At 63.2% G+C, this 180,770-nt stretch carries 170 protein-coding genes, 1 tRNA gene, 17 pseudogenes and 1 riboswitch (1 of these 189 cut by a window edge); of the genes and pseudogenes, 113 read left to right on the top strand and 75 right to left on the bottom strand.

Features of this window, described 5'->3' with window-relative positions; all coding sequences use genetic code 11:
* Positions 1–293 precede the first annotated feature (293 nt).
* From I6F21_RS08835 to I6F21_RS08825, 3 genes and pseudogenes are all read left to right on the top strand, one after another.
* A pseudogene (locus I6F21_RS08835) lies at positions 294–479 on the top strand (dimethyl sulfone monooxygenase SfnG); the annotation flags it as partial.
* 46 nt (positions 480–525) lie between these two features.
* Positions 526–759 (top strand): annotated as a pseudogene (locus I6F21_RS08830) (ABC transporter ATP-binding protein); the annotation flags it as partial.
* Between the two features lie 23 nt (positions 760–782).
* Positions 783–1,385, top strand: coding sequence for an acyl-CoA dehydrogenase family protein (locus tag I6F21_RS08825; RefSeq protein WP_225131106.1), 603 nt, complete (start codon positions 783–785; stop codon positions 1,383–1,385).
* 2,565 nt (positions 1,386–3,950) lie between these two features.
* On the opposite strand, the gene I6F21_RS08820 is transcribed toward I6F21_RS08825, so the two are convergent.
* Positions 3,951–4,178: a hypothetical protein gene (locus I6F21_RS08820; protein WP_225143636.1), complete on the bottom strand. Its 228-nt coding sequence runs from the start codon at positions 4,176–4,178 to the stop codon at positions 3,951–3,953.
* A gap of 638 nt (positions 4,179–4,816) precedes the next feature.
* On the opposite strand from I6F21_RS08820, the gene I6F21_RS08815 reads away from it, so the two are divergent.
* Positions 4,817–4,975, top strand: coding sequence for a hypothetical protein (locus I6F21_RS08815; RefSeq protein WP_225143638.1), 159 nt, complete (start codon positions 4,817–4,819; stop codon positions 4,973–4,975).
* 260 nt (positions 4,976–5,235) lie between these two features.
* Here I6F21_RS08815 and I6F21_RS08810 read toward each other — a convergent pair whose 3' ends face one another.
* Complete coding sequence (locus I6F21_RS08810) at positions 5,236–6,567, bottom strand: IS701 family transposase (RefSeq protein WP_225183019.1); 1,332 nt, start codon at positions 6,565–6,567, stop codon at positions 5,236–5,238.
* A 204-nt stretch (positions 6,568–6,771) separates the two neighbouring features.
* Here I6F21_RS08810 and I6F21_RS38680 point away from each other — a divergent pair, with 204 nt between their 5' ends.
* Positions 6,772–7,050 (top strand): hypothetical protein, encoded by a 279-nt coding sequence (locus I6F21_RS38680; protein ID WP_249782204.1) that lies wholly within the window; start codon positions 6,772–6,774, stop codon positions 7,048–7,050.
* Between the two features lie 53 nt (positions 7,051–7,103).
* On the opposite strand, the gene I6F21_RS08800 is transcribed toward I6F21_RS38680, so the two are convergent.
* From I6F21_RS08800 to I6F21_RS08780, 5 genes are all read right to left on the bottom strand, one after another.
* Complete coding sequence (locus I6F21_RS08800) at positions 7,104–7,754, bottom strand: hypothetical protein (RefSeq protein ID WP_346656764.1); 651 nt, start codon at positions 7,752–7,754, stop codon at positions 7,104–7,106.
* 339 nt (positions 7,755–8,093) lie between these two features.
* Complete coding sequence (locus I6F21_RS38675) at positions 8,094–8,465, bottom strand: hypothetical protein (protein WP_249782203.1); 372 nt, start codon at positions 8,463–8,465, stop codon at positions 8,094–8,096.
* A gap of 314 nt (positions 8,466–8,779) precedes the next feature.
* The gene (locus I6F21_RS08790) at positions 8,780–9,055 is read right to left on the bottom strand and encodes a hypothetical protein (protein WP_225143518.1); all 276 of its coding nucleotides are present in this window, start codon (positions 9,053–9,055) and stop codon (positions 8,780–8,782) included.
* A 141-nt stretch (positions 9,056–9,196) separates the two neighbouring features.
* Positions 9,197–9,508, bottom strand: coding sequence for a protein rep (locus I6F21_RS08785; protein ID WP_225143516.1), 312 nt, complete (start codon positions 9,506–9,508; stop codon positions 9,197–9,199).
* Positions 9,509–9,964: 456 nt separating this feature from the next.
* Positions 9,965–10,861 carry a LysR substrate-binding domain-containing protein gene (locus I6F21_RS08780; protein WP_225143514.1) on the bottom strand — a complete coding sequence of 299 codons (897 nt, stop codon included), beginning with the start codon at positions 10,859–10,861 and terminating at the stop codon, positions 9,965–9,967.
* 107 nt (positions 10,862–10,968) lie between these two features.
* Here I6F21_RS08780 and I6F21_RS08775 point away from each other — a divergent pair, with 107 nt between their 5' ends.
* The 5 genes from I6F21_RS08775 to I6F21_RS08755 all read left to right on the top strand — a co-directional run bounded on the left by I6F21_RS08775 (position 10,969) and on the right by I6F21_RS08755 (position 16,679).
* Positions 10,969–11,718, top strand: a complete 750-nt coding sequence (locus I6F21_RS08775; RefSeq protein ID WP_225145651.1) for a glucose 1-dehydrogenase — start codon at positions 10,969–10,971, stop codon at positions 11,716–11,718.
* A 24-nt stretch (positions 11,719–11,742) separates the two neighbouring features.
* Positions 11,743–12,582, top strand: a complete 840-nt coding sequence (locus I6F21_RS08770) for a transketolase (protein ID WP_225143510.1) — start codon at positions 11,743–11,745, stop codon at positions 12,580–12,582.
* Positions 12,579–13,589, top strand: a complete 1,011-nt coding sequence (locus I6F21_RS08765; protein ID WP_225143508.1) for a transketolase family protein — start codon at positions 12,579–12,581, stop codon at positions 13,587–13,589. Before I6F21_RS08770 ends, I6F21_RS08765 begins: the two co-directional genes overlap by 4 nt.
* Positions 13,590–13,764: 175 nt before the next feature.
* A complete protein-coding gene (locus I6F21_RS08760; RefSeq protein ID WP_225143506.1) occupies positions 13,765–14,790 on the top strand; it encodes a TRAP transporter substrate-binding protein in 1,026 nt (341 codons plus the stop codon).
* Positions 14,787–16,679 (top strand): TRAP transporter large permease subunit, encoded by a 1,893-nt coding sequence (locus I6F21_RS08755; protein ID WP_225183018.1) that lies wholly within the window; start codon positions 14,787–14,789, stop codon positions 16,677–16,679. The genes I6F21_RS08760 and I6F21_RS08755 overlap by 4 nt, the downstream gene beginning before the upstream one ends.
* A 629-nt stretch (positions 16,680–17,308) precedes the next feature.
* Here I6F21_RS08755 and I6F21_RS08750 read toward each other — a convergent pair.
* The 4 genes from I6F21_RS08750 to I6F21_RS08735 form a co-directional block, all read right to left on the bottom strand.
* Positions 17,309–17,599 carry a hypothetical protein gene (locus I6F21_RS08750; RefSeq protein ID WP_225131104.1) on the bottom strand — a complete coding sequence of 97 codons (291 nt, stop codon included), beginning with the start codon at positions 17,597–17,599 and terminating at the stop codon, positions 17,309–17,311.
* Between the two features lie 145 nt (positions 17,600–17,744).
* Entirely contained in the window at positions 17,745–18,602 is an 858-nt protein-coding gene (locus I6F21_RS08745; RefSeq protein ID WP_225131102.1) for a serine protease, read from the bottom strand.
* Between the two features lie 169 nt (positions 18,603–18,771).
* Positions 18,772–19,527, bottom strand: coding sequence for a hypothetical protein (locus I6F21_RS08740; RefSeq protein WP_225131100.1), 756 nt, complete (start codon positions 19,525–19,527; stop codon positions 18,772–18,774).
* Positions 19,528–19,597: 70 nt separating this feature from the next.
* Complete coding sequence (locus I6F21_RS08735; protein ID WP_225131098.1) at positions 19,598–19,882, bottom strand: hypothetical protein; 285 nt, start codon at positions 19,880–19,882, stop codon at positions 19,598–19,600.
* Positions 19,883–20,485: 603 nt separating this feature from the next.
* Here I6F21_RS08735 and I6F21_RS08730 point away from each other — a divergent pair.
* The 3 genes from I6F21_RS08730 to I6F21_RS08720 are packed head-to-tail and all read left to right on the top strand — an operon-like array spanning position 20,486 to position 23,849.
* Positions 20,486–21,757: a phospholipase D-like domain-containing protein gene (locus tag I6F21_RS08730; protein WP_306469184.1), complete on the top strand. Its 1,272-nt coding sequence runs from the start codon at positions 20,486–20,488 to the stop codon at positions 21,755–21,757.
* 41 nt (positions 21,758–21,798) lie between these two features.
* A complete protein-coding gene (locus tag I6F21_RS08725; protein ID WP_225143501.1) occupies positions 21,799–22,560 on the top strand; it encodes a hypothetical protein in 762 nt (253 codons plus the stop codon).
* 32 nt (positions 22,561–22,592) lie between these two features.
* The gene (locus I6F21_RS08720) at positions 22,593–23,849 is read left to right on the top strand and encodes an endonuclease/exonuclease/phosphatase family protein (RefSeq protein ID WP_225183017.1); all 1,257 of its coding nucleotides are present in this window, start codon (positions 22,593–22,595) and stop codon (positions 23,847–23,849) included.
* Positions 23,850–24,002: 153 nt separating this feature from the next.
* On the opposite strand, the pseudogene I6F21_RS08715 reads toward I6F21_RS08720, so the two are convergent.
* Positions 24,003–25,324, bottom strand: a pseudogene (locus I6F21_RS08715) (DUF3422 domain-containing protein).
* Between the two features lie 1,098 nt (positions 25,325–26,422).
* Between I6F21_RS08715 and I6F21_RS08710 the strand changes: the two are divergent.
* Positions 26,423–27,155, top strand: a pseudogene (locus I6F21_RS08710) (IS701 family transposase); the annotation flags it as partial.
* 386 nt (positions 27,156–27,541) lie between these two features.
* On the opposite strand, the gene I6F21_RS08705 reads toward I6F21_RS08710, so the two are convergent.
* Complete coding sequence (locus I6F21_RS08705; protein WP_225143497.1) at positions 27,542–27,997, bottom strand: GNAT family N-acetyltransferase; 456 nt, start codon at positions 27,995–27,997, stop codon at positions 27,542–27,544.
* A gap of 744 nt (positions 27,998–28,741) precedes the next feature.
* Positions 28,742–28,885: a hypothetical protein gene (locus tag I6F21_RS08700; protein WP_225131078.1), complete on the bottom strand. Its 144-nt coding sequence runs from the start codon at positions 28,883–28,885 to the stop codon at positions 28,742–28,744.
* Positions 28,886–30,005: 1,120 nt separating this feature from the next.
* Here I6F21_RS08700 and I6F21_RS08695 point away from each other — a divergent pair.
* From I6F21_RS08695 to I6F21_RS08665, 6 genes and pseudogenes are all read left to right on the top strand, one after another.
* Positions 30,006–30,125: a GTP cyclohydrolase I gene (locus I6F21_RS08695; RefSeq protein WP_249782202.1), complete on the top strand. Its 120-nt coding sequence runs from the start codon at positions 30,006–30,008 to the stop codon at positions 30,123–30,125.
* A gap of 109 nt (positions 30,126–30,234) precedes the next feature.
* Positions 30,235–30,504: pseudogene (locus I6F21_RS39015) on the top strand (6-carboxytetrahydropterin synthase); the annotation flags it as partial.
* Between the two features lie 4 nt (positions 30,505–30,508).
* Positions 30,509–30,706 (top strand): hypothetical protein, encoded by a 198-nt coding sequence (locus tag I6F21_RS08685; RefSeq protein WP_225131124.1) that lies wholly within the window; start codon positions 30,509–30,511, stop codon positions 30,704–30,706.
* A 373-nt stretch (positions 30,707–31,079) separates the two neighbouring features.
* Positions 31,080–31,322, top strand: a complete 243-nt coding sequence (locus I6F21_RS08675) for a hypothetical protein (RefSeq protein ID WP_225131055.1) — start codon at positions 31,080–31,082, stop codon at positions 31,320–31,322.
* A gap of 177 nt (positions 31,323–31,499) precedes the next feature.
* Positions 31,500–31,800 (top strand): annotated as a pseudogene (locus tag I6F21_RS08670) (7-cyano-7-deazaguanine synthase); the annotation flags it as partial.
* A 124-nt stretch (positions 31,801–31,924) separates the two neighbouring features.
* The gene (locus I6F21_RS08665) at positions 31,925–32,437 is read left to right on the top strand and encodes a hypothetical protein (protein ID WP_225131052.1); all 513 of its coding nucleotides are present in this window, start codon (positions 31,925–31,927) and stop codon (positions 32,435–32,437) included.
* A gap of 1,622 nt (positions 32,438–34,059) precedes the next feature.
* On the opposite strand, the gene I6F21_RS08660 is transcribed toward I6F21_RS08665, so the two are convergent.
* Both I6F21_RS08660 and I6F21_RS08655 read right to left on the bottom strand, forming a co-directional pair.
* On the bottom strand, positions 34,060–34,470 hold the full coding sequence (locus I6F21_RS08660; RefSeq protein ID WP_225183016.1) for a hypothetical protein: 411 nt from the start codon (positions 34,468–34,470) through the stop codon (positions 34,060–34,062).
* Between the two features lie 491 nt (positions 34,471–34,961).
* Positions 34,962–39,443, bottom strand: coding sequence for a Ulp1 family isopeptidase (locus I6F21_RS08655; RefSeq protein WP_225183015.1), 4,482 nt, complete (start codon positions 39,441–39,443; stop codon positions 34,962–34,964).
* A gap of 235 nt (positions 39,444–39,678) precedes the next feature.
* On the opposite strand from I6F21_RS08655, the gene I6F21_RS08650 reads away from it, so the two are divergent.
* From I6F21_RS08650 to I6F21_RS08585, 15 genes and pseudogenes are all read left to right on the top strand, one after another.
* Entirely contained in the window at positions 39,679–40,422 is a 744-nt protein-coding gene (locus I6F21_RS08650) for a hypothetical protein (RefSeq protein WP_225131048.1), read from the top strand.
* A gap of 154 nt (positions 40,423–40,576) precedes the next feature.
* The gene (locus I6F21_RS08645) at positions 40,577–40,738 is read left to right on the top strand and encodes a C48 family peptidase (RefSeq protein WP_225131038.1); all 162 of its coding nucleotides are present in this window, start codon (positions 40,577–40,579) and stop codon (positions 40,736–40,738) included.
* A gap of 699 nt (positions 40,739–41,437) precedes the next feature.
* Complete coding sequence (locus I6F21_RS38670) at positions 41,438–41,704, top strand: site-specific integrase (protein ID WP_249782201.1); 267 nt, start codon at positions 41,438–41,440, stop codon at positions 41,702–41,704.
* A gap of 119 nt (positions 41,705–41,823) precedes the next feature.
* Positions 41,824–42,297: a tyrosine-type recombinase/integrase gene (locus tag I6F21_RS38665; protein ID WP_249782200.1), complete on the top strand. Its 474-nt coding sequence runs from the start codon at positions 41,824–41,826 to the stop codon at positions 42,295–42,297.
* Positions 42,294–42,563: a hypothetical protein gene (locus I6F21_RS08635; RefSeq protein ID WP_225183014.1), complete on the top strand. Its 270-nt coding sequence runs from the start codon at positions 42,294–42,296 to the stop codon at positions 42,561–42,563. Before I6F21_RS38665 ends, I6F21_RS08635 begins: the two co-directional genes overlap by 4 nt.
* A 645-nt stretch (positions 42,564–43,208) precedes the next feature.
* Entirely contained in the window at positions 43,209–44,411 is a 1,203-nt protein-coding gene (locus I6F21_RS08630) for a cytochrome P450 (RefSeq protein WP_225183013.1), read from the top strand.
* Between the two features lie 95 nt (positions 44,412–44,506).
* Positions 44,507–45,790 (top strand): cytochrome P450, encoded by a 1,284-nt coding sequence (locus tag I6F21_RS08625; RefSeq protein ID WP_225131022.1) that lies wholly within the window; start codon positions 44,507–44,509, stop codon positions 45,788–45,790.
* Between the two features lies 1 nt (position 45,791).
* Positions 45,792–46,079: pseudogene (locus I6F21_RS08620) on the top strand (ferredoxin); the annotation flags it as partial.
* Between the two features lie 6 nt (positions 46,080–46,085).
* Complete coding sequence (locus tag I6F21_RS08615) at positions 46,086–46,931, top strand: SDR family oxidoreductase (RefSeq protein WP_225131121.1); 846 nt, start codon at positions 46,086–46,088, stop codon at positions 46,929–46,931.
* Positions 46,931–48,274: a cytochrome P450 gene (locus tag I6F21_RS08610; protein WP_225131020.1), complete on the top strand. Its 1,344-nt coding sequence runs from the start codon at positions 46,931–46,933 to the stop codon at positions 48,272–48,274. The genes I6F21_RS08615 and I6F21_RS08610 overlap by 1 nt, the downstream gene beginning before the upstream one ends.
* Positions 48,275–48,428: 154 nt before the next feature.
* Positions 48,429–49,427: a polyprenyl synthetase family protein gene (locus I6F21_RS08605; protein ID WP_225131119.1), complete on the top strand. Its 999-nt coding sequence runs from the start codon at positions 48,429–48,431 to the stop codon at positions 49,425–49,427.
* A 187-nt stretch (positions 49,428–49,614) separates the two neighbouring features.
* Entirely contained in the window at positions 49,615–51,162 is a 1,548-nt protein-coding gene (locus I6F21_RS08600) for a hypothetical protein (RefSeq protein ID WP_225131018.1), read from the top strand.
* Complete coding sequence (locus I6F21_RS08595; protein ID WP_225131016.1) at positions 51,159–52,046, top strand: hypothetical protein; 888 nt, start codon at positions 51,159–51,161, stop codon at positions 52,044–52,046. Before I6F21_RS08600 ends, I6F21_RS08595 begins: the two co-directional genes overlap by 4 nt.
* A 456-nt stretch (positions 52,047–52,502) precedes the next feature.
* Positions 52,503–52,657: pseudogene (locus tag I6F21_RS08590) on the top strand (4-hydroxybenzoyl-CoA thioesterase); the annotation flags it as partial.
* Between the two features lie 826 nt (positions 52,658–53,483).
* Positions 53,484–53,831, top strand: a complete 348-nt coding sequence (locus tag I6F21_RS08585; RefSeq protein WP_346656697.1) for a hypothetical protein — start codon at positions 53,484–53,486, stop codon at positions 53,829–53,831.
* Here the strand turns inward: I6F21_RS08585 and I6F21_RS08580 are convergent.
* A pseudogene (locus I6F21_RS08580) lies at positions 53,828–54,729 on the bottom strand (IS5 family transposase); the annotation flags it as partial. The gene I6F21_RS08585 and the pseudogene I6F21_RS08580 overlap by 4 nt on opposite strands.
* A 718-nt stretch (positions 54,730–55,447) precedes the next feature.
* Here I6F21_RS08580 and I6F21_RS39010 point away from each other — a divergent pair.
* The 3 genes and pseudogenes from I6F21_RS39010 (at position 55,448) to I6F21_RS39000 (ending at position 56,546) form a co-directional block, all read left to right on the top strand.
* Entirely contained in the window at positions 55,448–55,972 is a 525-nt protein-coding gene (locus I6F21_RS39010; protein WP_346656814.1) for a reverse transcriptase domain-containing protein, read from the top strand.
* Positions 55,857–56,096: pseudogene (locus I6F21_RS39005) on the top strand (reverse transcriptase domain-containing protein); the annotation flags it as partial. The gene I6F21_RS39010 and the pseudogene I6F21_RS39005, both read left to right, overlap by 116 nt.
* A complete protein-coding gene (locus tag I6F21_RS39000; RefSeq protein WP_346656815.1) occupies positions 56,082–56,546 on the top strand; it encodes a group II intron maturase-specific domain-containing protein in 465 nt (154 codons plus the stop codon). The pseudogene I6F21_RS39005 and the gene I6F21_RS39000, both read left to right, overlap by 15 nt.
* 76 nt (positions 56,547–56,622) lie before the next feature.
* Here I6F21_RS39000 and I6F21_RS08570 read toward each other — a convergent pair.
* A pseudogene (locus I6F21_RS08570) lies at positions 56,623–57,064 on the bottom strand (transposase); the annotation flags it as partial.
* A gap of 171 nt (positions 57,065–57,235) precedes the next feature.
* Here I6F21_RS08570 and I6F21_RS08565 point away from each other — a divergent pair.
* From I6F21_RS08565 to I6F21_RS08555, 3 genes and pseudogenes are all read left to right on the top strand, one after another.
* Positions 57,236–57,421 (top strand): annotated as a pseudogene (locus tag I6F21_RS08565) (transposase); the annotation flags it as partial.
* Positions 57,422–57,492: 71 nt separating this feature from the next.
* Positions 57,493–58,863, top strand: a complete 1,371-nt coding sequence (locus I6F21_RS08560; protein ID WP_225127598.1) for a transposase — start codon at positions 57,493–57,495, stop codon at positions 58,861–58,863.
* Between the two features lie 67 nt (positions 58,864–58,930).
* Positions 58,931–59,191: pseudogene (locus I6F21_RS08555) on the top strand (transposase); the annotation flags it as partial.
* A 308-nt stretch (positions 59,192–59,499) separates the two neighbouring features.
* Here I6F21_RS08555 and I6F21_RS08550 read toward each other — a convergent pair.
* Positions 59,500–60,718: pseudogene (locus tag I6F21_RS08550) on the bottom strand (IS110 family transposase).
* A gap of 264 nt (positions 60,719–60,982) precedes the next feature.
* Between I6F21_RS08550 and I6F21_RS08545 the strand changes: the two are divergent.
* Positions 60,983–61,198 (top strand): annotated as a pseudogene (locus I6F21_RS08545) (transposase); the annotation flags it as partial.
* Between the two features lie 486 nt (positions 61,199–61,684).
* Complete coding sequence (locus I6F21_RS08540) at positions 61,685–62,257, top strand: reverse transcriptase domain-containing protein (protein WP_225183012.1); 573 nt, start codon at positions 61,685–61,687, stop codon at positions 62,255–62,257.
* Positions 62,258–62,268: 11 nt separating this feature from the next.
* Here the strand turns inward: I6F21_RS08540 and I6F21_RS08535 are convergent, their stop codons facing one another.
* The 3 genes from I6F21_RS08535 to I6F21_RS08525 all read right to left on the bottom strand — a co-directional run bounded on the left by I6F21_RS08535 (position 62,269) and on the right by I6F21_RS08525 (position 64,638).
* Positions 62,269–62,607: a helix-turn-helix domain-containing protein gene (locus tag I6F21_RS08535; RefSeq protein WP_225127596.1), complete on the bottom strand. Its 339-nt coding sequence runs from the start codon at positions 62,605–62,607 to the stop codon at positions 62,269–62,271.
* 452 nt (positions 62,608–63,059) lie between these two features.
* Positions 63,060–64,478, bottom strand: coding sequence for a recombinase family protein (locus I6F21_RS08530; protein WP_225139713.1), 1,419 nt, complete (start codon positions 64,476–64,478; stop codon positions 63,060–63,062).
* On the bottom strand, positions 64,471–64,638 hold the full coding sequence (locus I6F21_RS08525) for a hypothetical protein (RefSeq protein ID WP_225127594.1): 168 nt from the start codon (positions 64,636–64,638) through the stop codon (positions 64,471–64,473). The genes I6F21_RS08530 and I6F21_RS08525 overlap by 8 nt, the downstream gene beginning before the upstream one ends.
* Positions 64,639–65,153: 515 nt before the next feature.
* On the opposite strand from I6F21_RS08525, the gene I6F21_RS08520 reads away from it, so the two are divergent.
* Positions 65,154–65,579 carry a reverse transcriptase domain-containing protein gene (locus tag I6F21_RS08520; RefSeq protein WP_225127609.1) on the top strand — a complete coding sequence of 142 codons (426 nt, stop codon included), beginning with the start codon at positions 65,154–65,156 and terminating at the stop codon, positions 65,577–65,579.
* A gap of 992 nt (positions 65,580–66,571) precedes the next feature.
* A complete protein-coding gene (locus I6F21_RS08515) occupies positions 66,572–67,612 on the top strand; it encodes a tripartite tricarboxylate transporter substrate binding protein (RefSeq protein WP_225139712.1) in 1,041 nt (346 codons plus the stop codon).
* A gap of 163 nt (positions 67,613–67,775) precedes the next feature.
* Here the strand turns inward: I6F21_RS08515 and I6F21_RS08510 are convergent, their stop codons facing one another.
* The 3 genes from I6F21_RS08510 to I6F21_RS08500 form a co-directional block, all read right to left on the bottom strand.
* Positions 67,776–68,072: a hypothetical protein gene (locus I6F21_RS08510; RefSeq protein ID WP_146207753.1), complete on the bottom strand. Its 297-nt coding sequence runs from the start codon at positions 68,070–68,072 to the stop codon at positions 67,776–67,778.
* A 158-nt stretch (positions 68,073–68,230) separates the two neighbouring features.
* Positions 68,231–68,557: a hypothetical protein gene (locus tag I6F21_RS08505; RefSeq protein WP_036003836.1), complete on the bottom strand. Its 327-nt coding sequence runs from the start codon at positions 68,555–68,557 to the stop codon at positions 68,231–68,233.
* A 212-nt stretch (positions 68,558–68,769) separates the two neighbouring features.
* Positions 68,770–69,123, bottom strand: a complete 354-nt coding sequence (locus tag I6F21_RS08500; RefSeq protein WP_225112605.1) for a hypothetical protein — start codon at positions 69,121–69,123, stop codon at positions 68,770–68,772.
* A 129-nt stretch (positions 69,124–69,252) separates the two neighbouring features.
* Here I6F21_RS08500 and I6F21_RS08495 point away from each other — a divergent pair, with 129 nt between their 5' ends.
* From I6F21_RS08495 to I6F21_RS08475, 5 genes are all read left to right on the top strand, one after another.
* Entirely contained in the window at positions 69,253–70,212 is a 960-nt protein-coding gene (locus tag I6F21_RS08495; RefSeq protein ID WP_225139711.1) for an N-carbamoyl-D-amino-acid hydrolase, read from the top strand.
* A gap of 143 nt (positions 70,213–70,355) precedes the next feature.
* Positions 70,356–70,910, top strand: coding sequence for a TetR/AcrR family transcriptional regulator (locus I6F21_RS08490; RefSeq protein ID WP_225127590.1), 555 nt, complete (start codon positions 70,356–70,358; stop codon positions 70,908–70,910).
* A gap of 82 nt (positions 70,911–70,992) precedes the next feature.
* The gene (locus I6F21_RS08485; RefSeq protein WP_225139710.1) at positions 70,993–72,186 is read left to right on the top strand and encodes an MFS transporter; all 1,194 of its coding nucleotides are present in this window, start codon (positions 70,993–70,995) and stop codon (positions 72,184–72,186) included.
* 121 nt (positions 72,187–72,307) lie between these two features.
* Positions 72,308–72,727, top strand: a complete 420-nt coding sequence (locus I6F21_RS08480) for a DUF4118 domain-containing protein (RefSeq protein WP_225112608.1) — start codon at positions 72,308–72,310, stop codon at positions 72,725–72,727.
* 129 nt (positions 72,728–72,856) lie between these two features.
* Positions 72,857–73,054, top strand: coding sequence for a hypothetical protein (locus tag I6F21_RS08475; protein ID WP_036003876.1), 198 nt, complete (start codon positions 72,857–72,859; stop codon positions 73,052–73,054).
* Positions 73,055–73,291: 237 nt separating this feature from the next.
* Here the strand turns inward: I6F21_RS08475 and I6F21_RS08470 are convergent, their stop codons facing one another.
* A complete protein-coding gene (locus I6F21_RS08470; RefSeq protein ID WP_036038207.1) occupies positions 73,292–74,269 on the bottom strand; it encodes a LysR family transcriptional regulator in 978 nt (325 codons plus the stop codon).
* Between the two features lie 118 nt (positions 74,270–74,387).
* On the opposite strand from I6F21_RS08470, the gene I6F21_RS08465 reads away from it, so the two are divergent.
* From I6F21_RS08465 to rpe, 8 genes are all read left to right on the top strand, one after another.
* A complete protein-coding gene (locus I6F21_RS08465) occupies positions 74,388–75,425 on the top strand; it encodes a class 1 fructose-bisphosphatase (protein WP_036003852.1) in 1,038 nt (345 codons plus the stop codon).
* Between the two features lie 12 nt (positions 75,426–75,437).
* Positions 75,438–76,313 (top strand): phosphoribulokinase, encoded by an 876-nt coding sequence (locus I6F21_RS08460; protein ID WP_225139709.1) that lies wholly within the window; start codon positions 75,438–75,440, stop codon positions 76,311–76,313.
* Positions 76,314–76,329: 16 nt separating this feature from the next.
* Entirely contained in the window at positions 76,330–78,348 is a 2,019-nt protein-coding gene (tkt, locus tag I6F21_RS08455; protein WP_225139708.1) for a transketolase, read from the top strand.
* Between the two features lie 12 nt (positions 78,349–78,360).
* A complete protein-coding gene (gene fba, locus I6F21_RS08450; RefSeq protein ID WP_225139707.1) occupies positions 78,361–79,446 on the top strand; it encodes a class II fructose-bisphosphate aldolase in 1,086 nt (361 codons plus the stop codon).
* A 38-nt stretch (positions 79,447–79,484) separates the two neighbouring features.
* Positions 79,485–80,945, top strand: coding sequence for a form I ribulose bisphosphate carboxylase large subunit (locus tag I6F21_RS08445; RefSeq protein ID WP_036003865.1), 1,461 nt, complete (start codon positions 79,485–79,487; stop codon positions 80,943–80,945).
* Positions 80,946–80,956: 11 nt separating this feature from the next.
* A complete protein-coding gene (locus tag I6F21_RS08440; RefSeq protein ID WP_225139706.1) occupies positions 80,957–81,364 on the top strand; it encodes a ribulose bisphosphate carboxylase small subunit in 408 nt (135 codons plus the stop codon).
* 99 nt (positions 81,365–81,463) lie between these two features.
* Complete coding sequence (cbbX, locus tag I6F21_RS08435) at positions 81,464–82,396, top strand: CbbX protein (RefSeq protein ID WP_225139705.1); 933 nt, start codon at positions 81,464–81,466, stop codon at positions 82,394–82,396.
* Positions 82,393–83,130, top strand: a complete 738-nt coding sequence (rpe, locus tag I6F21_RS08430) for a ribulose-phosphate 3-epimerase (RefSeq protein ID WP_225139704.1) — start codon at positions 82,393–82,395, stop codon at positions 83,128–83,130. The genes cbbX and rpe overlap by 4 nt, the downstream gene beginning before the upstream one ends.
* Positions 83,131–83,313: 183 nt before the next feature.
* On the opposite strand, the gene I6F21_RS08425 is transcribed toward rpe, so the two are convergent.
* A complete protein-coding gene (locus tag I6F21_RS08425; RefSeq protein ID WP_225139703.1) occupies positions 83,314–83,697 on the bottom strand; it encodes a hypothetical protein in 384 nt (127 codons plus the stop codon).
* 1 nt (position 83,698) lies between these two features.
* Between I6F21_RS08425 and I6F21_RS08420 the strand changes: the two genes are divergently transcribed.
* Positions 83,699–85,081, top strand: coding sequence for an EAL domain-containing protein (locus tag I6F21_RS08420; RefSeq protein WP_225139702.1), 1,383 nt, complete (start codon positions 83,699–83,701; stop codon positions 85,079–85,081).
* A 168-nt stretch (positions 85,082–85,249) separates the two neighbouring features.
* Complete coding sequence (locus tag I6F21_RS08415) at positions 85,250–85,462, top strand: hypothetical protein (RefSeq protein WP_225139701.1); 213 nt, start codon at positions 85,250–85,252, stop codon at positions 85,460–85,462.
* An 18-nt stretch (positions 85,463–85,480) separates the two neighbouring features.
* Here the strand turns inward: I6F21_RS08415 and I6F21_RS08410 are convergent, their stop codons facing one another.
* On the bottom strand, positions 85,481–86,317 hold the full coding sequence (locus I6F21_RS08410) for a universal stress protein (RefSeq protein WP_225139700.1): 837 nt from the start codon (positions 86,315–86,317) through the stop codon (positions 85,481–85,483).
* Between the two features lie 205 nt (positions 86,318–86,522).
* Here I6F21_RS08410 and I6F21_RS08405 point away from each other — a divergent pair, with 205 nt between their 5' ends.
* Entirely contained in the window at positions 86,523–88,076 is a 1,554-nt protein-coding gene (locus I6F21_RS08405; protein ID WP_225112616.1) for a Do family serine endopeptidase, read from the top strand.
* A gap of 269 nt (positions 88,077–88,345) precedes the next feature.
* The gene (locus I6F21_RS08400) at positions 88,346–88,708 is read left to right on the top strand and encodes a hypothetical protein (protein ID WP_036003965.1); all 363 of its coding nucleotides are present in this window, start codon (positions 88,346–88,348) and stop codon (positions 88,706–88,708) included.
* Positions 88,709–88,714: 6 nt separating this feature from the next.
* On the opposite strand, the gene I6F21_RS08395 is transcribed toward I6F21_RS08400, so the two are convergent.
* Positions 88,715–89,032 carry a DUF6496 domain-containing protein gene (locus tag I6F21_RS08395; RefSeq protein ID WP_036003905.1) on the bottom strand — a complete coding sequence of 106 codons (318 nt, stop codon included), beginning with the start codon at positions 89,030–89,032 and terminating at the stop codon, positions 88,715–88,717.
* A gap of 90 nt (positions 89,033–89,122) precedes the next feature.
* On the bottom strand, positions 89,123–89,317 hold the full coding sequence (locus I6F21_RS08390; protein WP_057026883.1) for a DUF3072 domain-containing protein: 195 nt from the start codon (positions 89,315–89,317) through the stop codon (positions 89,123–89,125).
* Positions 89,318–89,432: 115 nt separating this feature from the next.
* Between I6F21_RS08390 and I6F21_RS08385 the strand changes: the two genes are divergently transcribed.
* Complete coding sequence (locus I6F21_RS08385; RefSeq protein ID WP_128263661.1) at positions 89,433–89,654, top strand: hypothetical protein; 222 nt, start codon at positions 89,433–89,435, stop codon at positions 89,652–89,654.
* Positions 89,655–89,750: 96 nt separating this feature from the next.
* Here I6F21_RS08385 and I6F21_RS08380 read toward each other — a convergent pair.
* Positions 89,751–89,964, bottom strand: a pseudogene (locus I6F21_RS08380) (hypothetical protein).
* A 125-nt stretch (positions 89,965–90,089) separates the two neighbouring features.
* Positions 90,090–90,347: a hypothetical protein gene (locus I6F21_RS08375; RefSeq protein ID WP_036029986.1), complete on the bottom strand. Its 258-nt coding sequence runs from the start codon at positions 90,345–90,347 to the stop codon at positions 90,090–90,092.
* Between the two features lie 141 nt (positions 90,348–90,488).
* Here I6F21_RS08375 and I6F21_RS08370 point away from each other — a divergent pair, with 141 nt between their 5' ends.
* Positions 90,489–90,710, top strand: coding sequence for a hypothetical protein (locus I6F21_RS08370; RefSeq protein WP_036029983.1), 222 nt, complete (start codon positions 90,489–90,491; stop codon positions 90,708–90,710).
* Here I6F21_RS08370 and I6F21_RS08365 read toward each other — a convergent pair.
* Positions 90,707–92,194: an HWE histidine kinase domain-containing protein gene (locus I6F21_RS08365; RefSeq protein WP_225139699.1), complete on the bottom strand. Its 1,488-nt coding sequence runs from the start codon at positions 92,192–92,194 to the stop codon at positions 90,707–90,709. The two genes, I6F21_RS08370 and I6F21_RS08365, sit on opposite strands and share 4 nt — an antisense overlap.
* A gap of 13 nt (positions 92,195–92,207) precedes the next feature.
* Entirely contained in the window at positions 92,208–98,501 is a 6,294-nt protein-coding gene (locus I6F21_RS08360) for a HAMP domain-containing protein (protein ID WP_225139698.1), read from the bottom strand.
* A gap of 284 nt (positions 98,502–98,785) precedes the next feature.
* Here I6F21_RS08360 and I6F21_RS08355 point away from each other — a divergent pair, with 284 nt between their 5' ends.
* On the top strand, positions 98,786–99,079 hold the full coding sequence (locus tag I6F21_RS08355) for a hypothetical protein (protein WP_225139697.1): 294 nt from the start codon (positions 98,786–98,788) through the stop codon (positions 99,077–99,079).
* A 3-nt stretch (positions 99,080–99,082) separates the two neighbouring features.
* On the opposite strand, the gene I6F21_RS08350 is transcribed toward I6F21_RS08355, so the two are convergent.
* The gene (locus I6F21_RS08350; protein WP_225139696.1) at positions 99,083–99,595 is read right to left on the bottom strand and encodes a DUF4142 domain-containing protein; all 513 of its coding nucleotides are present in this window, start codon (positions 99,593–99,595) and stop codon (positions 99,083–99,085) included.
* Between the two features lie 95 nt (positions 99,596–99,690).
* On the opposite strand from I6F21_RS08350, the gene I6F21_RS08345 reads away from it, so the two are divergent.
* The 3 genes from I6F21_RS08345 (at position 99,691) to I6F21_RS08340 (ending at position 100,402) form a co-directional block, all read left to right on the top strand.
* A complete protein-coding gene (locus I6F21_RS08345; RefSeq protein WP_074447527.1) occupies positions 99,691–99,885 on the top strand; it encodes a hypothetical protein in 195 nt (64 codons plus the stop codon).
* A gap of 113 nt (positions 99,886–99,998) precedes the next feature.
* A complete protein-coding gene (locus tag I6F21_RS38805; protein WP_260346296.1) occupies positions 99,999–100,127 on the top strand; it encodes a hypothetical protein in 129 nt (42 codons plus the stop codon).
* Between the two features lie 71 nt (positions 100,128–100,198).
* On the top strand, positions 100,199–100,402 hold the full coding sequence (locus I6F21_RS08340) for a hypothetical protein (RefSeq protein ID WP_036003938.1): 204 nt from the start codon (positions 100,199–100,201) through the stop codon (positions 100,400–100,402).
* Positions 100,403–100,548: 146 nt separating this feature from the next.
* On the opposite strand, the gene I6F21_RS08335 is transcribed toward I6F21_RS08340, so the two are convergent.
* Entirely contained in the window at positions 100,549–100,794 is a 246-nt protein-coding gene (locus I6F21_RS08335) for a hypothetical protein (protein ID WP_036003940.1), read from the bottom strand.
* A 168-nt stretch (positions 100,795–100,962) separates the two neighbouring features.
* Between I6F21_RS08335 and I6F21_RS08330 the strand changes: the two genes are divergently transcribed.
* Positions 100,963–101,130: a hypothetical protein gene (locus I6F21_RS08330; RefSeq protein WP_193375057.1), complete on the top strand. Its 168-nt coding sequence runs from the start codon at positions 100,963–100,965 to the stop codon at positions 101,128–101,130.
* Between the two features lie 92 nt (positions 101,131–101,222).
* Here the strand turns inward: I6F21_RS08330 and I6F21_RS08325 are convergent, their stop codons facing one another.
* The 6 genes and pseudogenes from I6F21_RS08325 to I6F21_RS08300 form a co-directional block, all read right to left on the bottom strand.
* Positions 101,223–101,711, bottom strand: coding sequence for a DUF3147 family protein (locus tag I6F21_RS08325; RefSeq protein ID WP_225139695.1), 489 nt, complete (start codon positions 101,709–101,711; stop codon positions 101,223–101,225).
* On the bottom strand, positions 101,711–102,058 hold the full coding sequence (locus I6F21_RS08320) for a DUF3147 family protein (protein WP_036030998.1): 348 nt from the start codon (positions 102,056–102,058) through the stop codon (positions 101,711–101,713). Before I6F21_RS08320 ends, I6F21_RS08325 begins: the two co-directional genes overlap by 1 nt.
* Positions 102,055–102,640 (bottom strand): annotated as a pseudogene (locus I6F21_RS08315) (phosphatase PAP2 family protein). Before I6F21_RS08315 ends, I6F21_RS08320 begins: the two are co-directional and overlap by 4 nt.
* A gap of 159 nt (positions 102,641–102,799) precedes the next feature.
* The gene (locus I6F21_RS08310; protein ID WP_225139694.1) at positions 102,800–103,354 is read right to left on the bottom strand and encodes a DUF4142 domain-containing protein; all 555 of its coding nucleotides are present in this window, start codon (positions 103,352–103,354) and stop codon (positions 102,800–102,802) included.
* Between the two features lie 86 nt (positions 103,355–103,440).
* Positions 103,441–103,668: a hypothetical protein gene (locus I6F21_RS08305; RefSeq protein ID WP_036003954.1), complete on the bottom strand. Its 228-nt coding sequence runs from the start codon at positions 103,666–103,668 to the stop codon at positions 103,441–103,443.
* An 8-nt stretch (positions 103,669–103,676) separates the two neighbouring features.
* Positions 103,677–105,464: a thiamine pyrophosphate-requiring protein gene (locus I6F21_RS08300; protein WP_225183011.1), complete on the bottom strand. Its 1,788-nt coding sequence runs from the start codon at positions 105,462–105,464 to the stop codon at positions 103,677–103,679.
* 145 nt (positions 105,465–105,609) lie between these two features.
* Here I6F21_RS08300 and I6F21_RS08295 point away from each other — a divergent pair, with 145 nt between their 5' ends.
* Positions 105,610–105,984 (top strand): PRC-barrel domain-containing protein, encoded by a 375-nt coding sequence (locus tag I6F21_RS08295; RefSeq protein ID WP_036003959.1) that lies wholly within the window; start codon positions 105,610–105,612, stop codon positions 105,982–105,984.
* 24 nt (positions 105,985–106,008) lie between these two features.
* Here I6F21_RS08295 and I6F21_RS08290 read toward each other — a convergent pair whose 3' ends face one another.
* On the bottom strand, positions 106,009–106,473 hold the full coding sequence (locus I6F21_RS08290; protein WP_036031008.1) for a helix-turn-helix domain-containing protein: 465 nt from the start codon (positions 106,471–106,473) through the stop codon (positions 106,009–106,011).
* A gap of 173 nt (positions 106,474–106,646) precedes the next feature.
* On the opposite strand from I6F21_RS08290, the gene I6F21_RS08285 reads away from it, so the two are divergent.
* The 5 genes from I6F21_RS08285 (at position 106,647) to I6F21_RS08265 (ending at position 111,726) form a co-directional block, all read left to right on the top strand.
* Positions 106,647–107,384 carry an SDR family oxidoreductase gene (locus tag I6F21_RS08285; protein WP_036003972.1) on the top strand — a complete coding sequence of 246 codons (738 nt, stop codon included), beginning with the start codon at positions 106,647–106,649 and terminating at the stop codon, positions 107,382–107,384.
* A 61-nt stretch (positions 107,385–107,445) separates the two neighbouring features.
* Positions 107,446–108,447 (top strand): nitronate monooxygenase family protein, encoded by a 1,002-nt coding sequence (locus I6F21_RS08280; RefSeq protein WP_036031011.1) that lies wholly within the window; start codon positions 107,446–107,448, stop codon positions 108,445–108,447.
* A gap of 109 nt (positions 108,448–108,556) precedes the next feature.
* Positions 108,557–108,973: a hypothetical protein gene (locus tag I6F21_RS08275; protein ID WP_225127571.1), complete on the top strand. Its 417-nt coding sequence runs from the start codon at positions 108,557–108,559 to the stop codon at positions 108,971–108,973.
* 112 nt (positions 108,974–109,085) lie between these two features.
* Positions 109,086–110,651 carry an alkaline phosphatase D family protein gene (locus I6F21_RS08270; RefSeq protein ID WP_225183010.1) on the top strand — a complete coding sequence of 522 codons (1,566 nt, stop codon included), beginning with the start codon at positions 109,086–109,088 and terminating at the stop codon, positions 110,649–110,651.
* Between the two features lie 256 nt (positions 110,652–110,907).
* Positions 110,908–111,726, top strand: coding sequence for an aldo/keto reductase (locus I6F21_RS08265; RefSeq protein WP_225139691.1), 819 nt, complete (start codon positions 110,908–110,910; stop codon positions 111,724–111,726).
* 265 nt (positions 111,727–111,991) lie between these two features.
* Here the strand turns inward: I6F21_RS08265 and I6F21_RS08260 are convergent, their stop codons facing one another.
* Together I6F21_RS08260 and I6F21_RS08255 are read right to left on the bottom strand one after the other, a co-directional pair.
* Positions 111,992–112,234 carry a hypothetical protein gene (locus I6F21_RS08260; protein ID WP_036031049.1) on the bottom strand — a complete coding sequence of 81 codons (243 nt, stop codon included), beginning with the start codon at positions 112,232–112,234 and terminating at the stop codon, positions 111,992–111,994.
* Positions 112,235–112,336: 102 nt separating this feature from the next.
* Complete coding sequence (locus I6F21_RS08255; protein ID WP_074447526.1) at positions 112,337–112,789, bottom strand: hypothetical protein; 453 nt, start codon at positions 112,787–112,789, stop codon at positions 112,337–112,339.
* 159 nt (positions 112,790–112,948) lie between these two features.
* On the opposite strand from I6F21_RS08255, the gene I6F21_RS08250 reads away from it, so the two are divergent.
* Positions 112,949–113,221: a helix-turn-helix domain-containing protein gene (locus I6F21_RS08250; protein WP_036031024.1), complete on the top strand. Its 273-nt coding sequence runs from the start codon at positions 112,949–112,951 to the stop codon at positions 113,219–113,221.
* Positions 113,222–113,241: 20 nt separating this feature from the next.
* Here I6F21_RS08250 and I6F21_RS08245 read toward each other — a convergent pair whose 3' ends face one another.
* The gene (locus I6F21_RS08245) at positions 113,242–114,474 is read right to left on the bottom strand and encodes a PLP-dependent aminotransferase family protein (RefSeq protein ID WP_225139690.1); all 1,233 of its coding nucleotides are present in this window, start codon (positions 114,472–114,474) and stop codon (positions 113,242–113,244) included.
* A gap of 52 nt (positions 114,475–114,526) precedes the next feature.
* Positions 114,527–115,054, bottom strand: a complete 528-nt coding sequence (locus I6F21_RS08240) for a DUF3124 domain-containing protein (RefSeq protein WP_225139689.1) — start codon at positions 115,052–115,054, stop codon at positions 114,527–114,529.
* A 67-nt stretch (positions 115,055–115,121) separates the two neighbouring features.
* Here I6F21_RS08240 and I6F21_RS08235 point away from each other — a divergent pair, with 67 nt between their 5' ends.
* The 4 genes from I6F21_RS08235 to I6F21_RS08220 all read left to right on the top strand — a co-directional run bounded on the left by I6F21_RS08235 (position 115,122) and on the right by I6F21_RS08220 (position 120,551).
* A complete protein-coding gene (locus tag I6F21_RS08235; RefSeq protein WP_036004008.1) occupies positions 115,122–116,852 on the top strand; it encodes a cation:proton antiporter in 1,731 nt (576 codons plus the stop codon).
* 190 nt (positions 116,853–117,042) lie between these two features.
* On the top strand, positions 117,043–118,119 hold the full coding sequence (gene ribB, locus I6F21_RS08230; RefSeq protein WP_036004011.1) for a 3,4-dihydroxy-2-butanone-4-phosphate synthase: 1,077 nt from the start codon (positions 117,043–117,045) through the stop codon (positions 118,117–118,119).
* A gap of 136 nt (positions 118,120–118,255) precedes the next feature.
* On the top strand, positions 118,256–119,470 hold the full coding sequence (locus I6F21_RS08225; protein WP_036004014.1) for an acyl-CoA dehydrogenase: 1,215 nt from the start codon (positions 118,256–118,258) through the stop codon (positions 119,468–119,470).
* Positions 119,471–119,633: 163 nt separating this feature from the next.
* Entirely contained in the window at positions 119,634–120,551 is a 918-nt protein-coding gene (locus tag I6F21_RS08220) for an MBL fold metallo-hydrolase (protein ID WP_036004017.1), read from the top strand.
* A gap of 71 nt (positions 120,552–120,622) precedes the next feature.
* On the opposite strand, the gene I6F21_RS08215 is transcribed toward I6F21_RS08220, so the two are convergent.
* Together I6F21_RS08215 and I6F21_RS08210 are read right to left on the bottom strand one after the other, a co-directional pair.
* Entirely contained in the window at positions 120,623–121,477 is an 855-nt protein-coding gene (locus tag I6F21_RS08215; protein ID WP_057026863.1) for a DUF1499 domain-containing protein, read from the bottom strand.
* A 253-nt stretch (positions 121,478–121,730) separates the two neighbouring features.
* A complete protein-coding gene (locus tag I6F21_RS08210; RefSeq protein ID WP_036004029.1) occupies positions 121,731–123,359 on the bottom strand; it encodes a fatty-acid--CoA ligase in 1,629 nt (542 codons plus the stop codon).
* Between the two features lie 65 nt (positions 123,360–123,424).
* Here I6F21_RS08210 and I6F21_RS08205 point away from each other — a divergent pair, with 65 nt between their 5' ends.
* Positions 123,425–124,507: an extensin family protein gene (locus tag I6F21_RS08205; protein ID WP_225139688.1), complete on the top strand. Its 1,083-nt coding sequence runs from the start codon at positions 123,425–123,427 to the stop codon at positions 124,505–124,507.
* A 36-nt stretch (positions 124,508–124,543) separates the two neighbouring features.
* On the opposite strand, the gene I6F21_RS08200 is transcribed toward I6F21_RS08205, so the two are convergent.
* A complete protein-coding gene (locus I6F21_RS08200; RefSeq protein WP_036031037.1) occupies positions 124,544–125,224 on the bottom strand; it encodes a L,D-transpeptidase in 681 nt (226 codons plus the stop codon).
* Positions 125,225–125,563: 339 nt separating this feature from the next.
* Here I6F21_RS08200 and I6F21_RS08195 point away from each other — a divergent pair, with 339 nt between their 5' ends.
* Together I6F21_RS08195 and I6F21_RS08190 are read left to right on the top strand one after the other, a co-directional pair.
* Positions 125,564–126,541 carry a magnesium transporter CorA family protein gene (locus I6F21_RS08195; protein ID WP_036004038.1) on the top strand — a complete coding sequence of 326 codons (978 nt, stop codon included), beginning with the start codon at positions 125,564–125,566 and terminating at the stop codon, positions 126,539–126,541.
* A 205-nt stretch (positions 126,542–126,746) separates the two neighbouring features.
* Positions 126,747–126,965, top strand: a complete 219-nt coding sequence (locus I6F21_RS08190; protein WP_035696491.1) for a hypothetical protein — start codon at positions 126,747–126,749, stop codon at positions 126,963–126,965.
* Positions 126,966–127,178: 213 nt separating this feature from the next.
* Here I6F21_RS08190 and I6F21_RS08185 read toward each other — a convergent pair whose 3' ends face one another.
* Entirely contained in the window at positions 127,179–127,931 is a 753-nt protein-coding gene (locus I6F21_RS08185; protein ID WP_036004050.1) for an SDR family oxidoreductase, read from the bottom strand.
* Positions 127,932–127,957: 26 nt separating this feature from the next.
* Positions 127,958–128,599, bottom strand: coding sequence for a pyridoxamine 5'-phosphate oxidase (pdxH, locus tag I6F21_RS08180; RefSeq protein WP_036004041.1), 642 nt, complete (start codon positions 128,597–128,599; stop codon positions 127,958–127,960).
* A gap of 113 nt (positions 128,600–128,712) precedes the next feature.
* Here pdxH and I6F21_RS08175 point away from each other — a divergent pair, with 113 nt between their 5' ends.
* Both I6F21_RS08175 and I6F21_RS08170 read left to right on the top strand, forming a co-directional pair.
* Positions 128,713–129,120 (top strand): RT0821/Lpp0805 family surface protein, encoded by a 408-nt coding sequence (locus I6F21_RS08175; protein WP_036004044.1) that lies wholly within the window; start codon positions 128,713–128,715, stop codon positions 129,118–129,120.
* 166 nt (positions 129,121–129,286) lie between these two features.
* Positions 129,287–130,249 carry a J domain-containing protein gene (locus tag I6F21_RS08170; RefSeq protein WP_225112631.1) on the top strand — a complete coding sequence of 321 codons (963 nt, stop codon included), beginning with the start codon at positions 129,287–129,289 and terminating at the stop codon, positions 130,247–130,249.
* Positions 130,250–130,649: 400 nt separating this feature from the next.
* Here the strand turns inward: I6F21_RS08170 and I6F21_RS08165 are convergent, their stop codons facing one another.
* Together I6F21_RS08165 and I6F21_RS08160 are read right to left on the bottom strand one after the other, a co-directional pair.
* The gene (locus tag I6F21_RS08165) at positions 130,650–131,420 is read right to left on the bottom strand and encodes an anti-sigma factor (RefSeq protein ID WP_036004055.1); all 771 of its coding nucleotides are present in this window, start codon (positions 131,418–131,420) and stop codon (positions 130,650–130,652) included.
* 106 nt (positions 131,421–131,526) lie between these two features.
* Positions 131,527–132,015, bottom strand: coding sequence for an RNA polymerase sigma factor (locus tag I6F21_RS08160; RefSeq protein ID WP_036004059.1), 489 nt, complete (start codon positions 132,013–132,015; stop codon positions 131,527–131,529).
* 172 nt (positions 132,016–132,187) lie between these two features.
* Here I6F21_RS08160 and fabI point away from each other — a divergent pair, with 172 nt between their 5' ends.
* The 4 genes from fabI to I6F21_RS08140 all read left to right on the top strand — a co-directional run bounded on the left by fabI (position 132,188) and on the right by I6F21_RS08140 (position 136,143).
* Positions 132,188–133,003 carry an enoyl-ACP reductase FabI gene (fabI, locus tag I6F21_RS08155; protein WP_018648668.1) on the top strand — a complete coding sequence of 272 codons (816 nt, stop codon included), beginning with the start codon at positions 132,188–132,190 and terminating at the stop codon, positions 133,001–133,003.
* 12 nt (positions 133,004–133,015) lie between these two features.
* On the top strand, positions 133,016–133,615 hold the full coding sequence (locus tag I6F21_RS08150) for a histidine phosphatase family protein (RefSeq protein ID WP_225139687.1): 600 nt from the start codon (positions 133,016–133,018) through the stop codon (positions 133,613–133,615).
* 186 nt (positions 133,616–133,801) lie between these two features.
* On the top strand, positions 133,802–134,890 hold the full coding sequence (aroC, locus tag I6F21_RS08145) for a chorismate synthase (RefSeq protein WP_036026145.1): 1,089 nt from the start codon (positions 133,802–133,804) through the stop codon (positions 134,888–134,890).
* Between the two features lie 62 nt (positions 134,891–134,952).
* Positions 134,953–136,143 (top strand): adenylate/guanylate cyclase domain-containing protein, encoded by a 1,191-nt coding sequence (locus I6F21_RS08140; RefSeq protein ID WP_225139686.1) that lies wholly within the window; start codon positions 134,953–134,955, stop codon positions 136,141–136,143.
* 42 nt (positions 136,144–136,185) lie between these two features.
* On the opposite strand, the gene clpS is transcribed toward I6F21_RS08140, so the two are convergent.
* The 3 genes from clpS to I6F21_RS08125 form a co-directional block, all read right to left on the bottom strand.
* Entirely contained in the window at positions 136,186–136,491 is a 306-nt protein-coding gene (clpS, locus tag I6F21_RS08135; protein WP_036004073.1) for an ATP-dependent Clp protease adapter ClpS, read from the bottom strand.
* 142 nt (positions 136,492–136,633) lie between these two features.
* Complete coding sequence (crcB, locus tag I6F21_RS08130) at positions 136,634–137,017, bottom strand: fluoride efflux transporter CrcB (protein ID WP_036004076.1); 384 nt, start codon at positions 137,015–137,017, stop codon at positions 136,634–136,636.
* Positions 137,018–137,045: 28 nt separating this feature from the next.
* On the bottom strand, positions 137,046–138,248 hold the full coding sequence (locus tag I6F21_RS08125; protein WP_225139685.1) for an MFS transporter: 1,203 nt from the start codon (positions 138,246–138,248) through the stop codon (positions 137,046–137,048).
* Positions 138,249–138,366: 118 nt separating this feature from the next.
* Positions 138,367–138,443: riboswitch (Fluoride riboswitch) on the bottom strand.
* 261 nt (positions 138,444–138,704) lie between these two features.
* Between I6F21_RS08125 and I6F21_RS08120 the strand changes: the two genes are divergently transcribed.
* On the top strand, positions 138,705–139,568 hold the full coding sequence (locus tag I6F21_RS08120; RefSeq protein WP_036004084.1) for a DUF1194 domain-containing protein: 864 nt from the start codon (positions 138,705–138,707) through the stop codon (positions 139,566–139,568).
* A 191-nt stretch (positions 139,569–139,759) separates the two neighbouring features.
* Positions 139,760–140,395, top strand: a complete 636-nt coding sequence (locus I6F21_RS08115; RefSeq protein WP_036004087.1) for a hypothetical protein — start codon at positions 139,760–139,762, stop codon at positions 140,393–140,395.
* 4 nt (positions 140,396–140,399) lie between these two features.
* Here the strand turns inward: I6F21_RS08115 and I6F21_RS08110 are convergent, their stop codons facing one another.
* On the bottom strand, positions 140,400–141,239 hold the full coding sequence (locus I6F21_RS08110) for a nucleotidyltransferase domain-containing protein (protein WP_225139684.1): 840 nt from the start codon (positions 141,237–141,239) through the stop codon (positions 140,400–140,402).
* 111 nt (positions 141,240–141,350) lie between these two features.
* Here I6F21_RS08110 and I6F21_RS08105 point away from each other — a divergent pair, with 111 nt between their 5' ends.
* On the top strand, positions 141,351–141,950 hold the full coding sequence (locus I6F21_RS08105) for a hypothetical protein (RefSeq protein WP_225123788.1): 600 nt from the start codon (positions 141,351–141,353) through the stop codon (positions 141,948–141,950).
* On the opposite strand, the gene I6F21_RS08100 is transcribed toward I6F21_RS08105, so the two are convergent.
* The 8 genes from I6F21_RS08100 to I6F21_RS08065 form a co-directional block, all read right to left on the bottom strand.
* Positions 141,947–143,059: a Tat pathway signal protein gene (locus I6F21_RS08100; RefSeq protein ID WP_225183009.1), complete on the bottom strand. Its 1,113-nt coding sequence runs from the start codon at positions 143,057–143,059 to the stop codon at positions 141,947–141,949. The genes I6F21_RS08105 and I6F21_RS08100 overlap by 4 nt on opposite strands.
* 65 nt (positions 143,060–143,124) lie before the next feature.
* Complete coding sequence (locus tag I6F21_RS08095) at positions 143,125–144,372, bottom strand: methyltransferase (RefSeq protein WP_225139682.1); 1,248 nt, start codon at positions 144,370–144,372, stop codon at positions 143,125–143,127.
* Positions 144,365–145,099, bottom strand: coding sequence for a TlyA family RNA methyltransferase (locus tag I6F21_RS08090; RefSeq protein ID WP_225139681.1), 735 nt, complete (start codon positions 145,097–145,099; stop codon positions 144,365–144,367). The genes I6F21_RS08095 and I6F21_RS08090 overlap by 8 nt, the downstream gene beginning before the upstream one ends.
* A gap of 27 nt (positions 145,100–145,126) precedes the next feature.
* Positions 145,127–145,681, bottom strand: coding sequence for a nucleoside 2-deoxyribosyltransferase (locus I6F21_RS08085; protein WP_225136514.1), 555 nt, complete (start codon positions 145,679–145,681; stop codon positions 145,127–145,129).
* A 185-nt stretch (positions 145,682–145,866) separates the two neighbouring features.
* Entirely contained in the window at positions 145,867–147,795 is a 1,929-nt protein-coding gene (dxs, locus tag I6F21_RS08080; protein WP_225112641.1) for a 1-deoxy-D-xylulose-5-phosphate synthase, read from the bottom strand.
* A gap of 627 nt (positions 147,796–148,422) precedes the next feature.
* Complete coding sequence (locus tag I6F21_RS08075) at positions 148,423–148,674, bottom strand: exodeoxyribonuclease VII small subunit (RefSeq protein WP_008132970.1); 252 nt, start codon at positions 148,672–148,674, stop codon at positions 148,423–148,425.
* 73 nt (positions 148,675–148,747) lie between these two features.
* Entirely contained in the window at positions 148,748–149,677 is a 930-nt protein-coding gene (locus tag I6F21_RS08070) for a histone deacetylase family protein (protein ID WP_036004131.1), read from the bottom strand.
* A 122-nt stretch (positions 149,678–149,799) separates the two neighbouring features.
* A complete protein-coding gene (locus I6F21_RS08065; RefSeq protein ID WP_225139680.1) occupies positions 149,800–151,461 on the bottom strand; it encodes a bifunctional metallophosphatase/5'-nucleotidase in 1,662 nt (553 codons plus the stop codon).
* Positions 151,462–151,673: 212 nt separating this feature from the next.
* Here I6F21_RS08065 and I6F21_RS08060 point away from each other — a divergent pair, with 212 nt between their 5' ends.
* Positions 151,674–152,906 carry an MFS transporter gene (locus I6F21_RS08060; RefSeq protein ID WP_225183008.1) on the top strand — a complete coding sequence of 411 codons (1,233 nt, stop codon included), beginning with the start codon at positions 151,674–151,676 and terminating at the stop codon, positions 152,904–152,906.
* A gap of 107 nt (positions 152,907–153,013) precedes the next feature.
* Here I6F21_RS08060 and I6F21_RS08055 read toward each other — a convergent pair whose 3' ends face one another.
* Positions 153,014–154,792, bottom strand: coding sequence for an acyl-CoA dehydrogenase (locus tag I6F21_RS08055; RefSeq protein ID WP_225139678.1), 1,779 nt, complete (start codon positions 154,790–154,792; stop codon positions 153,014–153,016).
* A 243-nt stretch (positions 154,793–155,035) separates the two neighbouring features.
* Here I6F21_RS08055 and I6F21_RS08050 point away from each other — a divergent pair.
* Both I6F21_RS08050 and I6F21_RS08045 read left to right on the top strand, forming a co-directional pair.
* A tRNA-Gln gene (locus I6F21_RS08050) sits at positions 155,036–155,110 on the top strand.
* Between the two features lie 219 nt (positions 155,111–155,329).
* Positions 155,330–155,671 carry a 5-carboxymethyl-2-hydroxymuconate Delta-isomerase gene (locus I6F21_RS08045; protein ID WP_036004140.1) on the top strand — a complete coding sequence of 114 codons (342 nt, stop codon included), beginning with the start codon at positions 155,330–155,332 and terminating at the stop codon, positions 155,669–155,671.
* A gap of 28 nt (positions 155,672–155,699) precedes the next feature.
* On the opposite strand, the gene I6F21_RS08040 is transcribed toward I6F21_RS08045, so the two are convergent.
* The 3 genes from I6F21_RS08040 to I6F21_RS08030 are packed head-to-tail and all read right to left on the bottom strand — an operon-like array spanning position 155,700 to position 158,113.
* Positions 155,700–156,494, bottom strand: a complete 795-nt coding sequence (locus I6F21_RS08040) for an IclR family transcriptional regulator C-terminal domain-containing protein (protein ID WP_109144609.1) — start codon at positions 156,492–156,494, stop codon at positions 155,700–155,702.
* Positions 156,495–156,554: 60 nt separating this feature from the next.
* The gene (locus tag I6F21_RS08035) at positions 156,555–157,793 is read right to left on the bottom strand and encodes an FAD-dependent oxidoreductase (RefSeq protein WP_225139677.1); all 1,239 of its coding nucleotides are present in this window, start codon (positions 157,791–157,793) and stop codon (positions 156,555–156,557) included.
* Positions 157,790–158,113, bottom strand: a complete 324-nt coding sequence (locus tag I6F21_RS08030; RefSeq protein ID WP_109144607.1) for a 2Fe-2S iron-sulfur cluster-binding protein — start codon at positions 158,111–158,113, stop codon at positions 157,790–157,792. The genes I6F21_RS08035 and I6F21_RS08030 overlap by 4 nt, the downstream gene beginning before the upstream one ends.
* A 139-nt stretch (positions 158,114–158,252) precedes the next feature.
* Between I6F21_RS08030 and I6F21_RS08025 the strand changes: the two genes are divergently transcribed.
* The 9 genes from I6F21_RS08025 to I6F21_RS07985 all read left to right on the top strand — a co-directional run bounded on the left by I6F21_RS08025 (position 158,253) and on the right by I6F21_RS07985 (position 167,670).
* Positions 158,253–160,016 carry an amidohydrolase gene (locus tag I6F21_RS08025; RefSeq protein WP_225183007.1) on the top strand — a complete coding sequence of 588 codons (1,764 nt, stop codon included), beginning with the start codon at positions 158,253–158,255 and terminating at the stop codon, positions 160,014–160,016.
* A 56-nt stretch (positions 160,017–160,072) separates the two neighbouring features.
* Entirely contained in the window at positions 160,073–161,431 is a 1,359-nt protein-coding gene (locus I6F21_RS08020) for an aromatic ring-hydroxylating dioxygenase subunit alpha (protein WP_036004148.1), read from the top strand.
* 33 nt (positions 161,432–161,464) lie between these two features.
* Positions 161,465–162,907, top strand: coding sequence for a glutamine synthetase family protein (locus I6F21_RS08015; RefSeq protein ID WP_225134209.1), 1,443 nt, complete (start codon positions 161,465–161,467; stop codon positions 162,905–162,907).
* Positions 162,908–162,989: 82 nt separating this feature from the next.
* Positions 162,990–164,114, top strand: a complete 1,125-nt coding sequence (locus I6F21_RS08010) for an ABC transporter substrate-binding protein (RefSeq protein WP_225139675.1) — start codon at positions 162,990–162,992, stop codon at positions 164,112–164,114.
* Positions 164,115–164,178: 64 nt separating this feature from the next.
* Positions 164,179–164,337: a hypothetical protein gene (locus tag I6F21_RS08005; protein ID WP_225139674.1), complete on the top strand. Its 159-nt coding sequence runs from the start codon at positions 164,179–164,181 to the stop codon at positions 164,335–164,337.
* Positions 164,337–165,206, top strand: coding sequence for a branched-chain amino acid ABC transporter permease (locus I6F21_RS08000; RefSeq protein ID WP_036004151.1), 870 nt, complete (start codon positions 164,337–164,339; stop codon positions 165,204–165,206). Before I6F21_RS08005 ends, I6F21_RS08000 begins: the two co-directional genes overlap by 1 nt.
* Positions 165,207–165,255: 49 nt before the next feature.
* Positions 165,256–166,212 (top strand): branched-chain amino acid ABC transporter permease, encoded by a 957-nt coding sequence (locus I6F21_RS07995; RefSeq protein WP_225139726.1) that lies wholly within the window; start codon positions 165,256–165,258, stop codon positions 166,210–166,212.
* A 32-nt stretch (positions 166,213–166,244) separates the two neighbouring features.
* Positions 166,245–166,976, top strand: a complete 732-nt coding sequence (locus I6F21_RS07990; protein WP_225139725.1) for an ABC transporter ATP-binding protein — start codon at positions 166,245–166,247, stop codon at positions 166,974–166,976.
* Complete coding sequence (locus tag I6F21_RS07985) at positions 166,957–167,670, top strand: ABC transporter ATP-binding protein (protein WP_225183006.1); 714 nt, start codon at positions 166,957–166,959, stop codon at positions 167,668–167,670. Before I6F21_RS07990 ends, I6F21_RS07985 begins: the two co-directional genes overlap by 20 nt.
* A 515-nt stretch (positions 167,671–168,185) precedes the next feature.
* On the opposite strand, the gene I6F21_RS07980 is transcribed toward I6F21_RS07985, so the two are convergent.
* Positions 168,186–168,464, bottom strand: a complete 279-nt coding sequence (locus I6F21_RS07980; protein WP_036026108.1) for a hypothetical protein — start codon at positions 168,462–168,464, stop codon at positions 168,186–168,188.
* Positions 168,465–169,273: 809 nt separating this feature from the next.
* Complete coding sequence (locus I6F21_RS07975; RefSeq protein ID WP_225127522.1) at positions 169,274–170,032, bottom strand: SDR family NAD(P)-dependent oxidoreductase; 759 nt, start codon at positions 170,030–170,032, stop codon at positions 169,274–169,276.
* A 164-nt stretch (positions 170,033–170,196) separates the two neighbouring features.
* Between I6F21_RS07975 and I6F21_RS07970 the strand changes: the two genes are divergently transcribed.
* The 6 genes from I6F21_RS07970 to I6F21_RS07945 are packed head-to-tail and all read left to right on the top strand — an operon-like array spanning position 170,197 to position 176,065.
* Positions 170,197–171,462: an extracellular solute-binding protein gene (locus I6F21_RS07970; protein ID WP_225139673.1), complete on the top strand. Its 1,266-nt coding sequence runs from the start codon at positions 170,197–170,199 to the stop codon at positions 171,460–171,462.
* 3 nt (positions 171,463–171,465) lie between these two features.
* Positions 171,466–172,407, top strand: coding sequence for a sugar ABC transporter permease (locus tag I6F21_RS07965; protein ID WP_225139672.1), 942 nt, complete (start codon positions 171,466–171,468; stop codon positions 172,405–172,407).
* The gene (locus I6F21_RS07960) at positions 172,400–173,245 is read left to right on the top strand and encodes a carbohydrate ABC transporter permease (RefSeq protein WP_225139671.1); all 846 of its coding nucleotides are present in this window, start codon (positions 172,400–172,402) and stop codon (positions 173,243–173,245) included. Before I6F21_RS07965 ends, I6F21_RS07960 begins: the two co-directional genes overlap by 8 nt.
* A gap of 21 nt (positions 173,246–173,266) precedes the next feature.
* Positions 173,267–174,364, top strand: coding sequence for a Gfo/Idh/MocA family oxidoreductase (locus I6F21_RS07955; protein WP_225139670.1), 1,098 nt, complete (start codon positions 173,267–173,269; stop codon positions 174,362–174,364).
* A 10-nt stretch (positions 174,365–174,374) separates the two neighbouring features.
* Positions 174,375–175,019, top strand: coding sequence for a ThuA domain-containing protein (locus I6F21_RS07950; RefSeq protein WP_036004213.1), 645 nt, complete (start codon positions 174,375–174,377; stop codon positions 175,017–175,019).
* Positions 175,016–176,065, top strand: coding sequence for a LacI family DNA-binding transcriptional regulator (locus I6F21_RS07945; protein ID WP_225139669.1), 1,050 nt, complete (start codon positions 175,016–175,018; stop codon positions 176,063–176,065). Before I6F21_RS07950 ends, I6F21_RS07945 begins: the two co-directional genes overlap by 4 nt.
* A gap of 30 nt (positions 176,066–176,095) precedes the next feature.
* Here I6F21_RS07945 and I6F21_RS07940 read toward each other — a convergent pair whose 3' ends face one another.
* A complete protein-coding gene (locus tag I6F21_RS07940; RefSeq protein ID WP_225139668.1) occupies positions 176,096–176,983 on the bottom strand; it encodes a hypothetical protein in 888 nt (295 codons plus the stop codon).
* 207 nt (positions 176,984–177,190) lie between these two features.
* Between I6F21_RS07940 and I6F21_RS07935 the strand changes: the two genes are divergently transcribed.
* Together I6F21_RS07935 and I6F21_RS07930 are read left to right on the top strand one after the other, a co-directional pair.
* Positions 177,191–177,658, top strand: coding sequence for an EF-hand domain-containing protein (locus I6F21_RS07935; protein ID WP_036004194.1), 468 nt, complete (start codon positions 177,191–177,193; stop codon positions 177,656–177,658).
* A gap of 141 nt (positions 177,659–177,799) precedes the next feature.
* Positions 177,800–178,987 (top strand): CoA transferase, encoded by a 1,188-nt coding sequence (locus I6F21_RS07930; RefSeq protein ID WP_225139667.1) that lies wholly within the window; start codon positions 177,800–177,802, stop codon positions 178,985–178,987.
* A 1-nt stretch (position 178,988) separates the two neighbouring features.
* Here the strand turns inward: I6F21_RS07930 and I6F21_RS07925 are convergent, their stop codons facing one another.
* Positions 178,989–179,711: a DUF72 domain-containing protein gene (locus I6F21_RS07925; RefSeq protein ID WP_225139666.1), complete on the bottom strand. Its 723-nt coding sequence runs from the start codon at positions 179,709–179,711 to the stop codon at positions 178,989–178,991.
* A 90-nt stretch (positions 179,712–179,801) separates the two neighbouring features.
* On the opposite strand from I6F21_RS07925, the gene I6F21_RS07920 reads away from it, so the two are divergent.
* Positions 179,802–180,026: a hypothetical protein gene (locus I6F21_RS07920; RefSeq protein WP_036026065.1), complete on the top strand. Its 225-nt coding sequence runs from the start codon at positions 179,802–179,804 to the stop codon at positions 180,024–180,026.
* Between the two features lies 1 nt (position 180,027).
* On the opposite strand, the gene I6F21_RS07915 is transcribed toward I6F21_RS07920, so the two are convergent.
* On the bottom strand, positions 180,028–180,770 hold the 3' portion of the coding sequence (locus I6F21_RS07915; protein WP_225139665.1) for an amidohydrolase. Its footprint extends 406 nt past the window's final position; the window shows 743 of its 1,149 coding nt (coding positions 407–1,149); its start codon lies beyond the right edge, outside the window; its stop codon occupies positions 180,028–180,030.

Raw genomic sequence — 180,770 nt, 5'->3', positions numbered from 1 at the left:
GTGACGCAGTGACCACCAAAATGATCTGACCGGCGCAGGCCGGCAGAGGGCAAGGTGCAACAACAGGCGATGAACCCTTGGGACGAAATCCCGAAACGAGTGAAGCTACTGCCCCCAATGCGCTCAAGCGCGTAAACTTGATTTGGCTCCTCGTTCCGCGGATCTCATCGAGGCCAGCGGCCATATTGTGCCGCGCGCAAAGGCCGGACATATGACCGCACCGTCCCAATGTGTGAAATCGACTGAAAAAGCTCTTGCCTCGCGGGCCGTTCCACATATGGGGGCAAGGTCAGAACCTGATCGGCACGCCGCAGCAAGTCGCTGAACGGATCATCGAGCTCAAGCATGCCGGCGCCGACCTGATCCTGCTCGGGTTCCTGCACTTCCAGGAAGAGGTCGAATATTTCGGCAAGCATGTGATCCCGCTGGTCCGCGAACTCGAGACAAGGACGCCCGTACGCGTTCAGGCTGCCGAATAGGTGTAAAGCGAGGGGCAGCCACGTGATGGCGATTGCGACAGGGACGCTGAAGCAGCTGAACAGCGAGCAGGGGCTTTCAATCCTGGTCGCGGAACAGAATTCGACGGTGGCGCTGCGCTTTGCCGACCATGCTGTCGTGCTTGAGAGCGGCCGTAGCGTGCTGTCCGGCTCGTCAGTCGAATTGCACAGCCGCGACGACATCAAGGCCCTTTACCTCGGCGGTTCGCCGCAAACCGACGCCGCCGAGAAACCGCTCATCCATGCCGTTGTCGCAGTTTGACGAAACACAAGGGAGAATGACCAATGGCTAACGACAATCTTGCTCGCAAGTTCGATTCTGACATCTATTCTCGGCTGGATGCCGCGATTGATGCGACCGTAAAGGTCAATGCCGATCGCAATGATCTGGAAAGTCGCTTTCCAAGAGAAAATCTGAGGGCATTGGCGGAAGCCGGCTGGACCGGCGTGTTGAATGAATCACGCTTTGGGGGCCTCGCTCTTGGCCATGTTGATTTTGCCGAAGCCGCTTACCGGATCGGACAGGCCGATGCATCGACCGGCCTCGTCTATGTCATGCATGTCGGCGCGGCTCAGACGATCAGCCTGTTTGGTAACGACGACCAGAAGGAGCGCTGGCTCAAGGCGAACAATGGCGCCCTGCTTGGCACATATTCGACCAGCGAGCGCGCCACCGGTGGGCACTGGTGGTACAACCTCTCCGAGGCATCGCGCGAAGGCGACAATTATCTCCTCAACGCAGAAAAGTCGTTCACAACGAGTTCCGGCCAAGCTGATTTCAGCTTCGCGACAGCGTTGACGGGAACACCATCATCTTCTTCCAGTTCCGTCAGTGCCATCAAGATCATCATTTGCGGACCTGTAATGCCGAGCGCATTCGCCTGGTAGGACCGAAGATCGTCAAGGCATATGTCGATCGATCTGATCTCCCATGTGAAGCGCCTCAGTAGATCCTGACTCACGCGCAGCTCCTTCCGGAGGCGTGTCGCTAATCCAGGCAGCTTGGGTGGCATCTGATCTCAGGAGCTCCATCCTCGAAACGATTGGCTGCTGGCCGGGCTCAACAAAAGGGGACCGATCTTCGCTGATCGCTTCGACGTCCCAAGCGCCCGATCTAAAATCAATCGCCACACTCGGACGAGTTCGTTCCGGTTCGATATCTAAGAGGAGGAGCCCCGGTCCAACTTGGACTGTATCACGTCACTTCACCTAATTGTCGTAACTAAATCCGTCAAATACTTGAGAATGTCCGCAGGATTTTCGTAGATCGCGCCGCTTGTGCGCAGTTATTCTGCAGACATATCCTTGATGTCGCGAATCGTAGACAGCGAGTTCGAGCTCGGGTTGCGCAGGATGTCCTTGCCATAAGCGCCCCAAAGAACGAGACTGATCTCGCACAGCTTCATCGGGGCACGGGTCCCCACGGCCTTGCGGCGAGCCCGCCGTTTGCGGACGGTGAGCCCTTCCTCGCGGTAAAGAGAAGTGGGTGCCGATCCAGAAGGACATGGCCAAGCTCGGCATCAACTTCAAGGACAACTGGGTTATCAGTGGTCGAGACCTTCGCCGAATTGGTCGGGCTGGTTTAACTGCGGACCTCTTTGGCTAAGGGGCAGCAGGTGCAGCAGCCGCAGTTTCCTGTTGCTTCTTCAGCTCCGCGACTTTCGCCAGCACAGCCGCCCAGCGCGGCGCAGAGCGCCGCAATCGCAAATTGACGCATGAAAAATTACCCCCAAGACCGGAGGCGACTATAGGGCGAGGGACCCGAGAGCAGCAACAATTCTTTGACCGCCGCCCCCCAACGGCTTGGGGGTAGCAGGGTCGCATACCGCATAATATATAGCGGTCGAATCGCATCAAAGCAGTTGATGACGGCCCGAATCGAGGGATTGTGACAACCTGCAAAAAACGCAAGGCTTGATTCCCTAGCGTCTAACGCTAGTAATTCGTTAAGAATTGCTCGCGCGACTCGAATAGTCGCAGATCTGGGGAGGAACTATGGCAAGGCGGGTTAACGGCCCGTTAACCATAAACGACGACAGTCAGTTCGTCGACGACCAACCCATTGAAAAGAATTCGAACAGCCACTTTAACGCAGGCCTACTGCAACGAATGGTCGTGCTTGGTTGTTCTGTAGATCCGGTCCGCCGGAAAAAAGGAGGCGGTGCCCATGAGACACCGCCCCAAGTCACTGAGATGCGGACTGTTCAGCTTAGCTGGGCAGTCCGCGGCAGTGGGCGATGACCCACTCCCATTTACCGAGGCGGAACCGTGTGTAAGCGCGAACGCTTACAGGGCGGGTGCCGCCACAGTGCGGGTAGTGAAACATGCTGTTTCACCTCCTTTCCGAGATCGCGCCAGGATCGAGCCTGGCCCTCCTTCGACGAGCGAAGCCGCCGAAATCCATGTAAGTCGTGACGACTTCCACGCATCGCGGAGTGGGCGATTCGGATGCACCATCTAGCTAAATGAACGAATCGTCAGAGAGTCGCAAGGGTGGTTGGCTGCTATCCAGCTTTTTCAGTGGAAGGGCGCGGTGATTCGCGCCCAGTTACCAATGGCGAGAAGGTAACTGCGGCCGAGATCGAGAAGCTGAACAAGTAGTTGGCCACGATCTTGACAGCACTGTCCCCGACGCTGCCGGTGGTGCGGATGTGGTCTCGCAGTTTGACGGCACCTGTCGTTTATGACACGTGCGTCCCGCCCTGAGGTGGGCGCATGATTGCTGCTAAACGAGGGCCATTGCTGTGCAGCGCTACTATCTTCCGATTATCCATAACGGACAACTACAGGCGGACGATGCCGGCGAGATGTTTGGCTCAGCCGCTCTCGCGAGCCAGTACGGCGCCCGGGTCGCTCATGAGATCGGCAGCGATCCCGAGTACGATCCAGGGAGTGGCACAGTGGTAATAGTTGTCGATAGCGCCGGTGTAGAGATCGCGCGGCATGCGGTTGACCGAGCTGCCTGGTAAACTTCCCACCGTGGGAAGTTTAGCTCAGGTCACTTTGCGGCTTGTGTGAACGACCCTGGTGCTGGCGACTCCTTTACTTCCGTTTTCGCTGTTCTCGGCCAAGCCACTCTTGGTAAGCTTGGTCAACCGATATGCCCTTGCGTCGCGCAGTCCGATAGAACCTGTTGAACTGCTTGCGCGATGGTGATGGAACGCCGGTCTCGTCTCGATGTTGCTTGTTGGCAGCCATCGAGAGCAGCACTGCGAATGGAAGCAGGATCAGGCCGATTATTACGCCTATATGCATCTTGGTATTTCCTCGCAGGATGAGCAGTCAACCGTGGTTCTACGATCAAGCCTTTGCGCCACGCAGTTTTTCAACAATGGAAACTACGTTCATCCTTTCCAACTCGTCGAAATATTTAGCCGTCGCAAACCGATTGATAATAAACTGACCATGATAGGCGACCCAAAGTCACCTCGGGGGGCATGAGATTTGTGTCGATCACGGTGCTTTGTGGAGAATATGAAAAGCTGGGCGGCGATCTTTTTCAGCGTTGATCTCCTGCAACCTGGTCCAGTGACGTTTGGTAGCTTCCTCTGACAGAATGTATTCGCCGCCCTGCATTACTCCAATTAGGGCGAAGACACCGGCGCCTTGATGTTGAAGTAACGGTATATCGTCCTCAGGTCCATCGCGCCCCAAGACGAGGCCGCCAAAACGTGCGTCCATAATTCTCCTTCGCTCCAGTTCTGCAAAAAAACTGAAGGTATCCGAAGCGAGGCAGCGCGGGAGTAGAGCAATTGGGACACTCTTCGGAATCCAAAGGCAATTGGGCCGAGCAGTGTGTGCATGCCGTGCTGGTGGCGAGGCCGGGGTTCGTATCATTCAATGCAATTTACTCCAATGCATCTAGCGCCTACCGCGACACCCGCACGTCGCCGTAGCGTTCCTCAACCGGCCGCTCACCATCAAAGTCAGTGTGAGCGAGTAGGGCGCCAACACCGAACAGCACCATGCCGCCAATCCAGACGAGGCACGTAGCCGTTAAATAGGCGGACGTCCCAACGCCGATACTGCCTGTGAGCCCAAATAGCGTGCCTGCGTTGAACAACAGTCCGATGACGCCCCAGAACCAGAACAGTACGGCGAGCAATCCCTTTGAAGCGCCGTGGTGGCTTCTCAGCCGAAACGTGCGCTCCCACGTACCTTTTCGTTTAAATAGCCCATTTGAAATCCCCAAACATCGCGGCAACCTTACGGGGTGGGGGCGGGGCTGGGCAACCATGATCTTGGTCCGCCCACAGAGCACGGTGACCTGACACAGGATCTCCTATATACGAACCACCCGGGGCGCATGGAGTGCAGCGATGTCAGACGAAGAGTATGACTATCCCGGCCGGATCGCTGAGATCGAAATAGACAATTCGGCGGCAGTCTGCATTGAGCAAATTGACGATGAGATCACGGTCGTCATCGCGAAGCATTGTGGGCCTTCATTTCCAGGTGACGGCGGCGCAAGCGCTTGAGTTGTCCCGGGCGCTCGCTGCTGCAGCGGAGAATGCGGAAAAATTCCGTAAGTCAGCTGGATGATGTAGGCAAATCGTTGATGATGGGCCTACGCCGCTTCTTGCTCAGCCTGGCTGGCGGGTTGCGCGCAATTTAGGATGTGGACGCCGGGGCACCCCCAAGAAGGGGTTGAATTTTAGCCGAATCGGGGCAAGGTGTCCGCGGGCTTGAACACCCGGACTAGCACTACTTTGGCAGATTTGGTTTGTGCTGTGGTTTTTCACGGATTCGTCTTCTGCAGTGCGGGCATCGCTGCGATGGCGGCCGGAGAATGAGATCGACGATGGCGTGGCGTACGGCGGGCATGGTTGGTTGAGGCGGAGGCCCGTTGATTCTTTTTTTTCCGTCCCGCATGTGCGAGGCGACGGTGCTGCAAGAAGGCGTAGGCAATCATTGTCATCAGGGCGTGGCGATGAAGACCCTGCCATGATCGCCCTTCGAAGTGATCAAGCCCAAGCTCCTCCTTCAACTGCTGATGCGCCTGCTCACAAATCCATCGTGCCTTGATGGTGGCGGCCAGTGTGCGCAGATCCGTCGCCGCAGGGAGGTTGGCGAGATAGTATTTCTTCTCCCCTGAGGCACGCTGCTCGCCAATGAGCCAAGCTTCGTCGCCCGGGAGATGCTGCTGACCCTTATCCCAGATTCGCTGCGGAGGGCCGTCGGCGGTGCGGACACGGAGAGCAGCAAATCGGGCTTTCAGCCGACCTTTCGTCCCGCTGCGCCAACTCACGGTTTTCCATTTGGCGCTCGCCAGCATGAAGATATCCGGCACGTGGTGCTTTCGTGGTTTCCCGCGGACTTTGGTAATCGGCCAAATGAGCTTCACATCAACCGGATACACGTTGAGGTGCCGAGGGATGCCGACGGCCCAGGCCAATCCCCGTTCTGTTAGCCCTTGTCGAAATGGTGCGCTGAGCCCGTATCCTGCATCCGCCAGCACACATCCAAAGCGCACGTTGGCTGCCATCGCTCGATCAACCTCAGCCAAAGCGATTTCTAGCTTGGATCTTGCCGTTCGGTGTTCGATCGGCACCCGAGCACGCATCAAACGAGACACATTGCCTGTCCAACTCTCGGGTAGAAAGAGACGCAATGCGACCATCACGGGCACTTCGCCGCGCGCAAGGGTCAGCGACACCAGCGTTTGGCAATTTGCCGTTTTGCCAAGAGAGGACGCATATTGAGCCGCGACACCAACCGAGCGTTCGCCCTTTTTCGGCATTGCGGTGTCATCAATGACTAATACCGCATCCTTGCCGCCGACAAGCCGATCCGCCTGGTTGAGCAGCTCAGATTCCAGCGGTGATGCGTCCCAGACACCGTCGGCGATAAAATGGTGCAGCTGATCGTAGTTGCCGGTTGCAAGGCGTTCTGCCATCGGCTGAACGCTCTTGCGATCGCCCGGGCCGATCAATCCCGCAACGTACAGGGGACACATCCGCTGCCGGGTCTTATGACCCAACCGGTCCAGGAACGGCTTCAGCCAGCGTTCGAGTTCGTCTTCCCATTCCGCCATGGTCAGCCCTCCAAGAGCCGACCACCCATGAATCATTGAAAAATCGATTCGGGAATCCTAATAAAGAGCCCAAACCCAACAATCTGCCAAAGTAGTGCTAGGCGCGCCCGTCATCGACCCGCCCGGAAAGCTCGCAGTAATACAGCGGATGACATCCTCGGGTGACGGCAATTCGCCACGGATGGTGCTGACCAGTTGGTGCACGGTCTTGTAGCTTTCGATGTGCATGAGGCTTGGCACATGAACACTTCCGATGCGGCAGACGCGACCAAGATCGTTCCGCATGAGGTCCACGATCATGAGATTTTCGGCCCAGCTCTTCTCGTCCAAGCGCAATTCTTCAGCGATCCGGTCGTCTTCGTCCGGGACTTCGTGTCGAGGCGCGATGCCCTTGATAGGCTTGGTCTCGACAACGAGGTTGCGATCGATCCGCAGGAATCTTTCCGGGGAAGAGCTGGCAACGCAAATATCTCCAAGCCTGAGGAAAGCGGAGTATGGGGCCGGATTTCTCCGCCTTAGGATTCGCTACAGGTTGAGCGGGTCGATCTCTGTCTCGACGGTGATCTCGTTGGTCAGACAGATCTCGTAGGTCTCGCCAGCTCGGATCTTGGAAAGGCATTTTTCGATGTTTTGCAAGTATCGGACCCGTCCTGACGAAGCTTGAACTGAATTGGACCCCGATTTGCGTGGAGGGAGGACGGGGAGACGCCAGCAGCAGGTTCAATGCCGTGGATCTCCCGCTCGGTCTTGCTGATCCAAAGGGCAGCATCGTCGGACAATCCTGTCTCGATGTCGGGATAGAGCGCAACGATGTGGATGCGGCCATTCTCATGATCAAAGGCGAGGAATCTTGTGCAGAAGATGAAGACTGCATCCGGATATTTCGATGGTCGTGAGCTGACGCCGCAGGTGAGTGACTTCAGTTCATAGCCGAAATAGCCCACGTGGCCACCTTTGAAGGGAATGTCTTGCACATCAGCCTGATCTTTCAGCTTGTGCGCGGCACGTCTAACGGCGAGAAATTCGAAAATCGATTTGGAGATGATCATTGGTGATGCCTCGCCGTCGCGAGTGATCCCAATTTCCTGGCGAGTTGCATCGTAGCATCCCAGATAGCTGCCCGGCCCGCTAAGCCCTCCCATGAAGGACCACCGCGACACCCCGGGCACCAGCATGCTGCTGTCCAGCCAGAAAGCAGGCTGCGCACCACCAAAGAGACGCACGAAAACATCCTCAGCGCTTGCGGTGCATGAGGCCGTTGAACTTCTCGCCCTATACGTCGCCGTCTTGAAGAGAAGGTTGCTGGCGCGCGGGACGTTCATTTCAGGACCCCGCCAGTGCTCTGAGCGAGGATGGGGGCGCGGACGAGGCGCACAGATCAGAGAGGAAGTTGGCAAAAAGTTCTCGTCCGTATTGGGAGCAGATGGATTCCGGGTGAAACTGCACACCGTAGTGAGGCGCCTGCCGATGGCGTAGCCCCATAATCACGCCATCCTCACACATAGCACTACATTCAAGGCATTCCGGAAGCTCACTTGTCACTGCCAGAGAATGGTATCTGGTCACATTGAAAGAGCGCGGCAGCCCTTCGAATAGGCCCCTTCCGGAGGTTGTGATGCTGCGGATCCGGCCATGGAGCGGCTCTGGTGCGCGGGCAACGGATGCACCATGAAAATGGGCAATGCATTGATGTCCCAGCACACGCCCAAGACCGGAACGGCGCTCCCGGCCAAAACATCCATCGTTGAGCCGACATCCTTGGAATTTTGAGGACTTCCTGGGCCGGGTGAGAGAATGATCCGCTCATGAGGTATTTTGCGGATTTCGCTCCATGGCACTGTGTTATCCAAGACAATGACTTCCCTACCATTCACCTCGCCGACCATCTGGGCAATGTTGAATGTAAAGGAGTCGAAATTGTCGATCAGGATCACCGATCTCTCAAAGCCTCTCTCGTTTGCTGGCATCTCCATTTCCTGCTGCGCGCGGCTAATCCCATACAACGGAGAACTCCGCTGCGGTGAACGGCAGCGGCATGACCCAGCGTCGCGGTAGATGCGTGCTTCTCTGATCTGCTACGGCTCGAGAAGGCGCAGGGCGTTACTCTGCTGGATCCTACCTGAGCATGCTGTACTTTTGCCGCTGACACGTCAGCTCATTATGTCCATTGCGAGAGCCGACTTTGGTCGCTGCGAGAGTCTTTGTACCTGAGCTTGATCAGGCCAGCATTCGTTATCCGATTGTCCTCCTATCTCTCATCTCGATCAATCACCAGTGCTGGTAGTTGACGGGGGCGCAAAGCTACCGGGCTAAGATTCCGCCATATTGAAGAGGCTGCCATCGGCGCCCTCATCGTGAAGGCGAAGTAGATCGCATTCGGCACGAATGTCGGCGGAGAGTTCTTCTCGATCGCCAGCTGTGGCAAGCGCAGCACGTTCGGAAGCCACCGCTTGTCGGCCCGCAACCGCTCGGCGGCTTCCGCCATCGCGGGCTTCTTCAAGTAGACGAGTTGCGCGACCGACATGCCTACGCGGACGGCATCGACGATAACCGCCGTATCACCGGTCCAAGGTCGTTTGCCGCGTCGGCTGCCAGTGCGGCGCCATATCCAGCGAGACCTCCTCAAAGAGTGCCTCGGCGTGCGTACGCGTCCGGTGACTTTCAATTACCCACAAATGCTTGGCTCGACCGCGATCCGATCGAAAAAACTTGAAACGGATGAATCGCTTGTGATTCGTTGTCGGGCAGCCACCGCAAACCTTTGCCATCGTTGGGGTCGAACAGCTCGCGGGTGTGAGCACCCCACGATGGCGGGGCTTCCGCCGACCTTCGTGTAGAAGATCGCACCCGGCTTGAAGCAGTACTTGAGGGCTTCCTGCAGCGACTTGCGACCCGTGACGGTCAGCGGCGCGAAGCCGCCGCGCATCTTCTCGATCCGGACCATCGGGTCGTAGTCGGCGCGAGGCTTGCCTTCCAAGCCGCGCGCAGCTTTTCAAAAGAGAGATATTCCTTGCTGCCAGGCTCGAAGTAGCTGGGGCCGACGATAAAGATGCAGTGCAGGTGCACCATGAAAAGGCCCGTCTGTCCGTTGCCTGATTTCGAGCGCGCGCAGCCAGGCAAGTAAGGCCCGCCTTATCGCAACCGTGCGCATCAAACTGCGGTAGGCTTCGGGGATCTGGTTGACCGCGACCCAGAGGTCGTATGCCGGCACAGCCCGGGTCGTGAGGGTGCCCATCAAGGGCCGTGAGCCAGGGTTCTAGCGGATGTACCCTCGATCGCGGCGCCCTTCTCCTCGACCAGCTTGGCGGCCCGGCGGCGTTGAGCCGTCGGGCAGACGAGGTGGTTGCACTCGTTCATGGCGCGAAAGACCGCCTGTGCGGCGTCGATCTCTCCGTCCTCAAGCGCGTCGGCGATGCTCGGCCAGACTTGGATCTTAGTGCGCGGAACCTGCGGTCCCGCCACCGAGTTGCGCCACGAGCCAATCTGCAAAGGCTCGTACCGCAGATCTCTGTCGGCTGGCCCGTGGGTAGATCAGGCGATGGCCGACGTAGCGGATATCCTTGGCGCGTCCTGCCAGTGGCGCAACCAGTCGCCCGCTCGCCAGTTCGCGTTCGGCCAAAAGGGTTGATTCCATCGCTACTCCCAATCCCTCCGCGGCCGTTGCGATTGCCAGAAAGCTGCGATCAAACCTCATGCCGTGCAGGGCGGGGGCTTCCAATCCGTTGGCGGTAAACCATTGGTGCCATTGCACCTGCTTCACGTCGGAGCGGATCAGCGTCTGATCGAGGAGATCGGCCGGCTTCCTTATCGATTTTGCGAGAGCAGGGGAGCAGAGCGGGGTGACCGTTTCCTCGGGGAGAGGAACAACCTCCACGCCCTCCGCCCGCGGCGGACCGTAGACGATATCGATGTCGAAATCATCGTTGCTGAAGCGAGCGTAGTCCGTGCTCGCAGCCAGCCGCACTTCGAGCTTCGGATAGGCGGCGAGAAATTGTGCGAGGCGTGGTGCCAGCCACTGCGCAGCAAAACTAGGTGCCGAATGGACGCGCACCAATTGCGGTCCGCGCGCGGCGACTTCCTCGAGGCCACGGCGGAGCTGATCAAATGCCGCTCCCGTGTGGCGCATCAGGTTTTCGCCGGCTGGCGTGAGCCGCACTGACCGCGCGCTGCGCTCGAACAGAACGGTCCGAAGCGTGTCCTCCAGTTTGCGGATGGCATGACTGACCGCACTCGGTGTCAGGTGAAGCTCATTCGCCGCATCGCGAAAGGATCCGGTGCGGGCGGCGGCTTCAAAGGCGCGAATTGCCGATATCGGGACATTCGACAGCATCCCATAAGTGAACCAGATTCATCGATCCGTGACAACTGTGCGTTTGTCTGTTGCGCGTCCGCGGTTCATTGGTCTTGCCAAGGAAAAAACATTAGTGGGAGGAACTGATGCTGCTCAGGGGTAAGACGGCCATCATTTCGGGCGCGGCCTCGCCGCGCGGCATCGGGCTTGCCACGGCGCGCCGGTTCGCTACCGAGGGCGCTCGGGTCGCCATTCTCGACATTGACGCGAGCGCGGCGGCGGACACCGCGGCATCGCTTGGCAAGTCCCACATTGGGCTGCGATGCGACGTCGCCGACAAATCATCCTGCGAGCAGGCCGTCGCTCGCGCGATCGAATCCTTCGGAAACATCGATATCCTCATCAACAATGCGGGCATCACCCAGCCGGTCAAGTTCCTGGATATCTCGCCGGCTGATTGGGATCGCATTCAGGACGTCAATCTGAAGGGCATTCTGTTCCTCTCCCAGGCGGTGATCCCGCACATGCGCGTGCGCAAGTCCGGATCGATCGCCTGCATGTCGTCGGTTTCGGCCCAGCGTGGAGGGGGAATTTTTGGTGGCCCGCATTATTCGGCGGCCAAGGCTGGCGTGCTCGGTCTCGCCAAGGCGATGGCCCGTGAGTTCGGCGCGGACGGCATCCGCGTCAATTGCGTAACGCCCGGCCTGATCGGCACCGATATCACCGCGGGCAAGCTGACCGACGAGATGACGGCGAAGATCCTGGAAGGCATTCCGCTCAATCGTCTTGGCACGGCAGACGACGTCGCCGGCATTTACACCTTCCTGGCCTCGGATCTCTCCGCCTACGTGACTGGTGCCGTGATCGACGTCAACGGCGGCATGCTCATCCACTGAGCCAGCAAGACAAGGTCCAGATCGATGGAAACGCTCACTAATACGCCCAAGCTGGCGGACCGCGCCTACAACATTCGCCGCAATGCGCTGCGCATGGGCGAGGTCCAGGGCCAGGGCTATATCGCACAGGCGCTGGACATCTCGGACGTTCTCGCCGTGGCCTATTTCCACGCGATGCGCTACCGGCCGGAAGATCCCTCCTGGGAAGACCGCGACCGCTTCCTATTATCAAACGGGCACTACGCCATCGCGCTCTATGCGGCTTTGATCGAGGCGGGGATTGTCCCCGAGGACGAGCTCGAAACCTACGGCAGCGACGAGAGCCGCCTGCCGATGTCGGGCATGCGCTCCTACACGCCCGGAATGGAGATGTCGGGCGGCTCGCTCGGGCTTGGGCTCAGCATCGCCGTCGGCATGGGCCTCGGGCTCAAGCGCAAGAAATCCGAGGCGCGGGTGTACACGTTGTTCTCCGATGGCGAGCTCGACGAGGGGGCGGTCTGGGAAGCTATTCAGTCGGCGGGCCATTACAGGCTCGACAATCTGATCGGCATCGTCGACGTCAACAATCAGCAGGCGGACGGTCCTTCCACGCAGGTGATGGCGTTCGAGCCGCTGGTCGAGAAGCTTCAGGCTTTCGGCTGGTTCGTGCAGCGGATCGACGGCAATGATCTCGATGCCGTCGTTGCCGCGTTCGATGCCGCCAAGTCTCATCCCGCGCCCAAGCCGCGGATGATCGTCGCCGACACGCTGATGGGCAAGGGCGTTCACTTCCTGGAGCAGCGCGAGAAGAACCATTTCATCCGCGTCGAGCAGCACGAATGGCAGCTCGCCCTGGCCGCGCTGGAAGCCGGGAGGCAGGCATGAAGACCGTCAGATCAGCACCCCAGCCGGGCAAGCCGCGCCTGACGACTTCAGCCATGATCGCTTCGATCGCGGCGGAGGGGCAAAAGACGAAACCGGCGCCGTTTGGACACGCGCTCGTCGAGCTCGCGCGCAGCCGTCCCGATGTGGTCGGCATGACGGCCGATCTTGGCAAATACACGGACCTGCACATCTTCGCGAAGGAATTTCCGGACCGCTATTACCAGATGGGCATGGCCGAACAGCTTCTGTTCGGCGCCGCTTCGGGCCTCGCCGCGGAAGGCTTCATGCCGTTCGCGACCACCTATGCCGTGTTCGCCTCGCGGCGCGCCTACGATTTCATTCACCAGACGATTGCGGAGGAAGACCGCAACGTGAAGATCGTCTGTGCACTGCCCGGCCTGACATCGGGCTATGGCCCGAGCCATCAGGCCGCGGAGGACCTTGCGCTGTTTCGCGCCATGCCGAACATGACGGTCATCGATCCCTGCGATGCTCATGAAATCGAGCAACTGGTGCCCGCGATCGCGGCGCATCAGGGCCCGGTCTATATGCGCCTGCTGCGAGGCCAGGTGCCGGTCGTGCTGGACGAATACGACTACAAGTTCGAGCTCGGCAAGGCCAAGCTGATCCGTGACGGGAAGGATGTTCTAATCATCTCGTCCGGCATCATGACAATGCGTGCGCTCGAGGCGTTGCAAACTCTGAAGAACGACCGCGTCGATGCCGCGGTGCTCCACGTTCCGACCATCAAGCCACTCGACGCCGAGGCGATACTGCGTGAAGCCGGTAAGTCAGGCCGGCTGGTCGTCGTTGCCGAAAACCACACGACGATTGGCGGTCTCGGCGAGGCGATCGCCGCACTCCTGATGCGTTCAGGCGTCCATCCGCCTTTCCGCCAGATTGCATTGCCGGACGAATTCCTTGACGCCGGCGCACTTCCGACGCTGCACGACCGCTACGGCATTTCGACCGCCGAGGTCGCAAGGCAGATCAAGCAGTGGCTTTAGCGGACCGGCACTAAACGCCAGTCAGGCTCCGAGTGAAGAGTTCCACCCGCTGCAGATTGCGGCGGGCGAGCGATGGCTGTTGCCCGAATTTGGGCGGTCGAAGAGCCCGGACAGCTGGAAACCAGCGCAGGCCCATGCAGCCGGCACAACATCAATACAGGATCAGGAGGAAAACATGACTGTCTCGAAGCCCGGAAGCATCAGCCGCCGTTCGCTATTAATCGCGGCGAGCGCCGTACCTCTCTGCGGGATTCTGACCCGTCCGGCCTCTGCCGCCGAGTTCGTCTACAAGTTCGCAACCGGACAGGACCCGACCCATCCGGTGAACATCCGCGCGCAAGAGGCGATCGAGCGCATCCGAGAAGCGACGAGCGGCAGGCTCGAGATCAGGCTGTTCCGGGCCAATCAGCTCGGCTCCGACACCGAACTACTGACCCAGGTTCGCAGCGGCGGCGTCGAGTTCTTCAACCTATCGTCCTCGATCCTCGCCACTCTGTTGCCGAGCGCCGGCATTGTGAACACCGGCTTCGCATTCACCGACTACGACAGCGTGTGGAAGGCGATGGACGGCGAGCTCGGCACCTACATCCGGGCGCAGATCGCCAAGACATCGATCATGGCGGTGTCGAAGGCCTGGGATAACGGCTTCCGCCAGGTGACCTCGTCCGGCCGCGAGATCCGCACCCCGGATGATCTGAAGAATTTCCAGATCCGCGTTCCGCCCGCGCCGCTGCTCACCTCGCTCTTCAAGGCGCTCGGCGCCGGGCCCACCCCGATCAACTTCAACGAGGTCTATTCCGCGCTGCAGACCAAGGTCGTCGACGGCCAGGAGAATCCGTTGCCCATCATAGCGACCGCGCGCCTCTATGAGGTGCAGAGCACGTGCAGCCTGACGGGGCATGTCTGGGACGGCTACTGGATCCTCGGCAACAAGCGCGCCTTCGAGCGCCTGCCCAAGGACGTACAGGAGATCGTGACGCGCGAGCTCGATCGCTCCGCGGTCGATCAGCGTGCCGACATCGCAAAGCTCAGCCAGTCGCTGCGCAACGATCTCTCGGCCAAGGGTCTCAAATTCATCGACGTCGATCGCGCCGCCTTCCGCCAGGCCCTGGCGAAGACCAGCTTCTACGCGGACTGGAAAGGCAAGTTCGGCGAGGAAGCATGGTCGCAACTCGAAAAAGCCGCGGGCCAATTATCATGACCAGTGTGAGTCATACGCCCCACGTCGAGGTCGGTGCGGCGGCCAGCGCGACGCAGGCTGGCCGGCGCAGTTGGGTGCTGACAGCGAACACCGTCCTCGGTCATCTCGTCGCTGTCCCGGCAGCACTGCTCGTGCTGGCGGAGATCGCGGTGCTATCAGCGGGCATCGTGGGCCGATACGTCTTCCGCTCGCCGCTTATCTGGTCTGACGAACTCGCCAGCATTCTCTTCCTCTGGCTCGCCATGCTGGGATCCGTGATTGCGTTCCAACGCGGCGAGCACATGCGCATGACCGCCATTGTCGGTGTGCTGCGTGCGGAAGTTCGCGCATTCCTGGACACGGTCGCGGCCGCAGCATCGCTGGCCTTCCTGGTGCTGGTCGTCTGGCCGGCCTATGAGTTCGCGGCCGACGAGGCCTTCGTGACGACGCCGGCCCTCGAGATCGTCAACAGCTGGCGCGCGGCGGCGTTGCCGATCGGGATTGGATTGATGCTGGTCGCAGCGGTCCTCCGCCTCATCCGCATCGCGAGCCCGCGCAGCTTGCTGGCTTCCTTGGCGCTCGTTGCAGGCATCATTGCGACCTTCGTTCTGCTCGCTCCCGTCTTGAAGCCGCTCGGCAATCAGAATCTTCTGATCTTCTTCGTTTTCGTCGTCGGCGCAATGGTCTTCGCGGCCGTTCCGATCGCGTTCGCATTTGGCCTTGCGACGGTCGGCTATCTCGCCTTGACGACCAGCACGCCCGACGTGGTGATGATCGGGCGAATGGACGAGGGCATGAGCCACCTGATCCTGCTCGCCGTGCCGCTCTTCGTCTTTCTCGGCCTCCTGATCGAGATGACGGGCATGGCGCGCGCCATGGTCAGCTTCCTGGCGAGCCTGCTGGGCCACGTGCGGGGCGGGTTGCACTACGTGCTGGTCGGAGCGATGTATCTGGTCTCGGGCATTTCCGGCTCCAAGGCAGCGGACATGGCTGCGGTGGCTCCTGTGCTGTTTCCCGAGATGCGGCAGCGCGGGGCCAAACCGGGTGACCTCGTTGCGCTTCTGGCGGCAACCGGAGCGCAGACCGAAACGATCCCGCCCTCGCTAGTCCTGATCACAATCGGCTCGGTGACCGGCGTGTCGATCTCGGCGCTCTTCACTGGCGGGTTGCTCCCGGGCGTGGTGCTCGCGGTCATGCTCGCGGCCGTGGTCTGGTGGCGATATCGCCGCGAGGACCTGTCTCACGTCAAAAGGGCGAGGGCCCGGGAGATTGGCCGCGCCTTCGTCATCGCGATACCGGCCATCGCGCTGCCTTTCGTGATCCGGACCGCGGTCGTCGAAGGCGTCGCGACTGCAACGGAGGTCTCGACCATCGGCATTCTTTATTCGGCCTGCGCGGGTCTCTTCGTCTATCGCCAGTTCGACTGGCGTCGCATCTATCCGATGCTGGTCGAGACAGCCTCGCTGTCAGGCGCGATTCTGCTCATCATCGGCGCGGCGACAGGCATGGCCTGGGCACTGACCCAATCGGGATTTTCTGCCTCTCTGGCCAAATTCATGACCAGCCTTCCCGGCGGGGTCCCCGTCTTCCTGGCCGTGACGATCGTGACTTTCGTGATCCTCGGCAGCGTGCTGGAGGGAATCCCGGCTATCGTCCTGTTCGGCCCGCTGCTGTTCCCGATCGCGCGGCAGGTCGGGGTGCACGACGTCCACTACGCGATGGTGGTCGTTCTCGCCATGGGCATCGGCCTGTTCGCGCCGCCGTTCGGCGTCGGTTACTATGCCGCCTGCGCCATCAGCCGCATCAACCCGGACGAGGGCATGAAGCCGATCGTGGGCTACATGATCGCGCTGCTGATCGGCACCCTGATCGTCGCAGCCGTGCCCTGGTTGTCGATCGGCTTCCTTTGACGAGCTCGGCAGGAGCCTCGCGGAAACCCGTGCCTCCTGCTCGGGCGAATTTCGGCAGGTAAAGGGGCAGGCCGTCGCAAGGCATATCGATCTGCTCGACCTGGCCCTTGCCAACCTCCGTCACCCGGAGCTTCTTGCCTCCGAGCGTGAAGGCACAGTTCGTCGGCTGAGGCCCAGTTTGCAATTGTTGCCGAATCTGCTGAAGTGAGACTTGTTGATCTTCGAGGACCGAAATGGTTGACGTGACCTGGCGCGCGCGATTTCGTTTGAAACCAGCGCCACCTTCGGGCAGCGTCAAGAGGTCATATTTCGCGACGACCGCCGGCTTCTTCGTGAAGATGATGCTCAAGGTCTCGTCGAGCTGATAATACCCTCCCAGTGTGAGAAAATCGGTGCCTGGCGGGAATGTGTAGGTGTAGCTCGCGGTCCCATTGAATTTCACGGCGACCTGAGCCGTGAATTTGGGGTTGTCGATGGCCGAGCCTGCGAGAGCCGTGGCCTGCACGGAACGATAGAGCCAATCCTTGATCGCCAGATTCTTTGTGAGCGAATGGTACGAAATCGTTTCGCACTCGCAGGGCAGGGCACTATCGAGGATAGGTTTTTCAGAGTCGAAATTGATCGACGCTTCAGGTATGGCTGCCCCTCATATCAAGGGTGACGCCGTTACCACCGCCGATGACCCAGTTCGAGAAGGGTGTCGTCGCCGTAGCGGGCACCTTCCGCGTCAAGCCGACACCAGGAACGATATCCGCTTCTGATTTTGGATTGAGTGTGACCGCGATCTTCCAGTTTCGTGCATTGAACAGTTCATGCGGCACCTCGCGGTCAAGCGTGCCGAGCGCATCCTGGAGCTCGCAGGCCGAATGGAGCATGATCTCCCCCATCGGCAGAGCCCAGTCCGGAGCAATGTCGGGCACGATGACGCATCCGCCGAGCCCGCCTGCCAGCACAAGCGCTAATCGCCGCGATCCTGTCACGTTCGTCCCCCTGCCTCGTTCGTTCCCCGCTGCATGCGAAATCGCTTCCCCTCGCGATCCTGCCTTATGCAGCTACCCGCTCGCACTATTGCAGGCCATCCCCCGCAATGCGCTCCTGCCGCAAAGTCACGTAACCGGCCCACCATCCGCGCCAGCGATCGACAGCGGGCCCACTTTCCAACCGATACGCAAAGACCGCCGAACCGCCACCGCTATCGATACTGCAGGTGATATCGTGTGCATTATTTTCGCTCTCTGCCTTCGGCACACAGGCTACAACCTTGTAGCCGGGCTCTGCAGCAAATCGGGATTGGTAGTTGCGGGAATGCGATGCCAGGGCGACGGGGTGATCGTCCTTGGTCTCTGAAACCGTGTAGCTTCTCTCAAGCTTGGCGGGGCCCAGGGGCGCTTTCGACGCCGTCCCGTCGACCGCAATGGTGGTGTTCGCGTCGACCACGAGATCGTCCTGAGCCACGCGCCAACACCGCTTGTCCTCGGCAATGTCATACAAAGGACTTGCGATTAGCTCCGACGCGGGGATGAAGTAATTCACACCGTTTACTTTGCGTGTCTCGCCGCCGAAGGTCCACTGGACAATGCCGCCTGCCGCGATACCCAACAGAAAGCCGTGATCTTCGAAAACCGGGCCCCCGCTGTTGCCCGGGTTCATCACAGTGTCCGTCTGCCACCGCAGTTCCTTGGGTGGGGAGCCGTGATTGCTGATCAGACCGCCCGACAAGCTCAGGTCCTGATTGAGCGGAAAGCCCAGTACGAGCACCGAAGTGCCCATCGGAGCCTGGGACGGTTTTAAGACAATGGGGATAGGGCAGCGCTTCCCGCCCGCGTCGGAAACGGGTGTGCTCAGCTGGAGCAGCGCTAGATCACGATCCGGATGGTGAAGAGAGGAGTGGGCGGACAAGTGCCTCGCGCCGTCTGGGCTCATGTCGAACCGCGCGACACTTTTGCTCTCGCTGCGGTCAGTCCAGGGGGCTGGCGATTGCCAAGGAAAAGCATCCGATCGTAACCAGCTACTGACATCGAACCAACCCTTGGGACAACCCCACGAGCCAGACGTCTCTCATACGGGGGCTGACCTCCAGTATGTCGCTCTGCTACCGCCGATTCATCCGCAGGGTGCCGATCTTGAGAGGCTCCGCCGCAAGTGCGAAGGTGAGATTTTGCTGGGACTTTTTCTCGTGGCCGCGAAGCGCTTTCATGATGGATGGGTGATCCGTCGTGAAGAGAAGCTTCTCATCGAGGCACGCCTCAACTTCCTTCTTAGGCCGCTTGTCGGATACGAGGCCGAGCATCAGGATTGGGCGGATCGTCGGCTTAACATTAATGCCGGGCGAGGTAGCTCGCGCGTCACCCATGACGGGATCCGTTTCCCAATACTTATCGGGATCGAAGAAAATCATGGGGGTCACTTCGTCGAGGGTCTTCGCGTAGTAGTTCCGCTCCACGTCCTGGTAGACCTCCCGCATGGTTCCGCCGCCGCCTCGCCCATAGACGATGCCGGCACGCGAATTGTTGACGAGGGCCTCTTCCCTTAGGCTGTTCTGAAAATACTTTGCATAGTGTGTTGCGAAGGGCATAGTCGGCTCGGCACCGTAGAGCCAGGTCGGGATAGCGAGGCTGACGGGGAGAATTTCGGGCGCCTTGGCTCGCGCCTCGAGCGCTACTTTCAGCCATCTGCGTGCGTCGTCAATGGCGCCGAGCTTTTCGTCCTTGATGGTCCAGGTGTCAGTAAAAAGGTCATCCAGAATGGGCGCCTTCGGTACAGCGCTTAAAAGGCCGATCGCTTCGTCGAGCGGACCTACGCTCTCGAACGATGAAAAAGCCACGCCCAGATGAGCGGCCTCCATCACCCCCGGCCCTCCGCCCGTGACCAAGAGAAAGTGCGCGCGGGCAAGTTCGCGCGCCAAATAAGCAATGGCTTTATAGGCCGCATGGTCTCGCGGAAAGACTGTGACCTCCCATCACGCCGACCAGCGGCCGTTGAACCGTTTTCAGAAAGATGCGTAGGGCATCGGCGATGGCTGCGTCGTGCGCGGCTTGCGCGGCGCGGACGGCGAGTGACGTTGGCACCGGCCCGCCGTCGGTTGCGAACTCACGGTAGATCGCAAAGTCCCGGGAGAGCGTGAAGCCCATGGGGTCCCATGGGTTGAAGCCTCCGAGCAACTCCTGAGCGGTGTACAGTTGGCTAGGCACAATGACGCCCATCGCAAAGCCTCCGGCGAAAATGACAAAAGTAATTCAGCGTGAGACGTTTCGACGGGCGTTATACACCCGCCGCACGTATTGCGCGAGCGTCGTATTCGTGCATGATGCGCCTCGAAGCGGGGGAGCGATCATGGTCGCGGCGGTGACAGTCAAAGCCTATGCTAGCCCGAGCTGCGTGCTCTTGACGTTCGATTGGAAAGACGGCGCCGAACACGAAGATTTCCTTGGGTTCGCCATCCAGCGCAATCCGGGTTATGGGCGCGACAGAAAGCCGCAATTCTTATTCAACAAGCTCGACTTTGTGCCCCTCGCGGAGGACGCCCGCCCAAAGGGAAGCGATAAGGCGCCGATCCAAAAGTTCAACTGGTGGGACGGCGGGATCAACCTAGACGATCAAGGCCAGACGTTCGAGTATACAGTTATTCCTGTGCTTGGCACCAGCCCAGGCGATCTGCAGCTCCAGGACGCGGCGGCCGGAAAAAGAACCGTGACGGTGCCAAGGCCCCTCGAAGGACAGATCGCCACCTACTTCAATCGCGCCGTCGTCAGCGCGCAGAGCTTTGCCAAGCAAAAGGACAAGCCGCTTGAGAAGCGGATGGATGGCTGGCCAACGGCCTGCAAAACGCCATTCCTCAAATCCTCAGCGAGAGCGACGCATTTGAATGCGCCATCTATCATCTGTCGGACGACCGGTGGATCATCCCGGCTTTCGAGGCCTTCAAAGGGCGCGGCTCGATCATCTATTTCGAGAAAGCTGACGACACCAAGTCCCGCGCCGCCGCGCATCGGATCGCGGAGGCACGACCCAACATCTCGATCCATAAGCGGGATGCCATATCCAAGCTAATGCACGATAAGTTCATCATCTTCTACCGGAAAAAGCATGAGCAGGCCGTCTTGATGGGCTCGACCAACTTTACGCCTGAAGCCCAAACGATCCAGGCCAACCTCCTTCATATCATCCATTCCCGCGAACTTGCCGCGCTTTACGCCGAGCGCGCGAACGTGCTGGCCAAAAATCTCGGCAAGAAAGATATGGACCCGCCGGACTGGAACGACGTCACGGACGTCGACGGCACCGAAATGCGCGTCTTCTTTTTGCCCGAGCCCGGCGAAAGCCGAAAGTTTCTCGACACGGTGACCGAGGCGGTCAAGAACGCGAAGTCCTCCGTGCTGTTCTGCATGTACACGGCCTCCGACAAGGATCTCATGGAGGCAATCTTTGCCAAGGGAGACTCGTCGAAGCACTTGATCTACGGGCTTCTCAACAGCATCGATGATCCCGACAAGCCGACCAAAAAGGGCGAGAAGCGCAAGCTTCCGGAGATCGCCGCGACCATTTTCCATCGCTCGCAGAATAACCCGGACACACTTCCCTACGCCGCTTTTAGCGCCAATGCGCCACGCGGCTTCCTGCCCGAGCTCAAGACCATCGATACCTCACCGTTTGATGCCTCCGCCGCAAAAGGCAAAGCAAAACCGGCAAAGAAAGCCACAAAGAAGAAATCGAGTGGCCCGCCGCCTATCCACGTGCATCACAAATTCATCGTGATCGATGGGGATACGGAGACGCCCACCATTTACACGGGCTCGCCGAACTTCAGCAAGGCATCGGAAAACTCAAACGACGAGAATGTCCTTGAGATCAAGGGCAACACGCATCTGGCCCAAGCCTATGTTGCCGAGTTGATGCGCCTCTACAATCACTACCGTGCCCGCGCGATCTGGAACAAGACCCACGAAAAGACAGGCACGAAACCGAAGCCGGGCTCGGAGGCCGATCCTCTTGTCCTCAAGCAAACGCGGGATGAGTGGGTGAAAGACGCCTATAAGAAAGGCACAAAGGCCGCTCTCGCCAGGGAGCGCGGCTTATAGGGGCGCTCTGATGTTTTCGTTTCTCAGACGTTGCTTGAATTTTGTTTTTTGTACTCGAACAAACCATTTCCGATCGAACCTATTCAATTGCAATCATGGCCCAGACCCCACGATCCTCAGCCCTTCTCCGTCTTTCCAAACGCTATACCATCATCGCTGTCGCGGCCTGGACCATCGCCGGCGCTGTGATCGCCGGGGTCTGGAAGGTCTACGAGTTTCAGACCGAGCAGGCCCGGCTCCTTAGTGAATCGCTTGCGAAGCAGGCCGAAGTCATTGCCGAGCGCGACGAGGCACGCAGCCAGGCCGCGCTGACCCGAAGGATCGAGGCGCAGAAGCCCTTCTTGCAGAAGAAGCTCGATCTCTTCTTCGAGACCATTCAGCAGGCTCAGCGCCTGACAGAGTGGGAGCTCGACCCTAAAGATGAAACCTGGAAGCAGGCGACCAAGCGCTTTTGGGAATTGCGTTGGGGCGAATTGGAGATGGTAGGCGATGCCGGCGTCCGGAACGCCGCGCGGCTTGTCGGCCAGCAGATCACAGAGACGGAGGAATTTCCAAGCCGCGACAGGCACGATCTCCGTTGGGCGGTTGAGTGCTTGGCGGACGAGCTTCGCTTTGCCATCGAGCACGCGTGGGGAATCGATCGAAATGCCACGCGCGAGAGCGTGCTGCGCGGGGAGGGAGCCACCGGTAAGCTTCCCAATGGCTGTGTCGCTGGCAACCGCGATCCCATCCGCCCGGCCGGCATGCAACCCCTCAAGGCAAAGGGAAACCTTCACCAAGTACGGTCGCCCCAAACTGAATAGGGCCGGTCTGTTGCAAACGTCTGGAGCACTACATGATTCTTCGCCGATCTGTCCTGTTCGCCCTCGTCTTGTTGCTCGGCACAGCGCCGACGGCCCACGCGCGTGACATCCGAATTGCGACATGGAATCTGGGCTGGCATCTCAGCCAGGTCGAGGCGAAGGAGTGGATTCGTGATTGCGGTCAACCTTTCGCCCTCAATCCAGCGAGTGGATTGTTTGAACCCTCGACGGCAGGGGCCACCAAGCCGGGCTGGGAGCTCAAATGGGGACGAAACGCAAAGATCAAATGGGACATCGCGGCAAAGCCGCCATGCGACGTTTACCAGGCCAATTTCAAGATCGTGCCGGTGACCGAAGCCGCCTACCAAAAGCGCTCGCAGCAACTCCAGGATTTCATCCGAACGAACCTCGATCCTGACATCATCACTTTTCAGGAGGTTAGCGGCGCCACCGCCGTTCGCGAGGTTCTGCCCAACAACGGTGCTGATTACGAGATTTGTTCGTTCGACACGTTCAAGGTCCAGCGGCTCGCGATTGCTTGGAAAAAGAACCTCGGGACGGGCTCCGATTGTGGGGTCGTTGCGCCCCTATCACTCCCGGATCTAGCCGCCGTAGATCAGGTGCGCCCGGGCTTATCACTGACGCTGGAGATCGACGGCAAGCCGTTGCGTGTTATGACCGTGCATCTCAAATCCTCCTGCGTCAGCCCGCTCGAAGACCGCGGCAAGCTTGACGGCGGGGGCGATGCGTGTGCCATTCTGCAGAAACAGGTGCGCCCGTTGGAGGATTGGCTGGAAGCGAGCTCTGCCAGCATGCCGGTCGTTCTGATGGGAGACTTCAACCGCAATCTGTCGCACGAGAAAAATTCGATCGGAAAATCAGATATTCGCTCGGACGGAAGCGATCCCGCTTCCTCCCTTCCGAGTGGCGTCCTCGTTCGCAGCCTCTATGGCGAGGTCAATGATGGGGCCCCCACTTCCAGCGCCCTTTCCCATCTGGAGCCGGAATGCCCGGTCAACCCTGTCGCCAAGCAACTCTGCGAACGCTCGAAGCGTGAGCTCTTCGATCAAGAGGCCGTCAAGCCGCTGACAAAGGCCGATAGCCTTGGCTGCCGCAATCCCCTGGGCCTTGATCAGATGCTCGTGAGCGCGAGCCTTTCGATTCCAGATCCTGCCATCAAGGTTGCGATCGGGCGCTTCGGCGGGACGCGCCCGGCAGGCCAAGGCCATCCGGATCCTTTGCTGGCCATTTCAGATCATTGTCCCTCCAAAGCGACGCTTCGTTTCTAGTGCAAGGGCGACTGAGCCGATCCAAAAATGCCTCGCCCGGTTAGTCCGGGCGGGGCATTACCTTGCGCAGGAGCCGGCCGCGATCTTGCGGCAGCGTCGCACCACGATCATGCGAGCTTCGCAGGATGGACGCACTGATTCTGTTAAGGAGCGTCAGTCGCAAGCAACCGAGGGCGCGTTGTCGTGCTTGAGGTGTCGCTTTCGGACATTGTAACTCACCAGCCAGATCACGCCGACTGCGATCGGCACGAAGGCTGCGGTCAGGAACGAGGGCTCTACTCGCAGTCCGACGTCATGCGCGCCCTTGGCAAGATAGCTAAACAAGCTGACCACATAATATCCTATCGCTCCGACCGACAATCCTTCCGTGCACTGCAGCCGAAGTTGCTGTCTGGCGCGCTCGTTGATAGCCTGCAACAGGTCACGATGTTGTCGTTCGATTTCGACGTCGACACGGGTTCGCAACAGATCGGCGGCACGCGCGAGCTTGACCGACAGAGCCGCCTGACGATCCTCTACGGTCGCGCAGGTTCGCATTGCGGGCGCCATGCGGCGCGCCAGAAACGACGACCAGGTTGGATAACCCGAGACATCGTTGCCTTCAATGATGGACAGTCGCGATTGGACCAGCTCGTTGTAGGCTCTGCTGGCGCCGAAGCGAAACAGGCTGCCGGTCGCGCCTTTTTCGAAGCAGGCGGCCAGCGCCGTCAACTCGGCAAGCAGATGGTTGTTGAACTGCAGCCCCTCACCGCTTTGCATTTTTTCGAGCGCCTCAACAAGACGGCGGTCGATGCGATCAACGGAAGGTGCAAGCTCAAGGGCGGCCGACAGGCCAAGCAGCGCCAGTGGACGGTAGGTCTCGATCTCCAGGAGCCGTTGCACCAGCGCTCCGAGATCCTGCGACGTCAATCCGAGGTCGCAGACGAGGATTTTCGTAAAGCCTTTTTCGTCTACGCGGAAGTCTGAGGCGGCAACGCCTGCGCGTTCTTTGTGGCAACCATGGCCAGGCTGTTTTTGTCAAAAACCTGTTCGGCGCGCCTGGTCGGCGAGGCATCCTGCTCCACTTCTAGCCTGATCGCGACCAGCAACTGTCCGGTCTGACGCAACGCGCGGATCAGCGATCGGACGGTACCATCAACTTTGTCAAATCGGTCTGCGGCGGAAACATTTGTGTTACTCCAGATCCAGGTAAATGTTGTGAATTCCGAATGCTGCTCCCAACGTAGCGTAGCGGTCCCGATGACAATCTGATGAAGTTTCGCCGATTGCTCAGGTGGCGGAAGATTGCGCTCGAGGCAAAAATCGATAAAGCGGCAGCGATCGCTTGTGGCCGCCTCACCCTGCGCAAGAAAAGCCAAGTGGATCACGCTGAATGGCGAAACAAGGCGCGTGAAAGGGCGTGCGTGCACTTCGCCGAGCACGGCGTCGCGTTGCGGATGTGGCGTGAAGGTTCGCAGATCCAATTCATCGACCATGTATTGACATCTCTCTTCAGGGTGAGCAAGCAACTGTCAGCCGCGCGAGGCCGTGGCAAGCAGGAGCGTCTTCCGTTCCCCCGGCGGGGTGCAGACAGGCAACCTCCGGTGCGGCAACCACACTGTCCATTGACAGATCGAGGCCCAAACACGACTCCCATCTTGCTGCCGCCGCCCTGACGCGGAGAGGCGGTGCAGGATTTGGGCCAGCACTGCAGAAGGGGCACGCTTGTGTCCTTTGGCGCAATGTGGCTTTCGAAGACAGTTGGAGGCGGGTTTCAGACATGAAGCGCGCGCTTGTATTCTGACAGGATGCGTACGTGGCGCAGGCCACAGGAAATTGCCTGCTTCGCACGGTGATCGCTCGCCAGGCGGCTGAGACGCCATGCTGTGGACGGATTTGTTCATGCAGAGACCGGCGACTGACCGCGCCCGGACCAGCCGGGCAAGGCTTGGCCGATGGGCTGATAACGTCACGTCGCGTGAGGATGACGTGATCACGCAGCCGGAGCGCACGCTGTCATAGTCTTTTGAGGTGACATTCAGGGCAGTGCAAGCGCCGCGGCTCGACCGCAGTGAGACAGATACGTGGCGAATGTCGTGAGCGATCGACCGAATAGCGGCGGATCACAAGTACGGCCGACTCGACTTGGCGGGCGTATTGCTCAAGTGCGCTCGCGGAGGTTTTGATCCGTCTGTCGCCACGCGGCCGAGAGCCAATCTCGGTCAAACTCGCTCGCCGGTCTTTGCAGGACGCGAGGATCGCCACGTTCTCGTTGATGTCAGCTCTGTTTCGGATCGAGCGCACGAAGCGGCCTCTTCGATGGGTGGATCTGGCCGAAGGCCGGCTAAGCAGCCTCGATCGCCTATGGCGCAACAGCGGCGTCACAACGCTCATCCCCTGCCGGCTGCGCCGTCATTCCTCGCCAAACAAGAAAGTTCCTCCTCTGCTGTCGAGCCCCTGCGGGGTGCGCCGTCGATCACCTCCGGCCTGTCGATCACCATCGAGGCCGCAAGGTGCGGGCTCGGAAAACAGAGATCAAGGAGAACTACCATGGCGACCATCGGCACCTTCAAGACGACCGGCAACAACGAGTCCGGGCGCTCTATCTGCCAAAGGAATGGACGGACGACCCCGCTCGCCTGAAAGCCGCGCATGTCCCGAGCGATGGGCTTTGCTACGAAGCCCAAGATCGCGCGTCGAATGGTCGCTCCGCGATCGCCGCAAAGGTGCCGTTCTCGTTCGTAACGGCGGACAGCGTGTATGGCACAGGTGAGATCGAAACCCTGCTGCGCAAGGCGGGAAAAGGCTATGTTCTGGGCGTTGCTTCCAATCACGTGTTCCGTTCATGGGGCAAGCAGCAGCCGGTCGCCGGCACCGCCTCCGCGATCGCGCAGAGCCTTCCCAAGAAGTGGCCTGGCACCGCTCCGCCTCCGGCGAAGGGACCAAAGGTCCGCGCTGGCACTTGGCCGATCTCGACGCTGGTGAATACAACGACGACCTTGCCGGAGAATGGACGGGGGGTCTTCTGATCCGTCGCAACGTTACTGACGCCAGCTTGGCCTTCTCCACATGGTGCCCCAAGGGCAGGTCCATGCAGAAGCTGGCGTCGGTGGAAGGCCATCGCTGGGCTATAGAGGACAGCTTCGAAACCGCCAAGAACGAGCTCGGCCTTGACCACAACGAAAGCCGCTCCTGGCATGGCTGGCATCGCCATGTCTCACTCGTCATGCTGGCCTTCGCCATGATGGCCGTCATCCGTCATCGAGCCAACACTGGACCATCGCTCAAAAAATGCGACCGCGGCCTCGACCGAAGCATCGCTCTTGATCCGCTTGTCGATCCGGGAAATCCGCCCCATCGCCATGAAGCTTCCCCAGCGACTCATCTCGCACGCCTACGTCCTCGCATGGTCGTCCTGGCGTAGGGCTCATCAGGCCAACGCGCGCAAAGCCCATCTCAGGCAAAAATTGCAACTGTAATGCTAGTTAGGGCACCCGACGGAACACAGCAAGACCGAGTCGTCGTTCTCAGGGGGCAAATACAGCAGTGCCATTAGCCCACTACAAAAATAAAAAACATAAGTCCAGAACGCACAGACAATTACGCGTTCCGGTCAATCAACCGGCCCTAACGAAGAACATTGGGTTCCAAGCTAGATTGATCCGCTCAGCTTCTTGGTCATCCAGGGACGACTCTAAGTTGACCCCACCGGCTCATATCATGCGGCAAAGCCGGGGGCCGACTTCCTCGAAGCCGTTGCGCAGATAGAAGTCGAGGGTGCGCTTCCATTTCGGCTGCCACGGTGCTCCGACCTCCAGCCGCTTCCATCCTCGCGCGCGTCCTTCGGACAGAGCGACCGCGATCAGATGAGGCGCAATGCCCTGCGATCTCATGTCGGGGCGAACATAGAGCTCCGAGATTTCTCCGAACTTGCCGCCCGCGTAGATCGCAGTGCATTCGTTTAGAACCATGACGCCAACCGGCTCGTTGTCTCCGCAAGCGATCACCGCGACGACGCTGACATCCGCAAGAACTGCCGCCGCGCTTTGCGTGACGATTTCGATCCCCGGGGCCATCCGGCGCAAGAGCTCGACTTGGAGAGCATAAACGAAGCCGGCGACGGTTCCGGCATCTGTGACTTCAGCGCGGCGTGTGGATATGACCGGCATCTTTCTTTCTGCTCCGCATCGGAATTGAATCACTCTGCGCCACGAGCGTCAGCGTGACATTTGTGATCCGCTAGACAGACAAGGCTAGCTGAGATTCCCGAACACCTCGAACCAGAGCCGATTGGAGCACTTTCCAATCAGCTGATCTCTGCTGTGGGTCTTGGTTGTATGAAAACGCCTGATGACCCGCGATTTCGGCTGTCAATCAGCGTCCACAACTGAATTTCGATCCAACCGATGGCTTTCACGTCGCAGGGTTTCATCACGAAGCTAAAGCGCGCCTCTCCAAGATAGGATCATGATCATCGCGAACTTCATTGTCGAAACGGTCCTTCAAGCGGCTGCTGACCTTGTGCCGACAATCCAATGAGACGATCACGCATTCCAGGTCAAAAGGCCGATGGATGTCGTCACCTAGAAGGAAACCGTTCAGAGGTGTATGCACCCCACCGCATTTTGACCCTCGGGAACCGAGCTCAATCGCTCTGTGACGGCAGTCTATGGATATTGGCCATCTCCTTCCTCGATGCTGAATCCTTTACCAGTCACGATGTTTGGAGACCAGCTCTCTGGAATGGTAGCCATGGATCCCTCCCGCCAGAAGGATCGCTGGGTTAGGATTCGACAGCCAATGACAGGATCCTCTCGGTCGTCGAGAGCGATCGGGTCGAGACGATAACTCCACTCCTTAGCTCCGCGGCAAAGTCGATTTGCACCGGAACCGCCTCGCTTGGTGCGCTCTTGCTACAAAACAAGGCCCGCGCGCAGGTTCGCAGCACGCGTCGGGGAGTTGCCGTCAGGCCAGTACGCCGCGCCGATCAAGAGTTGCTCGATCGTGTTGAGATTTTCGACGATGAACTCGGCTTGCCGGTCGGGCCGCCTTGACACCGACATCCTCGGCGGGATGTACCGCGTCCACAAAGAAGCGGTCAGGCCACGAGCTGCTGGAGTGTTGCAATCTCTTCCTGTCGCTCGCGGAAGGAGGGCTCGCGGACCAGGTCCAGGCGCTGCTAGTCGGTACATCTTCTTCGGCTGCGGAGCCTCGCCATTGCCCGTTCGTATCTAGCTTCACTGGTGCCCGAACCCGGGAGACCACGTCGCTTGGCTTGGTCAGGCGATGAGCGCGTTGCTTGCCGCGGCTTCATGCTGCCATGAGTTTCGCGAGCCGCGTCAACGCTTCGCGCTCTTGGTGGCGATTCACGTGCGCAATTTGACCTGGTCAAATGTCCAAGCCTTGAATAGCTTTGCCGGGCCAGGAATTTCGCCCCGAGCTGCCGCTGCCTGTATAGCTCTCTTGTTCTCGCCTGTTATTTGGGCGACATCTTCGACCTTGACGCGTTCGGATGTCCCGTTCATCGGTTCTTCGCGCCAATCACGGGGCCGATTAACTGTCTGATGACTTCGGGGCGGGTAAGATTTGGTTGCTTTTGCTGGCGCTTCAATCGTGTCCGCTTGTCGGTGTGTATGTCTGAATCCCGACACGAAGTCGCAAATGATCGGCCGTCGCGGCACGATGCATTGATTTTCTCTTCCTCAAGCAAGTCTCGCACAGATACTTTTGCGGCATGCTGATTGCAGGGAGACGATAAAGGACCGTTTCGGCAATAGTGGTCTCTCGGTCAACGACGCAGGAGAGATGAAAGTTCTCGATCGTATGCAAATTGATACTAAAAACTGCCCCGGGTAAGGCACCTCCCCAATTGAAGCGCTTTGTTCAGCGCGTGTCGGCCGCAGATCATGTCGTTCACGCAAACTAGCGAAGCTGCACAGGAGTTCTGATGAGCTCTACGCAAGCAATTCGTGAACGCCTGCGCGACGCCGGCGCGTCGTTTGCGGCAAACGACAATATCGCAGAATATCTGCTGCCTGGTGACATTGATGTGATCCAAGCCGAGGTCGAGCAGCACGTGCACGCTGTGCTTGAGGCCATGGTTATCGACACCAGCCGCGACCACAACACCAAAGCGACCGCGAAGCGCGCAAATTTGTGCGCCTTGCCAACTGGATCATGTCGCGCCCGCACATCCAGGAGGAGGCCGCTGTTATGCTGGCGGACGAACTGGAACGCCGTATCCTGCCGAAGGGATTGGCCGTCATCGTTAGGGCGCAGCACCAATGCATGATCTAGCGTGGTGTTCGCTAGACTGACACCATCATGATAACCAGCATCATGCGCGTGCTTTCCGCGACGACAAAATATCGCGCAGCGAATTTATGGCACTGATCAAGGATCAACCGTGACCTACCTATCGACGAAGACATACGGTCATGAAACCGGACTATCCGCTACATTTCGCCAGTGGCGCGCGCTGTCACACTGTCGTCTGCTGCACGGTTACTCGTTGTCATTTCGCTTCGAGTTCGAGGCCGACACCCTAGACGACAAGAATTGGGTCGTTGATTTTGGCGGCCTCAAAGAGCTGAAAGCGATCCTCGAACACACATTTGACCATAAGACCGTCGTAGCTGCGGACAATCCGGAGCTTGAATGGTTCCAGGAAGCGGCGCGGCGTGGCGGATATCGTTGTGCTACCTGCTGTCGGCTGCGAAAAGTTTGCCGAGCACGTCTACGGCATCGCGAGCAAGTGGCTGCTGACAGAGCGACTTGCTCCGCGTTGCCGGCTTGCATCTGTCGAAGTCAAAGAGCACGGTGCGAACAGCGCGATCTATCGGGGAACGAGCCGTGCTGCCGGTCAACGAGATCTTTGAAAGTATCCAGAGCGAAGCCTGCAAGAGCGGCACGCCGTCAGTGTTCCTGCGGCTACAGGCCTGCCCAGTTGGTTGCCTCTGGTGCGACAGCAAGCGCAGATGGAAGGCAGATCCAGCATGTCAAGTGCCGATAGCCGAGATCACGGGATCGAGGACGCCACCCGGGGCTAGGATGTCGCCGGAGGAAATATTGCTCGCCGTGCAGGGGTTTAGGGCTCGGCATGTCGTGATCACGGGTGGCGAGCCCGCAGCGTACGACTTTCAGCCATTGACGACGCTACTTATCAAGTCTGGCTTCTCGGTGCAGGTGAAGACATCGGGACCCATGCCATTCAGGTGCACCCCTGCACGTGGGTGACCATCAGCCCGAAAGTTGGCACGCCCCGTTGTTTTGGATGAACCGCTGCGGCGTGGCAACGAGATCAAACATTGCGTGGGCAAGCCTGCCGATATCGAGAAGCTCCTGGCCCTCAACATCCCTCGTGAGTTCATGCCGATAATATGGCTGCAGCCCTTGAGCCAAAGCCGCAAGGCGACGAAGCTTTGCATTCAGGAGGCGACTGCGTGCGACTGGCGTGTCAGCATTCAGACGCACAAGTTGCTCGGCGTGGGGTAAGCAACCCTGCGCGTCAAAGCGTTCTGCGGCTTCACCTTAGAGACGATCATGAATTGCGTCCTCTAAGTCTGAACTCAATGAAGGGAAAGCGGCATTCATCGCAGGCTTCTTTGCCGTTGTTCGCCATTGCCAAGCGGGCCTGATTTCAACTCTTCACATTCTAAGCGAATCCTCTCAATGACCGATTTCACATCCGAAGCCGCGCTGGTTCTATTTTCTGAGCGGTCAGGATTCCGCCACCTGCCTCGCTTGGGCGCTGTCGCGCTTTGCCCGGGTTGAGACCGTCGGCTTTGCCTATGGACAACGCCATGCGATCGAGCTGGCCTGCTGCGATCAGTTGCTGAACGGACTGAAGAAGCTGCGCGTAGACTGGGCGAGCAAGCTCGGCGACAACCATACGCTTGAGATCCCCACACTGGCTGCGATATCAAAGACTGCGCTGACCGGCGAGGTCGCGATCGAGATAGGCGCGGACGGGATGGCCGCGGCGCGACAGTTGAAGAATGAGACTGTCCGCAATTTCTGCCTGAACGAATTTGAGCGCTTTTCGTTCGGCTACCGAGCCGACGGCACTGCGCCGATCCAAAACAAGGTAGGCGCCGGTGTTTAATCGCCTCCTGGCCGCTCCCGCGCACGATCTCCACGTCAGGCAGATCATGGATGAGGGCAGGGTGTTGCTCGTAAACCTGTCAAAGGGGCGGATCGGCGAGGACAGCTCGTCCCTTCTTGGCGGCTTGCTTGTGACGACGCTCGGACTTGCCGCTTTCAGTCGGGCTGAATTGCCGGCGCGTGAGCGACCAGACTTCTACGTCTACATTGATGAGTTTCAAAACTTCACCACTCTCGGGATGGCAAATATGTTCTCGGGGTTGCGCAAATATCGCGTCGGCTGCACTGTCGCACATCACTATCGTCATCGGTTAGAACCGGATGTGCGCGATGCGGTGCTCGGAAATGCCGGATCGATTATCTCCTTCAGAGTTGGTGCTGAAGATGCGCAACACCTTGCTCGCGAGTTTCTGGGAACGTTCGAGGAAGCCGATCTCCTGCAACTGCCGAACTATAGGATTTTATCTGAAGCTCATGATCGACGGGACGCCGTCGCGGCCATCTAGTGCCGGTACGCTTGAGCCCGGCGTCCTAGATTAAGACACCGCCGTTGATTAGTAAGTCTCGGCGCGTCGAGCTTCTTGCAAACCCGGCGCGGGGGGATAGCGCCCCAGGATCATCGTCTCCGGCTCATTCCGCGCTGGCACTGACCCGCTCCCCCAAGCGGAACCTCTCCTACTTTCAGCTATCGCTTCGGTGGCGACGCCGCTAATATTTCAATTTTCGGCACCTTCGGGACAAGGCTCTTTGCAAAATCGCGCGAGAGATCTCCCCATATTCCTTTTGCAGGCGGCAGACAGGATACTATCGAGCAGGGCGCAGCCGGTTTTCAGCCTTTCCTGTTCTGCCGCTGGTTCGACAGCCTGAGCGAAAACAACAGGAGCCATTCCGCGCCGATGTGCACTGCAGCAACGGTAGCCATGCGTCGAGTAGAGGCATCTCACGTTTCGGATCTCGACAAGCTATCAATGAACGTTCCAGGGGCGACATCAAGGTGATCTGGATCATGGATTTTGAGAGCGGTCTGGCCGGGGGTTGGCAACGATCTCTTTAAGATGAGCTGTCCCCAATCTCCTGAGAAAGCGAGTTGTCTTTAGGGCTGCGGCCCGCTTTATCGACGCACAGCAAGCGTTGCTTTTTGTTCTTTACTGTCGCGCAGTCCGTTATTGGCATACTGGCCCGCCGTACATCGGCTGCCAATGCGGGCGAACACGAAAAAAAAGATGATTGCGGAGCTACAAAGGTACGAGAACCATCTCTGCTTTTGAATTGACTGCCGACGATTCATCCGGACTCATCTTTCCGCAAAGAGAAGGCATGAAGGCTGCTCGCAACTCGGCAACTGCCCTCCGTGGGCGGTTCGCCCGGAGGCAGCGGCGCCGCGCAGCCTACGCGTTGCAGGCTTTCATCGTGCATCGATTAGGTTAGCTATAAGACTTATGCGCTTGCAGACCAATTCACTCAAACTTGTAGGACACCTCTAAGAAGGTACCCCATCGCTCCATGCTGTACTTTGCGAGTGCAGGGATCTGGATGAACGTGCCTCGGTCGCTGCAGCCGCTGCAGTTGAATGTGACATCGCTGTCATTCTTGGTCCACATTGCCCAGTACCGAGTGCCGACGCCGATACTGAAATTTCTGCCGAGGAGGTACGACAGCGTTCCTTCGATCTGTACGCCCCCCACCTTGCCTGCACTGATCGTAGAAAGTTGTTTCAGGACGGAGGAGATGGTTATCACGACCGGTGAAGTCGGTCCATGGCAGGTAAGCAACATCTGCGCTCACGGCGCTCAAACAGCATAGTCTCGGCGTTAAGCCCGACGCGCAGCGCATCCCAATTGGCACCTTGAGTACCGATGATTTGCTGGGCCGGAACCGCGCATGCCCCGTATGGCGAGGCTGTCTGCACGCATGCGATCGAATCCGACTTTTGGCCGAAGTAAGTGCCACTGATAAATGCGCCCAGCTTGTAGGTGCTACCGCACATAAAGTCGTAACCGACATCGGCGGTGTAGTACGTGAACCTTCCGTTGGCCTGATCTCACAGAGTGTTGCATAGGCCGTACTGCCGATGCTCGAATCCTCGTTCATTCTTCCCTTGTTGAAGCGTCCGAGCCAACGTTGCCCTTCAGGAATATCCCCCAGGACTATCAAGCCGTGCGAACAGCTCGCCGGAAATGCCGTCCAAGCCATGATAGGTGAGCGTGGAATTGGGGATGCCGCTATCTCCGGATATCGGGGGCCGATTCGTGTAGTCCCACTGGAATGTGCCTCTGCTGAGCCAGACCCGCGAGCCCCCTTCGAACGACCAGTCGCCCGTATCGAAAACAGGCTTTATTGTTTTGGCGGCCGCTCGTCCCGGATAGACCGATGCGTCGAACCATTCCGCCCCGCTCGCGTCGCCGCCGAAATGGTGATTCAATCCGATCTTTCCGATGTGACAGTTGCTGGACAAGCTGGTTGTCCTGGCGGCAATGTCGGCGGGGCGGGGAACTGCACCGTCGGCGGGGTCGCCAGACGCGTCCCCATCGAAGCCCATGTAGTCGTACTCGAATTTGACACACCAAGCAGGTGTAAGCGCTTGCTCAAGGCGACTCCGACGACGGTCCAGCCGAAGCGACTATAATCGAACTGCGTTGTATGCTGCAGGAAGCCGCAAAGCGCCCCTCGAATTCGTTGTTATGTTGCCTCGGTTATGTTGCCAGGCTGCCCGCCCTGATGTAGCCCAGCGTTTGGCCTGTTAGGCCGAAGCGGCGTAACCCACTCGAGCAGTCCCTGTGACAAAGGCGTTTGGACCTGCCTCGCAAGTGGCGATAACAACAGCGCCCGAGAAGGCAAGACAGCTGTTGGTGCCATCGGAGACAGCATGGCTCGCATCGACTTCGGTGCCGGAAATCCACCTATCCGTTTGCCAGTTGTAGCCGGGAGCGGATCGGCATCCAGTATTGGCGCAGCGCCTCGACGGTCGCTGGAATGTCGAGGTGGGCATTGCGGAGAAAGTCCTCGGTCTCGCGGCCGCTTCGCGCTCCCTTAGCCTAAGCCGGGATGAGCTCGAAGCCGGTCCTGGAGGGACCGCCGATTGGCGACGAGGTTGTCAAGGTGCAGCAACTCGTGCCCTGGCCGCTCTCCTTGGGCCAATCGTCGAACCAGCGCCCGCGTGCCGTCCACCACGAAGACGCCGCAATCATAGCTGTTCCGCTGCTGGGCCATGCTAGGTGACTCCAGGCGGGCGCGCAGCCGTCGTGCGAGCTGCGCTGCCGGCTCGTGGTTGTGTCCCCGGACAGAGTCGTAGTGATAGGCAATCGGCTCTCCTCGCGTGCGGCGATCAAGGAGCAGCAGCGACCAATGCGTGCCGAGGCGATTAGGATCCATTGCATCGTTCACCGGCAGGAATAGGAAGTCGGCGGTATCATTACCATTCGGATCGTAGACGATGCGCCGGAATGCACGGAGCATGTCGGGCTCGGCGCCGAAGCGCAATTGATAGTGGGCTATCAGGGGATCCACGAACTGCGCCAGGGCGGCGAATTCCGGACGGTCCCGCTGCAACTCCTGCGCCAGGAGCTCGTAATCCCTGTGGATGTGCTCGTCGCCCAGCCATTCCTTGGCGCCGAGCGCTAGTCCGCTGCGGCCGTGGGATGAGGCTGTCGGATCCAAAGCCCCGATCTGAGCATCGGCGGATGTGCGCGGGACAGGCGCATAACTAGCATCATCACGCGGCTCCTGCGGCGTCGGCGCATTCAGATCAATCAATGGCTCACGACCCCCGTAGGTGTCTGAGCGAGCCCTGGCAAGATGCGCGGGCGCAACATGAGCATCGTCGCGCAACTCGGATGGCGTCCGTGCATTCAGATCAACAAAAGGCTCTCGGCCGCTGTAGGTGTCTGAACGAGCTCGGGCAGGATGCACTGGCGCAAAATCAGCATCGTCGCGCAATTCGGACGGCGTCAGCGCATTGAGATCAACAAATGGCTCAAGGCCAGCGTAGGCGCCTGAGCGAGCCCTGGTCGGATCGGCTGGCGCAAAGTGAGCATCGTCGCGCAATTCGGACGGCGTCCGCGCATTCAGATCAACAAAAGACTCTAGGCCGCTGTAGGTGTCTGAATGAGCCTGGGCAGGATGCACTGGCGCAAAGTCAGCATCGTCGCGCAATTCGGACGGCGTCGGCGCATTCAGATCAACAAGAGACTCTAGGCCGCCGTAGGTGTCCGAGCGAAGCCTGGTAGGATGCGCCGGCGCAAAGTGAGCATCATTGCGCAACTCGGACGGCGTCGGCGCAATCAGACCATAAGATGGCTCAAGCCTGCCCTTAGCATGTGACGCGGGCCAGGATGGTGATGCTCGTTCTTGCACCTGTTCACCCAACCAAACCCAAGCTCCGGCGCTCGGGCTGGCCGGCGTTGAGGGAAGATCCTGCGCCGAGCCCGAGTGCCAATCGCCCTGCGCGGCCGGCGAGTTCGGCTGCTCAGGGCCTGGCAGCCCCAGTTCTCGGTTCGGCTCAATGAGTTTCAAGTAGCTGCGAAGATGCGACAAATCGGGACCGTGTACTCTGCCTCCAGTCCGTTGGAATGCTACCACGTCATTGTCGAGGGATACCTGCTCCCTGCTCGAGCCGTTTAGCCGCCCGATGATGCTCCCTTTGCGCTTCTCTCTAAGCCACGCACTAAGCGCACGAAGACGCCTCGCCCGCTGTTGCGCAGACTGCCTCAGCTTCGCAGTCGGAGTTTTAAGATCTTTCAGAGCTTGGTTCAGCGCGCCCTCGATGAGGGGCGCATCTTCTGGATGAGGAACTAGGCGACGGGGGGCACCGAGGACGCGGGGTTCAGGTGCTTCCACTTCTTCACCCCCACGCAGCAGCCGCCGGAGATGATTCAGAGCCGATCTAATGCGGTTGTTGGGGTCACCGCCCGAGCTCCTGTACTTCGCAATCTCCGCGTCCAGCGATGAACCGTCGCGCAGCCGAGAAGCTACCGGGCCCCTATGACTCGCGTTGACCCAGCGAATAAATGCCCCAAGCCCGTAAACACCGTTGTTGATGGCCCCTTTGGTGAGCTTGCGCAGCTCCGCGTCTCCACGAAACTTCGCCAAGAGCTCCGCGTCTTCGACCGGAAGCTGCTCGCCGATCGGTTCGTCCGGCGACGGCATCGGGGCTTGCATCTGCGATGGTGACGCCACCACTTGATGGGATAGGGTCTGCATCAGCTGCTGCTCAACAGCGACGACCTGCGGAGGCGGCGAGGAGCTGCGTCCGTCCATCGTCTCTAAAAGCAGATCCTGCTGGTTCGCAGGCAGAGTCTCCGGCCAGCTGCCAGCTCCGTTCGACCCGCTGTGCTGCGCAGTCGTCCGCCTCGTCTCGGCGCGAACCGCGTCTTCGAGATCAGGAAGCGGGCGAATATGACGCCGTAGTTCGATCGCTCTAGCACCCGCCGGCGACCTCAGGAGATGAGCCAGTGCGGCCCCGGCTTTTCTGCGGCCATGGGGGTCCTCCTCCTTATACTGGCTGACATCTTCATCCAGCGAGTCGTGGCCAAGTCGAGCAGCAATGCCGGGCTTATGCTTTTCACGGAGGTAATCACTCAAATCGATAAGAAGAGTTGCATAGGTCCTGGCGGTGTTGGCGGTGCTTGGGGCTGCTTCTTCCTTGTACCTTTTGATGAGATCCGCATCCTGGGGATAGGGATTCCGCTCAACCCGGCTTGCAAACGGCGTGATGCCGCCCGGCGATTGGGAGGCTCTAAGAAGATCCAGTGGGATAGCGATGGCCTGCTTCTCCTTCTCGGCGAACTCCTGGGCATCCTTGTCCAGCGACTTGTCGTAAAGCCGGGAAGCAATGCCCGGCTTGTCGTTCTTTACGAGCCAATGCCCCAAGCTGAGAAGACCACGTAGATTGCGACCGACCGTGCTCTCGGAGGCCCCAGCCTTGATGAGTGCCGGCCTGAGCCCCTCAATAAGAGACGCATCTTCGCAATAAACAGGATCCAGGCTGCTACCTGCGAAAACAAAATTTGCATGGCCGGGCGGTAGCGCCGAGGCATTCAGCATCGTTCTACCGCCTTGACCGTGCGGAGGCGGCGTAGATGGGTGGCCGCTCGCCCGCATGATGGGAATCTGCTCGCCTGGCACGAGAATGTTGCTGTAACGTTCATCCGTCAGCTCGTCGTCCTGGTGGCGCCGGTTCACGGGATTAGGGGACTCTGTAGGATCCAATGCTAGGCCATGCCGCGGTGGCTGAAGACACGACGATGCACCGGCTTCGTCGACCGTCCCCAAGAATAAATCTTGATCATCCCCCTCAGCGAGTGCCGCTGGCCAACTGAAGGCGGGCTGCGACCCGCCCTGCTTAGCCGCGGCCTCAATGCCCCCGGCCCGGCCAGTGATTGACGCGACTCCGCCCGGCGACTGAGAGGCGCGGAGACGATCTAGTGCGGTAAGAACGAGGTGCCTGCGATTTTTATCGAAGATCGCAGCGTCGTTGCTCAGCGATTCGTCGTTAAGCCGAGCAGCCACTCCCGGCTTTTTTTTTGCGAAGAGCCACCGGCTAAATCTGCGAAGAGGACCAACATAATTCGTCTTAGCGGTGATCTCCTCGTACCCAGCCTCAACGAGTGCTTCTTGAAGTCCGGAAATCAAGCGTGCGTCTTCGGGATGAAAAGGGGGACCGTTGAGTTTTCTCGCTCCGTTACGGAGATGATCAAGTGCCGCGCCGATACTTTTGCTACCCCCGGCGTCCTTGTAGCGCTTGATCTCTTCATTCAGCGGTTCGTCGTCGTTCCATGTCTCGTCCTGAAACCGAGCAGCAATGCCACGCTTGTTGTTTGCACGAAGGTAGTGGCTGAAATCCGTGAGAATAGATGCATAGGTTTTGGCGGTACTTGAAGTTCGGGCCGCCACTGCTTGCTTTTTGTATTCCTTGATGAGAGTCCCGTCCTTGGGATAAGGAGTCAGGTCAGGGCGGCCTGCGATCGGTACGGCTCCTCCCGTCAATTGAGAGGTCCGCAGATGAGCTAGTGCCCAAGGGACGTTCGCCGTCCCACCTTTTATTATGAACTCCTCGACATCCTTGTCCATCGTCTCGTCATGAAGCCGATCAGCAATGGCCGGCTTGTCGTTTGCAAAGAGCCAACGGCTCAAGCTGAGCAGATAACCGACGTAGCTCGTGGCGGTGCTCTCAACGGCTCCACCCAAGAGGAGCGCCTGCTTAAGGCCGGAAATAAGGGGCGCATCCTTAGCATAAAGCGGATCCTTGCTGCGACCTACCAAGACCCAATTTGATTGAGCGGTCTGCAGCGCTGAGGCGCCCAGCACCGCCTCATCCTCTCCGGCATGCGCCTCAGATCGCGATGCATCCGCTTGATGGGCGCGGACCTGCATGAGCACGAGAGCAGACGGCACAGCGATCTCGCCCAGCTGCTGCTCAAAGGCGGCCGCATCTGTGGACGGAGCCGATGAGCTCTCTTGCGGGCCCGCGGTGCCCGATTGTTGACGCACCCAGTTGGTGGATTCGAACTTCATTCGTTCTCAGTTTCGGAATAATAGGCCAATTTGAAGCCTGAGGTCGCTTGTGATTTGCCACGGAACCGACTCGGCAGCATCGAACCCAGCAGAAAACTATCGTGAACGCCCCAGAACGCCGCGTCCAAGCACTCCGACCGCGCGCTCCAGTATTCTTGCAGCGATCGCCAGCTATGATCGCCTCTGGAGACTCTATGAGCGATAGCTGTCGAGAACCTGACGCGGAGCCGCCGACTTGTTGCAGCGGACACCCAGGCTGCCCCCTTGGCCGGAAATCAATAAAGACCTGTTCACCGGAGAATCAGACGCGCCAGCTCGGTCGTCAGAGATCTACCGCGGTCTCGACTCTTTCATTGATCTGCCGGCCACACCGCACCAGATGCGTGACGATGCTCACTCAGTGCCGGTGCTCAGCCCGGCCGGTAGTGCCGCGTTCTTCGTCGGGCCATCAGGCGTGCTTCAGGAGCTTGAGGATATCGGATATCTCGTTCCCGAGGATTGGCAGCATGGCTCCCAGCCGGTGGCGGATGTCCAGATCCGTATCCTGAATAACCACGGGTTGCTGCCGACCCAGTTCAGCGGCCCAAGGCAGGTTTTGATCAACGGTGAGACCTACTCGATCGCATTAGGGCCGCGAGGACGCGGTGCACAATTCATCCATCATCCTCGCCCGTCCCCGGTCCCGCCTGCTCAGATCGGCCCTTTGACCGGAGTCTCTGTTGACCGCAGCGGACGCGTCCTGGGCCCCACGCAGTGGCTGGGTGACGAGCATATTGAGCGGGACTATGGGGTCCTGAGGCGGGAGTTGCAGGAGAGCAATCCCGATCTCGCCGCCCGGATGCGGTTCGTGGATCCTTTGATAGCCCAAATGTTGCGGTCAGGCTCCAACGAGGACGCGGAACGCGCATTCGGGTGGAGTCGCGGTGATAGAGCCGACTTCCTGTTCCTGCCGGTTAAGCGATGCCAGCGCTGCGGATAGAGGGTGGCGCGGCAGTCACTGGTCGCTGCTGCTGGTTGATCGCCGCGATCGGGCAAGACCGGCTGCCTATCACTAGGACTCTGCGCCAGGACCCAATAACCTGCCCGCAGAGCAGCTCGCAGAACGGCTGCAGGCCAACCTGCAACAGGGCTCCATGCGCGAGCAGAGCAACACCTATGATTGCGGCGTCTTTGTCGTGGACGGCACCCGGGAGCTGGCGGAAGGACGGCATCCAGACCCGCTGAACCTCAGCAACCTCCGCATCAATCGGCGGGCACTGCAGGACCGGCTAAGGGCTGGGGTCAGCTTCAACTGAATAGAGCGCGCGCAGCTGGTTGAAATGCAACTTCTCGCCGATTGAAGGTCCACAATCGCGCGTTCGCAGAGCATCATGGTGTCTCACAAGTCAGGAGCGGAGACTGGAGCTAAGGCTATTTTCGCAGACGGCGAAGGAGCCCGACGGCGATTGCGCGGCCAGCTTCCGACGGCCGCACAGCCATCATCAACCTCTCCGGTATCATCTTTCCCAAACAGCCGCAGCTGGGACTAAAGGCCCAGCTGCGAGCTAAACACGTGGAGACGTCGCGCCAACATTGCTCCACGAATTGACCCGGCGGCTTGGCTCTCGGCATTTTGGATCCATATTTCGATTGAATCGCCTGTCCAATCATGCTGCGTCTATGCAGCGATGCTCCCGCGCCTGGGGTGATCGGCGCCCAAGTTCTGCAAAACCTGCAGCCAGGCGCCTCCTTTCCGAAGCTTGAATGGTTGACAGACTTATACCAGCCTCCGCGGGCCATGCTGTGCGTGCCGCGAGCACATACAAACCACCACGAGAATCCGCCGGTCGGCCTTCGCGCGACGGCGTGAGTTGTTCGGCTGCTGATTCCGCTCGATGTCGCCCACCATTGAACGAACCCGCTCCGCGGGAGGCCGTGGCGAGACCATTTATCTAAGAGGCATCTGTTTGAAGGATGGGACCGCAAGTCCGTTCCTCTCAATACAGGAGTGCCTCATGGCCACGATGAGTTCGAGCCCGCTGCGCCGCCGCATGATCGACGATATGACGCTGCGCAACTTGTCACCGTCGACGCAGCAATCCTATGTCTACGCGGTTGCAAACTTTAGCCGACATTTCGGCCGATCGCCCGACAAGCTCAGCCTTGAGCAGGTGCGCGCGTACCAACTGCACCTGATCGGGTTGAAGCGGTCGTGGACCCACATCAACCAAGTGACGTGCGCGTTACGCTTTTTCTATGCGCGGGCGCACGGAGGCGATTGAGAACATTATTTCGGCCTGTGAGCCGGTCAAGCAACCGCTGGTGCTGAGTGCGGAGGAAGTCGCCCGTTTCCTGGAGGTTGTACCGGCCCTGCGCGACCGCGTTGCGCTGGTGACGGCCTATGCTGCCGGGCTACGAGCCGGCAAGGTCAGCCGCCTTGAGGCCCAGCGCGATCGACAGCAAGCGCATGCTGATCCTGATCACCGCCGGCAAAGGCGGCAAGGACCGTTACGTGATGCTGTCGCCGCGGCTGCTCAGCATCCTGCGATCCTACTGGTGTCTGGCCAAACCGCGCCATTGGCTGTTTCCAGGGCGCAATCCGGACGATCCGGTGAGTGTCGGCACGTTGCAAGAGGCCTGCCGCAAAGCTCGGCAACATGCCGGTCTCGATAAGCAGGTGACGACACATGTTCTGCGCCATAGCTTCGCTACTCACCTTTACGAGCGCGGTACTGATACCCGGCTCATCCAAGTCCTTCTTGGGCATGCGCGACTGTTATCGACGGAGCGCTACACGCACGTCGCAACCAATCCGCAGCCCGTGGTGCAGACCTGCATCGTGCACCTAATCCGAGCGTTTCGGCAGTTCTGTTGATTGGTATCGGCGGGTTCGGCAAATGCCGCATTCTCAAACAGGCGGTCGAGGCGTTCGAGATAGCCAATAAGAGTATCGTCGTCCGCCACTTGTCGCGTAACGCTGAGGTATCGGCGACAACGCAGGAAGCCGCTCACCCGCTGCAGTCAATTCGGATGCTTGAAATATCCCGTAAAGGCTGCGCCGCACATGCGGCGCGAGAGCGGGCCTTTTGTCGGGCACTTGCTGCGCCGGTTGTCGGCATTGAGACAATGCAAGAAGCCTGACACTAGGAAGTGCCTGCTGAGCCTCCGATTCACTCCGGCACGCGATTTGCTCGTTCACGGCATCATCACTATCGCAACGCGATTGGTCTTCGAGACGGAAACGGCGCCTTCGCTGTTCGCGTCTGGTCCGTTCCGACGGTTTGCGTGGCAATGACTTGTCGCTCGCTTGTGACCAAGAAAATGCAGGAAGTGTTGGATGCGATCTAGAGTTCTCCTTTTGGGAGCCACAACAGTTGCGCTCGTCGCGGTGCAACCAAAGCGGCAGACCTTGAGCCAGGAGCGAACTGCGCATGGCGCTGTGGGCGTGGTCCGGAGGCTATAGTGGCGGACAGGTCGGTGGCGGGTGGGTCGAGCCTCCTTCACCAATCCCTGCGGTCAGTCGATCTATGACAGCCGACGGGTTCGAGCCGCACGGCGGCATAACGCGCACCTGTCGATTGGCCAAGGGCCGCATTTCTGCTTGGGCGCTGGGCTGGCGCGCCTACAGCGATGCGCCTTCCCCGCGCTGTTCGTGCGACTAGAGGATGTCGCGCTGATCATCGCCGCGGAGGACCGTCGTCTACATGCCGTCTTACGTCATTCGCTGCCCGCAGCGCTCGCCGGTCACCTTCCGCCCTTCCATCGCTTAGAGAGTGAAGTGCCACCATGTCCGAACAACCCTTGCCGAGGCTGCCGATGTGGCGCGTCGATCACATCGAGCCCTCGCCCGAGATGTTGATGCTACGCGCCAACGGTCCGATCCACCGCGTGCGCTTCCCGTCCGGGCACGAAGGCTGGTGGGTGACAGGCTACGACGAGGCCAAGGCGGTGCTGTCTGACGCGGCGTTCCGGCCCGCGGGAATGCCGCCGGCGGCATTCACTCCGGATTCGGTGATTCTCGGTTCGCGGGGCTGGCTGGTCTCGCACGAGGGAGCCGAACATGCCCGGTTACGCAAGATCGTGGCGCCGGCCTTCTGCAACCACAGGGTGAAGCTGCTCGCCCAGCAGGTCGAGGCGATCGCCGCGCAGTTGTTCGAGACGTTGGGGGCCCAGCCCCAGCCCGCCGACCTGCGGCGCCACCTCTCGTTTCCCCTTCCGGCCATGGTCATCAGCGCGCTGATGGGCGTGCTCTACGAGGATCACGCCTTTTTCGCCGGGCTGTCCGACGAGGTGATGACGCACCAGCATGAAAGCGGCCCGCGCAGCGCGTCGCGCCTGGCTTGGGAAGAACTGCGCGCCTACATTCGCGGCAAGATGCGGGACAAGCGCCAGGATCCGGGCGACAACCTGCTAACGGATCTGCTCGCGGCGGTTGACCAGGGCAAGGCGACGGAGGAAGAGGCGATCGGCTTGGCGGCGGGTATGCTGGTGACGGGCCACGAGAGCACCGTCGCGCAGATCGAATTCGGCCTGCTGGCCATGTTCCGCCATCCGCAACAGCGCGAACGCCTGGTCGGCGATCCATCCCTGGTGGACAAGGCGGTGGAGGAAATCCTGCGTATGTACCCGCCGGGCGCGGGCTGGGACGGCATCATGCGCTATCCGAGGACCGACGTGACCATCGCGGGCGTTCATATTCCCCCGGAAAGCAAGGTGCTGGTCGGCCTGCCGGCGACGTCGTTCGATACGCGCCATTTCGTCGACCCGGAAATCTTCGACATCGGGCGCGACGGAGAGCCGCACCTGGCGTTCTCTTCCGGGCCGCACTCCTGCATCGGCGGCGCGCTGGCCAGGCTAGAACTCAAGGCGGTGTTCGGTTCGATCTTCCAGCGCTTTCCCGAGCTGCGCTTGGCCTTAGCCCCCGAAGAACTGAAGTTGCGCAAGGAGATCATCACCGGCGGGTTCGAGGAGTTCCCGGTGCTCTGGTGATGTGCGGACGCCGCTGGGGGATCGCGATCGTCTCCGCGATTTGCCGGCGTGCCTGCCACGTACCGGTCAGATCAGCCAGCCAATAGGTAACCAGGATGGACGTGCAAGAAACAACATGCCGGGACGCCTTCGCCGAACTGGCGTCGCCGGCGTGGATTCACGACCCGTATCCATTCATGCGGTGGTTGCGCGAGCACGATCCGGTGCATCGCGCGGCGTCGGGCCTCTTTCTGTTGAGCCGCCACGCCGACATCTGCTGGGCTCTCAAGGCCACGGGCGATGCTTTTCGAGGACCGGCGCCCGGCGAACTGGCGCGCTATTTCCCGCGTGCGGCGAGAAGCCTGTCGCTCAATCTGCTGGCGTCCACGCTTGCGATGAAGGACCCACCGACGCATACGCGTCTGCGCCGGCTGATCTCGCGCGATTTCACCATGCGCCAGATCGACAACCTGCGGCCGAGCATCGCGCGCATCGTCGCAGCGCGGCTGGACGGCATGGCGCCCGCGCTGGAGCGCGGGGAGGCGGTGGACCTTCATCGGGAATTCGCGCTGACCTTGCCCATGCTGGTCTTCGCCGAACTGTTTGGCATGCCCCAGGACGACATTTTCGGGCTCGCCGCCGGCATCGGCGGCATCCTGGAAGGCCTGAGCCCGCACGCCAGCGATCCCCAGCTCGCCGCGGCGGACGCGGCCAGCGCCAGAGTGCAGGCCTACTTCGGCGACCTCATACAGTCCAAGCGCACCAATCCCCGCCACGACATCGTGTCGATGCTGGTCGGCGCACATGACCACGATGCCGACACGCTGTCGGATGCGGAGTTGATCAGCATGCTGTGGGGCATGCTGCTGGGCGGCTTCACCACCACTGCTGCGAGCATCGACCATGCCGTCCTGGCGATGCTGGCGTATCCCGAACAGCGGCACTGGCTGCAGAAGGACGCCGCGGGGGTGAGGGCATTCGTCGAAGAAGTCCTGCGCTGCGACGCGCCCGCGATGTTCAGCTCCATTCCGCGTATCGCCCAGCGCGACATCGAACTGGACGACGTGGTGATCCCGAAGAACGCGGACGTGCGCGTGCTGATCGCGTCCGGCAATCGCGACCCGGACGCCTTCGCCGATCCCGATCGCTTCGATCCCGCGCGGTTCTACGGCACCAGTCCAGGCATGTCGACCGACGGGAAGATCATGCTGAGCTTCGGCCACGGCATTCACTTCTGCCTCGGTGCGCAACTGACCCGGGTGCAGTTGGCCGAGAGCCTGCCCCGGATCCAGGCCCGCTTCCCCACGCTGGCATTGGCCGAGCAGCCGACCCGGGAGCCCTCGGCGTTCCTTCGGACGTTCCGCGCACTGCCGGTGCGGCTGCATGCGCAGGGGAGCTGAGATGCGCGTCATGGTCGACCAGGATCTGTGCGGAACCAGCGGGCAGTGCGTGCTGACGCTGCCGGGCACCTTTCGCCAGCGCGAACCGGACGGCGTGGCCGAAGTGTGCGTGGCGAAGGTCCCGCAGGCGCTGCACGCCGCCGTGAGGCTCGCGGCGAGCCAGTGCCCGGTCGCCGCCATTCGGGTCACCGAAAGCGACGCTGGCGATGGCGAGCGCGCCAGCGCGCACCCTGCGCCTTCTCCAGCGGAGGCCGAGCGGCATGCCGCGAAAGACCAACACAATCTAGGGCGATACATGGGACGGTTTGAAAGCAAAGTGGCCGTGGTGACCGGCGCCGGAGCCGGCATCGGCAAGGCATGCGCCCTCGCCATCGCGCGCGAGGGCGGCAGAGTGGTGGTGGCCGACATTGATGGATCGGCGGCTATCGCCTGCACCGCGCAGATCGCGGCCGAAGCGGGCCACGCGCTCGCCCTGGCGATCGACATCGCCGATGCGCAGGCGGTGGCAGCGCTGTTCGAGACGGCGGAGCGGCACTTCGGTGGGGTCGACCTGCTGGTGAACAACGCGAGCGCGATGCATCTGACCCCGCGCGACCGCGCGATCCTTGAGCTGGACCTAGCGGTCTGGGATCAGACCATGGCGACCAATCTGCGTGGCACGCTGCTCTGCTGCCGGCAGGCCATCCCACGGATGATCGCCCGCGGAGGTGGCGCGATCGTCAACATGTCGTCGTGCCAGGGGCTCAGCGGTGACACCGCGCTGACATCCTACGCCGCGTCGAAGGCGGCGATGAACATGCTGTCGGCCTCGCTCGCCACCCAGTACGGTCATGCGCAGATCCGCTGCAATGCGGTTGCACCCGGTCTCATCATGACCGAGCGTCTCCTCGCCAAGCTGGACGCGTACATGCAAACCGATCTGCGCCGGCACCAGCTCCTGCCGCGCGTGGGCCGCCCCGAGGACGTGGCCGCGCTGGTGGCGTTCCTGCTCTCCGACGATGCTGCGTTCATCACCGGCCAGGTCGTGTGCATCGACGGCGGCATGCTGGCGCATGTGCCGACATACGCCGACGGTGGCAACAGCCGCGCCGCGCGGCCTGCCGGCGAGACCGCCGAAGCGGACGCGGCGCCGCGCTGCTGATGGACATGCTGCTCAACCCGCTGAACCGTCGGCATCGGCTGCGGCACGACATCCCGGTCGTGCCCGGCGCTTTTCCCTTGGTCGGGCATCTTCCCGCCGTCGTCTGCGACCTGCCGCGCCTGCTGCGGCGCGCGGAACGGACGCTGGGCAGCCACTTCTGGCTAGATTTCGGCCCTGCCGGACACCTGATGACCAGTCTGGATCCGGATGCTCTCGCAGTGCTCCGGCACAAGGACGTGTCCTCGGCGCTCATCGAAGACATCGCGCCCGAATTGTTTGGCGGAACGTTGGTCGCCCAGGATGGCATCGCGCACCGGCAGGCGCGCGATGCGATCCAGGCGGCGCTTCTGCCCAAGGGGCTGACCCAGGCCGGCATCGGCGAGCTGTTCGCGCCCGTCATCCGGGCGCGCGTGCAGAGATGGCGCGACCGGGGCGACGTCACCATCCTGCGCGAAACCGGCGATCTGATGCTCAAGCTCATCTTCAGTCTCATGGGAATCCCCGCGCAGGACCTGCCGGGATGGCATCGCAAGTACCGGCAACTGCTGCAGTTGGTCGTCGCGCCCCCGGTCGACCTGCCCGGACTGCCCTTGCGGCGCGGCCGCGCCGCCCGCGACTGGATCGATGCGCGGTTGCGCGAGTTCGTCCGCGCCGCGCGCGAACATGCCGCGCGCACCGGGTTGATCAACGACATGGTGAGCGCCTTCGATCGCAGCGACGATGCGCTTTCCGATGACGTCCTGATCGCCAATATCCGCTTGCTGCTGCTTGGTGGTCACGACACCACCGCCTCGACGATGGCCTGGATGGTGATCGAGCTGGCGCGGCAGCCTGGGCTGTGGGACGCGCTGGTCGAGGAGGCGCAACGCGTAGGCGCGGTGCCGACCCGGCACGCGGACCTGGCGCAGTGTCCGGTCGCCGAGGCGCTGTTCCGCGAGACGCTGCGCGTGCATCCGGCGACGCCGCTCCTGGTGCGTCGCGCATTGCGTGAATTGCGACTCGGCCAACGGCGCATTCCCGCGGGCACCGATCTGTGCATCCCGCTGCTGCATTTCTCGACCTCGGCGCTGCTGCACGAGGCGCCTGATCAGTTTCGGCTGGCGCGGTGGCTGCAACGCACCGAGCCGATCCGGCCGGTGGACATGCTGCAGTTCGGTACCGGCCCACACGTCTGCATGGGCTACCACCTGGCATGGCTGGAACTGGTGCAGTTCTGTATCGCCTTGGCGCTGACCATGCACGAGGCCGGGGTGCGGCCGCGGTTGCTGAGCGGCGTCGAAAAAGGCCGGCGCTATTACCCGACCGCGCATCCGTCCATGACTATCCGCATCGGATTCTCATGAGCTGGCATCGCATGCCCCGTGTGGTGAGGCAGCGGCGCCGGCGACACGCGGCATTGCTCCACTCGGCGCGCGCGCTCGGTGCGAGGCCGGCAACACCGCGGCGGCTCGCGGCTCGCCGTGGCCGTCTCCTGGCAGGTACAAGGACATGAACAACATGCAGACCGGTTCCACGCCACACGACGACCGAGCTGGCGTTTCCGCGAACGGCGGATCGGGCGCGCAGGCGCGCGGCGCATCCGGCAGGCTGCTGCCCGAGATTTGGATGCAGGACGGCGCAAAGCGGGTCGAACAGGCGCTGGCGCGTCTTCTCTGCGCCGAAGACGACGGTGAGACCGAGCTGATGGCGGCGATGCGCTACGCCACCTTGCATGGCGGCAAGCGCACCCGCGCCTTGCTCTGTTTGGCTGCCGGCGCACTGGCCGACACGCCGGCGCACATGCTCGACGAAGTCGGCGCCGCCATCGAGATGATGCACGCCTGTACGTTGGTCCACGACGATCTGCCTGCGATGGACGACGACGTGCTTCGCCGCGGCCTTCCGACCGTGCACGTCAAGTTCGGCGAAGCCACCGCGATCTTGGTGGGCGATGCGCTGCAGGCGCACGCCTTCCTGACCCTGGCGAGCCTGGATGCGCCGGGCGACAACCGTATTGCGCTCGTGCGCGAACTGGCGCAGGCGGTGTCCGCCGAGGGGGCCGCGGGCGGGCAGGCCATGGATCTGTCGCTGGTTGGAAAGCACGTCGAGCTGGACAGGATCCTGGTGATGCACCGGATGAAGTGCGGAGCGCTAGTGCGCGCATCCGTTCGCATGGGCGCGCTATGCGCCATTGCGGAGGATGCCGCGCACGCTGCGATGTACTGTGCGCTCGATCGCTACAGCGCCCATTTCGGCCTGGCGTTGCAGGTGATCGACGACATTCTCGACGCGACAGTAGATACCGCGACGCTGGGCAAGACCCCCGGCAAGGACGCGGCGGCGCGGAAGCCGACCTGCGCGTCGATCATGGGGCTGCAGGCAGCGCGGCAGTTCGTGATGGATCTGTTGCGCGACGCCGGGGAGGCCGTCGCCCCGTTGGGGCCGCGTGCGGAACGGTTGGCGCAGATCCTGCAGCGGGCCGACGCCTATCTGTTCAAGCACGCGCCATGCGCATGAGCGCGCCGGTCCACATGGAGTCGCCCCTGGGCCGCTGCGATCGGCCTGCGGCAGCGGTGCATGTTGTCCGAATCCGTGGCGCTGAGCGCAGCGGTTGCCCAGCATGGCCGCGACGGGCCTGCGGCGACGTGCGCGGCGTCTGCCCGATCCTGGTTCCCGTCAACCGTCTGCAGAAGGAACATCCCGCGTGAACGCGCTGGCTGAACAGATCCTTTCCGAATTGCGCCACCTGCTGAGCGAGATGCGCGATGGCGGCAGCGTCGGTCCATCCGTCTACGACACGGCGCGAACTCTGCAGTTCCATGGCAACGTCATCGGTCGGCAGGACGCATACGCGTGGCTCATCGCACAGCAACAGGCCGATGGCGGATGGGGAAGCGCAGACTTCCCGCTGTTCCGTCATGCGCCGACATGGGCGGCGTTGCTGGCATTGCAGCGTGTCGATTCTCTTCCCGGCGCTGCCGACGCTGTCCAGGCTGCAACGCGGTTCCTCCAGCGCCAGCCCGATCCCTATGCACGTGCGGTGCCGGACGACGCGCCGATCGGCGCGGAGCTGATCCTACCGCGGTTTTGCGACGAGGCCGCATCCTTGCCGGGCGGCGTGGCGTTTCCGCGCCACCCGGCGCTGTTGCCGTTGCGGCAAGCGCGGGTCAAGCGGGGGGCCGTGGCGACGTTGCCGAGCGGCCATCCGTTGCTGCACTCCTGGGAAGCCTGGGGGACGTCGCCGACCACCGCATGGCCGGATGATGACGGCAGCATCGGCATCAGTCCCGCGGCCACTGCCGCGTGGCGTGCGCACGCCGTGACACAGGGGAGCACGCCGCAGGTCGGGCGCGCCGACGCGTATCTGCAGGCGGCATCGCGAGCAACGCGCAGCGGCATCGAAGGTGTCGTTCCCAACGTCTGGCCGATCAATGTGTTCGAGCCATGCTGGTCGCTATACACCTTGCATCTGGCCGGTCTGTTCGCGCATCCCGCGCTCGCCGGGGCGGTGCGCGTGATCATCGCGCAGCTCGACGCCCGCCTGGGCGTGCGCGGTCTGGGCCCGGCCGTGCACTTCGCGGCAGATGCGGACGACACCGCCGTTGCGTTGTGCGTCCTGCGCCTTGCAGGCCGCGACCGGGCGGCCGATGCGTTGCGCCATTTCGAAATCGGCGAGCTGTTCGTCACCTTCCCCGGCGAGCGCAATGCCTCGGTGTCGACCAACATCCATGCCCTGCATGCGTTGCGACTGTTGGGAAAGCCCGCCGCCGGCACCAGCGCCTACGTCGAGGCCAATCGCAACCCGCACGGTCTCTGGGACAACGAAAAATGGCACGTTTCGTGGCTGTATCCCACCGCGCATGCGGTCGCAGCGCTGGCGCAAGGCAAGCCCCAGTGGCGCGACGAGCGCGCGCTGGCGGCGCTGCTGCAGGCGCAGCGCGACGACGGCGGCTGGGGCGCCGGTCGCGCGTCCACATTCGAGGAAACTGCCTATGCGCTGTTCGCGTTGCACGTGATGGACGGGAGCGAAGAGCCGACAGGGCGGCGGCGCATTGCGCAGGCGGTGGCGCGTGCGCTGGAGTGGATGCTCGCCCGCCATGCGGCGCATGCATTGCCGCAGACTCCGCTGTGGATCGGCAAGGAACTGTATTGCCCCACCCGGGTCGTGCGCGTGGCCGAACTCGCCGGGTTGTGGCTGGCACTTGGTTGGGAGCGGCGCGTCCTGGCCGAGGGAACAGGAGCGGCGCCATGATTCAGACCGAACGCGCGCTGCAGGAGGTGCTGGAGTGGGGGCGTTCCCTGACCGGGTTCGCCGACGAGCACGGCGTGGAAGCGGTCAGGGGCGGCCAGTACATCCTGCAGCGCATCCTTCCGAGCCTGCACGATATCAGCGCCCGCACCGGCCGCGATCCGCAGGATGAAACGCTGACCGTGGCGTTCTATCGCGAACTGGCGATGCTGTTCTGGCTCGACGATTGCAACGACCTTGGCCTGATCGCGCCGGAGCAGCTCGCCGCGGTGGAGCAGGCACTGGGGCAGGGCGTGCCGTGCGCGCTCCCCGGATTCGAGGGCTGCGCTGTGCTGCGCGCTTCGCTGGCCGCGCTCGCCTACGATCGTCGCGACTATGCTCAGCTTCTCGACGATACCCGGTGCTACTGCGCGGCGCTGCGCGCCGGACACGCGCAGGCGGTGGGGGCGGAACGCTGGTCCTACGCCGAGTACCTGCACAACGGCATCGATTCGATCGCCTACGCGAACGTGTTCTGTTGCCTGTCGTTGCTGTGGGGACTGGACATGGCGACCTTGCGCGCGCGTCCGGCGTTTCGCCAGGTCCTGCGGCTCATCTCCGCGATAGGGCGCCTGCAGAACGATCTGCATGGACGCGACATGGACAGGTCGGCCGACGAGGCCGACAACGCGGCGATCCTGCTGCTGCAGCGCTATCCGGCTATGCCTGTGGTGGAGTTCCTCAACGACGAGCTGGCCGGCCATACGCGCATGCTGGATCGGGTGATAGCGAAAGAACGCTTTCCCGCGCCCTGGGGACCGTTGATCGAGGCCATGGCCGCCATCCGCGCTCAGTACTACCGGACCTCGACCAGCCGCTACGGCAGCGACGCTGCGGGAGGAGGCTAACGTGCGCCGGCCTGAACGCGCGAAGGCGGCGGCGTGCGCGCGCTGCCTTCGGCCGAATCCGACGCAACAACGTCGCCCGATGCGACGGATGCCCTCGTTGTCCACCGTGCAATACGCAGTGGTAGAGAGTCCTTCCGAAGCGGATAGTTGGTCTATGGATTGCCGATCAAAGGGGATGCCATCGCTCATCGCGAAATCCCAGAGATGCAGCTTCGGCAGCAGCAGAACTCCGTTTACGTTCTTGTGCGCGCTGTGGTTGGATGCCCGCAATACGCGTTGACGATAGATCTTCGATATATTCGCCCGAAGTCGATGTCGGCAGCGCAACGCCTGCCGCATTCAGGCCGGTGAATCAGCTTCCGGCAGCTGGAGCCAAGCTCAAGCTTTTGGCGCTTGCTCAGAAAACTGCCTCTGTGTGAGACAAGGGTCCCTGTACGCGCAATAAGAGGAACCGCGCTGACAGTCTCTCTTGACGGCGAAGTTCGAGACGGACGGCACTACATGCAGGTCCGTGTCTACTTTGAAGATACCGACGCCGGCCAGATTGTTTATCATGCGAATTTTTTGCCTTTCATGGAACGTGGCAGACGAACTACTTGCGCCTGCTCGGCAATCCGTTAACGGGGGAGGCGATGCAATTTGCAGGAGAGCCCGCAAGCAAGTCGGTCACGGCGCCACCATTGAAGGTCGGCAAGGATGCTGTTTGTGGCTTCAAGGAAGGGGCGCGCTGATCTCGCTGTCAGATACCAAAATTGAGCGAACCCACTAAAGCTCCTGGGCCGCCGCGACGAATTATTGATTGCGGATTGCTTTAATGGAAGGCTGTACGGTCAAGCGATAAAGCACGAGGTGGGCCGCTCCGAGCTCCTCGATCAGTGTGCCGCAAGCAGGGCAGTGGTAGTTTCCTTGGATGCCACGTTCAGACGTAAGCTCAAGACGGCGAAAACCAGCACCGCATTCCGAGAGTCAAATCACTCTTTTTCATGCGTGGCCTCCTCGCGCCGGCAGTCGTCACATTTCTTTAACATGCGCTTAGTTATCACGCATCTCTCTGGGACGGTCCTTCAAGCACAATTAACATTGAGGATTTGCTGGCGCCTGCGCCGTCGGCAAATGGTAGTCGTACAAATCGGACATCCGACAAAAAATTTCGCGCGCAACTGACGAGCGCTACTTCGTAGAATACGTGAGGCTCAAATCATTCGTTCGAAGATTCTCGTCGTTCCAGTGGCGCTGGCAAACGCTTTTCGTTGAATTATGCACTACCGCCGCGGATTTTCTGCGTTATGAGTCTTGAAGACGGTCGCGCCAGATGTTTCAGGCAACGGCATCGATCAGCAGGGGCCGAACGCGACCGTCTCGTCTTTTTAAGAGCGAATTAAGCCAAGCTGGATTTGATGCCGCCCGGGCAGGAAGCTTAGGTGAGTGGGGCGTGTGATGCGTGCTGCCAACGAGCAATCCGCGGAATCAGATACGAGGCTGATCAATGACATGCCGGTCCTGCGGCGCAAGTGGCAGGTTGCGCTCAAGCCCGGCGAAACGCTTCCCCGCTACGAAAATGTGCTACTGGGGAGCCTCGGGCGGCTTGCCGATCATCTTGTGCTGCTCAGGTGTAACAATGGCGCGTTTGCCGTTTCGCGCACCGGTCGCTATGCTCAGAACTGGCTGGGCGAGGCCCGTTGGGACATTCCGCTGGATGCGTTGCGTCCAGATTGCGCGACAGCCCTCACCGGGGCGGCTTCGAATGCGATTGCAAACAACCATCCCTATCTGGTCGTCCGTTAAGAAGGCGAATTGAGCGCGGCGGGACGGCCGAACGTGCGCCATAGCTGGAGCGGATGAGGCACAAGAGTTCTCTGAGCCAGGCGAGGATGCGGCGGAAGTTGTGGCCCACGGCTGAGAGGATGACGTTAGCCGCATTGCCGGCGCGGCCTTTGAGGTAGCAGCGGCCGAGGTGACCATCGGCCTTCAGGTGTCCGGTGATGGGTTCGATGGCGGAGCGGCGGCGCAGCTCGCGCTTGATGACACCGAAGACGCCGCGCTTCTGGCCGGAGATGAAGGTCCGTCGGGGATTTTGTGCGTCGTGGCCGCGGTATCCCTTGTCGACATAGGCCCGCTCGATCGCGCAGCCGGTGAGTGTCTCGGTGCGGTCGATGACGTCCCGCAAGGTGTGACCGTCGTACGGGTTATCGGGTAGCGCCCTGGCCTGCAGCACGAACAGGCCCCCGGGAGAACGGCCGTTGTTGGTGACGATGGAGGCTTTGACGCCGAACTCGTAAGGCGCGGCTGCTTTGCCCTTGCCGATGCACTCCACCTCCGGGGCGTGGAAGGAATAAAGCTTGAAGCCGCGCTGGCGCTGCTGCTGCGAGCGGATCTGCGAGGCCTGGCTGAGCGGGAGGGCGAACGTGTTCTCAAGCACAGCCTGACCTTCGATCTTGCGGCGGATATCGCGGATGATCCGGCCCAGTCGGCTGCGCAGGATGCGCAACTGCCGCTGATGCCGCTTGAATTGCTTGGCATGGCCGTAGCGTCCCGCAATCATCGCCGCGGTCTTGGCAATGCGAAGATAGGACTGCCGCAGCTTGACCCCGTGCTTCCTCGCCAGGCGGTTGAGCCCCTTGATTGCCGCGTGCAGCAGCTTGGCATCGGTCGGGAAGGTGATGGCCTTCGGCTGCACGGTGGTATGTGCGCCATGACGGCGCGAAGAAGGAGGTTGAGTATGTAGACCATCTTCCGAGCAGCCTTGCTGCGCAAGAGATGAGGGCAGGCCCCTCGGACTCGGATTGCAGGATCAGAGTCCAAACCGCCACAAGCTGCTTTAGCTCAATGGCTGAGGTGGTGAGCGTTGCTGGAAAAGGCGGGCAATCAGCCTGTCAGGTGAGCCACGGGAAGACGAACGCAAGTAAACCGCCGATGATGCATCGAAAGTACAGTTCAGATGTTGTCGAAACCAGGGGCGATACCACCTCCTGGGATCAAGCGCGACGAGAGCCTGTGTATTGGCCGGCGGCAACCGGTGTAGAGGCGGCGCGATCCCGATGGCAGGCTCTTGCGCGGAACATGGGAACCTGCGTCGCGATGCCAAGGGAGACCCCAAAGGCGGCGGACCCGCCGAGGGCAGAGTACCAATGCGCGACGCAGGGGCGGACGGGTTCGTAATAGTGATGAGGCCCGGTAATACGGGCGGAGCGAAGGGACCCGATCTTCCAGCCAAAGTCACAAGCCAACCGGAAACGGGAGGAGCCGATGACTGAGGCAAAGTCGTATCAGATCCCCAAACATCTCGTTTGGGAAGCTTGGAAACAGGTGAAAGCGAACCGCGGGTCAGCGGGTGTGGACGGGGTCTCCATCGAGGAATTCGAAAAGGACTTGAAGAGAAACCTCTACAAGATCTGGAATGAATGTCGTCGGGGACATACTTTCCGCCTCCCGTCCGTCTCGTGGAAATTCCCAAGGCTAATGGAGGGAAGCGTCCGTTAGGAATACCCTCTATAGCTGACCGCGTGGCTCAGACGGTTGCAAAGATGGTTATGGAGCCGACGATGGAACGAATATTCCATCCGGACTCCTACGGCTATGGGCCCGGCCGTTCGGCGCTTGACGCAGTGGGGACAGCGCGAAAGCGTTGCTGGAAATTCGACTGGGTTATCGACCTTGATATCAAGTCGTTCTTCGACTCGATTCCTTGGCACCTGATCGAAAAGGCCGTCGCCCACCACACGGAACTGAGTTGGATTCGTCTCTACGGTAAAGCGGTGGCTGCAAGCTCCCGTGGAGAAAGAAGACGGAATCCCTGTGGAGAGAACACGCGGAACCCCTCAGGGTTCGGTGGTTTCACCGCTGCTCGCAAATTTGGTTCTGCACTATGCATTCGATCACTGGATGCAGCGGACCTTCCCTTGTTTGTGTTTCGAAAGATACGCTGACGAGGCGATAGTCCATTGCAGAACTGAAAGCGAGGCTCGAACCGTGATGGAGGCGATCCGAAAACGTCTTGCGGAATGCGGTCTGGAGCTCCATCCGGAGAAAACCCGGATCGTCTACTGCAAGGATAATAAACGGAGAGAGGAATGCGAACACATCTCGTTCGACTTCCTTGGCTACACCTTCCAGCCGCGCAGCGCTCGCGATCGAAAGGGCGAGAAGTTCCTCAACTTCCTCCCGGCAATCAGCAACAAGGCTGCCAAAGGAATCCGACAAACCATTCGCTCATGGCGACTGGGTTCGACGCGAAACCACTGGAGTCTTGAAGAACTCGCCAAGCTGATTGATCCTGTCGTGCAAGGATGGCTGAACTATTACGGACGGTTTTACCGGACGGAATGTGTCAACGTCCTTCGTCACGTAAACGACGCGCTCGCCCGCTGGACGAGGCGGAAATACAAGCGGTTGAAAGGCCGGAAAGTCGCCTCAGTATATTGGTTGGGACGGCTCGCACAGCGCGATCCGAACCTACTCTATTTGTGGCGAGTCGGCATTCGACCTGCGGCTGGAAGATAGAAGCCGGATGAATCGAGAGGTTCACGTCCGGTTTCGTGAGAGCCTCGGGGTGCAATTCCCCGGGGGCTACTCGACCGACCGTGACCCGCTTGAGGTCCTGGCTGCGCAACGCGCCGGCCTCGTGTGCCACCCGCAAGCTCTCGGCCAGCAACAGCTCCAGCTTGTCGCCGAGCCGCTTGCGCCAGTGGCTCAGGTCCGAGCGCTCCTGCGGGAATGCGTGCTGGAAGAACTCTTCGCCGGTAAAGTACTGGAAATATGGGTCGTGGACCCAGCGCTCGCACACCCCCCTCATCGGACAGCCCGTAAATGTGCTTGAGCAGCAACAGCCCGATCATGAAGCGGCTCGCGATCCCGGGCCGACCATTCTCGCTGTAGAGCGGCGCGATCTCGCCGTCGATCCAGTCCCAATCGACCTTGCCGGCGAGCTGAACCAGCTCGTGCTTCATATTGATGATTTGGTCCAGCCTGGCCCGGAACAGATCGCCCGATCCCGTCGTCCTGTGCTTCTTCGGTCGCATCGCCACCTCCGATGCGATGACGGAATCATGGTTGGCGATTCGACCGAATCCTGAAAATGAAATTGCAAGGTTCCGACGCCCGAAGCATCAAACCCCTGCAAACGCAAAACAGTCCACAACGACAAATGCGATTCTAGCTCAATCGCTTAGCCACTCTTCACGGACGACTACGGCCGGCGTGAAGTTCTCGGCATGGACATCGGTCCCTCGGAGGCCGAGACGTTCTGGACCGCGTTCTTGCTCAAGCTCGCTCGGCGCGGGCTTCGTGGCGTCAAGCTCGTGATCTCCGATGCGCATGAGGGCATCAAGGCCGCCGTCAGCAAGGTGCTCAACACCGCCTGGCAGCGCTGCCGCGTGGGATCGTTGAAAAAGTCCGAATTGACTGATTCCATTCTTGTCGGCGATTCGCGATCGGCGGAGCAAACGAGATGCTGGGGCGCAAGGAGCGGGATCAGCTTGAGCTCTTCATCACCGGCTCGCTCAAACAACTCGTCCCAGACGAGCACGTGCTGGCGCGGGTCGATCGTGTGCTCGACCTGACTTGGCTAAGGCAAGAGGTCACCGACTGTTACTGCGCGAATGACGGCCGGCCCGGCATCGATCCCGAAGCGGCGGTACGGCTGATGCTCGCCGGTCTGCTCAGCGGCATCGTGCACGATCGCAAGCTGATGCGTGAAGCTCAGGTCAACATCGCGATCCGCTGGTTTGTCGGTTATGGCCTGCATGAGCAACTACCGCACCATTCAAGCCTGACGCGCATTCGCCAGCGCTGGGGCGAAGAGCGGTTCCGTAGGATCTTCAAGCGCACGGTCGAGGCCTGCCTGAAGGCCAAGATCGCCACTGCGGAGGTGGTCCACATCGATGCGTCGCTGATCCGCGCCAATGTGAGTTGGGACAGCCTCACCGAGCAGCATGTGGTGGATGTCCTGAGCGAAAATCAAAACGAGGATGAAAGCGAGGCTGAGAAAACGGGCCGACAGAGTGGCAAGTACAAGAAGGTCTGCACGACCGACCCCGATGCGACGATGGCCACGAATGCCCGCAACCGGCGGCTGGAGCCCTCTTACAAGCAGCACACGGCCGTCGATGACAAGGTCGGAGTCATTTTGGACGTCGCGGTCACAACTGGACAAACGAACGAAGGCGAGATGATCGAGCCGCAAGTCGACGAGGTTGAAGCGATTACAGGCATTGACATCAAAACGGTCACCGCCGATGCCGGCTATGCCTACGCTAAAGTATACGGTGCTCTCGAACGGCGCGGCATCGATGCCCTGATCCCAGCTAAAGCTGAACCGATCAAGAGTCGCGTACCGCTCAGGCGCTTCCGGTACGACGCCAAGCACGACATCCTGAAGTGCCCGCGAGGACGTGTCTTGCGGCCCGCGCGACCCATCAAGCACGGCCGTTTCTTTTACTCAAAGGCAAAGGATTGTGCCCGGTGTCCGCTCAAGGGTGATTGCCTATCGAAGGGGCGAGTTAATAAGGCAGTTGTTGTAGGGAACGATTATCCGGCACTGCTCCGCGCCCGGCGCCGTCGCGAACGATGGAGCTGGCAGGATCGACGGCTCTATCAGCGTCATCGCTGGCGTTCAGAGGGCTTCCATGGCGAAGCCAAGACCTGGCATGGGCTGGCGCGCGCCATACGGCGTGGTCTACCGAACATGAAGATCCAGGCCTATCTGACGGCCGCCGCCATCAACCTCAAGCGGCTGGCAGCCGCTCTTGTTGCGCTTCTTTTGTGCTTGATCGCCTCCCTCGACGCGTCTCCGTCGGCATCGCGCGGAGTGCCGGGTTGATGTGAAGGCATGAATGGGCCGGTCGCTGCATCGAGCGGATTCGGTGAACCACTTGTTCAACGACGCCCGCGTCCACTTCATGCGCAACGTCCTGGCCCATGCCGGCAAGAGCGGAAGACGCGTCGTCTCCGCCTTCATCGCCACCGCCTTTGCCCAGGACGATGCCGAAGCGGCCAGGGCTCAGTGGCGCAAGGTCGCCGACCAGCTCCGTCCCAAACTGCCAAAGCTCGCCGCCTTCATGGATGAGGCCGAGCCAGACGTGCTCGCCTATATGAGCTTCCCGCCTCAGCACCGTGCCAAGCTGCATTCGACGGATGAGATGGACAAGCGATTTTTAAATGATCGCCCCGATGACTATGCGGAAATCGCGTCCATTCTTTTGTTCGGCCGCGGCGCGGGCCATTCTTCCGTCCCGGTCACCGATCTCGCAGCCGCCGCGCGCAGGGTCGGTCAAGGCTGGCCGCGTTTGCGGCCACCGCACGGCTTGGCCTTGACCGGCCCGAGCACGGCGGCATGCTGGCGTGGAACGGGACTGCATTCCTGGCTGGCACTGCCGTCAGCGGCGGTTATGGTTGTCCGGCGCGGGCGACCTCGTGGCGAAGCGTGACGCGTCGGCTGAAAGCGTCACCGGACTGCCTATTTTGTCCTGCCGAGCTGAGGCGCCCGCGCGCCAGGTTTTGGCCGCCGCGGTTTCCATTGCGACACCAATTGTTCGTAGTTTCGCTCCGCCTGGGCGGCAATCAACATCTCACGGTCGCGCAGCGCCTTGATGTTGTAGGCATAGGCTGGTCCGCAGCCGGCTGCCCTTCTGTTGCGGATGTCCAGCTTGAAGTTGCATTGCGCGGGTCTTGTTGGCGACCAGCGCCGGACGCGCCCACAGCTAATCTTCGCCCTTCGTCAACAAATGCCAGCAGAGCACCGTGAGCTTGCGAGCCACGGCCACCGCGGCGACCTGATGGCCACGCCGGGCGCGAATCCGCACGAAAAAAGCATGCAGTGGACCGGGCGCCTTGGCCGCGGCCCAGGCGGCCTCGACCAGCATGGCGCGCGCGTGACTGCGGCCGATCTTGCTGATGCGACCGTGATGGGCGGCTCCCAGTCCCGACTGCCGCACCCGCGGGTTCAGCCCGAAATAGCTCACCAGCTTCTGCGGGCTGTCGAACCGGCTGATGTCGCCGATCGCCGCCACGATGCCGGCGGCGACCGCCAGATTGACGCCGGTGATCGTCATCAATCTGTTGACCGCGAGGTCGTCGATGGCGTCCTGAGCGATCTCACGGTCGAGCAGAGCCAGGTCTTCCGCCAGCCGGTCAAGCTCACGGACATGCCGATCGATGGCCGCGCGCTCATCGTGCGGCAGCTGTTGGGCGGCCAACCACGCCCGGCCGCGGGCGTTGAAAAGATCGGCATGCGGGCACTTCGGGATTAGGTGCGCGTGCAGGATCGAATGCACCTCGTTCTTGAGCCGCGTGCGATGCCGCACGACCTGGTAGCGCCGCGCCACCAGCCGACGCTTGCGTTCGGTCTCCGCGTCAGGCGTCCAGATCTGCGGCAGGTACCCGGCCGCCTGCAGACTGGCGAGCGTGCCGGCATCGATCTTGTCGGTCTTAACGTGAGCCTGGGCGATCGCCTTCACCTGCAGCGGATTGGCGATAATCACCCGTGCCACGAACGGCGCCAGAACCCGCGACACCGCCATGCTGTTGGCAGTCGCTTCGAGCACCACCTCATCACTGGCCAGCAGGGTCTTGCCAAATCCCTCCAGCGCAGTCCGCGTCATATCGATGCGGCCCGCATGTCGGAGCCTGCCGTCCTCCCAAAACACCACCTCGCCGAAAGTTCGGTGGACGTCGATGCCAATCACCCGTCGCATTCGCACCTCCTGCCAGACATAATGACGGGAGCTGCGGGCGACACGACAACTACGGATTCGCGCTCCCAGCGCAACCGGGCGAGTCGCAGAGGCGGCCAGCTACTAACTCGAGCTCTCGGCTCATCGAATAACATCGGCCTGCCCGCACTTCGTGCTCCCGGTGCCTCTGTCCCGATGGTCGCACCATACGCCACGATGTAGAACACCGCAGCGGGAACGTTGGCACCGAGACATCTCATACCGGTTACCAATCCGATCGAGCGCCTCAACGGCGAGATCAAGCGGCGGACCGAGGTGGTTGGCATCTTCCCAAATGAAGACGCCATCGTTCGCCTGGTCGGCGCGATCCTTCTCGAGCAGAACGACGAGTGGGCGGTTCAGCGGGCCCGCTACATGACGCTGGAAACCATCGCGCCGTTGAGTAATGATCCAACCGTCAGCCTCCCGGCTATCGCCAGCTGACTAGTCCGGCTCTTGCCGGCGAACGCGGTATCCCACCGCCAGTTACACCACGCTCAGGGAGTACGTCATGCCAAGCTGATGATTGCTTGTGGGTGCAAGTCCCATCCGGCCAAAGCCGTAGCAGGCAAGCCGGGACCGAGTCTTGCGGGCGTCGCGGCAACGCTGGAGTCCGAAGTGTAGACAGGAGTCGTGCGGGGTGCGGGAATGAGCCTCGAAAGGTGGATGTTCGCGGAGGCCGAGTGTGTTCCCTAAGCACGAAGGCTGCATGAGCATCGTCGATACGCGAGACGATGCCGCTCCGTCGGGGTCGATGGCCGCATCACGCACGGAAGGCAATCATCGGAACATGAGAGGCCCGACCGGGTCCGCTGGATTGATCTCCAGCGGGGGACAGCGGCAAGGCACTGCCAGAGCCGTTGTCCGAGCTGAGGTCGGGAGTCGGACTGGTCCATACTACCTGTGAAGTCGTCGAAGGTAACGAGACGCATGGAGGGAAGGGACCAGCCCGAGGGGAGCCTGCGCGAGGAGGCCAAGGTCCGGACACAGAGCCGGGTTACCTTGCCGCCGAACCTCAAGCGGGTGAGCGCGGCAGCCAAGCAAGCTGTCCAAACCCGGTTCACGGCCCTGCTGCACCATGTCGATGACGACGCTCTTCTTCGGGCGTTTCGACGACAAAAGCGGCAGGCCAGCGCGGGGGTCGATGAGGTGACGGTGGCGAAGTACGAAGAGAGGCTGACGGATAACCTCCGCGACCTCTGCGGACGGGTCCACTCCGGTCGTTACCGGCCACAGCCGGTGCGGCGCGTCTACATCCCCAAAGCCGATGGCAGTAAGCGGCCTCTCGGCGTGCCGGCGCTAGAGGACAAGATTGTCCAAAGCGCGGTGGCCGAGGTGCTGAGCGCCGTCTACGAGGCCGACTTCCTCGGGTTCTCCTATGGCTTCCGGCCGGGGCGGAATCCTCACATGGTGCTTGATGCTCTGCATACGGCGATCATGAGCCAGCACGTGAACTGGGTGCTCGATGCCGACATACGCAGCTTCTTGGACGTGGCTTCATAATACCCCCTGGTTCATGCGGTTTGGTCGAAAAGGCCGGCTTGCGGGGCTAAGACCTTGATGCGGAGTCCTTTTTGCTTCCCGCGCACAACGTGCACGGCTTCGAGTTCGCCGCGCTTGACTCGCTGCAAGACGGTTTGGCGCGAGACCCCGAGCGCCCGCATAGCCTCGCGCATCGGCAGAAAGTCGTCGGACGTTTCACTGTTGAAGCGGGCCTTGAGTTCATCGGTCAGGCGAATGCGCCAGGGAGCGCCTGGCGTGAGCTGCTCGCCGGCGATAATGCCGTCGTTGAGCAAACGATGGATCGTCGAGGGAGCGACACCAAGCGCGGCGGCGGCTTGCTTGATGGTCAAAAGATCGGGCCGGCGGCTTGCGGTTTATCTTGGAAGCCTGGGATCTTCCAGTGCCGGCGTAAATTACCGACGCGGTTGCGGTCGAGCGGTGGCCGTAGGCCGTTGTGCGGCTCTGCCGGTTGAGGATGCCGGCGATCACGGCATCGGGATAATGCACTGCCAGTCGTCGCAGGAGCGCAACTGTATCCTCGTCGGTGCGGATCGTCGCTGGCCGCGATCGGGGCAGGCCGAGATCAATCTCGGTCAGCGCGCCGCCCTTCCAGCGCAGCGTCAAATGGGCGGCAAAGGCCTCGCGATCGACTTTGACGATGACCTCGTCGAGGAGCGTCCGCAGCAACTCTTTCCGGTCGCGCGGCGTCGTCGTGCTTGCGTTCCAGACGGAGACGAGATCAGGTCCGAGCGCGAGCAGGCGGTCACGCTCCTGTTGGCTGATCGTATGGGGGCGAGCAGCCTCACGACGCGCAAGATCGGCCTTGGCGGCCTCCAGCGCCTTCAGGCACGCTTCCCACTCTCGCTCGAGAACCGCGCGCGACGAGACGGTTATCGGGATCGACGGCGCGATAGCGCCGTTCTGCACGCCGGGCTTCGTAGCTGGCGCGTTCCGCGGCAAGTCGCCATTGCTTGAGCCCCGCCTCGCGATCCGCCTCAAGCCGTTCCGCGGCGGTGAGTGTCGCGGTCAGCTTTGCGGGTTCTAAGGCGGCGATGAACGCTTGGGTGATGGCGTGGTCGATTTGAACGCCGCCGATATTGAGGCAGTAGACGCCTCGGTTCTCGACCAGCACTTTGCCAGCACAGTGATAGCCTGGCGAAGCATTGCGTCCGCGATAGTGGGTGTGCAGGCGGCGGCCGCAATGGCCGCAACTGGCAAGACCTTGCAGGAGGGCGCCACCCTCTCTCACGGCACCGCCGCCCTTGTGCGGCTGAGGTCGCGTGTTCGCGGCGAGACGTTGCTGATTTGCTTCATAGGTCTGCCAATCGATGAAGCCTGGATGATGCTCGGGGATGAGAACCTGCCATTGGGAACGCGGCAAGAATCGAATCCGCTGCTTGCGCGCGCCAGTGCCATCGAGAATCGTCTCATGGCGCGTTTTGCCATAGACATAGGCGCCGGCATAGACGGGATTGGTCAAGACCTGGTGGATGGCGGTGTAACTGGCCTCGACCCAGCGGATCTCGGCGCGGGCGTGCAGCTGCAGCGGGAACGTGAGCCCCTCGGACCGAAACCAGAGCCAAACGCGACGTGCCGATCCCATCTCGGCAAAGCGCGCAAAAACATGGCGAATGGCGGTAACGACAGCCTCATCGGGATGGAAGCGGACCTCGCCATCAGTCTCGCCCCAGACGAAGCCGACCGGCAGACCGCGGCGCAGTTCGCCGCGCGCCGCCTTGTTGCGGATTCCACCGTTGAGGCGAGCCCGCAGCACGTGCAGTTCGGCTTCGCTCATCGTGCCTTTGAGCCCCAGCAAGAGACGGTCATTGAACATGGCCGGATGATAAATGCCGTCGGCATCGCCGATCAGCGTGTCGGTGAATCCGGCCAGATCAATCAGGCGGTACCATTCGGCGTTATTACGCGCGAGCCGCGAGACTTCGAGACCGAGCACCAGTCCGACGCGCGCGAGCGCCACTTCGGCGGTGAGGCGGGCAAAGCCCGAACGCGCCACCGTGCCCGAACCGGAGAGGCCAAGATCCTCGTCGATAACGATGATGCGGTCATCGGGCCAGCCGAGGTCGCGCGCTTTGCCGACAAGTGCATATTGCCGCTCGGTCGATTCGCGGTTGTGCTCGACCTGTGCGGCGCTGGATTGGCGCAGATAGACGACGGCCTGTCGAGAGAGATGAATTGACGTAATCTTGACGTGCTCATTCATCGCTTGCCTCCGTCGCCGGGCCGCTCTGAAGCAGGCGTGACATGAGGCGCGCCAGAAGCTCGATTGCCGCGATGCGGGCGGCTTCGTCGATTTGGTCCCACGCGACTGGCGCGCTTGGTGGAACCTCGGGCTGATCGAACAAGTCCAGGTTCAATTGCATGGCGGCTCTCCTTGCACGGCGCCGACTCGGCACCCCGGATGCAAAGAGCGTCGACCAGCTTGCGCAAGTGGAGCAAATCACCGAGCCTGCCGAGATCGTGGACAGCGTCATCGGCATCGATTGGCGGCGTGCCTCCAAGCGGCTCCACCTTCCAATCGGTCCAGCTCGCCGGAATCAACGACCGACTGCCATCCGGCAGAACCGTGAGGAGAAAGTGGATGCCGCGCCGCCTGATGGTACTGATGACGGCCAGCGTCCGACCTTCGAAAGCGTGACGCGTGCGCGTGATCGTTACCGAAGCCGGAATATCTTGGCGATGGGCAGTCTGTGGCCGCTTCCTTCGACTCGGTCGACCACGAGTGGCTGTTGCGGATGCTGGCGCACAGGATCGCCGATCCTCGCATCTTGCAGCTCATCGGGCTGTGGCTGCGAGCCGGCGTTCTTGAGAGCGGCGAGAAGCAAGAGACGGACAGGGGCACGCCGCAAGGGGCGGGCATCAGCCCGCTCCTGCCAACATCTTCCTGCACTACATCCTCGATCTCTGGACCCAGAAATGGCGTCATCGCCACGCACGCGGTCGTATCGTGATCGTGCGCTACGCGGACGACTTCGTCATGGGCTTCGAGAACAAGGCAGATGCGCGGGAAATGCTGTTGGCCCTCAAGGCGCGGCTGGCCAGCTTCGGCCTGACGCTCCATGAGGACAAGACGCGGCTGATCGAGTTTGGCCGGTTCGCGGCCCTCTCGCGTCAGCGGCGGGGCGAGCGGCGGCCAGAGACCTTCGCCTTCCTCGGCTTCACCCACTACTGCGGGCGGACCCGAGATGGCCGGTTCATCGTGAGGCACAAGACGGAAGGGAAACGCCTGACGCGCAAGCTGACGGCGTTGCGCCAGGAGGCCTGGCGGCTCATGCACGCGCCACTGGCCACGCAGCACGAGTAGTTCGCCGCCGTTCTGCGCGGGCACTATGGCTATTATGGCAGGCCGCACAATTATCCAGCGCTCAACGGCTTCTACCGCGAAGTGCGTCGGACCTGGCTGCGTTGTCTGAGACGGCGTAGCCAGAAAAGTCGGCGCATGGGCTGGCCGGAGTTCGAGACCCTGACGGCACGCTTCCGCCTGCCAACTCCACGCATCACTCGCACATGGGCGCAGGCGCGGATATGACGCGGGTTACCCTCGGGAAGAGCCGGGTGCGGGAAAGCCGCCTGCCCGGATCTGTGAGGGCAAAGCCAAATGGCCGAGCTACTCGACCACGATCCCGCGACCCGGCCCCAGAGCGCGTGATCTACACATGTGACGGTTTGAGTCGCACGGAACGGACCGTCTTCAGTGATCTATTCGTTGGCTTCTCCCCTTTAGCAGTCCCGGATTTCGCATTTTCGTGATCACGGGCGCCTCCGGTGGCATCGATGGGCGGTGATTCTGACAAACGCGGCTAAATCAGCAGATCCAAGTTCAAACCAGCGCGCACACTTGTGCCCCGTTCCCCCAGAGAACGCCGCAACGAAATCGCAACGAATTGGGTGAAACGACCGTGAACAAAACGGGACGGTAACCGCTGCCACCTCGATAAAAATCAATAACTTAGAAGATATTCACTGCGTTCGGGACGCAGGGGTCGCAGGTTCGAATCCTGCCACTCCGACCATTCTTCCAAAAGTCGACGTTTTCCAGAGTCTTGGCAGACCGGCTGCCGGCGCCTCAGGACGCCTTTTTGCAACGATTTCGGGATTGGGTCCACGGCCGATTAGGCGGGGCAGGGTGGCCTGTCGCGGTAGCATAGCTTGCCAGAAGCGAGCGCCGGCGGTTCCGACTTGCGGAGCTAGGTCAGGGGCCTACCGCCGCGCCATCAGCACACCCACCAAAAACGCCACCATCAGCGCCGGGCCGTGGTGCCTCGCCGGTTGCCCTCCAGTCATCCCGACGGCTAGATGAGTCCCAAGCTGATCGCGCGCCTGAGGCGCGATCGGCCAATAACAAAAACAGGGCTGGAAATCATGAACAATAAAATCATCGCGCTCGCTACGGCTTTTGGCTTCGCGGCCTGCGGGTCGGCATGGGCCGCGTGGCCCGACGACAAGCCGATCGAAGTCGTCGTCGGCTTTGCGCCCGGTGGCGGCACCGATGTCATGGCGCGCAAGCTCCTTCCCTTTGTCGAGCGTGTGCTGGGCGGCAAGGCGAAGTTCGTCGTCCTGAACAAGCCCGGCGCCGGCGGAGAGATCGCGTTTGCGTCGATCGCGCGCGCGGCGCCCGAGGGCTATTCGATCGGTGTCGTCAACGTGCCAGGCTACAACTTCCTGCCGATGACCCGCAAAACCCAATACACCACGGATGAAATCCGGCTGGTCGCTCGCGTCGTCGAAGATCCGAATGTCATGGTGGTGCCTGCCGATAGCAGATTCAGCAATCTGCCGGATGTCGTTGCCGCACTGCGCAACACGCCGGGCTCGGTGAGCTTCGGTCACAATGGTGCCGGCACGAACGGTCATCTGGCCATTCGCATGCTTGCGGCAGCCGCGAAAGTCGAGCCCAACGAGATCTCCTACAGAGGAACGGCCGCACAGCGGACCGATCTCCTGGGCGGGCATCTGGACGTCGGGATGGTCACTGTCAGCGAGATTCCCGAGTTGCATGGCACCAACAAGGGGCCACTTCGCGTCATCGCGATCCTGTCGAAGAAGCGCTTTCCATCGCTGCCGGGCGTTCCGACGGCAGAGGAGGCGGGCTTTCCGGTCATGACGACGGCGGAACGCGGCTTCGCGGTCCCCAAGGGCGTTCCGGACGACATCGTCAAGAAGCTGGAAGCCGGGATCGCCGAGGGCCTGCGCAGTCCAGAGTACCTGACGGGTTCGCCCGGGGATGAGCCGGTGATCGCCTTCATGCCTGGCGCGGAGTGGCAGAAACGCCTCGACGACATGTCCGAAGCCCTGCGTCCTTTTGCCGAGCAGATGCGGGCAAGCGAACAGAAGTGATTGGTCCTGCTCTGGCAGGCGGTTGCTAAGACTATTCGTCATGCTTCGGGCCGCTGCAAATCAAGGTCTCGATGGCCCGCGCCGCCTCATGTTTGCCACCCTCCAACGCAAACGGCGCGGCCGTGATCGACCGCGCCGCTGTGATCTTCTGATGTGAAGGGCCCTATTCTTCGTAGGGTGCGTAGGCTGATGTGCCCCAGCGAGGCCCGTCATAGCCGTAACCCGGGCCCGGGTAACCGTAGGTGTTGGTGGGGTGCCAATCGCCGATGCGCTGGCATTGGCCGATGCCGGCCATCAACTGGCCGCCGCTCATGGCGGGCCCGGCGGCGCCGACTGCTTCTCCAGCCGGTGGGGTGCACGGGCCGGGACCGCGTCCCGCAGCGAGGCTGGGGCTTACAGTTGCGAGCGGCAAAATCGCGGCCAGAGTTGCGGCGACGCTCACGAGTTTCGTACGTGTCATGGTTGTCTCCATGTTCGAGGCTTAACGGGGGACCAATCCCTCCTGCCGCGAGACGTTCCGCGCGGAACGGTCGCGTTTTCGCGAGCAAAAAAGGTTTCCTCGGGTTTCACGGAACGCCGCGATTTCCATTGACATGAGCGCGTCATCGCGAGCGCGCATTATCTGCGAGCGACCAGCACACCGACCAGAAAGGCCACCAGCAGCGACGGCAGCGGGGCGTCGCGCACCATGCCGCGGACGACGTCTTGCCAGTGCTGCTCCGGCACCAGTCTCGGCGATCGCACGTTGGGCGCGGGCTGGATACCCCAGTGTGATGCGAGCTCGGCGACCTCGCTTTGCGCGAGGCGCACGCCGTCGCGGACGCGATAGATCGCGGCCTCGGACCGCTCACGCGGTGCGAGCAGCATCAAGGTCTCGACCGCGGTGCGCAGCGTCATCTCGCCGTAGCCTTGCAGCCTGACCTGCTCCTCGGGATCGGACGTCATGCAAAATCCCTCACAGCGTCAAATTCTTCACAATGAGAAATGGCGCGCGATGGTGAAGGCCGCCGCCGTGCACAGAACCAGCGTGGGCCCGGCCACGTCGCGCGCGAGATCGGCGCGCGTCAGCTGCCTGCTCATGGTCTTGCTCCATGCTTTGCATGGAAATGGCCGCCGCCGCGCTTGGTTCCGTGCGCCGGCGCGAATCGGCAGGCCGACTATTTCCGCAGCAGCTCGCTCAAGGCCGCCGTCGCTTCGGCGCAGCGGATGTCGTCGATCTCCCGCGACAGGCTGAGCGCGCTCGATCTCAGCTCCTCGAGCTTCCAGCTGTCCGGATGCTGGTTTTCGAGCTGACCGAGACGCTTGTTCAGATCGTCTAATCTCGATTGAAGCTGCCCGATGCTGGCGGCCCCATTCACTTTCCAAACGCGTTGTGCGCGCATCGTCGTTCCCCTGATAGTCTCACGGCCTTGTGAGAGCGGTTCATGGCCGGAATGGGAGTTTGTTTTGTCCGGCTTCAGACGGCGGGGAACCGTTGCAGATCGGCAACGAAGTTCCTGTTTGGTGCTCACCCAGCGCCGCACGATGATACCCGCGGGCCCGGAATTTGATTGTGCCCTCAGTACGGGGCGCCGAGGCGGCCTGTGCGCGCGGGTGATAGGCTCTGGCCGGGCGCACTCGAAAAAGATGAGGAACGACGCGTGACGAGAACTGTGACCATTGCAGCCGGCCAGCTCGGACCGATCGCGAGGAGCGAGTCGAGGTCCGCGGTGGTGGCGCGACTGATGGCGTTGATGCGCGAGGCGCGGGCCTGCGGCTGCGACCTGATCGTCTATCCCGAGCTGGCGCTGACCACGTTCTTTCCGCGCTGGTACTTCGAGGACCAGGCCGAGATCGACAGCTTCTTCGAGCGCGAGATGCCGGGTGCCGAGACACAGGCGCTGTTCGATCTCGCCCGCCAGCTCGGCATCGGCTTCTGCCTCGGCTATGCCGAGCTGACGCTCGAGGCCGGGATCGTCAGGCGATACAACACGTCCATCCTCGTCGACAAGAGTGGCGCGATCGTCCTGAAATATCGCAAGGTGCATCTGCCCGGCCATGCCGAGCACGAACCGTGGCGCGAATTCCAGCATCTGGAGAAGCGCTATTTCGAGCCCGGTAGCGGCTTCGGCGTGGTCGATGCCTTCGGCGGCGTGATCGGCATGGCGATCTGCAACGACCGCCGCTGGAGCGAGACCTATCGCGTGATGGGCCTGCAGGGCGTCGAGATGGTGCTGATCGGCTACAACACGCCCGTGCACAATCCGCCCGCGCCGGAGCATGACGATCTCTCGCTGTTCCACAATCATCTGGTGATGCAGGCCGGTGCCTATCAGAACGGCACTTTCGTTGTCGGCGTCGCCAAGGCCGGTGTGGAGGAGGGCGTCGACCACATCGGCGGCAGCTGCATCATCGCGCCCTCGGGCGAGATCATTGCGGCCTGCACGACAAAGAGCGACGAGATCGCGCTGGCGCGCTGCGATCTCGATCTCTGCAAATCCTACAAGCGCACCACCTTCAATTTCGACGTGCACCGCCAACCGCGCGCCTACGGCATGATCGTCGAGCGGAGGGGCGTGACGATCATGGCGGATGGGACGCCGGTGCCGCGGAGGGGGTGACGCTCTCTCCTTCGTCATTGATTCCTTTCACGACCACGTGTGTTTATTCGGAAACGTTCATTCCCTATTATCCCGCAATGCAAAAAACCGCCCGCCGCTCTCGGCCTGCCGCCCGTCTGCCCGGCCGTCCCCGGGAATTCGACATGGACACCGCGCTCGACCGCGCCGTGCGTGTGTTTCGCGAGCGCGGCTATCATGCCACCTCGATCGGGGACCTCACTGCGGCGATGCGGCTCGCGACGGGAAGCATCTACAAGGCGTTTCGCGACAAGCATGCGGTGTTTCTCGCCGCCTTCGAGCGCTACACGGCCCTGCGCCAGCAGCAGACCCGCAGCGCGGCGGCGCGTGGTGCAAACGGCCGCGAGCAAATCCGCAACGTGCTGCTGTCCTATGTCGAGCATTCCCGGGGCAGCGAGGGGCGGCGCGGCTGCCTCGTGGTCGGCAGCGCGGTCGAACTGTCCGCGCTCGATCCGGTCGTGGGTGCCCGCGTCAGCACACAGCTCGCGAGCAACGAGAGCTTCATCGCCGGCCTCATCCGCGCCGGACAGGCCGATGGCTCGATCCCCCGCCATGTCGTAGCCGACGACACCGCGCGGCTGATGCTCTGCATCACGCAGGGAATGCGCGTCGTCGGCAAGGCGCGTCTGCCGCTCGACGCAGAGCGTCTCGTCGGCGCCGCAATGAAGCTGCTCGCCTGAATTTTTTGTCAGAAAAGGGAATGACCATTCCCTATACCTTACCTAACGGCCATTCCCTGCGCCTTACCTGGAGACCATGCGAATGACGATGAATGCCACGATCGAGACCGCGCCGGGGCCGGATGCGGTGTCGCAGCGCCTGACCTTCGTGCTTGCCGCGGCCTGTGGCATGGTCGCCGCCAACATCTATTATGCGCAGCCGCTGATCGCCCCAATCAGCGCCGCGCTCGGCCTGTCGCATGCAGCTAGCGGGCTGATCGTGACGATGACGCAGATCGGCTACGGCACCGGGCTGCTGCTGATCGTGCCGCTCGGCGATCTCGTCGAGAACCGCGCGCTGATCTGCTCGGTGATCATGCTCGGCGCCGCGGCGCTGCTCGCCGCGGCGTTCGCAACCCATGCGCTGCCGTTCCTGCTCGCCGCACTGTTCATCGGCCTCGGCTCGGTCGCGGTGCAGATCATCATCCCCTATGCAGCGCATCTGGCGCCCGAAGCCATCCGCGGCCGCGTCGTCGGCAACGTCTCGACCGGCCTGATGCTCGGCATCATGCTGGCGCGTCCGGTGTCGAGCTTCGTCACCGCCTTGCTGTCGTGGCACGCAGTGTTCTTCGCCTCCGCCGCGCTGATGATCGTGCTCGCAGCCGTGCTCTGGATGACGCTGCCGAAGCGCAAGCCGGTCACGCGGATGCATTACGGCCAATTGCTGCTGTCGATGCCGGACCTGGTGCGGGCCACGCCGCTGCTGCGGCGCCGCGCGCTGTACCAGGCGAGCCTGTTCGGCGCCTTCACCCTGTTCTGGACGGTGGCGCCACTCCAGCTCGCCGGCGAGTTCGGCTTCTCCCAGCGCGGCATCGCGCTGTTCGCGCTGGCCGGCGTCGCCGGCGTGTTCGCAGCACCGATCGCCGGGCGCCTCGCGGACCGCGGCCATAGCCGGATCGCGACGCTGGTCGCGATGCTGCTCACGGCCGCCGGCTTCCTGGTGACCTCCATCGGCGCGTCCGGCTCGATGCTGAACCTCGCCTGTCTGGTGGTGGCCGCGATTGCGATCGATATCGGCGTCCAGGGCAATGTGGTGCTGGGCTTCCGCGCCATCTTCGCGCTCGGGCACGAGCACCGCAGTCGCCTCAATGGTCTCTACATGGCGACGTTCTTCGCCGCCGGCGCGGTCGGCTCGGCGGTCGGAGCATGGGCGTTCGCACAGGGAGGCTGGATGCTCGCATCGGCCATTGGCCTTGCTTTGCCCGTCGCGGGGTTGCTCTACGCGCTGACCGAGTAGCGGCCGTCGCCCGAACGGTGCGACCGACCTCGCGATGACGCAATTTGCATCTCGCGGATTGGTTGCGGTTGTAGTACTTTCGTCGCAACGCACCTGGTTAACGGGCGGCAGGGGGATGCTGATGAAACGTGCGGGGCTGTTTGGCGCACGGCGGGTACGGCCATGGTCGTGGGGGGCGTTTCTGCTCGGGCTCGCCGTCGTCGCGGTTTCGGCCGTGGTTCAGGGCATCTGCGTCCTGCTCGGCGCAAAGTTCTATTTCGCAGCGTTCCTGCCCGGCCTGTTCGTGCTTGCGCTGATGGCGGGTACACCGGCGGCGGCATTCGCCGCGCTGCTCACCGTGCCGCTGGTGTGGTGGGCGTTCATCCCGCCGTTCTTCGAGCTCAATGCGCTGACCAGCGCGCATGCCGATTCCATCAACCTGTTCTGTCTTCTTGCCGTCCTCCTGATCGGCCTTGCCGATCTCTGCCGCGCGACGATGACAATCGTCAGAAGCGGCGGGCTGAAGCCTTCGGGCGAGAGCGCGGCAACGAATCCGCAATAGATCGCGCCGCGCGCGTTGCGCCCGAGCAACAGTCCGGCAACCATCCGCGAACTTGCCGCGCGCCGCTAACTTTTCGAAAAAGATTTGGCCGCAGTTTCTCCCGCGGGAATGACGAGGGAGTTTTCGGACATGAACGGTCACGCCATCCTTGAGAACGTGCGCCGCTACCGCGGCATCGCATCGCTCTATCGCCAGACCGCAGCGTTCCGCCCGGGCCAGAGCTGGTCGCTGCTGGAGCAGGCGAGCGAGTGGGAGGCGCGGGCGCTGTCGGAGCTGGAAGCCTATTTCGCCTCGCGCACGGACCACACCGCCCCGCTCGCGGCCTGATCGCCGGCCATCGGCGCGCCCTGAACCGGCTCGCCGAAGGCGCGACCGCCACGGGCAACTACGGAGTTGTCTCCGCATCCTTCTGTGCTAGCAACGGCCGAGAGATTCTTCTTCACGTCGGCCGGGGCACGCGATGACCACCTTCAACCGCATCTTCACGACGGAGCGCCTGCTCCAGATCATCGTGGTGCTGGCGGCGACGCTCGCCATGAAGCTGATGAGCTGAGCGAAGGCCGGCTATCGTCCGCCTAGCTCGGGCAAATCAGGCAGATAATTCGAGCCTTCCGAGCCGAGGAAATCGAACATCGCCTGCGCGGGCGGCAGCAGCACCTTGTCGCTGCGGCGGATCACGTACCATTGCCGCACGATCGGCAGGCCCGCGACGTCGAGCACGACGAGCCGGCCCTCGGCGAGCTCATGCGCCACGGTGTGAGCCGAGATGAAGGCGATGCCGAGCCCGGCGATGACCGCCTGCTTGATGGTCTCGTTGCTGCTCATCTCCATGCCGATGATCGGCTCGAGATCCGATTTCTGGAACATGCCCTCCATCAGCGTCCGCGTGCCCGAGCCGGGCTCGCGGGTGAGGAAGGTCTCGTGCACGAGATCGGTCAGGCTGAGGCCGGAATCCTTCTCCAGCCAATGGCCCTTGCGCGCGACGATGATGTGCGGGTTGCGCCCGAGCTGGCGGACGTCGACGGTGACGTCGGCCGGTGGCCGACCCATTACCGCGAAGTCGAGGTCGTAGCCGTGCATGGCCTCGCGGATCTCCTCGCGATTGCCGATGGTCAGCTTGATCTCGATCTTGGGGTAGCGCTTGGAGAACGCCGCGATCGCGTGCGGCACGAAATATTTCGCGGTCGAGACCGCGCCGAGATGCACGGTGCCGCCGGTCCGCCCCGCGAGCAGGTCGAGCGCGCCCTGGCAATCGGTAATCGCGGCTTCGACCCGTTCGGCCAGCGCCAGCACCTCCCTGCCGGCTTCCGTCAGCAGCATGCCGTCGCCGGTTCGCTGCACCAGGGGCAGGCCGGCCAGGTCCTGCAGCTGCCGCAGCTGCTGGGTCACGGCCGGCTGGGTCAGCCCGAGATGGCTCGACGCCGCCGTCACGCTGCCTTTGGCCGAGAGCGCCGCAAGCGAGCGCAGCTGCCGGATCGTCAGATGCCGGAGCTGGGCCGCTGCATGGCCGGCGCCATTATAAGAAAATTCTTTGAGGCTCATTATGATTAGAAATTTTCCTTATTAAGCCGCTCCTGTCAATCTCCTGAATGCCGGCACTGACCGTGACCTGCCTCCACCAGGAGGGAATGGTTGCGGCACCGGCAGGGGATGGACGCAGATGACCGGGCAACTCAGGCTGGACGACCACCTTCAACGGTATTCTGAGACCGCGCCGCATGCGTTGGCCGTGGCAGCCGCGGTCGATGCCATCGCGGCCGCGGCGATCGAGATTGCCGATCTCATCGCCAGCGGCGATCTCGCCGACGCCTCGGGCCTGACCACCGGGCGCAACAGCGACGGCGATCTCCAACGCGACCTCGACGTCCAGGCGGACGCGATCCTGCGCCGCTGCCTCGGCCGGCTGCCGATCGCGGCGCTGGCGTCGGAGGAGATGCGTGAGGCCCAGATCGTCGATCGTCAGGGGCGAATCTGCATCGCGATCGATCCGCTCGACGGCTCCTCCAACATCGACATCAACATGACCGTCGGCACGATCTTCTCGATCCTGCCGGCCCCCGATGATCTCTCACTCGCCTTTCAGCAGCGGGGCTCGGCGCAGCTCGCGGCGGGCTTCGTCACCTACGGCCCGCAGACCTCGCTGGTGCTGACGCTCGGCGACGGCGTCGACATCTTCACGCTCGACCGCAAGGCGGGCTGCTTCCGCTTCGCGCGCAGCGGCGTGCAGATCGCCGAAGCCTGCGAGGAGTTCGCGATCAACGCCTCGAACCGCCGGCATTGGGATCCGCCGGTGCGCGCCTTCATCGACGAATGCCTCGCCGGCGTCGACGGGCACGCCAACCACGATTTCAACATGCGCTGGATCGGGTCGCTGGTCGCGGAGGCCTATCGCATCCTCACCCGTGGCGGCGTGTTTCTCTACCCTTCCGATGCGCGGCCCGGCTACGGCGACGGCCGCCTTCGCCTGACCTACGAAGCACACCCGATGGCGATGATCATCGAGCAGGCCGGCGGCTCGGCCTCGACCGGGCGCGAGCGCATCCTCGATCTATCGGCGCAGAGCCTGCACCAGCGCGTGCCGCTGATCATGGGCTCGAGCAACGAGGTGCGGCGCGTCGAGGAGCTGCATTGCGATCCGCTGCTGGTTGCCAGCGTCTCGGCGCCGCTGTTCGCGCGGCGCGGATTCTTCCGGCTCTGAGCGAGGCGTCCGATGTCCAGGAAGCATCCGATCATCTCCATCACCGGCTCCTCCGGCGCCGGCACCACCTCCGTCAAGAAGACCTTCGAGCAGATCTTTTTCCGCGAGAAGGTCAACGCCGTCTACATCGAGGGCGACGCCTTCCACCGCTACGACCGTGCCGAGATGCGTGCGCAGATGGCGAAGGAGGCCGAGCGCGGCAACAAGCACTTCAGCCATTTCAGCCCCCAGACCAATTTGTTCGAGGAGCTGGAACGCGCCTTCCGCGACTACGGCGAGACCGGCACCGCGGTGACGCGGCACTACGTCCACGACGCCGAGGAATCGGCGCTGCATGGCGCGGCACCAGGCACCTTCACCGACTGGAAGCAGCTGCCGGAGGATTCGGACCTGCTGTTCTACGAGGGCCTGCACGGCGCCGTAGTCACCGATAAGGTGAACGTCGCGCGCTATGCCGACCTCAAAATCGGCGTCGTGCCCGTCATCAACCTCGAATGGATCCAGAAGCTGCACCGCGACCGCAGCGCACGCGGCTATTCGACCGAGGCGGTCACCGACACCATCCTGCGGCGGATGCCCGACTACATCCACTACATCTGCCCGCAATTCACCGAGACCGACATCAACTTTCAGCGCGTCCCGACCGTGGACACCTCCAATCCATTCATCGCGCGCTGGATCCCGACGCCGGACGAATCGATGGTGGTGATCCGCTTCAAGAATCCGCGCGGTATCGACTTCCCCTATCTGCTCTCGATGCTGCCGCAGAGCTGGATGTCGCGCGCCAACTCGATCGTCTGCCCCGGCGCGAAGCTGGACCTGGCCATGCAGCTGATCCTGACGCCGCTGATCATGCAGCTGATCGAGCGCAAGCGCAGCCTGAAGTGAACAGGGAGAGACTCCGATGAACATCTCCGTCCATGCCGAAGCTGACCTCAATGCGGTCACGCATAACGATCTCGCCAATGCCGTCCGCTTCCTCGCGGTCGATGCCATCGAGGCAGCGCAGTCAGGCCATCCCGGGCTACCCATGGGCATGGCCGACGTCGCGACTGTGCTGTTCTCGCGCTTCCTGAAGTTCGACTCGGCGCATCCGAACTGGCCGGACCGCGACCGCTTCGTGCTGTCGGCGGGGCACGGCTCGATGCTGCTCTATGCGCTGCTGCATCTCACCGGCGGCGATATCAGCCTCGACGACATCAAGGCCTTTCGCCAGTGGGGCTCGAAGACGCCGGGCCACCCCGAATATGGCCACACGGCTGGTGTCGAGACCACGACGGGACCGCTGGGCCAGGGCATTGCGACCGCGGTCGGCATGGCGCTCGCCGAGCGGATGGCGAATGCGCGGCATGGCGATGGGCTCGTCGATCACTTCACCTATGTTATCGCAGGCGATGGCTGCCTGATGGAAGGCCTCAGCCATGAGGCGATCTCGCTGGCCGGTCATCTCGGGCTCGGCCGGCTGATCGTGCTGTTCGACGACAACGGCATCTCCATCGACGGTCCGACCTCGCTGGCGACATCGGACGACCAGCTCGCGCGCTTCGCTGCCTGCGGCTGGTCGGTGCGCCGCGTCGACGGACATGATCCCGAAGCGGTGGCGCAGGCGATAGCGGAGGAGCGGGAGACCGCGAAGCCGTCGCTGATCGCCTGTCGCACAATCATCGGCTATGGCGCGCCTGATAGACAGGGCACCGAGAAAGTGCATGGCGCGCCGCTCGGCACCGAGCAGACGGCAGCGGCGCGGCGGACGCTGGGTTGGGACTATCAGCCTTTCGTGGTGCCGATCCCGGTGCTCAAGGCTTGGCGGATGATCGGGCAGCGCGGGCAGGTCGATCGCCTCGCTTGGCTCGATCGTTACGAAGGTGCGACGCCGGAGCAGCGCGACCTGTTCGTCGAGGGCAAAGCCGCGGCTCTGCCCGCCTCCTATGCGCTGGCCGCGGCGAAATTGCGTGAGCACTTTGCATCCGAGCGGCCGAAGCTGGCGACGCGGCAGGCCTCGCAACAGGTGCTCGAGGGAATCGCAGGAACAATTCCCGGCCTGGTCGGCGGCTCCGCGGACCTCACCCATTCGAACCTGACGCATGCCAAGGCGCAGGCGCCGGTCAAGAGCGGTGCGTTCGCCGGCGACTACATCCACTATGGCATCCGCGAGCACGGCATGGCCGCAGCGATGAACGGCCTGGCGCTGCATGGCGGCTTCATCCCCTATGGCGGCACGTTCCTGGCGTTCTCCGACTACAGCCGGCCGGCGATCCGACTTGCAGCCTTGATGCGGCTGCGCGTCATCCACGTGATGACGCACGATTCCATCGGCCTTGGTGAGGACGGACCGACGCACCAGCCGGTCGAGCATCTCGCGGCACTGCGCGTGATCCCCAATCTACTGGTGTTCCGCCCCGCCGATGCCGTGGAGACGCTGGAGGCCTGGGATTGCGCGCTCGCGGCGGAGCATCGCCCCTCAGTGCTATGCCTGTCGCGGCAGGCCTTGCCGACATTCCGCAGCGATGGGCGCGGCAGAAACCGCGTCGCGAACGGTGCCTATCTCGTCGTCTCGCCGGACGGCCGCCGTGACGTGACGCTCATCGCAACCGGCTCGGAAGTCTCGATCGCGCTGGAAGCGGCCCGCCTGCTCGCGACCGAGCACGTTCGCGCCGCCGTGGTCTCGGCTCCGTGTTTCGCACTGTTCGAGGAGCAGCCGGAGGATTACCGCGCCTCGGTGCTCGGCACCGCGCCGCGTGTCGGTGTCGAGGCCGCTGTCGCCGGCGACTGGCATCGCTGGATCGGCGCCGACGGTGAATTCGTCGGCATGCGCGGTTTCGGCGCCTCGGCGCCAGCGCCGGTGCTGTACCGTGAATTCGGCATCACACCGCAAAGCATTGCGGAAGCGGCTCGCCGGGCGATGGCCCGCAAGAGCCAATAAGGAGGACGAATCTTGGCCCGTATCACCCTTCGCCAATTGCTCGATCACGCTGCCAGCCACGGCTACGCCGTGCCGGCGTTCAACATCAACAACATGGAGCAGGGCATCGCGATCATGCAGGCGGCGGCCGCGGTCGATGCGCCGGTCATCATCCAGGCCTCGCGCGGCGCGCGCAGCTATGCCGGCGATCTCATGCTTTCGCACATGATCGACGCGCTGGAGCGGACCTATCCCGACATTCCGCTCTGCATGCACCAGGACCACGGCAATGACGAAGCGACCTGCGCCTCGGCCATCGCCCATGGCTTCACCTCCGTCATGATGGATGGCTCGCTCAAAGCCGACGCCAAGACGGCGGCCGACTATGACTATAACGTCGCGATCACGCGCCGCGTCGTCGATCTCGCTCATTGGGTCGGCGCGTCCGTCGAAGGCGAGCTCGGCGTGCTCGGTTCGCTCGAGCACGGTGGCGGCGAGCAGGAGGATGGTCACGGCGTCGAGGGCAAGGTCGGCCACGACCAGCTCTTGACCGATCCGGACCAGGCCGTCGACTTCGTCCGTGCAACCAAGGTCGATGCGCTCGCGATCGCGATGGGCACCTCGCACGGCGCCTACAAGTTCAGCCGCAAGCCGGATGGCGATATCCTGGCGATGCGGGTGGTGGAGGAGATCCACTGCCGGCTGCCGAACACGCATCTGGTCATGCACGGCTCGTCCTCGGTGCCGCAGCCGCTGCAGGACATGTTCAACCAGTTCGGCGGCGAGATGCCGCAGACCTGGGGCGTGCCGGTCGAGGAGATCGTTCGCGGCATCCGAAGCGGCGTGCGCAAGGTCAATATCGACACCGATTGCCGGCTGGCGATGACCGCGGTGTTCCGGAAGGTGGCGGCGGAAGCGCGCTCCGAATTCGATCCGCGCAAGTTCCTGAAGCCGGCGATGGACGCAATGCGCGAATTGTGCCGCGAGCGGTTCGAGCAGTTCGGTACCGCAGGCCACGCCAGCAAGATCAAGGTCATTCCAATGAGCGAGATGGCGCGGCGCTATCGCGCCGGCGAGCTCGATCCGCGCATCGACGCCCGCGAGCCGGTTGCGGCCTAGCCAATCAGAAAGAGCAGAGAAAAGAGCAGGAGAGAGACATGAACGCACATGCAGGCACGGTCCGCGGCAAAGAGCGCTATCGCTCCGGCGTGATGGAGTACAAGCGCATGGGCTATTGGGAGCCCGATTACACGCCGAAGGACACCGACGTCATCGCGCTGTTCCGCGTGACGCCGCAGGAGGGCGTCGACCCGATCGAGGCCTCTGCTGCGGTTGCCGGCGAATCCTCGACCGCGACCTGGACGGTGGTGTGGACCGATCGCCTGACGGCGGCCGAGAAGTATCGTGCCAAGTGCTATCGCGTCGATCCCGTTCCGGGCTCACCTGGCTCGTATTTCGCCTACATCGCCTATGATCTCGACCTGTTCGAGCCGGGCTCGATCGCCAACCTCTCGGCCTCGATCATCGGCAACGTGTTCGGCTTCAAGCCGCTGAAGGCGCTGCGCCTCGAGGACATGCGCTTTCCCGTCGCCTATGTGAAGACGTTCCAGGGACCGGCGACCGGCATCGTGGTGGAGCGCGAGCGGCTCGACAAGTTCGGCCGGCCGCTGCTCGGCGCGACGGTGAAGCCGAAGCTCGGTCTGTCCGGCCGCAATTACGGCCGTGTGGTCTATGAGGCGCTGAAGGGCGGGCTCGACTTCACCAAGGACGACGAGAACATCAACTCGCAGCCCTTCATGCATTGGCGTGATCGCTTCCTCTATTGCATGGAGGCGGTGAACCGCGCGCAGGCCGCCTCCGGCGAGGTGAAAGGGACCTACCTGAACGTCACCGCGGCCACCATGGAGGACATGTACGAGCGTGCGGAGTTCGCCAAGGAGCTCGGCTCGGTGATCGTGATGATCGACCTCGTGATCGGCTACACTGCGATCCAGTCCATGGCCAAGTGGGCGCGGCGCAACGACATGATCCTGCATCTGCATCGCGCCGGCCACTCCACCTATACGCGGCAGAAGAGCCATGGCGTGTCATTCCGCGTCATCGCGAAATGGATGCGCCTCGCCGGTGTCGACCACATCCACGCCGGCACGGTGGTGGGCAAGCTCGAAGGCGATCCCAACACCACACGCGGCTACTACGATGTCTGCCGCGAAGACTTCAACCCGACCAAGCTCGAGCATGGCCTGTTCTTCGACCAGTCCTGGGCGAGCCTCAACAAGATGATGCCGGTGGCCTCCGGCGGCATCCATGCCGGGCAGATGCACCAGCTCCTCGACCTGTTAGGCGAGGACGTCGTGCTGCAGTTCGGCGGCGGCACCATCGGCCATCCCATGGGCATTGCGGCCGGCGCGACCGCCAACCGCGTGGCGCTGGAAGCGATGATCCTCGCCCGCAACGAGGGCCGCGACTATGTCCACGAGGGCCCGGAAATCTTGGCCAAGGCGGCCCAGACCTGCACGCCGCTGAAGGCCGCGCTCGAGGTCTGGAAGGATGTCACTTTCAACTATCAATCCACCGACACGCCGGACTTCGTGCCGACCGCGCTGGAAACCGTCTGAGGAGATTTGAGATGAAGATCACCCAGGGCTGCTTCTCGTACCTGCCGGATCTGACCGACGAGCAGATCACCAGCCAGGTGCAGTATTGCCTCGCCAATGGCTGGGCGGTGAACATCGAGTTCACCGACGATCCGCATCCCCGAAACACCTATTGGGAGATGTGGGGCCTGCCGATGTTCGATCTCCAGGACGCCGCCGGCGTGATGATGGAGCTGGCCGAGTGCCGCAGGGTCTACGGCGACCGCTATATCCGCATCAGCGGCTTCGATGCCAGCCACGGCTGGGAGTCGGTGCGGATCTCCTTCTTCGTCAACCGGCCGAAGCAAGAGACGGAGTTCGAGCTGGTGCGGCAGGAGGTCGGCGGCCGTGCGGTCCGCTACACCACCGTGCGCAAGCCGGTTGCGCACGCGCCAGCTTGAGTCATCCGCTTCCGCGCGGAGCTCTCCCTGCTCCGCATCCTGGCGGACCACTGCTTCGCCGCCTCGCTCGCGGCGAAGCTCTTTTCTTCGAGGGTAGCCATGCTCGATGTCCCCCACGCAACCACGACCGAACACAGCGAGACCCATTTCGATCTCCGCAAGGAGGCTGAAGCCGCCGGAATCACCGAGACGCTTCAACAGCTCGATCAGGAGCTGATCGGACTCAAGCCGGTCAAGAACCGCGTGCGCCAGATCGCCTCGCTGCTGCTGATCGAGCGCATCCGGCAGCGTGCCGGCCTCGCTTCCGCGCCGCCGACGCTGCACATGTCGTTCACCGGCAATCCTGGAACAGGCAAGACCACCGTCGCGCTGCGCATGGCCAGGATCCTGCACGGGCTCGGCTTCGTGCGGCGCGGGCAGGTGATCTCGGTGACGCGCGACGATCTCGTCGGCCAGTATATCGGCCACACCGCGCCGAAGACCAAGGAGATCCTGAAAAAGGCGATGGGCGGCGTACTGTTCATCGACGAGGCCTATTACCTGCATCGTCCCGACAACGAGCGCGACTATGGCCAGGAATCGATCGAGATCCTGCTCCAGGTGATGGAGAACCAGCGCGAGGACCTCGTCGTGATCCTCGCCGGCTATGGCGAGCGGATGACAAAATTCTTCGCCTCCAATCCCGGCTTCCGGTCGCGGATCGCCCACCACATCGAATTCCCTGACTATGCAGAGGCCGAGCTGCTCGTTATCGCCGAGCTGATGCTGAAGGAGTGCGGCTACCGCTTCTCGGCTGCGGCGCGCGAGGCGTTCGAGAAATACATCGCGCTGCGCCGGACCCAGCCGTTCTTCTCCAATGCGCGCTCGATCCGCAACGCCGTCGACCGCATCCGCCTGCGGCAGGCCGATCGGCTGGTGTCCGATCTCGATCGCATGCTCGATGTCGCCGACCTCGAAACCATCGATGCCATGGACGTCTTGGCGAGCCGAGTCTTCAGCGGCGGTGCGGATGCGCGGAGTGCAGTGCCATGACGAAGGAGATCATGATCGCTCCCTCGATCCTCGCCGCGGATTTCGCGCGTCTCGGCGAGGAGGTCGCCGCGATCGACGCCGCTGGGGCCGACTGGATCCATTGCGACGTCATGGACGGACACTTCGTGCCGAACATCAGTTTCGGTGCCGACGTCATCAAGGCGGTCCGTCCCTATTCGAAGAAGCCGTTCGACGTGCATTTGATGATCGCGCCGACAGATCCCTATCTCGAGGCGTTCGCAAAGGCCGGAGCGGACATCATCACGGTGCACGCCGAAGCGGGGGCGCATCTCGACCGCTCGCTCCAGGCGATCCGCTCGCTCGGCAGCAAGGCTGGCGTCAGCCTTTGTCCGTCGACCCCGGAAGCGGTGATCGAGTATGTGCTCGATCGTATCGATCTCGTGCTGGTGATGACGGTCAATCCGGGCTTTGGCGGCCAATCCTTCATCGCATCGCAGATCGACAAGATCAGGCGGATCAGGACCATGATCGGCGGGCGGCCGATCCGGCTCGAGGTCGACGGCGGTGTCACGTGCGACAATGCCGCGGCCGTGGCTGCAGTGGGTGCCGACACGCTGGTCGCGGGCTCCGCCGTGTTTCGCGGCAAGAGCGCTGGCGAATATGCCGCCAATATCGCGGCTATTCGCATCGCCGCGGAGACCGGCCGGGTTCCGAAGCTGCAAGATAGTTCCGCGCCCGCGAAGCGGGCCGAAGAAAGTGCGCTCATCCGGTAGATTACGGATCAGCCCACCGCCGTGGCTCCGGTGTGTCAAGGCGCGCCACTTTCTCCGGATCTCTACGGAGCATGCCTTCCAAATCGATCGGCTCATTCAGGCCGGGGTAACCAACGCACCGGAGAAGGACAATCGATTAACGACCGCGCAATGCCAAGCGTCTCAATCTGTGGTTTAGGGACGCTATGAGAGCGCGGATGCGTAACGACGGAAACTGCGGCATGAAGCCCGCACGCGGCGCAAAGTGATGGCATGAGCATGCATCGCCTGTTCGCCGAGCAGCTCCGCTGCGCCACCGATGCCACCGGACAGGTCGATCTCGTCAAGCTGGGCAAGTTCGTCAACGCGGCTTACGAGGCCGGTGATCGCGAGCGTCAGCGGATGATCGAAGTACGCGCGCAAACGCGCGACGAGGTCGAGCAGGATCTGCTGCGGACCCGCGAGTTCCTCGACACAATCATCGAAAACATTCCGATCGCCGTCTTCGCGAAATGTGCGGAGAGTTCGCGCTACATCCTGCTCAACCGCGCCGGAGAAGGGCCGCGACCGGGTCGTCAATTCACGCAAGATGCTGATCACGGATGGCAACGGGGATCCGCAATATCTGGTCGGCGTGATCGAGGATGTCACGGAGCGTGTCACCACCCGGCAGCGGATCAGCCATCTTGCGCATCATGATGCGCTCACGGACCTGCCGAACCGCAGCGCCTTCAACGCGGCGCTCGACGAACGGCTGGAGCGGGCGCAGGAGGCATCGACCAGTTTCGCTGTGCTGAGCCTCGATCTCGACCGCTTCAAGGAGGTCAACGACGTGTTCGGTCACCCCGTCGGCGACATGCTGATGCGGGCGGCCGCCGACCGGCTTGCCGCGGAAGCCGAAGGCGCCTTCGTCGCCCGCATCGGCGGCGACGAGTTCATGATCCTGGTGCCCGACAACGCCAGCCGTGAGGACGTTCTGGCGCTGGCCGAACGCCTGGTCGAGACGATCGGCAAGGAGCTCGAGGTCGACGACTATCTCTCCCACGTGGGCCTCAGCGTCGGCATCGCGTTCTATCCCGACGATGGCGTGAACGCGGCGACGCTGCTCGCCAACGCCGACTCGGCTCTCTACCGCGCCAAGCGCGAGGGCAGGAGCCGGGTCCGCTGCTTCGAATCCGAGATGGACCAGGAGCTGCGCGATCGCAGGCTGTTGCAGCACGACCTGCGGCAGGCGCTGGAGCACAACCAGCTCCTCGTCTATTTCCAGCCGCAGGCGCGGGTGGATGGCGAGGTCATCGGCTTCGAGGCGCTGCTGCGATGGAATCACCCGACGCGGGGCTTCGTGCCGCCGGACCAGTTCATTCCGCTCGCCGAGGAGAACGGGCTGATCGTCGAGATCGGTGAATGGGTGCTGCGCGAGGCGTGCCGTGAGGCGGCATCCTGGCCGCGGCCGTTGCAGGTCGCGGTCAATCTGTCGCCGGTCCAGTTTCAGGCGGGCGATCTCGAGCGCTCGATCCACCAGATCCTGTTGGAGACGGGGCTGACGCCGACGCGGCTCGAGGTCGAGATCACCGAGGGCGTGCTGATCGGCGATTTCACCCGCGCGCTCAACCTGCTGCGGCGGCTGAAGGCGCTCGGCATCCGCATCGCCATGGATGATTTCGGCACCGGCTATTCCTCGCTGTCGTATCTGCAGTCGTTCCCGTTCGACAAGATCAAGATCGATCGCAGTTTCATCTCCAACCTGGAGGCGACGCCGCAATCGGCCGAGATTGTCCGCGCCGTCCTGAGCCTGGCGCACGCGCTGAAGATCCCGGTCATTGCCGAGGGGGTGGAGACGGAAGCCCAACGTGCCTTCTTGGCCCGCGAGGCCTGCGAGGAGATGCAAGGCTATCTCGTCGGCCGTCCCGACTTGATCGAGCGCTACCTCGACCTGGTGGGCCTCGCCGTGGAGCGCCGCCTCTACGCCTAGCATTGGGCACAGAGTTCCGAGCGGACGTTTGGAACTAAAATCCTTACCGGCACTTCTCGAAAATTAACTTGGTTCAGGCGCGTTGAGCGCGCAGCAAATGTTTTGCATAAACGCCATCGGCCTGACGCAAATCAGGGCAATAAGCCGGTGAACGCGAGGGAGGGTCTCATGGAGAACGTACGTCGCTACCGGGCGCTGGCGTCCCTCTGCCGTCAGCAGGCGGCCTACCGGCCGCTCCAGAACTGGGAACTCCTCGGCCAGGCCGAACATTTCGAACATCTTGCCGAAATCGAGCTCAAGGCGCATTTCGACGCGTGCAATGTGCATCGCGACAAGGATGCCGCCGCGCCGGCGACTTGGGAGGCTCCCGTCGCGGCGTGACGGCGCCAGGCCGGCTCATCAATGCGACATCAGCGTCGGGACCGTCATGGCTTCCAGCATGGCGCGGGTGACGCCCCCGAGAAAGCGTTCCTGCAACCGCGAATGGCCGTAGCCGCCCATCACCAGGAGATCGAGACTCTCGTCGGCCGCCAGCGACAGGATCGTCGGCTGAATGTCGGCGCGCGTGGCGGTCAGGCTGACTGTGCGGGTCGATAATCCGCGCCGGCCCAGATGTCTGGCCAGACCGCTCGCTGAGGCTTCGCCGGAGACCGCCTCGGTCTCGTTCACCGTGATGATCACGATCTCGGCGGCGCGCGCCAGGAACGTCGTTGCGTCGCGCACGGCGCGGGCAGCGAGGCGGCTACCATCCCAGCAGATGCCGATCCGGTTCGCCTTGAAGGCTCCGCGGAAAGTGTAGGGCAGGAACAGCACCGGGCCGCCCGCGCGGAACAGGATCTCGCTCGGCATGTCGTTGTCGAACGAGCCTTGCGCCGGATCGGGCTGGAGCACGACGCTGAGGTCGTGCAGCCGTGCCATCTCGCCGAGCGAGCCGGCGGCATCTGCCGGGATCGCGCCGAGTGCGTGGCAGGTATAGGCGATGCCGGCGTTCGCCGCCTCGCTCTTGAATACCGCGAGCGCCGCCTCGGCCCGCTCCACGGCGCGCTCGCGCTCCAGCTCGAACACGGCCGCCACCGCCGCGCCGCCTTCCATGACGTAAGCCGTACTGGTGGCGACATAGCCGACCGCGACCGCGTCGAGATGCGCGTTGAGCTTCGCCGCGAGCGAGACCGAGCCCTCGATCGCGGGACGCATGGGACGTTCGGTGGGGATGTGGACGAGAATGTCTTTGTACATGGCGCGCCTCCGCTGAGCATCATCCGATGGTCGCAGTTTTTCACTGCGCGAAGGCGGCGCGTTGAGCTGTATCAAACGTCCGGATTGCCTGCTGCGACCGCTCATCCATTCTTTGCCGAGATTTAATCGGACGGACGGGACGCCGTAAGGTGGCAGCGACCATGTTGCGGGCAAGGCGACACCTGCTCAACATGGACATTTCGACATGAACGATCGCGTCAATTCCGACATCACCACGTCTCGCAAGATCTTGCGGCCGCGGCGGCTCGCGCTGCTCGGCACCGTGGCCGCGCTGGGCGTGGCCGCCCTGGCAGTTGCGCCAGGCGCCTCGCCGTACGGCATCAACTCCTTGATTGCGCCGGCTCAGGCGGCCGAAGCCGCCGCGACGCCGCCCGGCTTCGGCGATCTCGTCAGCAGGGTCAAACCCGCTGTGATCTCGGTGCGGGTCAAAATCGATCAGGACAACGACAAGAGCGCGATGCTGCAGCAGAACCGGATGGATTCGGACGAGGACACGCCGTTCGACCAGTTCTCGCGACAGTTCGGTTTCCGCTTTCCGGGCGGCGCGAACGGCATGCCGCGCCAGCGCCACCAGATGATCACGGGCGAAGGCTCCGGCTTTTTCATCTCCGCCGACGGCTACGCCGTGACCAACAATCACGTCGTCGATCGCGCCGAGTCCGTGCAGGTGACGATGGACGACGGCACGACCTACACCGCGAAAGTGGTCGGCACCGATCCGAAGACAGATCTCGCGCTGATCAAGGTCGACGGCAAGAAGGACTTTCCGTTCGTCAAGTTCTCCGACCAGAAGCCGCGCATTGGCGACTGGGTGGTCGCGGTCGGCAATCCCTTCGGTCTTGGCGGCACCGTGACCGCCGGCATCGTCTCGGCCAGCGGCCGCGACATCGGCAACGGTCCCTATGACGACTTCATCCAGATCGACGCGCCGATCAACAAGGGTAATTCCGGCGGCCCGGCCTTCGACATGAACGGCAACGTGATCGGCGTGAACACTGCGATCTTCTCGCCCTCGGGCGGCTCGGTCGGAATCGGCTTCGATATCCCGGCCTCGACCGCCAAGCTCGTCGTCGCGCAATTGAAGGACAAGGGCGCGGTCACCCGGGGCTGGCTCGGCGTGCAGGTGCAGCCGGTGACATCGGATATCGCCGACAGCCTCGGGCTCAAGGAGGCGCGCGGCGCGATCGTCGACAATCCGCAGGATGGCAGCCCGGCGGCGAAGGCCGGCATCCAGGCGGGCGATGTCATCACCGCCGTCAACGGCACCACGATCAAGGACTCCCGCGACCTCGCCCGCACCATCGCCGGCTTGACGCCGGGCACGTCCGTGAAGCTCGATGTCTTCCGCAAGGGCGACAGCAAGACGGTGACGCTGGCGCTCGGCGAGTTGCCGAACGAGCGGCAGGCCAAGGGCAATGGCAGTGGCAATGCCGACGAGGGCAGCGGACAGCCGGGTGCCGGCACGCCGCGCCTCGGCCTCAGCCTGGCGCCCGCCGGTGACGTTCAGGGCGCAGGCCAGAACGGCGTCGTCGTCACCGAGGTTGATCCGCAAGGCCCGGCCGCGCAACGCGGCATCCGGACCGGCGACGTCATCCTCAATGTCGGCGGCAAGGCTGTCAGCAATGTCGGCGAGGTGCGCTCCGAGCTGGCGCAGGCCAAATCGTCGGGCAAGCGCAGCGTGCTGCTTCAGGTCAGAAGCGCGGAGGCCACCCGCTTCGTTGCGGTGCCACTCGCATAACGTCAACTCGACCCTTACCAATCCAGGAAGGCGGCCTTCGGGCCGCCTTTTGCACACACGTCACGTCCGCACCAGGCCGGTCACATTCTCGTTAACGGCAGGGATGATGACCTGGTGCGTCCGAAAAAGCCGTGTTCGCTGATCACACTCGCAGGGCGCCTCGGTGCTCTGCGCCAATGTCGCCGCTGAGAGGGGTTGCAAGCGTGGAACTTCGAGCCTCCCGGCGCTTTGTGGAACTCGCCGGTGGTTCGCAAGTGATCGGTGCCGACATGGATCGATTGAAGCTCTCGCTCAGGAGTGCGCTGCTCGTGGCGCCATTGGTGCTCTCGGGGGGAAACGCGCTCGGGCGCGACGACGGCCGCTACGCGAATTCTCCTCTGAAGCCATGGTTCGACAGTTTGCGCAGCCATCTCGGTCCGTGCTGCTCGGACGCGGACGGTTTCGCCCTTGCCGATCTCGACTGGGAGTCGCACAACGGGCGCTACCGTGTCCGCATCGACGGACAGTGGATCGATGTGCCGGATGAGGCCGTCATCACCGAGCCCAACCGGGCCGGCCGCACGATGGTGTGGCCGGTCAAGACTGCGTTCGGGATTTCGATCCGCTGCTTCATGCCGGGGAGCATGATCTGAGGCGGGTCAGCGCGACCGCTTGGATTTGCGCTTCGATGATTTCTTGTTCGACGATTTCTTGGACGACGTCCCGGACGTTTTCTTGGATGCTTTCTTGGACGTCTTCTTGGCGCTCTTGCGCTTCGAAGCCTTCTTCGGGACCTTCTTGCCCTTCTTGCGTGCCTTCGACAGTCCGATCGCGATGGCCTGCTTGCGGTTCTTGACGCGGCCGCCGCGCCCGCCACGGCCGCTCTTCGCGGTGCCCTTCTTGTAACGCCGCATCTCGGTGGCGACATCGCTTCCCGAGCTGCGTGAGTAGCGGCGCTTTTTTGCCTTGCGTGCCATGCATATTCTCCCTCGGCGGGGAGAACCATTCTGCACAGCCATGGTTCCGGGAGCGTGGAACGGCGCAGGCCTAAAGCGCGATGCGATGCTCTAGAAGGAGTTTGCCAGCTCGATCTCCGCTTCCAGCACCTGGATGCGCCGGGCGGCCTCGCTGAAGGACAGATCCCGCGCATATTGGCCGGGCTGGTAGGCCTCTTCGCTGAGCCGCTTCAGCTTGAGACCCTGCGCCCGCGTCATCTGCTCGCCCAGGAAAAATCTGGCGTCGTATTTACCTTGAACCTGCATCTGGCGTCTCCGTCCTGAAATCGTGACTTGACTATATGTTCTTATTTTGTTCTAACAAGGCATGGACAACAGAATTAATGAAATTCGACGTAAAATCAGAGCCTTGAGGCTCGAGATGGCCGACGTCGAGGCGTCGGTGCGCGACCTCGTCGAGCGCGATCACGACTGCACGGAAAGGGCCCTGGCGCAGATGGACCTGCGCCGGAAAATCACTCTCTTGATTGCCGAATGGAAGGCGGCCGGCGGCAGCGACGTACTGCCGAACGTTCGCGATCGGGTGCGGCTTCGTGCCGTGAAGACAGGCGGCAATTCCGCGCGCGCAGCCGAGCGCCGCTGAGATCCTTGGCGCCGGATACTGAAGGCCGAGTGCCGAACCAAAGATAGAAGACAAAGGGCTCCGCAATGCGGAGCCCTTCATGATTCCAGGGAGCGCCTATTTGGTGTCGGTCATGCCGCCCTTGTTGGTCATGGTGCCGCCCTGATCAGAGCCGGGACCGGCGCCGCCTTGGCCGGACGGATCAGCGCCCGTGGAGGACTTGGTGTTGGCGCCGGTGGTCTGTGCCGACGACATCGAGGATCCATGCTTAGCCTTGTGCGATTTGGCTTGGGCGGCAAACGGCCGCGGCGGCAAGGCCGGTTGCCAATATTACGGCGAGAGCGAGCTTGGTCGTCTCATGCGGGGAAACCCCCTGAGTTAAATTGACGCAGGCAGCAAACCGCGCGTCGCGGCAGGAGTTCCCGGCGAAGTATCTTTCCGTACGTCACGCACGCTTCAAGTTTGCTTGTCCTCGGCCAGGATGAACACGGCGCCGGTGAGCGTCGCGCCGATCGCAAAGGTCGTCACCAAGGTGAGGGCGAAGACCATCGCGGCCTGGCTTCCGCCATTGTTCAGCAGGTTGGCGACGGCTGGATTGGACAGGACGAGCGTGAGGCTGAAAATGAGGCCTAGCGCTGCGCCCATCATTGCATGCGTCATCAGCTTGATAAGGCCGCTGGCAGAGATCAGCTCAGACGACTTCTTGGTGCGCATGGGACGGCATCCCGAACTTGCCACGCCAACGCGCATGTTATCGCCGGGTTCCGTTCCGCTGAAGGAATTGTTACCGCCCGTTTCATCCGGCGTTCATGCCGGGCTTGCCAAGATGGGCGCCAGCAAAACGGGAACATCGATATGGGTAAGGTCGTCTTTCTTTACCGCTCGCTGGCCTATCGCAACGCGGCCGCGGACATCCTGCGCAAGGCGCGCAAGCTTCCGCTTGGCGCGGAGCGAAGCGCGGCCCGCCGCTACGCGAGGGCGCTGCGCGATCTCGCCCGAACGGAAGCTTGGCTCGAAGGGCGGGTCGCGCGCGAACCACGCACGGCGCAGCGCATGAGCAGCGCAGCGTCAGGTTAACCGGATGCGCGTTGCAATTCGGCAGCGCCGGCGGTGTCGAACTTGCTTGGTGCAGCCGCCGCGGTCTTGCGTGTCAACGGCACCTCAAGACGGCACAGCAGGCCCTCGGCGCGCCAATCGAACTGCGCCTGTCCGCCAAGCTGGGACTCGATGCTCGCAAGCAGGCTTCGCGTGCCGAAGCCGCGCGATTTCGGGGTCTTGACCAGGGGACCGCCGGATTCCTCCCAGCTCAGCGTGAGCAGCTCCTCGTCGACCTGCCAATCGATCGCGAGCCGCCCCGCTCGCGTGGATAGCGCGCCGTACTTTGCCGAGTTGGTGAAGAGCTCGTGCAGTGCGAGCGCCAGCGTCTGGGCCGTCGCCGGCAGCAACTGAACTTCGGGCCCTGCCAATTTGATCTGGTCGCCCAGCGAGTAGGGCGCAAGCTCCTCGTCGATCAGCCTGGAGAGCTCGGCGCCTTGCCAGCTCGACAGCGACAGGATGGTGTGCACGCGCGCCAGCGCATTGATGCGCCCCTCGACGGCGTTGACATAGGCCTTGACCTCGTCGGCCCGGGTGAGGCGCACGATCGACTGCGCCAGCGCCAGCGCGTTCTTCGCGCGATGATCGACTTCCCGCGCCAGCAGGTTCTGCCGCTCCTCGGCGCGCTTGCGCTCGGTGATGTCGACGGTCACGCCGCTGACGCGCACCACGCGCCCGCTCTCGTCCGTGGTTGCGGCCGCCGTGCCGACGCACCAGCGCACCTCGCCGTCGGGCCGGATGATGCGGAACTCCGTCTCATAGGCGCGTGTGCCCTTGTTGAACTCGGCGATCGCCTTGCGCAACTGGTCGACGTCGTCGGGGTGCAGCAGGGCCTGAACGTTGGCCGGATTGATCTCGAAATTGTCGGGGTTGACGCCGAAGATATTGTATTGCCCCTCGTCCCACATCCAATCGCCGCTGATCCAGTCCCAGTCCCAGGACCCCATCTTGCCAGCCGCGATCGCCATGCTGCGCCGCTGCTCGCTCTCGCGCAGCTTCGCGGTGGAAGCCTCCAGTTCCGCGGTGCGGGCGCGGACGCGATCCTCGAGCTCGTGGTTCAGCCGTTCGAGCTCGCGCGTCTTGCGGTAGAGCTCGGCAAACACCTTGATCTTGGCGCGCAGTACCTCCGGCACGACCGGAACCGGCACGTAATCGACCGCGCCCATCTCGTAGCCGCGCAGCCGGTCGATGTCGCTGACCTGGATCGCCGAGATGAAGATCATGGCGGTCTTCTGGAAACGCGGATGCTCGCGGATCATCGCGGCGAGCTCGAAGCCGTCGAGCTCGGGCATGCAGACGTCGACCAGGATCACCGCGATCTCGGTCTTGAGCAGCACCTCCAGCGCCTCGCGGCCCGAGGAGGCGATCACGAGGTTCTCGCCGAGATCCTTCAGGATCACCTCGTAGGCGAGCAGCTTGGCCGGCTGATCGTCGACGAGCAGGATGTTGACCTTTTCCTGATCCATACGCGGGTCCAACTCAGCGATGCAGCCACATGCGGATCGCAAGCAGCAATTGGTCGGTGTTGACCGGTTTGGCGAGGTAGTCGGACGCGCCGGCTTCGAGGCATTTCTCCCGGTCGCCCTTCATCGCCTTCGCGGTCAACGCGATGATCGGCAGACGGGCGAAGGCCGGGTTCTCGCGGATCACGCCGATGGTCTGATAGCCATCCATCTGCGGCATCATGATGTCCATCAGCACGATCGCGATCTCCGGATTGGATTCGACCAGTGTCACCGCCTCGCTGCCGGTCGTGGCCGTCAGCACCTTCATGCCGCGTCGTTCCAGCACGCTCGAGAGCGCGAAGATATTGCGGGCATCGTCGTCGACGAGCAGGGCGGTCTTGCCGATCAGGTCCTCGTCGGAACTGTTCAGCTTCTCCAGCATGCGCTGCTTCTCGATCGGCAGCTCCGTGATCACGCGGTGCAGGAACAACGCGGTCTCGTCGAGCAGGCGCTCGGGCGATTCCACGCCCTTGACCACGATGCTGCGTGCCATGGTGTGAAGCTCGGCATCCTCCTCGGCGGAAAGCTCGCGGCCGGTGAACACCACGACGGGGATGTTCGACAACGCCTCGTCGTTGCGGATCTGATCGAGCACCTCGAAGCCGCTCATGTCGGGCAGCCTGAGGTCGAGCACCACGCAATCGCAGGGTTGCTCGCGCAACGTCGTGAGCGCACCGGCCCCGGTATCCGTGGCCAGGATCTCGATGTCGTCGTGGTGCAGCAGCTCGCGGATCGAGAGCCGCTCGGCCTCGTTGTCCTCGACGATCAAGAGTCGCTTGCGCCGCGGCCGCGCATATTCCTTGATCTGCGTCAGCGCGGCCGAGACGCCCTCGGTCGTCGTCGGCTTGTTGACGAAGGAGAAGGCGCCGCGCGCCAGCGCATGCTGGCGGTCCTCGTCGAGCGTGATGATCTGAACCGGGATGTGGCGGGTGAGCGGATTGTGCTTGAGCTGGCTCAACACGGTCCAGCCCAGCATGTCGGGCAGGAACACGTCGAGGGAGACGGCCGTCGGCTGGTATTGCTTGGCGAGCTCGAGGGCCTCGGCGCCGCGCGCGGCGACCAGGACCTTGAAGCCCTTGTCGCGGGCCAGATCGACCAGCACGCGGGCATAATGCGGGTCGTCCTCGACGATCAGGAGAATGGTGTCGCCGGGCTCGAGGTTGAGGCGGTCGTCGGGCAGCTGCTCGATAACGCGCTGCTGGTCAGGCGCGGCAGGCTGCAGCGCCGGCGGCTGGCCGTATTGCTGTGACGCCGGCGCCCGCGGCGCGAGGGTCGGGCCGGAATATTTCAAGGGCAGATAAAGCGTGAAGGTCGAGCCCTTGCCCGGCGCGCTGCGCAGGTGGATCTCGCCGCCGAGCAGGCTGGCAAGCTCGCGGCTGATCGCAAGGCCGAGACCGGTGCCGCCATATTTGCGGCTGGTGCCGGCATCGGCCTGCTGGAACGCCTCGAAGATCAGCTTCTGCTTCTCCAGGGGAATGCCGATGCCGGTGTCGGACACTTCGAAGGCGATCACGGCCGGCGCCGAGTTCAGCACCGGATGATCCGACCCCCAGCCGCCGATTGCGCCGGCGACTTTCAGGCGCACTTCGCCGTCGGCGGTGAACTTGAAGGCGTTGGAGAGCAGATTCTTCAGAACCTGTTGCAGCCGCTTGGAGTCGGTCACGATGCTGCGCGGCAGGTTCGGATCGACGTCGATCTTGAACGACAGGTTGCGGTTGTCCGCCTCGTGCCGGAACGGCCGGCCGACGGTCTCGAGCAGGTTCGCGGTCAGGATTTCCTCGGCGTCGACCGTCACGGTGCCGGACTCGATCTTGGAGAGATCGAGAATGTCGCTGATGAGGTTGAGCAGGTCGGTGCCGGCACCATGGATGGTGCGGGCGAACTCGACCTGCTTGGCCGAGAGGTTGCCATCGGGATTGTCGCTGAGCTGCTGTCCGAGGATCAGGATCGAGTTCAGCGGCGTACGCAGCTCGTGGCTCATATTGGCGAGGAATTCGGACTTGTACTTCGACGTCAGCGCGAGCTCGGTCGCCTTCTCCTCGAGCGCGCGGCGGGCCTGCTCGATTTCCTGGTTCTTGCGTTCGACCTCGACGTTGCGCTCGGCGAGCTGCTGCGCCTTCTGCTCGAGCTGGTCGTTGGTCTGCTGCAATTCGCGCTGCTGGGTCTGCAGCTCGCCGGCGAGCTGCTGCGACTGCTTGAGCAGGCCTTCGGTCTGCATCGTGGCTTCGATCGAATTGAGCACGATGCCGATGGAGTCGGTGAGCTGCTCCAGGAACGTCATCTGCGAGGTCGTGAAGGAGACCAGCGAGGCGAGCTCGATCACGGCCTTGACCTGGCCTTCGAACAGGACCGGGAGCACGACGAGGTTCTTCGGGGCGACGCGGAACAGCGCCGAGTTGATCGGCACCACGTCCGAGGGAATGTCGGAGACGACGCGCGGCCGCTTGTCGAAGGCGCATTGGCCGATCAGGCCTTCGCCGAACTGCAGCACCGGCTGATAGGGGTAGACGCCGTCGCTGGCGTAGGAGGCGAGCAGCAGGAGCTGGGGATCGTTCTCGTTCTCGACCTGGTAGATCACGCCCGTATGGGCGTTCACCAGCGGCGACAATTCGGTGAGCAGCAATCGGCCGACCGTGGTGAGATCGCGCTGTCCCTGGAGCATGTTGGTGAACTTGGCGAGGTTGGTCTTGAGCCAGTCCTGCTCGGTATTCACGTCCGTCGTGAGACGGAGGTTGGTGATCATCGTGTTGATGTTGTCCTTCAGCTCCGCCACTTCGCCGCGGGCGTCGACCTGGATCGACCGCGTCAGGTCGCCCTTGGTCACCGCAGTTGCGACTTCCGCGATCGCGCGCACCTGCGAGGTCAGGTTGGCCGCGAGCAGGTTGACGTTGCCGGTGAGATCCTTCCAGGTGCCGGCAGCGCCGGGCACGTTGGCCTGGCCGCCGAGCCGGCCTTCGACGCCGACCTCGCGCGCCACCGACGTCACCTGATCGGCGAAGGTCGCGAGCGTCTCGGTCATGTTGTTGATGGTGTCGGCGAGCGCCGCGACCTCGCCCTTCGACTTCACCGTGAGGTTCTGCTTCAGATCGCCGTTGGCGACCGCGGTCACCACCTTGACGATGCCGCGCACCTGCTCGGTCAGGTTCGCCGCCATGAAGTTGACGGTGTCGGTGAGATCCTTCCAGGTGCCGGCGACGCCGGGCACCTGGGCCTGGCCGCCCAGCTTTCCTTCCGTGCCCACCTCGCGTGCGACGCGCGTCACTTCGCCGGCGAAGGCGTTGAGCTGGTCCACCATGGTGTTGATGGTGTTCTTCAGCTCCAGGATTTCGCCCTTCACATCCACGGTGATCTTGCGCGAGAGGTCGCCGCGCGCGACCGCCGTGGTGACTTCGGCGATGTTGCGGACCTGGGTGGTGAGGTTCGCAGCCAACAGGTTGACGTTGTCCGTGAGATCCTTCCAGGTGCCGCCGACGCCGGGCACCACGGCCTGACCGCCGAGCCGGCCCTCGGTGCCGACCTCGCGCGCCACGCGCGTGACTTCGGCGGCGAAGGAGCGGAGCTGCTCGACCATGGTGTTCAGCGTGTCCTTCAGGAGAAGGATCTCGCCGCGTACGTCCACCGTGATCTTCTTCGACAGGTCGCCGCCGGCGATCGCGGTTGCGACCTCGGCGATGTTGCGGACCTGCGCCGTCAGGTTGGAGGCCATGAAGTTGACGTTGTCGGTGAGGTCCTTCCAGGTGCCGGCGACGCCGGGCACCTCGGCCTGGCCGCCGAGCTTGCCTTCGGTGCCGACCTCTCGCGCCACGCGCGTGACTTCGCCGGCAAAGCCGTTGAGCTGGTCCACCATGGTGTTGATGGTGTTCTTCAGCTCGAGGATTTCGCCCTTCACGTCGACGGTGATCTTGCGCGAGAGGTCGCCGCGCGCCACCGCGGTCGTCACCTCGGCGATGTTGCGGACCTGGGCGGTGAGGTTACCCGCCATCGAGTTGACGCTGTCGGTGAGATCCTTCCAGGTGCCGGCGACGCCGGGCACGTTGGCCTGACCGCCGAGGCGGCCTTCGGTGCCGACCTCGCGCGCCACGCGCGTCACCTCGCCCGCGAAGCGGTTGAGCTGGTCGACCATGGTGTTCAGCGTGTCCTTGAGCTGAAGGATCTCGCCGCGCACGTCCACGGTGATCTTGCGCGACAGGTCGCCGCCGGCGATGGCGGTGGCAACTTCCGCGATGTTGCGGACCTGCGCGGTGAGGTTGCCCGCCATCGAGTTCACGGAGTCGGTCAGGTCCTTCCACGTGCCGGCGACGCCGGGCACGTCGGCCTGGCCGCCGAGCTTGCCGTCGGTGCCGACCTCGCGCGCCACGCGCGTGACTTCGCCGGCGAAGGCGTTGAGCTGGTCGACCATGGTGTTGAGCGTTTCCTTCAGCTGAAGGATTTCGCCCGAGACGTTCACCGTGATCTTCTTGGACAAGTCGCCCTTCGCCACCGCGGTTGCGACCTCGGCGATGTTGCGGACCTGGCCGGTGAGGTTCGAGGCCATCGAGTTGACGCTGTCGGTGAGGTCCTTCCACGTGCCGCCGACGCCGCGCACCACCGCCTGACCGCCGAGCTTGCCTTCGGTGCCGACCTCGCGCGCCACGCGCGTGACTTCGCCGGCGAAGGCGTTGAGCTGGTCCACCATCGTGTTGATGGTGTCCTTCAACTCGAGGATCTCGCCGCGCACGTCCACGGTGATCTTCTTCGAGAGGTCGCCGCCGGCGACCGCGGTGGTCACCTCGGCGATGTTGCGGACCTGCGCGGTCAGGTTCGAGGCCATCGAGTTGACGCTCTCGGTGAGGTCCTTCCAGGTGCCGGCGACGCCGAGCACGTTGGCCTGGCCGCCGAGCCGGCCCTCGGTGCCGACCTCGCGGGCGACGCGCGTCACTTCGCCGGCGAAGGCGTTGAGCTGGTCGACCATGGTGTTGAGCGTTTCCTTCAGCTGAAGGATCTCGCCCGAGACGTTCACCGTGATCTTCTTCGACAAGTCACCGCTCGCGATGGCGGTCGCGACGTCGGCGATGTTGCGGACCTGCGCGGTCAGGTTGGAGGCCATGAAGTTGACGTTGTCGGTGAGGTCCTTCCAGGTGCCGGCGACGCCCGGCACCTGGGCCTGGCCGCCGAGCTTGCCCTCGGTGCCCACCTCGCGCGCGACGCGCGTGACTTCCGAGGCGAACGAGTTGAGCTGGTCCACCATGGTGTTGATGGTGTCCTTCAGCTCCAGGATCTCGCCGCGCACGTCCACGGTGATCTTGCGCGAGAGGTCGCCGCGCGCCACGGCGGTGGTGACGTTGGCGATGTTGCGGACCTGTGCGGTCAGGTTGCCGCACATCGCGTTGACGGAGTCGGTCAGGTCCTTCCAGGTGCCGGCGACGCCGGGCACGATGGCCTGGCCGCCGAGCTTGCCGTCGGTGCCGACCTCGCGCGCCACGCGCGTCACTTCGGAGGCGAAGGAGCGCAGCTGGTCCACCATCGTATTGATGGCTTCCTTGAGCTGGAGGATCTCGCCGCGGACGTCGACCGTGATCTTCTTGGAGAGGTCGCCGTTGGCGACCGCGATCGTCACCTCGGCGATGTTGCGAACCTGGTTGGTCAGGTTGTTCGCCATCGAGTTGACGCTCTCGGTGAGGTCCTTCCAGACGCCGGTCACCTCCGGCACCTGGGCCTGGCCGCCGAGCTTGCCTTCGGTGCCGACCTCGCGCGCCACGCGCGTCACCTCCGAGGTGAACACGCCGAGCTGCTTGATCATGGTGTTGACGATCGTCGCCGACTGCAAGAACTCGCCGCGGAGCGGACGGCCATCGACGTCGAGCTTGACGGTCTGAAGCAGGTCGCCTTGCGCCACAGCGGCGACCGCACGCGTCACCTCGCGGGTCGGCCACAACAGGTCGTCGATCAGCGTGTTGACGGAGCCTTCCATGTCGGCCCAGGAGCCGGAGGCGAGGCCGAATTTCACGCGCTGGCGGGTCTTGCCTTCGCGTCCCACCACCTGGCCCACCAGCTCGAGCTGCTGTGCCATGCGCTGGTTCGCGGCGATAATTTCGTTAAAAGTGTCGGCGATCTTGCCGTCGATACCGAGATAGTCGCCGCTCATGCGCACCGAAAAGTCACCGCTGCGCATCGCTTGGAGGGCGAGCAGCAGTTCCGCTCGGGAATCTGACTCGGACGTACCGTTGATTTTTGGCTTTGGGACGCGACGACCGGAGCGTGATGCAGTTCCGGAATCGAGGTCGCTCATACTGTTTCCCCCGCAGGCGTCGGCCGAATCTGAGGCAAGACGCGTTCGACGAAATAAGAGCGTCAGCCAAATTCGAAATCAAGCGCCAACGTACGGCGCCAGGAATTGGAACCCGCTTTGCTCAGCCCAAGCACACTAACGGCGGTCCGGCCGGTTTGGTTCCATGGCCTCAGAAGGAAAAAGGCCCGCAAGTGCGGGTTGTCCACGCGTCCGTCGTCCGCAGCCCTCCTTCGGAACGGAGCGCCGAGCCTGACGGTTAGCCAGCGCAGACAGGGAGAACGGACATGAAGGCAGCAATTTTCGCCATCGCCATCACGGCGCTTGCCGCGGGGTCGGCTCTGGCGCAGGGCGGTGCGCCAAGTGGGCGCGGCTCGGTGACGGGCGACCCCGCCGCAAGCTCCGCCAACCCGCAGGCGGACACGCCGACCACCGGAGCGGCCACCCGCTCGAATCCAAGCGGAAGCGGCACGTCCTCGTCCGGCGGCAAGGACGACAACGGCGATGCGGGTCGCGACAAGATGCCGGAGAGCGACCGCACCGTGCGGCCGCAGAGCCAGCAACGTCCGAGCGACAAGTAGAGGTTATTTGTCCGCCATGGTGCGCTCGGCGTCCCTGACCTGCGCGCGCAGCAGCGGCAGTTGTTCGCGCGCGAACGCTGCGAGCGCCGCATTGTCGGGTGCCGTCAGATAGCGTTCGAGCAGGCTGATGATCGACTCATACTCGGGAATCTGCGCGGCATAGAAGCTTCTGACATAGGCCGGACCATCCGACATTTCGGGCTCGACGAGGCTCGCGCTCGAGGATGTTGCCCTGCCGAGCTGCAGTTCGGCGCCGATCGCCTGCTGGACCTCTTTCAGCCGCTTGTCGCGCTTAGCCGCTTCCTCGGCGCGCAGGGCGGCGAGGTTCTTGACCTCGGCGTTGCCCTTGAGGTCGGTGTTCTCGAGCAGCCCCTGTTGAAACCGGCTGAAATTGTAGGCACCGCTGATCACCTCGATCGCGGAGGGCGCCCGTGCGCCGGGCTTTCGTTCGCCAAGGCTGTCGGCAAGCGCCGAGGCGCTGATCAATGCCAGAATGATTGCGGCGACAACTCGCATCGATCTTCAATGACGAACCGCATGCGAAAGTTCCCCGACCATTACGATCCGGTAAGCGGGTTGCGGCGCAAGAGTTCCGTCCCCACGTCCTCTAGATGAAACAGTCTGACGTCTTCAGAGACAACGCCGACAATTGTCTTCAGCTTGCCGAGCGCGCTGACGGACAGCCCGCCCATAAGCGCTATTCGCGCATGGCCGACGCCTGGACGGCACTCGCCAACGAGCAGGATTGGCTCGACGGCGAAATTTCGCCCGTTCCCGTCCATGCAGCTCCAAAGCGGAACGGGTGAGCTCGTCTTCAAGAATCTGCATGTGAGACCGCTCACGGAAGGCGCACAACTGATTTGGGATCATCCGGGAACGTCGATCGCGGAGATTTCCAATTGCAGAAGGAGGTTTGGCGATGGCTCCGCGTCTGGCTCTTCTCTCCCTCATTCTCGCCTTTGGCGTCTCCGTCGCGTTCGCGACGGTGACCACGGTGCGACAGGTGCATCTCGAGAGCGCATCTCCCGTCCACGCCGTGCGCAGCTGATTGCCGCAGCGGAACATTTGACGCCGCTATGCGTAAGCGCTCCGACACATCAGCAGAAGCGAGAGCGCATCATGGCCCATTCCGACCAAGGCATCGTCAAGGACAAGCGGGGGGAGGTGCAGCCCCGCGACAAGGAACGTGCGCAATCCGTGCACAAGGCGGATCCGAAAGGCTCCCCCTCGCGTGAAGCGACGCGCGATCCCAAGCTGAACGACAACATCAAGACGCCGGGTTCCGGCGCCATGCCGGACGGCTCGAGCGACGCCACGGGCTAGCTCTCACCAGGAACGAATTTCCGCGGGAAGTGTCGACGGATTGCTTCCGGCAGTCATGCCCCCGGTGCGCCGGAAGCAATCTCCAAGGACGGCCCTGGCACCCACCGTGCCGGGGTCGTTTGCTTTTGGTGGGGGCTTTCCGTGCGTCATTCGGCGCCGCTCTCCGGATCCCCCTGAGTATGTCCTTCAGGCCCGCGGCCGAATACGCCGAAGCTGCTTGACTTCACGCCCGCAGCGGCATCGACGCCCACAGCGGCCAGTCCGAACTTCAGGAGTTCGCGGACTGCTGCTGCCCGCGTCGGCATGCGGTGCTTGAACCGGAAATCGTCAATGGCGGCCAACTCTTCCGGCGAGAGCATGACCTGAAGGCGCTCGGCGCGAAGGTCGTTCATGGCGATCACGCAAATTGAGTAGGTTGAGTAGCTTACTCAACGAACCAACTTGATGAGAGTTCCGTGAAAGCCGACGAAGTCTGCAAGTGAATAGGAAATCCAATAAAATCAATAATTTATTGAAACGCATGCCGCCGTAAGGCATTGTTCCCGTAAGGGAGAGAGACCATGACCGACGAAGTCAGGTTACCTCGCAAGCTTTCCGAAGAACGTGCAGCGCCCGAGCCGGTGCGGCCAAGCCAGCAGAAGATCATCGACGAGGTCGAGCGCTGGGCCAACAGCCCGGGCCTCCAGCCGCCGCAATCGCAGCCTTCGACGGGAGCGAAAGCGAGCTAGGGCATGATCCGGAAAAGTGTGAAGCGGTTTTCCGCAAAGATCATGCGTAAACAACAATCTAAAGCGCGATGACGTCCAAATCTCATCGCGCTTTAAGGCTTTGCGAAGCGAGAGCCCGTTGCCGACGGCGAATGGCCTGATCGGCGCGATTTGTGGGAGACATTGCGAAGCTTGCGCCTGAGCCACCAGGCCGACACGGACACGATGGCCCAGACCGTCAGCGCGGCGAAAAAAGCGAGCGCGACGCTTGCCCCGACGATCAAATGGAAGATAGCGGCGAACGCGGCGAGGCCGATGCTGCCGAGCGCGGCGCCGGCAGCATCGAGCGCCGCGGCCTTCTGTCCGCGACGCCGCCCGCTCAGGCCGGCCTTCTCCTTGGCGTGACGCTCGTGGCTTTCGATCAGCGTCGCGCTGGCGCAGAAGATGGCCGGAAGAGCAAGAAAGAGCCCGCCGACGGACGGGCCGAACTTCGAGCCGATAACGCCCGCCAGCACCGTCGCACCGCCGCCGAGCACGAAGCGAATGGCGTACTCGTACCACCGCGTCTGTTTCAGCGCCGATGTCGATAGCTTCACCAGCATCAGGCGGCACCTCCCAGGCCGGCGAGCAGGCCGAAGGCGACAACGAGCCATGCGGCAAAGGCGAGGATCGTGGCTGGAAGCGCGCCGAAACGGAACCTCATCAGGAGGTGGCAGACGACGACGCTGTAGCAGGCGAGCGCGACGGCGCCATAGATCATCGTCCAGCTCTGGGCCGCAGCATATTGCGGGCCGTGCTGGACCACTGCGATGGCGAGGGTGGCAAGCGCCACCGACGGTGCGGCGCCGAGCAGCCCGGCAAAGCTCTTCGGCCGCAGCATGTCACCGAGGATCGCGAAGACGGATACGATCAGGCCGCCGGCGACGAAGCGCACGAGATATTCAGTCATGGCTGTCCCCCGGCCTTGCGCTGCCGCTGCCGTGACTTCGCCATCGTGAACGGCCGGAACAGGCGCTCGACAACGATGCCCAGCATGAAACCTGCCACGACATCGCTGGCCCAGTGCGCGAGCAGCGCGACGCGCGTCAGGGACAGCGCCACCGCAAAGGAGCGCGCCAGGTTGCGCGGGACCGGCGGCAACAGGCCTGCGGCCGAGGCAAGGGCGCCCATATGCACGGCGTGACCTGAGGGAAATGCATCGTGCGCGCGTCCCGAAAAGGGAACACCGCGCCCATGGCCGCTCACCGTCAGCCGGTCGGGCCTCGTCTGATCGAACACGGATTTCAAGACATGCGGTAACACGGCCGTCGCCAGCGAACACGATCAGGACATGATCAGCAACGGGGCGCTGCTGCGGGTGCCGGAAGCGGGTGTAGAGCCATCCTGCTGCCGCGAGCGCAACCAGGACATGCTCGTCGGCGCCCCAGGTCATGGCCTGGGCGGCATGCTCGAGCCCCGAGTTGGTATTGTGCGCGATCTCGTTGGCGATCGCCGTATCGATCCGGGTGGGTTTGACTGTTACAAGGGCCATCGGTCCGTCGGCGACTGTTCCTCCGTGACAGTTTTGTAAAGCCTGGAAACAAAGAAGGTTCCTGGCTCAACCGGCAGGCACCGCCCAGCGGCAGCGCGATGACGTTCTCATCGCGCGCGAGAAGGGACGCCGGCAGGGCCGGCATCCCTCAGCAATGCGTTACTTGTTGGATTGGCCGACGCTCGGCGCCCGGCCGAGGTTCTTGGCCATCTCGAGGTGGTGCTTCAACGCCGGGAGCGTCTTGCCGGCCCAATCCTTGAGCTCGGCATTGTCGCCGCCCTTGGCGTAGCGCTCGAACAGCGACACGGCATCTTCATGCGCGCTGACCTGATAGGAATTGTAGTCCGAGCTGAAATCCCTGCCGCTCGCATTCTTGAGCTTGTCGATCTTGCTCTGATGCGAGCTGTCGAGCGCCGTCGGCAGCTTGGCCTGCACCTTGCCATTGCCGACCAGTCCCTTGAGCTCGTTGCTCGTCTGGGTGTGATCGGTGATCATCTGCTGCGCGAAGGCTTTCTCTTCCGCGTTGCCCTTCTGCTGGGCGAGCTTGCTCGATTCGATCTCAAACATGTCGCTGATCGCGACCTGCGTCACGAAGTCCGCGGTCGCAGGCGCAACGCCGAGCGCCGAATTCACGCCGGTCTTTTCGCCCAGCGACTGGGCGAGGGCAGGGCCTGCGAGAATCATGCAGGCAAGAGCGATGATTGTGCGTTTCATGGTCAAATCCTTCCGAAAAGGTCGCGTGGCCGCTTGCCGGCGACGTGCGGCGACCAACACGCCGCCGGGGCCGAGGTTCCTAACGGCTAATCCGCGCGATTCCGTCCGGTGCGCGGATTGATGGGATCTGTCGGCTTGCGTCGAAGCCGTTCGGGCAGGAACGGTTCGGCCGCCGTGGCGGTCGCGTCGGCCCGTACGTCCGCGTGGTGCTGCGCCTGCTCGTGGGAGGTGGGGTTGTCACTGATCCGGCGCTTGACGTCGAGACCGTCGACCGGATCGTTGACGCCGTGCCGGATGTCGCGGAAATCACTCATGGCTCGCCTCATTGCTTTCCTGGCAGGATCGATTCCAGCACCTGCCGCGCTGCTCCCTTGATCATCCCGCTCTCGTTCGGGTCGCCCTTCATCAGGGCGAGCGAGAAGTTCTTCGCCTGCTGCAAGGTGATGTGCGGCGGCAGCGGCGGCACCTCGGGATCGGTTTTCACTTCCAGCACGACGGGCATCTCGCTTGTTAGCCCCTGTTCCCAGGCCGAGCCGAGCAGCTGTGGGCTGTCGACGAAGATGCCGCGCAGGCCGACGAGCTCGGCGAAGCGCGAATAGGAGACGTCGGGAATGCGCTGTGACGCCTCGAACTTGGGATCACCGTTGATGATGCGTTGCTCCCAGGTGACCTGGTTGAGGTCCTCGTTGTTGAAGACGCAGACGATGAAGCGCGGGTCGTTCCAGTCGCGCCAGTACTTCGCCGCGGTGATCAGCTCGGCCATGTTGTTCATCTGCATGGCGCCGTCGCCGACGAGTGCAATCACGGGGCGGTCTGGATGGGCGTATTTGGCCGCGAGCGCGTAAGGCACCGCAGCGCCCATCGAGGCGAGCCCGCCGGAGAGCGAGGCCGTCATGCCGCGCCGCATCTTCAGGTCGCGGGCGAACCAGTTGGCGCAGGAGCCGGAATCGCTGGTGATGATGGCGCGGTCGGGCAGGCGCGGCGACAATTCCCAGGCGACGAGCTGCGGATTGACTGGCGCGGCGGGCTGATGCGCGCGGCCATCCAAAGTCTTCCACCACGTCGTAACGTCGTCCTGAATGCCCTGGCGCCAGGCGCCGTCGCTCTTGGGCTTCAGCCGCGGCAGCAATGCGCGCAGCGTCTCGGCGGCATCTCCGATGAGGCCGACTTCCATGGGAAAGCGGATCGACATCATGCCGGCGTCGATGTCGATCTGCACGCCACGCGCGCTGCCTTCCTTCGGCAGGAATTCGGCGTAAGGAAAGGCCGAGCCCACCATCAGCAGCGTGTCGCATTCCATCATCATGTTGTAGCTGGGCTCGGTGCCGAGCAGGCCGATCGAGCCGGTGACCCATGGCAGGTCGTCGGGCAGCGCGGCCTTGCCGAGCAGCGCCTTGGCGCAGCCGGCCGACAATCGGTCGGCGACCGCGATGACTTCGTCGGTTGCACCGAGCGCTCCGGCGCCGACGAGCATTGCGACCTTCTTGCCGGCATTGAGGATCTCCGCGGCGCGGTCGAGATCGGCATCACGAGGGACGACTTTAGGTGGGCTGTACCCGACGCCGGAATGCAGCGTGCCGTGCGCACGGGGCGGGTCCTCGTAATTCTCCTCCTGCAAGTCGTTGGGCAAGATGATGACGGTGGGAGTCCGCCGCGCCAGTGCGATCCGCACCGACCGATCAATCAGGTGCCGCACCTGCGCAGGCGAGGAGGCCTGCATGACATAGGCGCCGGCGACGTCCTTGAACATCGAGAGGAGGTCGAGTTCCTGCTGATTTTGACCGCCGAGGGCGTTGCGCGACTGCTGGCCGACGATCGCCAGCACCGGCTGGTGATCGAGCAGCGCATCGTACAGCCCGGTGACGAGATGCGAGGCGCCGGGACCGGAGGTCGCAATGCAGACGCCGAGCTGACCTGAGAATTTTGCGTAGGCGGTTGCCATGAATGCCGCCATTTCCTCGTGCCGCGCCTGCACGAAGCCGATGTTGCCGCCCGCCCGGTTCATCGCACCGAACACGCCGTTGATGCCGTCGCCCGGATAGCCAAAGATGTGGCGCACGCCCCATTGGTGCAGGCGCTGAATGATGAAGTCGGAGACGGTCTGGGACATTGCGGGCGGCTTTCTCTGTTGCGGCCTCGATAGCCTCAGAGAACCGGTTCTTTGTGGCGATGTTCCCAAGCATTTCCGGAACACGCGCCGGAACGATCACGCACCCCGTTCGGTTGATTCACAAATAGCCGAGTGGAGAATAACGATGCTCAATCAGAGCGAACTGGACCGTAACGAGATGGGCCGGCTGATCGGAAGCGACAAGGTCGAGGGAACCGCGGTCTACGGTGCTGATCGCAACAAGATCGGTTCAATCGAACGGGTCATGATCGACAAGATCAGCGGCAAGGTCTCATATGCGGTGCTTGGTTTCGGCGGCTTTCTCGGCCTCGGCAATGATCACTATCCGTTGCCCTGGCAGTCGCTGAAGTACGACACCGAGCTCGGCGGTTACGTGACTGCGATCACCGCCAAGGATCTCGAAGGCGCGCCGAAATACGGTGAGAAGACCGACTGGAACTGGAGCGACGACGCCGCCGTGCGCGGCATCAACTCCTATTACGGTGTTCCCTTCGCTTGAGCTTTGAGAGGCGCGGCGCCTCACTCACTCCGCCGCTTCTCTCCGCCCCGGGCCCGCATGCACATGCACCTGCTTGGCATGCAGCACCTCGCCGCATTCCGAGCACACCATTACGGGATCGAACAGCTTGCCGCAGCTCTTGTGCTCGTGCAGCAGCGGGCGGCCGCGCTCGTCGCCCATATGGGCGTCGCCCCAATGCACCATCGCCATGATGATCGGGTAGAGGTCGAGCCCCTTCTGGGTGAGGATGTATTCGTAACGCTTCGGTGCTTCGGAATAGGGGACGCGGCGCAGGATGCCGAAGCGGACCAGCTTCTTCAGCCGCTCCGAGAGCAGATGGCGTGTGATCTGCAGCGAGGACTGAAACGCCTCGAACCGCCGTACCCGCAGGAAGCACTCGCGCAGGATCAGCAGCGTCCAGCGGTCGCCAATCGCGGCGACGGTGCGCGCGAGCGAGCAGGGCTCTTCCTCCAGCGTGTCCCATTTCATGATGCGGTTCCTGCAAGTCGTCAGTCTGAAAAAGGAACTAAGTTGATCGATCAGAGAGATTTTCACTAGAAGCTAACATTCAGCCGCTCAGTTTGACAGTTCTATTTTTGAACTATAGCCTCCGGCACATAAATGCCGCGCGCTCGCAGCGCGGCCCATGGGAGGAGGCGGTCTTGTCCAAGCGAAACGCCACTGCGGCCGTCATCGGAGCCGGCGATTTCATCGGCGCCGAGATCGCCAAGAAGTTTGCCGCCGAAGGGTTCTCGATTTTCGCCGGCCGCCGCAATGGCGATAAGCTGGCGCCGCTGGTGCAAGAGATCGAAGCCGCCGGCGGCGAGATCCACGCCCGCTCACTCGACGCGCGGAAGGAAGACGAGGTCATCGCCTTCCTCAACGACGCCGACAAGCATGCACCGCTCGAAGTCTGCATCTTCAACGTCGGCGCCAACGTCAATTTCCCGATCCTCGACACCACCGAGCGCGTGTTTCGGAAAGTGTGGGAGATGGCCTGCTATTCCGGCTTCCTCGCGGGCCGTGAGGCGGCGCGGCTGATGCTGCCGCGCGGCGGCGGCAACATCTTTTTCACGGGTGCGACTGCAAGCCTGCGCGGCGGCAGCGGGTATGCCGCCTTCGCCAGCGCCAAGTTCGGCCTGCGCGCGGTCGCGCAGGCGATGGCGCGCGAGCTCGGGCCGAAGAACATCCACGTCGCCCATCTCATCATCGATTCCGGCGTGGACACCGAATGGGTGCGCCAGCGCCGGCTCGAGGCGCTCGGGCCGAATGCGCTCGATAATCCCGATCTCCTGATGCCGCCGTCATCGGTCGCGAGCGCCTATTGGCAGCTCTACCAGCAGCCGAAGAGCGCCTGGACCTTCGAGATGGAGATCCGCCCCTTCGGAGAGAAATGGTGACCGCCGCGAGAAAGTCCGGCTAGACTGAGCTCAACATCAAGCAAAACCGGGAGGACCTTCAGTGAAGACCGCGATCACCGAACTGTTCGGCATCGAGCACCCGATCATCCAGGGCGGCATGCATTTCGTCGGCTTCGCCGAGCTGGCCGCTGCCGTCTCCAATGCCGGCGGGCTCGGCATCATCACCGGTCTCACGCAGAAGACACCCGAGCTGCTCGCCAAGGAGATCGCGCGCTGCCGCGACATGACGGACAAGCCGTTCGGCGTCAACCTCACCTTCCTGCCGGCCTTCTCGGCGCCGCCTTATCCGGAATATATCGCGGCCATCGTCGAGGGCGGCATCAAGGCGGTGGAGACCGCGGGCCGCAGCCCGGAAGCCTACATGCCGGCGCTGAAGGCCGCCGGCATCAAGGTGATTCACAAATGCACATCGGTGCGCCACTCGCTGAAGGCCGAGCGCATCGGCTGCGACGCCGTCAGCGTCGACGGCTTTGAGTGCGGCGGCCATCCCGGCGAGGACGACATTCCCAACATGATCCTGCTGCCGCGTGCGGCGGAAGAGCTGAAGATCCCGTTCGTCGCCTCCGGCGGCATGGCCGATGGGCGCAGCCTGGTCGCGGCGCTCTCGCTGGGCGCGGCCGGTATGAACATGGGCACGCGCTTCATCGCCACCAAGGAAGCGCCGGTGCACCAGAACGTCAAGAACGCGCTGGTCGCAGCCACCGAGCTCGACACCCGCCTGATCATGCGGGCGTTGCGCAATACCGAGCGCGTCCTGAAGAACGCCAATGTCGACCGCCTGCTCGAGATCGAGCGCGAAAAGGGCGCCAAGCTCACGATCGACGACATCCACGACCAGGTCGCGGGCGTCTATCCCAAGATCATGCTGGACGGCCAGATGGATGCCGGCGCCTGGAGCTGCGGCATGGTCGCGGGCCTGATCCACGACATCCCGTCCTGCAAGGAGCTGATCGATCGCATCATGGGCGAGGCTGAAACCATCATCCGCAGCCGCCTGCTGGGGTTCCTGGACGGGACGGACGCTGCGCGAAAGGTCGCCTGACACCGTCAAACTTCTTAACCACGGCGGCATCTGACCGCTGGAATTACGCGCGGCGCCTCCTAGATAGGGGTAAATTGCCCCTTTCATAAATCGATTTCAGGAGGCGTCCGTGGTCCTGAAAAGCGTTCCCTTCGCAATTGCCTTCGCCCTCGTGGTCGCAGGGGCCGGTGTTGCGCGCGCCGACGACTACAAGCCCGGCGAATATCTTGGTCTCGATCTCTCCAAGGCGGTGCTGTCGCCGAAACGTCTCGGGCCGGAGACGCACTTCGCGCCGGTCGCGCTCGAAGCGCGTGGCGCGAACGAAGCGCAGGCGCGTGCTGAGCCGGTCGATGTGCCGAAGAAGGTTGCCGCCGAACGTGTTCGTGTGGCCGAGCCGAAGAGCGCGCATGCCAGAAGCGCACCGTCGCGCGGGGCGGCCCGCGCCAAGCTAGCACGCCGCGGCAACCCGCTCGATGCGCAGGCGATGGACACCCGCATCCAGACCTGGCCATGCCGCTCTGGCGGCATTTGCAACTGGAAGCGGTGATCACAGCCGTCATCCCCGCGTCGCAAAACCGTAGGCGCGGAGTCAAGAAACCGTAAGCTGGCAGTCAAGGAGCGCAGGCACCTTCCGTCGCGATTCGACGAAGGTCTCCTGAATGGCAACGCTCCGCGCCTCGCGCGCCTGGACCCGGCGGCAGTTCCTGGTCCGCTCCGCCTCCGGTCTCGCCATCGCCTCGCTCGCGAAGCCTCATGTGAGCCGCGCCGCCGATCGACCGCAGATCACAGGCGGCATCCAGTCCGGCGACGTCTCCGGCGGCTCCGCGGTGATCTGGGCGCGCGCCGACCGTCCCGCGCGGATGCAGGTGGAATGCTCCACGGTCGAGAGCTTCAAGACCGTCATCGCCTCGGCCTCGGGCGATGCGCTGCCCGCTGCCGATCTCACTGCAAAACTCCTGCTGGCGGATCTGCCGCCCGGGCAGGACATCTTCTACCGCGTCCGCTTCGACGACATCGCCACCGGACTCGTCGGCGAAAGCCGCGTCGGCCATTTCCGCACCGCGCCGGCAGCGCGCCAGTCGATCTCGTTTCTGTGGTCCGGTGACACCGCGGGCCAGGGCTGGGGCATCGACGTCTCCCGCGGCGGCTATCGCAGCTATCGCACCATGCTCGATAACAAATCGGATTTCTTCATCCACTGTGGCGATCACATCTATGCGGACTGCACGATCCCTTCCGAACAGAAGCTGCCGAACGGCGAGACCTGGCGCAACCTCGTCACCGAAGAGAAGTCGGAGGTGGCGCACACCCTGGCGCAGTTCCGCGGCAACTACAAATACAACCATCTCGACGAACACTTTCGCGCCTTCCATGCGCAGGTGCCCATGTTCGCGCAATGGGACGATCACGAGGTGACCAACGACTGGTCGCCGATCGGGACCTATGACGAGTCCGGACACGAGGACGACGGCACCCCGCGCCTGGTCGCGCGAGCCCGCCGGGCCTTCTTCGACTTCATGCCAATCCGCGACATCGGCGCGCGGCACGGCCGCGTCTATCGCAAGATCGCCTATGGCCCGCTGCTCGACGTCTTCATGATCGACATGCGCAGCTACCGCGACGAGAGCTGGAACAAGGGCGATGATCACCGCGGCTGGATCCTGGGCGCCGAGCAGCTCGCCTGGCTCAAGCGCGAGCTCGCCGCTTCGCGCGCGACCTGGAAGGTGATCGCGGCCGACTTGCCGATTGGCCTGATCAGCCTGGATGCCGTTGCGCTCGGCGATGGGCCGCCCGACCGGCGTGAGCACGAGATCGCCGATCTGCTCGCATTCATCACGCGCGCCGGTATCCGCAACATCGTCTGGCTCACCGCCGACATGCATTACACCGCCGCGCACTACTACGATCCGAACAAGGCGCAATTTAAGGATTTCGAGCCGTTCTGGGAGTTCGTCTCCGGCCCGCTGCATGCCGGCAGCTGGGGACCGGGCGAGCTCGACGACACCTTCGGCCCGGTCGCGATGTACCAGCATGGCTGCAGCGCTGCGCAAGGCGAGAATCTCGCGCCCTGCTTCGGCTTGCAGTTCTTCGGGCGGGTCGACATCGATGGCCACAGCGGCGTGATGACGGTGACCCTGAAGGACGTCGACAATCGCGACCTCTGGTCGGTCGACATCGTGCCGCAGCCGCAGGTGCAACCCGCGGTCGTGGCGCAGCATTGGTGAGGTTGCGGCGCGCCAGTCGTCATGCCCGGGCTTGTCCGGGGCATCCACGTTCTTCGTGCCGCGTGGCAATGCGTGGATGACCGGGACAAGCCGGCCATGACGATGGAGAGGCATTGCTAACCCGATCTTGATTGGCCGCTGTGCTCCTCCCGCGCTAGGGTGAGGGGTCCCGCCACTTCTTTTCCATCACCGAAAAGTCTGCTCACGCGGCATCGCCGCGCGATCCGGTGGGCTGAATTGCTCAGGAGCCTGTTGCATGGATCATCTGAAAACCCAGGGCATCAGCATGCCCAAGCTCGGCCTCGGCACCTTCCGCATGCAGGGCGATGCCTGCCGTGCCGCGGTCGAGAGCGCGATTTCGATCGGCTATCGCCACATCGACACGGCCGAGATGTACGCCAACGAGGAGGCGATCGGTGCGGCCATCGCCGCGTCCGGCGTGCCGCGCGGCGAGCTGCACGTCACCACGAAAGTCTGGCACGAGAACCTCAACCGCGATGCAATCCGCCGCGCTTTCGACGCCAGCCTTAGGAAGCTCCAGCTCCACCATGTTGACCTCTATCTCGTGCATTGGCCGTCGAAGGCCGCGAACTGGGGGGCGGTGTTCGAAACGCTGATGACGCTCAAGGAGGAGGGGCGCACGCGCGCCATCGGCGTTGCCAATTTCACCACCGCGCTGCTCAAGATCGCGGTGGAGGAGATCAGGGCGCCGATCGCCTGCAACCAGGTCGAATATCACGCCATGCTCGATCAATCGAAGGTGCTGGCCTATCTCCAGCCGCTGTCGATTCCGCTGGTTGCCTATTGTCCGCTGGCGCAAGGGCGTTTCGCGAGCGATCCGGTGCTGGCCGACATCGGCGCCCGGCACAATGCCACCGCCGCGCAGGTCGCGTTGAAATGGCTGCTCGACCAGGACGGCGTCGCCGCGATCCCCAAGGCCTCGCGTCGCGAGAGCCAGCAGGCCAATCTCGACGCGCTGAAGATCACGCTCGACGATGTCGACCGCGAGAAGATCGCGGCGCTGGCGAAGGACAGACGCTGCGTCAGTCCGGGCTTTGCGCCGGCTTGGGATTAGGCGCTCTTAACCCTCTCCCCCTGTGGGAGAGGGTGGCTCGCCGCAAAGCGGCGAGACGGGTGAGGGGTCCTCTCCGCGCATGAGTCTTTCACTTTCGGACTTGCTGACGCAACCCCGCATCCGGCGCAATAGCCGATGCGCATTATCGGCGTTCTCAAGAACGGCGGCCGAAGGCCGCCTATGCCACCTTCTCCCACAAGGGAAGAAGGAAAAGAACACAATAGAAATAGCCCCGTGAGGGGCCATTTCCTTGTCGCGTTGCGCATTAGTCCCAGTGGTGATGGCGATGGCTGCGCTTGATCACAACGACCTTGTCGCCGCGATGGTGGCGATGCCAGCCATGATGACGATGTCCGCGGAATTCGGCGCGGGCGCCGTACGGGCCGTGGTGATGATGATGATGATAACCGCCGCTGCGCTTGATCACCACCGTCTCCGCACTTGCGAGCGTTGGCGCCGCGATCACGAGCGCACCGAGAGCCGCAACCACATAACCAAGCTTCTTCATGATGTCCTCCTCCAAACGAATGCACATCTAAACCGCAGATTTGCGCGAACGTTCCGGAGGAGCGGGAAGAGAATTCTGAACGGATGTTCAGACGAAGGCGTGCTAGTCGCAGCGCTGCTGCGCGGGCGTCGGCGCACCGCTGGCGACGTATTTGCCGTTCCTGATCGTGTACTCGCCGCGCTCGCTGCGATTGTAGATCGCGCGCAGGCTGCCGTCCTTCTGCAACAGCAACCCGAACTCGCGGGCCTGATGCAGCGAGGGGAAGTACACCATGACATTGAGCAGGCCCTCGGCATTGACCGTGGCGGACACCACCTCGTTCTCGTCCCTGGCCTCGCCGAAATCGCGCCGGTACATCACACGGCCGTCTTTCCGGATTTCGTAAGTCAAGCGCGCGCCCTGGTCGCGGTCGGGCCTACCCGAGCAATCGACCGCCCAGGAGCCGAGCAGGCCCCATTGCTCCACGGTCACGGCCAGCGTCTCGGCACCAGCCGTGGGGGTGAACGCGACCCACAGCACCGCAGCCGCGATCCAGCGGCCCGAACAACGCATCATGTCCTGAAAAACCCCGCCTCGAACAATTCCAAAGTTTAGCATCCCGCGCGCGGCCCTGCCACGGCGGCTGCCGATCGCCCGCGAATTTGATCCGCGTCAATGAGGCGGGGCGGTTCGAAGATAAGATGGCGTTTCCCGAAGGCGAACGTGGATAGAGCAATGCTGAATCAAGTCATGGATTTTGCGGGCGAAGTACTGCCGGGGAGCTGTGCCGTACCGCCTTATTCCGAGGCCGCGTTTCTGAGCGAGCTGGGCGATCGGTTGCGGTCCTCACGCATGCGCTGCGATCTGTCGCGCCGGGAGCTCGCCCGGCGCTCGGGGATTTCCGAGCGCTACATCGCCCAGATCGAGGCCGGCAAAGGCAACGTCTCCATCGTCCTGTTGCTGCGGCTGGCTTCCGCGATTCACGGCAGTCAGCCACAGGCGGCGTGAGGAGACGTCCGGACTGGGCCTCAGGCTCGCTTCTCCACATTGGCGCTGCGGGCGGGCACGCCAAACTCCTTGCGGCAGACTTCGGCTAGCACGGCGACGCCATCGCGGATCTGCTGGTGCGTGGGGCTGGCAAAGCACAGCCGCAGCCGCGAGGTGGAATGGCCCTTGCTGGTCGACCATTCCGGCCCCGGATTGATCGAGACGCCGGCGGCGAGCGCGGCCTGATACAGCTTCAGCGTATCGACCTGGTCGGGCAGCTTCACCCAGAGGAAGATGCCGCCCTTGGGCTCCTCGAACTCAGCGGCGGTCCCGAACTGCTCGTTGAGCGCTTCCATGAGCGTGTCGAGCTTGGTGCGCAGCGCCTTGGTCAGGGCCGGCACGTGAGTTGAAAAATGCGGCTTGCAATAGGTGGCGAGCACCATCTGCTCCAGCGCACCGGAGCCAGCATCCGTCTTCAGCGACAGCATCCGCGACATCACCTCCCAGGGCGCCACGACGAAGCCGACGCGCAGCGCCGGCGCGATCGACTTGGAGAACGAGCCGATATGGATCACGCCGCCGCTCTCGCTCATCGCGTAGATCGCGGGCGGCCGCTGCCCCGACCAGATGAGGTCGGCATAGCAATCGTCCTCGAAGATCGGCACGCCATATTCGGTCGCGAGCCGCACCAGCTCGGTGCGGCGGCTCTCGGGCATGATACTGCCGGTCGGATTCTGCACCGTCGGGATCGTGTAGATGTATTTCGGCCGGATGCCGCGGCGCTTCAGGTCGGCCAGCGCGGAGGCCAGCAGATCCATGCGCATGCCGTCCTGGTCGAGGGGAATGCCGACGACGTTGACGCCGAGCCGCGCCAGCCGTGTCAGGGAGCCCTGATAGCTCTCCTGCTCGAAAATCACGGTGTCGCCGCGCGTCAGTAGGGTGGCGTTGACGAGGTCGAGCGCCTGCAGCGAGCCGGAGACGATCAGGAGGTCGTCGACCGTGCAGCTGATGCCGGCGTCGCGCTTGAGTTTCGTCACCAGGAATTCGCGCAACGGCAGGTAGCCCTGCGGACCATGCGCCAGACCGTAGGTGGCGAGCGAGCGGCCCTCGCGCCGCAGCACCGTGTCGGCCGCTTCGATCAGCTCGTCGAGCGGCACCTGTTCGGAATCGTTGTTGCCGCCGACGAAGCTGTATTTGGCAAGGCCCGTCCAACGCGCAGACGGGGCCGGCAGCCCTGCTGGAAACAGGGGCGCGAAATCGAAGCTGGACGTCATGGGAGCGTTCCTCGTTTTGTTCTTGTTGAGCGTCGGCTTTGCACCGGCCGCCTTACTTCTTGCCGGCCGTCCTGGTCGGACGGCCCTGACTGATGAAAGCGTAATGCGCGTTGGCGATGCCGCCAACCATTAAGGCTTCGACCACGGGTTCTGCGATCTCGCCCGTGGCGGCCCAGTCGACCAGAAAATTGGCGCCGGTCCCGCCGCGCACGTCGTCGGTCGGAATGAAGATCGAGACGGTGGCGAGCGGCCTCAACGCCACCGGCGTCTTCAGATAGCTCTCGACCTGCTTGCCTGCGGTGTCGAAATAGGCGATGCGTTTGATGACCAGCGGCTGGGTCTCGGAGGCGTTGTGTACGCTCAGCGTCACCGAGAAGTCGACACGCAGCTTGCCCTGGCTCATCGCGACGCTGGAATAGGCGGGCACGTAGAAACCGCCGGATACGGCGAGGTCCTCCTTCAGCGGCGTGGTGAGCGAATCGGCAAAGTTTTGTTCGATACTGACCTTGGATTGCGCGGCGGCGGGCACGGCAAAGGCGAGGGGAGCGAGCAGCATGGCTGCGAAGAGCCCATTCCGCATGTGACGAATTGCTCGCTTGTCGCACCGCAACCCACCTCTAGGGTGCGGCAAAACGGACCAATTTGGCATGCATGAGCTCATTCGCGATATCACACTCTCTATTCTGTTCGCCTGGATGCTGGGGCTTCTCGCCCATTTCTCCCGGCAACCGCTGATCCTGGCCTACCTTATCGCCGGCTTCTGCATAGGTCCATTCGGCGCCGGCTGGGTCCATTCGCAGGAATCGATCAGCGTCATCTCCGAGCTTGGCCTGATCTTCATGCTGTTCATGATCGGGCTCGAGATCGATCTGAAGAAGATCGTTCGGGCCGGGCGGGTGATCCTGTTCGCGGCGGGCAGCCAGCTGCTGGGCGGCTGTCTGCTCGGGCTTCTGTTCTTCGTCGGCATCGGCCTGTCGCTCGGCGGTGGGCATTTCGATGCGGTCTATCTCTGCGTCGCCTGCGCGCTGTCGAGCACGGTCATCATCGTCAAGGTGCTCTACGAGAAGCGCGAGCTCGATACGCTGCCGGGCCGCATCACGCTCGGCGTGCTGGTGCTCCAGGACATCTTTGCCATCCTGTTCCTGGCGGTGCAGCCGAGTCTCGCCAATCTGCAGGTCAGCGTCATCCTGCTCTCGATCGGCCGCGTCGCGGTGCTGGTCACGGCCGCGCTTCTGGTCAGCCGCTACGTGCTGCCGCGCGTCTTCCACCAGATCGCCCGGCGGCCCGAGCTGATCCTGCTCGGTGCGCTCGCCTGGTGCTTTCTCGTCGCCGAGACCGCCTATCAACTGTCGCTGTCGCGCGAGATGGGTGCGCTGATCGCCGGCGTCTCGCTCTCGACCTTCCCCTATGCGCTCGATGTCACCGCCAAGGTCACCACGCTGCGCGACTTCTTCATCACGCTGTTCTTCGTCGCGCTCGGCATGACCATTCCCGTGCCCGGCCTCTCGGTGATCAGCCTCGCCTTGATGATCGCGGCGTTCACGGTGGTGAGCCGCCTCGTCACCACCTTCACCCCGCTCTATCTGATGAAGCAGGGCCTGCGCGCCAGCCTGTTGCCGGCGCTCAACCTCGCGCAAATCTCCGAGTTCTCGCTGGTCGTGATCCAGACCGGCGTCGCGGACCGCCACATCGCAGCCGAGACGGCGAATGCGGCTTCGTTCGCCTTCGTGGTGCTGGCGGTGCTCTCGACCTTCGTGATGACCCGCAGCGACGAGATCACCCGCTGGGCGATCGGCCCCTTGAAGCGGATCGGCCTGCGCGATCTCGACCATGGCAACGGCCATGCCGAGGAGGGCCACGGGGGCGGCCATGGCGAGGCCCGCCGCATCGTCATCCTCGGCTTTTTCCGTGCGGCGAGTGCGCTGCTGGCCGAGATCGAACGGCAGGCACCGGTGCTGCTGGAGCAGATCACCGTGGTCGATTTCAACCCCAATGTGTACCAGACCCTGCTTTCACGTGGTCTGCACGTGATCTATGGCGACATCAGCAGCGCCGACACGCTGCTCCATGCCGGCGTCGGCAAGTCCGAGATGATCATCCTCAGCGTGCCGGATTCGCTGCTGAAGGGCGCCACCAACGAGAAGCTGGTCCGTCACGTCCGCGCGCTCAATCCGACCGCCCTGATCGTCGCCACGGCCGACCTGTTGGCCGACGTCGGCGCGCTCTACGAGGCCGGCGCCAGCTACGTCACCGTGACCCGGCTCAGCGATGCACATGAGCTGTTTACCGTGATCGAAGCCGCCCAGGCCGGCCTGCTCGCGGACAAGCGCGCCGAGCTCGATCAGCGCCTCGGCGAGCGCCGCGAGGTGCTGCCCTGACAGCGTAGGGCCGCCTTCCTTGCCCGCCTTCCTTGCGGGCAATCTGCGCCTATATCGCTGGTATGCCCGGTGCAAGCCTGAAACCCATCCGGCCGGCCCGCCCTCGGGCATATGTGGTTGCGCTGGGGAGACTAGCGCCCCGACCCAAGTCCGGCTAAGCCTCCCGGCCATAACCGATAGAGATTGGGAAATGCCCGATAGCGTTCAGGAAGTCTTGCAGGCCTTTGCTCGGGGTGAGCTCGTGGTCGTCACCGACGACGAGGACCGCGAGGGCGAGGGCGATCTGATCGTCGCCGCCTCGCTGTGCACCGCCGAGAAGATGGCCTTCATCATCCGCCATACCTCCGGCATCGTCTGTGCGCCTGTGACGACCGAGGACGCGCGCCGGCTGCGGCTCGATCCGATGGTCGCCCACAACGATTCCGCGCACACCACCGCGTTCACGGTCTCGATCGACTACAAGCCCGACGGCGGCACCGGCATCTCCGCCGAGGAGCGCGCCTCGTGCTGCCGCGCGCTCGCCAATCCCAATGTCGGCGCCAACGACTTCGCCCGGCCCGGCCACATCTTCCCGCTGATCGCCAAGGACGGCGGCGTGCTGCTTCGCTCCGGCCACACCGAGGCCGCGGTCGACCTCTGCAAGCTTTCCGGCCTGCCGCCGGTCGGCGTCATCAGCGAGCTCATGAACGACGACGGCAGCGTGATGAAGGGCGAGCAGGTCGCGCAATTCGCGGTCAGGCACAAGCTCAAGCACGTCACCATCGCGGACATGATCGCCTACCGCCAGGCGCGCGAGAAGCTGATCGAGCGGGTCTCGACCTTCGTCACCGACAGCCCGATCGGTCCCTTGCAGGGCTATGCCTACCGCTCGCCGTTCGATTCCATCGCCCACGTCGCCTTCGTCTATAACGGGGTCGGCGACGGCAAGAACGTGCTGACGCGCTTTCACAAGCCGAACATCGTCAAGGACACCTTCACCGGCCACAAGCGCATGGCCGCCGTGCTCGAGCATTTCAAGAAGACCGGCCGCGGCGTGCTGGTCTACCTGCGCGACGGCGCGGCCGGCGTGCCCGTTTCGCCGCTGCCGGACGAGACGTCGACGGAGGCCGACCGCAACCGCCAGTGGCGCGAGGTCGGCGTCGGCGCGCAGATCCTGCGCGACCTCGGCGTGACTTCGATCCGGCATCTCACCTCGTCGGTGCACGACTACAAGGGCCTATCGGGCTTCGGCATCGAGATCGTCGCCAACGAGCAGCTCGAAAGCTGACACGCATTGTCTTTCTCCCGGTCGCGCTGAAAGCGCCACCCCGGAACGACCAAGCCAGGATGCAATTGAACTTGTTGCCGCGGCGCTTTACTTTGTCGGGCAATTATCGACGGAACCAGACGCGAAAGGACGTTTCATGAGCGTGCGCCCTCAGGCCAAGGACAAGCCGGCTGCGGCTTCTTTCCAGTGGGACGATCCGTTCCTGCTCGACGAGCAGCTCACCGAAGACGAGCGCATGGTTCGCGACACCGCCCGCGCCTATGCGCAGGACAAGCTGCTGCCGCGCGTCTCCAAGGCCTATCTCGAAGAGAAGACCGACCGCGAGATCTTCAACGAGATGGGCGAGCTCGGCCTGATCGGCATCACGCTGCCGGAAGAATATGGCTGCGCCAATGCGAGCTACGTCGCCTATGGCCTCGTCGCGCGCGAGATCGAGCGGGTCGATTCCGGCTATCGCTCGATGAACTCGGTGCAGTCCTCGCTGGTGATGTACCCGATCTACGCCTATGGCGACGAGAACCAGCGCAAGAAGTACCTGCCCAAGCTCGCCAGCGGCGAGTGGGTCGGCTGCTTCGGCCTGACCGAGCCCGACGCCGGCTCCGATCCGGCCGGGATGAAGACGCGTGCCGAGAAGGTGTCGGACGGCTATCGCCTCACCGGCAGCAAGATGTGGATCTCGAACGCGCCGATCGCCGACGTCTTCGTGGTCTGGGCCAAGTCGGCCGCGCACGACAACCAGATCCGCGGCTTCGTGCTGGAGAAGGGCATGAAGGGCCTGTCCGCGCCGAAGATCGGCGGCAAGCTCTCGCTGCGCGCCTCCATCACCGGCGAGGTCGTGATGGACGGCGTCGTGGTCCCGGAGGACGCCCTGCTGCCCAACGTGTCCGGCCTCAAGGGCCCGTTCGGCTGCCTCAACCGCGCCCGCTACGGCATCTCCTGGGGTGCGCTTGGCGCCGCCGAGGACTGCATGCACCGCGCCCGTCAATACACGCTCGACCGCAAGCAGTTCGGCAAGCCGCTCGCCGCGACCCAGCTGGTGCAGAAGAAGCTCGCCGACATGGAGACCGAGATCGCCCTCGGCCTGCAGGGCTCGCTTCGCGTCGGCCGCCTGATGGACGAGGGCAAGTTCGCGCCCGAGATGATCTCGATCATGAAGCGCAACAATTGCGGCAAGGCCCTCGACATCGCCCGCACCGCCCGCGACATGCACGGCGGCAACGGCATCTCGATCGAGTATCACGTGATGCGCCACGTCCATAACCTCGAGACGGTCAACACCTACGAGGGCACCCACGACGTCCACGCCCTGATCCTGGGCCGCGCGATCACGGGCATTCAGGCGTTTTTCTAGTCACTGTGTTTTTCCGCCGCGGCTAGCTTGCTCAACTGTCATCGCCCGCGCAGGCGGGCGATCCAGTATCCCAGAGACTTCGCTTTTGTCACTGGCGCTGCGGCGTACTGGATACCCCGCCTTCGCGGGGTATGACGGCAGAGAGTGTGGCACAGGAAGTCCCATGTCCGACAACGACGACGTCCCGTTCAACCGCAACTTTCCGCTGAAGCCCGGCATCGTCGAGGAGGTCCGCCCCGGCGTGCGGCGCGTGCTCTGCAACAATCCGAGCCCGTTCACCTTCACGGGCACGGTCAGCTACATCGTCGGCAAGGGCAATGTCGCGATCATCGATCCCGGTCCAGACGATGCGGCGCATGCGGCGGCGCTGCTCGATGCCGTGCGCGGCGAGACCGTGACGCACATCTTCGTCACCCACACCCATCGCGACCATTCGCCGAACACCGCGCGGATCAAGCAGGCGACGGCGGCGCCGGTCTATGCCGAAGGCCCGCATCGCGCCTCGCGGCCGCGATTCGAGAGCGAGAAGCACAATCCGGAATCCGGCGCCGACCGCGATTTTGCCCCGGACGTCAATCTCGCGCACGGCGACGTCGTGGAAGGTGACGGCTGGCGGCTCGAAGCCGTCGCGACGCCCGGCCACACGGCCAACCATCTGGCATTCGCCTGGCCGGAGCGGAAGTTCAACTTCGTCGGCGATCACGTGATGGGCTGGTCGACCTCGATCGTGGCGCCGCCGGACGGCTCGATGATCGACTACATGGATTCGCTCGACCGGCTCGCCACCCGCGAGGAGGATCTCTATTTCTCGGGCCATGGCCCCGAGATTCCCGAGGGCCAGCGCTTCGTGCGCTTCCTGATCCGCCACCGCAAGGCACGCGAGGCCTCGATCCTGCACCGCCTCGCCAAGGGCGAGACCGACATCCCGACCATGGTCCGCGCGATCTATATCGGTATCGATCCGCGCCTGACGACAGCTGCCGGCTATTCCGTGCTGGCGCATTTGGAAGATCTGGTCGCCCGCGGCGTGGTGGCGACGGATGGCGATCCCGTGATCGGCGGGACCTATCGGATGGCCTAGGGGGCGAATAGCGAATGGGGAATAGCGAATGGGCGGCTCCATTCGCTATTCGCTACTCCCCATTCGCCAAGTCACTTCTTCACCGTCTTCGCCGGCGCCTTGGGCGGCGTCACCGGCGTCTTCTTCACCGGCTTGAGTGCATCGGCGTCGGCGGCGGTGTTGAGGTCGTCGATGAATGCCTTGACGCGTGCGGCGTTGCTGCCGAGGTCGCTGTCGAAATTGCGCGACGCAGAGCGGATATCGACGCGGGAATCATCGCCATCCGGCACGACCCTGATCGAAACGTCCTCGCGGAAACCCATGATCGGCGTGCGCGCCACCGCCTCGATGCGGCCGATGCGGCGCGGCGGCTGCGGTGCGCGCTCGTCGATCACGATCCATTTGCGCTTGTGGACGAGCTGAAGCGCGATCGCATAGGCGCGGTCGGCCGAGATCTCGAGCTCGACGGGCTCGATCTCGGGATAGAAATGGCGCTGCTGCTCCGCCGAATAGAGGCCGGCATAGACCGCGGTGTTGGTGCCCTCGCCGGTGCGCAGGCGCGCCAGCGCATCGAAGCGCGGCGGATCAATCGGATTGGTGGTGATGTCGTAGATCGACGGCAGCTTGCGATATTGAAAGGCCAGATAGGCGGGATAGGCGAGGATCGCCCCGTCGATCAGGAAGGCGAGCAGGATGCGCGCCATGCCGCGCGAGCCGTTCTGCCAGATTGCGGCAAAGCCGGCGAGCCCGAACAGGATCGAGAGGCCGGCGATCGCGAGCCCGCCGATGAACGTCGCCAGCGCCGGCTTGGGCTCCAGGAAATCGAAACGGACGACGATGATCGACACCACCACCGCCAGAACCGCGAACACGGCCAGATTGCGCGCCCAGCTCGCGAGGCTGGACACGGGCTCCGACTGGTAGGGAGCGGAAAACCTGCGGGCCATCGGGTGAGCTCTGCCGGGGTTGGCGATGCCGGCCGATTTGGCGCGACGATGCGCAGTTGAGACCACGGCGCGGGAGCAAATTCAAGGGTTCCGGCTACGCCCAAGCCGTCATGCCCGGGCTTGTCCCGGCCATCCACGTTCACTGCACCGTGGGGCAAGGCGTGGATGGCCGGGACAAGCCCGGCCATGACGTCGTGGAGGCTTCAACAAGTCGGACGCTGACGCCCCTCCAAGGAGGGGCGCACCCAGCCCGTCACGCCGCCGCGTTCGGGAACCGGTAATCCTTAAACTGGTCGCGCAGCGCCGTCTTCAGGATCTTGCCGGTGGCGGTGTGCGGAATGCCGTCGACGAAAGCGACGTCGTCGGGCATCCACCATTTGGCGATCTTGCCCTCCATGAACTTCAGGATGTCCTCGCGCGTGGCCTGCTGGCCCTGCTTGAGCTGCACGATCAGCAGCGGCCGCTCGTCCCATTTGGGGTGGAACACGCCGATCACGGCGGCTTCCGCCACGGCGGGGTGGCCGACCGCGAGGTTTTCGAGGTCGATCGAGGAGATCCACTCGCCGCCGGACTTGATCACGTCCTTGGAGCGGTCGGTGATCCGCATATAGCCGTCCTCGTCGATGGTCGAGACGTCGCCGGTGTCGAAGAAGCCGTCCTCGTCGAGGATGTTGCTATCGACGCGGTAATAGGCCTTGGCGACGGCGGGCCCGGAGACCTTGAGGCGGCCAAAGGTCTTGCCGTCCCAGGGCAGCTCCTTGCCGGCATCGTCGGTGATCTTCATCTGCACGGCGAACGGCGCATAACCCTGCATCTGCAGCACGTCGAGCCTGGCATCGCCGGTCGCATTCTGGAACGGCGGCTTCAGCGCCGCGACGGTTCCGATCGGGCTCATCTCGGTCATGCCCCAGGCGTGGCGGACGTTCGAACCCATGTCGAGGAAGGCCTTGATCATCGAGCGCGGCATCGCCGAGCCGCCGCAGATCACCATCTTCAGATCCGGCAGTTTGAGATTGTTGGCCGTCATGTGCTGGAGCAGCATCAGCCACACCGTCGGCACGCCGGCGGTGTGCGTCACCTTCTCGGTCGAGAGCAGTTCGTAGACCGAGGCGCCGTCGAGCTTGGCGCCCGGCATCACCAGCTTGGTGCCCTGCGAGGGCGCGGAGAAGGCGATGCCCCAGCTGTTGGCATGGAACAGCGGAACGACCGGCAGCATTGTCTCGGACGCACTGGTGCCGAGCGCGTCGACGTTATTGGCCATCAGCGCGTGCAGCACGTTGGAGCGATGCGAATACAGCACACCTTTGGGATCGCCGGTCGTGCCGGAGGTGTAGCACATCGCCGCCGCCGTGTTCTCGTCAAAGTCCTTCCATTTGAATTTGCCGTCGGCCTGCGCAATCCAGTCCTCGTAGGCGACCGCGTTCTTCAGCGTGGTCTCCGGCATGTGAGCCTTGTCGGTGAGCACGATGTAGCGCTCCACGCTGGGCAACTTGTCCGCGATCTTCTCCAGGATCGGAATGAAGGTGAGATCGGTCATCACGACGCGATCCTGCGCATGATTGATGATCCAGGCGATCTGTTCGGGGAAAAGGCGCGGATTGACGGTATGGCAGATGGCGCCGATCCCCATGATGCCGTACCAGACCTCCAGATGGCGCCAGGTGTTCCAGGCGATCGTTGCGACACGATCGCCGAGCTTGATGCCGTCGCGCTCCAGCATTTGCGACACTTTGAGCGCGCGCTTGTGGATCTCGGCGTAGTTGGTGCGATGGATCGGTCCCTCGACCGAGCGTGTGACCACCTCCTGCTTGCCATGAATCCTGGCGGCGTGTTCGATGATCCGGTGGCAGAGCAGGGGCCAATCTTGCATCAAACCAAGCATTCCGACGTTCCTCCGAGAAGTCGCTGGGCGCGTTATCGCTCTCAGCGTTGGGCCAAAGAATTGCCATGAGTTTTAGCCTGCCGGACTTTCGTCGCAAATGGTCTTGTCGCGGCTATATGTCCGCCGGGGCGGCAATGGTTACCGCTGCGGCGGGGCTGTTGCTGCTCGCCGAAAGGGCAGAGGCGCGGAAATATCCTGCGCCGCTCGATATCTTCAACCTTGGAGCACCGAAGCCCCGCGCAACCGTTCGCGCCGCCAGGATTCCGCTGCCGAAGCCGCGTCCCGAGGAGGCCCCCAAAGCGTCGGATGAGGGGGCGGCGCAGGCAGACGGCAAGCCGTCCCCCGACAAGCCAGGTGCGGACAAGCCCGCCGAGGCCGCGCCGCCGCCCGAGAAGCAGGCCTCGGCCTGCCGGCTGGCGCTGACCGAGGAGATCGCGATCGCGCCGTCCATTCCGGATATCCGCGGTCCCGGTGCCTGCGGCGGCGAGGATCTGGTGCGACTGGAGGCCATCGTGCTGCCGGACAAGCGCAAGGTGACGGTCAAGCCGGCGGCCATCCTCCGCTGCACCATGGCGTCCGCGCTCGCCGATTGGGTGCGCAAGGACATGGCGCCGCTGGCGACCAGCCTCGGCTCCGCCGTCAGCGAGCTCGACAATTTCGACAGCTTCGAGTGCCGCGGCCGCAACCGCGTGGCCGGCGCGATGCTGTCCGAGCACGGCAAGGCCAATGCCATCGACATCCGCGCCGTCAAGCTCGCCAATGGGCAGTCGATCGGCCTGACCGACCGCACCACCTCGCGCGAGGTGCGCGAGCGCGTGCTGCACTCGGTCTGCACTCGCTTTTCCACCGTGCTCGGCCCGGGTTCGGACTGGTACCACGAGGACCACATCCATCTCGATCTCGCGCAGCGACGCAACGACTACCGGATTTGCCAATGGAACGTGTGGGATCCGCTGCCTCAGGTCGCACCGCTGCTGCCGGCGCCGCGTCCCGAGGAGGCACCGCCGCGCGAGGTCGCGGCCAGGCCCGAGGCAAAGGAGGGCGCCGACGGCGGTGAGGCGGAAAAGCCTGCTGCACCTGCGGACAAGCCGGCGGCGGATGGCAACAAAGCCCGATCGCACCAGCCGGCAACAAAAAAGCGCCGGTGAAACCGGCGCCTTTGAAAGGCCTCGGGCAAGGCCTGCTTAGTAGGGTGAACTGGAACCACCCTGGAGCGCGAGGCGCGGCTTGTAGGGCGAATCGCCGTGCTTGGGCTCGAGCACCACGACGAGGGTGCCGAGCTTGACGCGATCATAGAGATCGATCGCGTCCTCGTTGGTCAGGCGGATGCAGCCTGACGAGATCGAGGCGCCGATATATTCCGGCTGGTTGGTGCCGTGGATGCGGAACAGCGTGTCCTTGCCCCCAGAATGGAGGTACAGCGCGCGGGAGCCCATCGGATTGTCCGGTCCGGGTGCGACATAGGTCGGCACGCCCAAGCGCGAGATTTCGCCGGGGGTGGGGTGCCAGGCCGGCCACTCGGTCTTGCTGGCCACCTTGGCGATGCCCGACCAGGCCATGGCCTCTTCGCCGACAGTGATGCCGTAGCGGATCGCTTTGCCGCCCTCCAGCACGTAATAGAGGTAATGGTTGTCGGAATCGACCACGATCGAGCCCGGCGCTTCCTTGCGGTGGAATTCGACAATGGCGCGGCGGAACGGTTCTGCGACCGCGGTATTCTCGTATTTCACCTTGGCAAGGAGTTCTTTGTCCTTGGGCTTGAACGCCTTGGTGTCCGTCGCCTCGTAACGCGTCGTGGCCTGCATGCAGCCCGACAGCATCAGGCCAGCGGCCAAAATCCCAAACATAATTTTCAGCGACGACATGGTTTGGTTCCAATCAAAACAATACCGTGCGGAAGGGACCTGAGCGTAGCGCCCAAGTTCCTCGACTCCGTTAAGCCCATTATGGTTGAAATCTGCCACAATTCCAGCGCCAAAGCCGTTTTCCAGGGCTGTAAGACCCCAGCTGTGGCTTTTCTGCCGCAAATTTGGGGGTGTCGTGCGGGTTTTTTTGGTAAGACGCGCCAGACTGTTCCTCCGGCGCCACAGTTGAGCCCTAGGGCCGCCGCAGATGCAAACGCTCCGTTAATGTTGTTGTCATCGTGAACCTGTCAGAATCGCGCTAAGGGCTGTCGTTCTGTCGTAGGATCTCTGGAGCTTTTGATGTTTTCGGTGTTCGTTCTCTCCGAGACCTCCCTCAAGAAGGCGGTTGTCGAGGATCTCACAGCGCTGCCGGAGAACGCAGTCTGGATTGACCTCGTCAACCCCTCGGCTGCCGAGGACAAGGCGGTCGAGCGGCTGGCGGGCATCGCCATCCCGACCCGGGAAGACATGCAGGAGATCGAGATCTCCAGTCGCCTCTATATGGAGAACGGCGCGCGCTACATGACCGCGACGCTGATGTGCCACTCCGATACCGACATGCCCCGGACCACCGCGGTGACCTTCATCCTTGGCGACCACCGCCTGGTGACGGTCCGCTACGACCTGCCCAAGCCCTTTGCGCTGGTCGAGGCCAAGCTCGCCCGCTCCTGCACGCCCTCGATCACCGGCGAGATGGTGCTGATGGAGCTCCTGGACGCCGTGATCGACCGCTGCGCCGACATTCTGGAGCGCTGCGGCGCCGAGATCGACCAGGTCTCCCACGAGATCTTCGAGCCGGAGAGCGAGCGCCACGGCCACGCCAAGCGATATTCCCAGATCCTGATCTCGATCGGCCGCAAGGGCGACTTGACCTCGAAGGTTCGCGAGAGCCTGGTGTCGATCGGCCGCGTCGTGACGTTCCTGTCCGCCGTGGTCGAGGGCGTGAAGTGGTCGAAGGACATGCGCGAGCAGCTCAAGACCATGCAGCGCGACGTCGCCTCGCTGACCGATCACGCCTCCTATCTCTCCAGCAAGATCACCTTCGTGCTCGACGCCATGCTCGGCGTCGTCAATCTCGAGCAGAACAACATCATCAAGCTGTTTTCGGTCATGGCCGTTGTCCTGATGCCGCCGACCCTGATCGCCTCGATCTACGGCATGAACTTCAAGGTGATGCCGGAACTCGAATGGGTGCACGGTTACCCGATGGCGCTGGTGATGATGCTGATCGCCGCCATCGTCCCCTACTGGATCTTCAAGTGGAAGAAGTGGCTGTAGGAATCGTGCGCGAGCAAAGATACCTACCGAGACCTTACGCCGCTCGCATAGACACGATCAATCGTGTCGCAGAATCGATCGGGATTGCGGCGACGCGGTGACGCGTGTGTCATGCCGCAATTCCTCCGGTAAAATTTGAGCGGTGGGCTGAACGTTTGCGCGAAACTTGTCTGCGATAAGCAGGGCGTAGCCGCGAGGAACAGCCATGGTTGAGAAACACATAACGTCGCCCCGCAACGTCATCGATCTGGCGAACTACCGTCAGGTTCTGGCGAGCGGCAAGGCGCCGTCGATGTCGGCACGCATGTGCCGGCACTGTGGTGCTCCGCTGCTCGATGGTGAGAACGACGACGACTGCTCGACTGCATTCAGCACGGCCGCTCCGCGGCCGCGCGAGCGCTCACGTCGGATTCGACTCGATTGAGGAACGGAAGGTAAGGGCGATCCAGGTCTTGCGGCGGCGTTGTCTGGATCGCCTTGCTTCCCTGAGCGGCCATTTCCCCTTCCGTCATTGCGAGGAGCCACCCGGTCCCGCCTCCGGCGGGCCGGATGACAGGCTCCGCGACGAAGCAATCCAGACTGTCTTTGCGGAGGCAGTCTGGATTGCTTCGCTTTCGCTCGCAATGACAGTGCCCGCCTACACGTGCTGGCCGCCGTTGATGTGGATCTCGGCGCCGTTGACGTAGGAGCTGGTGTCCGTGCACAGCACGTAGATGATCTTTGCCACTTCGTCGGGCGTGCCGAGGCGGTGCATCGGGATCTGCTGCTCGACGATCTTCTCGGTGCCCGGCGACAGGATCGAGGTGTCGATCTCGCCCGGGGCGATCGCGTTGACGCGGACGCCGATGCGGCCGAAGTCGGAGGCCATCTCGCGCGTCAGCGCTGCGAGCGCGGCCTTCGAGGTGGCGTAGGCCGCGCCTGCGAAGGGGTGCACGCGCGAGCCCGCGATCGAGGTGACGTTCACGACCGACCCCTTGGCGGCCTTCAATTCCTCGATCAGCCCCCGCGCCATCATGATCGGCGCGAAAAAGTTGACATGGAAAACGTGGGTCCAGGTATCGAGGTCGGTGTCGACCGAGCCCAACCGCGAGCCGCCGGCGCCCTTCGGCGAGATCGCGGCGTTGTTGACCAGCGCATGCAGCGTGCCGCCCTCGAGCCGGTTGCGGATCTCCGAGATCGCGCGCGCGGTGTCCTTGGGATCGCCGAGGTCGACCTGGATGTGGTCCTCCGGCCCTGCGTCCCAGGGGCAGTCCTCCGGGAAAGGATGCCGCGAGCAGGTGATGACGCGCCAGCCCGCCGAGGAGAAACGGATCACGGTGGCGTGGCCGATGCCGCGGCTGGCTCCGGTCAGGAGCAGCGTACGGCGCGGCGCATTGGACGAATGCGGCATGGACATCTTTCAGGTCGGCCCAAAGCTTACGGATACATTCGCGTCTTGGACCACGGTTGGCCGGCCGCGTCACGGCGAAATTCAATGCGGTCGTGCAGGCGGAACGGGCGGTCGTGCCAGAACTCGATCCGCACCGGCGTGATGCGCCAGCCGCTCCAGCCCGGCGGCCGCGGCACTTCGCCGATGACGTATTTGGCCGCGACCTTGGCGATGGCCTGCTCGAACGCGAACCGGCTCTCCAGCTCTTGCGATTGCTTGCTCGCCCAGGCGCCGATCTGGGCCTGCTTCGGTCGCGTCGCGAAATAGGCGTCGGCCTCCGCGTCGGTCACCGGCGTCACGTTGCCGCGGATGCGCACCTGACGGCGCAACGACTTCCAGTGAAAAAGTAACGCTGCCTTAGGATTTGCGGCGAGTTCGCGGCCCTTCTGGCTGGCGATATGGCTGTAGAAGACGAAACCCTCGGTATCGAAGCCCTTCATCAGCACCATGCGCACATCAGGCAGCCCGTCGGGATCGACCGTTGCGAGCGCCATGGCGTTCGGATCGTTCGGCTCGCTCTTGACCGCTTCGTTGAGCCAGGCCTCGAACAACGCAAATGGCTCGTCGGCAGCGGTGAAATCACCGGATGTTAAGGGTGTCTGGTGTTTCATCGAGGTCGTGTCGGTCATGTCCGGAGTCCGAGTTGCGTCCCGCGGCCCAAAACGCGTTGTTGTCCGCTACCGCCCTATATAGGGCATGGGGACGCGTTGGCCTATCGGCGATCCGGCCGTCCGGCTTCGTCATGACGATGATTCTGATCGGGCTTGGTGCCGGCGGCTGCAGCTTTTCCCGCAACGACGGCAGCGCCTATGCCAAGGCCGAGGACAGCGACCTCACCGGCTCGATCGCGCGGCCGGCGAAGGACGCTCCCCCGACCGAGACCGATCTCGCCTTCACCCGCAACGCCGCCTCTGACGTCCTCAGCAAGGGCGACAAGGATTCCAGCCAGCACTGGGAGAATCCGGAGACAGGGGCGCGCGGCTCGGTGACGCCCATCGCCCAGTCCTATGCCGCCGAGGACGGGCGCAAATGCCGCGACTTCCTGGCGAGCTACGTCAACGGCAATACCGAAAGCTGGCTCCAGGGCGCCGGCTGCCAAAGCGGTCGTGGCCGTTGGGAGATTCATACGCTAAAGCCGTGGCGGAGCTGAGCATGATCCGGAAACGTGGGAACCGGTTTTCCGATCAGACCATGCTCCAAAGATAGAGCTTCAGCTCGCGTTCCTAGTTGCAAAAATGCCACTCTCTTCCCACATCACCCGCAGGTGGGGCGGGGAGCCCTTTGAACAATTCGATTTCTTGAAGGAGACGTGACGAATGCGCGACCCCTATGAGGTCTTGGGGGTGCCGCGGAGCGCCAGCGCTGCCGCGATCAAAAGCGCCTATCGCAAGCTGGCCAAGAAGCACCATCCTGACAGCAACAAGGGTGATCCGAAGGCTGCCGAACGCTTCGCCGAGATCAACTCGGCCAACGAGATCCTCGGCGACGAGGACAAGCGCAAGCAGTTTGACCGGGGCGAGATCGACGCCGAGGGCAAGCCGCGCTTCCAGGGTTTTCCGGGCGGCGGCGGTCCTCGCGGCCGCGCGGGCCCTGGCGGGTTCGAAAGCTATACGTTCCGAAGCGGCGGTGCGGGCGGCCCGGGCGGCGGTGCGTTCGAGGACATCCTCAACAGCATGTTCGGCGGCGGGATGCGCGGCGCACGGCCCGGAGCCGGCGGCGGCGCCCAGTTCGAGTTCGACACTGGCGGCATCGGGCTCGATCTCGACGTCAACGTCGCCATGAGCGTCTCGCTGGAAGAGGCGGTCAAGGGCGGCGAGAAGCGTGTGCGGCTGCCGACTGGCAAGGAGCTCAACGTCAAGATTCCGGCCGGGGTCACCGAGGGCCAGCAGATCAGGCTGCGGGGGCAGGGAGAAAGTGCGCAGGGCCATCCGCCCGGCGATCTCCTGATCACCATCAACATTGCACCGCACCCGTTCTTCAAGGTCGAGGGCGCAGACCTCAGGATCGACCTGCCGGTCACGCTCTACGAGGCGGTGCTCGGCGGCAGGGTCCGCGTGCCGACCCTCGGCAATGCCGTGGAGCTCTCGGTCCCCAAGAACACGTCCAGCGGCCGGACCTTCCGCCTCAAGGGCAAGGGCCTGCCGAAAGCCGGCGGAACCGGGGATCTCTTCGTCATCATCAGGATTATGCTACCGGACGGGAACGACGCCGAGCTTGAAGCATTGATGGAGAAGTGGCGGGACCAACACCCCTACAATCCACGTAGCGGTGTCGGCTAAAGCATGTCCGGAAAAGTGTGGAGCGGTTTTCCGGAAAGATCATGCGCAAACAAAGAGCTAAAGCGCGAGCCATCGCGCTTTAGGGCGAGAGCGAACTGAAGGGGTTCTCCTAAAGGACCACGGCATCGTCCTGGAGATGATGCCCATCATACGCCTGAGGCGTGGTAGCGCTTCATGGTCTCGACGTGTCGGCTGTCCGGCGGGGCAGCCGATAAAAAGGTGCGGCCTCGAGAGGGGGACCAGCGCGGTACCAAAAACCCCAATCGAGGCCGCCCGCGTCGATCGGCGGATCGAACGCCACTCATAATCGCGTGAGCACCCGGTGCGATAATGAGACGTGTCGATGTCCTGATTCCAAATTTTCGATGACGGAATCTGGGCACTGGCCTTGCGCGGTTGTCTAGGTGCCGTTTTTCTCTGCTTGGTCGTAGACGGCCTGCGCCACCTTGGTCAGCCGTTCGCGATCGCTGCTGCCGCTGACGACGTAGCCGACGCCGCGCTCGGACCAGAACAACGCGCCGTCCTTGTCCGTCTTGGCGTAGCGCATTTGCGTTGCACCATTCTCGGTCTTGGCGCTGTAGATCGTGTACCGCTCGCCCGAGGCGCCCTCGTACATCAGGAACGACGCCGGACCGTTCGGTCCCGGTAGCAGCCGGCCGCCGACCAGCTTCAGCCCGCTCGCCTCCAGGTTCGGCGCGAACACGGTCCAGCCGCAGCGCCGGGTCAGCCAGGCCTGCAAGTGATCGCGCTCGTTGCCGCCGACCTCAACCGGGTGGCGGACCTCGACGACATAGAGGCGGTGGGCGTCGAGTGCGTCCGCCGTAAAGCTCCGGAAGGTCGAAGGCGCGTTGGCGGCGCCATGCGCCACCCAGCCGGCGGTGCCGCCGGCGACGAAGGCGACCAGCACGGCCGCGGCGGCGCCATAAAACCATTGCCGCGGGCGGCGCTCCAGCCTCTCGAGCTCGAGCCGTGCGGGCACCCGTTCATGGGCAATCGAATCGTAACGCGCGTGCAGCATCTCGGCCATGGTCCGCCAGGACTGCACCCGCTCGGCGTCCTCGGGGTGGGCGGCAAGAAAGGCCTCGACGTCGGCGCGTCGCTCGGCCGGCAACTCGCCGTCGACATAGGCGTGCAGTTCGTCCTCGGTTACTGGAATCTTGCGGTCGTTCATATCGGTCGTCTCTGGCTCTGCGGCCCAAAATGCCTTCTGCGAGTTAGCTTCGCGCAGCTCACTATCCGGCTGCGGGCGGAGATCGTTCGATGCATCGACCCGGCCATCATTTCACCCGCCTGAGCGCCGTACGCTCGCCCTCCAGCGAGGCTTTGACGTGGGCTCTTGCGCGCGCCAGGCGCGACATCACGGTGCCGATCGGGACACCCTGGATGTCGGCAACCTCGCGGTAGCTCATGCCTTCTAGCATCACCAGCAGCAGCACCGAACGCTGCTCCTCGACGAGAGTAGCCAGTGCCTTCTCGATGTCGCGTCCTTCGGCCTCGGTCCCGCTGGCATCGGGGTTGTTGTCCGTCAGCGGCATGAATTGCGGCCGCCTTGCCAGCGAGCGCCGCCGGTTCTTGTTGAGGTTGGTCAGGATCGTATAGAGCCAGCTCCTGACGTCGCCTCCGAGAAACAGCCGCTCCGAACGCAGCGCGCGTACCAACGTATCCTGGACCAGATCGTCGGCCGCATCCGCATCGCGTGTGAGCGCGCGGGCGTAGCGGCGCAACGCCGGGATCATGGCTTCCACACTCTGGCGAAACGCACTCATTGCGGTCCTGACATCCCTGGCGTTCGGCGCGCGCCTATAGCGATCATAACACCCAAGCGGAACGGCTATTCCGGCACTCGAAACAGCGTTAATGCTGCGGATTAGGGCTGTACCGCAGGGGAGGGCTGGTGTACCTCCAGACCTCAACGAGAGTTCGACGGGACGTGCAAAAATGGCGCAGAATTCGGGTCTGATGCAAGGAAAGCGCGGGGTCATCCTCGGCGTCGCCAACAACCGCTCGATCGCCTGGGGAATCGCCAAGGCATGCCACGCCGCGGGCGCCGAGCTCGCCTTCACCTATCAGGGCGATGCGCTGAAGAAGCGCGTCGAGCCGCTCGCCGCCGAGATCGGCGGCCTCGTGCTTGGCCATTGCGACGTCACCGATGCCGCAACCATCGATGCCGTCTTCGCGGTGCTGAAGGAGAAATGGGGCAAGATCGACTTCCTGGTGCATGCGATCGCCTATGGCGAGCAACTCGACGGCCGCTACGTCGACACCACGCAGGAGAATTTTTCGAAGTCGATGCTGATCTCCTGCTATTCGTTCACGGCGGTGGCGCAGCGCGCCGAGAAGCTGATGACGGATGGCGGCTCGCTGATCACGCTCTCCTATTACGGCGCCGAGAAGTGGATGCCGCATTACAACGTCATGGGCGTGGCCAAGGCGGCGCTGGAAGCCAGCGTGCGCTATCTCGCTGCCGATCTCGGCGAGAAGAACATTCGCGTCAACGCGATCTCGGCAGGTCCCATCAAGACGCTGGCGGCGTCCGGCATCGGCGACTTCCGCTATATCCTGAAGTGGAACGAGACCAACGCGCCGATGCGGCGCAACGTGTCCACCGAAGACGTCGGCGGCAGCGCGCTGTATTTCCTTTCCGACCTCTCGCGCGGCGTCACCGGCGAGGTGCACCACGTCGATTCCGGCTATCACGTGCTCGGCATGAAGCGGCCGGATGCGCCTGATATCTCGCTTGGCGGGAAGGACTAGCCTCTAACTGAAATGCCCAAGCCTACGATCTACTATCTTCGCCACGGCGAGACCGAGTGGAATGCGCTCGGCAGGCTTCAGGGCACCAGGGACATTCCGCTGAACGCGCGCGGCTGCAGCCAGGCCGTGCAGGCCGGCGGCATTCTCGCCGAACTGTTCAAGCGCGACGGGCGCGACAAGGCCGCGCTGGCTTACGTGTCGAGCCCGCTCGGCCGTGCGCGCCAGACCATGGAGCTCGCGCGCGGCAAGCTCGAATTGCCGCCTGCCGATTACGCGCTCGACGATCGTCTGCGCGAGATCGGCTACGGCACCTGGGAGGGGCTGACGCTGGCCGAGAGTGAGGCGAGGGATCCGGACATCTATGCAAGGCGCCTCGCCGACAAATGGACCGTGGGGCCTGCGGGCGGGGAGACCTACGCCGACGTGCAGATCCGCGTGCGCACCTGGTACGACCAGCTCCTGTCCGACACCGTCGCAGTGGCCCATGGCGGGACCTGCCGAGCTCTGATGGTGGCCTTGGGCCTCGAGACGCCCGCCAGCGCCGCCGAGCTCTATATCGAGCAGGGCGCCGTCTACGTGTTCCGCGACGGGCGGTTGGAGAAGTTTAGTTAGCCCGGAGCGCTGCCTCGCCCCCGCCGTCATGCCCGGGCTTGTCCCGGGCATCCACGGACTTTCGTGCTCGCAGCCACCAAGAACGTGGATGGCCGGGACAAGCCCGGCCATGAAGGCTTCGCCGATATTTGACCCCTATTTCAGGGCGAGTTAAGTCAGCATTGACTTACGAACCCGCGAGCAGCGATGTCCTTCAACACTTTCGGCCACATGTTCCGCGTCACAACCTTCGGCGAGAGCCATGGGGTGGCGATCGGCTGCGTGGTTGACGGCTGCCCGCCGATGATCCCGCTCACCGAGGCCGACATCCAGCGGGATCTCGACCGGCGCCGTCCCGGCCAGTCGCGCTTCACCACCCAGCGCCAGGAGCCGGACCAGGTGAAGATCCTATCCGGCGTGATGGCCCATCCCGAGACCGGCGCTCAGGTGACGACGGGCACGCCAATCGGCCTTCTGATCGAGAACACCGACCAGCGCTCGAAGGATTATTCCGAGATCAAGGACAAGTTTCGTCCCGGTCATGCCGACTTCACCTATGAGGCGAAGTACGGCCTGCGCGATTATCGCGGCGGCGGGCGCTCCTCGGCGCGCGAGACCGCGATGCGCGTTGCCGCAGGCGCCATCGCGCGGAAAGTGCTGCCGGATGTGAAGGTGCGAGGCGCCCTGGTGCAGATCGGCCCGCACAAGATCGACCGCGACAAGTGGGACTGGGACGAGGTCGCCAAGAATCCCTTCTTCTGTCCCGACAAGGACAAGGCCGCGTTCTTCGAGACCTATCTCGATGGCATCCGCAAAAGCGGCTCCTCGATCGGCGCCGTGATCGAGGTCGTCGCCGAGGGCGTGCCGGCAGGTCTCGGCGCGCCGATCTACGCCAAGCTCGATTCCGATCTGGCGGGCGCGATGATGACCATCAACGCGGTGAAGGGCGTCGAGATCGGCGCCGGTTTTGGCGCGGCGGAACTGACGGGCGAACAGAACGCCGACGAGATGCGCTCCGGCAATGACGGCACGCGCTTCCTCTCCAACCACGCCGGCGGCGTGCTGGGCGGTATCTCCACCGGGCAGCCCGTGGTGGTACGTTTCGCGGTGAAGCCGACCTCGTCGATCCTGCAGCCGCGTCTCACCGTCGATCGGCAAGGCACCGAGACCGAGATATTCACCAAGGGCCGCCACGATCCCTGCGTCGGCATCCGCGCCGTCCCCGTCGGCGAGGCCATGATGGCCTGCGTGCTGGCCGATCACTTCCTGCGCGATCGCGGACAGGTCGGGCGTTGAACTCGCGGTACTAGTCCACCGCGCAGCTTGACGGCCCTGCAACTTCGTCCGCAAATGCGGCCATGAACAGCTCCGAGCTTCAGCGCATCTCCAACTGGCTGATCGACGGCACTTGGGCGGCTCAGGAGTCGGCCGTAGGGATTGCCGATTTCTGTGAACGTCTGGTCGCGGCCGGCCTGCCACTGTGGCGGTTCGGCATCTTCATCCGCACGCTGCATCCCGAAGTCTTCGGCCGCAACTTCATCTGGCGGCAGGGCGAGGGAGTTGAAATCGGCAGCGTCGATTTTGAGATCCTGGACACGCCCCAATTCGCCCACAGCCCGCTTCGCGTGGTTTTCGAGCAGGGCATCGAGGTCAGGGGCCGCGCAGGCGACCCCGACAGCAAGCGATTTCCGTTCCTCGAGGACATGCACGCCGAAGGCGCGACCGATTATATCGCGGTGCCGGTGCCTTTTCTCGACGGCTCCATTCACGCGACGAGCTGGATCACGCGGCAGCCCGGCGGCTTCAGCGACGACGACATCGCAGCCATCCGAGCTCTCATAGCGCCTCTCGCACGCATCAGCGAGATCATCACTATGCGCCGCACCGCCGAGATGCTGCTCGACACCTATGTCGGTAATCGCGCCGGCGCGCGCATCCTCGGCGGCCAGATCCGCCGCGGTCACAACGACACCATGCAGGCGGCGATCTGGCTGTCGGACCTGCGCGGCTTCACCGCGCTGTCGGACCGGCTGCCGCCCGAGACGGTTGTCCAGATCCTCAATCATTATTTCGACTGCCAGGTCACGGCGATCCGAGACCATGGCGGCGAGGTGCTGAAGTTCATGGGCGACGGCCTGCTCGCCGTGTTCCCGATCGACGAATATGTCGGCGATGCCGCTCATGTCTGCGCGCAGGTGCTGGCGGCGGCGCGCGACTCGCGCGCCAGCGTCGAGGCGCTCGCCTTTCCGGTCGGCGAGGCCGTCGAGCGCTTCCGCTTCGGCGTCGCGCTGCATGTCGGCAACATCCTTTACGGCAATATCGGCGGCGGCAACCGCCTCGACTTCACCTGCATCGGCCCGGCGGTCAATCTCGCGGCAAGGCTGGAGAAGATCACGGGGCGCCTGGGGCGGACCGTCGTCGCCTCGGAAGGTTTTGCCAATGTCTGCCGCCATGATTGGCACCAGCTCGGCGAGTTTCCGATCGCAGGATTTTCCAAGGCGCAGCGCGTCTACGGGCTGGCGGAGGAGACGCCGGTGGTGATGGCGTGATGTGCACTGAGCTGAAGGACATTCATCGTCGCAGGATGAAGCCTATTCCTCCGGCTCCGTCGTGAACAATAGCGGATAGCCCTTGGCGCGGCCGGCGTCGGTGGCGCGCGTTGCCTTGGTTTCGGCGACGTCCTTGGTGAATACGGCCACCACGCAGGCGCCCAGCTTGTGCGCGGTGATCATCACCTTGTAGGCCTGATCCTCGGTCATGCGGAATTCGGCCTTCAGCACCATGGTAACGAATTCACGCGGCGTGTAGTCGTCGTTGATCAGGATGACCTTGTGGAGCTTCGGCCGCTCGACCTTGGTCCTGGTCCTGGTTTTCGGTTTGGTGACGGTGTCGTTCATCGTGTCCCGAAACGCCCTGGCTCGAATGAGCCACCAGCCAACACATCATACCGCAGGAGCGGGGAGCGCTCCAAGATATGCGGCCGCTCGCCACTATGCCGTCGCGGCTGGGCAGGAATGCACGACTTGCGCCCTGCGTGAGTTACGGAAGTGCGCGAACGAGCTGTAATGCGGCGATCAGAGCGCCCACCGACAGCACGACCGACGCAATCATGTAGGCGGCAGATGCCCATGTCTGGCCGCGCTCGATCAGATACCAGGCATCCAGTGAGAACGTCGAGAACGTCGTGTACCCGCCACAAATTCCGACCGTCAGAAAGATCCGCGCGGCCTGCGGCAGGTTCCATTTGGTCGCGAACAGCGCGGTAAAAATGCCGATCAGGAACGATCCGGTGACGTTGACGATCAGCGTGCCCCACGGAAAATCCGTACCGAACGCGCGGCCCGACCCGATCGCAACGAGATAGCGTATGACCGCGCCGAGCGCTCCGCCGCCGGCAACGGCGAGGATGTATTGAATGTTCAATGTCTCGTTCCCCACTTCGCCATTTGCTTCACTTGCCCTCGGTGGCCAGACCTTTGCCGACGGCGAGCAGCCCCACCAGCGAAACCAGCGCGAATCCAAGCCCGGCAAGAAACGTTCCCGCCGGTCCATAGGCGTCCCACAGCGCACCCGCGATCACGCTCGCAGCCAGCAAGGCAAGCCCGGTGAACAGGTTGAAATAGCCGAAGGCGGTGCCGCGCAGGCTTGGCGGGGCGGCATCGGCGACCATGGCCGAGAGCAGGCCCTGCGTCAGTCCCATATGGAGTCCCCACAGCACGACTCCGAGCGCGAGGCCCGCAAGGCTCGGGAGCAGCGCCAGCGCGAGGTCGGCCGCGGCGACGAAGACCAGGCCGAGCGCGAGCAGGCCGGTCCGGTTGATCCGGTCCGACAGCACGCCGGCCGGATAGGCCGACAGTGCATAGGCGACGTTCATCAGCACCAGTACAGCCGGCACCCACATCACGTCGAGCCCGATGTTCTGTGCGCGCAAGATTAGGAAGGCCTCGCTGAAGCGCGCGAGCGTGAACACGACGCCCACGGCGACGACGCGCCAATAGACCGCTCCGAGCTGGCGCATTGCGGCGAGATTGAGCGGATTTTCCGCACGTTTCCGGCTCGGATCGGGCTCCGGCTCCTTCACCGCGAACGCGATCAGCCCGAAGGACAGGAAGGCCGGCAGCACCGCCACCCAGAACACGAGGGTAAAATTGTCTGCCGTCCACCACATCAGGCCGATTGCCACGAGCGGGCCGAGGAAGGCGCCGATCGTGTCGAGCGATTGCCGCAGGCCAAAGCTCGCGCCGCGCAGGCCGACGGGGGCGATATCTGCGATCAGCGCATCGCGCGGCGCGCCGCGAATTCCCTTGCCGACGCGATCGATGAAGCGCGCCGCTACCAGCCATCCGACGCTGGGCGCGAGCGGGAACAGCGGCTTGGTGAAGGCGGCTAGCCCGTAGCCGAGCGCGGCGAGCAGCTTGCGGCGGCCGAGCCAGTCCGACAGCGCACCGGAGAAGATCTTGGTGATCGAGGCGGTCGCCTCGGCAATGCCCTCGATGAAGCCGACGGTGAGGGTGGAGGCGCCGAGCACGGTGACGAGATAGACCGGCAGCAGCGCGTGGATCATCTCGGAGGAGATGTCCATGAACATCGAGACAAAGCCGAGCACCCAGATCCCTCTGGGCAGTGTGGTACGTACGGCATTCGGTGTCGTCATCGTCACGTCTTCGTGGTCCCCTCGCATTCGCCTGCCGGCCGCCAGCAGGCAACAAAAAACCCGCCATCGGCGGGTGTGTCCATGCTCCCGCCAAAGGCAGAGGCCCAAGATTGCCTCTCCTCGAGCAGGAGTCATCAGCCCATGAGGTCATCGACCGCCGGGCGGTTGTCGGGGGACTCCATCCCCATCTGTGCGACCAACCTAGCATGGAAATCGTGCCGGACAAGTGGGCGGGGTCGCGTGCCTCCGCCGGCAGCTGGATTCCGGGCCCTCGCTTCGCGAGTCCCGGAACGACGGCTCTTGAGATCGCCCGTGTTCCCGACGCAAGCGCGGCAACATGGCGGCAGACTTGCGTAACGTGTGAATTCCTAACTCGAATGTGAAGCACAAGCGATCTTCGGCCTTTGCGGCAAGCCGATTGCATGTCACCATCGCGTCATACGACGGGAGACTGCGATGCGTTTGCTGTTCTCGATCGGGGCTGTGCTGGTGGCCGGCATGTTCGCCGGAGGGGACGTCGCGGGCATCGCGGCACCAGGACCCAAATTCGAATCGCCCAGAACTCAACCGCAGCGGCTTGCGGCCGACAAGGACGCGCAGAGCGTCGATGTCGAGCTGATCCTCGCGGTCGACGTGTCCTACTCGATGGACATGGACGAGCTCGCGATCCAGCGCGAGGGCTATGCACAGGCGATCCAGTCGAAGGAGTTCCTGCAGGCGCTGAAGCTCGGCCCGAACGGCCGCATCGCAGTGACCTATTTCGAGTGGGCCGCCTCCAGCGACCAGAAGATCATCATTCCCTGGCGGCTGATCGATGGTCCGGAGACGGCGGACGCGGTTGCCGCCGAGATCATGAAGACGCCGATCCGGCGCGCTTCGCGCACCTCGATTTCAGGCGCGATCAACTTCGCGATGCCGCTGTTCGACGAGGATCCCTATCGCGGCCTGCGCCGCGTCATCGACATTTCCGGCGACGGTCCGAACAACAATGGCGGCCCGGTCACGATGGCGCGTGACGCCGCGCTGGAGAAAGGCATCGTCATCAACGGCCTGCCGATCATGGTCAAGGAGCCGTCCTATTCGACCATGGATATCGACAATCTCGATCTTTATTACGAGGACTGCGTCATCGGAGGGCCGGGGTCCTTCGTCATCACGATCAAGGAGCGCGACAAGTTCAAGGAAGCGATCCGCACCAAGCTGCTGATGGAAATCGCCGGCCGCACCCCGGAGCGGCCCGTGATGCCGGTTGCCGACAAGGAGCCGCGCGTCAATTGCCTCATCGGCGAGAAGATCTGGTCCGATCGCTGGGGGCGGTGAGGGGGCGGTTTTTTCCGGTGGCATCACGCCAGTTCCGGCTGAGATCTTTTGCCCGCCCGGCCGACGCGCGCGCTTAACGGCTCGTTAACGGGTGCGTGGCCCTAATCGCATCGTTACTGTTCGTTCCCGCCGGCATCCTGACCTGCCCAAGCCAGCGAAAGCGGGTTTGTGAGGCCCGTCCGAGCAATCCAATGGCCATCGTCACATCGAGCACCAGCCAGATTTCGCCCGCCAACGAGCGGCTGTATCGCCAGAGCGCTCTGCTCGGTGACTGGAAGGGCAATTGGGTGGGCAACAACCAGCCCGTCGGTTTCAAGGTCGTCAACATCCGCGGGGCCCGGGCGCAAGTCGAGTACACCCACAACGGACGCACCGAGCGCGGCTTTGGCGAGGTTCAGGGCACGCTCATCACCTTCGGCGGCGTCACGGTCGGCACCAAGGACGGCAAGAACATGGTGATGCTGTTCTCGTTCGGGGGCGTCGGCAAGCAGACTGCAAATCTGCAAAAGCAGGACCCGCCCGCGTCCGACAGCCGCCTGATGGGAAGCTGGGGCGGCTATTCCAGCGAGAACGGCAAGAGCGCGAGCTTCAAGGTGCTGTCCGTCAATGGCAAGGAGGCCGAGGTCAGCGTCACCACCGACGGCGTCACCCGCAAGGGCACCGGCTTCGTCTACAAGAACGTCATCATGTTCGGACAGACGCAGATCGCAAGCGACGACGGGCAGAACGGCAAGATCATCTACCAGGTCGGCACCAAATCCTTCATGGTGCCGGTGACGAAATATCCGCCGGCGGATTCGTCGTCTTCGGTCGACAAGACCGCATAACCCTTTACGGCGCTGTTCCGCCGGGGTGAGCCAGCGCCTTCAATTCTCGGTCGACCTGCCGCAGCATTGCGCAGGCCTGTGCGAAGCCGCCGTCGGCGACGAATTGCCAGATCCGGTCGGACTGCTCCACCAGGTGCGGAATCGTCAGCGGCAAGCTGGCTGCCTCCTGCAGCGCCCCCTTCTCGTTGATCAGATAGCGCTCGTTCAGTGCGAACAGCACCTGCGCGACGCAGGCGAGCGATCTGTAGAGGCAGCCCGCGACATGGGTCCGCTCGTTGCGTGCGGCCGCGAGCTCGGCATTTTCGATACTGAACAGGACTTCCCATTGGAAGCGCCGGATCAGGGCGCTGCGCAGTGGCTCCGGATAGGGAAGCGCGATCGACTTGAGCCGGGCAATCAGGCCGGTCGGATCGTGCAGCGGCTGACAATATGCGATCTCGCCCATCCAGATCGCCGAGCAGAAGCCATGCGGATGGCCGGGCTGGTAGTCCATGGTGACCGCGCCGGCGCCGCAGGATTCCATGACGGCCTCGACCGCGTCGGCGTCGCGGTAGAGCAGGTCGACCTTGCGGCCTTCCACCGAAAGCCAGGCGCCACCGACGATCCTGGGCCCCCATTCTCCGACGGGCGTCACCGTCGTGGCGGCGGGATCGTCCGCGATCGTCTTCGCGGCGGCCAGCAACCGTCCGGTGTCCAGCGCTGACTTGAAATAGAGTCCGATATCGTAGTCCGAGGCCGCGTGCGCGCGGCCCCGCGCGCGAGAGCCGCCGAGCACAACAGCTTGAACGCCAGGTACATCGGCAACAACGGATGCTAGGCGGGTGAGCAGCGGATCGTCCGGCATCAGGTGCGGTTCCCCGAAAGACTTGCGGCCGCGAGGGCCGGCGCGGTCGCTCCGCTGGCATTGAGGATGGTCGAGGAGTATAGTTTTGCAGTGTTTCAGACGGTAGCCAGAATGTTCGACCTTGCACGCTCATGCGCTCTTGCAGCTCTCGCCGTGTTCTGCCTCGACGGAGCGCCGGTTCACGCGCAAGTGGCGCCGCTGCGATATTGGATTCCCGGCGGGCCTTTCGGCCTTGGCGGCGCTGCCGGCCTGAGCTCCGACAGCTATGGCAACTTTGCGGGCTTCAACGCCGGAGAGGCCGATTGGCGTACGAGCTCTGCGAACGGCTTCTTCATCGGTCGCGAACGCGGCAATCTCGGATTGAGCGGCTTCAACCAGGCGGGCTCGCTCGGCAATTTCAGCGCGCTTTCTTATGACAGCACGCAATTCGGCTATCAGATGAAGACCGGCGGCGGCATGCCCGTCACCTTTTTCGCCGGCTTCGACACGCTGAAATACGGCAACGGCATCGGCAGCTCGCTGGCGCCGCTCACCTCCACCGCCGCGCCCGGCTATGGCGGGTTTGCGGGTGTCGAATTCAAGCCGACCTCAAATCTCAGCCTGTCGTTCGGCGTCGGCTACACCCAGCAGGATTCGGGCCGCATGGACAGCGATATCAGATCGAACATGCTGCCCGGCGAATCGCCGGCGCTGAGCGGCCTGCGACGCTAAGATCGCATCACCAGCTCCGGTGGACGCCGCAGCGATTTCGGCAGGCTTGGGCCGGTGCCGAAGCGCATCACGATGTCGGGGCGTCGTTCGCCGAGGCCGAGCCGGGTCGCGAATTGCTGCCTCAGTGCTGCGACCTCGACCGGCTGGTTGACGAAGGAATATTTCAGTCCCAGTGCGGTCGCCTGCAAGCCGAAGCGCTGGCAGGCGCGGCCGACCGCGATCCAGTGCGAGGTGTCGCTGCGATCGGCAGCAAGCACGACGACACCGGCCGAGCTGTCGAGCTGCTCGCGGTATTTCTTGTTTTCTCCGCTTTCGGTGAAGAACAGCTTCAGAAGCGGCCGGGCTATCCAGGACGGCAGCGCAGGATTTCCCGATGCGGGCGCGAACAACCCGTCCATGGTCGCGACCGCCTCTGCCTCGTTGAAGCGGATCCAGTCGACGAGCTCGCGCATGAAGGCCTTGTCGCGCATCTGCGCCGAATTGCCTTCGAGCACATAGTCGGCGACCTCAGCCATCCCGGCACGCTCGGTGATCAGGATCGCAGCGACGCCGGGTTGCCGGCAGGCGTTCTCGAGCTGGCGCAGCATCTCGGGCGCGGCAGGCTTGCCGGCGAAGGCCGCGCGGGTGCATTGCCTGACGGGAATTGCATCGGCCAGGGCCGATGCGGCAGGAGCGGCCTCGTCGAGCGTGATCACGATGCGATCGCCGTCGACGACCGGATCGGCGCGCCAGCCCAGCGTGGCCGCGGCGAGGATGAGGTTTTCGGCGGCACAGCCGAGACTGACGAAGAGATGATGATCGTCGGGATCGACGGCCGGACAGCGCCGCGCGACGTCAGGCGCAATCGTGATGACATTGCCGCGGACGGCGAAGATCCACGGCTGGGTGTTGTGGCTGTTGGCCGCAAGCGTCGCAAACCGGACGAGCTCGCGATCCCTTAGGCCTGCTCGCAGCGGAGCCCGTGACGCGTTGATGGCCTCATCATAGGTCATCGCCGCCAGCGCGGCGGAAGGGCTGCCGATCGCTGCCGCAGAAAGCCCGAGCGCGGTCGTGATGAATTGTCGCCGGTTGGCCACCCCTGTCCGCTCCGCTTCGATTGCGCGGGGCATTCTTAGCGCCGGCCGAGGGCGGAGCGATTGACCAACATCAAGGCTGCCGGCGACGAGTTTGCAGCCTACCGCACGAACCGCGCCACCAGCTCGACATGCGGCGTGTGGCGGAACTGGTCGACCGGTACCACGGACTCCAGCCGATAGCCGCCGTCGATCAAGAGCCGTGCGTCGCGGGCAAACGTCGCGGCGTTGCAGGACACGGCAATCACGACCGGCACCTTGCTCGCCGCAAGCTTCAGCGCCTGCGCCTGCGCGCCCTGGCGCGGCGGGTCGAATACCACGGCGTCGAAGTCCCGCAGCTCCTGCGGCACCAGCGGGCGGCGGAACAGATCGCGGGGCTCGCACTTGATCGGCTTCAGGCCAGGTGTTCGCGCAGCTTTCGCCAGCGCCGCGATGGCGCCGGCGTCGCTGTCATAGGCTGCAACGCGCGCCTTCTCCGCGAGCCTGAGCGCAAACGGACCGACGCCGCAGAAGAGGTCGAGCACCTCCTTGGCCTTGCCGATGCGCTCTGCGACGAGTGCCGCAAGCGTCTCTTCGCCCGCCACCGTCGCCTGCAGGAACGAGCCCGGCGGCAGCGTCACCTCGGCGCGGCCCATCCTCACCGTCGGCGGCAGGCGTTGCAGCACCAGCTCGCCATGCCGGGTCAGCCGCGCCAGGCGGTGCTGCTCGGCGACGCGCGACAGCGCCGTGACCAGCGCCGTCGGCAGCGGGCCCGAGCCGCGCACGTCGACATCGAGCCCGTTGGCGGTCGCGGTGACCTGGATGTCCAATGGCTTGGTCACCGGCATCTTGGACGTCAGCGGCTCGGCGAGTGCCCAGGCGGCATCGAGTGCGCCCTCGAGCGCGGGATCGAGGATCGGACAACGATGGATCGGGATGACGTCGTGCGAGCTCGCAGCCGAAAAGCCGACCTTGAGGATGTCGTGCGTGCCGAACCGGCCGTGCAGCGTGATGCGTCGACGCCCGGCGCCGTGGGCGTCGACCAGCGGCGCCACCTCGCAATCGATGCCGGCCTGCGCCAGCGTTTCGATCACCATGTTGCGCTTCCAGGCCCGATACGGCTCGTTCGCCCAATGCTGGATCGCGCAGCCGCCACACACGCCGAAATGCGGACAGAATGCTTCGACGCGTTCCGGGCTTGCGACCTCCACCGCCAGCAGCTTGCGGCGGTCGGGATGATGGCCCACGACGTGATCGACCTCGACGGTCTCGCCGCCGAGCGTATAGGGCACATAGATTGCTTCGCCGGCGTCGAGGCAGACGCCGTCGCCGCGATGGCCGACATGATCGATCGTGATGCGCTCAACCACGGCGCGCGCCCAGGAAGAATTCGATGTTGCCGTCGCCGCCCGTGATCGGCGAGGGGAATATGTCGATCTCGGTGCAGCCGAGCGAAGCCGCGAAGGCTGCGATGTCGTCGCAGATCTCCCGGTGCACGGCGGCATCGCGGATGATGCCCTTCTTGTTGTGCTTCCTGTCAGCCTCGAATTGCGGCTTGATCAGCGCCAGCAGGCTCATCGGTGCGGCTGCCAGCGACAGAGCTACCGGCAGCACTGATTTCAGCGAGATGAAGCTGACGTCGATGACGACGACATCGGGCCGCGCCGGCAGGCGCTTGCCCTCATAGCTGCGGATGTCGGTCTCCTCCATCGACACGATCTTGGGATGATCGCGCAGCGAGGGATGCAGCTGGCTTGTGCCGACATCGATGGCGAACACCAGGCTCGCGCCGTTCGCCAGCAGCACCTCGCTGAAGCCGCCGGTTGAGGCGCCGACGTCGAGGCAGACATGGTCCTCGATCTCGATCGGGTACCGCTCCAGAGCCCCGGCGAGCTTGACGCCGCCGCGGGAGACGTAAGGGTGCGCCGGCTCGGCCTGGATCACCGCGTCCTCGGCAATCGTCTCCGACGGCTTTGCGATTTGCTTGTCGTCGGCCGTGACGAGGCCGGCCTCGATCGCCGCGCGGGCCCGCGCCCGGCTCTCGAACAGGCCGCGCTCGACCAGCAATACATCCGCGCGCTTGCGGGCAGGGGGCATCGGATCTCCGACGGACGACTAAAAAGCTTATGTAGCGATCAATCGCGCGGCCGCCATCCGGACGCAAGTCTCGAACGCGGTGAGATCGTGCCAGACGTCGGTCGGCATAGTGGCCGGCGTCACCAGCGGGCAGCCGTGCAGCTCCAGCGCATGGATCATCATGAGGTTGTCGACGAGGCCGAAATCTTCGACCGTCAGCCCTTGGGCATCGACCAGCCGCCCGTTCTCGGAGGTGACCTCCATGAAGCGACTGAGGCGGTCGGCATAGGCGGCGCCATCGTTGGAATAAGCCAGGCAGAATTTGCGGCGGCCGGCCATGTAGCCGAGCTCGTAGACGGTGCCGGGATCGGCGCCGGCGCCGCGGAACGGCGTGAGGTTGGCGATGATGGCATCGGCCGCGTCCATCATCGCCTCGTTGCCGCAGAAAATCTGCCGCGAAGCGTCGCGCGCGGTGAGGTCGATCGCGTTGTCGAGGGGGTAGAGCCCGGTAAGCCCGTGCGCGGCGCAGATTTCGACCTTGCGCCGGCCGATCTCGACGGCATCCGGCAGGAACACGTCGGGGCCTGCCAGATAGATTTTCATGGAGTGAAGCCGAAGAATTTTGAATCGAGGTGCATGCCACGGTGCGAGCTATGCTCCCTCCCCCGCCTGCGGGGGAGGGTTGGGGAGAGGGTGTCTCCGCAAGTGAGAACCCCCAAGAGGCGAAAGCCCTCACCCGGATCGCTTCGCGAACCGACCTCTCCCGCAAGCGGGAGAGGTGAACCAGCTCAAGCCAGCTTGACCGTCTCGGTCTTCACATCCTTGCCGAGCGCCTCGAACACCTTGGCGACGATGCCCTTGGCGTCGAGGCCGGCGCGGGCGTACATGGCGGCCGGGGTGTCGTGATCCTGGAACACGTCGGGCAGCACCATCGAGCGGAACTTGACCATGCCGCTGTCGAGCACGCCCTGGTCGGTCAGGAACTGCGCGACATGCGAGCCGAAACCGCCGATCGAGCCTTCCTCGATCGTGATCAGGATCTCGTGGTCGCGCGCGAGCTTGAGCACCAGCTCGGTGTCGAGCGGCTTCATGAAGCGCGCATCGGCGATCGTGGTCGACAGGCCGTGGGCGGCGAGCTCGTCGGCCGCCTTCTCGCATTCGGCGAGGCGGGTGCCGAAGGAGAGCAGGGCGATCTTGCTGCCCTGGCGGATCATGCGACCCTTGCCGATCTCGAGCGGAATGCCGACCTCGGGCATCTCGATGCCGCGGCCTTCGCCGCGCGGATAGCGCAGCGAGCTCGGACGGTCGTCGATCGCAACCTGGGTCGCCACCATGTGCACCAGCTCGGCTTCATCCGCCGCCGCCATGATCACCATGTTGGGCAGGCAGCCGAGATAGGCGTTGTCGAACGAGCCGGCATGGGTCGCACCGTCGGCGCCGACGAGGCCGGCGCGATCGATGGCGAAGCGGACGGGCAGGCTCTGGATCGCGACGTCGTGGACGATCTGGTCGTAGCCGCGCTGCAGGAAGGTCGAGTAGATCGCGCAGAACGGCTTGTAGCCTTCGGTCGCAAGGCCCGCGGCAAAGGTCACCGCGTGCTGCTCGGCGATGCCGACGTCGAAGGTGCGGTCGGGGAAGGCCTTGTTGAAGATGTCGACGCCGGTGCCCGAGGGCATCGCCGCGGTGATGGCGACGATCTTGTCGTCCTTCTGGGCTTCCTTGACGAGGCTCTGGCCGAACACGTTCTGATAAGCCGGCGCGTTCGGCTTGGCCTTGGCCTGCGTGCCGGTCGCGACGTCGAACTTGACGACGGCGTGATACTTGTCGGCGGAGGCTTCCGCCGGGCCGTAGCCCTTGCCCTTCTGCGTCACGACGTGGACCAGGATCGGACCGGTCTCCATGTCGCGGACGTTCTTCAGCACGGGCAGGAGATGGTCGAGGTTGTGGCCGTCGATCGGGCCGACATAGTAGAAGCCGAGCTCCTCGAACAGCGTGCCGCCGTCCATCATGAAGCCGCGGGAATATTCCTCGACGCGATTGGCGCGGTTGGCGAGGATCTTGGGCAGGCGCTTGTTGATCTGCTTGGCCGCATCGCGCAGCGTGCGATAGGTCTTGCCGGAATAGAGGCGCGACAGATAAGCGCTCATGGCGCCGACCGGCGGCGCGATCGACATGTCGTTGTCGTTGAGAATGACGATCAGGCGCGAGTTCATCGCCCCCGCATTGTTCATGGCCTCATAGGCCATGCCGGCCGACATCGCGCCGTCACCGATCACGGCGATAACGTTGTTCTTGCCGCCGGAGAGGTCGCGCGCCACGGCCATGCCGAGGCCGGCGGAGATCGAGGTCGAGGAATGCGCCGCGCCGAACGGATCGTAGTCGCTCTCGCTGCGCTTGGTGAAGCCGGACAGGCCGCCGCCGGTGCGCAGCGTGCGGATGCGGTCGCGCCGGCCGGTGAGGATCTTGTGCGGATAGGCCTGGTGGCCGACGTCCCAGATCAGCCGGTCGCGCGGCGTATCGAAGACGTAATGGATCGCGGTGGTGAGTTCGACCACGCCGAGGCCCGCGCCGAAGTGACCGCCGGTCACCGAGACGGCATCGATGGTCTCCTGCCGCAGCTCGTCGGCAACCTGGCGAACCTGCTCGACCTTGAGCTTGCGCAGATCTTCCGGCGTCCGGATGGTGTCGAGAAGCGGCGTCTTACTGTATGCGTTCACGGCGATTTCCAATTTGTCAGCACCGGAAGGTCATTCCGGTGCGCGATGGGTTTGCACAATATCGGCGCAGCGCGAGTCCTATAACCGTCGGAGCCACCTGCACGGGGCAAGGCCCCGCCTTCAAGCTTAGGTAAGCTTAAGTGTGCTCCGGTTCAGTCTCTGTGATCCCTGTCACTTAGATCGGCTTCGTCCGTCCCAAGCCAATTTCATTAGCAGTTTGAAGCGCTTGTCGTCGGTAATCGGTGCCCACGCAAGGCTTACAAAAAGCCACACTCCGCGCAGCTTTACACCAAAGCTTAGGCCAAAGCCAACCCGCTGGGCCGATTAGGGGTATGCAGGTGCAACTCGCGGACCAGAAGTGGTTAACCTCGGTGCGGGGTAAGGGGTTCCGGCCTTGCTCGGTTCTTGGCAGGCTTTTTGGCCCGAGTATGGGCTTTTCTAGCTCTCAACGACCCGATTCGAAGGCAGGGGCGTATCCACCGCCAGGGAATCGCATGCCGGCCGGGAGCTGCGCACTGCGATAAGGACGCAGCGGCCACGCTTACCGCGAACACATTCTACGCGGACCTGCGTCGCGGTCTTGCGCCGCCCTGCGGGGGCAAAAGACTGAGCGGGAGAGCACTCTTATTACTGGACGTCGAGCGGGGCCGTGCCGGTGGCCTGGCCGCTGGCATCGGTGGTGATCTTGTCGACGCGCGCCTCGGCCTGGCGCAACAATTCCTCGCAGCGCCGCTTCAGGGCCTCGCCGCGCTCGTAGATCGTCACGGATTCCTCGAGCGGCACCTTGCCGTCCTCGAGCCGCTTCACGATCGTTTCGAGTTCCTCGATCGCGCGCTCGAAGGTGAGCCTGGAGACGTCGACTTGAGTGTTTTCGGCCATATCCGTTTCCGATTGCCCGATTCGCTTCACCTTTGAGAAAGCAGAGTTTTACGGGCGTAATGTGGCGGGTGGGTCAAGCGCCCATCAGGGCGCCGACATGCGCCGTAACAGATTCTTTCAGTCCCTGCAGGTCATAGCCGCCCTCGAGCACCGAAACAACGCGGCCGCCGGCGGTCTTGTCGGCGAGGTCCATCAGCTTGCGCGTCACCCAGGCATAGTCCTCCGCGCGCAGGTTGAGCGAAGCCAGGGGATCGCGATAATGCGCGTCGAAGCCGGCCGAGATGATCAAGAGCTCCGGGCTGAATTTCTCGAGCTGCGGCAGGATCAGATTCTCGAACGCGACGCGGAATTCCGGGCCGCCGTCCTCGGAGGCGAGCGGCGCATTGACGATGGTGTCGTGATCGCCGCGCTCGCTTTTGGCGCCGGTGCCCGGAAACAGCGGCATCTGGTGCGTCGAGCAGTACATCACGGTCGGGTCCGACCAGAAGATGTCCTGCGTGCCGTTGCCGTGATGCACGTCGAAGTCGACGATGGCCGCGCGCTTGATGCCGTATTTGCGCTGGGCGTGGCGCGCGGCGATCGCGACGTTGTCGAAGAAGCAGAAGCCCATCGGCTTGCCGATCTCGGCGTGATGTCCGGGCGGGCGGACCGCGACGAAGGCGTTGCGATGCTCGCCGGCCATCACCGCTTCGGTCGCCGCAACCGCGCCGCCGACGCCGCGCATCACCGCCTCCCACGTGCCGGGGGACATCGAGGTGTCGCCGTCGATGTAGACCTGACCGCTGGTGGGCGCGATGTGGCGCAGCTCGGTGACGTAATGCTCGTTGTGGCAGAGCGTGACGAGATCGAGATCGCCCTCAGGCGCCTCCTCGCGGGCCAGGAACTGGAAGCGCTCATGCGACAACGCTTCCTCCACCGCGCGCAGGCGATCCGGCCTCTCAGGGTGTCCCGGCGGCGTGACATGGTCGAGGCAGGCCTTGTGGGAAAGGAGAAGCGTGCTCATCAGGTCGGCCTCACGGAAAACGGGCTTTTGCCGTCGTTGGCGCATCCGGCGCCAAAACGCAATGCAAAATCCAATCTAAGCGCTTGGCCGGGAATGGCAAAGGGCTGCCCGCTTGATCCGGATCAATTCACCCGCAGGATGCGCCTGGGCGGCAGCGGACCGACCGGCCCGTGCGCCCGGAAGAACGCGAACAGCGCGTCCGCATCGTAACCGCCGTATTGTGGCGCGGTGCCCTGCTTGGCGACGGTAAACCCGTCTCCGCCGACGGCGAGGTAATCGTTGAGCGTGACGCGGTAGCCGCTTCCTGGCTCGATCGGCCTGCCGTTGAGTGTCATCTTCTCCAGGCTGACGCGCTCGCCGAACGGTTTTGAAGCATCCCAGGTATAGCTGAAGCCGTTCGACACCTGGAGAATCCGCGGCCGCTTCGGGTCCAGCCATTGCTGCTCGAGCAAGTCCTTGAGCTGGCTGCCCGTCAGGGTCATGGTGACGAGGCGGTTGCGGAACGGCTGGCTGGCGAAGACGTCGCCGAACGTGATCGCGCCGTTCTCCTTTGGAACGATGTCGGTGCGGATGCCGCCGGGATTGGTGAGCGCGATGACAGCGCTGCCATCCTTCGCATCGCGCGTTGCGAGCAATTGCGCGTCGGCGATGATATCGCCGAGCGCGCTTTCGCCGGCCTCGTTCGGCACGCGCGACAATGTCTGCGTCACCGAGCCGGCGGGCCGGTTGGCGATCGGCGCGGAGAGCTTGTCGTAGGCGTCGATCAACGCGGTCTGCTCGGGATCCCTGGCCAGCGAAGCATTGGCGACGATGACGTTCTCGGCCTTGGCGGCGACGATATCGCGAGTCACAGGATCGAGCTTGAGGTCGATCGCGGTGACGAGTGTGCCGTATTTGTCGCCGCTAGTGACGAGCCGCCCGTCGATATTGCAGATGTAGGCGCGGTGGGTGTGGCCGCTGACGACGACGTCGACGGCACGGTCGAATCTCCTGACGATGTCGACGATCGGCCCGGTGATGGCAGGGCATTCATTGTAGTCGCCGGCGGGCTCGCCGCCCTGGTGGATCAGCACCACGATCGCTTCGACGCCGCGCGCCTTCAGCTGCGGCACCAGCGCGTTCACCGTCTCGGCCTCGTCGCGGAATTCGAGCCCGGCGATGCCCGCTGGCGAGACGATGCCGGCGGTCTCCTTCAACGTCAGGCCGATGAAGCCGACGGGGATGCCGTCGAACTCCCTGATCTCGTAGGGCGGCAGCACGCTCTTGCCGGTCGCGGTCTCGACGGTGGAGGCCGCGAGATAACGGAATTTGGCGCCCGTGAAGGGATGCGGCCCCTGGCAGCCGTCGACGGGATGACAGCCGCCGTTCTGCATGCGCAGAAGCTCGGTGTTGCCCTCGTCGAATTCGTGATTGCCGACCGAGCTGATCGCAAGGCCCATCATCGAGAGCGCCTCGATCGAGGGCTCGTCGTGAAACATCGCCGACAGAAACGGGCTCGCGCCGATCAGGTCGCCTGCGGCGACGAAGATGGCGTTCTTGTGTCCTTCGCGCAGCTGCTTCAGCAGCGTCGCCATGTACTCGGCGCCGCCGGCCGCCACCGTCACCTTCTTGGACTTGTCCTCGGGGTCGTTGATGCGGATGCCGCCCGGCGGCGGCCGCAGATGGCCATGGAAATCGTTGATCGCGAGAATGCGCAGCTCGACGGGGGCTGCGCTCTGGGCCGCAGCGGGGAGGGTGCCGGTGAGAGCGAGGACGAAGCAAGCCAGGCGGAGAAGATGTCGCATGGAGTTAGACTATTCGTTCGGCGCGAAGATTTCACGAAGGTTGTTGTCGTCATTTTTGGGGCACGCGCAGCCCATCATCGCACGAGCCATGCCGCTCGATGAATGCCAGGTCCGCTACGTGCCGCAACAATTAGCTACAATGTTTCATTTGAAAAACCGCTGGTTGTGGGGCACGATCCGGCCCCGTTCCCTTCAGACAGACCGTCAGATTCATGATTGCCGCCCCCCGGATCGACGAATCCTCACCGTATTATCGCGGCTGGCGGGTCGTGCTGGCGTGCTTCCTGATGGCCTTCTTCATGTTCGGCTTCGGCCTCTACGGCCAAGGCGTCTATCTCGCCGAGTTGCAGCGCGCTCACGGCTGGCCGGGCACGCTGATCTCCGCGGCCAGCACCTTCTCGTTTCTCCTGACCTCCGTGCTCGTCATCTTCACCGATGACCTGCTCGAGCGCATCGGGCTGCGCGCGCTGATCCTGTGCGGCCTGTCGGCGCTCGGCGCTTCGACTGTGCTGCTGGCGCTGGTGCAGACGCCCTGGCAGCTCTATCTCGCCTATGCGCTGATGTCGGTTGGCTGGACCGGCATGGGCACGGTGGTGATCGCGACCGTGCTGAATTCCTGGTTCGAGCAGCGGCGCGGCCTCGCGCTCAGCCTTGCCTTCAACGGCGCGACTTGCGGCGGCATCATTCTCGTTCCGCTGTTGCTATCGCTGACCGGCAGCATCGGCTTCCGGTCTGCGATGCTGACGGCGACCCTCGCGATGATGGTGCTGGTGCTGCCGGCGGTCGTGACCTTCATCGGATGGCCCGCAGGGATGTCGCCTGCAGCCGGCGGACGTTCCTCCGGCTCCTCAGCGCCGGTTCGCTCGCGCAAGGCGGTGCTCGCCAACGCGGCGTTCTGGACCATGGTGCTGCCGATCGCGCTCGCGCTGCTGGCGCAGATGGGTTTCATCGTCCACCAGGTGACGTTTCTCGAGCCGCTGATCGGCCGCTCCGCCGCAGGGCTTGCCGTCACGATCATGGCGGCGATGGCGATCGTCGGGCGCCTCTCGCTCGGCCTGTTCGTCGACCGGCTCGATGCCCGGCTCGCCTGTGCGGTTTCGATGACGAGCCAGGCGGCTGCGCTGTTCGTGGCTCTGCAAAGCACGAGCCCGACCGTGCTGCTGGCCTGCTGCGCCGTCTACGGCTTCTCGATGGGGAACATGATCACGTTCCCGCCCTTGATCATCCAGCGCGAGATCGGTGCTTCGGCCTTCGCGACCGCGGTGGGCTTGGGCACCTCGATCAGCGGCATCGTCAGCGCCTTCGGCCCCGGTGTCGTCGGTCTCGTGCGGAGCGTTACGGGCAATTACACGACGGCGTTTGCGATCTGCGTGGTGCTCGATCTCGCCGCGGCGGGCGTGGTGCTGTGGCGGCCGGGGAGAAGGGCTCAGGTCGCAGCTTTGTAGCCCGGATGGAGCGCAGCGCAATCCGGGACCGCTGTATCCGCGGTGAGACTTTCCCGGATTTCGCTACGCTCCATCCGGGCTACGATGTCGCGTTTGCGGCGCTCACCTTACCCCAGCAGCGCCGCATCCGCCGCTGCGACCGATTCCGCGCTCTCGGTCACGGTGCGCTCGAGCGCGCCCGCCTGCACCGCGATGTTCTCGGCGAAGAAGCGCGCCAGCGCGACGTAGCGTGGCGCGTCGCCAAGGCCTTCGGCCTTGGCGGCGAGCGCCTCGGAGGCGAGCAGGCAGCCGCCGAGCGTGGAGCCGAATTGCTGCAGATAGGGCGTCGCCCCCGCAAGCGCGTCGTTCGGCGCGGAGGCAACGCGCTCCAGCAGCCATTTGCTGGTGCGCGTGAGCGCCTCCAGCGCCTCGCGCAGCTTGGTGCCGGTGGTGCCGAAGGCGGGATCGTTGGAGGCCTCCACCTGCTTGACGGTCGCCGAGAGCTCGTCGAGCAGCGCCCACACCGACGCGCCGCCATTGGCAGCTAACTTGCGCGTGACGAGATCGATCGCCTGGATGCCGTTGGTGCCCTCGTAGATCGCGGTGATGCGGGCATCGCGGTAGTGCTGGGCCGCGCCGGTCTCCTCGATGAAGCCCATGCCGCCATGCACCTGCACGCCGAGATAGGCGACCTCGTTGCCGATATCGGTGGAATAGGCCTTGGCCATCGGCGTCAGCAACGCCGCGCGTGCGGCGGCTTCAGCGCGCACCGTCGGATCCTTGGCGCGGGTCGAGACGTCGATCGCGACAGCCGTCGCATAGCAGATGGTGCGGGCGGCCGCGGTCTGGGCCCGCATCCGCATCAGCATGCGCTTGACGTCGGGATGCACGAAGATCGCATCCGAGCCGTCGCCTTTCTTGCCTACCGCGCGGCCTTGGCGGCGCTCCTGCGCATACGACAGGGCCTGCTGGTAGGCCCGGTCGGCAACGCCGACGCCCTCCAGGCCGACGCCGAGGCGGGCCTGGTTCATCATCGTGAACATGCAGCGCATGCCCTGGTTCTCTTCGCCGATCAGATAGCCGATGGCGCCGCCATGATCGCCCATGGTCATGGTGCACGTCGGCGAGGCATGCATGCCGAGCTTGTGCTCGACGCCGCTCGCATAGATGTCGTTGCGCGGCCCCAGCGAGCCGTCCGCGTTGACCATGAACTTCGGCACCAGGAACAGCGAGATCCCCTTGGTGCCGGCGGGTGCATCGGGCAGACGCGCGAGCACGAAATGCACGATGTTGTCGGTCATGTCGTGCTCGCCATACGTGATGAAGATCTTCGTCCCCTTGATGCGATAGGTGCCGTCCGCCTGCTTTTCGGCGCGGGTGCGCAGCGCGCCGACGTCGGAGCCGGCCTGCGGCTCGGTCAGCTGCATCGTCCCGGTCCATTCGCCGGAGACGAGCTTTTTGAGATAGATCTGCTTCAGCTCGTCGCTGCCGTGGGCGTCCAGCGCCTCGATCGCCGACGCCGTCAGCAGCGGGCAAAGGCCGAAGGCGACGTTGGCCGCGCTCCAGATCTCGGTGCAGGCGGCGTTGATGGCGAGCGGCAGGCCCTGGCCGCCGAAATCTTCCGGGCCGGACACCGCATTCCAGCCGCCCTCGGTCCAGCGCTTGTAGGCGTCAGGCCAGCCCGGCGCGGTCGTGACCTTGGCGCCCTCGAGCTTGATGCCGTGCTCGTCGCCGACCTTGTTGAGCGGCGCCAGCACGTCGGATGCGAACTTGCCGGCTTCCTCCAGCACGGCCGCGGCAATGTCGGCGTCGAAATCGCCGTAATGGCCGGCCTCCAGGGCGGCCTTGAGGCCCGCGCCATGGTTGAGCGACAGCAGCATGTCAGAAATCGGCGCGCGGTAGGTCATGGCTCACTCCCCGAGAACAAATATTGGCGCCGTATTCCCATGAAACGGGAGCGGTCTCAACTGCCGGGACGCCGGATGGGCTGGCCGGAACGGGCAGGGCCGTCGGAGCCCAGAATAGAGTGTCGGCCGCCGGGCCCTTTTTGCCCCTCCAGGCGGTTGAAATGCCGCGCCGCTCCCTATAGACCGGCTGCGACCGACGGGAATCTGCGGGTGCCGGTTCTGCCCGTTCCGTTCGTCGTCTGTTGGGGCGTAGCCAAGCGGTAAGGCAGCGGATTTTGATTCCGCCATTCGGAGGTTCGATCCCTCCCGCCCCAGCCAGATCTTCCGCCCAGCCTGAAATCACCCACGGACCCGGCCCGGCTGGGGAGCTGCTGCACAGCTCTGCGCTGCACAGGGCGTTTCTCGGCAAAGTTCCGCCGACCGGGCCTTCCCCATGCGAACCATGACCCGCCGCGACAAAGATGGCGACGTTGAGGGGCGAACGGTCTACGACGGTGAGGTCATCTCATGAGCGCCACCTAAAACGAGAACAACGTCATGCCGCACTTGGTGATCGAATATTCGGAAGGGGCGCTCGCTCGCGACGACGTAACAGGCTTGATGGAAGCGCTCTTTGAAGCCGCTTGGCGAACGGGTATCATGAAGGCGGAGGACGTCAAGGTGCGCGCGTGCGTCTACAACGATTTCCTGGTTGCCGGGAAGCGTGACAGCTTCGTGCATCTGTCTGTCTATTTGCTCGAAGGTCGATCGCCCGACCAGAAGGTCGAGCTGAGTACGAGCCTTCGACGGACGATGACAGAGCGATGCCCGGATGTGGCCAGCATAAGCGTGGATGTCCGTGACATGGACCCGGTCGCCTACAAGAAACGGCTAAAATGACGGGTGCTCGCCAAAAGACGGCAGCTTCTCAGACGAGCAGGGGCTGCGCGGCGAGGGACATCTCCTTGAGGAGAGGCAGGAAGCGATCGATCATCTCACCGGTCGTGATGCGATCGACATGAGCGCCGATATTTGCGGCCGCGATGACGGCGCCATCGTAGCGGCGAATTGGCACCGATATCGACCGAAAGCCCTCTTCGGCTTCCTGATCGACAAGGCTATACCCTTTGGTGCGGTCGGCAATGATCGTCGCAATCACTGCCGATTTGTCGACCAGCGTCGACTGGGTCAGAGCCGCCAGCTTCATGCCGTCGACCGTTCTCGTCAGCTCGTCGTTTGCCAATCTGCCCAGCAGAACGCGTCCCACCGACGTGCAGAAAGCCGGCAGCCGATATCCTATGTCCAGTCCGGTCGAAAATACCCGCGCCGGACTCGAGCGGGCGATGAAAACGACCTCTTCGCCATCCAGGACCGCAAGGGAGCAGACCTCCCTGGCCTTGCCGGCGACCTCGTCCATCAACGGCTGCATCACGGTGCTGATTTGGTTCGACGCCAAATAGGCCGAAGCCAAAAGCAGCACTCTGGGCGTTAGCGAAAACAACCGCTCGTTGCCCGCGACGAATCCGGATTTTACGAGGGTCATCAGAATCCGGCGCACCGTCGCCCGCGGAAGATTCGCGCTCTTGGAGAGGTCGCTGAGGGTCATTGGACGGCGATCGATACCGAACGACTGTATCACGCGAAGACCCCGATCCAGGGTCTCGATGAACTCGCTGCCCTCCCGCGCCTTTTCCTCTTCTTCCGTACGCTTCAGCCTCGGCATTCTATTGGGCGGTCCCTCTCAGTGGCCTCTCGAAAGCGAGAACCATCACAAATCCGCGCGCTAGGCGCCAGCCTTGTCTCCGGCTGTCACCAGGGATTTGAGGTCAAAGGAAGAGTCTGCGGCTTGCTCCGGTGCAGGGGAGATTCCCGCCGCAATCAGGCGTCGGGCTGCCATTTGCTCGCCTGGCCGGTTGACGCTGTCCACCGCGACCAATCGGCCCTGGCGATAGTAGAAGACCGAGAATCTTCCGTCGTCGACCGAACCTCGGACCGCCTGCCGATCATATCGTCCGGCCAGCCCGACGATCTGCAGCTTGACGTCATATTGGTCGGACCAGAACCTCGGCACATTCTCATAGGGCGCTCGAGCGCCGGCGATCGCCAGTCCAGCGGCCTTCGCTTGATCCTGGGCGTTTTGCACCGATTCCAATCTCACCCAGCTTTCGCAAAAGCGGTTGAAGTGGTTGGCGCAGTCACCGGCCGCGAAAATGTCCGATGTTTCGCATTGTCCGTGCGCGTCAACGACAATTCCATTCGTGCATCTAAGCCCCGCCGAGCGCGCGATCTCGTCATTGGCGACACCACCAATCCCCACCAGCACCAGGTCGGCGTGGACAACGGCACCGTTGCCCAGCACGACAGCGGAAACTTTTCGATCGTTTCCTTTGAAGGAAGCAACCGTTTCGTCGAGCATCACGTCGACGCCAGCCCGCAAATGCGTATCAAGAAGAAAGGTCGACAAGACCGGCGAGACGGCACGTTCAAGCAGGCGGCTGCTCGCTTCCACGACGGTGACCTTCTTGCCCAGCTTTGCCGCGGAGGCCGCAACTTCCAGCCCTATGAAGCCGCCGCCGACGATGACAATCTCCGCAGCATTGGCCAGACCTGCCTTCAGGTCGATCGCATCGGTCACCGAACGCAGATAGAAAATTCCATCGAAGTCCGCGCCCTCAACCGCGATGCGCCGCGCGCGCGAGCCTGTGGCGAAGAGGAGTTTTTCAAACTTCAAAGCGTTGCCGCCGGCCAGAGTGACCTGTCGCGCGTGCAAATCGAGCAGCGTGGCGCGCTGCCCAAGAACGAGATTGATCTGCTTGCCTTCGAAGAAAGTCTCGTCGCGCAAGATCAGATTTTGCTCGCTGATGCGCCCGAGAAGGAAGTCTTTGGATAGCGGCGGCCTCTGATAGGGCAGCCACTCTTCGTCGCACACAATGGTGATGGGCTGAGAATAGCCGGCGTCACGAGCCGTGAGAGCGGCTTGAACCCCGGCATATGATGCGCCGATGATGACCAGCCCTGTCATGATTGCCTCGCCGGCACATGGACCACCAGCTCGTCGAGAGGGGCGGGCACCTTCAACTGGCAACTCAGCCGACTGTTCGGCTTTCGCTCTCCCGAGACGGCGGACAGCAACTCGAGCTCTTCTTCGCTCGGCTGAGGGAGAGAGCTTGCTTGTTCTTCATCGACGTAGACGTGACAGGTCGCGCAATCGAGGCAGCCGCCGCATTCGCCGTCGATGCCGTGAATACCGTTGCGGACGGCCGCGAGCATCACGCTCACGTCGGGTCCGACCTCGATGGATTTTCCGCTGCCGTCCTGCTGGACAAATCTCACTCGCGGCATCCGACCTCCGTTTCCTAAGTTTGTTCGATCTGAGAACATAAGTTCGTTAAACGGTTACAGCAGTTCTGGCGGACCCTCAATCCCGACCTGTTGGCCGCCGCTGCGGTTCCATTAGGCAAGTTATGCGGAAATATTTTGCTTGCTTGCGCGTCACATTGGAGTCATTCTGAACGATATCGGACTAATGTTCGACTACCGAACGACAGGGCAGGATGCAATGAAGCTGACGACAGCGATCGTGGGAGTGGTGCTGACATCAGGCGCGGCGTTTGCCCAGCAGCAGGAGGCCAATGCTCCCTCGCTTGCCTTGATCAACGGCAAGATTCTCACCATGGACGGTCAGTCAAAGGTTGCGGAAGCGCTTGCCGTTCGCGACGGAAGAATCTTGGCCGTAGGAGACGCGGCGACGATCAAGGCGTTGGCCGGAAATCGCACCCGCACGATCGACTTGCAGGGCAAGACTGTCGTTCCCGGGCTGATCGACACGCACGCGCATTTCAAGGCTGCCGGTCTGTCCGACTACGTCGTCAACATGAGCGGCGCCAAGACTGTTGCGGATGCCCTCGCAAGCATCAAGCAGTTCGTGGCGAAGAAAAAGCCCGGCGAGTGGATCATCGGAAGCGCCTGGCATCCCCCGTCACAGCTCGCGGAAAAGCGTTACCTGACACGCCAGGAAATCGACGGCGTCGCGCCGAACAATCCGGTCTATCTCCGGACCGTTGGCCACTTCTCGATGGCCAATTCGATGGCGCTCGAGAAGGCTGGCGTAACCAAGGCCACGCCAAACCCAAGCGGCGGATCGTTTGAGCGCGACAGTGCCGGTGACCTGACCGGCGTTCTGGTCGAGACGGCGATCGATCAGGTCGAAAAGACCGTTCCGGAGTGGACGGCGGACGACGAGTTTCGCCAATTCAAGCTCGCGGAAGGTGTGCTGAACTCGTTCGGGATCACCAGCGCCGTAGAAGGGGCCACCTCGCCCAGGGACATCGCGGCCCTGCAGCGCGTGGCGCAGGCCGGTGAAGCAACGCTACGGGTCGGTCTCATGTGGCGCCCGGAACCCCCCGCCGAGAACGCGGCCTGGGAGGCCATCATGCGAGGCAACGGCGCCTCCTCCGGCTTTGGCGATGACTGGCTGAAGTTCGCCGGAATCAAGATCCTTTACGACGGCGGCATGACGCTCAAGACGGCGCTCATGCGCGAGGCCTATCCAGACTCGCATGATGGCTACCACGGCATTGCCCAGCAATCGCCGCAACGCCTCAAGGATCTGGTGTCCATTTGCAATCGCCACAATTGGCGCGTGGGTGTCCATGCCGTCGGCGACAAGGGCATCGACCACGTCCTTGATGCATTCGAAGCGGCCGACAAGGAGAAATCGATCAAGGATCGGCGTTTCGTCCTGATCCATGGAAGCTTGATAGTGCCCGAGCAAATGGAGCGCGCGAAACGCCTCGGTGTCAGAGTCGACCTCCAGAACGTTTTCATGTGGGACAAGGCGGCCACCGTCGAGCGCTTCCTGGGTGCGGCGGTCGCCAATCGGGCCGTGCCCACGAAAACTCTCATCGAGAAGGTGGGGCTGAACAGCCTCGGCGCAGGCACCGACTTCCCGGTGAACACGATCAATCCCTTCATCAACATCTACGTCATGGTAACCCGCAAGGATCTCGCCGGACGCGTTTATGGAGCGAACGAAGCCGTCAGCCGCGAGCAGGCGCTGCGCCTCTACACCAGCGCGGCATCGCACTATATGTTCGAAGAGAACGAGAAGGGGACGATCGAGGCCGGAAAACTCGCGGACCTGACCGTGTTGTCGGCGGACCTCATGACGGTCCCCGAGGAGCAGATCAAAGACATCAAAGCCGACCTGACGATCGTCGGCGGCAAGATCGTGTTTCAGCGTTAGTCCGCGTCCCGATAGCATGAGGACGCATCTCGAAGCCGAGAGAGGAGATCCAAGTCATGATGAGCCAAGAGCAGAACGACCTCATTACCCGCATCGGACCGAAGGCGCCTGCGGGAAAGCTGATGCGGATGTATTGGCAGCCTGCTGCGCTCGTCGACGAACTCGCGGAGGGGCGCCCCATCAAGGCCGTCAAGCTTCTCGGCGAGAACTTCGTTCTGTTCAAGGACGAAACGGGGCGCTATGGCCTGCTCGATCGCGACTGCCCGCATCGGGGCGCCGACCTTGCCTTCGGCCGGCTCGAGAACGGTGGCCTGCGCTGCGCCTTCCACGGGTGGCTGTTCGACGTCACGGGACAGTGTCTCGAGACGCCCGCCGAGCCTGCAAACTCCTCGCTCTGCAAAAATATCAAGCAGCGGTCCTACCCCGTCGTGGAGAAGGGTGGAATCCTGTGGGCGTATTTGGGTGAAGGCGAGCCGCCCGCGTTTCCGGAGATCGACTGCTTCGCGGCGCCGGACGAATACACCTTCGCCTTCAAGGGCCTGATCGAATGCAATTGGCTGCAAGCGCTGGAAGTCGGCATCGACCCGGCTCACGCATCGTTCCTTCACCGGTTCTTCGAGGATGAGGATACATCGGCGGCCTATGGCAAGCAGTTTCGCGGTGCGTCGGCCGACTCGGAGATGCCCATGACGAAGGTCCTGCGCGAGTACGACCGGCCGATCATCAACGTCGAGCACACCGAATACGGCCTGCGGCTCATCGCCTTGCGAGAAATCGACGAGCAGCGCACCCACGTTCGCGTCACCAACCAGCTATTCCCGCATGCGTTCGTCATTCCGATGAGCACGGAGATGACGATTACCCAGTGGCATGTGCCCGTCGACGACGTGAATTGCTATTGGTATGCGATTTTCACCAGCTACGCCGCGCCCGTCGACAAGGCGAAAATGCGCGCGCAGCGCCTCGAGCTTTACGAGTTGCCGGAATACCGCTCGCGGAAGAACAAGTCGAACGATTACGGCTTCGACCCGCACGAGCAGGCGACCGAGACTTACACCGGCATGGGCGCGGACATCAACGTCCACGACCAGTGGGCCGTCGAGTCGATGGGCGCTATTCAGGACCGGACGCGTGAGCATCTCGGGCAATCCGACAAGGCGATCATTCAGTACCGCCGGCTGCTTCGCCAGGAGATCGAGAAGGTGGCCTCCGGGGGCAAGCCGCTGTTGTTCCTCGACGCTGCCAGCGCGCGCAGCATCCAGGGGCCGGCCACAATGGACGGCATCGGTCCGACGAAGGGCTGGGAAACCTACTGGATGGAAGTGGACGTCAAGCGTCGTCGGGGCGCTCCCTGGGCCGCGCCGGTGCCCGCCGAGCTCGCCAAGAAGGTGCCTCACCTGACCGCCGCCGAATAAGCCAGGCCGCCCAGCTCAGCAAAGGAGATGTCGTTGAGTTTCGTCGAAAAGCACGGTCTCTGGTCGGCCGAACAGAAGGAGGCTGCCATCCGCATGCGGCGGATGGCGGAGGAGCAGGAGTTGCATACGATCCGGCTCTCCTTTCCGGACCAGCACGGCATCTTGCGCGGCAAGGCGCTGGTCGCTTCCGAGGCGCTCTCGTCGATCGAGAGCGGCTGCTCGATAACGACGACATTGCTCGCGAAAGATACCTCTCACCGCACGGTGTTTCCCGTCTTCACCGCCGGCGGCGGGTTCGGGATGCACGAGATGCAGGGGGGAGGCGACATCTTGATGGTCGCCGATCCCACCACCTTCAAGCTTCTCCCCTGGGCACCAAAAACCGGGTGGGTGCTTTGCGACCTCTACTTCTCCGACGGACGACCCGTGCCCTTCGCCTCCAGGGGCCTGTACCAATCCGTGCTGGGGCAGCTCAAGGACCGGGGCTATGATTTCAAAGCGGGCCTCGAGGTCGAATGCCACATCTTCAGAGTCGAGAATCCCCGACTGGCGCCTTGGGACGCCGGCAGTCCCGGCCAACCGGGTGAGCCTCCGGAGGTCAGCCTGCTTTCGCAGGGCTATCAGTACCTGACGGAGCAACGTTACGACCAGATGGAGCCTGCGCTCGAGCTGATCAGGCAAAACATCGTGGCGCTGGGCTTGCCGCTTCGGTCGATCGAGTTGGAATACGGGCCGAGCCAGTGCGAGTTCGTGTTCCAGCCCACCGTCGGCATTGAGCCGGCGGACACCATGGTGCTGTTTCGTACGGCAGTGAAGCAGATCTGCAACCGCCACGGCTATCACGCGACCTTCATGTGCCGGCCGCGGATACCGAACGTGATGTCATCGGGGTGGCACCTTCACCAATCGCTGGTCTCCCGAACAGACGGCGTCAACGCGTTCATGACCAGCGAACCGGCCGGCCTGTCGAACCTTGGCAAGCACTATATGGCCGGGCTGCTGGAGCATGCCAGGGCATCCGCGGTCTTCTCGACGCCGACGATCAATGGCTACAAGCGCTACCGTTCCTATTCGCTGGCTCCGGATCGGGCGATCTGGGGACGCGACAACAGGGGCGTCATGATCCGCGTGCTGGGCGGTCCCGACGATAAAGCCACCCGGCTCGAGAACAGGATCGGCGAGCCGGCTGCAAACCCCTATCTTTACATGGCGTCGCAGATTCTGGCCGGCCTCAACGGCATTGATCGCCAGCTCGATCCCGGTCCGTCGGCGGACACTCCCTACGAGACCAAGGCGAACCTCCTGCCGACCTCCTTGCGCGAGGCGGTGTTCGCGTTGCGCGATGACCCCTTCTTCCGCGAGGCTCTGGGAGAGAAATTCGTCGACTACTACGTTTTCATCAAGAACGCGGAAATCGAGCGCTTCCAATCGACGGTCACCGAGTGGGAGCAGCGAGAATATTTCGAAATGTTCTGAAACGGCATCACCGAAGCGGGAGAAAAGAGATATGAGCTTGAGGTTTGGACTTGTTGGGGCCGTCGCGATTGCCACTGCCTGGATGTCGCCGGCGCAGTGCGACACCATCAAGGTGGGTATCATCGGCACCATGTCCGGTCCGTATGCCTTGTTCGGCCAGAACTTCAAGTACGGCATTGACGCCTGGGTGGCCAAGCATGGATCGAAAGTGGGCGATCATCAGATCGAGTTTGTCTATCGCGACGAAGAATCGCCGAACCCCGCCAAGTCGAAATCATTGGCTCAGGAGTTGATCGTCAAGGAGAAGGTTCAGTACATCGCGGGACTGTACTTCACTCCGGACGCCCTGGCCGTCGCTCCGCTTCTCGAGGAAGCGAAGGTGCCTATGATCGTCATGAACGCCGCGACGTCCGCGATCGTGGAGAAGAGCCCCTACATCGTGCGGACGTCCTTTACGATGTGGCAGAACACGGTCCCCGCGGCAAAGGTGGCGAAGGCCAGAGCGGCCAAGAAGGTGGCGATCGCCGTCAGCGATTACGGCCCCGGCATCGATGCCGAAGCAGCCTTCAAAAAGACGTTCGAGGCAGATGGAGGCACCATCGTCCAATCGATCAGGATGCCGCTCAATACCACCGATTTCGGCCCGATCATGCAAAGGATCAAGGATTCCGGCGCTGACATGATCTTCACGTTCTTGCCGGCCGGTCCGCCGACCCTGGGGTTCGTCAAGGCCTATATCGACAACGGGCTGAAAGCGTCTGGCGTGAAGTTGTTGTCCACGGGTGATGTCGTGACCGAGCCCGATCTTCCGACTATCGGTGACAGCGGCGTAGGCATCCTGTCGACCTACCACTACGCGGTCTCGCACGACTCTCCAGAGAACAAAACCTTCCTGGCCGATCTGATCAAGGCCGGCGCCAAGCCTGACGACATCACCATGGCGTCGGTCGCGGCCTATGACGGTGCTCGGCTCATCTACAAGATGGTTGAGGCCACGAACGGTCAAAAGGATCCGGACAAAGCCCTTGCGGCCGTGAAGGGCATGAAATGGGTCAGTCCGCGCGGCCCCGTGTCGATCGACCCGGATACCCGGCATATTCGTCAGAACGTTTATCTGCGCGAAGTCGTGAAGCAGGACGGCAAGCTCCTCAACAAGGAACTGCAAACGTTCGATGCGCAGCCGGACTGGGGCCTGGCGAAGAACTAGGGCGGATCGCTCGCGATGTAAATCTCGCGAGCAATCTCTTCATCGTGTCGGATAAGGGCCCGGAATGAGTGGTCGGTCGCAGTCTATTCGCTTCGTCAACGGTCGCATCTATGGCGATGCCAGCGACCGGATGATACCCGGCTTGACGGACGCGCACATCCACCTGTTCGGGCTGGCTGCCGAGCGGCTCCAGATCCGAAAAGCCGCGGAAGCATTCAACTAATGGCGTGGACGGGTCTCAGCATCGGGCTAGATGCCCTCTCGTACGGCATGGTGCTTTTCATCATCTCCATCGGCCTATCCATCATGATGGGCCTGATGAGGGTAGTGAACCTCGCTCATGGCGCATTTGCGATGATCGGGGGATATCTCGCGTCTTTTGCGCTCAAGAACGCGGGAGTTGGATATCCACTCGCGATTGTCCTGGCGGTCCTCGGCACCATCGCGATCGCCTTTCCGCTCGAGTTTCTTCTCTACCGCCGGATTTATCGCAAGTCCGATGAGCTGACCCAGATATTGCTCACGATCGGCATCGCGTTCGTCATCATTGGCGTTGCCAACTACATTCTTGGCCCGACGACCAAATCCATTCCGCTGCCTCCGCTGCTGAGCGGTCCCGTCGATCTCGGCTTCCGAATGATCCCGGCTCATCGGATTTTCGTGACGATTTGCGGAGTGTGCACCGCGGGCTTGCTCTGGCTACTGATCGACCGCACCGAGTTCGGGATCCGGCTGCGTGCCGCGGTCGACAACGGTGACATGGCCGAGTCGCTCGGAATCAAAACGCAGATCCTTTTTTCCGCGACCTTCGCGCTTGCGGTCGGCCTGGCGGCGTTCGGGGGCGTGGTGGGCGCCGAACTGCTGCCCGTCGAACCTTTTTACGCGCTCAGATATATGGTGACGTTCCTTGTCGTTGTCTCGGTCGGCGGGGCAGGATCGATCCCGGGCGCCGTGGCGGCATCGATACTGCTTGGCCTTGCGGACACGACCGGCAAGTACCTTGCGCCCGAATATGGTGAGTTCTTCTTCTATCTTGCGGTCATCCTGGTCGTGTTTCTGTTCCCGAACGGCCTTTTGGGCAGGAGGCACTGACGTGACCGATCGAGCCATCGTCGATGGCGTGAGCCCGCCGCGTTTTTCCGTGCCGCTTGAGCTGCGCGCTGTCGCAATCACGCTGGCGCTCGGAGCGCTCGGTTACGCGCTTTTTCCGGATGACCTCGCGTTTCTGACGCGACTGATCAGCATCACGCTTCTGGTGCTGTCGCTCGATCTGGTCACGGGGTATTGCGGTGTCGCCACCCTGGGGCATGCGGCGATCTATGGTGTGAGCGCCTACGTCGTGGGTAACGCCTGCCTTGCCGGACATTCCGACCCCCTGCTGTTGTTGCTCGTGGGGGCGGTGGCCGGTGCCGTGATGGGGCTGGTCTCAGGCGTCCTTGTCACGAGGTTCAAGGGTCTCCCCCAGCTCGTGCTATCCATTGCCGTCGGACAGCTCGTCGCGGCGCTGGCCAACAAACTGTCCAGCCTGACGGGCGGAAGCGACGGATTGTCCGGCATTTCGCCTGGACGAATCTTCGGGGTCTATGCGTTCGACATGTATGGTCGCACCGGCTATGTGTTCTCCGTTGCGGTGCTTATGGTCGTGTTCGTGGTGCTGCTTCGAATCGTGCACTCTCCGTTCGGCCTGCTTTGTCAGGCAATCAAGGATGACAGCCTGCGAGCTCGGATGATCGGTGCCCGCGTGTATCCCCGGCTCGTGCTGATGTATGGCGTGTCGGGGGTTGTTGGCGGAATTGGTGGTGCTCTCAATGCCATCAATACGGGCGTCGTGGGACTGGATAGCATCGGATTTGAGCGGTCGGCTGAAGCTCTCGTCATGCTGGTCCTGGGTGGCGCAGGCAGTCTCTGGGGCGCGCTGATCGGATCCATCGTCTTCCAAGTGTTCGAGCACTACGTCTCGGCTGCGAATCCATTCCATTGGATGACCATGGTCGGTGCGTTGCTGATCGGGGTCGTTTTGTTCGCCCCGAAAGGCCTGGTGTCCCTTGGAGGCTTGCTTGCTGGTCTCACCGCCTCGGTGATGAGGAGGCGCCCGTGAGCCGGCCGCTGCTCGAACTGCGAAACGTTTCGATGTCCTTCGGCGGGATGCGGGTCAACGATGATATTTCCTTCAGTATCGGGAAGGGAGAAAGGGTCGCGTTGATTGGCCCGAACGGCGCGGGCAAAACCACGCTCGTCAACGTCATCTCCGGCGACTTGACCCCTTCACAGGGTGCCGTCCACCTCGCTGGTGTTGATGTCACCGCGCTACCGATTTCCGATCGCGTCGACGCCGGCTTGATCCGGACATTTCAGATCACGAGGCTCTTCAAGAGCCTGACGGTCGCACAAAACGTCGCGCTCGCCGTGATGCAACGAAAGGGGCTCACGAGAAGCATGTTTTCCTGCCCGATGGATCGGCCGGACGTTCGTCGGGAGTGGGAGCGGGCCCTTGGAACGCTCGGTATCGCCCATCTGGCCGACAGGCAGGTCTCGCAACTGGCGTACGGTCAGCAGCGCCTTCTTGACCTGGCAATCGGGCTTGCTCTCGAGCCGAAGGTCCTGCTCCTGGACGAGCCCGCGGCAGGGGTTCCGTCGGAGGAGTCCTCCAAGATCATCGAGGCGATCGACAGATTGCCATCTGATATCGCGGTCTTGATGATCGAGCATGACATGGACCTGGTGTTCAAATTTGCCCGCTGTGTGCTCGTTCTCGCCAACGGAAAGCTGATCTTCCAGGGCGATCCGGCAGAAGTCACGCACCATCAGGAAGTCCGTCGAGCTTATCTAGGTAGCTACGCAGATGCCCGCCACGCGTCTTGAAGTCAAAGGTCTCAGTGCCGGGTATGGTCCCACCCGTATCATCGATCAGATGTCTTTCGAGGTGTTGCCCGGAGGTCGTCTCAGCATCCTTGGTCGAAACGGAGTCGGCAAGACGACTTTGCTCGCATCGCTGATGGGTCTGACGACCCATCATGGGGGAAAAGTATTCCTGGGCGAGGCTGATCTCACGGATACCAAGGCATCGATACGCGCTCAACGAGGTCTCGGTTACGTACCGCAGACACGCGACATATTTCGGTCGCTGACGGTGGAGGAAAACCTGGTCGCGGGTCTCAAGGATCGAGGTCGAGAGGCACTTGAAGAGGTCTACGTGATGTTTCCGAGGTTGGCCGAACGTCGACGCCATTTCGGAACGCAATTATCGGGCGGCGAGCAGCAGATGCTCTCGCTCGCCAGGACGCTGCTGGGAAGGCCTTCAGTTCTCCTCTTGGATGAGCCGCTCGAGGGGCTCGCGCCGGTGATCTGCGATCAGATCATGGAAATCATCACCGCGCTGGCGAGTTCTGGTGAGATGACCATCGTTTTGGTCGAGCAGCAGATCGAACGAGCGCTGCGCTTTGCCGATCATGTCATGGTGGTTGAACGCGGCAAAGCGGTCTGGAGTGGTGAATGCTCGCACTTGCGCGACGACCCCAAAATGGTCGAGCGCCTGCTCGGTGTTAGGGTGCACTGAGGCATGCGGCTTCCTTGTCATCGAGACAATGGGCAAGCTCGTATCACCCTTGCCCCGTCGGGGCGGCGGGGTTTGGCCGTAGCGCTCGCCCGGAAAGGCGAACCGGCAGCACGATCGCACGCCAAAGGGCCGGACAAGTTGATCCCTTGCCGCAAAGCGCTCAAGGACGACCGCAAGCGCTGTCAGTTCAGCCTTCCAAGCAGTCTTCGGATGATCTTCCGCAAGTTTTCGGCGTACTCATCGACGACCTGACGCCTCTCGGCCGATGGCGGCAGCTGACATTCGTCGTTCCCGTCCGGCGACGGAGGATCCGTCTTGGAACTCCCGCGCATGATCGAGGCGATCGGCTTTGTCACTTTCACGGGAAGTCTGACCTCTGATGCACGACGCGCGTCGTTCAGGCTAGGTGCCAATTCCATCTGCGGCCTTCACACAAGTTAAGTCGCCGGAGCGGGTCGATCTGCATGGCTCGTCGCCGACGCGTGGCGCCGCAACATTTTGCAAATCGCGGCGCGCTAGGTGCACGAGGCGGTCGGATCGCACTTCGGGCAGCGGCCGTCGGCGGCTGCGCCGAGCTGGCGGCCGAGCTCGGCCCTGAGAGCCTCCTTGTTCCATTCGGCGCCGTCGCATCTGACGATTCGCTTGGCGCGCTCGAAGGCGTGACTCTCGGCGGCGTCATCGCCGATGCGGACGATCACGTCCCGATGGAACGGGCAGGCCGTCGTCGCGCGGGTCGTCTCCAGGGCGTAGCGCACGACCTCGGTGAGATCGTCGGTGTCAATGTCGGCAAGCATGTCGGTTCTCCTGATCGGCATCCTCCCTTGTCCAGACCATGCACTGGCTTCGACGAAAATCGGCCTCGGGCTCGATGGGAGCGCCGAGGCCGATTGTTCGCGTGGCTCTTCCATCCAGGGTCTGAACTCGTCCAGCAAACCCGCGCTGCCGATCTTCGTTCCATCGAACTCTCCGGCGGAGCCGCTCTCCGGCCGACTCCATGTTCGCGGTCTTCTGCACTCTCCGTGAAAGCGGCGCCGGGAAGGCCTCGAAATCCAAACGTCGCTCGCTCCGGCAAAGGGGACCTCGAAAAAGCGTTCCCGATGCCGACACAAGACTATCGCCGGCGTCGCAAACATGTCTTGATCCAGCTCAAAGGAGGCGGCGGTATTCGACCGAACGCTTCTCGATCGGCAACCTGCTTACAAGCGCTGCGCGATGTCTTCACCGCTGCTCGCGTCAATCCGTTCAGGACATCTGCGTAAGTATTGGCCCGCAATTTCCAGGTCGCCGCGACGGGCGCATATCTCCAGCATGGAGCGCAACGTCATCTTCAAATGCCCCCGCACGGGCGTGAACGTGCAGCACTGGATTTCCGGCACAGGCTCCGACGCCGCGGACACGCACGTCCCGGTCCGGTGTCCCGCTTGCGCCTCGCTGCACTTCGTCAATGTCGCCAGCGGCAAGACCCTGAGCGAGGGCATCGGTCGGCCACGCGCGACCACGGCGCCAGCCGGTCACAACCAGCCTGATCCATTGCGTCCTTGACTTCGTGAGCTTCGCGCAGCCGCGCCCGGGTCAGATTTTCCGACTGGATCCTCAAGGCATCTCAGACCCAGCCACCATCGACGATATAGTGCTGGGCGGTGCAGGCGGACGCCTCGTCGGAGGCGAGGAAGACGGTGAACTTTGCAACCTCGTCCGGCATGAGCCGGCGCTTCAGGCATTGTCGCTGCTGCAACTCGATCTCGCCGGCCGGCGTCATCCATTTCTCGAGCTGCCGCTCGGTCATGATCCAGCCTGGCGCGATCGCATTGACGCGGATGTTGTAGGGGCCGTAGTCGCGCGCCAGCGAGCGCGTCAGCCCGATCACGCCTGACTTGCTCGCGGTGTAGGCGGCCATGCCGCCTTGTCCTGCGATCCACGACACCGAGCCGAAATTGACGATGGCGCCGGCATTGGCCGCCTTCATGTCCGGCAACACGGCCTGAGATGCGAAGAACTGGTGCTTCAGGTTCACCGCGATGCGGTCGTCCCAATAGTCCGGCGTCATCTCCTCGGTGTTGTGCCGCTCGTCATGCGCGGCATTGTTGATCAGGATGTTGATCGGGCCATGAGCCTTGCGTGCCGCGACGACGCCGGCACGCAGCGCAGGGATGTCGGTGAGATCGACATGCTGGAAATGCGCAGCCAATCCCTGCTCGGATAGCTCGCGCGCCAGGCGCTGTCCCTCCTCGACCTTGATGTCGAAGAACACCACCTTGGATTTCTGCTCCGCAAAGCGCCGCACGATCGCAGCGCCGATTCCGGCTGCGCCGCCGGTGACGAGCACGACCTTGCCGGCGAGGTCGGAATAGATCGCAGCCATTGGGCACCTCGGTTTGTTGCGGCCGGCGCGGCGCGCCGCAGCCGACTCTTTTGCGAACCTTAGCCATTCCGTTGGTGAGGTGCATAGATCAGATTTTGTGTTGCGTACCTCAAAAATTGAGGGCAGGATTGCGTTCAAAGAATAAAAGTCGTCGGGAGGATGTGATGAGATTGCTCGGGAAACTGGGACTCGCCGCTGCCGCATGCCTGCTTTGGGCCAGTTCCGCGTCAGCCGACACCACGGTCAAATGGCTGCACATCGAGGTCAACCCGGCCCAGGTGAAGATCTGGGAGGAGGTCGCACGCAGCTATGAGGCGTCGCACCCCGGTGTGAAGGTCGAGATGCAGTTCCTCGAGAACGAGGCCTACAAGGCCAAGCTGCCGACCATCCTGCAATCCAAGGATCGGCCGCACATCATCTATAGCTGGGCAGGCGGAGTGCTGAAGACCCAAATCGAGGCCGGCGTCCTGCAAGACATCACCGATTCCGTAAAGAGCGGCGGCTACAGCGACACGATCGCGCCGGCAGCGCTCGCGGCTTTCACCAGCAACGGCAAGGTCTATGGCCTGCCGACCGCGCTCTCGCAGGTCGGCTTCCTCTACAACAAGGACTTGATGGCCAAGGGCAATGTCGACGCGAGCAAGATCAAGACATGGGACGATCTGCTCGGCGCAGTGAAAACGCTGAGGGCCGCGGGCGTGACGCCGATCGTGGTTGGCGGTGCCGACAAATGGCCGCTGCATTTCTACTGGACGCATCTCGCAGTGCGCATCGGCGGCAAGCCGGGCTTCGATGCAGCACTGAAGGGCGAGAATGGCGGGTTCGCCGGCGAGACCTTCCAGAAATCAGGTGAGCTGTTCAAGCAGCTGGTCGATCTGCAGCCCTTCCAGAACGGCTTCCTCGGCTTCAAGAATCCGCAGGCCGTCGGCTATTTCGGCGACGGCAAGGCCGCGATGATCCTGGCCATCTCGTCCTTCTATCACACCCAGCGCGCGCTTGCCGCCGACAAGGTTGGTCTCAGCGACGACAAGCTCGGCTGGTTCGATTTCCCGGTCGTACCCGGCGGCAAGGGCGAGCCGTCAGACACGCTCGGCGGCATCACCGGCTGGTTGATCACCAAGGGGGCGCCCAAGGAAGCCACCGACTTCCTCAAGTTCTTCATCTCCAAGGACGTGCAGGCGCGGCTTGCCGCCGGCAACTTCATCGTTCCCGTCGTCAAGGGCGGCGAAGCCGGTCTCAACAGCGCCTTCATGAAGCAGATCGCGGCCAATCTGGCGAAGTCCAACTATCACCAGAACTTCTATGACCAGAGCCTTGGCCCGTCGGTCGGCCGCGTCGTCAACGACGTCACGGCTGAGATCGCCGGCGGCAGCATGAGCCCGCAGAACGCAGCGAAAGCCATCGAAGCGGCGTACAAGCAGGGTAACTGACCGGTGGCGCGACGGATCGCGATGTCGTCGCCGATCGGCGTTGCCGGTGAGGCGGCCCCCCAGGTCGGGATTCGTGGCCCAGGCTGGGATGGCCGCTTCACGGTCCTGATCCTGTTCCTGCCGCCCGCGCTGCTGCTGTTCACGCTGTTCGTGGTGCTGCCGATCGGCGAGGCCGCCTGGTACTCGGGCTTCAACTGGAACGGGTTCGGCAGGCCGACGAACTGGATCGGCTTCGACAATTACCGCTTCGTGCTGGAGACGCGGGCCTTCTGGCTCGCGCTGCGCAACAACGGGCTGATCATCGCCGTTTCGCTCGCCGTCCAGCTGCCGCTTGCGCTCACGCTCGCCCTCATGCTGGCCGAACGCTTTCGTGGCGCCGTGGCGCTGCGCATGCTGTTCTTCATGCCCTATATCCTCGCCGAGATCGCAACCGGGCTGATCTTCAGCTTCGTCTATGACGGCGACTACGGCCTCGTCGCCTCGATCTGGCGCACCTTCGGCGCCGAGCCTCCGCATCTGTTGGCCTCGACCGACACGGCGATGCTGGCGGTGCTGATCGTGGTGGTCTGGAAATATTTCGGCTTCCACATGATGCTGTTCATCGCCGCGCTCCAGAGCCTCGACAAAAACCTGGTCGAGGCCGCCCGTATCGACGGCGCGACGCGGACGCAGACGCTGCGCCACGTCGTGATCCCCTTGCTCTATCCGACGATCCGCCTGTCGGTGTTCTTCGCCATCATCGGATCGCTGCAGCTGTTCGATCTCGTCATGCCGCTGACGCGCGGCGGACCGGCCGATTCCTCCAACACGTTGGTGAGCTTTCTCTACAACAATGGCATCTCGCGCATGCGCGTCGGCTATGGCAGCGCCATCGGCGTCATCCTGTTCGCGATCTGCGTGACCTTTGCCTTCACTTACAAGCGATGGTTCATGCGCGATGAATAGTGTCGGGGCTAGAAGCGCATTCGATCCCGCAGCGCTGTTCAAGGCGCTGTTCCTCGGCTTGGTCGCGATCTTCGTCCTGGTGCCGCTGCTCGCGACCTTGCTCGGCGGCTTCAAGTCGCTCGGCGAGCTCCGTGTCAATCCATTCGGCCTGCCCGCACAATGGGAATGGCAGAACTACGCCGACATCCTGTTCTCGGCGCGCTACTGGCAGCTGCTGCGCAATTCGCTTGTCATCTCGACGCTGGCGGTGGCGCTGACCCTTATCACCGCTTCGATGGCCGCGTTCACCTTCGCCCATGTCAGGTTCTTCGGCTCATCGATGCTGCTCAGCTATCTGACGCTGGGCCTGCTGTTTCCCGCCGCGACCGCCGTGCTGCCTCTGTTCATCAAGGTGCGCGATCTCGGCCTGCTCGATACCTATTTCGGCGTCGCGCTGCCGCAGGTGGCGTTCAGCCTCGCCATGAGCGTGCTGCTGCTACGCCGCTTCTTCAAGGACATTCCCTATGAGCTGCTCGAGGCCGCGCTGGTCGACGGCTGCAGCTACATCAAGTTCTTCCGCTATGTGACGCTGCCCTTGTCGCGTCCGATCCTGGCGACGGTCGGCACCATCACCTTCGTCAACAGCTGGAACGCCTACCTGCTGCCACTGGTGATGCTGAACACCGACGCGCTGTATCCCTGGCCGCTCGGCATCATGGTCTACCAGGGCGAATATTCGTCCGAATGGCACCTGATCCTGGCCTTCATCACACTCACCATCCTGCCCACGATCATTCTGTTCCTGCTGGCGCAGAAGCACATCGTGGCCGGCCTCACCGCGGGCGCGGTCAAGGGATGAGCCGTATTCTGAGGAGATAACATGAGAAAAGTCGGCATCGGAATCATCGGCTGCGGGGTGATCAGCACCGCCTATCTCAAGGCGGCCCAGCGCTTTCCGGTCATGGAGGTCAGGGCGCTCGCCGACATGCGCAGCGAGATTGCGGAACGCCAGAGCGCGGCCTTCGGCTTGCCGGGAATGCGGGTCGACCAATTGTTGAAGCGCGACGATGTCGAAATAATCGTCAATCTCACGGTGCCGCTCGCCCACACCGATGTCAGCCTCGCGGTGCTGAATGCCGGCAAGCACGTCCACTCGGAGAAGCCGCTCGGCATCAATGTCGCTGAGGCGCGCAAGGTCATGGAGCTTGCCGCGCAGAAGAACCTGCGCGTCGGCTGCGCGCCCGACACGTTCCTTGGCGGAGGCCATCAGACCGCGCGCAAGCTGATCGACGACGGCGCGATCGGCACGCCAGTCGCGGGCAGCGTTTTCTTCGGCTGCCCCGGCCACGAGCGCTGGCATCCGGCGCCTGGCTTCTATTACCTGCGCGGCGGCGGGCCGATGCTCGACATGGGGCCGTATTACATCACCGATCTCGTGCAATTGCTCGGCCCGGTCGCCAGCGTGATGGGCTCGACCGCGCGCCCCAAGACCGAGCGCCTCGTCACCAGCCAGCCGATGAACGGCGCGCTGATTCCGGTCGAGGTCCCGACCCATGTCGCCGGGACGCTGGAGTTCGAAAGCGGCGCCGTCGTGTCGATCACGATGAGCTTCGACGTGCCGAAACATCGGCATGCGCCGATCGAGATCTACGGCGACAAGGGCAGCATGCTGGTGCCGGATCCAAATCGCTTCGGCGGCGAGGTGCAGGTGGCGAAGACCGGCGGCGAATGGGAGGCGATGCCGCTGACGCACGGCCACGTCGAGGGCGAGTTCCGCTCGATCGGCGTCGCCGACATGGCGTCCGCGATCCTGAACGACCGACCGCATCGCGCCAGCGGCGCGCTCGCCCTCCACGTGCTGGAGGTGATGGAGGCGTTCCAGACTTCCGCCGACGAGGGCCGTCGCGTCAAGATCGAGAGCCGCGTCGAGCGGCCGGCGATGCTGCCCGCGGGGCGTGAAACCGGACAGATCGATTGAGGGAATGACCATGCGCAAGGCAATGATTGTATGGGGTGGGTGGCCGGGACACGATCCCGATCTCTGCGCGTCGATGATCCGTGGCTGGCTGAAGGCCGAAGGCTTCGAGGTGCGGATCGAAACCACGACGGCAGCCTTCGCCGATCCCGCGATCCACGATCTGTCGCTCATCATACCGATCTACACGATGTCCAAGATCGAGAAGGCGGAAGCGCTCAACCTCTGCGATGCGGTGCGCAGCGGCGTCGGGCTCGCCGGCCATCATGGCGGCATGTGCGATGCCTTCCGCGAATCGGTCGATTACCAGTTCCTGTGCGGCGGGCAATGGGTCGCCCATCCCGGCAACATCATCGACTACAAGGTCGACTTGACGAAGCCGGACGATCCGATCATGACGGGTCTGAAGAGCTTCGAGCATCGGTCCGAGCAATATTACATGCATGTCGATCCCGCCATCGAGGTCCTGGCAACGACGACCTTCACCGGTGAGCACGCGCCCTGGATCGAGGGCGTGGTGATGCCCGTGGTGTGGAAGAAGCGCTATGGCGCGGGGAGGGTATTCTATTCCTCGCTGGGCCACCGCGCCTACGAGCTCGACGTGCCGGAGATCCGGACGTTGATGACCCGCGGCATGCTGTGGGCCGCGCGCGAATGACTGAAGGCGCGACCCAGCCGGTGCTTCGGGCCACGCTCGAGGACGTCGCGCGCGCCGCGGGCGTTTCGCTCGCCACCGTCGATCGCGTCGTCAACCGGCGCGAGGGTGTCCGCGCCAAGACCGTCGCGCGTGTCGAGGCCGCGGTGGCAAAGCTCGGCTATCGCGCCGATCTTGCCGCGGCGCGGCTCGCCCGCGGGCAGACCTTCCGTTTCGCTTTCGTGCTGCCGACCGGCAGCAACAGCTTCATGACCAACCTCAGCGAGCAGGTCGTGCGCACCGCGGACTGGCTCGCCGGCCATCGCGGCTTCATCGACATCCACCATGTCGACGTGTTCGACCCCGATGTCCTTGCCCGTGCGCTGGAGAACCTCTCGCCGGCCTATCAGGGCGTTGCCGTCATCGCGCTCGATCATCCCCGGGTTCGCGCCGCGATCGACGAGCTCGTCGCGCGCGGGGTTGCCGTGGTCACCCTGGTGTCGGACGCGCCGAGCTCGTCCCGGGTGCATTATGTCGGGATCGACAATCCGGCCGCGGGCCGCACCGCCGCCACGCTGATGGGACGCTTCCTCGCCGGGCGCGAGGGCACCGTCGCCGTGATTGCGGGATCGTTGTCGCTGCGCGACCACACCGAACGGCAGTTCGGCTTCCACCAGATCCTGTCGAGCGAGTATGCGAATCTGTCCGCACTGCCTGTCATCGAGGGGCGCGACGACAGCGACCGCACGCGGGACCTTACGGCCGCGCTGCTCGCCCGCCATGCCGACCTCCGCGGCATCTATTGCTGCGGCGCCGGAAACCGCGGCATCGCCGATGCGCTCGAGGCCTCGGGCCGCGCGCGCGAGGTGGTCTGGATCACCCATGAGCTGACCGAGCACACCAGGCGGTTCCTGGTGCGCGGCACGCTCGACGCCGTCATCAACCAGGATGCCGGCCACGAGGCGCGGTCTGCGGCGCGAGTCCTGCTCGCGCATTGTTCTGGCGAGCCGATCAGCCCCGACCAGGAGCGCATCCGCATCGACATCTTCCTGCGGGATAATTTGCCGTAGCGTGAAGCGCACGGAAGCGCCGCGCGAGGACTACCCCTCGTACTGATCCGGCCCCATCGCCCAAGCCGACTCGTCGTGGCCGACCGCGTAATTGCGGTTGTTGAGCGCCGGATTGCGATTGACCATCGGACGCATGAACATCGGATGGGTCACTGAGCGCACCTCGTGCTCGACCGTGAACAGCTTCTTGCCGCTGTCGAGGTCGACGATGTCGCAGAACCGGTACTGGTATTGATTGTCCTCGCGCGAGATCAGCTTGCGCGCGAGCAGCTTGCGGTAGGGGCCGGAGAAGTCCGTGATGTACATCTGCACGTGGTGACCGTCATAGTCGGCTTGCGGCCGGTCGGTCTCGCGAAACAGCAGATGCTGGTTGCGGCCCGTCTTCACGGCGGCCACAGTGCCATCGCCGTTCCGCAAGCTCGCGGGCATGCCCATGACTTCAGGGTAGAAGGCGCAGATGCCGGCTGCCGATCCCTTGGGCACGTCGAACTCGACATAGGGAATGCCGAGCGCGATCCGGCCGAACCGCGCCGCGTCGGGCTCGTAGCAGCGCACGCGGTTACCCCAGGGGCAAACCGCCTCGACATGGTCGTTGTGCTCCCTGAACGCGAACGTCGTGCCCTCGAGTTTCTTCCCGACCGATGCAAGCCGCGCCAGCAGCGCCTCGCGGCCTTCGATGACGAGGCCAATATGTCCGCGCAGCACCTGCGGCCGGCCGCTCGGCAGATGAAACTGGCTCCGCCCGGCGTTGATCCACATGTTGGTGTCTGACACCATCAGGTAGGGATCGCGGGTGAGCCCGAGCCCGGCGACGTAGAACAGCGTGGCGAGCCGCTGGTCCGGGACCTGGATGTTGACGTGCTCGAAATGAATAGCGTTGCCGAGATCTTCTGCGGATCGATCGAATTGCTGCGGCATGGGTGTGCACTTCTCGCTGGGGGACGAACCGGTCGCATCTTAACGCATAGTCTCCGGCCGTCGAGTTTCCGTCGGTGACCGCGCCGCTTCCTCCGCACGGGCGGGGTGAAACCTGGCCCACCAGCCCGCCTTTTTGACTTGGCTCAAGATAATTCCGATGACGTTCGGCAAGCTCGTCGGACCGACATCAAGGCCGGAGGAAGCGTCATGCTAGGTCGAACCGTTGCTGCAGCGTTGCTGCTCGCCATCCTGGGCCAGCCAGCTCTGGCTCAATCGCCAGCGGACCATCAAGGTCATCATCCCGGACAGGAGCAGACGCCGGCATCCCCGCAGTCGAGTTCTCCTGCCAACCCATCCGCCGAGCGGCAGAGCCCGATGCGCGGTGGAGACATGATGGGAATGATGGGGCGCGGGATGATGGGACAAGGAATGATGGGACAAGGAATGAAAGGGCATGGCGCGATGGGCGGTGCCGCCATGGAGCCGCCGGTCGTCTTCCGCATCGTCTACGCGCTGATGGATGCTGATGGAGACGGGAACGTCTCGCTGCCCGAGTTTCAGGTCGCCCATGAACGCATTTTCAAGGCAATGGATCGCGACAAGGACGGCAAGCTCACTTTCGAGGAGATGATGGCGTTCATGCACAGGAGCAAGGGCTCCGCCCCACAGCAATAGCGAGCGGGAACCTCAAGGCGGGTACACGAACTGCGGCTTCATCGGGGCGTTCGCGATGTGACGATGAAAATCGCATGCGCGCTTCCCAACTTGCCCTGGCGGCCAGTCCCTGTAATCTGCAAAAAAACAGGGAAGGGTGCGATGGGAGGAGTCTTGGAGGGCGTGCGCGTGCTCGATTTCGGGCGCTATATCGCCGGGCCCTATTGCGCGACATTGCTGGCCGAGTTCGGGGCCGAGGTCATCCGGGTCGAGAAGCGCGACGGCAGCGAGGATCGGTTCGTCGCGCCGGTGGGCGAAGGCGGCGAGGGCGCGCTGTTCCTCCAGATCAACCGCAACAAGAAGGGCATCACACTCGATCCAATGAAGGCGGAAGGCCAGGAGGTGATGCGCCGCCTGATCGCGACCGCGGACGTCGTGGTCGCCAATCTGCCGCCGCAGACCCTGCGCGCGATGAAGCTCGACTACGAATCGCTGAAGGCGATCAAGCCGGACATCATCCTGACCACGGCGACCGCGTTCGGCGGGCCGGGCCCGTGGTCCGACCGCGTCGGCTTCGACGGCGTCGGCCAGGTGATGTCGGGCTCGGTGTACATGACCGGCAGCGGAGATCCCCCGTACCGCGCCGCGGTGAACTGGGTCGATTTCGGCACTGCGCTGCACTGCGCGTTCGGCACGCTCGCCGCCCTGATCGAGCGCGGCAAGTCCGGCCGCGGCCAGATCGTCGAGGGCGCGCTGCTCGCAACAGCTTTGTCCTTTACCAATGCCACGCTGATCGAGCAGGCCGTCATCGACGTCAACCGCGTGCCGACGGGCAATCTCGGCCAGACCGCGGCGCCCGCCGACATCTACCGCACCAAAGACGGCTGGGTGCTGTGCCAGGTCACCGGTCATCCGCTGTTCAAGCGCTGGGCGCGGCTGATGGGCGAGGAGGATGTGTGGCTGAACGATCCGCGCTTTGCCGACGACATCAGCCGCGGCAATAACGGCCGCATCATCAGCGAGCGGATGGCGCGCTGGTGCGCCGAGCGCACCACGCAGGAGGCCGTCGACACGCTGGGCCAGGCGATGATTCCGACCGGTCCCGTGCTCTCGCCGCAACAGGCGTTGGATCATCCGCACATCCGCGCCGGCGGCTTCATGCAGGACGTCGACTATCCGGGCCTGCCGAAGCAGGCGCCGGTCGCCCGCGCCGCGGTGCGGCTGTCGGAAACGCCGGGCGAGATCGCGCACCGTCCGCCGACGCTCGGCGAGCACACCGACCGCGTCCTCGCCGACCTCGGCTACAATGCAGACGAGATCGCGGCGCTCCGGCAAGGCGGCATCATCTAACTCACAGCAGCTGCTTCAGCGCCTTGGCATCGGCCGGTGCTGCGCTCTTCTGGTCGTTGTCGAAATAGACATAGACGTCGCAGCCCTGCCGCTTCCACGACTTGATGCGCCTAGCCCATTGCGCCAGCGTGGGATGGGTATAGTGCCCGTGATAACGCCCGCTTGGCCCGTGTCCGCGCACATAGACGAAATCCGCCGTGCGCTTCCACGGCGCCGGCGCGTCGTGATGATCGGACAGGCACAGCGAGATGTTCTCCTCAGCCAGCATGCGCAGGATGCGCGGCTGATACCAGCTCGGATGGCGGAATTCGAAACTGTAGCGGCGTTTCCGCGACAGCAGCTTGAAGAACGAGGCGAGCCGGTCCGCGTTCGCCTCGAATTGCGGCGGCAGCTGGAACAGGATCGGGCCGGCCTTGCCGCCGAGCCGGGAGATGCGCTCCTCCAGCAGCTCGAGGCTGTTGACGGAGCGCTCCGACAGGCGCTTCCAGTGCGTGATGAATTTCGACGCCTTCCAGGCGAACACGAAATCGCGGCCGGTCTGCTCCCGCCATCCCGTCACCGCCTCCGGCGTTGGCGTGCGGTAGAACACCCCGTTCAGCTCCGTGGTGTCGAACTGCCCGGCATAGTAGCTGAGCTGCTGCTTCAGCGTCACGCCCTCGGGGAAGAACGGGCCGCGCCAGGAAGCGTAGTGCCAGCCCGAAGTTCCGATCAGAACGCGCGCCATGTTTTACGTACCATCCGTTGCCATTTGCCGGAGGGAACGTCCGTGCGGCCGATACGTTTCTCGTGAGCGTGAACGCGAGGACCGGAACCGATGTACGCGCTGTTCGAAGGCAACAAGCAGATCGGCAATCCCTTTCCGACCGAGAAGGAAGTGTGGGAAGCTGCCTTGATCGAGGGCCTCGTCACGGACGTCCCCATTGCGGACGAGGAGGGCGGCCACATTCTGCCGGCCGGCTATCACGTCGAGCGCATCGAAGAGACGGAGGAGACGTTCGCGCCGCGGCCGGACTGGAAGCTGCCGCGCGAGATCTCCTAAGTCAGTTCGTCGCCAGCGCCGCCTTGGCCACTTCCGCCATCCAGCGTGAAGCCACGGGCAGGATCGCGTCGTTGAAATCGTAGCGCGGGCCGTGCAGCTCCGCGCCGTCGCGCAACTCGCCATTGCCGATCCAGACGAAGGCGCCGGGCCGCTGCTGCAGATAATGGGCGAAATCCTCGCCGGCCATGCTGGGCGCGAGATCGCGCCGTACCGGTGCCTGCACCTTCTCCGCGGCGATGCGCGCGAGGTCAGCCTCATCAGGCGTGTTGATCACCACGCCAACGCCCCAGACGATCTCGGGCGTGACCTTGACGCCGAAGCTGGTTGCGATCCCGGCGCAGGTACGCGTGATGCCATCGAGGATGACGTCCTTGACCACTTCGCGGTGGTAGCGCAGCGTGCCGCGGATGGTGACGCGTCCGGCGATCTGGTTCGGCGCGGTGCCGCCTTCGATCGTACACAGCGACAGCACGGCGGTGTCGAGCGGATCGACGCCGCGCGAGGTGACCGATTGCAGCGCGACGATGAGGTGCCCGGCCGCCACCACGGGATCACGCGTCAGATGCGGCATACCGGCGTGCCCGGCATGGCCCTCGATATTGATGGTGATGCGCCCGCCGGAGGCCATCACGACGCCGTCGTGCACGGCGATGGTGCCGGCGGCAAGGCCCGGCCAGTTGTGGAAGCCGAATATCCGCTCCATCGGAAAGCGATCGAACAGTCCGGCCGCGACCATCGCCCGCG

Source organism: Bradyrhizobium sp. NBAIM03, assembly GCF_020194055.1.
GTDB classification, from domain to species: Bacteria; Pseudomonadota; Alphaproteobacteria; order Rhizobiales; family Xanthobacteraceae; genus Bradyrhizobium; species Bradyrhizobium yuanmingense.
The sequence above is the reverse complement of the archived record's forward strand: the minus strand, read 5'-3'. Positions and strand labels throughout refer to the sequence as shown.

Excerpts from the sequence above, each read along its gene's own strand:
- I6F21_RS08825 (WP_225131106.1), top strand. The coding sequence starts at position 783 with ATGGCTAACGACAATCTTGCTCGCAAGTTCGATTCTGACATCTATTCT.
- I6F21_RS08765 (WP_225143508.1), top strand. The coding sequence starts at position 12,579 with ATGAAGACCGTCAGATCAGCACCCCAGCCGGGCAAGCCGCGCCTGACG.
- aroC (WP_036026145.1), top strand. The coding sequence starts at position 133,802 with ATGTCCTTCAACACTTTCGGCCACATGTTCCGCGTCACAACCTTCGGC.
- tkt (WP_225139708.1), top strand. The coding sequence starts at position 76,330 with ATGAACATCTCCGTCCATGCCGAAGCTGACCTCAATGCGGTCACGCAT.
- I6F21_RS08560 (WP_225127598.1), top strand. The coding sequence starts at position 57,493 with ATGCTGGGGCGCAAGGAGCGGGATCAGCTTGAGCTCTTCATCACCGGC.
- I6F21_RS08340 (WP_036003938.1), top strand. The coding sequence starts at position 100,199 with ATGGCCCATTCCGACCAAGGCATCGTCAAGGACAAGCGGGGGGAGGTG.
- I6F21_RS08100 (WP_225183009.1), bottom strand. The coding sequence starts at position 143,059 with ATGCCCCGCGCAATCGAAGCGGAGCGGACAGGGGTGGCCAACCGGCGA.
- I6F21_RS08300 (WP_225183011.1), bottom strand. The coding sequence starts at position 105,464 with ATGTCCCAGACCGTCTCCGACTTCATCATTCAGCGCCTGCACCAATGG.
- pdxH (WP_036004041.1), bottom strand. The coding sequence starts at position 128,599 with ATGACCGACACGACCTCGATGAAACACCAGACACCCTTAACATCCGGT.
- I6F21_RS08225 (WP_036004014.1), top strand. The coding sequence starts at position 118,256 with ATGAGCGTGCGCCCTCAGGCCAAGGACAAGCCGGCTGCGGCTTCTTTC.
- I6F21_RS38665 (WP_249782200.1), top strand. The coding sequence starts at position 41,824 with ATGCTGCCGGGCTACGAGCCGGCAAGGTCAGCCGCCTTGAGGCCCAGC.
- I6F21_RS08250 (WP_036031024.1), top strand. The coding sequence starts at position 112,949 with ATGCTGAATCAAGTCATGGATTTTGCGGGCGAAGTACTGCCGGGGAGC.
- I6F21_RS07960 (WP_225139671.1), top strand. The coding sequence starts at position 172,400 with ATGAATAGTGTCGGGGCTAGAAGCGCATTCGATCCCGCAGCGCTGTTC.
- I6F21_RS08240 (WP_225139689.1), bottom strand. The coding sequence starts at position 115,054 with ATGCGGAATGGGCTCTTCGCAGCCATGCTGCTCGCTCCCCTCGCCTTT.
- I6F21_RS07970 (WP_225139673.1), top strand. The coding sequence starts at position 170,197 with ATGAGATTGCTCGGGAAACTGGGACTCGCCGCTGCCGCATGCCTGCTT.
- I6F21_RS08460 (WP_225139709.1), top strand. The coding sequence starts at position 75,438 with ATGTCCAGGAAGCATCCGATCATCTCCATCACCGGCTCCTCCGGCGCC.
- I6F21_RS08605 (WP_225131119.1), top strand. The coding sequence starts at position 48,429 with ATGCAGACCGGTTCCACGCCACACGACGACCGAGCTGGCGTTTCCGCG.
- I6F21_RS08110 (WP_225139684.1), bottom strand. The coding sequence starts at position 141,239 with ATGCCGGACGATCCGCTGCTCACCCGCCTAGCATCCGTTGTTGCCGAT.
- I6F21_RS08010 (WP_225139675.1), top strand. The coding sequence starts at position 162,990 with ATGTCGCCGGCGCAGTGCGACACCATCAAGGTGGGTATCATCGGCACC.
- I6F21_RS07990 (WP_225139725.1), top strand. The coding sequence starts at position 166,245 with ATGTCCTTCGGCGGGATGCGGGTCAACGATGATATTTCCTTCAGTATC.
- I6F21_RS08475 (WP_036003876.1), top strand. The coding sequence starts at position 72,857 with ATGAACGGTCACGCCATCCTTGAGAACGTGCGCCGCTACCGCGGCATC.
- I6F21_RS08035 (WP_225139677.1), bottom strand. The coding sequence starts at position 157,793 with ATGACAGGGCTGGTCATCATCGGCGCATCATATGCCGGGGTTCAAGCC.
- I6F21_RS08610 (WP_225131020.1), top strand. The coding sequence starts at position 46,931 with ATGGACATGCTGCTCAACCCGCTGAACCGTCGGCATCGGCTGCGGCAC.
- I6F21_RS08185 (WP_036004050.1), bottom strand. The coding sequence starts at position 127,931 with ATGCCGCATTCGTCCAATGCGCCGCGCCGTACGCTGCTCCTGACCGGA.
- I6F21_RS08215 (WP_057026863.1), bottom strand. The coding sequence starts at position 121,477 with ATGGCCCGCAGGTTTTCCGCTCCCTACCAGTCGGAGCCCGTGTCCAGC.
- I6F21_RS08195 (WP_036004038.1), top strand. The coding sequence starts at position 125,564 with ATGTTTTCGGTGTTCGTTCTCTCCGAGACCTCCCTCAAGAAGGCGGTT.
- I6F21_RS08325 (WP_225139695.1), bottom strand. The coding sequence starts at position 101,711 with ATGCTGGTGAAGCTATCGACATCGGCGCTGAAACAGACGCGGTGGTAC.
- I6F21_RS08470 (WP_036038207.1), bottom strand. The coding sequence starts at position 74,269 with ATGAGCCTCAAAGAATTTTCTTATAATGGCGCCGGCCATGCAGCGGCC.
- I6F21_RS08045 (WP_036004140.1), top strand. The coding sequence starts at position 155,330 with ATGCCGCACTTGGTGATCGAATATTCGGAAGGGGCGCTCGCTCGCGAC.
- I6F21_RS08820 (WP_225143636.1), bottom strand. The coding sequence starts at position 4,178 with ATGGACGCACGTTTTGGCGGCCTCGTCTTGGGGCGCGATGGACCTGAG.
- fabI (WP_018648668.1), top strand. The coding sequence starts at position 132,188 with ATGGCGCAGAATTCGGGTCTGATGCAAGGAAAGCGCGGGGTCATCCTC.
- I6F21_RS08770 (WP_225143510.1), top strand. The coding sequence starts at position 11,743 with ATGGAAACGCTCACTAATACGCCCAAGCTGGCGGACCGCGCCTACAAC.
- I6F21_RS08445 (WP_036003865.1), top strand. The coding sequence starts at position 79,485 with ATGAACGCACATGCAGGCACGGTCCGCGGCAAAGAGCGCTATCGCTCC.
- I6F21_RS08235 (WP_036004008.1), top strand. The coding sequence starts at position 115,122 with ATGCATGAGCTCATTCGCGATATCACACTCTCTATTCTGTTCGCCTGG.
- I6F21_RS08165 (WP_036004055.1), bottom strand. The coding sequence starts at position 131,420 with ATGAACGACCGCAAGATTCCAGTAACCGAGGACGAACTGCACGCCTAT.
- I6F21_RS08105 (WP_225123788.1), top strand. The coding sequence starts at position 141,351 with ATGTTCGACCTTGCACGCTCATGCGCTCTTGCAGCTCTCGCCGTGTTC.
- I6F21_RS08525 (WP_225127594.1), bottom strand. The coding sequence starts at position 64,638 with ATGCAATTGAACCTGGACTTGTTCGATCAGCCCGAGGTTCCACCAAGC.
- I6F21_RS08060 (WP_225183008.1), top strand. The coding sequence starts at position 151,674 with ATGATTGCCGCCCCCCGGATCGACGAATCCTCACCGTATTATCGCGGC.
- I6F21_RS08140 (WP_225139686.1), top strand. The coding sequence starts at position 134,953 with ATGAACAGCTCCGAGCTTCAGCGCATCTCCAACTGGCTGATCGACGGC.
- I6F21_RS08735 (WP_225131098.1), bottom strand. The coding sequence starts at position 19,882 with ATGGGCGTCATTGTGCCTAGCCAACTGTACACCGCTCAGGAGTTGCTC.
- I6F21_RS08270 (WP_225183010.1), top strand. The coding sequence starts at position 109,086 with ATGGCAACGCTCCGCGCCTCGCGCGCCTGGACCCGGCGGCAGTTCCTG.
- I6F21_RS08000 (WP_036004151.1), top strand. The coding sequence starts at position 164,337 with ATGGCGTGGACGGGTCTCAGCATCGGGCTAGATGCCCTCTCGTACGGC.
- I6F21_RS08485 (WP_225139710.1), top strand. The coding sequence starts at position 70,993 with ATGACGATGAATGCCACGATCGAGACCGCGCCGGGGCCGGATGCGGTG.
- I6F21_RS07950 (WP_036004213.1), top strand. The coding sequence starts at position 174,375 with ATGCGCAAGGCAATGATTGTATGGGGTGGGTGGCCGGGACACGATCCC.
- I6F21_RS08595 (WP_225131016.1), top strand. The coding sequence starts at position 51,159 with ATGATTCAGACCGAACGCGCGCTGCAGGAGGTGCTGGAGTGGGGGCGT.
- I6F21_RS08745 (WP_225131102.1), bottom strand. The coding sequence starts at position 18,602 with ATGAGCCCAGACGGCGCGAGGCACTTGTCCGCCCACTCCTCTCTTCAC.
- I6F21_RS08335 (WP_036003940.1), bottom strand. The coding sequence starts at position 100,794 with ATGAACGACCTTCGCGCCGAGCGCCTTCAGGTCATGCTCTCGCCGGAA.
- I6F21_RS08170 (WP_225112631.1), top strand. The coding sequence starts at position 129,287 with ATGCGCGACCCCTATGAGGTCTTGGGGGTGCCGCGGAGCGCCAGCGCT.
- I6F21_RS08505 (WP_036003836.1), bottom strand. The coding sequence starts at position 68,557 with ATGACGTCCGATCCCGAGGAGCAGGTCAGGCTGCAAGGCTACGGCGAG.
- I6F21_RS08160 (WP_036004059.1), bottom strand. The coding sequence starts at position 132,015 with ATGAGTGCGTTTCGCCAGAGTGTGGAAGCCATGATCCCGGCGTTGCGC.
- I6F21_RS08780 (WP_225143514.1), bottom strand. The coding sequence starts at position 10,861 with ATGCTGTCGAATGTCCCGATATCGGCAATTCGCGCCTTTGAAGCCGCC.
- I6F21_RS07980 (WP_036026108.1), bottom strand. The coding sequence starts at position 168,464 with ATGCTTGCCGACATTGACACCGACGATCTCACCGAGGTCGTGCGCTAC.
- I6F21_RS08375 (WP_036029986.1), bottom strand. The coding sequence starts at position 90,347 with ATGCGCACCAAGAAGTCGTCTGAGCTGATCTCTGCCAGCGGCCTTATC.
- I6F21_RS08385 (WP_128263661.1), top strand. The coding sequence starts at position 89,433 with ATGGCCGACGTCGAGGCGTCGGTGCGCGACCTCGTCGAGCGCGATCAC.
- I6F21_RS08210 (WP_036004029.1), bottom strand. The coding sequence starts at position 123,359 with ATGCTTGGTTTGATGCAAGATTGGCCCCTGCTCTGCCACCGGATCATC.
- I6F21_RS08465 (WP_036003852.1), top strand. The coding sequence starts at position 74,388 with ATGACCGGGCAACTCAGGCTGGACGACCACCTTCAACGGTATTCTGAG.
- I6F21_RS08585 (WP_346656697.1), top strand. The coding sequence starts at position 53,484 with ATGCGTGCTGCCAACGAGCAATCCGCGGAATCAGATACGAGGCTGATC.
- I6F21_RS08070 (WP_036004131.1), bottom strand. The coding sequence starts at position 149,677 with ATGAGCACGCTTCTCCTTTCCCACAAGGCCTGCCTCGACCATGTCACG.
- I6F21_RS08720 (WP_225183017.1), top strand. The coding sequence starts at position 22,593 with ATGATTCTTCGCCGATCTGTCCTGTTCGCCCTCGTCTTGTTGCTCGGC.
- I6F21_RS08055 (WP_225139678.1), bottom strand. The coding sequence starts at position 154,792 with ATGACCTACCGCGCGCCGATTTCTGACATGCTGCTGTCGCTCAACCAT.
- I6F21_RS08360 (WP_225139698.1), bottom strand. The coding sequence starts at position 98,501 with ATGAGCGACCTCGATTCCGGAACTGCATCACGCTCCGGTCGTCGCGTC.
- I6F21_RS07955 (WP_225139670.1), top strand. The coding sequence starts at position 173,267 with ATGAGAAAAGTCGGCATCGGAATCATCGGCTGCGGGGTGATCAGCACC.
- I6F21_RS08630 (WP_225183013.1), top strand. The coding sequence starts at position 43,209 with ATGTCCGAACAACCCTTGCCGAGGCTGCCGATGTGGCGCGTCGATCAC.
- I6F21_RS08220 (WP_036004017.1), top strand. The coding sequence starts at position 119,634 with ATGTCCGACAACGACGACGTCCCGTTCAACCGCAACTTTCCGCTGAAG.
- I6F21_RS08020 (WP_036004148.1), top strand. The coding sequence starts at position 160,073 with ATGATGAGCCAAGAGCAGAACGACCTCATTACCCGCATCGGACCGAAG.
- I6F21_RS08290 (WP_036031008.1), bottom strand. The coding sequence starts at position 106,473 with ATGAAATGGGACACGCTGGAGGAAGAGCCCTGCTCGCTCGCGCGCACC.
- I6F21_RS08265 (WP_225139691.1), top strand. The coding sequence starts at position 110,908 with ATGGATCATCTGAAAACCCAGGGCATCAGCATGCCCAAGCTCGGCCTC.
- I6F21_RS08480 (WP_225112608.1), top strand. The coding sequence starts at position 72,308 with ATGAAACGTGCGGGGCTGTTTGGCGCACGGCGGGTACGGCCATGGTCG.
- I6F21_RS08320 (WP_036030998.1), bottom strand. The coding sequence starts at position 102,058 with ATGACTGAATATCTCGTGCGCTTCGTCGCCGGCGGCCTGATCGTATCC.
- I6F21_RS08200 (WP_036031037.1), bottom strand. The coding sequence starts at position 125,224 with ATGTCGTCGCTGAAAATTATGTTTGGGATTTTGGCCGCTGGCCTGATG.
- I6F21_RS07925 (WP_225139666.1), bottom strand. The coding sequence starts at position 179,711 with ATGGCGCGCGTTCTGATCGGAACTTCGGGCTGGCACTACGCTTCCTGG.
- I6F21_RS08645 (WP_225131038.1), top strand. The coding sequence starts at position 40,577 with ATGCGCGAGCAGAGCAACACCTATGATTGCGGCGTCTTTGTCGTGGAC.
- I6F21_RS08255 (WP_074447526.1), bottom strand. The coding sequence starts at position 112,789 with ATGATGCGTTGTTCGGGCCGCTGGATCGCGGCTGCGGTGCTGTGGGTC.
- I6F21_RS08655 (WP_225183015.1), bottom strand. The coding sequence starts at position 39,443 with ATGAAGTTCGAATCCACCAACTGGGTGCGTCAACAATCGGGCACCGCG.
- I6F21_RS08245 (WP_225139690.1), bottom strand. The coding sequence starts at position 114,474 with ATGACGTCCAGCTTCGATTTCGCGCCCCTGTTTCCAGCAGGGCTGCCG.
- I6F21_RS08345 (WP_074447527.1), top strand. The coding sequence starts at position 99,691 with ATGAAACAGTCTGACGTCTTCAGAGACAACGCCGACAATTGTCTTCAG.
- clpS (WP_036004073.1), bottom strand. The coding sequence starts at position 136,491 with ATGAACGACACCGTCACCAAACCGAAAACCAGGACCAGGACCAAGGTC.
- I6F21_RS08400 (WP_036003965.1), top strand. The coding sequence starts at position 88,346 with ATGGATCGATTGAAGCTCTCGCTCAGGAGTGCGCTGCTCGTGGCGCCA.
- I6F21_RS08625 (WP_225131022.1), top strand. The coding sequence starts at position 44,507 with ATGGACGTGCAAGAAACAACATGCCGGGACGCCTTCGCCGAACTGGCG.
- I6F21_RS08760 (WP_225143506.1), top strand. The coding sequence starts at position 13,765 with ATGACTGTCTCGAAGCCCGGAAGCATCAGCCGCCGTTCGCTATTAATC.
- rpe (WP_225139704.1), top strand. The coding sequence starts at position 82,393 with ATGACGAAGGAGATCATGATCGCTCCCTCGATCCTCGCCGCGGATTTC.
- I6F21_RS08510 (WP_146207753.1), bottom strand. The coding sequence starts at position 68,072 with ATGACACGTACGAAACTCGTGAGCGTCGCCGCAACTCTGGCCGCGATT.
- I6F21_RS08515 (WP_225139712.1), top strand. The coding sequence starts at position 66,572 with ATGAGTCCCAAGCTGATCGCGCGCCTGAGGCGCGATCGGCCAATAACA.
- I6F21_RS08090 (WP_225139681.1), bottom strand. The coding sequence starts at position 145,099 with ATGCCCCCTGCCCGCAAGCGCGCGGATGTATTGCTGGTCGAGCGCGGC.
- I6F21_RS08330 (WP_193375057.1), top strand. The coding sequence starts at position 100,963 with ATGACCGACGAAGTCAGGTTACCTCGCAAGCTTTCCGAAGAACGTGCA.
- I6F21_RS08065 (WP_225139680.1), bottom strand. The coding sequence starts at position 151,461 with ATGCGACATCTTCTCCGCCTGGCTTGCTTCGTCCTCGCTCTCACCGGC.
- I6F21_RS08370 (WP_036029983.1), top strand. The coding sequence starts at position 90,489 with ATGGGTAAGGTCGTCTTTCTTTACCGCTCGCTGGCCTATCGCAACGCG.
- I6F21_RS07945 (WP_225139669.1), top strand. The coding sequence starts at position 175,016 with ATGACTGAAGGCGCGACCCAGCCGGTGCTTCGGGCCACGCTCGAGGAC.
- I6F21_RS08115 (WP_036004087.1), top strand. The coding sequence starts at position 139,760 with ATGGCCATCGTCACATCGAGCACCAGCCAGATTTCGCCCGCCAACGAG.
- I6F21_RS08790 (WP_225143518.1), bottom strand. The coding sequence starts at position 9,055 with ATGTCGGTCGCGCAACTCGTCTACTTGAAGAAGCCCGCGATGGCGGAA.
- cbbX (WP_225139705.1), top strand. The coding sequence starts at position 81,464 with ATGCTCGATGTCCCCCACGCAACCACGACCGAACACAGCGAGACCCAT.
- I6F21_RS08415 (WP_225139701.1), top strand. The coding sequence starts at position 85,250 with ATGGAGAACGTACGTCGCTACCGGGCGCTGGCGTCCCTCTGCCGTCAG.
- I6F21_RS08810 (WP_225183019.1), bottom strand. The coding sequence starts at position 6,567 with ATGATTCATGGGTGGTCGGCTCTTGGAGGGCTGACCATGGCGGAATGG.
- I6F21_RS08395 (WP_036003905.1), bottom strand. The coding sequence starts at position 89,032 with ATGGCACGCAAGGCAAAAAAGCGCCGCTACTCACGCAGCTCGGGAAGC.
- I6F21_RS08775 (WP_225145651.1), top strand. The coding sequence starts at position 10,969 with ATGCTGCTCAGGGGTAAGACGGCCATCATTTCGGGCGCGGCCTCGCCG.
- I6F21_RS07985 (WP_225183006.1), top strand. The coding sequence starts at position 166,957 with ATGCCCGCCACGCGTCTTGAAGTCAAAGGTCTCAGTGCCGGGTATGGT.
- I6F21_RS08075 (WP_008132970.1), bottom strand. The coding sequence starts at position 148,674 with ATGGCCGAAAACACTCAAGTCGACGTCTCCAGGCTCACCTTCGAGCGC.
- I6F21_RS07930 (WP_225139667.1), top strand. The coding sequence starts at position 177,800 with ATGGGAGGAGTCTTGGAGGGCGTGCGCGTGCTCGATTTCGGGCGCTAT.
- I6F21_RS08490 (WP_225127590.1), top strand. The coding sequence starts at position 70,356 with ATGGACACCGCGCTCGACCGCGCCGTGCGTGTGTTTCGCGAGCGCGGC.
- I6F21_RS08295 (WP_036003959.1), top strand. The coding sequence starts at position 105,610 with ATGCTCAATCAGAGCGAACTGGACCGTAACGAGATGGGCCGGCTGATC.
- I6F21_RS08705 (WP_225143497.1), bottom strand. The coding sequence starts at position 27,997 with ATGCCGGTCATATCCACACGCCGCGCTGAAGTCACAGATGCCGGAACC.
- I6F21_RS08755 (WP_225183018.1), top strand. The coding sequence starts at position 14,787 with ATGACCAGTGTGAGTCATACGCCCCACGTCGAGGTCGGTGCGGCGGCC.
- I6F21_RS08310 (WP_225139694.1), bottom strand. The coding sequence starts at position 103,354 with ATGAAACGCACAATCATCGCTCTTGCCTGCATGATTCTCGCAGGCCCT.
- I6F21_RS08660 (WP_225183016.1), bottom strand. The coding sequence starts at position 34,470 with ATGGGCTTCGATGGGGACGCGTCTGGCGACCCCGCCGACGGTGCAGTT.
- I6F21_RS07940 (WP_225139668.1), bottom strand. The coding sequence starts at position 176,983 with ATGCCGCAGCAATTCGATCGATCCGCAGAAGATCTCGGCAACGCTATT.
- I6F21_RS08615 (WP_225131121.1), top strand. The coding sequence starts at position 46,086 with ATGGGACGGTTTGAAAGCAAAGTGGCCGTGGTGACCGGCGCCGGAGCC.
- I6F21_RS07920 (WP_036026065.1), top strand. The coding sequence starts at position 179,802 with ATGTACGCGCTGTTCGAAGGCAACAAGCAGATCGGCAATCCCTTTCCG.
- I6F21_RS08125 (WP_225139685.1), bottom strand. The coding sequence starts at position 138,248 with ATGACGACACCGAATGCCGTACGTACCACACTGCCCAGAGGGATCTGG.
- I6F21_RS08350 (WP_225139696.1), bottom strand. The coding sequence starts at position 99,595 with ATGCGAGTTGTCGCCGCAATCATTCTGGCATTGATCAGCGCCTCGGCG.
- I6F21_RS08815 (WP_225143638.1), top strand. The coding sequence starts at position 4,817 with ATGTCAGACGAAGAGTATGACTATCCCGGCCGGATCGCTGAGATCGAA.
- I6F21_RS08410 (WP_225139700.1), bottom strand. The coding sequence starts at position 86,317 with ATGTACAAAGACATTCTCGTCCACATCCCCACCGAACGTCCCATGCGT.
- I6F21_RS39010 (WP_346656814.1), top strand. The coding sequence starts at position 55,448 with ATGTCGTCGGGGACATACTTTCCGCCTCCCGTCCGTCTCGTGGAAATT.
- I6F21_RS08390 (WP_057026883.1), bottom strand. The coding sequence starts at position 89,317 with ATGCAGGTTCAAGGTAAATACGACGCCAGATTTTTCCTGGGCGAGCAG.
- I6F21_RS08005 (WP_225139674.1), top strand. The coding sequence starts at position 164,179 with ATGAGTGGTCGGTCGCAGTCTATTCGCTTCGTCAACGGTCGCATCTAT.
- I6F21_RS38670 (WP_249782201.1), top strand. The coding sequence starts at position 41,438 with ATGGCCACGATGAGTTCGAGCCCGCTGCGCCGCCGCATGATCGACGAT.
- I6F21_RS08530 (WP_225139713.1), bottom strand. The coding sequence starts at position 64,478 with ATGAATGAGCACGTCAAGATTACGTCAATTCATCTCTCTCGACAGGCC.
- I6F21_RS08695 (WP_249782202.1), top strand. The coding sequence starts at position 30,006 with ATGTCGCGCCCGCACATCCAGGAGGAGGCCGCTGTTATGCTGGCGGAC.
- I6F21_RS08040 (WP_109144609.1), bottom strand. The coding sequence starts at position 156,494 with ATGCCGAGGCTGAAGCGTACGGAAGAAGAGGAAAAGGCGCGGGAGGGC.
- I6F21_RS07935 (WP_036004194.1), top strand. The coding sequence starts at position 177,191 with ATGCTAGGTCGAACCGTTGCTGCAGCGTTGCTGCTCGCCATCCTGGGC.
- I6F21_RS08120 (WP_036004084.1), top strand. The coding sequence starts at position 138,705 with ATGCGTTTGCTGTTCTCGATCGGGGCTGTGCTGGTGGCCGGCATGTTC.
- I6F21_RS08260 (WP_036031049.1), bottom strand. The coding sequence starts at position 112,234 with ATGAAGAAGCTTGGTTATGTGGTTGCGGCTCTCGGTGCGCTCGTGATC.
- I6F21_RS08030 (WP_109144607.1), bottom strand. The coding sequence starts at position 158,113 with ATGCCGCGAGTGAGATTTGTCCAGCAGGACGGCAGCGGAAAATCCATC.
- ribB (WP_036004011.1), top strand. The coding sequence starts at position 117,043 with ATGCCCGATAGCGTTCAGGAAGTCTTGCAGGCCTTTGCTCGGGGTGAG.
- I6F21_RS07975 (WP_225127522.1), bottom strand. The coding sequence starts at position 170,032 with ATGGCTGCGATCTATTCCGACCTCGCCGGCAAGGTCGTGCTCGTCACC.
- I6F21_RS08150 (WP_225139687.1), top strand. The coding sequence starts at position 133,016 with ATGCCCAAGCCTACGATCTACTATCTTCGCCACGGCGAGACCGAGTGG.
- I6F21_RS08205 (WP_225139688.1), top strand. The coding sequence starts at position 123,425 with ATGAGTTTTAGCCTGCCGGACTTTCGTCGCAAATGGTCTTGTCGCGGC.
- I6F21_RS08190 (WP_035696491.1), top strand. The coding sequence starts at position 126,747 with ATGGTTGAGAAACACATAACGTCGCCCCGCAACGTCATCGATCTGGCG.
- I6F21_RS08175 (WP_036004044.1), top strand. The coding sequence starts at position 128,713 with ATGACGATGATTCTGATCGGGCTTGGTGCCGGCGGCTGCAGCTTTTCC.
- I6F21_RS38805 (WP_260346296.1), top strand. The coding sequence starts at position 99,999 with ATGGCTCCGCGTCTGGCTCTTCTCTCCCTCATTCTCGCCTTTGGCGTC.
- I6F21_RS08540 (WP_225183012.1), top strand. The coding sequence starts at position 61,685 with ATGGAGGGAAGGGACCAGCCCGAGGGGAGCCTGCGCGAGGAGGCCAAG.
- I6F21_RS08440 (WP_225139706.1), top strand. The coding sequence starts at position 80,957 with ATGAAGATCACCCAGGGCTGCTTCTCGTACCTGCCGGATCTGACCGAC.
- I6F21_RS08355 (WP_225139697.1), top strand. The coding sequence starts at position 98,786 with ATGAAGGCAGCAATTTTCGCCATCGCCATCACGGCGCTTGCCGCGGGG.
- I6F21_RS08365 (WP_225139699.1), bottom strand. The coding sequence starts at position 92,194 with ATGGATCAGGAAAAGGTCAACATCCTGCTCGTCGACGATCAGCCGGCC.
- I6F21_RS08305 (WP_036003954.1), bottom strand. The coding sequence starts at position 103,668 with ATGAGTGATTTCCGCGACATCCGGCACGGCGTCAACGATCCGGTCGAC.
- I6F21_RS38680 (WP_249782204.1), top strand. The coding sequence starts at position 6,772 with ATGAACACTTCCGATGCGGCAGACGCGACCAAGATCGTTCCGCATGAG.
- I6F21_RS08420 (WP_225139702.1), top strand. The coding sequence starts at position 83,699 with ATGCTGATCACGGATGGCAACGGGGATCCGCAATATCTGGTCGGCGTG.
- I6F21_RS08085 (WP_225136514.1), bottom strand. The coding sequence starts at position 145,681 with ATGAAAATCTATCTGGCAGGCCCCGACGTGTTCCTGCCGGATGCCGTC.
- I6F21_RS08405 (WP_225112616.1), top strand. The coding sequence starts at position 86,523 with ATGAACGATCGCGTCAATTCCGACATCACCACGTCTCGCAAGATCTTG.